At 59.7% G+C, this 227059-nt stretch carries 212 protein-coding genes and 7 pseudogenes (2 of these 219 only partly in view); 118 read left to right on the top strand and 101 right to left on the bottom strand.

Annotated elements, in window-relative coordinates:
• The 3 genes from PSJE_RS31975 to gspG form a co-directional block, all read right to left on the bottom strand.
• Nucleotides 1–434 carry the 5' portion of a hypothetical protein gene (locus tag PSJE_RS31975; RefSeq protein ID WP_139212664.1) on the bottom strand. The gene continues 79 nt to the left of window position 1, outside the view, so 434 of the gene's 513 nt are visible here — the first part of the coding sequence; it begins with the start codon at nt 432–434; the stop codon falls past the left edge of the window.
• 172 nt (nt 435–606) lie between these two features.
• The gene (locus PSJE_RS26640; RefSeq protein ID WP_090457830.1) at nt 607–1794 is read right to left on the bottom strand and encodes a type II secretion system F family protein; all 1188 of its coding nucleotides are present in this window, start codon (nt 1792–1794) and stop codon (nt 607–609) included.
• A 14-nt stretch (nt 1795–1808) separates the two neighbouring features.
• On the bottom strand, nt 1809–2243 hold the full coding sequence (gspG, locus tag PSJE_RS26635) for a type II secretion system major pseudopilin GspG (RefSeq protein WP_057715501.1): 435 nt from the start codon (nt 2241–2243) through the stop codon (nt 1809–1811).
• Nucleotides 2244–2439: 196 nt separating this feature from the next.
• Between gspG and PSJE_RS26630 the strand changes: the two genes are divergently transcribed.
• The 15 genes and pseudogenes from PSJE_RS26630 (at nt 2440) to PSJE_RS26545 (ending at nt 15526) form a co-directional block, all read left to right on the top strand.
• A complete protein-coding gene (locus PSJE_RS26630) occupies nt 2440–3048 on the top strand; it encodes a transglycosylase SLT domain-containing protein (RefSeq protein WP_057715500.1) in 609 nt (202 codons plus the stop codon).
• A 470-nt stretch (nt 3049–3518) separates the two neighbouring features.
• Nucleotides 3519–4175 (top strand): SCO family protein, encoded by a 657-nt coding sequence (locus tag PSJE_RS26620; RefSeq protein ID WP_090454701.1) that lies wholly within the window; start codon nt 3519–3521, stop codon nt 4173–4175.
• A pseudogene (locus PSJE_RS26615) lies at nt 4163–4519 on the top strand (thioredoxin domain-containing protein); the annotation flags it as partial. The gene PSJE_RS26620 and the pseudogene PSJE_RS26615, both read left to right, overlap by 13 nt.
• A 9-nt stretch (nt 4520–4528) precedes the next feature.
• Entirely contained in the window at nt 4529–6079 is a 1551-nt protein-coding gene (locus PSJE_RS26610; RefSeq protein ID WP_090454705.1) for an ABC transporter substrate-binding protein, read from the top strand.
• Nucleotides 6080–6443: 364 nt separating this feature from the next.
• A complete protein-coding gene (locus PSJE_RS26605; RefSeq protein WP_057715495.1) occupies nt 6444–6977 on the top strand; it encodes a response regulator in 534 nt (177 codons plus the stop codon).
• An 83-nt stretch (nt 6978–7060) separates the two neighbouring features.
• Nucleotides 7061–8767: a GspE/PulE family protein gene (locus PSJE_RS26600; RefSeq protein ID WP_090454707.1), complete on the top strand. Its 1707-nt coding sequence runs from the start codon at nt 7061–7063 to the stop codon at nt 8765–8767.
• Nucleotides 8748–9551, top strand: a complete 804-nt coding sequence (locus PSJE_RS26595) for a hypothetical protein (RefSeq protein ID WP_057715493.1) — start codon at nt 8748–8750, stop codon at nt 9549–9551. The genes PSJE_RS26600 and PSJE_RS26595 overlap by 20 nt, the downstream gene beginning before the upstream one ends.
• Nucleotide 9552: 1 nt before the next feature.
• Nucleotides 9553–10098 (top strand): PilN domain-containing protein, encoded by a 546-nt coding sequence (locus PSJE_RS26590; RefSeq protein WP_090454709.1) that lies wholly within the window; start codon nt 9553–9555, stop codon nt 10096–10098.
• Entirely contained in the window at nt 10085–10633 is a 549-nt protein-coding gene (locus PSJE_RS26585) for a GspMb/PilO family protein (RefSeq protein ID WP_090454711.1), read from the top strand. The genes PSJE_RS26590 and PSJE_RS26585 overlap by 14 nt, the downstream gene beginning before the upstream one ends.
• Nucleotides 10633–11151, top strand: coding sequence for a hypothetical protein (locus PSJE_RS26580; RefSeq protein WP_057715490.1), 519 nt, complete (start codon nt 10633–10635; stop codon nt 11149–11151). Before PSJE_RS26585 ends, PSJE_RS26580 begins: the two co-directional genes overlap by 1 nt.
• Entirely contained in the window at nt 11148–12974 is a 1827-nt protein-coding gene (locus PSJE_RS26575) for a secretin N-terminal domain-containing protein (RefSeq protein ID WP_090454713.1), read from the top strand. The genes PSJE_RS26580 and PSJE_RS26575 overlap by 4 nt, the downstream gene beginning before the upstream one ends.
• A gap of 2 nt (nt 12975–12976) precedes the next feature.
• Nucleotides 12977–13450, top strand: coding sequence for a type II secretion system protein (locus tag PSJE_RS26570; RefSeq protein WP_090454714.1), 474 nt, complete (start codon nt 12977–12979; stop codon nt 13448–13450).
• A 4-nt stretch (nt 13451–13454) separates the two neighbouring features.
• Nucleotides 13455–13829, top strand: a complete 375-nt coding sequence (locus tag PSJE_RS26565) for a type II secretion system protein (protein ID WP_090454716.1) — start codon at nt 13455–13457, stop codon at nt 13827–13829.
• Nucleotides 13804–14343: a type II secretory pathway, pseudopilin PulG gene (locus PSJE_RS26560; protein ID WP_090454717.1), complete on the top strand. Its 540-nt coding sequence runs from the start codon at nt 13804–13806 to the stop codon at nt 14341–14343. Before PSJE_RS26565 ends, PSJE_RS26560 begins: the two co-directional genes overlap by 26 nt.
• 859 nt (nt 14344–15202) lie before the next feature.
• The gene (locus PSJE_RS26545; RefSeq protein WP_090454720.1) at nt 15203–15526 is read left to right on the top strand and encodes a DUF6124 family protein; all 324 of its coding nucleotides are present in this window, start codon (nt 15203–15205) and stop codon (nt 15524–15526) included.
• Nucleotides 15527–15694: 168 nt separating this feature from the next.
• On the opposite strand, the gene PSJE_RS26540 is transcribed toward PSJE_RS26545, so the two are convergent.
• On the bottom strand, nt 15695–16135 hold the full coding sequence (locus PSJE_RS26540; RefSeq protein ID WP_090454722.1) for an NUDIX hydrolase: 441 nt from the start codon (nt 16133–16135) through the stop codon (nt 15695–15697).
• An 89-nt stretch (nt 16136–16224) separates the two neighbouring features.
• Nucleotides 16225–17598, bottom strand: a complete 1374-nt coding sequence (gene ppnN / locus PSJE_RS26535) for a nucleotide 5'-monophosphate nucleosidase PpnN (protein WP_057715483.1) — start codon at nt 17596–17598, stop codon at nt 16225–16227.
• 233 nt (nt 17599–17831) lie between these two features.
• On the opposite strand from ppnN, the gene PSJE_RS26530 reads away from it, so the two are divergent.
• Nucleotides 17832–18359, top strand: a complete 528-nt coding sequence (locus PSJE_RS26530) for a DUF3087 family protein (protein WP_090454724.1) — start codon at nt 17832–17834, stop codon at nt 18357–18359.
• Nucleotides 18360–18443: 84 nt separating this feature from the next.
• Nucleotides 18444–19988, top strand: a complete 1545-nt coding sequence (locus tag PSJE_RS26525; RefSeq protein WP_090454725.1) for a sensor domain-containing diguanylate cyclase — start codon at nt 18444–18446, stop codon at nt 19986–19988.
• Nucleotides 19989–20007: 19 nt separating this feature from the next.
• Here the strand turns inward: PSJE_RS26525 and PSJE_RS26520 are convergent, their stop codons facing one another.
• The 3 genes from PSJE_RS26520 to PSJE_RS26510 form a co-directional block, all read right to left on the bottom strand.
• Nucleotides 20008–20370 carry a DUF2784 domain-containing protein gene (locus PSJE_RS26520; protein ID WP_090454727.1) on the bottom strand — a complete coding sequence of 121 codons (363 nt, stop codon included), beginning with the start codon at nt 20368–20370 and terminating at the stop codon, nt 20008–20010.
• Nucleotides 20371–20430: 60 nt separating this feature from the next.
• The gene (dapA, locus tag PSJE_RS26515) at nt 20431–21306 is read right to left on the bottom strand and encodes a 4-hydroxy-tetrahydrodipicolinate synthase (protein WP_090454729.1); all 876 of its coding nucleotides are present in this window, start codon (nt 21304–21306) and stop codon (nt 20431–20433) included.
• A 285-nt stretch (nt 21307–21591) separates the two neighbouring features.
• Complete coding sequence (locus tag PSJE_RS26510) at nt 21592–22527, bottom strand: sensor domain-containing diguanylate cyclase (RefSeq protein ID WP_090457832.1); 936 nt, start codon at nt 22525–22527, stop codon at nt 21592–21594.
• Between the two features lie 167 nt (nt 22528–22694).
• On the opposite strand from PSJE_RS26510, the gene PSJE_RS26505 reads away from it, so the two are divergent.
• The 3 genes from PSJE_RS26505 to PSJE_RS31395 all read left to right on the top strand — a co-directional run bounded on the left by PSJE_RS26505 (nt 22695) and on the right by PSJE_RS31395 (nt 23915).
• Nucleotides 22695–23393, top strand: coding sequence for an AzlC family ABC transporter permease (locus tag PSJE_RS26505; protein WP_090454730.1), 699 nt, complete (start codon nt 22695–22697; stop codon nt 23391–23393).
• Complete coding sequence (locus PSJE_RS26500; RefSeq protein ID WP_167362889.1) at nt 23393–23704, top strand: AzlD domain-containing protein; 312 nt, start codon at nt 23393–23395, stop codon at nt 23702–23704. Before PSJE_RS26505 ends, PSJE_RS26500 begins: the two co-directional genes overlap by 1 nt.
• Nucleotides 23705–23768: 64 nt before the next feature.
• Nucleotides 23769–23915, top strand: coding sequence for a hypothetical protein (locus PSJE_RS31395; protein WP_167362858.1), 147 nt, complete (start codon nt 23769–23771; stop codon nt 23913–23915).
• Between the two features lie 159 nt (nt 23916–24074).
• On the opposite strand, the gene PSJE_RS26495 is transcribed toward PSJE_RS31395, so the two are convergent.
• The gene (locus tag PSJE_RS26495) at nt 24075–24755 is read right to left on the bottom strand and encodes an SOS response-associated peptidase family protein (RefSeq protein ID WP_090454732.1); all 681 of its coding nucleotides are present in this window, start codon (nt 24753–24755) and stop codon (nt 24075–24077) included.
• Nucleotides 24756–24962: 207 nt separating this feature from the next.
• Between PSJE_RS26495 and PSJE_RS26490 the strand changes: the two genes are divergently transcribed.
• Complete coding sequence (locus PSJE_RS26490) at nt 24963–25862, top strand: polysaccharide deacetylase family protein (protein ID WP_057715475.1); 900 nt, start codon at nt 24963–24965, stop codon at nt 25860–25862.
• Between the two features lie 84 nt (nt 25863–25946).
• On the opposite strand, the gene PSJE_RS26485 is transcribed toward PSJE_RS26490, so the two are convergent.
• Nucleotides 25947–26831: a LysR family transcriptional regulator gene (locus tag PSJE_RS26485; RefSeq protein ID WP_090454734.1), complete on the bottom strand. Its 885-nt coding sequence runs from the start codon at nt 26829–26831 to the stop codon at nt 25947–25949.
• Between the two features lie 124 nt (nt 26832–26955).
• Here PSJE_RS26485 and PSJE_RS26480 point away from each other — a divergent pair, with 124 nt between their 5' ends.
• The 9 genes from PSJE_RS26480 to PSJE_RS26440 all read left to right on the top strand — a co-directional run bounded on the left by PSJE_RS26480 (nt 26956) and on the right by PSJE_RS26440 (nt 35375).
• Nucleotides 26956–28104: a muconate cycloisomerase family protein gene (locus PSJE_RS26480; RefSeq protein ID WP_167362859.1), complete on the top strand. Its 1149-nt coding sequence runs from the start codon at nt 26956–26958 to the stop codon at nt 28102–28104.
• A 10-nt stretch (nt 28105–28114) separates the two neighbouring features.
• Complete coding sequence (catC, locus tag PSJE_RS26475; RefSeq protein ID WP_008053771.1) at nt 28115–28405, top strand: muconolactone Delta-isomerase; 291 nt, start codon at nt 28115–28117, stop codon at nt 28403–28405.
• A 55-nt stretch (nt 28406–28460) separates the two neighbouring features.
• Nucleotides 28461–29390 carry a catechol 1,2-dioxygenase gene (gene catA, locus PSJE_RS26470; RefSeq protein ID WP_057715471.1) on the top strand — a complete coding sequence of 310 codons (930 nt, stop codon included), beginning with the start codon at nt 28461–28463 and terminating at the stop codon, nt 29388–29390.
• 211 nt (nt 29391–29601) lie between these two features.
• The gene (locus PSJE_RS26465) at nt 29602–30561 is read left to right on the top strand and encodes an AraC family transcriptional regulator (protein WP_057715470.1); all 960 of its coding nucleotides are present in this window, start codon (nt 29602–29604) and stop codon (nt 30559–30561) included.
• 268 nt (nt 30562–30829) lie between these two features.
• Nucleotides 30830–32194, top strand: a complete 1365-nt coding sequence (gene benA / locus PSJE_RS26460; RefSeq protein ID WP_057715469.1) for a benzoate 1,2-dioxygenase large subunit — start codon at nt 30830–30832, stop codon at nt 32192–32194.
• Nucleotides 32191–32679 (top strand): benzoate 1,2-dioxygenase small subunit, encoded by a 489-nt coding sequence (gene benB / locus PSJE_RS26455; RefSeq protein ID WP_090454737.1) that lies wholly within the window; start codon nt 32191–32193, stop codon nt 32677–32679. The genes benA and benB overlap by 4 nt, the downstream gene beginning before the upstream one ends.
• Before the next feature lie 10 nt (nt 32680–32689).
• Nucleotides 32690–33703, top strand: a complete 1014-nt coding sequence (gene benC, locus PSJE_RS26450) for a benzoate 1,2-dioxygenase electron transfer component BenC (protein ID WP_057715467.1) — start codon at nt 32690–32692, stop codon at nt 33701–33703.
• A gap of 157 nt (nt 33704–33860) precedes the next feature.
• Nucleotides 33861–34634, top strand: coding sequence for a 1,6-dihydroxycyclohexa-2,4-diene-1-carboxylate dehydrogenase (locus PSJE_RS26445; RefSeq protein ID WP_090454739.1), 774 nt, complete (start codon nt 33861–33863; stop codon nt 34632–34634).
• A 42-nt stretch (nt 34635–34676) separates the two neighbouring features.
• Nucleotides 34677–35375 carry an alpha/beta hydrolase gene (locus PSJE_RS26440; protein WP_090454741.1) on the top strand — a complete coding sequence of 233 codons (699 nt, stop codon included), beginning with the start codon at nt 34677–34679 and terminating at the stop codon, nt 35373–35375.
• 3 nt (nt 35376–35378) lie between these two features.
• Here the strand turns inward: PSJE_RS26440 and PSJE_RS26435 are convergent, their stop codons facing one another.
• Entirely contained in the window at nt 35379–35741 is a 363-nt protein-coding gene (locus PSJE_RS26435; protein ID WP_057715464.1) for an NUDIX hydrolase, read from the bottom strand.
• A 217-nt stretch (nt 35742–35958) separates the two neighbouring features.
• On the opposite strand from PSJE_RS26435, the gene PSJE_RS26430 reads away from it, so the two are divergent.
• Complete coding sequence (locus tag PSJE_RS26430; RefSeq protein WP_057715463.1) at nt 35959–36147, top strand: SPOR domain-containing protein; 189 nt, start codon at nt 35959–35961, stop codon at nt 36145–36147.
• A gap of 130 nt (nt 36148–36277) precedes the next feature.
• Here PSJE_RS26430 and osmE read toward each other — a convergent pair whose 3' ends face one another.
• Nucleotides 36278–36628, bottom strand: a complete 351-nt coding sequence (gene osmE / locus PSJE_RS26420) for an osmotically-inducible lipoprotein OsmE (RefSeq protein ID WP_057715462.1) — start codon at nt 36626–36628, stop codon at nt 36278–36280.
• Nucleotides 36629–36641: 13 nt separating this feature from the next.
• Nucleotides 36642–36881, bottom strand: a complete 240-nt coding sequence (locus PSJE_RS26415; RefSeq protein ID WP_057715461.1) for a hypothetical protein — start codon at nt 36879–36881, stop codon at nt 36642–36644.
• Nucleotides 36882–37046: 165 nt separating this feature from the next.
• Here PSJE_RS26415 and PSJE_RS26410 point away from each other — a divergent pair, with 165 nt between their 5' ends.
• Both PSJE_RS26410 and PSJE_RS26405 read left to right on the top strand, forming a co-directional pair.
• Nucleotides 37047–37232 (top strand): hypothetical protein, encoded by a 186-nt coding sequence (locus PSJE_RS26410; protein WP_090454743.1) that lies wholly within the window; start codon nt 37047–37049, stop codon nt 37230–37232.
• Between the two features lie 99 nt (nt 37233–37331).
• Nucleotides 37332–37667, top strand: a complete 336-nt coding sequence (locus tag PSJE_RS26405) for a hypothetical protein (protein ID WP_057715459.1) — start codon at nt 37332–37334, stop codon at nt 37665–37667.
• Nucleotides 37668–37762: 95 nt separating this feature from the next.
• On the opposite strand, the gene PSJE_RS26400 is transcribed toward PSJE_RS26405, so the two are convergent.
• A complete protein-coding gene (locus tag PSJE_RS26400) occupies nt 37763–38323 on the bottom strand; it encodes an RrF2 family transcriptional regulator (protein WP_090454745.1) in 561 nt (186 codons plus the stop codon).
• Nucleotides 38324–38637: 314 nt separating this feature from the next.
• Here PSJE_RS26400 and PSJE_RS26395 point away from each other — a divergent pair, with 314 nt between their 5' ends.
• The 4 genes from PSJE_RS26395 to PSJE_RS26380 all read left to right on the top strand — a co-directional run bounded on the left by PSJE_RS26395 (nt 38638) and on the right by PSJE_RS26380 (nt 43215).
• The gene (locus PSJE_RS26395) at nt 38638–39840 is read left to right on the top strand and encodes an NAD(P)/FAD-dependent oxidoreductase (protein WP_090454747.1); all 1203 of its coding nucleotides are present in this window, start codon (nt 38638–38640) and stop codon (nt 39838–39840) included.
• A 138-nt stretch (nt 39841–39978) separates the two neighbouring features.
• Nucleotides 39979–41268, top strand: coding sequence for an NAD(P)/FAD-dependent oxidoreductase (locus PSJE_RS26390; RefSeq protein WP_090454749.1), 1290 nt, complete (start codon nt 39979–39981; stop codon nt 41266–41268).
• 25 nt (nt 41269–41293) lie between these two features.
• Entirely contained in the window at nt 41294–41848 is a 555-nt protein-coding gene (locus PSJE_RS26385) for a helix-turn-helix domain-containing protein (RefSeq protein WP_008000492.1), read from the top strand.
• Nucleotides 41849–41868: 20 nt separating this feature from the next.
• Nucleotides 41869–43215 carry a glutamine synthetase family protein gene (locus PSJE_RS26380; RefSeq protein WP_090454751.1) on the top strand — a complete coding sequence of 449 codons (1347 nt, stop codon included), beginning with the start codon at nt 41869–41871 and terminating at the stop codon, nt 43213–43215.
• Nucleotides 43216–43398: 183 nt separating this feature from the next.
• Here the strand turns inward: PSJE_RS26380 and PSJE_RS26375 are convergent, their stop codons facing one another.
• From PSJE_RS26375 to PSJE_RS26360, 5 genes are all read right to left on the bottom strand, one after another.
• Nucleotides 43399–44763 carry a purine-cytosine permease family protein gene (locus PSJE_RS26375; protein WP_090454753.1) on the bottom strand — a complete coding sequence of 455 codons (1365 nt, stop codon included), beginning with the start codon at nt 44761–44763 and terminating at the stop codon, nt 43399–43401.
• 5 nt (nt 44764–44768) lie between these two features.
• Complete coding sequence (locus tag PSJE_RS26370; protein ID WP_090454755.1) at nt 44769–45446, bottom strand: cysteine hydrolase family protein; 678 nt, start codon at nt 45444–45446, stop codon at nt 44769–44771.
• 90 nt (nt 45447–45536) lie between these two features.
• Nucleotides 45537–45686: a hypothetical protein gene (locus tag PSJE_RS31390; protein ID WP_167362844.1), complete on the bottom strand. Its 150-nt coding sequence runs from the start codon at nt 45684–45686 to the stop codon at nt 45537–45539.
• Between the two features lie 166 nt (nt 45687–45852).
• Entirely contained in the window at nt 45853–46896 is a 1044-nt protein-coding gene (locus tag PSJE_RS26365; protein ID WP_046043514.1) for an LLM class flavin-dependent oxidoreductase, read from the bottom strand.
• A 210-nt stretch (nt 46897–47106) separates the two neighbouring features.
• Entirely contained in the window at nt 47107–47592 is a 486-nt protein-coding gene (locus PSJE_RS26360) for a flavin reductase family protein (RefSeq protein WP_057715451.1), read from the bottom strand.
• A gap of 323 nt (nt 47593–47915) precedes the next feature.
• Between PSJE_RS26360 and PSJE_RS26355 the strand changes: the two genes are divergently transcribed.
• A complete protein-coding gene (locus PSJE_RS26355; RefSeq protein WP_090454757.1) occupies nt 47916–49322 on the top strand; it encodes a purine-cytosine permease family protein in 1407 nt (468 codons plus the stop codon).
• Nucleotides 49323–49391: 69 nt separating this feature from the next.
• Here the strand turns inward: PSJE_RS26355 and PSJE_RS26350 are convergent, their stop codons facing one another.
• Nucleotides 49392–50012, bottom strand: coding sequence for a glutathione S-transferase family protein (locus tag PSJE_RS26350; RefSeq protein ID WP_090454759.1), 621 nt, complete (start codon nt 50010–50012; stop codon nt 49392–49394).
• A 330-nt stretch (nt 50013–50342) separates the two neighbouring features.
• Between PSJE_RS26350 and PSJE_RS26345 the strand changes: the two genes are divergently transcribed.
• Nucleotides 50343–51668 carry an OprD family porin gene (locus tag PSJE_RS26345; RefSeq protein ID WP_090454761.1) on the top strand — a complete coding sequence of 442 codons (1326 nt, stop codon included), beginning with the start codon at nt 50343–50345 and terminating at the stop codon, nt 51666–51668.
• A gap of 81 nt (nt 51669–51749) precedes the next feature.
• Here PSJE_RS26345 and PSJE_RS26340 read toward each other — a convergent pair whose 3' ends face one another.
• Entirely contained in the window at nt 51750–53081 is a 1332-nt protein-coding gene (locus PSJE_RS26340) for an ATP-binding protein (RefSeq protein WP_090454763.1), read from the bottom strand.
• Nucleotides 53078–53818 (bottom strand): response regulator, encoded by a 741-nt coding sequence (locus PSJE_RS26335; RefSeq protein ID WP_008023822.1) that lies wholly within the window; start codon nt 53816–53818, stop codon nt 53078–53080. The genes PSJE_RS26340 and PSJE_RS26335 overlap by 4 nt, the downstream gene beginning before the upstream one ends.
• Nucleotides 53819–54124: 306 nt before the next feature.
• Here PSJE_RS26335 and PSJE_RS26330 point away from each other — a divergent pair, with 306 nt between their 5' ends.
• From PSJE_RS26330 to PSJE_RS26320, 3 genes are all read left to right on the top strand, one after another.
• Nucleotides 54125–54388 (top strand): DUF2790 domain-containing protein, encoded by a 264-nt coding sequence (locus PSJE_RS26330; protein WP_057715446.1) that lies wholly within the window; start codon nt 54125–54127, stop codon nt 54386–54388.
• A 48-nt stretch (nt 54389–54436) separates the two neighbouring features.
• On the top strand, nt 54437–54691 hold the full coding sequence (locus tag PSJE_RS26325) for a hypothetical protein (RefSeq protein WP_090454765.1): 255 nt from the start codon (nt 54437–54439) through the stop codon (nt 54689–54691).
• Between the two features lie 145 nt (nt 54692–54836).
• The gene (locus PSJE_RS26320) at nt 54837–56054 is read left to right on the top strand and encodes a cytochrome c biogenesis protein DipZ (RefSeq protein ID WP_090454766.1); all 1218 of its coding nucleotides are present in this window, start codon (nt 54837–54839) and stop codon (nt 56052–56054) included.
• A 9-nt stretch (nt 56055–56063) separates the two neighbouring features.
• Here the strand turns inward: PSJE_RS26320 and PSJE_RS26315 are convergent, their stop codons facing one another.
• Nucleotides 56064–57056 (bottom strand): AraC family transcriptional regulator, encoded by a 993-nt coding sequence (locus PSJE_RS26315; RefSeq protein WP_090454768.1) that lies wholly within the window; start codon nt 57054–57056, stop codon nt 56064–56066.
• A gap of 177 nt (nt 57057–57233) precedes the next feature.
• Here PSJE_RS26315 and PSJE_RS26310 point away from each other — a divergent pair, with 177 nt between their 5' ends.
• Both PSJE_RS26310 and PSJE_RS26305 read left to right on the top strand, forming a co-directional pair.
• Nucleotides 57234–57512 (top strand): DUF4242 domain-containing protein, encoded by a 279-nt coding sequence (locus PSJE_RS26310; RefSeq protein WP_090454770.1) that lies wholly within the window; start codon nt 57234–57236, stop codon nt 57510–57512.
• Between the two features lie 45 nt (nt 57513–57557).
• Complete coding sequence (locus tag PSJE_RS26305) at nt 57558–58370, top strand: class I SAM-dependent methyltransferase (RefSeq protein WP_090454771.1); 813 nt, start codon at nt 57558–57560, stop codon at nt 58368–58370.
• A gap of 133 nt (nt 58371–58503) precedes the next feature.
• Here the strand turns inward: PSJE_RS26305 and PSJE_RS26300 are convergent, their stop codons facing one another.
• Together PSJE_RS26300 and pcsA are read right to left on the bottom strand one after the other, a co-directional pair.
• A complete protein-coding gene (locus tag PSJE_RS26300; RefSeq protein WP_090454773.1) occupies nt 58504–58890 on the bottom strand; it encodes a DUF488 domain-containing protein in 387 nt (128 codons plus the stop codon).
• 2 nt (nt 58891–58892) lie between these two features.
• Nucleotides 58893–59615: a phosphatidylcholine synthase gene (pcsA, locus tag PSJE_RS26295; protein WP_090454774.1), complete on the bottom strand. Its 723-nt coding sequence runs from the start codon at nt 59613–59615 to the stop codon at nt 58893–58895.
• 257 nt (nt 59616–59872) lie between these two features.
• Between pcsA and PSJE_RS26290 the strand changes: the two genes are divergently transcribed.
• Together PSJE_RS26290 and ligD are read left to right on the top strand one after the other, a co-directional pair.
• On the top strand, nt 59873–60601 hold the full coding sequence (locus PSJE_RS26290; protein WP_090454776.1) for a tellurite resistance TerB family protein: 729 nt from the start codon (nt 59873–59875) through the stop codon (nt 60599–60601).
• Nucleotides 60602–61928: 1327 nt separating this feature from the next.
• Nucleotides 61929–63965: a DNA ligase D gene (gene ligD, locus PSJE_RS26285; RefSeq protein WP_090454777.1), complete on the top strand. Its 2037-nt coding sequence runs from the start codon at nt 61929–61931 to the stop codon at nt 63963–63965.
• Between the two features lie 106 nt (nt 63966–64071).
• On the opposite strand, the gene PSJE_RS26280 is transcribed toward ligD, so the two are convergent.
• The 8 genes from PSJE_RS26280 to potE form a co-directional block, all read right to left on the bottom strand.
• Nucleotides 64072–64746, bottom strand: a complete 675-nt coding sequence (locus PSJE_RS26280; RefSeq protein WP_057715435.1) for a DUF3313 domain-containing protein — start codon at nt 64744–64746, stop codon at nt 64072–64074.
• A 50-nt stretch (nt 64747–64796) separates the two neighbouring features.
• Nucleotides 64797–66065, bottom strand: a complete 1269-nt coding sequence (locus PSJE_RS26275; RefSeq protein WP_090454779.1) for an OmpP1/FadL family transporter — start codon at nt 66063–66065, stop codon at nt 64797–64799.
• A gap of 68 nt (nt 66066–66133) precedes the next feature.
• Nucleotides 66134–67747: an arylsulfatase gene (locus PSJE_RS26270; protein ID WP_057715433.1), complete on the bottom strand. Its 1614-nt coding sequence runs from the start codon at nt 67745–67747 to the stop codon at nt 66134–66136.
• A gap of 216 nt (nt 67748–67963) precedes the next feature.
• On the bottom strand, nt 67964–68242 hold the full coding sequence (locus tag PSJE_RS26265) for a DUF3303 domain-containing protein (protein ID WP_057715432.1): 279 nt from the start codon (nt 68240–68242) through the stop codon (nt 67964–67966).
• A gap of 204 nt (nt 68243–68446) precedes the next feature.
• Nucleotides 68447–68986 (bottom strand): hypothetical protein, encoded by a 540-nt coding sequence (locus PSJE_RS26260; RefSeq protein WP_057715431.1) that lies wholly within the window; start codon nt 68984–68986, stop codon nt 68447–68449.
• Nucleotides 68986–69387, bottom strand: coding sequence for a hypothetical protein (locus PSJE_RS26255; RefSeq protein ID WP_008050481.1), 402 nt, complete (start codon nt 69385–69387; stop codon nt 68986–68988). Before PSJE_RS26255 ends, PSJE_RS26260 begins: the two co-directional genes overlap by 1 nt.
• A 173-nt stretch (nt 69388–69560) precedes the next feature.
• Nucleotides 69561–71846 (bottom strand): Orn/Lys/Arg family decarboxylase, encoded by a 2286-nt coding sequence (locus PSJE_RS26250; protein ID WP_057715430.1) that lies wholly within the window; start codon nt 71844–71846, stop codon nt 69561–69563.
• Nucleotides 71847–71862: 16 nt separating this feature from the next.
• Nucleotides 71863–73248 (bottom strand): putrescine-ornithine antiporter, encoded by a 1386-nt coding sequence (gene potE, locus PSJE_RS26245; protein WP_090454781.1) that lies wholly within the window; start codon nt 73246–73248, stop codon nt 71863–71865.
• 182 nt (nt 73249–73430) lie between these two features.
• Here potE and PSJE_RS26240 point away from each other — a divergent pair, with 182 nt between their 5' ends.
• Together PSJE_RS26240 and PSJE_RS26235 are read left to right on the top strand one after the other, a co-directional pair.
• Nucleotides 73431–73760 carry a hypothetical protein gene (locus PSJE_RS26240; protein ID WP_090454782.1) on the top strand — a complete coding sequence of 110 codons (330 nt, stop codon included), beginning with the start codon at nt 73431–73433 and terminating at the stop codon, nt 73758–73760.
• 122 nt (nt 73761–73882) lie between these two features.
• On the top strand, nt 73883–74299 hold the full coding sequence (locus PSJE_RS26235; RefSeq protein ID WP_046040328.1) for an organic hydroperoxide resistance protein: 417 nt from the start codon (nt 73883–73885) through the stop codon (nt 74297–74299).
• Nucleotides 74300–74455: 156 nt separating this feature from the next.
• Here the strand turns inward: PSJE_RS26235 and PSJE_RS26230 are convergent, their stop codons facing one another.
• From PSJE_RS26230 to PSJE_RS26210, 5 genes are all read right to left on the bottom strand, one after another.
• Nucleotides 74456–74965 carry a copper chaperone PCu(A)C gene (locus PSJE_RS26230; protein WP_090454783.1) on the bottom strand — a complete coding sequence of 170 codons (510 nt, stop codon included), beginning with the start codon at nt 74963–74965 and terminating at the stop codon, nt 74456–74458.
• Between the two features lies 1 nt (nt 74966).
• On the bottom strand, nt 74967–75572 hold the full coding sequence (locus PSJE_RS26225) for an SCO family protein (protein WP_057715426.1): 606 nt from the start codon (nt 75570–75572) through the stop codon (nt 74967–74969).
• Between the two features lie 328 nt (nt 75573–75900).
• The gene (locus PSJE_RS26220; protein ID WP_090454785.1) at nt 75901–76785 is read right to left on the bottom strand and encodes a ChaN family lipoprotein; all 885 of its coding nucleotides are present in this window, start codon (nt 76783–76785) and stop codon (nt 75901–75903) included.
• Nucleotides 76786–76837: 52 nt separating this feature from the next.
• Nucleotides 76838–77605 carry a heme ABC transporter ATP-binding protein gene (locus tag PSJE_RS26215; RefSeq protein WP_090454787.1) on the bottom strand — a complete coding sequence of 256 codons (768 nt, stop codon included), beginning with the start codon at nt 77603–77605 and terminating at the stop codon, nt 76838–76840.
• Nucleotides 77605–78588 carry a FecCD family ABC transporter permease gene (locus PSJE_RS26210; RefSeq protein WP_167362890.1) on the bottom strand — a complete coding sequence of 328 codons (984 nt, stop codon included), beginning with the start codon at nt 78586–78588 and terminating at the stop codon, nt 77605–77607. Before PSJE_RS26210 ends, PSJE_RS26215 begins: the two co-directional genes overlap by 1 nt.
• Nucleotides 78589–78969: 381 nt before the next feature.
• On the opposite strand from PSJE_RS26210, the gene metE reads away from it, so the two are divergent.
• Complete coding sequence (gene metE / locus PSJE_RS26205) at nt 78970–81258, top strand: 5-methyltetrahydropteroyltriglutamate--homocysteine S-methyltransferase (protein WP_090454789.1); 2289 nt, start codon at nt 78970–78972, stop codon at nt 81256–81258.
• Between the two features lie 763 nt (nt 81259–82021).
• Here metE and PSJE_RS26200 read toward each other — a convergent pair.
• The 8 genes from PSJE_RS26200 to PSJE_RS26165 all read right to left on the bottom strand — a co-directional run bounded on the left by PSJE_RS26200 (nt 82022) and on the right by PSJE_RS26165 (nt 88605).
• Nucleotides 82022–82693 carry a class I SAM-dependent methyltransferase gene (locus PSJE_RS26200; protein ID WP_090454791.1) on the bottom strand — a complete coding sequence of 224 codons (672 nt, stop codon included), beginning with the start codon at nt 82691–82693 and terminating at the stop codon, nt 82022–82024.
• A 111-nt stretch (nt 82694–82804) separates the two neighbouring features.
• On the bottom strand, nt 82805–83023 hold the full coding sequence (locus PSJE_RS26195; protein ID WP_057715420.1) for a DUF4287 domain-containing protein: 219 nt from the start codon (nt 83021–83023) through the stop codon (nt 82805–82807).
• Nucleotides 83024–83144: 121 nt separating this feature from the next.
• A complete protein-coding gene (locus PSJE_RS26190; protein ID WP_090454793.1) occupies nt 83145–83666 on the bottom strand; it encodes a cytochrome C in 522 nt (173 codons plus the stop codon).
• A gap of 222 nt (nt 83667–83888) precedes the next feature.
• Nucleotides 83889–84410 (bottom strand): methylamine dehydrogenase light chain, encoded by a 522-nt coding sequence (locus PSJE_RS26185; protein WP_008050506.1) that lies wholly within the window; start codon nt 84408–84410, stop codon nt 83889–83891.
• Nucleotides 84411–84428: 18 nt separating this feature from the next.
• Nucleotides 84429–85055 (bottom strand): methylamine dehydrogenase accessory protein MauD, encoded by a 627-nt coding sequence (gene mauD, locus PSJE_RS26180; protein ID WP_090454794.1) that lies wholly within the window; start codon nt 85053–85055, stop codon nt 84429–84431.
• Nucleotides 85056–85060: 5 nt separating this feature from the next.
• A complete protein-coding gene (locus PSJE_RS26175; RefSeq protein WP_090454795.1) occupies nt 85061–85600 on the bottom strand; it encodes a MauE/DoxX family redox-associated membrane protein in 540 nt (179 codons plus the stop codon).
• 11 nt (nt 85601–85611) lie between these two features.
• Entirely contained in the window at nt 85612–86760 is a 1149-nt protein-coding gene (locus tag PSJE_RS26170) for an amine dehydrogenase large subunit (RefSeq protein ID WP_090454796.1), read from the bottom strand.
• Between the two features lie 363 nt (nt 86761–87123).
• Nucleotides 87124–88605 (bottom strand): sensor histidine kinase, encoded by a 1482-nt coding sequence (locus PSJE_RS26165; RefSeq protein WP_090454797.1) that lies wholly within the window; start codon nt 88603–88605, stop codon nt 87124–87126.
• Between the two features lie 339 nt (nt 88606–88944).
• On the opposite strand from PSJE_RS26165, the gene PSJE_RS26155 reads away from it, so the two are divergent.
• From PSJE_RS26155 to feaR (PSJE_RS26115), 9 genes are all read left to right on the top strand, one after another.
• The gene (locus PSJE_RS26155) at nt 88945–90108 is read left to right on the top strand and encodes an acyl-CoA dehydrogenase family protein (RefSeq protein ID WP_090454799.1); all 1164 of its coding nucleotides are present in this window, start codon (nt 88945–88947) and stop codon (nt 90106–90108) included.
• A 31-nt stretch (nt 90109–90139) separates the two neighbouring features.
• Complete coding sequence (locus PSJE_RS26150) at nt 90140–90511, top strand: hypothetical protein (RefSeq protein ID WP_057715413.1); 372 nt, start codon at nt 90140–90142, stop codon at nt 90509–90511.
• A gap of 3 nt (nt 90512–90514) precedes the next feature.
• Nucleotides 90515–91000: a nuclear transport factor 2 family protein gene (locus PSJE_RS26145; protein WP_090454800.1), complete on the top strand. Its 486-nt coding sequence runs from the start codon at nt 90515–90517 to the stop codon at nt 90998–91000.
• Nucleotides 90997–92121, top strand: a complete 1125-nt coding sequence (locus PSJE_RS26140) for an amidase (RefSeq protein WP_090454801.1) — start codon at nt 90997–90999, stop codon at nt 92119–92121. The genes PSJE_RS26145 and PSJE_RS26140 overlap by 4 nt, the downstream gene beginning before the upstream one ends.
• Before the next feature lie 23 nt (nt 92122–92144).
• Nucleotides 92145–93428 (top strand): aromatic ring-hydroxylating oxygenase subunit alpha, encoded by a 1284-nt coding sequence (locus PSJE_RS26135; protein ID WP_057715410.1) that lies wholly within the window; start codon nt 92145–92147, stop codon nt 93426–93428.
• Nucleotides 93425–93925, top strand: a complete 501-nt coding sequence (locus PSJE_RS26130; RefSeq protein ID WP_090454802.1) for an aromatic-ring-hydroxylating dioxygenase subunit beta — start codon at nt 93425–93427, stop codon at nt 93923–93925. Before PSJE_RS26135 ends, PSJE_RS26130 begins: the two co-directional genes overlap by 4 nt.
• Before the next feature lie 10 nt (nt 93926–93935).
• Nucleotides 93936–94676 carry an SDR family NAD(P)-dependent oxidoreductase gene (locus PSJE_RS26125; protein ID WP_090454803.1) on the top strand — a complete coding sequence of 247 codons (741 nt, stop codon included), beginning with the start codon at nt 93936–93938 and terminating at the stop codon, nt 94674–94676.
• A gap of 162 nt (nt 94677–94838) precedes the next feature.
• The gene (locus PSJE_RS26120; protein WP_090454804.1) at nt 94839–95789 is read left to right on the top strand and encodes a PDR/VanB family oxidoreductase; all 951 of its coding nucleotides are present in this window, start codon (nt 94839–94841) and stop codon (nt 95787–95789) included.
• Between the two features lie 152 nt (nt 95790–95941).
• A complete protein-coding gene (gene feaR / locus PSJE_RS26115; RefSeq protein WP_090454805.1) occupies nt 95942–96859 on the top strand; it encodes a transcriptional regulator FeaR in 918 nt (305 codons plus the stop codon).
• Between the two features lie 127 nt (nt 96860–96986).
• On the opposite strand, the gene PSJE_RS26110 is transcribed toward feaR (PSJE_RS26115), so the two are convergent.
• Nucleotides 96987–97616: a response regulator transcription factor gene (locus tag PSJE_RS26110; RefSeq protein WP_090454806.1), complete on the bottom strand. Its 630-nt coding sequence runs from the start codon at nt 97614–97616 to the stop codon at nt 96987–96989.
• 259 nt (nt 97617–97875) lie between these two features.
• Here PSJE_RS26110 and hpaC point away from each other — a divergent pair, with 259 nt between their 5' ends.
• The gene (hpaC, locus tag PSJE_RS26105) at nt 97876–98385 is read left to right on the top strand and encodes a 4-hydroxyphenylacetate 3-monooxygenase, reductase component (RefSeq protein WP_057715405.1); all 510 of its coding nucleotides are present in this window, start codon (nt 97876–97878) and stop codon (nt 98383–98385) included.
• A gap of 474 nt (nt 98386–98859) precedes the next feature.
• Nucleotides 98860–99156 carry a DUF6124 family protein gene (locus tag PSJE_RS26100; protein ID WP_090454807.1) on the top strand — a complete coding sequence of 99 codons (297 nt, stop codon included), beginning with the start codon at nt 98860–98862 and terminating at the stop codon, nt 99154–99156.
• A gap of 193 nt (nt 99157–99349) precedes the next feature.
• Here the strand turns inward: PSJE_RS26100 and PSJE_RS26095 are convergent, their stop codons facing one another.
• The 6 genes and pseudogenes from PSJE_RS26095 to PSJE_RS26075 form a co-directional block, all read right to left on the bottom strand.
• Complete coding sequence (locus PSJE_RS26095) at nt 99350–100366, bottom strand: phosphotransferase enzyme family protein (RefSeq protein WP_090454808.1); 1017 nt, start codon at nt 100364–100366, stop codon at nt 99350–99352.
• A gap of 9 nt (nt 100367–100375) precedes the next feature.
• Complete coding sequence (locus PSJE_RS26090) at nt 100376–101656, bottom strand: aspartate aminotransferase family protein (RefSeq protein WP_090454809.1); 1281 nt, start codon at nt 101654–101656, stop codon at nt 100376–100378.
• Entirely contained in the window at nt 101649–102962 is a 1314-nt protein-coding gene (locus tag PSJE_RS26085; RefSeq protein ID WP_090454810.1) for an amino acid permease, read from the bottom strand. Before PSJE_RS26085 ends, PSJE_RS26090 begins: the two co-directional genes overlap by 8 nt.
• 928 nt (nt 102963–103890) lie before the next feature.
• A pseudogene (locus PSJE_RS32345) lies at nt 103891–104928 on the bottom strand (methyl-accepting chemotaxis protein); the annotation flags it as partial.
• Nucleotides 104929–105288: 360 nt separating this feature from the next.
• A pseudogene (locus PSJE_RS32340) lies at nt 105289–105798 on the bottom strand (cache domain-containing protein); the annotation flags it as partial.
• A 273-nt stretch (nt 105799–106071) separates the two neighbouring features.
• Nucleotides 106072–107394: an alginate export family protein gene (locus PSJE_RS26075; protein WP_090454812.1), complete on the bottom strand. Its 1323-nt coding sequence runs from the start codon at nt 107392–107394 to the stop codon at nt 106072–106074.
• Nucleotides 107395–107675: 281 nt separating this feature from the next.
• Here PSJE_RS26075 and feaR (PSJE_RS26070) point away from each other — a divergent pair, with 281 nt between their 5' ends.
• From feaR (PSJE_RS26070) to PSJE_RS26035, 7 genes are all read left to right on the top strand, one after another.
• Complete coding sequence (gene feaR, locus PSJE_RS26070) at nt 107676–108584, top strand: transcriptional regulator FeaR (protein ID WP_154862758.1); 909 nt, start codon at nt 107676–107678, stop codon at nt 108582–108584.
• Nucleotides 108585–109479: 895 nt separating this feature from the next.
• Nucleotides 109480–110337: an McbB family protein gene (locus PSJE_RS26065; RefSeq protein ID WP_157858929.1), complete on the top strand. Its 858-nt coding sequence runs from the start codon at nt 109480–109482 to the stop codon at nt 110335–110337.
• Between the two features lie 786 nt (nt 110338–111123).
• Nucleotides 111124–112323: a YcaO-like family protein gene (locus PSJE_RS26055; protein ID WP_090454815.1), complete on the top strand. Its 1200-nt coding sequence runs from the start codon at nt 111124–111126 to the stop codon at nt 112321–112323.
• Between the two features lie 11 nt (nt 112324–112334).
• On the top strand, nt 112335–113078 hold the full coding sequence (locus PSJE_RS26050) for an ABC transporter permease (protein ID WP_090454816.1): 744 nt from the start codon (nt 112335–112337) through the stop codon (nt 113076–113078).
• Nucleotides 113078–113815, top strand: a complete 738-nt coding sequence (locus tag PSJE_RS26045; protein WP_057715397.1) for an AAA family ATPase — start codon at nt 113078–113080, stop codon at nt 113813–113815. The genes PSJE_RS26050 and PSJE_RS26045 overlap by 1 nt, the downstream gene beginning before the upstream one ends.
• A 237-nt stretch (nt 113816–114052) precedes the next feature.
• Nucleotides 114053–114442, top strand: a complete 390-nt coding sequence (locus PSJE_RS26040; RefSeq protein WP_090454817.1) for a c-type cytochrome — start codon at nt 114053–114055, stop codon at nt 114440–114442.
• Between the two features lie 48 nt (nt 114443–114490).
• A complete protein-coding gene (locus PSJE_RS26035) occupies nt 114491–115981 on the top strand; it encodes an aldehyde dehydrogenase family protein (RefSeq protein WP_090454818.1) in 1491 nt (496 codons plus the stop codon).
• 106 nt (nt 115982–116087) lie between these two features.
• Here the strand turns inward: PSJE_RS26035 and PSJE_RS26030 are convergent, their stop codons facing one another.
• Nucleotides 116088–118478, bottom strand: a complete 2391-nt coding sequence (locus PSJE_RS26030; protein WP_090454819.1) for a DUF3772 domain-containing protein — start codon at nt 118476–118478, stop codon at nt 116088–116090.
• Nucleotides 118479–118809: 331 nt separating this feature from the next.
• Between PSJE_RS26030 and PSJE_RS26025 the strand changes: the two genes are divergently transcribed.
• Genes PSJE_RS26025 through PSJE_RS26015 form a run of 3 tightly spaced genes read left to right on the top strand, consistent with a single transcriptional unit; the run spans nt 118810 to nt 121783 of the window.
• Nucleotides 118810–119775, top strand: coding sequence for a Bug family tripartite tricarboxylate transporter substrate binding protein (locus PSJE_RS26025; RefSeq protein ID WP_057715393.1), 966 nt, complete (start codon nt 118810–118812; stop codon nt 119773–119775).
• A gap of 1 nt (nt 119776) precedes the next feature.
• Nucleotides 119777–120259 carry a tripartite tricarboxylate transporter TctB family protein gene (locus tag PSJE_RS26020; protein WP_090454820.1) on the top strand — a complete coding sequence of 161 codons (483 nt, stop codon included), beginning with the start codon at nt 119777–119779 and terminating at the stop codon, nt 120257–120259.
• Between the two features lie 15 nt (nt 120260–120274).
• On the top strand, nt 120275–121783 hold the full coding sequence (locus PSJE_RS26015) for a tripartite tricarboxylate transporter permease (protein WP_090454821.1): 1509 nt from the start codon (nt 120275–120277) through the stop codon (nt 121781–121783).
• A gap of 121 nt (nt 121784–121904) precedes the next feature.
• On the opposite strand, the gene PSJE_RS26010 is transcribed toward PSJE_RS26015, so the two are convergent.
• Nucleotides 121905–122804, bottom strand: coding sequence for a LysR substrate-binding domain-containing protein (locus PSJE_RS26010; protein ID WP_090454822.1), 900 nt, complete (start codon nt 122802–122804; stop codon nt 121905–121907).
• 163 nt (nt 122805–122967) lie between these two features.
• On the opposite strand from PSJE_RS26010, the gene PSJE_RS26005 reads away from it, so the two are divergent.
• A complete protein-coding gene (locus tag PSJE_RS26005) occupies nt 122968–124269 on the top strand; it encodes an NAD(P)/FAD-dependent oxidoreductase (protein WP_090454823.1) in 1302 nt (433 codons plus the stop codon).
• 54 nt (nt 124270–124323) lie between these two features.
• Complete coding sequence (locus PSJE_RS26000) at nt 124324–125412, top strand: polyamine ABC transporter substrate-binding protein (protein WP_090454824.1); 1089 nt, start codon at nt 124324–124326, stop codon at nt 125410–125412.
• Nucleotides 125413–125595: 183 nt separating this feature from the next.
• Here the strand turns inward: PSJE_RS26000 and PSJE_RS25995 are convergent, their stop codons facing one another.
• Nucleotides 125596–126114: a carboxymuconolactone decarboxylase family protein gene (locus tag PSJE_RS25995; protein WP_090454825.1), complete on the bottom strand. Its 519-nt coding sequence runs from the start codon at nt 126112–126114 to the stop codon at nt 125596–125598.
• Between the two features lie 134 nt (nt 126115–126248).
• Here PSJE_RS25995 and PSJE_RS25990 point away from each other — a divergent pair, with 134 nt between their 5' ends.
• On the top strand, nt 126249–127064 hold the full coding sequence (locus PSJE_RS25990; protein ID WP_090454826.1) for an AraC family transcriptional regulator: 816 nt from the start codon (nt 126249–126251) through the stop codon (nt 127062–127064).
• A 130-nt stretch (nt 127065–127194) separates the two neighbouring features.
• Here PSJE_RS25990 and PSJE_RS25985 read toward each other — a convergent pair whose 3' ends face one another.
• Nucleotides 127195–127626 (bottom strand): nuclear transport factor 2 family protein, encoded by a 432-nt coding sequence (locus tag PSJE_RS25985; protein ID WP_090454827.1) that lies wholly within the window; start codon nt 127624–127626, stop codon nt 127195–127197.
• 157 nt (nt 127627–127783) lie between these two features.
• On the opposite strand from PSJE_RS25985, the gene PSJE_RS25980 reads away from it, so the two are divergent.
• Nucleotides 127784–128434, top strand: coding sequence for a DUF2238 domain-containing protein (locus PSJE_RS25980; RefSeq protein ID WP_090454828.1), 651 nt, complete (start codon nt 127784–127786; stop codon nt 128432–128434).
• A gap of 191 nt (nt 128435–128625) precedes the next feature.
• On the opposite strand, the gene ilvD is transcribed toward PSJE_RS25980, so the two are convergent.
• Nucleotides 128626–130308 (bottom strand): dihydroxy-acid dehydratase, encoded by a 1683-nt coding sequence (gene ilvD, locus PSJE_RS25975; protein ID WP_090454829.1) that lies wholly within the window; start codon nt 130306–130308, stop codon nt 128626–128628.
• A 391-nt stretch (nt 130309–130699) separates the two neighbouring features.
• On the opposite strand from ilvD, the gene mqo reads away from it, so the two are divergent.
• The 3 genes from mqo to sorB all read left to right on the top strand — a co-directional run bounded on the left by mqo (nt 130700) and on the right by sorB (nt 134907).
• Nucleotides 130700–132346 carry a malate dehydrogenase (quinone) gene (mqo, locus tag PSJE_RS25970; protein ID WP_090454830.1) on the top strand — a complete coding sequence of 549 codons (1647 nt, stop codon included), beginning with the start codon at nt 130700–130702 and terminating at the stop codon, nt 132344–132346.
• Between the two features lie 637 nt (nt 132347–132983).
• Nucleotides 132984–134243, top strand: coding sequence for a SorA family sulfite dehydrogenase catalytic subunit (gene sorA, locus PSJE_RS25960; RefSeq protein WP_090454831.1), 1260 nt, complete (start codon nt 132984–132986; stop codon nt 134241–134243).
• 10 nt (nt 134244–134253) lie between these two features.
• Nucleotides 134254–134907, top strand: a complete 654-nt coding sequence (sorB, locus tag PSJE_RS25955) for a SorB family sulfite dehydrogenase c-type cytochrome subunit (protein WP_090454832.1) — start codon at nt 134254–134256, stop codon at nt 134905–134907.
• Nucleotides 134908–134982: 75 nt separating this feature from the next.
• Here the strand turns inward: sorB and PSJE_RS25950 are convergent, their stop codons facing one another.
• Nucleotides 134983–135789 carry a glycosyltransferase family 2 protein gene (locus tag PSJE_RS25950; RefSeq protein WP_090454833.1) on the bottom strand — a complete coding sequence of 269 codons (807 nt, stop codon included), beginning with the start codon at nt 135787–135789 and terminating at the stop codon, nt 134983–134985.
• Between the two features lie 96 nt (nt 135790–135885).
• Nucleotides 135886–136512: a dihydrofolate reductase family protein gene (locus tag PSJE_RS25945; RefSeq protein WP_090454834.1), complete on the bottom strand. Its 627-nt coding sequence runs from the start codon at nt 136510–136512 to the stop codon at nt 135886–135888.
• A 267-nt stretch (nt 136513–136779) separates the two neighbouring features.
• Between PSJE_RS25945 and PSJE_RS25940 the strand changes: the two genes are divergently transcribed.
• The 4 genes from PSJE_RS25940 (at nt 136780) to PSJE_RS25925 (ending at nt 140895) form a co-directional block, all read left to right on the top strand.
• A complete protein-coding gene (locus PSJE_RS25940) occupies nt 136780–137352 on the top strand; it encodes a DUF2214 family protein (protein ID WP_090454835.1) in 573 nt (190 codons plus the stop codon).
• 205 nt (nt 137353–137557) lie between these two features.
• On the top strand, nt 137558–138400 hold the full coding sequence (locus PSJE_RS25935; RefSeq protein WP_090454836.1) for a DUF6502 family protein: 843 nt from the start codon (nt 137558–137560) through the stop codon (nt 138398–138400).
• Nucleotides 138397–140043, top strand: coding sequence for a DUF5666 domain-containing protein (locus PSJE_RS25930; protein ID WP_090454837.1), 1647 nt, complete (start codon nt 138397–138399; stop codon nt 140041–140043). The genes PSJE_RS25935 and PSJE_RS25930 overlap by 4 nt, the downstream gene beginning before the upstream one ends.
• 102 nt (nt 140044–140145) lie before the next feature.
• Entirely contained in the window at nt 140146–140895 is a 750-nt protein-coding gene (locus tag PSJE_RS25925) for a hypothetical protein (protein WP_057715372.1), read from the top strand.
• Between the two features lie 92 nt (nt 140896–140987).
• Here PSJE_RS25925 and PSJE_RS25920 read toward each other — a convergent pair whose 3' ends face one another.
• From PSJE_RS25920 to PSJE_RS25910, 3 genes are all read right to left on the bottom strand, one after another.
• Nucleotides 140988–141791: a 2OG-Fe(II) oxygenase gene (locus PSJE_RS25920; protein ID WP_057715371.1), complete on the bottom strand. Its 804-nt coding sequence runs from the start codon at nt 141789–141791 to the stop codon at nt 140988–140990.
• 83 nt (nt 141792–141874) lie between these two features.
• Entirely contained in the window at nt 141875–142684 is an 810-nt protein-coding gene (locus PSJE_RS25915; protein WP_057715370.1) for a glycosyltransferase, read from the bottom strand.
• A 332-nt stretch (nt 142685–143016) separates the two neighbouring features.
• Entirely contained in the window at nt 143017–143502 is a 486-nt protein-coding gene (locus tag PSJE_RS25910; RefSeq protein ID WP_057715369.1) for an adenosine-specific kinase, read from the bottom strand.
• A gap of 360 nt (nt 143503–143862) precedes the next feature.
• On the opposite strand from PSJE_RS25910, the gene PSJE_RS32370 reads away from it, so the two are divergent.
• Nucleotides 143863–144876: a hypothetical protein gene (locus PSJE_RS32370; RefSeq protein ID WP_208601455.1), complete on the top strand. Its 1014-nt coding sequence runs from the start codon at nt 143863–143865 to the stop codon at nt 144874–144876.
• A 297-nt stretch (nt 144877–145173) separates the two neighbouring features.
• Here the strand turns inward: PSJE_RS32370 and PSJE_RS25900 are convergent, their stop codons facing one another.
• The 11 genes from PSJE_RS25900 to PSJE_RS25850 all read right to left on the bottom strand — a co-directional run bounded on the left by PSJE_RS25900 (nt 145174) and on the right by PSJE_RS25850 (nt 157157).
• Nucleotides 145174–145524, bottom strand: a complete 351-nt coding sequence (locus tag PSJE_RS25900) for a copper-binding protein (protein ID WP_090454838.1) — start codon at nt 145522–145524, stop codon at nt 145174–145176.
• Nucleotides 145521–148679, bottom strand: a complete 3159-nt coding sequence (locus PSJE_RS25895; RefSeq protein ID WP_090454839.1) for an efflux RND transporter permease subunit — start codon at nt 148677–148679, stop codon at nt 145521–145523. The genes PSJE_RS25900 and PSJE_RS25895 overlap by 4 nt, the downstream gene beginning before the upstream one ends.
• Entirely contained in the window at nt 148676–150160 is a 1485-nt protein-coding gene (locus PSJE_RS25890; RefSeq protein WP_090454840.1) for an efflux RND transporter periplasmic adaptor subunit, read from the bottom strand. The genes PSJE_RS25895 and PSJE_RS25890 overlap by 4 nt, the downstream gene beginning before the upstream one ends.
• Complete coding sequence (locus PSJE_RS25885) at nt 150157–151413, bottom strand: TolC family protein (protein ID WP_090454841.1); 1257 nt, start codon at nt 151411–151413, stop codon at nt 150157–150159. The genes PSJE_RS25890 and PSJE_RS25885 overlap by 4 nt, the downstream gene beginning before the upstream one ends.
• A 100-nt stretch (nt 151414–151513) precedes the next feature.
• Entirely contained in the window at nt 151514–151855 is a 342-nt protein-coding gene (locus PSJE_RS25880) for a hypothetical protein (RefSeq protein WP_057715362.1), read from the bottom strand.
• A 92-nt stretch (nt 151856–151947) separates the two neighbouring features.
• Nucleotides 151948–152856 (bottom strand): MurR/RpiR family transcriptional regulator, encoded by a 909-nt coding sequence (locus tag PSJE_RS25875; RefSeq protein ID WP_057715361.1) that lies wholly within the window; start codon nt 152854–152856, stop codon nt 151948–151950.
• A gap of 127 nt (nt 152857–152983) precedes the next feature.
• The gene (locus PSJE_RS25870; RefSeq protein ID WP_057715360.1) at nt 152984–153748 is read right to left on the bottom strand and encodes an ABC transporter ATP-binding protein; all 765 of its coding nucleotides are present in this window, start codon (nt 153746–153748) and stop codon (nt 152984–152986) included.
• 18 nt (nt 153749–153766) lie between these two features.
• Complete coding sequence (locus PSJE_RS25865; protein WP_090454842.1) at nt 153767–154879, bottom strand: succinylglutamate desuccinylase/aspartoacylase family protein; 1113 nt, start codon at nt 154877–154879, stop codon at nt 153767–153769.
• A 9-nt stretch (nt 154880–154888) separates the two neighbouring features.
• Nucleotides 154889–155587 carry an ABC transporter permease gene (locus tag PSJE_RS25860; protein ID WP_090454843.1) on the bottom strand — a complete coding sequence of 233 codons (699 nt, stop codon included), beginning with the start codon at nt 155585–155587 and terminating at the stop codon, nt 154889–154891.
• A 12-nt stretch (nt 155588–155599) separates the two neighbouring features.
• Nucleotides 155600–156289: an ABC transporter permease gene (locus tag PSJE_RS25855; protein WP_057715357.1), complete on the bottom strand. Its 690-nt coding sequence runs from the start codon at nt 156287–156289 to the stop codon at nt 155600–155602.
• 91 nt (nt 156290–156380) lie between these two features.
• On the bottom strand, nt 156381–157157 hold the full coding sequence (locus PSJE_RS25850) for an ABC transporter substrate-binding protein (RefSeq protein WP_090454844.1): 777 nt from the start codon (nt 157155–157157) through the stop codon (nt 156381–156383).
• A gap of 440 nt (nt 157158–157597) precedes the next feature.
• Between PSJE_RS25850 and PSJE_RS25845 the strand changes: the two genes are divergently transcribed.
• Nucleotides 157598–158308, top strand: coding sequence for a hypothetical protein (locus PSJE_RS25845; protein ID WP_090454845.1), 711 nt, complete (start codon nt 157598–157600; stop codon nt 158306–158308).
• 150 nt (nt 158309–158458) lie between these two features.
• On the opposite strand, the gene arsH is transcribed toward PSJE_RS25845, so the two are convergent.
• The 4 genes from arsH to PSJE_RS25825 are packed head-to-tail and all read right to left on the bottom strand — an operon-like array spanning nt 158459 to nt 161319.
• Nucleotides 158459–159154 carry an arsenical resistance protein ArsH gene (gene arsH / locus PSJE_RS25840; RefSeq protein ID WP_057715353.1) on the bottom strand — a complete coding sequence of 232 codons (696 nt, stop codon included), beginning with the start codon at nt 159152–159154 and terminating at the stop codon, nt 158459–158461.
• Nucleotides 159155–159165: 11 nt separating this feature from the next.
• Complete coding sequence (locus PSJE_RS25835) at nt 159166–159636, bottom strand: arsenate reductase ArsC (RefSeq protein ID WP_090454846.1); 471 nt, start codon at nt 159634–159636, stop codon at nt 159166–159168.
• Between the two features lie 28 nt (nt 159637–159664).
• Complete coding sequence (locus tag PSJE_RS25830) at nt 159665–160948, bottom strand: arsenic transporter (protein ID WP_090454847.1); 1284 nt, start codon at nt 160946–160948, stop codon at nt 159665–159667.
• 23 nt (nt 160949–160971) lie between these two features.
• Nucleotides 160972–161319, bottom strand: coding sequence for a metalloregulator ArsR/SmtB family transcription factor (locus PSJE_RS25825; protein WP_090454848.1), 348 nt, complete (start codon nt 161317–161319; stop codon nt 160972–160974).
• A gap of 158 nt (nt 161320–161477) precedes the next feature.
• On the opposite strand from PSJE_RS25825, the gene PSJE_RS25820 reads away from it, so the two are divergent.
• Nucleotides 161478–161981, top strand: a complete 504-nt coding sequence (locus PSJE_RS25820; protein ID WP_090454849.1) for a GNAT family N-acetyltransferase — start codon at nt 161478–161480, stop codon at nt 161979–161981.
• Nucleotides 161982–162023: 42 nt separating this feature from the next.
• Here PSJE_RS25820 and PSJE_RS25815 read toward each other — a convergent pair whose 3' ends face one another.
• The 7 genes from PSJE_RS25815 to PSJE_RS25785 all read right to left on the bottom strand — a co-directional run bounded on the left by PSJE_RS25815 (nt 162024) and on the right by PSJE_RS25785 (nt 175168).
• On the bottom strand, nt 162024–162857 hold the full coding sequence (locus PSJE_RS25815) for a DUF2950 domain-containing protein (protein ID WP_090454850.1): 834 nt from the start codon (nt 162855–162857) through the stop codon (nt 162024–162026).
• An 80-nt stretch (nt 162858–162937) separates the two neighbouring features.
• Entirely contained in the window at nt 162938–164497 is a 1560-nt protein-coding gene (locus PSJE_RS25810) for a DUF3300 domain-containing protein (protein WP_090454851.1), read from the bottom strand.
• 165 nt (nt 164498–164662) lie between these two features.
• Entirely contained in the window at nt 164663–165937 is a 1275-nt protein-coding gene (locus PSJE_RS25805; RefSeq protein WP_090454852.1) for a peptidase MATCAP family protein, read from the bottom strand.
• Between the two features lie 87 nt (nt 165938–166024).
• Nucleotides 166025–168151 carry a TonB-dependent receptor family protein gene (locus PSJE_RS25800; RefSeq protein ID WP_090454853.1) on the bottom strand — a complete coding sequence of 709 codons (2127 nt, stop codon included), beginning with the start codon at nt 168149–168151 and terminating at the stop codon, nt 166025–166027.
• A 106-nt stretch (nt 168152–168257) separates the two neighbouring features.
• The gene (locus tag PSJE_RS25795; protein WP_057715344.1) at nt 168258–168998 is read right to left on the bottom strand and encodes a Mut7-C RNAse domain-containing protein; all 741 of its coding nucleotides are present in this window, start codon (nt 168996–168998) and stop codon (nt 168258–168260) included.
• A 56-nt stretch (nt 168999–169054) separates the two neighbouring features.
• The gene (locus PSJE_RS25790) at nt 169055–170188 is read right to left on the bottom strand and encodes an ATP-binding response regulator (RefSeq protein WP_090454854.1); all 1134 of its coding nucleotides are present in this window, start codon (nt 170186–170188) and stop codon (nt 169055–169057) included.
• A 117-nt stretch (nt 170189–170305) separates the two neighbouring features.
• The gene (locus PSJE_RS25785; protein ID WP_090454855.1) at nt 170306–175168 is read right to left on the bottom strand and encodes a HAMP domain-containing protein; all 4863 of its coding nucleotides are present in this window, start codon (nt 175166–175168) and stop codon (nt 170306–170308) included.
• Between the two features lie 283 nt (nt 175169–175451).
• On the opposite strand from PSJE_RS25785, the gene PSJE_RS25780 reads away from it, so the two are divergent.
• Nucleotides 175452–176093 (top strand): response regulator, encoded by a 642-nt coding sequence (locus PSJE_RS25780; RefSeq protein WP_057715341.1) that lies wholly within the window; start codon nt 175452–175454, stop codon nt 176091–176093.
• 298 nt (nt 176094–176391) lie between these two features.
• Nucleotides 176392–176712: a hypothetical protein gene (locus tag PSJE_RS25775; protein ID WP_224795393.1), complete on the top strand. Its 321-nt coding sequence runs from the start codon at nt 176392–176394 to the stop codon at nt 176710–176712.
• A gap of 152 nt (nt 176713–176864) precedes the next feature.
• Here the strand turns inward: PSJE_RS25775 and PSJE_RS25770 are convergent, their stop codons facing one another.
• Nucleotides 176865–177518 (bottom strand): hypothetical protein, encoded by a 654-nt coding sequence (locus PSJE_RS25770; protein WP_057715340.1) that lies wholly within the window; start codon nt 177516–177518, stop codon nt 176865–176867.
• Nucleotides 177519–177795: 277 nt separating this feature from the next.
• Entirely contained in the window at nt 177796–178074 is a 279-nt protein-coding gene (locus PSJE_RS25765; RefSeq protein ID WP_090454856.1) for a DUF2790 domain-containing protein, read from the bottom strand.
• 491 nt (nt 178075–178565) lie between these two features.
• Here PSJE_RS25765 and PSJE_RS25760 point away from each other — a divergent pair, with 491 nt between their 5' ends.
• The gene (locus tag PSJE_RS25760) at nt 178566–179543 is read left to right on the top strand and encodes a quinone oxidoreductase family protein (protein WP_090454857.1); all 978 of its coding nucleotides are present in this window, start codon (nt 178566–178568) and stop codon (nt 179541–179543) included.
• A complete protein-coding gene (locus PSJE_RS25755) occupies nt 179540–180466 on the top strand; it encodes a LysR family transcriptional regulator (protein ID WP_090454858.1) in 927 nt (308 codons plus the stop codon). The genes PSJE_RS25760 and PSJE_RS25755 overlap by 4 nt, the downstream gene beginning before the upstream one ends.
• Before the next feature lie 941 nt (nt 180467–181407).
• Here the strand turns inward: PSJE_RS25755 and PSJE_RS25750 are convergent.
• Nucleotides 181408–181746 (bottom strand): hypothetical protein, encoded by a 339-nt coding sequence (locus PSJE_RS25750; RefSeq protein WP_090457836.1) that lies wholly within the window; start codon nt 181744–181746, stop codon nt 181408–181410.
• A 314-nt stretch (nt 181747–182060) separates the two neighbouring features.
• On the opposite strand from PSJE_RS25750, the gene PSJE_RS25745 reads away from it, so the two are divergent.
• The 5 genes from PSJE_RS25745 to PSJE_RS25725 are packed head-to-tail and all read left to right on the top strand — an operon-like array spanning nt 182061 to nt 187095.
• Nucleotides 182061–183533 (top strand): cytochrome c oxidase subunit II, encoded by a 1473-nt coding sequence (locus PSJE_RS25745; RefSeq protein ID WP_090454859.1) that lies wholly within the window; start codon nt 182061–182063, stop codon nt 183531–183533.
• A 49-nt stretch (nt 183534–183582) separates the two neighbouring features.
• Nucleotides 183583–185355 (top strand): cytochrome c oxidase subunit I, encoded by a 1773-nt coding sequence (gene ctaD / locus PSJE_RS25740; protein ID WP_090454860.1) that lies wholly within the window; start codon nt 183583–183585, stop codon nt 185353–185355.
• On the top strand, nt 185352–186044 hold the full coding sequence (locus PSJE_RS25735) for a cytochrome c oxidase subunit 3 (protein ID WP_090454861.1): 693 nt from the start codon (nt 185352–185354) through the stop codon (nt 186042–186044). The genes ctaD and PSJE_RS25735 overlap by 4 nt, the downstream gene beginning before the upstream one ends.
• Nucleotides 186045–186050: 6 nt before the next feature.
• On the top strand, nt 186051–186764 hold the full coding sequence (locus PSJE_RS25730) for a heme-copper oxidase subunit III family protein (RefSeq protein WP_057715333.1): 714 nt from the start codon (nt 186051–186053) through the stop codon (nt 186762–186764).
• Nucleotides 186765–186777: 13 nt separating this feature from the next.
• Nucleotides 186778–187095 (top strand): cytochrome C oxidase subunit IV family protein, encoded by a 318-nt coding sequence (locus tag PSJE_RS25725; RefSeq protein ID WP_057715332.1) that lies wholly within the window; start codon nt 186778–186780, stop codon nt 187093–187095.
• A gap of 36 nt (nt 187096–187131) precedes the next feature.
• Here PSJE_RS25725 and PSJE_RS25720 read toward each other — a convergent pair whose 3' ends face one another.
• Both PSJE_RS25720 and PSJE_RS25715 read right to left on the bottom strand, forming a co-directional pair.
• The gene (locus PSJE_RS25720) at nt 187132–187692 is read right to left on the bottom strand and encodes a hypothetical protein (RefSeq protein WP_090454862.1); all 561 of its coding nucleotides are present in this window, start codon (nt 187690–187692) and stop codon (nt 187132–187134) included.
• A gap of 130 nt (nt 187693–187822) precedes the next feature.
• Nucleotides 187823–188116 carry a hypothetical protein gene (locus tag PSJE_RS25715; protein WP_057715330.1) on the bottom strand — a complete coding sequence of 98 codons (294 nt, stop codon included), beginning with the start codon at nt 188114–188116 and terminating at the stop codon, nt 187823–187825.
• Nucleotides 188117–188415: 299 nt separating this feature from the next.
• Here PSJE_RS25715 and PSJE_RS25710 point away from each other — a divergent pair, with 299 nt between their 5' ends.
• A complete protein-coding gene (locus PSJE_RS25710) occupies nt 188416–188955 on the top strand; it encodes a hypothetical protein (protein WP_090454863.1) in 540 nt (179 codons plus the stop codon).
• 142 nt (nt 188956–189097) lie between these two features.
• Complete coding sequence (locus PSJE_RS25705) at nt 189098–189589, top strand: hypothetical protein (RefSeq protein WP_090454864.1); 492 nt, start codon at nt 189098–189100, stop codon at nt 189587–189589.
• Nucleotides 189590–189671: 82 nt separating this feature from the next.
• Here the strand turns inward: PSJE_RS25705 and PSJE_RS25700 are convergent, their stop codons facing one another.
• The 3 genes from PSJE_RS25700 to PSJE_RS25690 all read right to left on the bottom strand — a co-directional run bounded on the left by PSJE_RS25700 (nt 189672) and on the right by PSJE_RS25690 (nt 191327).
• On the bottom strand, nt 189672–190097 hold the full coding sequence (locus PSJE_RS25700) for a GNAT family N-acetyltransferase (RefSeq protein WP_057715321.1): 426 nt from the start codon (nt 190095–190097) through the stop codon (nt 189672–189674).
• A gap of 78 nt (nt 190098–190175) precedes the next feature.
• Complete coding sequence (locus tag PSJE_RS25695) at nt 190176–190502, bottom strand: isochorismate lyase (protein WP_090454865.1); 327 nt, start codon at nt 190500–190502, stop codon at nt 190176–190178.
• A gap of 216 nt (nt 190503–190718) precedes the next feature.
• Nucleotides 190719–191327 carry a TetR/AcrR family transcriptional regulator gene (locus tag PSJE_RS25690; protein ID WP_157858928.1) on the bottom strand — a complete coding sequence of 203 codons (609 nt, stop codon included), beginning with the start codon at nt 191325–191327 and terminating at the stop codon, nt 190719–190721.
• A 172-nt stretch (nt 191328–191499) separates the two neighbouring features.
• On the opposite strand from PSJE_RS25690, the gene PSJE_RS25685 reads away from it, so the two are divergent.
• Both PSJE_RS25685 and PSJE_RS25680 read left to right on the top strand, forming a co-directional pair.
• Entirely contained in the window at nt 191500–193239 is a 1740-nt protein-coding gene (locus PSJE_RS25685; protein WP_090454867.1) for an FAD-binding protein, read from the top strand.
• A complete protein-coding gene (locus PSJE_RS25680; RefSeq protein ID WP_090454868.1) occupies nt 193236–194255 on the top strand; it encodes a zinc-dependent alcohol dehydrogenase in 1020 nt (339 codons plus the stop codon). The genes PSJE_RS25685 and PSJE_RS25680 overlap by 4 nt, the downstream gene beginning before the upstream one ends.
• 37 nt (nt 194256–194292) lie before the next feature.
• Here PSJE_RS25680 and PSJE_RS25675 read toward each other — a convergent pair whose 3' ends face one another.
• Together PSJE_RS25675 and PSJE_RS25670 are read right to left on the bottom strand one after the other, a co-directional pair.
• A complete protein-coding gene (locus PSJE_RS25675) occupies nt 194293–195099 on the bottom strand; it encodes an SDR family oxidoreductase (protein WP_090454869.1) in 807 nt (268 codons plus the stop codon).
• A gap of 8 nt (nt 195100–195107) precedes the next feature.
• Nucleotides 195108–195635: a VOC family protein gene (locus PSJE_RS25670; RefSeq protein ID WP_090454870.1), complete on the bottom strand. Its 528-nt coding sequence runs from the start codon at nt 195633–195635 to the stop codon at nt 195108–195110.
• Between the two features lie 537 nt (nt 195636–196172).
• Between PSJE_RS25670 and PSJE_RS32085 the strand changes: the two are divergent.
• The 7 genes and pseudogenes from PSJE_RS32085 to PSJE_RS25635 all read left to right on the top strand — a co-directional run.
• Nucleotides 196173–196430: pseudogene (locus PSJE_RS32085) on the top strand (MerR family DNA-binding protein); the annotation flags it as partial.
• A 336-nt stretch (nt 196431–196766) separates the two neighbouring features.
• Complete coding sequence (locus PSJE_RS25660) at nt 196767–197678, top strand: DMT family transporter (RefSeq protein WP_090454871.1); 912 nt, start codon at nt 196767–196769, stop codon at nt 197676–197678.
• Nucleotides 197675–198448 (top strand): pirin family protein, encoded by a 774-nt coding sequence (locus PSJE_RS25655; RefSeq protein ID WP_090454872.1) that lies wholly within the window; start codon nt 197675–197677, stop codon nt 198446–198448. The genes PSJE_RS25660 and PSJE_RS25655 overlap by 4 nt, the downstream gene beginning before the upstream one ends.
• A gap of 12 nt (nt 198449–198460) precedes the next feature.
• A complete protein-coding gene (locus tag PSJE_RS25650; RefSeq protein WP_090454873.1) occupies nt 198461–199549 on the top strand; it encodes a LysR family transcriptional regulator in 1089 nt (362 codons plus the stop codon).
• Between the two features lie 181 nt (nt 199550–199730).
• Nucleotides 199731–200963: a hypothetical protein gene (locus PSJE_RS25645; protein WP_090454874.1), complete on the top strand. Its 1233-nt coding sequence runs from the start codon at nt 199731–199733 to the stop codon at nt 200961–200963.
• A gap of 7 nt (nt 200964–200970) precedes the next feature.
• Nucleotides 200971–201753 (top strand): Ig-like domain-containing protein, encoded by a 783-nt coding sequence (locus tag PSJE_RS25640; RefSeq protein WP_090457838.1) that lies wholly within the window; start codon nt 200971–200973, stop codon nt 201751–201753.
• A gap of 608 nt (nt 201754–202361) precedes the next feature.
• Nucleotides 202362–202958: a DJ-1/PfpI family protein gene (locus PSJE_RS25635; RefSeq protein ID WP_090454875.1), complete on the top strand. Its 597-nt coding sequence runs from the start codon at nt 202362–202364 to the stop codon at nt 202956–202958.
• A 157-nt stretch (nt 202959–203115) separates the two neighbouring features.
• Here PSJE_RS25635 and PSJE_RS25630 read toward each other — a convergent pair whose 3' ends face one another.
• Nucleotides 203116–204300, bottom strand: a complete 1185-nt coding sequence (locus PSJE_RS25630) for a hypothetical protein (protein WP_090454876.1) — start codon at nt 204298–204300, stop codon at nt 203116–203118.
• 362 nt (nt 204301–204662) lie between these two features.
• On the opposite strand from PSJE_RS25630, the gene PSJE_RS25625 reads away from it, so the two are divergent.
• The 3 genes and pseudogenes from PSJE_RS25625 (at nt 204663) to PSJE_RS25615 (ending at nt 206856) form a co-directional block, all read left to right on the top strand.
• Nucleotides 204663–206036, top strand: coding sequence for a transposase (locus PSJE_RS25625; protein ID WP_090454877.1), 1374 nt, complete (start codon nt 204663–204665; stop codon nt 206034–206036).
• A 209-nt stretch (nt 206037–206245) separates the two neighbouring features.
• Nucleotides 206246–206440 (top strand): annotated as a pseudogene (locus PSJE_RS25620) (transposase domain-containing protein); the annotation flags it as partial.
• Nucleotides 206441–206487: 47 nt separating this feature from the next.
• Nucleotides 206488–206856 carry a hypothetical protein gene (locus PSJE_RS25615; RefSeq protein ID WP_090454879.1) on the top strand — a complete coding sequence of 123 codons (369 nt, stop codon included), beginning with the start codon at nt 206488–206490 and terminating at the stop codon, nt 206854–206856.
• A 107-nt stretch (nt 206857–206963) separates the two neighbouring features.
• On the opposite strand, the pseudogene PSJE_RS32330 reads toward PSJE_RS25615, so the two are convergent.
• Nucleotides 206964–207095: pseudogene (locus PSJE_RS32330) on the bottom strand (IS30 family transposase); the annotation flags it as partial.
• A 322-nt stretch (nt 207096–207417) separates the two neighbouring features.
• Nucleotides 207418–207960 (bottom strand): annotated as a pseudogene (locus PSJE_RS32325) (patatin-like phospholipase family protein); the annotation flags it as partial.
• Nucleotides 207961–208621: 661 nt separating this feature from the next.
• Between PSJE_RS32325 and PSJE_RS25605 the strand changes: the two are divergent.
• The 3 genes from PSJE_RS25605 to dsdC all read left to right on the top strand — a co-directional run bounded on the left by PSJE_RS25605 (nt 208622) and on the right by dsdC (nt 212488).
• Nucleotides 208622–209962, top strand: a complete 1341-nt coding sequence (locus PSJE_RS25605; protein WP_057715308.1) for a GntT/GntP/DsdX family permease — start codon at nt 208622–208624, stop codon at nt 209960–209962.
• Nucleotides 209963–210005: 43 nt separating this feature from the next.
• Nucleotides 210006–211358, top strand: coding sequence for a D-serine ammonia-lyase (gene dsdA, locus PSJE_RS25600; RefSeq protein WP_090454880.1), 1353 nt, complete (start codon nt 210006–210008; stop codon nt 211356–211358).
• Between the two features lie 161 nt (nt 211359–211519).
• Entirely contained in the window at nt 211520–212488 is a 969-nt protein-coding gene (dsdC, locus tag PSJE_RS25595) for a DNA-binding transcriptional regulator DsdC (protein ID WP_090454881.1), read from the top strand.
• 8 nt (nt 212489–212496) lie between these two features.
• Here the strand turns inward: dsdC and PSJE_RS25590 are convergent, their stop codons facing one another.
• Nucleotides 212497–213114: a LysE family translocator gene (locus tag PSJE_RS25590; RefSeq protein ID WP_090457842.1), complete on the bottom strand. Its 618-nt coding sequence runs from the start codon at nt 213112–213114 to the stop codon at nt 212497–212499.
• 184 nt (nt 213115–213298) lie between these two features.
• Here PSJE_RS25590 and PSJE_RS25585 point away from each other — a divergent pair, with 184 nt between their 5' ends.
• Nucleotides 213299–213751 carry an Lrp/AsnC family transcriptional regulator gene (locus tag PSJE_RS25585; protein ID WP_090457843.1) on the top strand — a complete coding sequence of 151 codons (453 nt, stop codon included), beginning with the start codon at nt 213299–213301 and terminating at the stop codon, nt 213749–213751.
• A gap of 138 nt (nt 213752–213889) precedes the next feature.
• Here PSJE_RS25585 and PSJE_RS25580 read toward each other — a convergent pair whose 3' ends face one another.
• Nucleotides 213890–215554 (bottom strand): 3-(methylthio)propionyl-CoA ligase, encoded by a 1665-nt coding sequence (locus tag PSJE_RS25580; protein ID WP_090454882.1) that lies wholly within the window; start codon nt 215552–215554, stop codon nt 213890–213892.
• Between the two features lie 75 nt (nt 215555–215629).
• On the bottom strand, nt 215630–217009 hold the full coding sequence (locus tag PSJE_RS25575) for an NAD(P)/FAD-dependent oxidoreductase (protein WP_090454883.1): 1380 nt from the start codon (nt 217007–217009) through the stop codon (nt 215630–215632).
• 268 nt (nt 217010–217277) lie between these two features.
• On the opposite strand from PSJE_RS25575, the gene PSJE_RS25570 reads away from it, so the two are divergent.
• From PSJE_RS25570 to PSJE_RS31965, 7 genes are all read left to right on the top strand, one after another.
• Nucleotides 217278–218492, top strand: a complete 1215-nt coding sequence (locus tag PSJE_RS25570) for a 4Fe-4S binding protein (RefSeq protein WP_208601456.1) — start codon at nt 217278–217280, stop codon at nt 218490–218492.
• A 16-nt stretch (nt 218493–218508) separates the two neighbouring features.
• Entirely contained in the window at nt 218509–219984 is a 1476-nt protein-coding gene (gntH, locus tag PSJE_RS25565) for a guanitoxin biosynthesis MBL fold metallo-hydrolase GntH (protein ID WP_208601457.1), read from the top strand.
• Nucleotides 219985–220034: 50 nt separating this feature from the next.
• Complete coding sequence (locus PSJE_RS25560) at nt 220035–221036, top strand: CobW family GTP-binding protein (RefSeq protein ID WP_090454884.1); 1002 nt, start codon at nt 220035–220037, stop codon at nt 221034–221036.
• A gap of 136 nt (nt 221037–221172) precedes the next feature.
• Complete coding sequence (locus PSJE_RS25555) at nt 221173–222138, top strand: alpha/beta hydrolase (RefSeq protein WP_090454885.1); 966 nt, start codon at nt 221173–221175, stop codon at nt 222136–222138.
• Nucleotides 222139–222161: 23 nt separating this feature from the next.
• Nucleotides 222162–224015: an acyl-CoA synthetase gene (locus PSJE_RS25550; RefSeq protein WP_090454886.1), complete on the top strand. Its 1854-nt coding sequence runs from the start codon at nt 222162–222164 to the stop codon at nt 224013–224015.
• 9 nt (nt 224016–224024) lie between these two features.
• Nucleotides 224025–225029 carry an NAD-dependent epimerase/dehydratase family protein gene (locus tag PSJE_RS25545; RefSeq protein WP_090454887.1) on the top strand — a complete coding sequence of 335 codons (1005 nt, stop codon included), beginning with the start codon at nt 224025–224027 and terminating at the stop codon, nt 225027–225029.
• A 126-nt stretch (nt 225030–225155) separates the two neighbouring features.
• A protein-coding gene (locus PSJE_RS31965; protein ID WP_159439180.1) for a winged helix-turn-helix domain-containing protein crosses the window boundary here: on the top strand, nt 225156–227059 show its 5' portion. Its footprint extends 814 nt past the window's final position; 1904 of the gene's 2718 nt are visible here — the first part of the coding sequence; the start codon lies at nt 225156–225158; the stop codon falls past the right edge of the window.

The raw sequence follows: 227059 nt of genomic DNA, 5'->3' as shown, positions 1-227059 counted from the left end.
TCATCCCCAGGCTCGCCATTGGCATGGACGCCACGGTCATCGCCGGGCTCGCCATTGGCATGAACGCCATGGTCGTCCCCGGGTTCATCATGGGTGCCGCTGCGTCCTGAGGACGAGACCGATCCGGAGTGGCTCGAACCGCTGTTGGCACTGCCATGGCCACTGTTGCTGCCATGGTCGCCACTGTGGCTGCTGCCGCTGTTACCACCACTGCCGCTTCCACCATGACTGCCGCCGCCGCCGCTTCCACTGCCGCCGCCGCCGCCACCGTGACTGCCGCCACCACCACTTCCGCCACCGCCACCGCCACCGCCACTACCCCCATCCTTGGCCTGAGCGCTGGAAACTCCAGACAGACTGTCCGGAATCAATACGGTAGACGCCGACAGAACCGCGCCAATAGCTACTGCCAGTAAAAGCTTATTGATGAGCATGTCGTTCTCCGTCCTTTAATTCAGATTGGAACCTTCATGAACAGTGCAATGTGCTGATTTTTCCCCGTGGGAACTTGATGAACAGTTCAGCGCACCGATTTATTCGGCGGGAACATTGAAAAAGAGTGCAGCGTTCAGCCGGACCCGCGTCTGAAGGGTCAGCTTCAAAGAGTCAGTGAATGCTCGAGGCCAGCTCGAAAATCGGGATGTACATCAGGATCACGATCACCCCGATCAACAGACCGATGAAGGTCATGAGCAAGGGTTCGAACAGCCGCACGAACCATTCGATCCAGCGGCTGATTTCTTCGTCGTAGAAGTCGGCGCTGCGCTCCATCATCTGCCCGAGGTTGCCGGACTGTTCGCCGGCTCGCAGCAGGCGCAGGGACACGGGGGTCACCAGGTGATTGAGTTCCAGCGCGGCAGAAAGTGATTGCCCCTCGCGCACCCGGTCGCAGGCCTGGTCCAGGCGCGTGCGGGAGGCGACGGTGAGCAGGCCACGGACCATGCCCATGGCGGTGACCAGGGGAATGCCGCCTTGCAGCAGAATCCCCAGTGAACGGTAGAAGCGCGCCAGTTCATACATGAAGATGCGCTGGTGCACCGCAGGGAGTTTTTCGATCAGGCGGTCCAGCCCCCGACGAAAGGCCGGCTGGCGCTGGAGCAGGGTGAGGGCGACGATGATGGCCAGCAAGCCACCGAAGAATTCACCCTGGTGGGCGTGCAGGAACATGCCGCTGCTCATCAGGATCTGCGACATCCAGGGCAGGTTCGACCCCAGTCCTTCAAACACCAGGCTGAAGCGCGGCACGACATACCCCATCAAAAACAAAACCACGCCACCGCCCACCACCAGCAACAGCAAGGGGTAGATCGAAGCGCTGATGATTTTCTGGCGAACCTCGTCCATGCGCTGGCGATAGCTGACATAGCGGCCCAGGGCATCGCCCACGGCACCGGTCTTTTCACTGGACTGCACCAGCGCCACGTACAGCGGGGGGAACACGGCTGACAGCTGGCTCAGGGCCTGGGAAAACGATTTGCCCTCGTAAAGCAGGCGGACCAACTCGTTCAAGGTCTTGCGGGCCTGTGGCGCGTTTTCCTTTTCCGCCAGGCTTTCCAGGGCATCGATCAACGGCAGGCCGGCGTTGAGCAAGGTGGTCAGTTCCTGGCTGAACAACACCAGGTTGAACGTCTCGCGCTTGTGCAGGCGCAATGCGCGCCAATGGCGCTCGGCGTGCAGGCTGACCACCCGCAGGCCCTGGTCTTCGGCGATGCGCCTGGCTTCGCTGTGCCCCGGTGCCTCGACGGTCATCGAGACCACACCGGCCTTGCCGACGGCCTTGAGATGAAAGCGCATGGTCGCCATTCCCGTCAGTTCCAGTTGGTGACTTCGGCGTTCTCGCCTTCGCCACCGGGCTGCCCGTCCTTGCCCATGGACAACAGGTCGTACTCGCTGTTTTCACCGGGATAGCGATAGGCGTAGTTGCGCCCCCAGGGGTCTTGCGGGAGTTTTTTCTGCAGGTACGGGCCGGTCCAGCGCGGTTCGTCGGCGGGGGCGGTGACCAGCGCCTGCAAACCCTGTTCGGTGGACGGGTAATGGCCAACTTCCAGACGGTAAAGGTCCAGTGCCTTGCTCAAGCCTTCTATCTGCGCCTTGGCCACTTTCACTTCGGAGCGGCCCAGTTGGGCGAAATACTTCGGCGCCACGATGCCGGCCAACAGCCCCAGTACCACCAGCACCACCAACAGTTCGAGCAAGGTGAACCCGCTTTGGGTTCGCCGGGCATAACACAGTCGCTGATTCATGATGACCTCGTAACAGTCGGCAGCAGAGTTGCCATGTAGTTGCATGCAATTGCCATGCTCACGGTTGCTGACCCTTGCGCGCCCCCCTTGCTACGGGCCTTCTCGCTTACGGCACAGTGCTTGCGTATGGCTGGTGCACGACTGGCCATTGGGGCAATACCCCCAATTTTCGGGGCCGGAAAGGGGAGGTATAACAATGAAGACACTCACCGCCGGATTGCTGGGTTTCCTTGTGTTGGCCAGCGCCGCACAGGCCGATGTGTTTGTTTCCGTGGACGCCAATGGCGGCTACGTCCTGTCCAATGTCCACCGCCCCGGACGCCACTATGAACGGGTGATTCGTGAGCCCGATGCGCCGGTGGTCAGCCTCGATCAGCAACCGCAGATGATCGCCGCGCAACCCTATGCCGAGCTGGTGGCGGCGGCGGCCACGGCCAACGAACTGCCGGCGGCGCTGCTGCACGCAGTGATCAAGACCGAATCGAGCTACAACGCCCGCGCCACCTCACCCAAGGGCGCTCGCGGGCTGATGCAATTGATGCCTGCCACCGCCCGCGAAATGGGGGTGACCAATGTCTACGACCCCAAGGCCAACATCCAGGGTGGCGCCCGCTATCTCAAGCGCCTGATGACGATGTTCGACAACGATATCCGCCTCGCCGTGGCGGCCTATAACGCCGGCCCGCAAGCGGTGCTCAGCCGGGGCAACGTGGTCCCGCCGTTCGCCGAAACCCAGCGTTATGTGCCCAGTGTGCTGAAGCAGTATCGGCGTTTGCAGGGGTTGCCCGCGGATGCGCCGCTGTGATCGAACACCCGGGGAAATTTCCCCAATAGTGGGGAATAGTGGCCCCGGCGAAAAAGGGGGGGGATTGGGTGGGGAATATCCCCCGGCCTATCAAGTCGTGATCATAACAAGCTGATTAATAACGTATTTTTTTGTGGCATGCGGATTGCTCCGGACGATTTATCGAAGTGTTCCCCCGATAACCCGCAGCGAGGCCCGAGTCCATGATCGGCATATCCCACGCTTGGTCCTTGATTGATTTGCTTACCCCCCCAGTGGGAGCGAGCTTGCTCGCGATGACTGCTTTCCAGTCGCCAACGATGTCGACTGTCAGTCCGCTATCGCGAGCAAGCTCGCCCCCACAACGGGGCGGGTAAGACAGGTACAGATCGGTAAAGAGGAATGTTGCTGAAAACAGGACCAACCCTTGTCCGGCGTCGTGCCGGGATTTCGGGTCAGTCCCGGTGATACCCACTAACGAGGAAACCGACATGGACCGATTCGCGCATTGCGGCCTGCTGACGTTTTGCCTGTTGGCCTTCGGTATCGACCAGGCGCTGGCTCACTCGGCGGACGAGCACACCGGGCACGACACGGCGGCCAGCACCGCCAGCCCGGAGAACGCCCGGATCAGATTTGCCGACGTGGCCTTGCTGGACCAGAACGGCAAGGTCGTCAACCTGGAAAAAGACCTGGTCAGCAACAAAATCGTGGTCATGGGTTTCATTTACACCCGTTGCACCACGGTCTGCCCGGTGATGTCCTCGATCATGGGCAGGGTACAGAAACATTTGGGCGCGCGGGTCGGCACCGAGGTGCAATTGGTGTCCATCAGCATCGACCCGCAGCGTGATGATCCCCAACGCCTGAACGACTACGCCCGCACCTTCCAGAAAGGGCCGGGCTGGAGCTGGCTGACCGGTTCGCCGCAGGCGGTCGATGCCACCCTCAAGGGCCTGGGTGTCTACCGCGGTAACTTCGAGAACCACTCGCCACTGATTCTGGTGGGGGACGGCAACAACCGCTACTGGACCCGCTACTACGGTCTCACCGAACCGGCGGAGCTGGCCCGGGCCGTCGAGAGGCTCAGAGGCGAACGCAACGCCCACGCCAAGCACACCGCCATCGCCATGGAGCACCAGCCATGAGCGCCTTCGACAGGAAAACCTGCTTCCCCGACATACCCGTGCAGGACCAGAACGGCAGCACCTTTATCTCCCTTACCAGTGATCCGCTGCGCAACACGCCAGCGGTACTCAAGGCTTGCACCTTGAAACAGGGCATCGATGGGCCCCACTGGTTTTTTCTTACCGAAGACAAGGTGCAAATGGACCTTGTATGGGGGCGCATCGACCAGATCGTGCCGACCCCCTTGCAGCACTCCACACGGTTGATCGTCGGTGACGCGGCGAACAAGCGCTGGAACAAAATCCGTCCCGCCGCCATTGCCCAGCGCTTGCAGTTGCTGACAATGCCCGTGGCCCGTCGCTGAGCCACGGCCATGAATACTGCCCTCGTCCTTGGCCTGCTGCTCTTCGGCAGCATCGCGCTCACCGCCCAGGCGCTGCCGCTGAGTCTCAGCGAAAGTGCCGGTAAACGGTTGTACCACGAAGGCGTGTCGGCCAGCGGCGAACCGATCATGGTCCGGGTCGGCGCAGCGGGCGTGCTGCTGCCGGCCACCCGCGTGCCGTGCGCCAATTGTCATGGCGAGGATGGCCTCGGGCGCCCGGAAGGCGAGGTGCGACCGCCGGACCTGCGCTGGTCTCGACTGGCCAGCAGTCAAGGCCAGCAGCACATCAACGGCCGCAGTTATCCGGCCTACAGCGAAATCACCCTGGCGCGGGCGGTGCAGGAGGGGCGCGACCCGGGCAACAATCGGCTCGATCCGACGATGCCACGGTTCGTGTTGTCGATGATCGATCAACGCAACCTCACGGCGTACCTCAAACACCTGGCCGAAGACCGCGTTCCGGGACTGGCCCCCGACAGTCTGCACCTGGGTACGTTGTTGCCGGGTTCCGGCCCCTTGGGCGAAGAGGGCATCACGGTGGCGGCGGTGCTCAATGGCTGCGTGGCGCGCATCAACGAGGCGGGAGGAATTCATGGCCGGCAGTTGCGCCTGACCATCCTCGACCCCGGCGCCGACCGCGCCAGTGCCGAAAAGGCGCTGGACCGGTTGATCAATGAAGAGCAGGTGTTTGCCCTGATCGCACCGATGGCGCCGGCATTGGACCTGAACTTCGCCATGCGTCTGGAACAGGCCGGCATTCCCCTGATCGGGCCGCTGTCCTTGCAGGGCACGCTCCACACCAGCCCGCAGATATTCGAGCCACTGCCGGGCCTTCGCGACCAATTGATCGCCCTGGCCAACTACGCCAGTGCGAGCCTGCGGGTGCTTCAGGGGCCGACGCTGATCGCCTATCCGGACGAACCCGGCCAACGGCTGGCGGCGCAGGAACTCAGCAAGTACTTGCAGGGGCACGCCTGGCAAAAGGTGCGCCTGCAAGCCTATGACCCGGCCGGGGATGATTTTCCCTTGGGGTCGCGTTCGGTGTTTTACCTGGGCAGCAGCAGCGGCTTCAGTCGTCTGGCCGAGCGCTTGCAAACGGCGGGGCAGGTGCCTTACCTGTTCGCCGCCTCGAACCAGGTGGCGGGCAATCTGATGCAGGTGCCCAGCGGATTTTCCCGACGGGTATTCCTGGCCTATCCGTTCGTGCCAAGCGACTGGACCCAGGCCGGGCGCCTGGCCTTGACCCAGTTGCGCGAACACCAGGGCCTCGGTGGCCAGCATGCGGTGCTGCAAGTGGGCGCGTTCAGTTCGATGATGCTGCTCAGCGAAGGCATGAAGCAGGCCGGGCGCAATGCCAGTCGCGAGAAGCTGGTCAGGGCCCTGGAAGGCTTGCGTGACTTCGATACCGGGCTGACACCGCTGATCAGTTTTGGTCCGGGCCGGCGCCTGGGCTTGAGCGGTGCCCATATCGTCACGGTGGATCTGCCGGACCAGCGTTTCTATCTTGTCGCGCCCTATAAACCCATTGCTGCCACGCCCTGACTGGAGGCCGATCATGAAACTCGATACCGCCCGGTGCAGACGCTTCCACTGGCGAAACCGCAGGGCTACGCTTAACCGGGATGAGGGCGTCGGCGCCATTGCGCTCGCGCAATCGAATCGAACGGATTGCCGATCAATAGGGGGTTTCCCCAACAGTGGGGGGAAAAGTCCAGTGCCAATCACGTCGCTTTCCCCGTTTTTGGGGGATGGAACTGCGCTACGAAAAGGCATTGTTTTTTAAATTCAAGGACATGAAGTCCTCAAATTACCGGTGCCCAGCCTGGCATGAAGTGTGCGTTAGTCCTGTCAGGACGCGCACTCCGTCAGGTTCAAAATCCGGACCTGCGGTTTCAAGGAGTCCACCTTGTTGAATAAAGTACTGGTTGTTGATGACGAACAGTTGCTGGCGGAGAACCTCCAGGGTTACCTGCAGGCGCAAGCACTGGAAGTCCGGATTGCCCACGACGGTGCGAAAGGAATCGCTGAAGCCGATGATTTCGCGCCCGATGTGATGGTGTTCGATTACCGCTTGCCCGATATGGAAGGCTTTCAGGTGCTCGATGCCGTCCGCCAGAACAGGAAGTGTCATTTCGTGCTGATCACAGGGCATCCAACCGCAGAGGTTTGCGAGCGGGCCCGGCAACTGGGCGTCAGCCATATCCTGTTCAAACCGTTTCCATTGGCGGAATTGGCCCGTGCCGTGCTTGATCTTCTGGGCAGGCAACGCGAACCCAAAGTGGGGGTGAGCACTTCCGAAGGCTTTGTCGAACGACGCCAGAGCAGGACCGAGAGTTTCCCGCTGCAGTTGTACGACGGTAGCTGGGTGCTGGCAGATCGCCGAAAAAATACATCGGCCTCCAAGGCGCCAGACGACGAACAGTTGCTCACCGGGGAGTAGTGGCGCGACAAGACGTTCCGGCCTCCGCCGAATGGCTCGCCGCGCCGACAGGGCCCAAAGCCCCGGGCGTAGGAGAGCAAGCCATGGACCGTCTATCCTTTGCCGTAGAACCGGCGCAACCGGAATGTTCACCGACTCGTTTCACCAGTGAGCAACTGGCCCAGGCCCGAGCCCTGGCCACCAGTTCCGGCGAGCGGATGCTGGACGCCCTGGGGCGGCTGTGCGCACTGGCTCCCATGCCTTTCATTCAATGCCTCGGCGTAACCCTGCACTACCCGGTGCTCGACACCGACAGCCTGTTCAATTCCACGCCGGTGTTCGACCGGGTGACCCTGGCCCAATGCCTCAAGCGCGAATTCACCCTGTTGCGTCACAACGATGCGGTCATCGGTGTGTTCGCCGACCCCTTCGACAGTGCGCGCCTGGCCTGGATCGATGAGTGCCTGCAAGGCGCGCCGCTGTACCTGGTGCATGCCGATGACCTGAAGGCCTATCTGGCGCGTCACGAAGAAAGCTTCCATGCGGTGGAGTCGCTCAACGCCCAGAGCGACGCCGGGGCCGAAATCGATAACCTGCAAAGCCTGTCCCTGACCAGCATCAGCGAAGATTCCAGCGTCGTGGTCAAACTGGTCAACTCGACCCTGTACGACGCGCTGAAAATGCACGCCAGCGACATCCACCTCGGCACCACCGGCAGCGGCCTGGTGATCAAGTACCGGATCGACGGCGTGCTCAACAACATCAGCAAAATCCAGGGCAGCGAGTTCGCCGAGCAAGTGATTTCCCGGGTCAAGGTCATGGCCGAACTGGACATCGGCGAAAAACGCGTGCCCCAGGATGGCCGCTTCAAGATCGGTATCAGCGGCCGGCAGATCGACTTCCGAGTGTCGATCATGCCGAGCATTTTCGGCGAAGACGCGGTGCTGCGGGTACTCGATAAACAGGACCTGGCGGACAAGGTCTGTGGCGTGCAGTTGCAGGCCCTGGGCTTTGAAGAAGAAACCCTGCGCCAGTTGCGCCGGCTGGCCGCCGAACCCTACGGCATGGTGCTGGTGACCGGGCCGACCGGTAGCGGCAAAACCACCACCCTGTACGCGATGATCACCGAGATCAACCACGGCGTGGACAAGATCATCACTATTGAGGACCCGGTGGAATATCAACTGCCGGGCGTGCTGCAGATCCCCGTCAACGAGAAGAAAGGCCTGACCTTCGCCCGGGGCCTGCGCTCGATCCTGCGCCATGACCCGGACAAGATCATGGTCGGTGAAATCCGCGACCCGGACACCGCACAGATCGCCGTGCAATCGGCGCTCACCGGTCACCTGGTGTTCACCACCATTCACGCCAACAACGTGTTCGACGTCATCGGCCGTTTCACCCAGATGGAAATCGATCCCTACAGCCTGGTCTCGGCACTCAATGCCGTACTGGCCCAGCGTTTGATCCGCCTGGTCTGCACCAGTTGCAGCAGCCCCTACAGCCCGACGCAAGAAGAGCTGGAGGTCTCGGGGCTTGATCCGCAAAAGGTCGCTCACTACCGGTTCGTCCACGGCAAGGGCTGCGGGCATTGTCGGGGCACCGGTTATCGCGGGCGTAGCGCAATTGCCGAGTTGCTGCACCTGGACGACGAATTGCGGCAAATGATCGTCGAGCGCCAACCCATTTCGAAAATCAAGGCGCACGCCTGTAAACGTGGCTTGCGCCTGTTGCGCGAGTCGGCGCTGGAGATGGTGGAACAAGGCCGGACGACTCTCGAGGAGATCAATCGTGTCACTTTTATCTCGTGAGCAATTTGTCGCCGTGCTCGGCGCAAGCGGTGTTGGCCTGGGGCAGCGGCAAGGCGCTGCAACCCACTGGCTGGGCAGCGTCGGCTACATTGACGAAGGCTTCCAGGCCTGGACGGTGGCCCTCGATACCCTCGACCGTTTGTTGGCCGAACACACCGTTGCCAGGGCGGAACTGACGGTGGTGATCTCCGGGCACTTCAGTCGCTATTGCCTGGTGCCCTGGAGTGAGCAGATCAGTAGCCCGGCCGAATTGCTCGGCTTCGCCCAACTGTGTTTCGAAGACCTCTACGGTGCCCCGACACAACCCTGGAGCCTGGTGCTGTCGGCCGAACCCGCCGGTTACGACCGCATCGCCACCGCGCTGCCACAGGACTTGCTCGAACGCCTGCGCGCCCTGGTCAGGGCTCGCGGTTTGCGCTTGCGTTCGGTGCAGCCGTACCTGATGACGGCGTTCAACCATTTCGATAAAAGCTTTGAGGCCGGGGATTTCCTGTTCGTGGTCGCCGAACCGGTGCGCAGCGTGTTGCTGCTGGCCAGGGAAGGGCGCTGGACCTCGGTGCGATCGGTGGGCAGCAGCGACAGCGATGCGGCGCTGACCGCGTTGATCGGTCGTGAACACCAGTTGCAGGCTTCGAGCAGTGAACGGCCGTTGAATGTCTACCTGCATGCACCGGCGCGCATCGATTCGCCTCCTGACGTGCCTGGTGTGCATCTGCGCACCCTCGAAGAAGACCGGACAGCCGTACGCGATTGCCTGTACCTCATGTCTCGGGCGGTGGCCTGACATGCGCCCCCTGATGCTCGACTTTCAGCCGCGCCGCCGTGCAGGCCCTTTGGGCTGGAGCCTGCTGGCCGGTGGCGTGGTGCTGACACTGACCTGCCTGCTGGTGCAGCAGCACCTGAGCCACGAGGCCGAACAACAGCAAGGTCATCTGCAAATCACACAGCGAGTGCTCACCGGCGATACCGGCGGCAAGCTCAGCCTGACCCCGGCGCAAATTCGCGAGCAGGCGCATAACCTGGCGGAAATGCGCAAGGTCTCCCAGCAGTTGCGCCGCCCTTGGGAACGCCTGTTCGCCACCCTCGAAGCCATGCCACGGGACAACATTGCCCTGCTGACCCTGACCCCGGACGCCCGCAAGGGTCAGGTGCGGATCAGCGCCGAGGCGCTGGACCTGGACGCCATGCTCGATTTCCACCGCCGTCTCGAAGCCAGCGACGAGCTGTCCGACGTATCGCTGCTGAGCCACGAAATTGTCGCCAACGTGCCGGAACACCCGGTGCAGTTCAACCTGTCGGCTACCTGGGAGATCGGCGATGCAAATCCATAAATTGATCGTCCACGAATACCTGCAAGGCCTGGGCGTTCCGGGGCTGGCAGGGATGGCCATGCTGGTGCTGGCGCTGAGCTATGGCCTGGTGGGGTTGCTGCCGAACTGGGAGTCGCTGCAAAGTCTCAGCCAGCAAACTCGCGAAGCCACCGAGTACCTGGCCAAGGTCGAAGACGGCAGCGTGGCCGCGCCGGTGGTGCCGCAGCGCCAGCTCGACGATTTTCGCAGCAAGTTGCCGTCCCAGCCCCAGGCCACCGTGGCCATCGACAAGATCTACGCCCTGGCCGCCCAGGAACGCATCACCTTGTCCCGGGGTGAGTACTCCCTGGGCGTGGACCCCAAGACCCACCTGGCCCGTTATCAGATTCTGCTGCCGGTACGTGGCAGCTATCCGCAACTGAGGCGTTTCCTGCACGCCTTGCTCGGCCAGTTGCCGGCGGTGGTGCTCGAGGATGTGGAGCTACAGCGCAAGAACATCGCCGATACCGACCTGACCGGGCGGATCCGCATGACCCTTTACCTGTCGAGGTCATGATGAATACCAAACGAGTGTCGGGTTGGGTGGCGTTCTTCGGTGTAGCGGCAGCGCTCGCCTGGCTCCCCGAATACTTCAATCAGGCCGGCGACAGCGACCTTGCGGTGGCCACCGTGGCTACGCCAGCCAAGGGCAAGACCCCTGGCGCATCGACGGCTGCATCGAGCGCCGCTGCGCTGGCGCCGATCAAGGACCTGAGCCCGGCAGGAGACCTGTTCGCCGCCCGTAGCTGGATAGCGGCGCCGGCCCTTGGCACCGTCACTGAACAACCGGTAGTCGTTACTCCTGTGGTGCAAGTCCCCACTGCACCACCGTTGCCCTTCCAGTTTGTCGGCAGGCTGGATGACCGTTCCGATCTGCAGGTGTTTTTGCAGAGCGGCGAAAAAATATACGTCGTGCGCAAAGGGGATGTCATCGACGAAACCTGGCGGATCGAGCGGATTTCCGATAAGGAACTGAGCCTGGTCTACCTGCCTCTGCATTTGGCGCAGACCTTGTCTGTGGGGAGTACGGAATGAACAAATCCCGTTTGCTGATGAGCCTTTGTCTCTGCGCGGGGCTGGCCGCATGCAGTTCGGCGCAGGTTGCCAGGGATGAAGCTTCGGCCCTGATCGAATCGGGCCAATATGAAGCCGGTCTGGCGCGCATCGAAGAGGGATTGCGGGAAAACCCTCGCGATACCGAACTGCACATGGCTCTCAACAGCGGACGGGCCCGCGCCGTGACGGCGCTGCTGACCCAGGCCGACATGGACCGCACCCAGCGTAATTTCGCCGGGGCCCGCATGACTTACAGCCGGGTCTTGAACATCGAACCGAACAACCGTCGTGCCCAGGATTCCCTGCGCCAGCTCGACTACCTGCGCAGCATGGATGAGAAACTCGAACTGGCCCGTGGCGACCTGCGTCGCGGTGACATCTATGGTGCCGACCGCCAGGTCAGACAGATTCTCGAACTGGACCCGAAGAACGAAGGCGCCCTGGAACTGCAAGGCAGCATCCGCCTGGTGCAGAGCCGCAACGTGGTGCAGTACCCACAACTGCGCACGCGCCTTGACCGGCCGGTGACCCTGGAGTTTCGCGATGCCAACCTCAAGACCATTTTCGAAGTGCTGTCTCAGGTCGCCGGCCTGAACTTCATCTTCGACAAGGACCTGCGCCCGGACATGAAAGCCACGATCTTCGTACGTGACGTGCGTATCGAAGACGCCGTGGATCTGCTGCTGCAACAGAACCAGCTGCATCAGAAAGTGGTCAATGAAAACACCGTGCTGATCTACCCGGACTCGCCGCAGAAACTCAAGGATTACCAGGAGTTGGTGATGCGCACCTTCTACCTGACCAGCATCGATGCCAACACGGCGTTGAACATGATCAAGACCATGCTCAAGACCCGCGACGTGTTCGTCGATGAGCGCCTCAACACCCTGACCATGCGCGATACCGGTGACGCTGTGCGCATGGCGGAAAAACTCCTGCAATCGCAGGATCAGTCCAACCCGGAAGTGGTGCTGGAAGTGGAAGTGATGGAAGTCGCCCGCCAGCGCATTCTCGACCTTGGCCTGCAATGGCCCAACACCTTCGGCGTGGTCAACAGCGACGGATCGGCGGTGACCCTTCTCGATCAGCTCAAGGGCATCAACTCCGGCCGCATCACGATCTCGCCATCGCCCCAGGCCAAGATCAATGCCCAGGACAAGGACATCAATACCCTGGCCAGCCCCGTGATTCGGGTCAGCAACCGCGAGCAGGCGCGCATCCACATCGGTCAGCGCGTGCCGATCATCAGCGCCACCTCGGTGCCTTCGACCCAGGGCCCGGTGATCACCGAAAGCGTGACCTACCTCGACGTCGGTCTGAAGCTCGAAGTGCAGCCCATCGTGCACCTGAACAACGAAGTGGCGATCAAGATCGCGCTGGAAGTCAGTAACGCCACGCCGCTGACACCGACCGCTCAGGGCACCATTCCGGTCCAGGTCGATACCCGCAACGCCCAGACCACCTTGCGTCTGCATGACGGCGAAACCCAGATCCTCGCCGGTCTGGTGCGCGACGACCACGGCGCCACCGGCAACAAGATTCCCGGCCTTGGCGACATTCCCGGCCTGGGTCGCCTATTCGGCAGCAACAGGGACGACGTCATCAAATCCGAACTGGTGCTGTCGATCACCCCGCGGATCGTGCGCAATCTGCCGTACCAGAGTCCGTCGGACATGGAATTCCCGACCGGTACCGAAACCAGCATGCACATCCAGGCACCGGACCGTTCGATGAGCACCACGGTTCAGGTCAACCCCATGACCGCCCCGATCGCCACTACCGTTACCGTCGGGAAGCCTTGATCATGAACGCCTCGCAACGCGGTTTTACCCTGGTCGAAGTCGTGGTGACGCTCGCCCTGGTCGGCCTGCTGGCCGGCATGGCCGCACCGCTGACCGAGACCGTGGTGCGTCGGGGCAAAGAGCAGGACCTGCGAACCGCGCTGTACCAGATCCGCGATGCCATCGACGCTTACAAACAAGCCTTCGACGCGGGCTACATCGAGAAGTCGCTCGACAGCAGCGGCTACCCGCCGAACCTGCAAGTACTGGTCGAGGGTGTGCGTGACACGCGCAGCGCAAAGGGCGCCAAGTTCTACTTCCTGCGGCGTATCCCCCGTGACCCGCTGGCAGCCGTCAAGCGTGACGACGAGGGCGGCTGGGGCCTGCGTTCCTATGACAGTTCGGCTGAGAACCCGCGCGAGGGCCAGGACGTCTTTGACGTTTACTCCAAGGCCCGCGGCAAGGGCCTCAATGGCATCGCCTACCGAGAGTGGTGAGCATATGAGTCGGCAAAAGGGCTTTACCCTGATTGAACTGATGGTGGTCATGGCAATCATCGCGACCCTGATGACGATCGCCTTGCCACGCTACTTCAGCAGCCTGGAAGCTTCCAAAGAGACCACCTTGCATCAGAGCCTGTCGTCCATGCGCGAGGCGCTGGATCATTACTATGGAGACACCGGGCGTTATCCCGATTCCATCGAACAGCTGGTCGAACTGCGCTACCTGCGCAACCAGCCGCTGGACCCGATTGCCGAGCGCAAGGACACCTGGGTCATTGTCGCGCCACCGGATGGCGTGGCGGGCGGGGTGGCTGATATCAAGAGTGGGGCCAGCGGGAGGGCGCGTGATGGCAGCCTGTATTCCGAGTGGTAAACCTTCGAACCAGGACGGCTTCACCTACCTGGGCGTGTTGTTTCTGGTCGTCGTGCTGGGCATGGGCCTGGCCAGTGCCGGCGAGTTGTGGGCCACCGCTGCGCGCCGCGATCGCGAAAACCAGTTGCTCTGGGTCGGTACGCAATATGCCCAGGCGCTGCGCAGCTATTACCGCAGTTCGCCCGGTATGGCCCAGTATCCGAAAGAACTCAAGGACCTGTTGCAGGACGAGCGTTTTCCGTCGGCCAGGCATCATCTGCGGCAGTTGTACCCGGAGCCGATGACAGGGGGCGAATGGGAGCTGATGCGTGATTTTGACGGGCGGATCAGCGGCGTGTACTGCCCGTCCGAGCAGAAGCCGCTCAAGCAAGAGAATTTTCCCAGCCAGTGGGCGGACTTCAAAGGCATGGCCAGCTACAAGGATTGGCAGTTTGTGGCCGAGAAAGTCTCCTTCGAAGGTACCGACGGGCCGCCGAAAGAACAGTCCACCGGGCCCCAGGCATTGCAGCCTTGAATCGCAGGAGCGGGATTGCTTGCGAAGGCGGCCTGACAGCCGACCTGTCTTTTTGTTGACCGTGTACATATCCATTGCTGCGGTAACGGCTGCTTATGGTTTCGCCCTTACGGCGAGTCCCTTTTGTCAAACGACACAAAAGGAACCAAAAAGTCTCGCCCCTTACGTACGGCCCCTCGCTGAGGCTCGGCGTTCCTTCGCTGCGGTATTCATCCGGGGGCATTGCCCTCCGGTCGGCTTCGCTTCGACCTACATGCAATGAGTTCGACTGCGTCGAACGGCGCTGCGCGCCAATCCCCGGATAAACACCTCCACTCAGCCTTCCGAGGGGGCGGGTGGATCAAGATCAAAAGCTGCAGGCGAGCTAACGCTCGGCCTGATGAGTGGTGAAGAGCGTGGGGGTACGGGGCCCTGCTTTTGCTCTGCTCTTCTGTGGGAGCGAGCTTGCTCGCGATGGCGGTCTTACAACCAACGATAATCCTTTGGCTCACACCACAGGAATTTGTGGATGTCAGAGGCGGCTGTAGGACCAGGAGTGAGGCTACACCGCCTTGCGTCGTTGCCTACATCTACGCCAGAATCTGCCGGCTTGTGCGCCTTGTGCCTGGTCTTTATCGTTTCCGTGTCGCTGCAAATTCAGCGTCCGGATTTAGCGATCCGAACAGTTACAGGGACACCAGCACTCCAGTCTTGATTGCATGCGTTGCTATGCCTGCAATTTGATTATGGCGGCTGTGCGTCGGAGACCTTTGGGTCTACCGGGTTTGCCTGTAACCGGTTCGCTAACCTTCGTACAGTCGCCACCCTTACTTGTTTAGCGACAGGTCTTGGTGGCTCCAATTTCTACAGGAGCTCCACCATGTTCAAACCCACACCCAATCCCCCCGAATCAGAAACCGATACCACTCAACGTGCATCCGGTTTGCATCTCAAACCCGCCATTCTAAAAAACAACGCACCCCACAACCCCAGCACAATGTTCATCATCGCACCCGATATCGACACTGAAAGTTTATTGGCCCACGCCTGTGAATCGCTGGCCTCGGCGAGTGTCATGGCCAGCGATTTCGCCACGTTTCTGGACGGCCCGCAACGCAGCATGCTGTTGGGTATCCAGCAGGTGATCATGCTGGCGGACCTGGCGGTCAACCGCGCTCTGGATAATGTTGCCCCATTGGACTAAACACAGAACCTTTGTGGCGAGGGGGCTTGCCCCCGTTGGGCTGCGCAGCGGCCTCAAAATCAGGCAATGCGGCTTTTCAGGCCGACCGCGCTGGATGAATTTGCGACTGCTGCGCAGCCGAACGGGGGCAAGCCCCCTCGCCACAGGGGTTGTGTTCGCTTGCACGCTTCAGGCGTTTTCCAGCATCGTGATCAACTGCTCCGGCCACACCGTTTCTCGGGTCTCTTGCAGCTCTGCCACCGACCACCATTTATGGTCAGCCATTACCCGGACTTCGTTAGCCGTCCATCCCTCACGGGACAGGTGTTCACTGTCGGTACGAACCACGAAATAGCGCTCAACGGACAACACCGTTTCGCCGCTTGGCAGCATCATCGGAAAACTGCGTTCTGCAACGCTCGGACCCACCGTGTCGATGCGTAAACCCGTCTCTTCAAACAGTTCACGAACCGCCGCAACCTCAAAGGATTCACCCTGCTCAAGCCCCCCACCGGGTGTCGCCCAGTGGCTTTGGCCAGCGAGGGCATCGTTTTTGTGTTGGAAGTGAAACAGCAGAACCTGTTGCGAGGGATTGATCACCAGCAGTCTGGCGGAATTACGTTGGCGCATTTTTTTCTTTCCATAGAGTGCCGCGAACCGCAGCTTTCACTGCGGCTCGCGACGGTAAAGCTCATGTCGGCGTTATTACACCGAAAGGGTTATGCCACCACCCGGTAACACGGCACATACGCCGCGCCGCCCGGCAGTTTCATCCGGTGCTGGGCGACGAAGGCTTTGAGCAGCAGGTCCAGCGGTTGCATGATCGCCGCGTCGCCACGGATCTGGTACGGCCCGTGTTCTTCGATCAGGCGGATGCCCTTGTCCTTGACGTTGCCGGCGACGATGCCGGAGAACGCGCGGCGCAGGTTCGCTGCCAGTTCGTGGGACGGCAGGTCGAGGCTCAGTTTCAGGTTGGCCATGTTTTCGTGGGTCGGGTCGAACGGGCGCTGGAAGCCTTCGTCGATTTTCAGCAGCCAGTTGAAGTGGAACGCGTCGTTGCGCTCGCGGCGGAACTGCTTGACCGCCTTGAGACCCTGGGTCATCTGCCGCGCCACTTCGGCCGGGTCATCGATGATGATCTGGTAGTGCTGCTTGGCGGTTTCGCCCAGGGTCGCACCGACGAATGCGTCCAGTTGTTCCAGGTACGGTGCGGCGTGTTTCGGCCCGGTGAGGATGACCGGGAAGGGCAGGCCTTCATTGCCCGGGTGCATCAGGATGCCCAGCAGGTACAGGAACTCTTCGGCCGTACCGGCGCCGCCCGGGAAGATGATGATGCCGTGGCCGACGCGGACGAAGGCTTCCAGGCGTTTTTCGATGTCCGGCAGGATCACCAGTTCGTTGACGATCGGGTTCGGCGCCTCGGCGGCGATGATTCCGGGTTCGGTCAGGCCCAGGTAGCGGCCGCCGTGGATGCGTTGCTTGGCGTGGGCGATGGTGGCGCCTTTCATCGGGCCTTTCATCACGCCGGGGCCGCAACCGGTGCAGATGTCCAGGCTGCGCAGGCCCAGTTCGTGGCCGACTTTCTTGGTGTATTTGTATTCTTCGGTGTTGATCGAGTGCCCGCCCCAACACACCACGATCTTCGGCTCGACGCCAGGGCGCAGGGTGCGGGCGTTGCGCAGCAGGTGGAAGACGTAATCGCTGATGCCCTGGGAGCTGCTCAGGTCGATGCGTTGGCTGTCGAGTTCGTTTTCGGTGTAGACGATGTCACGCAGGGCGCTGAACAGCATTTCCCGGGTGCTGGCGATCATTTCACCGTCGACGAAGGCGTCGGCCGGGGCGTTCAGAAGTTCCAGGCGCACGCCACGGTCCTGCTGGTGAATGCGGATTTCAAAATCCTTGTAGGCTTCAAGGATGGTCTTGGCGTTGTCGACATGGGCGCCGGTGTTGAGGATGGCCAGGGCGCACTGGCGGAAGAGGGTGTAGGTGCTGCCGGAACCGGCTTCGCTCAGTTGCTGGACTTCCCGTTGCGAGAGTGTTTCCAGGCTGCCTTTGGGACTGACGGAGGCGTTGATAACTTGGCGTTGGGTCATTCAATGATCCTTAAAACGATGTCATTCACACAACAACAACGAATGGCATCCGAATAATGTGTACTCATGAAAGAAGATGGCACGAACTGCGCAGTCTCGCCATGTCCCCGCTTGACGATGAAAAGATGAAAAGGGGCCCCAGCATAGCTAAATCCCGCGCAGAGGCGATAATGGCCCGCAGTCTTTTTGCCTCAAACCCCTTTTTACCATTGAAGCTCAGGAAACCCGACGCAATGTTCGAAATCCAGCCGATGAACGCCCAGACCTACCGGCAACAGACACGGCGCAGCACGATCATCATTGCCCTGATCTTTCTGGCGCTGGCGATGGTGCTGTCCACGGCGGCGGTGGCTCTGTTCGGCACGCCGGGAGGCGACAATCTGCGCTTCAATGCCGGTGGCGTGTTCGTTGCGGTGCTGGCGATGGCAGCGTTGATGCGCAAGGTGTTCTGGCGCCAGGAATGGATGGCGCCGGCGGTCTACAGTTGGCAACTCAAGCGCAGCCTGATGAGCGTTACCAATGTCATGCATCATGTAACGACGGCCGTGGAAAAGGGCGATCCGGTTGCGATGAAGCTGTTGCGTTTCTACCATTTGGGGTTGAACCAGATGCATCAACTCGATGGCAACTCCAGCGACCACGGCCAGTTTCTCCGCGAAATGGATCAGCACAAGGAACGAATGCAAGCGCTGGGCATCGACACCGAACAGACGCGGCTGGATCCGGCGTGGCTGGAGGCGGTAAAGCAGGCGTCGCGCTAACATCATTGCGAGCCTGTATCAGGCATAGTCAGCAAAAGAGGCGATCAGGAAGAATCGCCCTGTCACAGACAATCAGGGAGCAGCATGGTACATCCATCGATCAACGATCATATTGAAATGCTCCGGCCAGCGGTGCCCCGGCTCAAGGTTCGCTCGGCGGTGATCCTGCTGCTCGCAGTGTGCCTGTCGATGGTGGCTATCGTGATCTGGGAAGCCTGGAGCTCGCGCCAGTACTACCTGCATGACAAGGAAGTGACGATGTCCAACCTTGCGCAGACCTTGGCATCGCAAGCGCAGGCAACGATCAAGCAGGCCGACACACTGTTGTTCACCCTGGTCGATCGGCTGGAGCACGAGGGTGTGGATCAATCCCGGCTGCCGGCATTGCTCAATGCCCAGCGCAGTGAGTTGAGTCAGCTCCATGGCGTGTTCGTTTTCGACGAAAAAGGGCAATGGATCGCCAATTCCAACGGCGCCGGCCAAACCGGCGTCAACAATTCCGACCGCGAATACTTTACCTTCCATCGCGATAACCCCAGCCGTGGGCCGCACATCGGGCCGTCGATCAAGAGCCGTTCGAGCGGTGAATGGATCATGACGGTTTCGCGCCGGTTCAATCATCCCGACGGCAGCTTTGCCGGGGTGGCGGTGGCGACGATTTACCTCAGCCATTTCCTGCAGCTCTACGACAGCATCGACATGGGCAGTAACGGCGTGATCAACCTGATCGGCGACAATGCCCGCATTGTCATTCGCAGGCCCTTCAAGGAAGCGGAGATCGGTTCCAGCCTCGCCAAGAGCCCGTTGTTCAACGAGTTGTTGCCCAAGGGCGACGCGGGTACGGCCACGCTCAGGTCGATCGTTGACGGTGTCGAGCGGGTGACGGGCTATCGCCGGGTCGAGGGTTATCCGCTGATCGTTTTTACCGCGGTGAACAAGGATGAAGTGCTCGGCAGCTGGCGCAAGGAGACGCTGCTCAGCGCCGGTATCGTCGCGCTGTTGCTGAGTTTTCTCGGGGTACTGGGGTTTCGGCTTATCAAGCTGATGAGGCAGCAGAATCTGGTGCAGGTCGAGTTGCTGGACACCCAGGACAAGCTCCTGGAGGTCAATCGCAACCTCGAAGGCCTGGCCCTCAAGGACGCGCTGACGGGACTGGCCAACCGCCGTCAGCTCGACGCTTTCATCGATGCCGAAATGGGGCGTGCCCGACGCAGCCAGTCCGAATTGGCGCTGTTGATGATTGATGTCGACCATTTCAAACCGTTCAACGACTGCTACGGCCACCTGGCCGGTGACGAGTGTTTGCGCAAGGTCAGTGCGATCATCACGAACAGCATCAAGCGTCCCGGTGACCTGGCCGCCCGCTATGGTGGCGAAGAGTTTGCCGTGGTGCTGCCCGGCAGCGACTACGTGGGGGCATTTCTGGTGGCGGAGAAAATCCGCCGTGCGGTACTGCAGGCCGACATTGCCCACAGTGACAGCCCGGAAGGCATCGTGACCGTCAGTGTCGGCGTCTGTGCCAGCAATGCCGCGTCCCAGGTCCGCCCCGAAGACCTGATTGGTGCGGCAGACAAGGCGCTGTACGTGGCCAAGGCCAGTGGGCGGAACATGAGCGTGATTGCCAACTGAACGTCGGGCTGGTTGAAGATCAGGCAGCCCATCGCTTGATCAACCGAAGATAGATCAGCACGTTGATCAGCAACACCACGGCGCCCAATCCCAACTGAATGCCGGGCGTCAGCCCCGCCGGGTAAATCACCGGCCAAATGTAGTGCTCGATGAATCCTCCGCCATAGCCGGTTTGCCCGGCTTCATGGCGCATGCGGTTTTCCCAGTCGGTCAGCGGGCAGGGCAGGTGGAAGAACTCCACCGCCATACCCCACAGCGCGGCCGGCGGGTGCCACCAGATCAGGTGGCGCCATTTGAGCACCAGCAACCCGCCGAACAACACAAATACGATGAACAGCAAGTGAAACAGCATCAGCCCGTCGGCGGCGATTCGGTACAGCATGTCGGTGCCCCTGAAGGCTGAACGAATCGCTCCATGTTACTCGGGCCGCGGGCCGGTGCTCTATCGATTGTCGCGGCCCAATGTGCTGAGCACACCCTTCAAACGCTCGGTCATCGGTTCACTGCTGCGTTGCATGGGCGCGCGCAGTTCGTCACCGATCAAGCCTTGCAGGGCCAGCGCGGTTTTCACCGGGGCCGGGTTGGGCTCCAGGAACAGGCTGTTGATCAGCGGCAGCAAACGGAAAAACGTGGCGCGGCCCTCGGCCAATTGGTTGTCGCGGATCTGTCGGTGTAGTTGTACGAACAGTTCGGGACGGACATGCGCCGACGCGGCAATCGCACCTTTGGCGCCCAGGCACAGGGCATTGAAGATCTGGTTGTCTTCGCCGCACAGCACGTCGACAAGGCCGCTGTTGAGCAAGGCGAGGGTGTTGGAAAAATTACCGCCGCAATCCTTGATGGCGACGATCCGCTCGTGGGCGACGATGTTGAGCAGGGTCGCCTGTTCGAAGGCCACGCCGGTACGGTATGGGATGTCGTAGAGAATCAGCGGTACGCTGGAGGCATCGGCGACCGTGCGGAAAAACGCTTCGAGGCCGGCCTGAGAAGGGCGGATGTAATACGGTGCCGGCACCAGCAGGCCAGCCACCGGGCGCTTGAGGATCTCGCTCTGGAACTGCAACAACTCGGTCAGGTTGTTACCGGCCAGGCCCATGACCACCTGTTGCGCCGGCGCCAGTTCCAGCACCGCATCAAGCACCGCCAGTTGCTCATGCTTGCCCATCGCGGCCGGTTCGCCGGTGGTGCCGCAAACGATGAGACCGTCGACACCTTTTTCCAGCAGATGGCTGACCAGCCGGCGCAAGCCGACAAAATCGATGGCGCCGTTGTGGAATGGTGTGACCAGTGGAACCCAGATACCTTGAAACGCTGACATGCACTTTCTCCTGATGGTTGACCGATTTCGTCACCGTCAGGGGCATGGAAGGAGAGTAAGCAAGGGGAGGGTGGTCCGTCGCGCTCAATGTCCTGTCAGCTCATCTGACGGGACAGCGCGCCCCGGTCACATGAGCGACTGTTTCTTCGATTTGAGGGCGTGCGCAACGCAACCTTGCGCCTTGGCAATCAAGCCAATGACGGAAGAGTCGAGATTGAAGGTTGCGGACATACTTGCTTACACCCTGAGTGAGGCGTCCAGTTTTAAAAGCCGGCGCGCCGTTTGTCAATCACGAAAATCAGCGTACTCGGCGCGCATTCGGCCATTGTGCTTGGCCTTGTACAGCAGATGATCGACCTGTTCGACAAATTCCAGGGCCGTCGCGTGCATCGACGCCAGGGTGGTGCCGACGCCGAGGCTGATACTCAGCAGCTTCGACACGTTCGAGAATTCATGGGGGATCTGCTGCTGACGAATCAGGTGCAGGCACTTGTGCGCCACCAGCCGCGCTGACTCGGCATCGGTTTCCGGCAGCAGCCAGACAAACTCTTCACCGCCGATCCGCGCAATGAAATCCCGTGGCCGGTTCGCCGCCAGGGACAAGGTTTGCGCAACGCGGCGCAGGCATTCGTCGCCCTTGATGTGGCCGTAATGGTCGTTGTACTGCTTGAAGTAGTCGATATCCAGCACGATCACCGACAACGGCAAGCCGGTGCGCTGGGCATTGTTCCACTCGCGCTCCAGCACGGTGTCGAACATGCGCCGGTTGGCGATGCCGGTCAGGCCGTCCTGGAAGGAATACTCTTCAAGCTGCTTTTGCAGGCGGATCAGGTGCTCTTCGGTTTTCTTGCGCTCGCTGATATCGAACATGAAACCTACCAGCGCCTCGACTTCGCCGTCCTTGCGCACCACATGCACCACATCGCGGATCCAGACGTACTCACCGCTTTCGGTGAGTGCGCGATAGTCGGCCTCGTGATCGATACCGGCGCGCGATTGCGAGACGCAGAAGTCCATCACGTAGTCGCGGTCATCCGGATGCATGCGCTCGACCCAGTCATTGACCGACGCCCAGCTGTGCTGTTTCCAGCCCAGCAGTTCTTCGATCTGTGGCCCGATGTAGCTGAACGTCATGGTTTTCCAGTCGATGCGCCAGGGAATCGCCCGGGTCGATTCAAGCAGGGTTTTATAAACGTCGCTGTCGGTTTCCACTGAACTCATGAAGGGCCTGCCCCGATGAAAATGCAGGGCCATCATGTTGCTAGCACTTTGGCGAATCAAGCGGGCAGCCGATGAATGGCACGCCAAGTATCAGTGAGCAAGATTGTTCAAGCCTTCGGCCGCGACTGCTGGCACAGTCTGGGGTCTATCCCTGTCTGTAGAACGTTATGTCCAACTCAATCATGCCGCGCAGTGCCTTTTTGCGCGGCGCAGCGGCGATCATGCCGTTGTCCCTGGCCACCGCGCCCTGGGGCTTGCTGGCCGGTTCCATGGCCATCGAAGCCAACCTCACGCCCCTGCAAGGCCAGGGCCTGTCGAGCATTGTGTTTGCCGGTGCCGCGCAACTGGTGGCCATCGGCATGCTCAAGGGCGGTGCCGGGATTTTTTCGATCTTGCTGACCACACTGCTGCTGACCTCCCAGCATTTGCTCTACGGGATGAGCATGCGCTCGGTGATTTCGCCATTGCCGGGGCGCTGGCGCGCGGGCCTGGGGTTCTTGCTCACCGATGAGTTGTTCGCCCTGACCAGCCAGCACGACAAACAGCAGTTCAACCGCTGGTTCGCCCTGGGCGTGGGCCTGACGTTCTACATCGCCTGGAACCTGTTCACCCTGGCGGGCATTGTGCTCGGCAGCAGCATTCCCGGTCTTGAACACCTGGGCCTGGATTTCTCCATCGCGGCGACCTTCATCGCCCTGATCACCCCGGTGGTGCGCAATGTGCCGACCGTGGTGTGCGTGGCGGTGTCGCTGTTCTGCTCGGTGCTGTTCAGCTACTGGCAATGGGGCTCGGCGCTGGTGCTGTCGGGGCTGGCGGGCATGACCGCCGGGTTTGTCTGCAATAAATTCTACGGTGGACGCACATGATGGTCTGGGCAGTGATTATCGGAATGGGCGTGTTGGTGTTCCTCAACCGCTATGTTTTTCTGGAACCGCGACTGCCGCTACGCTTGAGCAGCAATGCCCGGCAGTTCCTCGGGTTTGCCGTACCGGGCATGTTGACCGCCATCTGCGGGCCGATTGTGTTCATGCCGGAAAAACAGCTGAATCTGCACTGGGACAATCCCTATCTGATCAGCTCGCTGGTGGCGGTCGGGCTGGTGCTCTACACGCGCAATACGTTGCTCAGCATGCTGTTGAGCATGGGCTTCTTCTTTTTGCTGCGCTGGTGGCTCTGAGCGGGGCAGGGGAACTGATCTAAGCTTAAGTTGATGACCGATCCCTTCAGGAAGAGAGGTGAACATGGCCAATGAACCCAAGCAACCGGACCCGGAAGAAGATGAAGACGAACCCACGGAAGAAGAGATTGAGCAGCAGAAACGTTCGGTACCGGACTGGAAGCATCCTGACGACGGTAAGGAACTGTCAGAGCCTGACCGCAAGTTCTGAGCGGCACGGGAATACAACGAAGCCCCGCCATTGAGCGTAATGCTGCTGTAGGAGCGAGCTTGCTCGCGATGGTCGTTAACGATTGCGCGTGTTTACTGGCTAAACGCGGCGCTCTTGAGTCCATCGCGAGCAAGCTCGCTCCTACAGCTGTTGATCAGTTCATGGGACTTCCTTGATCAGCGTGGCGCCCTGGTTCCTGACGTTGCCAACGGCCCTGTCGACCTTGTACCACTCGAATACATCGCTGGCCTCGCCCTGGGATAACGCCATTTCCTCGGCTCGCTCCTTGGGCGTGGCCGGGTCCAGCCATTCCCGCGCCAGTTCGGGCGAGAACACCACCGGTCGGCGGTCATGCACGTCAAGCATGCCGCCCGCGCTGTCGGCCGTCAGAATGACGAAACCGTCGTGCTCCCTGTGGGGCGCTCCGCCGATGGGGTACTGGCCGATGGCCGCGCAGAAAACCGGGGCGCGGTCCCGTCGCCGGATCAGCCACGGTTGTTTGTTGGCCTCGCCGGTGTCGACCCATTCGAACCAGTTATCAATAGGGCAGATCGCGCGATGGGGCCAGATCGCCCGAAAGTACGGGCCGTGGGCGACTTTCTCGACCCGGGCATTGACCGGCTCCACGCGATCCGTCGCCCAGTGCGGTCGCCAACCCCAACGCACGGCATCGGCGTGCAGCCGCTCATTCTCCAGGTGCAGCAGGGCGAGTTGCGTGGTGGGGGCGGCGTTATAGTGCCCCAGGGGTTCGTTGCCGACGCGATTGATCAGCGCGTCGGGGATGCTCAGCACCGCTACGAAGTCGTGGATTCCACGGTATTGCGACAGTCGTCCGCACATGGCCTGACACTCCGGTTAAGACGCTCCGACCGAAGCTTTGAGTTTAGTTGCTCGTGGCGAAACGGGCCTGGCAAGCACCGGAACCAAACCCTGTGTACCCTATCCAACCTCGGCCCGTCGTCTCGATGCGGGCCGACGACGGATGAGCGGGCGAAGGATCCTTGCCCATTGAAGTATCGACCGTGATGGTCTGGCCCAAGGCAAAAGATGAAACGATTGTTCAAGTGTTTAACGGTGTGCGCCCTGGCAGTGGGTTTGTTCGGCTGTATCGCCGCACCCATCGAAATGACTCCGCGGACCGAGCAGCGTTTGCAGGCGCAACCCCCCATCCGGTTTCTGCTGACCTTCGATGACGGCCCCAGTGCATCGAGTTGGTGGAATCCGACCGTCACTGTATTGGAGAGCCTGGCGCAAAACCCGCTGCAATCGGACATCAAAGCCGTGTTCTTCGTGCAAACCCGCGCTCCGCGAGCCGGCGGCAGCGAATTGGGCCGGGACATCATGCGTCGTGAACATGCCGAAGGTCATATCCTGGGCTTCCACACGGCAACACCCCGGCACACCAATCATCGTTCCCTTGACCCACCCGTGTTGGAGCAGGCCCTCACCGATGGCAGCGCCGACATCGCTGCGATTACCGGCGCTGCGCCAACCCTGTTGCGCCCGCCATTCTGGAACTACGACAAACGCACCTTCGCCGCTTATCAGCGGCATGGCCTGCATGTACTGCTCACCGACTTGAGCGCCAATGACGGCAAGATCTGGGGCTTCAACGCCAGCCCCCGGCGCCGGTCGCACATGCTGCGCTCGATGTCCGAAGTTCGCGAACGCATTGCCCGCGGCGAGTTGCCGGTGGTCGATGGCGTGATTCCGGTGGTGGTGACCTTCCACGACCTCAACCGCTATACCGCCCGGCATACCCGCGAATACCTGCAGATTCTGCTCGACAGCGCCCGGGAGACCGGGGTGAAAACCGCCGACAAGCCGTTTTACGACGATCAGGCTGCGTTACAGCGGGCGGCCATGGCGCGCACCGTGCGTGACGGTTCGCAGCCGGTCGAATTGCCGGGATTCTGGAACTGGATCTGGGGCGGGAACACCCGTTAGAAAACCTGCAGATAGGGCCGCTACGCAGCCCAACGGGGCGGTGCGGCGTTCCGACAAGCCCCGTCCCCACAGGTATTCATTGCCTCAAGTAGCTGGCAGCAGCTCATCAATCATCCGCAAACAATGGTTCAACCCCGGCGATACATCGCCCACCCGTCGGCTGAGAATGATCGGCGAGGTGGCGTTGTCTTCCAGCAGCGGGGTGAAGCCGATGTCGTCGCGGTGCAGCAACTGCACCGAAGCCGGTACCAGCGTGACGCCGATTCCCGCCCCCACCAACCCGATCGCCGTTTGCAGCTCGTTGGTCCATTGCGCGACGTGGATGCTCACGCCGTAGGACTCGAACAGGGCAATCACATGGTCGGCGTAACTCGGCCTTGGATTGCCGGGGTACAGCACAAAGGGTTCCTTGGCCAGTTCCCGCAAACTGATGGGCCCTGCGAGCAACGGATGCCCGGCGGGCAGGGCGGCGACCAGGCGGTCTTCGGTGAGCACGGTCTGGACGATGGCCGGGTCGTCGATACGGATTCGACCGAAACCGATATCGATGCGCCCGGTCTTCAACGCCTGCACCTGTTGCAGGGTGGTCATTTCAGAAAGCCCCAGCTCCAGCTCCAGCGGCTCGCCACTGCGTAACCGGCGGATCAGTTCCGGCAGCACGCCATACAGTGTCGACGGTGCAAAGCCGATACCCAGCCAGGTTTTCTCACCCAACCCGATGCGCCGGGTGTTGTCGCAGACTTTGTTCAGTTGTTCGAGCAGGGCGGTGGAGTGCTCGTGGAAAAACCGCCCGGCGTCGGTCAACTTCAGCGGTCGGCCGCGCTCGAGCAGCATCACCCCCAGTTCGTCCTCCAGTTGCTGGATCTGCCGACTCAAGGGCGGCTGGGCGATGTGCAGCAACTCGGCCGCGCGGGTGAAGTTGAGGGTTTGAGCCAATACCTGGAAGTAACGCAGGTGCCGCAGTTCCATGGGGCCTCCAGTCAATCAGTTGCATACCTTTAAGGTATCAAGTCAGACCAATTCTATATTGGCTTCAGGAAAAAAGCCGTACGAGAATCGATTCCAGAACTTCAAGAACCTGACGGGTATCGAAATGCTTGCAACAGCCATTGAGTCGATCGAGACGATCATCGTCGATCTGCCGACCATCCGCCCGCACAAGCTGGCGATGCACACCATGCAGAACCAGACCCTGGTGATCATCCGCGTGCGTTGCGCCGACGGCATCGAAGGCATCGGCGAATCCACCACCATCGGTGGTCTGGCTTACGGCAATGAAAGCCCGGACAGCATCAAGACCAACATCGACGCGCACTTCGCGCCACTGTTGATCGGCCAGGACAGCAACAACGTCAACGCTGCCATGTTGCGCCTGGAGCGCAGCATTCGCGGCAACACCTTCGCCAAATCCGGTATTGAAACCGCACTGCTCGATGCCTTGGGCAAACGCCTCGGCCTGCCGGTCAGCGAATTGCTTGGCGGCCGTGTTCGCGACGCGCTGCCCGTGGCCTGGACCCTGGCCAGCGGCGACACCGAGAAGGACATCGCCGAAGCGGAAAAAATGCTCGACCTGCGTCGCCACCGTATCTTCAAACTGAAGATTGGCGCCGGGGAGGTCAACCGCGACCTGGCCCACGTCATCGCCATCAAGAAGGCCCTGGGTGACCGCGCCAGCGTGCGGGTCGACGTCAATCAGGCCTGGGACGAAGCGGTGGCGCTGCGGGCCTGCCGGATCCTCGGCACCAACGGCATCGACCTGATCGAACAGCCGATCTCGCGCAACAACCGCGCCGGCATGGCTCGCCTCAACGCCATGAGCCCGGCGCCGATCATGGCCGACGAATCCATCGAATGCGTGGAAGATGCGTTCAACCTGGCCCGCGAAGGCGCGGCTTCGGTGTTCGCCCTGAAAATCGCCAAGAACGGTGGCCCACGTGCCGTATTGCGCACCGCCTCGATCGCTGAAGCGGCCGGTATTGCCCTGTACGGCGGCACTATGCTTGAAGGTGGCCTGGGCACCATGGCCTCGGCCCATGCCTTCGTCACCCTGAACAAGCTGGCGTGGGACACCGAACTGTTCGGCCCGTTGCTGCTGACCGAAGACATTCTCAGCGAACCGCTGGTGTATCGCGATTTTGAACTGCACGTGCCGAAAACGCCGGGCCTGGGCCTGAGCCTGGATGAAGAGCGCCTGGCGTTCTTCCGCCGCGACAAGACATCCACCGCCATTCATCAAGCCTGAGGAGAGCATTATGCTGTTCCACGTAAAAATGACCGTGAATCTGCCGGTCGACATGAATCCCGAAGCGGCAGCCAAACTCAAGGCTGACGAGAAAGCCCTGGCCCAGCGCCTGCAAGAGCAGGGCAAGTGGCGCCACCTGTGGCGCATCGCCGGGCACTACGCCAACTACAGCGTGTTCGATGTCGACAGCGTTCAGGAACTGCATGACCTGCTGATGCAATTACCGCTGTTCCCGTACATGGCCATCGAAATCGACGCGATGTGCCGGCATCCTTCTTCCATCCGTGACGATGACCGCTGAGCCCAGCCTGTTCAGCGCGCTACGCTAATAATTACAAGATGAGGAACCCTTCAAAATGAACGTCAAGATTTCCCACACTGCCGAAGTCCAGAAATTTCTCGAAGAGGCCAGCGGCCTGCTCAACGACGCCGGCAACCCACGGACCAAAGCGCTGGTGTACCGCATCCTGCGTGATTCGGTGAACATCATCGAAGACCTGGCCGTGACCCCGGAAGAGTTCTGGAAAGCCGTCAACTACCTCAACGTGCTGGGCGCTCGCCAGGAAGCCGGGCTGGTGGTGGCCGGTCTCGGTCTGGAGCACTACCTCGACCTGCTGATGGACGCCGAAGACGAGCAGGCCGGCAAGTCCGGTGGCACCCCGCGCACCATCGAAGGCCCGCTGTACGTGGCGGGTGCGCCGCTGTCGCAAGGCGAAGCGCGTCTGGACGACGGCGTCGATCCGGGTGTGACCCTGTTCATGCAAGGCCGCGTGTTCAACACCGCTGGCGAACCCCTGGCCGGTGCCGTGGTGGATGTCTGGCACGCCAACACCGGTGGCACCTACTCGTACTTCGACACCACGCAATCGGAATTCAACCTGCGTCGCCGCATCGTGACCGACGCCGAAGGCCGCTATCGTTTCCGCAGCATCGTGCCGTCGGGCTATGGCTGCCCACCGGACGGTCCGACCCAGCAACTGCTCGATCAACTGGGTCGTCATGGCCAGCGTCCGGCGCACGTGCACTTCTTCATTTCCGCGCCGGATCATCGCCACCTGACCACCCAGATCAACCTCGACGGCGATCAATACCTGCACGACGATTTCGCCTACGCCACCCGTGACGAACTGATCGCCAAAATCACCTTCAGCGACGATCAGCAGCGTGCGGCGGCCCATGGTGTGAGCGGTCGCTTTGCCGAAATCGACTTCGATTTCACCCTGCAGTCCTCGGCCCAGCCTGAAGAACAGCAGCGCCACGAGCGGGTTCGCGCACTGGAAGACTGATAGCACGACCCTGTGGGATCACCACTCTGTGGGAGCGAGCTTGCTCGCGATAGCGGTTTTACATTCAACATCCATGTTGACTGGCACTCCGTCATCGCGAGCAAGCTCGCTCCCACAAGGGTTTCGACTAACTGTCTGGAAAATTTCAAGGGACTGATGCAGTGTTCTAGAATGCCCCGACGCAACCTATAACAACAACGAGAGTGACCCGATGATGCAAGCTCAACTGTTGAGTCAGCGCAGCAGAGTATTCGACCATGCCGACCCCTATGCGGTGTCGGGCTACGTCAATCAGCACGTCGGTAACCACTGCATTCTCATGCCCCGTGCCGGCAGCCCGCTGGCCAGTCTCGACCATCGCAAGTTCGCCAGCCTCGACCTGTGCCGCATCAGCTACGGTGCCAGTGTGCGGGTGACGTCCGGTGCGCTGGACAGCATCTATCACCTGCAAGTGCTGCTGCGCGGCAATTGCCTGTGGCGTGGCCACGGCCAGGAACATTACTTCGCTCCCGGCGAATTGCTGCTGATCAATCCTGACGATCCGGTGGACCTGACGTACTCCGCCGATTGCGAAAAATTCATCCTCAAAGTCCCGACCCGCTTGTTTGAATCGGTCTGCGATGAGCAGCGCTGGCGCTATCCGGGGCAGGGCGTGCGGTTTCTGGAAAACCGTTATCAGCTCGATGAACTGGAAGGCTTCGTCAACCTGTTGGCGATGATCTGCCAGGAGGCCGAATCCACCGAGCAGATCCCCAGGGTCCAGGAGCATTACACGCAGATCATCGTCAGCAAGATGCTCAGCTTGATGAAAACCAACGTCAGCCGCCTCGAACTGGGCTCGCAGACGGCCACGTTCGAGGCGATTGCCGACTACATCGCCAATAACCTCAAACAGGACATCGACAGCGAAGAGCTGGCGCGCCAGGCCCACATGAGCCTGCGCTCGTTGTACGGATTGTTCGAGCGAAATGCCGGCCTCACGCCGAAAAACTATCTACGCCAGAAACGCCTGGAACGCATCAACGCCTGCCTCAGCGATCCGACCTGCAACGTGCGCAACGTCACCGAAGTGGCAATGGATTACGGCTTCCTGCACCTGGGCCGGTTCTCCGACAGCTACCGCAAGCAGTTCGGCGAATTGCCGTCCGATACCCTCAAGCGCCGGCATTGAGGCGCCAGCAATGGCGGCCTTGTAGTCGACCAGTCGCTCGCGGATGTACCCGATCTACTGTAGGAGCGAGCCTGCTCGCGATGGAGGTCAACGATGACGCGGGGAACCTGACACCCCGCAGTGCTCTCAGGTTTTTCGCGAGCAAGCTCGCTCCTACAAAAAACACACTGCACAAAACGGATAAAGGTCTGCACCCCGCGGATATTCCAGCCTGACCCCCCGTCCTAGCATGACCCCTGCCTGAACAATAACAATGGAGGCGGCGGCCATGACCCTGCGACCCGAATATTTGCATTCCCTGCTTGAAGACGATCCCGAGCAAGGCCTCTATCGCTGCAAGCGCGAGATGTTCACCGACCCCCGGTTGTTCGATCTGGAGATGGAACACATCTTCGAAGGCAACTGGCTGTATCTGGCCCACGAAAGCCAGATCCCCAACATCAACGATTTCTACACCACTACCATGGGGCGCCAGTCGATCTTCATCGCGCGCAACAAGGACGGTGTGCTCAACGCCTTTATCAACGCCTGCAGCCATCGCGGCGCGACCCTGTGCCGACACAAGTCCGGCAACAAGAGCTCCTACACCTGCCCGTTCCACGGCTGGACTTTCAACAACTCCGGCAAGCTGCTCAAGGTCAAGGACCCGGCCAACGCCGGATACCCGTCGAGTTTCAACTGCGAAGGCTCCCACGACCTGACCAAGGTTGCGCGGTTCGAGTCCTATCGTGGCTTCCTGTTCGGCAGCCTGAAAGCCGATGTGCTGCCACTGGTCGAACACCTGGGCGAGTCGGCGAAGATCATCGACATGATCGTCGACCAGTCCGCCGATGGCCTGGAGGTGCTGCGTGGCTCCTCCAGCTACATCTACGAAGGCAACTGGAAACTCACCGCCGAGAACGGCGCCGATGGCTACCACGTCAGCTCCGTGCACTGGAACTACGCGGCCACCCAGAACCAGCGCAAGCAGCGCGAAGCCGGCGACACCAACCCGACCATGAGCGCCGGCAGCTGGGCCAAGCAGGGCGGCGGTTTCTATTCCTTCGACAAGGGCCACATGCTGCTCTGGACCCGTTGGGCCAACCCCGAGGACCGTCCACTGTACGAGCGCCGCGATGAGCTGGCGCAAGACTTCGGCAAGGCCCGCGCCGACTGGATGATCGAGAACTCGCGCAACCTGTGCCTGTACCCGAACGTGTACCTGATGGACCAGTTCAGCTCGCAGATTCGCATTGCCCGGCCGATCTCGGTCAACCGCACGGAAATCACCATCTACTGCATCGCCCCCAAAGGCGAGAGCGACCACGCCCGTTCGAGCCGGATTCGCCAGTACGAGGATTTCTTCAACGTCAGCGGCATGGCAACGCCCGACGATCTGGAAGAGTTCCGCTCCTGTCAGACCAGCTACCAGGGCAGCGTCACCACCTGGAACGACATGTCCCGTGGCGCCGAGCACTGGATTGAAGGTGCTGACGAGGCTGCAAAAGAAATCGACCTGCATCCGCTGCTCAGCGGCGTGCGCACCGAGGACGAAGGCCTGTTCGTGCTGCAACACAAGTACTGGCAGCAGACCATGCTCAAGGCATTGGCTGCCGAACAGTCGAAGCTGATCGCCGTGGAGGACGTGCAATGACCATTTCTTACGATGCCGTGCGCGACTTCCTCTACCGCGAGGCGCGCTACCTCGACGACCGCCAGTGGGACGAGTGGCTGGAGCTGTACGCCCCCGACGCGACATTCTGGATGCCGTCCTGGGACGACAACGACGAATTGACCGAAGACCCGCAGCGGGAAATCTCGCTGATCTGGTACGGCAACCGCACGGGCCTTGAAGACCGCGTCTTCCGCATCAAGACCGAGCGCTCCAGCGCCAGCGTGCCGGACACCCGCACCTCCCACAACATCAGCAACATCGAGCTGCTCGAACAGGCCGACGGACTGTGCAAGGTGCGCTTCAACTGGCACACCCTGAGTTTTCGCTACAAGACCGTCGACAGCTATTTCGGCAGCAGTTTCTACACCCTCGACGTGCGCGGTGAAAACCTGCTGATCCTGGCCAAGAAAGTGATTCTGAAGAACGATTACGTTCGCCAGGTCATCGATGTCTACCACTTGTGAGACTGCCGTCATGACCCATTCCATTGCGTTCAATTTTGAAGACGGCGTCACCCGGTTCATCGACGCCAACGTCGGCGAAACCGTGGCCGATGCCGCGTACCGCCAGGGCATCAACATCCCGCTGGACTGCCGCGACGGTGCTTGCGGTACCTGCAAGTGTTTTGCCGAAGCCGGCACCTACGATCTGGGCGAGGAGTACATCGAAGACGCCCTCAGCCCTGAAGAGGCCGAGCAGGGTTTTGTCCTGACCTGCCAGATGCGTGCCCAGAGCGATTGCGTGGTGCGGGTGCCGACGTCCTCCGAGGTTTGCCGCACCCGTCAGGCTAGTTACGACGCGACCATCAGTGCCGTGCGCCAACTGTCCGACAGCACTATCGCGCTGTCGATCAAGGGCGAATCCCTGAGCAAACTGGCGTTCCTGCCGGGGCAATACGTGAACCTGGGGATTCCCGGCAGCGAGCAGACCCGTGCCTATTCGTTCAGCTCGTTGCAGCGCGACGGTGAGGTCAGTTTCCTGATCCGCAACGTGCCGGGTGGCCTGATGAGCAGCTTCCTCACCGGCATGGCCAAGGCCGGCGACTGCATGAGCCTGGCCGGTCCCTTGGGCAGCTTCTACCTGCGCGACATCCGTCGGCCGTTGTTGCTGCTGGCCGGTGGCACCGGGCTGGCGCCGTTCACCGCGATGCTGGAGAAGATCGCCGAGCAGGGCAGCGATCACCCGCTGCATCTGATCTACGGCGTGACCCACGATTTCGACCTGGTGGAACTCGACCGCCTCGAAGCCTTTGCCGCGCGCATCCCCAACTTCACCTTCAGCGCCTGCGTCGCCAGCCCCGAGAGCCAACACCCGCTCAAGGGCTATGTGACCCAGCACATCGAGCCCAGGCATTTGAACGATGGCGACGTCGACGTCTACCTGTGCGGCCCGCCGCCGATGGTCGAAGCCGTCAGCCGGTACATTGGCGAGCAAGGCATCAAACCGGCGAATTTCTACTACGAAAAATTTGCTGCCAGCGCGGCGTGAGTCGCAGGCGATTTCCCTTGCTTGGTAAATACCCCCTGTGGGAGCGAGCTTGCTCGCGATAGCGGTCTGGCAGTCACCAGATATGTCGACTGGAAGGACCTCTTCGCGAGCAAGCTCGCTCCCACAGTTGAACGGCAACCTTCTTCATGAGGTACACATGAACAGATTTCACGAAAAAGTCGCCCTGATCACCGGCGCTGCCCAAGGTATCGGGCGGCGGGTGGCCGAGCGTATGGCCGCCGAAGGGGCGAAGCTGATCCTGGTGGATCGCTCCGACCTGGTGTTCGAAGTCCAGCAACAGTTGGCGCCAACCACCCAGGTACTGGCCCTGACCGCCGACCTTGAGCAATACGAGGAATGCAGTCGGGTGATGCAAACCGCCGTCGAGCGCTTCAGTCGCCTCGATGTGCTGGTCAATAACGTCGGCGGGACGATCTGGGCCAAGCCGTTCGAGCACTATGAAGCGTCACAGATCGAGGCCGAGGTTCGCCGTTCGCTGTTCCCGACCTTGTGGTGTTGCCATGCCGCGCTGCCGTTCATGTTGCAGCAGGGCAGCGGTGCGATCGTCAACGTTTCCTCCATCGCCACCCGCAGCCTCAACCGCGTGCCCTACGGTGCGGCAAAGGGTGGGGTCAATGCCTTGACCGCTTGTCTGGCGTTCGAAACCGCCGGTCGCGGCGTGCGAGTCAACGCCACGGCGCCTGGCGGCACCGAAGCACCGCCGCGACGCATACCCCGCAATGGTGCCGAGCAGAGTGAGCAGGAAAAACTCTGGTACCAGCAGATCGTCGACCAGACCCTCGACAGCAGTTTGATGAAACGCTACGGCACCCTGGATGAGCAGGCGGGGGCTATTCTGTTTCTGGCCAGCGACGACGCGTCCTATATCACCGGCATGGTCATGCCCGTGGGCGGAGGCGATCAGGGCTGAGGCGAACGACAGACAACCCCATCGGCAAACGGAGTCATGGTGATGAGTGATAAACCCACGATCGTGCTGGTCCATGGTTTTTGGGGCGGCGCTGCCCACTGGAACAAGGTCATTGTTAAATTGGTCAGCCGTGGTGACACGCACATTCGTGCCGTCGAGTTGCCGCTGACTTCGCTGGCCGATGATGCCGAGCGTACGCGCAAGATGGTCGCCCAGGTGCCCGGTCCGGTGCTGCTGGTGGGGCATTCCTATGGCGGCGCAGTGATCACCGAAGCGGGTGATTTGCCGAATGTGGTGGGCCTGGTGTACATCGCCGCATTCGCACCGGACGCCGGTGAAAGCCCCGGTGGCATCACGCAAAGGCATCTGCCAGCGGCGGCGGCCAACCTGGCTCCCGACAGCGACGGATACCTGTGGGTCAAGCCTGAGCTCTACCACGAAAGCTTCTGTCAGGACCTGCCGGCGACCGAAGGGTTGGTCATGGGTATCACCCAGAAAGCGCCGCTGGCGAGTACCTTCGGTGACACCATTGGCACGGTGGCCTGGAAGAAAAAGCCATCGTGGTATCAGATTTCGACCGCAGACCGGATGATCGCGCCACAGAACCAGCAATGGATGGCCGCGCGACTCAACGCCCGGGAGATCCTGACCTTGAATGCCAGCCACGCGTCATTGGCGTCGATGCCCGCCGAAGTGGCGGCTTTGATCGACAGGGCTGCGACGGCGTTGGCCAAAGGCTAGGGCCTACAAGCGGCGTACAAAGGTGCTGGCAATACTGCGCATGGTGTCGCTGATGTTCAGGTTGTGTAGCGCATCAAGCGGGTGCCAGATGCAATCGGTGATTTCGTTCAGCGGCCGCAATTGCTCCAGATTCAGCACCGACACCTCGAATACGTGGTGTCGGGTGCCGCCCGATTCCAGTTCCAGCACGTATATCAACTCGTCGACCCGCAGGCCGGTTTCCTCCAGAAGCTCGCGAACGGCGGCATCGGCTGCGCTTTCACCCTGTTCAAGCTTGCCGCCGGGCAGCGTCCAGCGTCCTCCTCGCTTGCGTACCAGCAGTACATGCCTTTCCTGCTCGAAGATGATCGTTGCGCGTACTTTCATTGATTACCTAATGGCCGGTTGAGATGGTGCAGGCATTGAAATGCAGCATTCGGGCCAGGGCCGATTGAGCACTTTACGAGTAATTCGAGGGGGCAATGCGAGGAAAAGTGCAATCGATTTCGGGAATTTCCATGGCGACGTCTGGTCGGTATTTTGGACAAGGGTGGGTGTAAGGTAGGCAAGTCAACCTGAGATCACTGCCCGAGAGGAGGTGACTATGAGCGTTCCGATGTTGAACAAGATGCACATGAATGGTTATGACGTACTCAGCGTGAACAACGGCCCCTGGCGGGTATGTACCCAGGGTGACCGACTTGGCTCGTTTGCCAGTCGGGAAGAAGCGCTGGCATTTGCCGCATCGCTGCCCGGCTACAGGGCACGTGCTGCCAGGCCAGCGGGAAAATGAAGCCCCCCTGTAGGAGCGAGCTTGCTCGCGATGGTCGCTAACGATAACGCGTGTTTCCTGGCTAAACCCGCCGCGCTTGAGTCCATCGCGAGCAAGCTCGCTCCTACAGCCTGCAAAATCCTTAAGGGCGCTAGTAGCCGCCGCCTCCGCTGGGGCGGGAGGGTTCCCGGGCCTTTTGCTGCGTGTGGCTCCACTCCGCGCAGGTCATGAAGCTCTTGTGGTCGACCATGCCGCGGCCATCGAAACTGACGTTGTACGGCTGCTGATGGTCGGCATGAGTCAGTTTGTAGTCAAAGCACGTACCGGGTTCGACGCTACGATCGCTGACCGCCAGTGGCTGGCCGCCGATTTGCCGGACTTGCTCCTGGGTCATGCCGGTGTCGACTTTCGCGACCAGCGGCTGATCCTTGTAGATCGAGTTGGTACTGCAGCCTGCCAACGCGGTCAGTACGACGACCAGCGTGAATAGAGGTCTGTTCATGGCAGCGCTCCCGCTATTGAGCCTTGTTGCGGCTAATGACCTTGGCCTTCACTTCCTCGGCGTAGCCGGACAGTTTTTCTTCATCGCCCTGAAATAAAGAACACAGTCTTTGAACGGCTTGCGCGTCGACTTCGCTCCCGAGCAGGCGCAATTGCTGCTCGATGCGCAACAGCTCGACGGCCGACCAGCGCAAATCTGACGCAAGCCCTTGCAGATCGCGCCGAAGTTCCTGTTCCGATTTGTTAAGCCACATGATGACCTCCTGAACTTTGCACACCAAAATTTTAGACCTGTTTACCGCGCCGTATGTTGTGTTCGTCTGAGTCAGCGAGGTCTCCTTTGGTCGGGAAAACTACAGTGAACGAAAAAATAAGCTGTCCTACTCAAGTGCCGATTGTTCCTGCGGGGGCGACGTAAAATGACCACAATCGATGATTTCAGGGCCATGGCCCAGGAATTGATCGCTGACCTGGAGGCGGCGACCAACGAGACGATGCAATTGATATCGGCCCATCAACTCAGCGAGCCGCAATGGGAGCAAGTCACACAACGCCAGCATGACGCCTGCGAAAGATGGATGGATTATCTGAATTCAAGGAACTAACCGGGGCAAGCGATATCAATGACAGTCGCTGAATCGTTGGGGATGGCTGTAGGGACGACGGCGAGCTACATTTTCTTATTTCAAATTAAAGGAAACAGCATGCGGATGTTGATGGGGGGAGTCGTGTTGGCATTGCTGGGCGGGTGCTCGTTGCCGGCTTCGTTGGTACCGGGTGAGCCGAACGTCAGCAAGCACAGCGAGAAGACGCCAAAAGAGTATGCGGCGTGCGTGTTGCCTGCCTGGCAAAAGGAAGTATCGAATACGACCCAGGTTTCGATATCCAACGGATTCCGCATCACCGCGCCCAGCGTGATCACGGCCGACGAAGTGCTGGATATCGTGAAGTACAAGGAAGGCAGCCGGGTTTCGCTGTATCAGGGGCCACCTTGGGCCAAGTCCGGCGACCTGCGCAAAATCGTGCGCGACTGTTTGTAAGCGCGGGAGGCTGAAAATCGGTCAGCGACCGATGTTCGCCTGAATCCAGAAAAAAACCGGATGCCTGGCGCGCATCCGGTTTTTTTTTGTGTGGATCAGTCTGAAAGGTTGGTCGTCGGAATGATTTGCTCACTGGCCTGGGCGGCACTTTTGCGTTCCCGGCGCTCGTTCATCCAGCTTTCCACTTTGACGCCGAACTCTGGCGGGGCCTTGCGCCCGAATTTCCTGGCGATGTCGAGGATGGTTTGTTGCGCGAGGGCCTCTTCCATGCGTTTTTGCGCAACCATCATCGCGCCATTGATCGCGCACAGACCCTCCAGTGCCCATTCAGGCGGGGCACCGTCAAACACGGCGCAACGACCACGGATCTCCCGACAATCGAAAATCGACTTGCGGCCGTCGATGGCATTGACGATATCCAGCAAGGTGATTTCGTCAGCGGGCCGGGCCAGCTTGAAGCCACCGCGCACGCCTTCGGTGGCGACCACCAGTCTGGCCTTGGCCAGCTTGGTGAAGATTTTCGCCAGATAGTCCTGAGGGACGCCTTGCAGATCGGCAAGGTCGCGCACGCTCGCTTCGCGCGAGTCGCCGCCATTACCCACCAGAAAAAGCAGGCAGTGGATGCCGTATTCGACACCCGCGCTGTAAAGAGACATGCAAATCTCCGACTGAATTAGTCGCAAATTCTAACAGCCGAGAGCAAGAAAGGCAACGAATCCCTTCTCGTTGGATCTTTTTTCATGACAGCAAAACACTCCTGTGATGCGCTGAATACAGGGGGCTCAGGTCATGGGTCACGTTTTTCGGTGGCAGCCCTCGATAAAAACCTGTTGCGGGATTTAACTAGGATCAATACAGTCGTAGTTACTCGGTCGCAGTGGCAGACGCTTATCTGGGTACAAGCCCGCGTCGGTCCTTAAACCGCTCAACGATTTTCAACACTTGGTCATTCCCCCCCAGGAGTCAAAAAATGAAACAGCACATTCTGGTGATCGGCGCAGGTTTCGGTGGCATGTGGACCGCATTGAGTGCAACGCGCCTGTTCGACATTTACGGTCACAACGATGTTGAAGTGACCGTGCTGGCGCCTCAGGCCGAACTCCGCGTGCGTCCGCGCTTCTACGAACCGAATGCCCATCAACTGGCCGCGCCGATTGGCGATCTGTTCGATGCTGTAGGGGTCAGGTTCATCAAGGGCGCGGCGCAGACCATCAACGTCGAGCAAAAGCAGGTCGGCTATGTCGATGCCGCAGGGACCCGACAAGTCTGCAGCTACGACAAACTCGTTCTGGCTACCGGCAGTCGCCTGGCTTCGTCGAGCACTCCGGGCGTGGCCGAACATGCCTTCGATGTCGATCAGATCGAGCAGGCCGTTCGCCTGGAAAACCACCTCAAGGCGCTGGCCAGCCAGCCCGAAAGCAAGGCGCGCAACACGGTGGTGGTGGCCGGTGGCGGTTTCACCGGGATCGAAACGGCGACTGAAATGCCGACTCGCCTGCGGGCCATCTTCGGCGACCGTGCCGACATCAATGTGATCATCGTGGACCGCGGCGATAAAGTGGGCGGCTCGATGGGTGAGCAAATCGCCGAATCGATAGTCGAGGCCAGCGTGGCGACCGGCGTGAAATGGCACTTGAAAGCTTCGGTTGTGTCGGTCGATGCCGACGGCGTCACCCTGTCCGACGGGGCGCGCATCGATGCAAAAACCGTGGTCTGGACCACCGGCGTTCGCGCCAGCTCCCTGACCGAGCAGATTCCCGCCGAACGTGATCACCTGGGCCGTCTGCATGTCGACGTGCACCTGAAAGTCATTGGCCAGAACGACATCTTCGCTACCGGCGACGTCGCCTATGCGGCCAGTGACGAGATCGGTAACTACGCCTTGATGACCTGTCAGCATGCTATTTCGCTGGGCCGCCATGCTGGCAACAATGTCGCCGCGCAGCTTCTCGGTGTCGACCCGACGCCGTACAGCCAGCCGAAATACGTGACCTGCCTCGATCTGGGCGCTTGGGGCGCGGTGTACACCGAGGGTTGGGATCGTCAGGTCAAGTTGGTCAAGCACGAAGCCAAGGCATTGAAGACTCAGATCAACACCCAGTGGATCTACCCACCGGCGGCTGATCGCGCCTCGGCGCTGGCTTCGGCGGATCCGATGATTCCCGTGGCCTGATTGATTCGAACGTCACGTCTGAATAAAAACATCCCGCTCGGGTTCGCCTGAGCGGGATTTTTTACGCGTTGATTGCTTGTGTGAAATTTACCGTGTATTTTTTCATGAAATTAAAAATACAAAATTTCACGAGGCCGTATGTTTCAGCAATCCACCCGGCATGTCGCCAGTTACTACGCCCATACCTGCGCCGATCGTCTGGTCGATCGAGCTGCACTGGAAGGTGAACAAGACACCGAAGTGCTGATCATCGGGGCCGGGTTCAGTGGATTGCACACGGCTTTGCGTCTGGCGCTGGCCGGCAAGCGCGTGACTTTGCTCGAAGCCAGTCGGGTGGCCTGGGCCGCGTCCGGGCGTAATGGCGGCCAGGCGATTCTCGGCTGGTCGTGCGACATGCCACCGCTGGAAGCGGCGCTGGGTTACGAACGGGCGCGGCGCCTGTGGGACGGCATGCGCTGGGCCGCGCGGGAGCTGCGTGACTTGCCCGGCCGCCATGAGTTCGATTGCGACTACCGCGCCGGTCATCTCTGGACCTCGGTGATGCCCCGTCGGGTAGGCCTGCTGACCGAATGGCAACACGAGGCCAGCCACAAGTGGGGCCACGACAAACTGCAATTTATCGAGCGCAGCGATTTGCCGCAGTGGGTTGCCAGCGAGCGTTATCAGGCCGGCCTGTTCGATCCCGAGGGCGGGCATTTGAATCCGCTGAAACTGGCCCTGGGCCTTGCGGATGCGATCGAGCGGGCCGGTGGCCGCATCCACGAGCAAAGCAAGGCGCTGAGCTATGGCGAGGAGGGCGACGGATTTGTGGTGACCACCGAGCGCGGTCGTATTCGCGCCGATGTGCTGGTGCTGGCGTGCAACGCTTACCTCGATCGACTCGACCCGCAACTGGCCAGTTGCGTGTTGCCGGTCGGGACGTATCAGGTCGCGACCGCGCCGCTGACGAAGGAGTTAGCCACCGCGCTGTTGCCGAGCAATGTGTGCGTGACCGACAACCAGTTCGTGCTCGATTATTTCCGCCGCACCCCGGATAACCGCCTGCTGTTCGGCGGCGGTTGCACTTACCTGGGCGGCATGCCCAAGGACATCGCTGCCGCGACCCGGCCGTTCCTGGAGCGCGTGTTCCCGCAACTCACCGGCGTCGACCTGGAGTTTGCCTGGGGCGGCCACATCGACCTGACCCTCAAGCGCACACCGGATATCGGCCGCCGTGGCGATCTGTACTGGATGCAGGGGTATTCCGGGCATGGCGTGCTGCCGACACTGGCTGCGGCGAGGGCGGTGTCCGATGCGGTACTCGGTCAGCCCGACGAGCTGTCCCTGTACCAGGGCCTGAACAACGGCAGTTTTCCCGGCGGCAAATACCTGGCCGCGCCGCTGGAAGCCATCGGCAAGGCCTGGTATCGACTGCGCGACAGCATTTGAAGCGACACTTTCTGGAAGCCTCTAGATGGACATGCAAGAAGAAATCTCGGCGCTGGCGATCCTGATCCAGGACCTGCGCAAACACAAGAAGTACACCCTGAAGGAACTGGCGGACAAAATTGGCCGCTCCGTGGGTTTTCTGTCCCAGGTCGAGCGCGGCCTGTCGCGCCCGACGGTGGCGGACCTGACCGCCATCAGCGAAACCCTGGGGGTGCCGACCACCTATTTCTACAGCCTGCCCAAACCCATGGCCTTGTCCTGGGTTACCCGCCCGGACGAGCGCCGCACGCTGTACTACGCCGACGGCATCACCGACATCCTCGTTTCGCCGAAAATGCGCGCGTCGTTCTCGATGCTCGAAAGCCAGCTCGAACCCGGTGCCAGCAGCGGTGACCGGCACATGAAGGACAGCTCCGAGCAGGGCGGTTATGTCCTGGAAGGGGAACTGACCCTGTGGCTCGACGACAACGAACCGGTGACCCTGCATCCCGGCGACAGCTTTCAACTGGCCAGCCATGCGCACTGCCGCTACGGCAACCTGTCCGACCAACTGACCCGCGTGCTTTGGGTTTACACCTGATAACAACAAGGAACAAAACGATGGATGCTGTGTGCTCTGAACTGCTGGCCGAGGTTCGCAACTTCCGCCACTGCAACCCCGAAGTGCGCTACGTCGACCTGATCTCCCTGGACATTCCGGGGCATTTCTACGGCAAGCGCTACCCGATCGAGATGCTGGAAAAAGTCGCTGCCGGCAGTGCATTGAAGCTGCCGCAGAACTGCGTGCTGCTCGGCACCCAGGGTGGGCTGTTCAAGATCGGCGATTACTGCTTCAACGATGGTGACCCGGACGCGCTGCGCCGTTTGGTGCCCGGCACGCTGAAGCTGGTGAGCTGGGAAAAGCAGCCCTTGGGCCAGATGCTGATCACCTCCGACGGCACCGAAAAACCCATCGAATTCGAACCCCGTGAAGTGCTGGCGCGGGTGCTGGACCGTCTGCACCGCAAAGGCATTTTCCCGGTGGTGGCCTTCGAGCTGGAGTTTTACCTGTTCGACAGCCGCTTGAAGGACGGCTTGCCGCAATTTCCCCGTGATGAGTTGACCGGCGATGCCGACGATCAGCCGAACATGCACATCGAGCGCTTGTCGCGCTTCGCCCCGGTGCTCGATGAAATGGTCGAGACCGCTCGAGCCCAGGGCGTCGATGCCACGGTGATCACCGCCGAACTCGGCCCGGGCCAGTTCGAAATCAACTTCGGCCATTGCGATGACGGCCTGCGCGCCGCCGACTGGGCGGCCCTGTTCTGCCGCAGCACCCGGGGCGTGGCGCTCAAGCACAACTACCGCGCCAGCTTCATGGCCAAACCTTACTTGCAACACCCCGGCAGCGGCATGCACGTGCATGTCAGCCTGTATGACCAGGCCGGCAACAACCTGCTGGCGGCGAACGGCCAGCGGGCGCTGCGCCATGCGGTGGCCGGTTGCCTGGATGTGTTGCCGCACTGCATGCCGATTTTTGCCCCGAACCACAATGCCATGCGCCGCCTTAGCGGCACGGTGAACGTCGCGTCCCGTGCCAGTTGGGGCTTCGAGGATCGTGATGCCTGCTTGCGGATTCCGGAGTCGGACATCAAGAACCTGCGCATTGAACATCGTCTGGCCGGCGCCGATGCCAACCCTTATCTGGCGTTGGCGGCGATTCTGGTGGGGTTGGAGCAAGGCCTGGAAGGGGAGCGCGAGCCGATTGCACCGCTCAACGAAGACCGCGGCAGTGGCATCGATTTTCCATTGGAAATGCTCGAAGCGGTGCAGTCCATGCAAAATCATGCAGTGCTGCGCGAAGGCTTGGGGGCGGAGTTCGTGGACGTCTACTGCGAAAACAAGCGTCAGGATCATCTGGCATTTTTGCATGACATCAGCGCGCGGGAGTATCGCTGGTTCCTGTAGTCGCCCTTAGAAAATATGTGGATATTTAATGGGTTAGAGCGTTTAGTAACTGGATAGTGAATAAAAATATCTTGTTACAGGCCGAAATATTCCGTAATATCCGCGCCGCGTTCACCACCACGGTTTATGCATTTTTAAATCCCAGGCGTCCATCAGCTGCCTGGGATTTTTTTTGCCTGGAATTTAGTCGGCCGCTGACTCCATCATCGGCGCTCGCTTGCCGAGCTTCATCAGCCAGTAATAACTCAGCGCCGGCACCAGCAACCCGACGATCCACGCCAGGTCCACCCCGTCCAGCGCAGTGGCCACAGGGCCGACATACAGCGTGGTGTTCATGAACGGAATTTCCAGGGCAATCGCCAGCAGGAAACTGCCGCAGGCAATCCGGTTGACCCGCCCGTAGATCCCGTTCAAGTCGAAGATGTCGTCAATCCGGTACTGGCCTTTGCGCAGGCAGTAGTAGTCCACCAGATTGATCGCCGTCCACGGGATCAGGAAGTAGCTCATGAAGAAGATGAAGTTGAGGAAGAAGCTGATGAAGTCGTCCTGACTGATGGTGCACAGGGCCGTGGCCACCAGGCTGATCAGCAGCATGAACACACCGCGTACCCGCGGAGTCACCTTGAGCCGGGCGAAAGGTTCGATCACGGCGATGGTCGACATGAACGCGCCGTACAGGTTGAACACGTTGATCGACACCTGGCCGTAGACGATGAAGGCGAACAGCAGCACCGCGCCAGCGCCGAACAGGCCGGCGACATGCCCGCCGACGTTGCTGGAAAAGTCGCCGATGCCGACGCTCAGGATTGCCCCGAGAATCATCATCCACGCGCCGCCGCTGACCGTGCCGGCGTAGCTGTACCAGAACACCTGGGCGGCGGGCGTGCTGCTCGGCAGGTAGCGCGAATAGTCGGCGACATAAGGTGCATAGGACAGTTGCCAGGTCACGGCAATGCTCACCGCCACCAGGAACTTCGACAGCGAGAAGCCTGTTGGCAGCCATTGTTCGGCCGGGATCGGCAACTGCAAGGCGAGCACCGTGGCGGCCACGAACACCACCAGCGACAGAATCGACAGCAGCTTCTGCAAGCGGTGAATCAACCGATAGCCATAGAGCGCGACGACGAAGCACAACGCGCCGATCAGGTAGATATTGCCGGACATCGGCAGTGGGCTGACGGACTCCAGCGCCTGGGCCGCGAGCAAGGTGTTGCTGACGAAGAAACCCAGGTAGATCAGCATCACGAACAGCAGCGGCAACACCGCCCCCAACACGCCGAATTGTGCCCGGCTCTGGATCATTTGCGGAATGCCCAGCTTTGGTCCCTGGGCCGAGTGGGAGGCCATGAAAATCGCCCCCAGCAACGAGCCGATGATGATTGCCAGCGCACTCCAGAACAGGTTGAGTCCCATCACCACCGGCAACACGCCGGATGCAATGGTGGTGATGTTCATGTTGGCGCCGAACCAGATGTAGAACAGCGAACCCGGTTTGCCGTGACGTTCGGTTTCGGGGATGAAATCGATGCTTCTTTTTTCGACTTGCATGGCGATCACTCCTGAGTCCGGACGAGGTGGGATTGCAGGCGGGCGATGGTGCTTTGCAGCTCATGGGGCTGGTGGGCAAACAGGTCCGGCTGCTCGGGGATCAGGCTGATGTGATCGAGCTGTTGCAGGGCGCGCTGGCACTCGGTCGTGGTGAGGATTTCCAGCGCGTAGACCCAGTTGGCCATGATCAGCAGGGCCGAGTAATGCCCGGCCTCGGTGGTCGTGGTGCAGGCATCGCTGACCAGGCGCACGCGATAACCCAGGGCGAAGGCATCGAACACGCTGGTCAGCACGCAGACGTCGGTCAACACGCCGCAGACGATCAGCGTGTCGACCTCCATTGCCTTGAGTCGGGCATCGAGGTCGGTGCGGTGGAAGGCACTGTAACGGCCCTTGTCGATGATCAATTCACCGGGCTGCGGCGTCAGTGACTCGATGATTTCCACTTGGCGGGTACCGGCGCGGTAACTGCCGGGGCCACCGTCGGCGGCCAGCGGTTCGCCGTGGGGCAGGTCACTGCCGTCGGCCTGATTGATGTGGCGGGTATAGATGACAGGCATCCGCTGACGGCGGGCGGTATCGAGCAGGGTGGCGGTATTGGTAGCCACTGTGTCGAAGTTTTCCAGGACGAAGCCGTCCTCCTGCTGCATGTCGATGATCAACAGCGCGTTGTTATTGTTCATTGGGCAAACCTGATCAAGACGAAACACGATGCACCGTACGCGCCATGCAATGGCGAGACGCGGGGTGCGTGATTGGCTGTTCGGGTGGGCTCAGTGAACTATTTGCCAGAAGCCGTTCTGCTTGGCCGAAACGCTGGCGCGCAGGCGCTTGAAATGCAGGTGCGAAGCGGTCCATTCACCGCGCAGGTAAGCCCGCGCGGCGCCGGAGGGAAGGGCGAGTGATGGGAGGTGACCAGTCATCATTGGAATCGACCCTTGTAGGAGCGAGCCTGCTCGCGAAAAACTCTAGGCAACGCGGTGTTTCAGATGGCCCGCGTTATCGTTGGCGTCCATCGCGAGCAAGCTCGCTCCCACAGTTGAGGTGTGCTGACCCCCGGCTTCGCGTCCGGGGAGCAGGGTGGCGCATTCAGCGGAACGCCGGCACCACGTGCTTGATGAACAGCTCCAGGGATTTTTTCTTTTCCGCGTGGGGCAGGCTGTTATCGCACCAGAAGCTGAATTCGTCGACCCCCAGTTCCTGGTAGTACTTGATGCGTGGAATGATTTCTTCCGGGGTACCGATCATGGCGGTCTTGTGCAGGCTTTCCAGTTCGAACTCAGGGCGACCGGCGAATTTCTCTTCCGGGCTCGGTGCGAGGAAGCCGTTGACCGGGGTAGTCTTGTTGCCGAACCAGGCATCGAAGGTGCGATAGAACCTGGAGATTGCCTTGGCCCCGACTTCCCAGCCTTGAGGATCGTCGGCGGTGTGCACGTGGGTGTGACGCAGTACCATCAGTTGCGGTCGCGGCACGCCGGGGTTGTTGTCGAGCGCGGCCTGGAATTTGTTCTTCAGGTCGAGGACTTCCTCGTCGCCTTTCATCAACGGCGTGACCATGACGTTGCAACCGTTGGCCACGGCGAAGTTGTGCGAGTCCGGGTCGCGGGCGGCGATCCACATCGGCGGGTTCGGCTGCTGGATCGGCTTGGGTACGCTGGTGGAGGTCGGGAATTTCCAGATGTCGCCGTCATGGGCGTAGTCGCCGTTCCACAAAGCCCGCACCACCGGAACCATTTCCCGCAACGCCTGGCCGCCAGAGGAGGCCGGCATGCCGCCGGCCATACGGTCGAACTCGATCTGGTAGGCGCCACGGGCCAGGCCGACTTCCATGCGTCCGTTGCTGATCACATCGAGCAACGCGCATTCACCGGCCACCCGCAGCGGATGCCAGAACGGCGCGATGATGGTGCCGGCGCCCAGGTGAATGGTGGTGGTCTTGCCCGCCAGGTAAGCCAGCAGCGGCATCGGGCTTGGCGAGATGGTGTATTCCATGGAGTGGTGTTCACCGATCCACACGGTGCTGAAACCACCGGCCTCGGCCATCAGCGTCAGTTCGGTCAGGTCTTCGAACAACTGGCGGTGGCTGACGCTCTCGTCCCAACGTTCCATGTGTACGAACAGGGAAAACTTCATGACGCTTACCTCGGATCTATTGTTGTCGGCCAGTCGATCGCGGGCCTGTTGATTATTGGTATACCATAATACAAGATCTGTGCAAATGTTTCTCACTGGTCAGTGAGCAACCTGTGGGAGCGAGCTTGCTCGCGAAAGCGGTCTGCCGGGCCATGTGGATGTGACTGACAAACCGTCTTCGCGAGCAGGCTCGCTCCCACAAGGCGGAGATCAGGCCAGAACGGGCAGGGCGCCCATCTTGCCGTGGCAATACACCAGTGGCCCGCTGCTCTGGCGGGGCACGATCAGGTTTTTCACCGCGCCGACCATGATGGCGTGGTCACCGCCTTCATATTCGCGCCACAGCTCACATTCGATGACCGCCGTGGCATTGGCCAGAATCGGGTTGCCCAGCTCGCTCAACGTCCACTCGATCCCCTGGGCCTTGTCCTTGCCTTTGCGCGCGAAGGCATAGGCTTCGCTTTGCTGGCCGCCGGAAAGCACGTGGATGGCAAAACGTTTGTTCTTGATCAGAACCGGGTAGGAGTCGGAGCTGTAATTGGGGCAGAACAGCACCAGAGCCGGGTCCATCGACAACGAACTGAAGGCGCTGGCGGTCAGGCCAACGATTTGCCCGTCGTCATCCAGGGTGGTGATCACGGTCACTCCGGACGGGAACGAACCCATGACTTGTTTGTAGATGGCGGCATCGATCATTGGACGGTCCTCGGGTGGTGTGACGCGTTTTTATGTGTTTATAGGTCTGATGGTATACCGTAATACATCGATTGCAAGGTCTTTTTAGGTGAACCGATAAACGTAAGGCTTTCGTCTGTAACCCAATGATTGCTGGGCTTTAAGCTAGCAAACGCTGGCGTGGATCGGGCAGGATGCCGGCTCAGATGCTTGTTCAAAGACCGGATCAGTCTTGTTTAAAGTTTGGAATACCATAATATGGTCCGCATCTGAGGGGCGGCCAGAGAGTCCCCCCGGTTTGGCTTCATACAAAGATAAGAACAGACAAACTCGAGTTCATGCACATGTCCCAGATGTCCCGGCAAGACCCGTTGATCGAGAACCATACGGTCGACTACGTTCCACTCGCAGAGCGCCACGGGAAGGCCCGCGATCTCTTCACCCTGTGGTTCAGCACCAACATCGCGCCACTGCCCATCGTCACCGGCGCCATGGTGGTCCAGGTGTTCCACCTCAACCTGTTCTGGGGGTTGCTGGCGATAGCCCTCGGGCACATGGTCGGCGGCGTAGTGATTGCGCTGGCGTCGGCCCAGGGACCGTGCATGGGCATCCCGCAGATGGTGCAGAGCCGTGGTCAGTTCGGCCGCTATGGCGCGCTGCTGATCGTGTTCTTCGCGGCATTGATTTACATCGGTTTCTTCATTTCCAACATCGTGCTGGCAGGTAAATCGATTGTCGGCATTGCGCCGTCGGTTCCGGTGCCGGCCAGCATTCTCATCGGCGCCCTCAGCGCCACGGCCATCGGGGTGATCGGTTATCGCTTCATCCATACCCTGAACCGCATCGGCACCTGGGTGATGGGCGGTGCCTTGCTCGCCGGTTTCCTCTATATCTTCGCCCATGATCTGCCGGCGGACTTCTTCACCCGCGGCGGATTCAACCTGTCCGGCTGGCTGGCCACGGTGTCGCTGGGCATCATCTGGCAGATCAGCTTCTCGCCGTATGTGTCGGACTACTCGCGTTACCTGCCGGCGGATATCGGCATCGCCCGTCCGTTCTTCGCCACCTACCTGGGTGCGACCCTGGGCACGATCCTGTCGTTCACCTTCGGCGCCGTGGCGGTACTGGCAACCCCGGAAGGCACCGAGGCGATGGCGGCGGTCAAGCAGTCCACCGGTTGGCTGGGGCCGATCCTGATGGTGTTGTTCCTGCTCAACATCATCAGCCACAACGCCTTGAATCTGTATGGCGCAGTGCTGTCGATCATCACCTCGATCCAGACCTTCGCCAGCCAATGGACGCCCAGCATCAAGGTGCGCGTGGTGTTGTCGGGCATCGTGCTGGCGGGTTGCTGCGTGGTGGCGCTGGGTGCCTCGGCGAATTTCATTTCGCAATTCATCGGCCTGATTCTGGCGCTGTTGCTGGTGCTGGTGCCGTGGGCCTCGATCAACCTGATCGACTTTTACCTGATCAAGCGTCGTCGCTATGACATCGCCTCGATCTTCCGGGCCGACGGCGGCATCTACGGTCGCTTCAACCTGCATGCGATCATTGCCTACTTCATCGGCATCATCGTGCAACTGCCATTCGCCAATACTTCACTGTACGTCGGACCGTATGCCAATCTGGTGGAGGGCGCGGACCTGTCGTGGCTGGTGGGGCTGGTGGTGACGTGCCCGTTGTATTACTGCCTCGCTACGCGAAGCCAGGCGCAGGAAAGCCGTTCGGCGAAGTTCGGCTACACCGACTGAGGCAAAGTCGTTTCGTGTTCGTCAGAAAATGCCCGGCGACATGGGGGCATTTTTGTTTTCGGTGAACGCTCAGGAATGGTTGAACACATTCAGGCCGCGTTGAACTGCCGGCCTGGCTTCGACTGTGTCGAACCAGCGTGATAGCTGAGGCAGTTGCTTCCAGTCCAGCCGATCACGGAACGCCGTGGCAATGGTGAAGGCCGAAATGTCGGCCATGGAGAACTGCGCTCCGGCCATGAAGTCGTCCGTCAGAAAGCTTTCCGAGTAGGTGAGCTGTTCAATCACCCGCAGATCGATGATCGCCGCCGCCTTGGTCTGCCCCGCCTGGTGCAGAAAAAAGGCGGCGTGGCTGGGGGCGATGACATCGGTCACGAAAAAGAAATAGCGGTCGATCACCCGGGTGCGATCAGGTCCTGGCTGCGCCGGTGCCAGCTTTCCGGGCGCAATGGAATCGGCGTACTGGATGATGGCGTTGGACTGGTTGATGACCAGCACCGGAGTTGTCCCGTGATCGATCAGGGTCGGCACTTTCCCGGCCGGGTTAAGCGCCAGGAAGGCCGGTCCACGGTGCTCCTGTGCATACAGGTCGAGCTTGCGTGCCGTATAGGCGATGCCCGACTCTTCCAGGGCAATCGCGGCCCTCAGGCTGTTGCCGGTGTTCGCGCCGTAAAGTTCGATTTGATCGTTCATGGGGCATTGCTCTTGTAGTGACATACCAGCAGCCACCGATCGCTGCCGATGAAGTCAGTATGATGAAAATCCGCCGCACCGATATTCAAAAACAGTGATCGTCCATACCCCTGTGCGACAAGGCTTATCCCTGTACGAAAACTACTTTCACCGCGTTTGATAATAGCCTCTCGAAGTGTTTTAAGAGTTTCACAAGCCAGTCAGTCAACCCTCACCTCGAACGTCCGATGACTCATGTCACTCATCGAGCGCTGTTGCGTGGGCGGCAATCGGGTCCTGTCTGGCGGTGAAAACCTTCAAATAACGATAAGAAACACCCAGGAGCCCCCTATGTTCAAACGAGCGATTCCCACCGCAGTCCTGCTGGCCACCAGTTCGGTGTGCGCACAGGCTGCCGATACCGCAGGCCATGGCTTTCTGGAAGACAGCAAGGCCAGCCTGTCGATTCGCACTCTGTACTTCAACAGCGACAATCGCGATGGCAGTGCTGCCCCCTCGAAAACCGAAGAGGCGGTCCAGGGTTTCGTGTTGCGCTATGAGTCCGGGTTTACGCAGGGCGCGGTGGGGTTCGGGCTCGACGCCCAGGCGTTGCTCGGCATCACGCTGGACAGCGGAGCGGGGCGCCACGTCGGTAGCGGCATGATTCCCTCTGACGGCGACGGCGCGGCCGATGCCTGGAGCAGCTTCGGCCCTACGGCGAAAATGCGCCTGGCCAAGACTGAATTTCGCTACGGTACCTTGCTGCCGAAATTGCCGATCCTTCTGGCGAACGATGCCCGTGTGTTGCCGCAATCGTTTACCGGCGCGCAGGTCACCTCGAACGACATCGATGGCCTGACGTTGACCGGCGGGGTGCTGGAGCACGCGGTAGGGCGCGCCTCGACGGACCGCACAGGTTTGTCGGTCGCCGGCAGCACGCGGGACAGCAACAAGTTCTACTACGCCGGCGGTGACTACAACCTCGCCAGGAACCTGAAGACCCAGTATTACTTCGCGCAGCTGGAAGACTTCTACAACCAGAACTTCCTCGGCCTGACGCACATCCTGTTCATCGACAGCGCAAGCTCGCTCACCACCGACCTGCGTTACTTCCGTACCACATCGAGCGGTGCCAACAGCTCTGCCTCCGGCCGCGCGCAAGGCTATCGGGTATCGGGCTACACCGACGACAACGATGGTGAAATCGACAACAGCACCTGGGCCGCGATGGTCACCTACAGCCACGGTGGTCACGCAGTGTCGGTGGGGCATCAACGTGTGGGCGATGGCAGCAACTTCGTCCAGCCCAACCAGGGCAGCCTGGTGGACAAGGGGGCGGGCGGCGGCAGTGTCTACCTGCCCACCGACAAGATGATCCAGAACTTTGCCCGGGCCGGCGAGCAGACGAATTTCGGCCAATACACCTACGACTTCGCGCCCTTGGGCGTGCCGGGCCTGAAAGCCTCGATCGTGTATCTGAAGGGCACGGACATCAAGGCGCAAAACGCCAGTGACCAGTCCGAGTGGGAGCGCGACATGACCCTGGACTACGTGTTGCAATCGGGCACGTTCAAGGGGCTGGGGTTCACACTGCGTAACGCCAAGTCCAATACCGATGCCGGGCGCAACGTGGATCAGAACCGGTTCATCATCAATTACACCTTGTCGTTGTTGTAATCACGGCGCACCCCCTGTGTGCGGGTTTGCCCGCGAAGGCGGCCTGACAGCCGACCATTTTCTACGGTTGGTCCGGCATTCTCACCCCTGAGCCAAACCCTTCTGCCCCGGCAATCGCAACTCCGCACACAACCCGCCCCCTTCGCGATTGCTCAAGGTCAAGGAGCCTCCAATCGCGACCGCCAGTTGCTGGGCGATCGCCAGCCCCAGCCCGGTGCCGCCGGTGCTGCGGTTGCGGGAATTCTCAACGCGGTAGAACGGTTCCATCACTTGCTTGAGTTCTTCCTCGGCGATCCCCGGACCACGGTCGAGGATCTTGATCGAGAGGTTGCCATCGGCCTGCTTTTGCACCCGCAACTCGGCGGCACCGGCAAACTTCAATGCGTTGTCCGTCAGGTTGACCAGCACCCGGCGCAAGGCGTGGGGGCGTGTGTCGATGACGGCGGCACTCTTGCCGCTGAGCTGAACATCCTTGCCCACGTCCTGATAGTCGAACACCAGGCTGTCGAGGAACGAGTCGAGGTCGGTGCGGCGGCTTTCTTCGGTGGCACCGTGGATGCTGCGGGCGTAGGCCACGCCTTCGCGCACCAGGTGTTCCATTTCGCCCAGGTCGTTCCACAGTTTGTCTTTTTCGCTGGAGTCGTCCATGAACTCGGCGCGCAGTTTCATGCGGGTGATCGGGGTTTGCAGATCGTGGGAGATTGCCGCGAGCAATTGCATGCGTTCCTTCAGGTACGCCGCGATGCGTGCCTGCATCGCGTTGAAGGCCTTGGCGGCGTGGGCGACTTCGGTCGGGCCTTTTTCGTCCAGGAGTACGGGATGGGCGTTGGGGTCCAGGGTTTCGACGGCACCGGCGAGGCGGGTGAGGGGGCGGATGGCGATTCTGACCGCCAGCCAGGAGCAGGCCAGCATCAGCGCCAGTTGCCCGAGCAACACGACGGGCAGCCAGGGCGACAACGGCACCATCGCCGGGCGGACGTCGATGGTCAGCGGGCTGCCATCGGCCAGGTTCAAGTGCACCTGGAAATGTTTTTTCGGCCCGGGGATGTCGGTAAAGGTCATCGGGTAATCGTGGCCGATGGCGTCTTTGATCGAGGCAATGGCAATGGGCGCATCGGGCATGTCGGTGCGGATGGGCGTGCCCGGCGACCCCTCATTGAGCATGTAACTGTAATTGCGCCGCTCCAGTTGTTTGAGCCAGGCGGCTCGCTCATCGGCGGGCAAGCGGTCGAGGATGGCAACGGACGTGGAAACGTCGGTTTCCAGGTTGCCGAGCATGGTGTTTTTCGAGGACTCGTAGCGTTCGTAGTACTGCGCGCCGAAGGACAGCGCCTGGGCGAGGATCAGGCCGATCAGGAATATCAGCGACAGCCGCGAGGCCAGGGTCCGCGGCCAATGCAGCGCCAGGGTCATGATTGATCGCCCAGGATTTCCACCGGCAGGGAAAACACATAGCCTTCGCTGCGCACGGTCTTGATGTAGGCCGGTTCGCGAGCGTCGTCGAGCAAGCGCTGGCGCAAACGACTGACCAAAAGATCGATGGAACGGTCGAACAGGTCGGCGTCGCGGCCCTGGGTCAGATTGAGCAATTGATCGCGGTTGAGCACCCGTTGTGGATGGTCGAGAAACACCCGCAGCAATCGATATTCAGCACCGCTCAGGGCCACCATGGTGCCGTCTGCATCGAGCAGGTGACGGGCCGAGGTGTCCAGACGCCAGCGCCCAAAGGCCAACAGGCGGCTGGCTTCGGTCACCACCAGGTTCGGTGGCAGCATGCGGGTGCGTCGCAGCACCGCGTTGATCCGCGCCAGCAGTTCACGGGCAGCGAATGGCTTGACCAGATAGTCGTCGGCACCCATTTCCAGGCCGAGGATGCGATCGGTTTCATCGTTGCGGGCGGTGAGCATCAGCACTGGCGTGGCCTTGTGCTTGCCGGCGCGCAGTTCGCGGCAGAGCAGCAGGCCATCGTCACCCGGCATCATGATGTCCAGCACGATCAGGTCCACCGGGGTGGTTTCCAGAAAGGCGCGCATCTGCCGTCCATCCGCCACGACCGTGGTGCGCAGGCCGTTCTTCTTCAGGTAGTTGCCAACCAGTTCGCGGATTTCGCGGTCATCGTCAACGATGAGGATGTGATCAACGTGATCCATTGGGCCAAACCTCTGGTGAATGGGGAATGCCACACAGTCTATCGAGCCTGGGCGGGCTCGCCTGCCGCCCTTTGTATTGCAGTGTATCCGGCTTGCCTGCGGATACACACGAAGGCAAAAAAGCCGATTTCCAGCGGTTTTGTATTGCTTTGTATCCAGGCACCGTTCTGATACGTACCGATTGATTCTCGCCGATTCCCGACACAGACGAGATACCTCGCAGGCTTTTAATAGGTTCCATCGAGGCAAACCAGAGCGCCTCGGCCCAACGAACAGTTGACCTGTTGAAACCTTGAGGAGTCCGCCATGAACACCAAAGCCATCTACGCAGCCTGCCTGTTTGCCGCACTGAACATCTGCACCTTGTCGGCCCGTGCCGAAGCCGATGTCGCTCCCAGAACCTACACCTATGGCACCCAACTGGATATCAGGAAAGTGGTGTCGCTGACCGAGGACACTACGCCTTCCTGCGGCGTGGTGAATGCGCGGCTGACGTACCTCGACTCCCAGTCAAAAACCCAGGTGCTGGATTACAGCAAATTCGCCGACAACTGCAATTCGGAAAACTGAGTGTCGCGATCAACCCCCGCCAAATCCATTTGCAACTGGAAGGACATCATGAACAACGTTACCCGCTACTTGACCGCCATCGTCTTTTCCGCCGCCGGTGCGGCGGCCCATGCCAACGCCGCTGTCGAGCAAAGCGCCTGCGCCAGCAACACCTGCTTCCAGCTCACGCCGGTAGCAGAGAAGGGCACCCAGGGCTTCCTGGCGCAAGACGGTTCCAGCCGCACGCCGCAGGGGCAGATGCTCGCCGAGAACGGTTCCAGCCGCACGCCTCAGGGGCAGTTGCTGGATGAGCAGACGGCTTGAGAACACCCCGATCCACTGTGGGAGCGAGCTTGCTCGCGATAGCGATGGTTCAGTCAACGATGTGTCGCCTGACCGGACGCCATCGCGAGCAGGCTCGCTCCTACAGTGGTGATGTGTTGCCCTCTAATTTGCATTAGGTGATCCCATGTTACTCATCGCTTTCCTGGGCGGCATATTGACCGTCCTCAGCCCGTGCATCCTGCCGGTCGTGCCATTCCTGTTTGCCGGGGCCGACCGTACACGCTCCTCGATCCTGCTGACCCTCGGTGGCATGGTCCTGACCTTTGCCCTGGTCTCCAGCCTGGCCGTGGTCAGCAGCGAGTGGGTGATACAGGCCAGCAACACCGGCCACCACGTAGCGCTGGCGGTGATGGTGCTGTTCGCCCTGTCGCTGATCTCCGCCCGGGTCGGTGACTGGCTGGCCCGTCCCTTCGTGCTGCTGGGCAATCGCATCGACCCAGACTCGCGCAAGATGTCCGGGCCGCTGGCTTCGATCATGATCGGTGTCGCCACCGGGCTGCTCTGGGCACCCTGCGCGGGGCCGATCCTCGGCGTGATTCTCACCAGCGCCATGCTGCAAGGTGCGAACGCCGGCACCAGTCTGTTGCTGGTGGCCTATGGCGCGGGCAGTGCGCTGTCCCTGGGCATCTTGATCTTTGCCGGGCGCGGCCTGGTCAATCGCTTGAAACCGTCGATTCCGGTCACCGGCTGGTTGCGCCGTGGCGCCGGGGTTGCGGTGCTCGCCGGTGCGGCGGTGATTGCAACGGGGGCCAATGACCTGTTGCTGGCCAACACCTCATCGGAAGGTGTCAACAGTGTGGAGAAAGGCGTGCTGGAAGCCGTGCCGAAAGTCGTCGATTACCTGGTCAGCAAGGTCAGGGCAGACAGCACCATGGGCGATGCCCAAGGCGCCATGCCCTCGCTGTCCGGCGCGGTGGAATGGCTCAACTCGCCGGCACTGAGCAACGAGGCCCTGAAAGGCAAGGTTGTGCTGGTGGACTTCTGGACCTTCGACTGCATCAACTGCAAGCACACCCTGCCGTACGTGAAGGAATGGGCGAAGAAATACGAAAAGGACGGGCTGGTGGTGATCGGCGTGCACACGCCTGAATACGGCTTTGAGCGCATCATCGACAACGTCAGGGCCAAGGTGAAGGAATACGGCATCACCTACCCGGTGGCGATCGACAACAACTACGCGATCTGGCGCAACTTCGACAACCAGTACTGGCCGGCGCACTACCTGATCGATGCCAAGGGGCAGGTGCGTTACACCCACTTCGGTGAAGGCAGCTACGACACTCAGGAAAAAATGATTCAGCAGTTGCTGGAGGAGGCCAAGGCCGGCACGCCAGCGGCGTAACTTGCTCGATCAATGGCTCACGGGTCTTGCCCCGTGGGCCATGGTTTTTTTCTCCTGTCCGCGCCGCCACGCCGCCGGTGGCGCACCGAACTCGCGACGGAAGGCCCGGCTGAAGGCGGTATCGGTCTGGTAACCGACTTCTTCGGCGATGCGCGTCAATGAGCTGTTGCTGCTGCGTAACAGATTGGCGGCGAGCAACATGCGCCATTGCGTCAGGTACTGCATCGGCGACACCCCCACCAGTTGCTGGAAGCGTTCGGCCAACACCGATCTTGAGGTGTTGGCGGTGCGCGCCAGTTCGTCCAGTGTCCAGGCGTGGCAGGGTTTTTTGTGCAAGGCGTTGAGGGCAGCGCCGACGATGCGGTCGCGCACACCGGCCAGCCAGCCGGTGCGGCCTTCGCCTTGTTCGTTCATGTACAGGCGCAACACTTCGATGAACAGCACTTCGGCCAGTTTGGCCAATACCCCTTCGCCGCCAGGGCGGGGCGAGCGGGCTTCGGCGAGGGCATAGCGCACGGAGGATTCCAACCAGATACCGGCATCCGAACCGCGCACATTGACCCGCACCACCGCTGGCAAGCCCTTGAGCAACATGCCCGCCAGGCGCGTGTCGCACGCCAGGTAACCGCACACCAACCGGGTGACCGCGCCACCCCCGCCATAACTCAACTGCCGGGGCCGGCGCGCCAGCACGGCATCCAGTCGCGCACCCGTGGCCGGGGGCAATCCGGGACGTGAGCACATGCGATGGGCGTCGCCCTGGGGGAAGATCACCACGTCGCCCGCACTCAGATGCAGCGGCGGGTCATCGCCCAGTTCAACGTAGCACTCACCTTCGGTTATCAGGTGAAAGATCACTACCCGTTCCGCATCGGGTTCTAGAAACGGCGCAGCGGTGTCGGCGCTGGGCGACTGGTAGCACCAGGGCGCGGTGAACCGGGCGTTGATAAAGATCGCGCCGACCAGATGCACGACGCGCAGGGTCTGCGACAGAGCGTCCATTGGGGTTTCCCGTGGAAGGATTCCTGATTGTGAGCGCCTCGGCGCGCAACGTGGAATCTCCGGACGATCGGGCAGGGTTGGGCGACGATCGGACAGGACGCCAGCGCCCGTCAGGGCGATAGTTTGATCACAGGGTGAGTGCCGCCCTGCCATCAAGAACAATAAAGAGAGGTTGCCATGCCTAAGTTCGTCATTGAACGTGAGATCCAGGGCGCCGGAGCATTATCGGATAGGGATTTGAAAGCCGCTTCGCAAAAGTCCTGCCGGGCGTTGCGTGAGTTGCCTGAGGTGCCTGAGGTGCAGTGGCTGCAGAGCTATGTCACCGGTGACAAGCTCTACTGCGTGTACATCTCGCCGAACGAAGAGCAGATCAGGGAACACGCTCGGGTGAGCGGGTTTCCCGCCAATCGCATTTCCCAGGTCATGAGCATCATCGATCCGACAACGGCGGAGTGAATGCCCGCCAGGCCCGACTCGTGTTTCAACCCAGAGACCTTCTCCATGAGTACACCTATTGATCTGACTGCCTTGAAAAACCGCCAGATGGCCTCCTGGGCCAGCGGCGACTACGCCGTGATCGGCACCACCCTGCAGATCGTCGGCGAGCAACTGGCCGAAGCCTGTGACCTGTTGTGCGATGAGCGCGTGCTCGACGTTGCCGCCGGTAACGGCAACGCAACCCTCGCGGCTGCGCGCCGTGGCTGCCAGGTGACGTCCACCGACTATGTCGCCGCCTTGCTCGAACGCGGCGAAGAACGGGCCCGGGCAGAAAGGCTGAATGTCTCCTTCCAGGTCGCCGATGCCGAAGCCTTGCCCTTTGCCGACGGCAGCTTTGATGCCGTGCTGTCGACCTTCGGTGTGATGTTCACGCCGGACCAGCCCAAAGCCGCCGCGGAACTGGCACGGGTTTGTCGCCCGGGCGGGCGGATTGGCTTGGCCAACTGGACGCCGGAAGGTTTCGTCGGCCAGATGTTCAAGACCCTTGGCCAGCACCTGCCACCCCCTCCGGGTGCCAATCCGCCCTCACGCTGGGGCACCGAAGCCTGGCTGCACGAGCATTTCGACGAACGTGAATTCCTGCTCCAGGTGACGCGTCGCACGTTCAATTTCCGCTATCGCTCGGCGGCGCATTTCATCGATACCTTCCGCCAGTGGTACGGGCCGGTGCACAAGGCCTTCGCCGCGCTGCCCGCGGATGGCGCCAAGGCCCTGGAGACCGACTTGACCGAGCTGATCAACCGGTTGAACCGGGCGGGCAACAAATCGCTGGTGGTGCCGAGTGAATACCTGGAAGTGGTGATCACGCGGCGTTGAATGACAACCCTGTAAAAAACTGTGGGAGCGAGCTTGCTCGCGATAGCGGTCTTCCAGTCACAGATGCTGTGGCTGACCCACCGCCTTCGCGAGCAAGCCCGCTCCCACAGGGTGTGTGTGGTGGTCATGGCATCTAAATCACTACGGCCCCACGCGCCTGCAGCAACTCGCGCAACACCGACCGATGGCAATGCGCTTCATCCTCGCAATAACAGCCCACGGCCAGGGACGTCTGATGGGACAACGCGGCCAGCAGATCCAGTAACTGACTGGCAGCGGGCTGGCTCATCTCGGCCTTGAACTTGCGCCGGAACACCTCCCAGGCCTTGGCATCTTGCACAGCCTTGGCCTCGGCCACCAACTGCGCACTGGGCGACAGCAGCGGCTGCCAGACATCATAAAAGTCCCGACGGGCGAATTCGGCTTTCGGTACGCCACGGGGAGGGCGGCGTACCGTGCCCAGGCGCAATCCTTCATCGGGTCGACGGGGTGAGCCGAGTTGAACGATATGGACCGCCATGGCTACTTGAGCCTCGATTCGTCGAACCACTCCAGCGCCGTGCGCCACAGGCAGATGCCCAGGAAGTACGCCGACATCAGCAGCCACAGCCCCATCACCCACGGGTTGATCAGCGGATGGTTGAGCACCAGTGACAGGCTGCACAGCAACCAGATGGCCGTCACCGCAATGTTGATCGGCATGAACCGGCGCACGCGAAACGGGTGCAGGAATTTCATCCGGGTCACGGTCAGCAGGGCCAGGCCAACGACTGTAATGAAGGTGATCCACGGCGAGGGGGCGATGATGTAAAGGCACAGGGCAACCACGTTCCAGGCGGCGGGGAAGCCCTGGAAGTAGTTGTCCTTGCTCTTCATGTTGACGTTGCAGAAGCAGAACAGCGACGACACCAGAATCAGCGACACGCTCAGCAGCAAGGTGTAGTCCGGCAACGGGATATAGCGATAGATAAACAGTGCCGGGATAAACACGTACGTCAGGTAGTCGATCACCAGGTCGAGGATCGAGCCATCGAAGCTCGGCAACACCGACTGCACGTTGACCTTGCGTGCCAGCGCACCGTCCAGACCGTCAACGATCAGGGCGACACCCAGCCACAGCAGGCAATGGGTCGGCTGGTTTTCCAGCAGGGACAGAGTGGCGAGGAAAGCGGTGACCACGCCAGTGGCGGTAAAACCATGGGCGCCCCATGCTTTGAGCCTGGCGATGTACAGGGTTGAAATCACAGGGGCGTTCTCCAGTGAATGAAGCAAGCCAGTTGTCACCTCGTGTACGGGGTGGTGGCAAACCGGGTCGGGTTGCAGGTATCGACCGGGTATCCGGGAATAAGGTTCACCACTCATGAATCTTAGCTGCGCCGCAAGAAAATACCCCGGACGAATCCGGGAAAGCGCGGGCGGGTCAGCCCAACGGTGCTGGCACATTCGCCTGCGGGGGCTATCGTTGCCTGACTGGATAAACGCCCTTCAAGAGGACAAACGTCATGAACACCAGCGATCTGCTCGAACAATTACTGCGCGCCGGCCAGGGCTCGATGGCGCGACAGGGTGGCGGTGGCGCATCGGCCCAGGGCGGGCTCGGCGACCTGGGTGGATTGCTCGGCGGTTTGTTGGGCGGGGGTGCCGGTACCAGTGCTGGCGGCGGTGGCGCAGGGTTGGGTGGTTTGCTCGGTGGTTTGCTTGGCGGCGGTTCGCCGATGGGCGGTGCACCGCAAAGTCGTTCCGCTGGCGGCACCAATTATGCCGCGCTGGCGTCCCTGGGCATGATGGCGTTCCAGGCGTACCAGGCCTGGCAGCGCAGTCAGGCCTCGGCGCCGCAGGAAGCGCCACGGACCGTGGACTTGCTGGCCGGCCCGGAGGCCGAGGAGCACAGCCATGCGATCCTGCGGGCGTTGATTGCCGCGGCCAAGGCCGATGGCCGCATCGATGACGCCGAGAAGCAGATGATCAGCACTGAAATCGGCCGTCACACCGACGATCCGCAATTGCAGCAATGGCTGGACGACGAGGTCGCCAAGCCACTGGATGCCTATGACATCGCGCAGTCGGCCACAGACCCGGGCATGGCCTCGGAGATGTACCTGGCCAGCGTCATGCTGGTGGACGACCAGCAGGACGCCGAGCGCAACTATCTGGATGAACTGGCCGCGGCGTTGCAGATCGACCCGCAGTTGCAAGTCCACCTGGAGCAGCAGGCCAAGGGCACAGCCTGACGGGGTGCTCCCACATTTTGATCGCCGCCGAGCGCCGATTCCGTGTGCGCTGAAAATCACTGTGGGAGCGAGCTTGCTCGCGATGCGGTCGACCCAGTCAACATCCCTGGCGCCTGACACACCGCCATCGCGAGCAAGCTCGCTCCCACATGTTGACCGCCGCCGAGCGCCGATGCCGTGTGCGCTGAAAAAACACTGTGGGAGCGAGCCTGCTCGCGATGCGGTCGACCCAGTCAACATCCCAGGAGCCTGACACACCGCCATCGCGAGCAAGCTCGCTCCCACATGTTGATCGCCGTCGAGCGCCGATTCCGTGTGCGCTGAAAAACACTGTGGGAGCGAGCTTGCTCGCGATGCGGCCGACCCAGTCTACGTCCCAGGAGCCTGACACACCGCCATCGCGAGCAGGCTCGCTCCCACATTTTGATCGCCGCCGAGCGCCGATGCCGTGTGCGCTGAAAAACACTGTGGGAGCGAGCCTGCTCGCGATGCGGTCGACCCAGTCAACCTCCCTGGAGCCTGACACACCGCCATCGCGAGCAAGCTCGCTCCCACATTTTGACCGCCGCCGAGCGCCGATTCCGTGTGCGCTGAAAAACACTGTGGGAGCGAGCTTGCTCGCGATGCGGTCGACCCAGTCAATATCCCTGGAGCCTGACACACCGCCATCGCGAGCAGGCTCGCTCCCACATTTTGATCGCCGTCGAGCGCCGATTCCGTGTGCGCTGAAAATCACTGTGGGAGCGAGCTTGCTCGCGATGCGGTCGACCCGGTCAACCTCCCAGGAGCCTGACACACCGCCATCGCGAGCAAGCTCGCTCCCACATTTTGACCGCCGTCGAGCGCCGATGCCGTGTGGGCTGAAAAACACTGTGGGAGCGAGCTTGCTCGCGATGCGGTCGACCCAGTCAACATCCCAGGAGCCTGACACACCGCCATCGCGAGCAAGCTCGCTCCCACATGTTGACCGCCGCCGAGCGCCGATGCCGTGTGCGCTGAAAATCACTGTGGGAGCGAGCCTGCTCGCGATGCGGTCGACCCAGTCAACCTCCCAGGAGCCTGACACACCGCCATCGCGAGCAAGCTCGCTCCCACATTTTGACCGCCGCCGAGCGCCGATTCCGTGTGCGCTGAAAATCACTGTGGGAGCGAGCCTGCTCGCGAAGAACGATGACTCGGTCAACCAGCCGGAACACCAGCTGTACCCCGCGCCACAAGCCCGTCCGTCCGGGCTTTTTCAACGCCGATTGAATTATTGCGCCGTTCGCTGGCTCTGCTTGGTTAGGAGACGTTTGCATTCAACGTCCGGGCGCGAAGCAGGTGAGCCATGCCCCGCAACCTCGATGACTACAACCGCATGCGTGATTTTTCGGCGACCACCAAGCCCGCCGCCAAACTTTCACGCCCGGGAAAATCATCGCCACTGACCGGCGCGCGCAAAGCCAGGCTGCCGGACCTGCTAAAGCCGGAGTTGGCGACGCTGGTGGAAAAAATCCCCGACGGACCGTGGCGCTACGAAATCAAGTTCGACGGCTACCGGATCATGGCCCGCATCGACCACGGCGAAGTGAAGCTCATCACTCGCAATGGTCACGACTGGACCCACAAACTGCCAGGGCAGGCCATGGCCCTGACCGCGCTGGGCCTGGAATCGGCATGGCTCGACGGTGAAATGGTGGTGATGGACGAACAGGGTGTCCCTGACTTTCAGGCGCTGCAAAACGCCTTCGAAGCGGATCGCAGCGACGACATTCTCTACTACCTGTTCGACCTGCCGTACCTCAATGGCATGGACCTGCGCGAGGTGCCGGTCGAAGAGCGTCGAGCTGCGCTGGCGACGGTGCTCAAGGCCAGTGAGGAGCCGTTGCTGCGTTTCTCCGAGTCGTTTGGCGAGGAGCCCCGCGCCTTGCTCGACAGCGCCTGCCAGATGCACATGGAAGGGTTGATCGGCAAGCGCCAGGGGTCGCCCTATGTATCCCGTCGCAGCAGCGATTGGATCAAGCTCAAATGCCAGCATCGGCAGGAATTCGTCATCGTCGGTTTCACCGAGCCGAAAGGCTCGCGCCATGCCTTCGGGGCGTTGCTGCTGGGACTGCATGATCACGATGACGGCCAGTTGCGTTATGCCGGCAAAGTCGGCACCGGGTTCAACGAGGCGACCCTGCGCAGCCTCCATGATCAGCTCAAGCCCCTGCAGGTGAAAAAGCCGCCGGTGGTCAATCCACCCGGCGGTTCGCAGGCCAGGGACGTGCACTGGCTCAAACCCCGGCTGCTGGCGGAAGTGGCCTTCGCTGAAATGACCAGGAACGGTTTGGTGCGCCATGCCGTGTTTCATGGCCTGCGCAATGACAAACCGGCACGAGCCATCACCGAGGAGCGCGCGAAAACCGTGAAAACCTCCACTGCGGAAAAGGCTGGCACGGCGAAGCCCGCTGCCACGGGAAAGAAAACCGCACCCGCCCCCTCACAACTCGGTCTGGAGGAGGGCAAGGTACGCATCACCCACCCGGACCGGATGATCGACCCCGGCAGCGGCACCACCAAACTGCAACTGGCGCAGTACTACGCCAGCGTCGCCGAGTGGATCCTGCCCGAACTCAAGGATCGTCCGGTGGCGCTGGTGCGTGCGCCGGACGGTATCGCTGGTGAGCTGTTTTTCCAGAAGAATGCCGAGCACCTGTCGATCCCCGGCATCACCCTGCTGGACAAACAGCTTACCGGCCAGCCGATGATGCTCATCAACAACGTCGAGGCGCTGGTTGGCGCGGTGCAGATGAATGCCGTGGAACTGCATACCTGGATTGCGACGTCTGACAAACTCGACAAGCCGGATCGTTTTATCCTCGACCTTGACCCAGACCCGGCGCTGCCATGGAAACGCATGGTCGAGGCCACGCAGCTGACGCTGTCGGTGCTGGATGAACTGGGGCTCAAGGCGTTTCTGAAAACCAGCGGCGGCAAGGGAATTCACGTGGTGGTGCCGTTGACCCGCAAGCTCGGTTGGGATGAGGTCAAGGATTTCAGCCATGCCATTGTCAGTCACATGGCCAGGCTGTTACCCGAGCGTTTTTCCGCGGTGTCGGGACCGAAGAACCGGGTCGGACGGATTTTCATCGATTACCTGCGCAACGGTCTGGGGGCGACCACCATTTGCGCCTACGCCGTACGTACCCGCGAGGGGTTGCCGGTGTCGATGCCGATCTGGCGCGAAGAGGTGGCCGAACTCAAGGGCGCCAATCAATGGAATCTGCACAACGTGCATGAACGTCTGGCCGAAGTCGGGGATGAGCCTTGGGCGGACATGCCCAAAACCCGGCAAGCGATCACTGCCGAGATGCGCCGGCGGGTGGGGATGAAGAAGTGAACTGTGCCGATGGGAGCTGCTGAAGGCTGCGACCTTTGCATGGTTTCAATAACCTGAAGATCAAAGGATCGCAGCCCGCGGCAGCTCCTACGCGAGCAACCTGTTCTTACTTGAGGAATGCCTGGAAGTCGGTACCCAGTTTGTCGATCGCCGCCTTGAAGTCCTTGGCGGTAATCTTCTGGCTTTCGTTTTTCAGTTCGGTGCCGAACACCTTGCGCACCACTTTGGCTACGGTCTGGTTGCTCTTGGCGTCGACGAACTCGGCTTCGATGAACAGGGTGGTTTCCTGGTCACGGTGACCGGTGGCTGCCTGGGTTGCCCCGACTACGGCCGCGATGGGCACCACTTCATACCACTTCATGCCTTCGTTCTCGGCGTTCACCCCGGTAATCGCCGCGCGCATGATCAGGGGGCGCGAACCCGCCGGTGCGGAAGAGGTGTTGGTCACTACGCGGTATTTCTGGCCCAGCGTAGCCTTGGCCTTGCTGGTCATGTAGTTCTGAATGTCGGTCAGTGTCTGCTGGTTGACACGCTCATCGGGTTTGGGGGCCGGGTAGAGCTCCAGTTTGTTGAACACCACGGTGTCATAGGCATTCGGGTTCCACGCAGGGCTGACCCAACGCATCGCGGTGCCGCCGCTCGGCGTTTCGACTTCCTGCAGGTTGTTGTAGTTGGACAGGAAGCCTGAATATTGCTCCTTCTCAGTCACTTTCGAGGTGCAGCCGCCTAGCAACAGACTGGCCAGCGTAGCGCCGACGAGCAGTTTTCGGGACAGATTCATAGTGGTGTTTACTCCTTGGTTTAAATCGTCATTCTTTCGTTTACAAGACATCAGAATCGCCAGGTCATGTTTCCGTTTATAGCCTGAATCCAGGCATTGTCGAATTGACCGGAGATTCGATTGCCCGATACGGCCTTCGCCTGGTCCACCGGCATGTCGCCGAGCCAGACCATGGCCCAACTGACGTTGACATCGGTGTTCTCGTTCAGAGCATAGGTGGCTCCTGTCGCAATGCGCCAGGATTCATTCATCGGCACGACCACGCTGCGGTTGCTGTCCGAGACGGCGCTGCTGTCGTAGGCCACACCGACGTTCCACAACCACTGTTCGGTGGCCTGGTATTGCGCGCCAAGGGAGAGGTGCCAGGTGTCCTTGAAGCCGGCGTCGACTGTTGTCGATTGCGCTCCAAACGCCGTGGTGTCGACCTCTACGGCGATGTCGCCGAACTCGGACCAGTCCTGCCAGTTGGCCGAGGCGAGCAACGCCCATTGCCGGTCCAGTTGCTGGAAAAGGCTCAGGGTGACGGTTTGCGGCACCTTCATGTCCAGTTCGGTATCGGTGTTGTTGACGCGCTCGAGCAGGCGGCCGTCGCCCTTGACGTCCAGCCGGTCCTTGAAGTCCAGGTCGACCTGGCTGGTGTAGGTCAGGCCGATGCGCGTGCCGGGTTGTGGGGCGTAGATCACGCCCACGTTGGCGCCATAGCCCCAGGTGTTGTCCCGGTACTTGTATTGGCCGTCAGAGCGGTCAGTGAAGCCGAAAGGGGAGCGGTCGATGGCGGTGTCTGCCTTTAACATGCTGTACATGGCCTTGATGCCCAGGCCGACCGACCACTGCTCATTGAAGCGATAAGCCACGCTCGGTACCAGCGACAGGCCGAGCAGACTGGAGTTCTGCGCAAAGTAGCGGCCGGACCAGTCGTTGTCGTAATTGACCGCCAGGCCGAAGTCGCCGTACTGGCCGAACCCGACGCTCCAGTGCTCGTCGAGTTCATGGCTGATGAAGAAGCTGCCACCGGGAATCGGATCGAGGGCGTTGCCACTGCCGCTGCCCGGGGTGTTGGTGCCGGAGTCGCGGTCGAAGCTCAGGTCGCCGTACAGAACCTGCAAGCCGGCGGTGATTTGCGTGCCTGGCAGATAGCTCATGCCCGCGGGGTTGCTGGCGATGGTCGAGGGGCCTTGGGCACGGGCGGCGGCACCGGCGTTGGCCAGGCCGGCGTTATCGGTGCCGATTTCATAGAGCATGATGCCGCCGGCCCAGGCTTGCTGGCAGCACAGGGCAAGTAGCGCAGAGGCGGGCAGGGTAGCTGTTTTCGTCGGCATGGAAATCCCTCAGCAATTGTCCATTTCGAATACGGGTGGACTGAACTCGCCACCCGTGGATTCGGCTGTTACTTGGCCATCTCTGCCCGAGCCGCGGCGATCTTGGCTTTAACCGAGTCGAGGTTGAAACTCGCGCCTTTTTGCATTGGTGGGAACTCGATCGCTGTTTCTGCCAGTTTGGCCACCTGCTGCTGGACGAACACGAAGCGCCAGAACTGGAATTTGAACCAGTCGAAGTATTGTTGCGAACCCTGCGCGGCCTGATTTTCCGGCCAGCCCATGCGCTCGAACGGGTCGAGTCGAAGATTGGTCAGGATCGGCACATCCACAGCAACTTTAGCCCCCATCCAGCCACCCGGTTGGTCAATGAAGCGATATTTGTAGTCGTCTATGCGCACCGCACCCAAGGAGCTCTCTCCGAAGTAGAAAACTTCATGCCGGTTCGACGGACCTTTTCCGGTGATCATTGGCGTTTGATCATAGCCGTCCAGGTGAACTTTGTAGGTGGTGTCGCCCAATTGTTTGCCTTTGAGCAGTTCCGCCGTGATGTTCGGGTTACCTGCCGCCGCGACCAGGGTCGGGAACCAGTCCATGCCGGACATGATGCCGTTGGCAATCTGGTTGGCCGGCACCTTGCCTGGCCAGCGAATGATTGCCGGTACCCGGAAGCCACCCTCCATGACCGTGCCTTTGCCCATGGCGAACGGAGTCGTGCCGCCATCGGGCCAGGTGAAGTTTTCCGCACCATTGTCGGTGGTGAAAATCACGATGGTGTTGTCGTCCATGCCGTCTTTTTTCAGCTTCGCCAGGACGTCGCCCACAATGTCATCGAGCTGCGCCATACCGGCTTCCTGTTCCGACCAGCCATTCTGCGAGTTGCGCATGGCCTCGTACTTGTCGGACAGGTGCGTGACGATGTGCATGCGGGTCGGGTTGAGCCAGACGAAGAACGGTTTGTTGTCCTGCTTGGCCTTGTCGATGAACGAGAAGGCCTTGTCGCGAATCTCCTCGTCGACGGTTTTCATCCGCTCCGGATAGAGCGTTCCGGCGTCTTCGATTTTCTGCTTGCCGACCTTGCCCCAGCGCGGCATCACGGTCGTGTCATCAGTGGTGGAGGCCCAGCTGTGGACCATGTTGCGTGGGCCGACGCTGTCTAGCAGCTCCTTCGGATAATTGGGGTGTGCGGGATCTTCCATGGCGTCGAGGTGATAGAGGTAGCCGAAGAACTCATCGAAACCATGGACGGTGGGCAGGAACTGGTTCAGGTCGCCCAAGTGGTTCTTGCCGAACTGGCCGGTGGCATAACCCATGGCCTTGAGTGCGGTCGCGATGGTGACGGCTTCGGCGGGAATACCCACGGGCGAGCCGGCCTGGCCGACGGTGGTCATGCCTGTCCGAATCGGCAGTTCGCCGGTAATGAAGTTGGCGCGCCCGGCGGTGCAACTGGCCTCGGCGTAATAGTCAGTGAAACGCATGCCTTCGTTCGCTAGCTGATCAAGGTTGGGGGTTCTGCCGGCCATCATGCCTTGGTTGTAGACGCCGATATTCGACCAGCCCACATCGTCGCCCATGATCACCAGGATGTTGGGAGCTTTGTCGGCGGCCAGGGTCAGGCCGGGAAACGCCATCACAGACAGCAATAGGGGGGCCGCAAACAGCGTGGATAAGGTTGTCCGATTCATTTCGAGCTCCTGCGCACTCGCGTGAGTACATCGAGACGAGCCCCCAACCGTCGTTGAATTTCGTAACCCCCGCGAAGAGCGTAGGTTTGAATTGCGAAATATCCAGTAATGGATAGTCAGAAAGCACTGATTCAGGAGCATTGCGCCGAAAGAGTGTTCGCTCAAAAACACCCGCTAAATTGAGGCGGCGAGCGCTACTCGCCGCCTCAATCGCCATTACCGGTCGGCAGTGGCAGCCAGCAATGGTGCAATTTGCTCATCGGTCAATGCGGCATGCACGTCCATGCTCATCAGGTCGTTCCACTCCAGCACCCATTTTTGAATCGGCACCAGATCACTCGCCTCGGCAATGCCGAAGCCGGCCGAGCTCCCTACGGCGTGCCAGCGTCCGTGCATGGTGACGCCTTCGGGCGGTGCGCCACCGGTCTTGAGGAAACGTGCGATTGCGGCATCACGGTTGTCCGGGCTGATTGTCCAACTGACGATGAATAACATCGGCTACCTCCTGTTACGGATTGGCACCGGTTTTTATGCGCGCACCTGGCTGGCGCCGGGGCCGTGGCCGCGCTTGGGTTTGCAGTTCCATCCTGGCTGGCTTGCGGCAAAATCTCCCATGGAAGGCATAGCAGCGCCTCGTGATTCATGTACGACCGCTGATCTTGTTCAGGTGCCTGTTCGAGGGGGTAACGGATGCGTGTTTCACCAGCGAAACATGGGCAGCGGGCGCAGCGGCGAGCGAATGAATTGACGGGCTGAAAGCTTCATCAGCATCGAGTGAAAGCCGTGATCGGGAAAGGTCGCCTGCACGGTTTTGATGAAGCTGCGGGGCAGGCCGAAACGCACCAGGCCCAGGGACACATCCACCAGATCGGCCTGGCGGAAGGGTTCGACGCTGGCAGCATAGGCGCCGCGATACCGGCGCAGTTTGTGATGCTCAAGTATCAATGCGCTGACTTCATCCTTCAGTTCCGCTCGTTGCTGGTTGTCGAGGTACTCGGTGGCCAGGGCAATGGACGGCGGCAGGTAGTCGAGGGTGTCATCGGTCCAGATGCCCAGGTCATGAAACGCCGCCGCGATTTGGACGGCGGCCGGGGGCAGGCCATCGGCACCACTGAGGGCTCCATGGAAATTCAGCACCCGGTAAATGTGGTTGCGGTAGCCCTGCAGGTCGGCCCCGATGGCCAGGGCGAACGAGGTGAGAATCTCGTCGGTGAGGGGGAGTTCGAGAAGAAGCTTCATCAGGCGTCACGCAACAGGTCGTTGGCATTGAGCAGTTCGTAGGCGATCTCCGGGCGCTTTTCCATGGCCCGGCGAATGGCGGCGGGGATGTTGGCGCGGGTCTTGCGGCACAGCCCCGGCAGTTCGCCAATCTGGATACCGATGCCGCGCATGGTGCGCACTTCGTTGAAACCGGGTGCGATGTCCACGCGGATGCCCAATTGTTCGAGCATGCGCCGTTGCAGGTGCTCCAGATCGCTCAGGCTCTGCAGGTTCTCCAGGCGTTCGATCAGGCGTTTTTCTTCATTGCGGGTCAGAAACAGAATGCGCAGGTCCGCCCCTGGTGTTTCCAGCAACGGGTCACGCCCGCAGTCGCAGGCGCCGGGCGGGCAGGGTGAGCGGATCGCAGCGGTGGTGGTCATGGGGATCAATCATAGAGCGCTGTGATCGAGTTTGCCCATAGGGATTTCGGGGGTTTTACAATGCAATGTAGGAGCGAGCTTGCTCGCGAAGGTGTGTCAGTCGACATCAACGTAGCTGACACTCCATCGCGAGCAAGCTCGCTCCTACAGGGGTTGCGGTGAACCTGGCTAACTCATTTCAGTACCAGCATCCGGTAAACGCCATCTTCGACTTCGATCCCGTGGGTGTCATGGGTGAAGCCGGGGAAGGATTTGTCGAAGGCTTCCAGTGCCTTGAGATACGCCAGCAACGGACCGTCCGCAGGCCCTGCGTTCTCACCCGGCATGAGCAGCGGGATGCCTGGTGGATACGGCACGATACCGGTCGCGGCAAGGCGTCCGGCGGCCTCGTTGAGCGTCACCAGTTCGATGTCGTTACGCACCAGTTTTTCGTAGGCCTCCACCGGGCTGAACTCGGCTTTTGGCAGGGTGCCGAAGGCCTGGGACATGTTGGCGGTGGTCTTGTGTTTCTTCATGGCGGCGAAGATTTCGTCGGCCAGATCCTTCAGGCCCATGCCGGCATAGCGATGCTGGTTGGCGTTGTACAGGTCGGGCAGGCACAGCTCGAGCTCGGCGTTGTCGTCGTAGTCACGCTTGAAGTCGAGCAGGGCGTTGAGCAGCGTGCCCCACTTGCCTTTGGTGATGCCGATGGAGAACAGGAACAGGATGGTGAAATCGGTGGTTTTCTCGACCACGATACCCTGACGGCCCAAGTACGCCGTGACCACGCAAGCGGGGATACCGGAGGCGAGCAGGCTGCCGTCGTCGCCCATGCCCGGGCTGAGCACCGAGACCTTGATCGGGTCGAGCATGCAGTAGCCGTCTTCGATGTCGCCGAAGCCGTGCCATACCGCGTTCGGGTGCAGGACCCAGCAGTTCGGATCGGTTTTCAGCGTAGCCGGGTCGACCTCATGGAACGGCACGGCCGCTGCGCCAACCTGTACGGTCGGCGGCTGCCAGCAGGTGAAGAACCAGTCGTTCTTGCCCACCATCTCGTTGTGCATGCGCGAGAGAACCTGGCGGAAGCTGATGGCTTCTTCAATCGACTCGTTGGTGAGGATCTGCCCGCTCGGTGCTTCCATCATCGCCGAGCTGACGTCGCAGGACGCCATGATCGCGTAATTTGGCGAGGTCGAGGCGTGCATCATGTACGACTCGTTGAAACGCGCATGTTCGATCGGGTTACGCCCGTCACGCACGTGGATCATCGAGGCCTGGGACAGGGCAGCCAGCAATTTGTGGGTCGACTGGGTGGCGAACACGGTCGGCTTGGACTTGTCGTGATCGGCCGGGTTGCCGTGCATGGCATGGCGTCCGCTGTACAGCGGGTTGAAGCGCGCATAACCGTACCAGGCTTCGTCGAAGTGCAGACGGTCCACGCTTTCGCCCAGCAGTTCTTCGACGCGGGTGACGTTGTAGGTCAGGCCGTCGTAGGTGGAGTTGGTGACAATGGCGTGCACTGGCGTCGGGTCGATGCCTTGCTTGACCAGCGGGTTGTTGGCGATCGCGGCTTTCACGCCTTCGGCGCTCAGGGTCTGCGGCAGGATCGGGCCGATGATGCCGTAGCGGTTGCGGGTCGGCACCAGGTAGGTCGGAATCGCCCCGGACAGGGTCATCGCGTGCTCGGCGGACTTGTGGCAATTGCGGTCGCACAGGGCGATCTGGTTGCGCGTGACGCTGGCCATGAGGATGACGCGGTTGGACATCGACGAGCCGTTGGTCACGTAATACGTGCGGTGGGCGCCGAAGACTTTGGCGGCATAGCGTTCACCCTGGCCGATAGGGCCACTGTGATCGAGCAGCGAACCGAGTTCGCCAACCGAGATCGACAGGTCGGAACGCAGCAGGTTCTCCCCGAAGAACTCGTAGAAGGCCCGGCCTGCGGTGCTCTTCAGGAAAGCCGTGCCGCCGGCATGGCCTGGGGTGTGCCACGAGTATTCATAGTTGCGGGCAAACTTCACCAGCGCGCCGAACATCGGCGGCAGGGCGGCCTGGCGATAGCGTTCGATGGCCGCCAGGATGCGCCCGCTGAGGAAACGGGAGGTGTCCTCGGGCAGCCAGATGAAGTCGTCGGCGTGTTGCATGACCAGCAACGGAATGCTCGACGCGGTGGTGCGGTCGCTGATCAGGAACACCGGCACTCGCGTATTGCGCTCGCGCAGCTTGACCAGCAATTTGGTGCAGTCGGCGTGGCCTTCGCTGGTGTCCATTTCCCACCGGATGAGCACGCATTGAATGGCAGGGTCCGAGCGCAGGATCGAGGCGGCGTCGGTGAGGCTTTCCGAGGCCAGTACGCTGACGCCACGTCCCTCTACGTCGTGGACCAGTTGATCCAGGGCGCGGCCAAACACCGTTCGCTTGTCCGGCGGACTGCTGACCAGTAGCGCCAGCATGCCCAGCGAGTGTTTATATTCCGTCATGATTGATCCTCCAGAGTTAATTCAGGTTGTTGACCGGCACTGGCTCGGCAGTGAGGTGCTGCGCGCTGACGGTTTGTGTCGGTACGCTGTTGTTGAGCGCTTCGAGGCGGATCAGGCGGTTGTTGACGAAGCCGAACAGGGTGTAACCAACGATGGTGGCCACGCCGCCCAGCATCAGCGCCTGTTCACCGGAGCTGTACAGCGCCAGGTAGCTGTAGGCCGCTGCGATCAAGGCAATGATGTTGGTCGCCAGCGCCTTGCTTTCCGGCACGTTGGAGACTTTCTGCATGGTCATCAGCGCGGCCATGGACAGGATGTAAGGCACCAGGTTGGTGACCACCGCGAGGTTGACGAGGGTGTCGAACTGCTTGCTCAAGTCGGGGCTGATGGTGAGCAGGGCCAGCGCGGTCTGTGCCGCCAGCAGCACCAGCATGCCGACAATCGGCGTTCCCGCTTTGTTGCCCTTGGCAAAGATCGGCAGGAAGTAACCGGTGTCCGCCGAGCTTTTGTACACCTGGGCGATGGTGAACTGCCAACCCAGCAGCGAACCGATGCAGGCGAGCACCATGGCCGCCATCACGATGTCGCCGACCATCGGGGTGAACATCTTGGCGAACACCAGACCGAACGGCGCAGTGGACGCGGCCAGTTCTTCGTTGCCGACGATACCGAAGATGACGTTGGTGGAGACGATGTAGATCACCGCTGCACCCAGGGTGCCGCCCAGCACGGCAATCGGTACGTTGCGCTCAGGGTTTTCCACCGCGTCGGTGTTGGCGCAAGCCGATTCCAGGCCGAGGAAGGCCCACAGGGTAATTGCCACCGAGGCGCCTGCCGCTTCGAACCAGCCTTTGTCGTGGGGGTTCCAGCCAGCGGCGTATACGCTGCTGTCGAACCAGAACCAGCCCACCGTTGAGACCAGCACCACCGGTGCAATCACACCCCAGACCGTCACCGCGCCGATACGGCCGGTAATGCTGGCGCCGCCAAAGTTGGCGAAGGTGGTGATCCACAACAGGGCAATAGTGGCCAGGCCTACTTGCAGTGAGTCGAGTTCTATCCCGAACAACACCTGGATATAACCGACCGCTGTAATACTGATCGCCACGTTGGCTATCAACAGCGAGAGGCCGTAGGTGTAGTTGGTGATGTAGTTACCTGCTTTACCGAAGGTGTATTCGGCATAACCGCCCATGCCGCCGGTCTTGCGGCTGAGCATCCCGCATCGCGCAAAGGCGTACGCCAGAGCGAGGGAGCCGGTGGCCGTTATCAGCCAGGAGAGGATCGAAATTGCACCGACTTCCGCGAGTTTCGTCGGTAGCAGCACAATGCCTGAGCCCAACATGTTGACCGCGGTCAACATTGTCAGTTGCCCCACACTCATTTTCTTTGCGACTGACATTCCGTTGCCTCACTTAGTTGGCGATTGAGAGTCTTAGCTATAGCAAAGGATTGAAAACTCGCAAGAAATAACGTCACACATCTCGTTTTCGCACTAATTTGCAAAAAAGGCACGATGCTGGCCCCCAAGTTTAAAAATCCTCAGCAAAATTAGTTCATTTTCAGCTAGTTAAATAGGTCAAGATGCGCAAGACATGGATCGCGTTAATGCCGTTAGTTATCGCGGGTGTAGCCCATTCGGCTCAAGCCAAAGAACTGGCCACCCAGGATCAATACATGTGCAGTTGGGGGGCGGGAACCGCCGCAAGGGCACAGGAGCTCAAGCTTTCAGGCGTTTCTCTGTACGCCGCACGCCAAAAAATCCAGGTCTACAAGTTTGCAAAATCCTGGATGCGCATGATGGCACTTGGCATTACAGAGCAAACTTATGACAGTCCGTCGCGATTCAAACCGACTGCTGTACGCCAGAGCTTTTATGAGGACTGCGTCAGGTACAAGTTGGCGCGTAAATAAAGTAGAAGGGGGCGCTGGTCGGATCGACCGCGAGGCGGGGCTGCGACGACTATATTGATTGACCATCCCAGCGACCCGATGGGGTGAAAACCGGTTTTTTACAACTCAATCAGGAGGTCATCATGAGCCAGATCGATAAAGTGTTGTACACCGCCCAAACCCACACCACCGGCGGGCGTGACGGCGCGTCCCGCAGCTCCGACGGAATCCTCGATGTGAAGCTGTCGTCCCCGGGCGCGGGTGGCGGCGGAACCAATCCGGAGCAACTGTTCGCTGCCGGGTGGTCCGCCTGTTTCATCGGCGCCATGCAAGTTGCAGCCAGGGAAATGAAAGTGGCGTTGCCCAAGGATGTGGCCGTCGATGCCGAGGTTGATTTGGGCACCAATGAAGGCGGCTATCTGCTGCAGGCGCGGCTCAATGTCAGCCTGCCGGGGCTGGACCGTGAAACCGCACAAAAAATCGTCGACACCGGGCACCAGTACTGCCCGTACTCGAAAGCCACGCGCAACAACATCAACGTGGTGCTCAAGCTTGTTTGAGTTGACGTGAAAAGGACTCGTATTCACTGAAGATCAAACTGTGGGAGCGAGCTTGCTCGCGATGGCGGAGTGTCAGGCGACATCGATGTCGAATGTTCCTGCCTCATCGCGAGCAAGCTCGCTCCCACAGGCTCTGTGTTTTAACTGACGGAGCAATCAATTCATCTTGCTGTGATCATGCATCATCTTGCTGTGATCCATGGTGTTAATCGCCTTGGCAACGGCTTCAATCTGAATCGACTCTTTCTCGCCCTTGGCGTCTTCCACGGTCAGGGTCAGTGGCACCTTGTCGCCTTCCTTGATCTGACCTGTGAGATTCATCAGCATGATGTGATAGCCGTTTGGATTGAAGCTCACCGGCTTGCCGGCTGGCAGCGCAACGGACGGCACCTGCTGCATTTTCATCACGTCGTCTTTCATGCTCATTTCATGAATCTGCACTAGCTTGGCAACCGGCGTTTGCACACTCAGCAACTTGCTGTCGCTGCTGGCGGTGACGGTCATGAAGGCGCCGCTCGACGGCTGGCCGGCCACGGTGGCGCGGACCCAGGCGTCGTCGACCCGGGTTTGTGCCGATACCTGAAAGGCCAAGCCGACCAGGGACAAGCCCAGTGCCAGTTGCTTGCAGCCTTGCACGAAGCGGTTTTTAGCTTGCGGGGCATTCATTTCAGCAAACCTCCATCACGGTGAGCAGGTCTTCTGCGCACTCTTTGGCCGTCAGGGACGCGGACAGCCCCAGGCGCAGATTGCCCCGGGAGTCGAAGACAAAACTGGTCGCGGTATGGGAGAGGGTATAGGTATCGCCGCTCGGGACCTTCTCAAAGAACACGCCGAATTCCTTGGCGGTGGCGGCGGTTTCTTCAAGCGTGCCGTACAGGGCTTCGAAACTCGGGTCGAACGCCTTGACGTACTGGTCCAGCAACTCTGGCGTGTCGCGTTCAGGGTCCAGGGTGATGAAGATAACCTGTAGCCTTTCGCCATCGCGCCCCATCAGCTTCTTGGCCTGCGCGGCGCGGGCCAGGGTGGTCGGGCACACGGCCGGGCATTGGGTGAAACCGAAGAACACCATCGGCATCAGGCCGCGATAGCTGCCCAGCATCCTGGTTTCGCCTTCAGGGTTCTTGAGCTTGAAGTTACGCCCCATGATCTTGTCGCTGAGGTCCTTGCCGTAGTTGAACGACAGCTTGCTGCTGTCGTCGCAACCGGCGAGCAGGCCCAGGCTCAACAGGCCCATGCCTTGCAGGACAGTCCGGCGGGTATACAAAGTACTCATGAAAAAAGCATCCTGTTGAACAGGCTGAAATGACAGCGTGATGACTGTACAGACGAAAAAATCGCGGGGATGTTAACAAACTGTGCCGGTGTCGGAGGGGCGGATACGACCATTGGACCGACGGGGAGGCGTGACATAGTGTCGCGCCGGCAGGCCGACACCTGTGGCGAGGGGGCTTGCCCCCGTTGGACTACGAAGTAGTCCCAATCCAGGCAATGCGGTTTGTCAGGTAAACCGCATTCATCTGTTTGGCGACCGCTTCGCGGCCGAACGGGGGCAAGCCCCCTCACCACAGGCAAGCCCCCTCGCCACAATGTTTCGGTCGGGTTTAGCGACGCAATTGCGCGCAATGATCCTGTTCCGGTTGCGCGGCGGTGTACCACACGTAATCCGCATTCTCGGCGGTCACGGTCTTGCCCGCTTCGGCCAGGATCAGCACCGCATTCCCTTCACCGGCACCGAGGTCTTTCAGGTGCAGTGGCACCCCCAGATCCTTGCGCACGTGGAAGGCACCGGCCAGCAGCAACGCCGGCGTCGGTGCGGCCATCAGGCGCTCGGCCATGCGCCGGTCACGCTGTTGTTGCACGGCGAGCATTGCTGGCATCTGCGCTTCGGGCAGCAGGCCGCAATGGGATTGGCGGATGTCATCCAGCAAGGTCGCCCGCACCTGTTGGGTGGTGGACGCTTGCCCCGTAAGTACCGGGCGCTGTTTGTAGATTTGCATGATCTGCACGCGGTCCAGGTTCGCCGCCAGCAGCGGATTCGGTTGCCGCAGCGCGTAGGTGACGAGTGCGCCATAAACACTCCAGTCCCAATTTGCCTGCCAGGCCAGCGCCGTGAACGCATCGGCCGGTGGCTGGCCCGCGCGGGTCACGGCTTGCGCGGCATCGACCCTGGCCTGTTGATCGGGGTTGAGCATCTCCATCAGCAGGCTGCCCTGGGGGCGTTGTGTCGCCAGTTCGCGCAGCAGCCACAATTGCAGGGCGTGGTGGTCCGGGTTGTCGTGCTGTTCACCGACCAATACCCGAGGCACAACGGCCAGGCGTTGGACAAGTTCTTGCGGCGTCAGCGTACGGCCCGTGGCGAGTTCACGGATGACTCCGAGGTCGGCGTGATCACGGCTGTGCGGGGCGATCGGCGCCGGCAGTGGTGTGACCTGATGGATTTGGCAGGCAGCCAACAGGCTGAATGCACAGAGCAACAGAAAGCGCATAGGTTTTCCTTATTGGACAGGTGCCCCCTCGATGACAGAAGAGGGAGCGGCATCAGCGCGCGATGATCAGCGGGTGGCCGCGTTCCGGGTGCTGGTGAATCAGCACTTGTAGTCCATACACCGCCGCCATCGCTTCGGTGGTCAGCACGTCTGCCGGTGGACCGTAGGCGTGGGGCAGGCCCTGATGCAACAACAGTAGTTGATCGCAGTAACGGGCGGCCAGATTGAGGTCGTGCAGAATCACCAGCACGGCGACCCCGCGCTCGGCGAAGTCACGCACGGCTTGCAAAATGGTGTGCTGATGCAGCGGATCGAGCATCGACGTCGGCTCGTCGAGCAGCAGGGTTTGCCCTTCGGCACCAGGCCAGAGCTGAGCGAGCACCCGCGCCAGATGCACACGCTGGCGTTCACCGCCGGACAGGGCCAGGTAGCTGCGTCCGGCAAGATGAAGCGCATCGGCGGCTTTGAGCGCCTCGTCGACGATTTCGGCATCGCGCACGCGGCCGCTGGCGTGAGGCAAGCGACCCATGCCGACGATTTCATTGACCGAAAACGCAAAGCTCAGGCTCGAACTCTGCGGCAGCACGGCCAGGCGCTTGGCTCGTTCCTGTCCCGGCCAGTCGGCGAGAGGACGCTCGTCGAGGCTGACCCTGCCTTCACTGGTCGCCAGCTCACCACACAAAGCGGCGAGCAGGGTGCTTTTGCCGGCGCCGTTCGGCCCCAGCACACCCAGCACTTCCCCGGGGCGCAACTCGATATCGATGTTCGTCAGCACCGTGCGCTTGCCACGGCGTATCAGCAGGTTGTTTGCCCGCAGCATCAGGAGCGTCCTCGCACCAGCACATAAAGAAAGAACGGAGCGCCGATCAGTGCAGTCACGATACCGATTGGCAATTCGGCTGGCGCCAACAACAAACGCGCCGCCAGATCGGCCAGCAATAGCAGGCTGGCACCGGCCAGCAACGACGCGGGCAGCAACACCCGGTGATCCGGGCCGACCAGCAGGCGCATCAGATGCGGCACCACCAGGCCGATGAAACCGATCAGCCCGGCCGCCGCGACTGCCGCGCCGACGCCGAGCGCCGTGCACAACACCAGCTCAAGTTTGATCCGCTCGATGTCAAAACCCAGGTGACGGGCCTCCGACTCACCCAGCAGCAATGCATTGAGCGCCGCCGCCCTGCGGGGCAACCACAACGCCACGCCCAGGGTGACGATCAGCAACGGCCACAAGCGCGGGTAACTGGCACCGTTGAGGCTGCCCAGGTTCCAGAACGTCAGGGTGCGCAAGGTGGCATCGTCGGCCAGGTAGGTGAACAGCCCGACCCCGGCACCGGCCATGGCCGTCATCGCCACACCCGCCAAGAGCATGGTGGCAACGTCGGTTTGCCCGTTGCGGCGACCGAAGCGATACACCACCGCCGTGACGATCAAGCCACCGGCAAAGGCGCACACCGATAGCAAGTAGGGTTCGATCGCAGGCGGCAAGCCACCGAGCAGGCTGCCGCCGACGATGGCAAGGGCGGCACCGAGCGCAGCACCGCCGGACACACCGACCAGACCCGGATCGGCCAAGGGATTGCGGAACAACCCCTGCATCGCCACGCCGGACAACGCCAGTACCGACCCCACGGCGATGCCGAGCAAGCTGCGCGGCAGGCGAATCTGCCCGAGGATCAACTCCGCCTGCTGCGTGTCACCACCGTCAAGTGGCAACCCGAGCAGACGCATCCCGCCCAGCAAGGTATCGCCCAGGGGCAGGCTGACCGGTCCGAGGGCCAGGGACAGCCAGAACACCAGCACCAGCAACAGCAGCAAAAAGATCAACGTCGGACGCGGCCGAAAAATGGCCGTCATGGGCTGATCCCGGCGGTCTGCGCTTTGGCGTCCGGGTAGAGCGCCGTGACACAGGCCAGCAGTGTTTTGATACGCATCGGGACTATTCCTTAGCCGATCAGAGGGGGGGCGGGTATCGAAACTTTCGTAGCGGGTGATGATGCCATTGACGCGCGGCTTACGCACACGCCACGGGCGAGCACCTTGAACCAGATGTCCATCCAGCGCCCGTTGTGCAGTGCTTCTGATTATGAGAAGAACTTGTGATCATCACGATTAAAATGAGTTTGTCTCACTCGCTGACACTGTCGACAATGGCTCCCATCGAACGCATTGGAGTTATTTGACATGGCTGTGGCCCATTCCCTTGGTTTTCCGCGCATTGGTCGCGACCGCGAACTGAAAAAGGCTCAAGAGGCGTTCTGGAAGGGCGAACTCGACGAAGCCGGTCTGCGCACCGTGGGCCGCGACCTGCGCAAGACCCACTGGGACTTGCAGAAAAAGGCCGGTATCGAGCTGCTGCCGGTCGGCGACTTCGCCTGGTACGACCAGGTCCTGACCCACTCGTTGATGTTCGGTGTGATCCCTGAGCGATTCCGTCCGCACGATGGCAAGGCCAGCCTGCAAACCCTGTTCGGCATGGCGCGCGGTGTGAGCGACAGCTGCTGCGGCGGCGCGCATGCCCAGGAAATGACCAAGTGGTTCGACACCAACTATCACTACCTTGTCCCTGAGTTCAGCGCCGATCAGCAGTTCCAGCTCGGCTGGGACCAGTTGTTCGAAGAAGTCGAGGAAGCCCGCGCACTGGGGCACAACGTCAAGCCGGTGATCATCGGCCCACTGACTTACCTGTGGCTGGGCAAGGCCAAGGGTGTCGAATTCGACAAGCTGGAGCTGCTGGATCGTCTGTTGCCGTTGTACGGCCAGATCTTCCAGCGCCTGGCGGCACAGGGCGTCGAGTGGGTGCAAATCGACGAGCCGATCCTGGTGCTCGACCTGCCGCAGGACTGGAAAAACGCCTTTGAGCGGGCCTACAACCTGATTCAGCGTGACCCGTTGAAGAAACTGGTCGCCACGTACTTCGGTGGGCTGGAAGAAAACCTGGGCCTGGCCGCCAACCTGCCGGTGGACGGCCTGCACATCGATCTGGTGCGCGCACCTGAGCAGTACCCGACCATCCTCGATCGCCTGCCGGCCTACAAAGTGCTGTCGCTGGGCCTGGTCAACGGCCGTAACGTCTGGCGCTGCGACCTGGAAAACGCGTTGGCCACCTTGCAGCATGCTCATGAGCGTCTGGGTGATCGGCTGTGGGTCGCGCCATCCTGCTCGCTGCTGCACAGCCCGGTTGATCTGGGGCGTGAAGACAAGCTCGATGCCGAACTGAAAAGCTGGCTGGCGTTTGCCGTGCAGAAGTGTGAAGAAGTCGCGGTGCTGGCTCAGGCCGTCAACGAGCCGGAAGCGCCGAAGGTGCTTGAAGCGCTGACCCAAAGCCGCGCCGTGCAGGCAAGCCGTGCTGCGTCGCCACGCATCCACAAACCGGCCGTGCAGGCGCGTGTGGCCGCCATCACTGTCAAGGACAGCCAGCGTCATTCGCTGTTTGCCCGGCGCATCGAGAAACAGCGCGCCGGCCTGAACCTGCCGCTGTTCCCGACCACCACCATCGGTTCGTTCCCGCAAACCGCGTCGATCCGTCTGGCTCACCAGTCGTTCAAGCAAGGCAAGCTGACCGAAGCCGAATACACCGAAGCGATGCACAGTGAGATCCGTCACGCCGTGCAAGTGCAGGAAAACCTGGGCCTGGACGTGCTGGTGCACGGTGAAGCCGAGCGTAACGACATGGTCGAATACTTCGCCGAGCAACTGGACGGCTATGTGTTCACCCGTTTCGGCTGGGTCCAGAGCTACGGCTCGCGTTGCGTGAAACCGGCGGTGATCTTCGGTGACCTGAGCCGCCCGAAAGCCATGACCGTGGAGTGGATCCGCTATGCCCAGGGCCTCACCGACAAGGTGATGAAGGGCATGCTGACCGGTCCCGTGACCATGCTGATGTGGTCGTTCCCGCGTGAAGACGTGACCCGCGAAGTGCAGGCTCGTCAACTGGCCCTGGCGATCCGTGATGAAGTGGTGGACCTGGAAGCCGCCGGGATCAAGATCGTGCAGATCGACGAAGCCGCATTCCGCGAAGGCCTGCCGTTGCGCCAGGCGCAGTGGCAGCACTACCTGGACTGGGCGACCGAAGTGTTCCGTCTGTGCGCCTCCGGTGTGCGCGACGAAACCCAGATCCACACCCACATGTGCTACAGCGAGTTCAACGATGTGATCGAGTCCATCGCCGCCATGGATGCCGACGTGATCACCATCGAAACCTCGCGCTCGGACATGGAACTGCTGGACGCGTTCGAAGCCTTCGCCTACCCGAACGAAATCGGCCCGGGCGTGTATGACATCCACTCGCCAAGGGTGCCGGACTCCTCGGAAATGGCCAACCTGCTGCGCAAGGCCGCCAAGCGTATTCCCGCCGACCGCCTGTGGGTCAACCCGGACTGCGGCCTGAAGACCCGCGGTTGGCCGGAAACCGAAGCGGCGCTGGTGCACATGGTCAACGCTGCGCGTCAGCTGCGTAAAGAGTGGGCCTGACGCTGTATTGGGTGCACCACTGAAACCTGTGGCCTCATCGCGAGCAAGCTCGCTCCCACAGTGATTTGTGTGGTTCGCAGATTTTGCGTACAGCCACTGAACCTGTGGGAGCGAGCCTGCTCGCAGAGGCGGAATGTCAGGCGAAATCGATGTTGAATGTGCCGGCCTCATCGCGAGCAAGCTCGCTCCCACAGTGATTGGGGTGGTTCGCAGATTTTGCGTACAGCCACTGAATCTGTGGGAGCGAGCCTGCTCGCAGAGGCGGAATGTCAGGCGAAATCGATGTTGAATGTGCCGGCCTCATCGCGAGCAAGCTCGCTCCCACAGTGATTGGGGTGGTTCGCAGATGTTGCGTACAGCCACTGAACCTGTAGGAGCGAGCTTGCTCGCGATGGCGGAATGTCAGGCGAAATCGATGTTGAATGTGCCGGCCTCTTCGCGGGCAAGCCCACAGGAATTTGGGTGGTTCGCAGATGTTGCGTACAGCCACTGAACCTGTGGGAGCGAGCTTGCTCGCGATGGCGGAATGTCAGGCGAAATCGATGTTGAATGTGCCGGCCTCTTCGCGGGCAAGCCCGCTCCCGCAGTGATTGGGGTGGTTCACAGATGTTGCGTACAACCACTGAACCTGTGGGAGCGAGCTTGCTCGCGATGGCGGCATGACAGGCGAAATCGATGTTGAATGTGCCGGTCTCTTCGCGAGCAAGCTCGCTCCCGCAGGGATGTTCGGCGGGGCAAGAACTGTGTGCGATATTAAAGCCACTCAGCGCCGTGGTTCGGCCACCAACAGCAATGACTGCGGCACGGGGCTTTGCGGGTGCTGTGGCTCCTGCAGGCCGGCCAATGCAAAACCGGCCATGTCCAGAGCATTCAGCCAACTGGACAGGGTGCGGAAATACCATGGCATGGGCTGCCACTGCCCCTTGAAGCCAGAGAAGTTCTCTTCCCGCCAGCCATCCTGGTAGTCGCCCGCCGCAGCCGCCCACGGGTGCAGCGTCTGGATCAGCAGCGCGCCACCCGGGGCGAGCAGGGTGTTCATGGCGGCGAGCAGGGGGATGATGTCCTGATGCAGCAGGGCGAAGTTGGCGCAGATCAGGTTGTAGTCGCGGCCGATGTCGACTTTCGCTTCAGCCAGTTGTTCATAGCTCGCCAAATGCACCCGAGCAGTGCCCGCCGTCCGCGCCGCCTCCACCAGCGTCGCATCGCCATCCACGCCGACCGCATCGATGGCCCGGTCTGCCAGCGCACGCAACAACCAGCCTTCACCGCAACCCAGGTCGAGCACACGCTCGGGCTGGCGACCCAGCACCGCCAGCAGGATGGCCTGGTCGGTGACCTTGAGGCGGCTTTCGATGGTGCCGCTGCGTATGGCGTCGATCCAGGCCCGGGCGTTGTGGTGCCAGCTGTCGAGGAGGGTGGATTCGGGGGCTGACATGGTCGATGTCCGGCGTGATGGGTTGGATGAAAGGATAGGGCAACAGAAGACTTACGGTGGAGCCGGTTTTACCCGGCACCACCGATAGCACAGCAAAGGATGGACCCGCGGCTAGGCGCTTTTGGTGGCTGCCAGATGATAGGCAACCAGCGCATTGGCGTGACCATGACCCATTCCGTGTTCGGTTTTGAGCCAGGCCACCATCTCCATGTGTTTCTTGTCGCTGACAGACTTGAGCAGGTCCAGCCAATGGCTGATCGGCTGCCCGTACTTCTTTTCAATGGACGGGAAGTACGAAGCCGGCCCTTTGGTTTTTGTCTCTTCGGTCACGATGCAAACTCCCTTTTCGATTTTCCAGGTTCGAAAACAGCACCGGTTACGTTACTTATTTGCCGTCAACGCGTCCATCGTCCGGGCGGTTGATGTTGAAGCGGGGCGGGGCAAATTGTTCTCAGTAATTCATCCCGTCATCGATCGCGATGCCTTGGGCACGCATGGCCTTGATCAACTCACCACGGGTGCCGGGCAGGTTGAGCATGGTCCTGGCGCGCAACGCCATGACTTCTTCGGAGGTGTAAGGCTGATAATCGGCCGGCATGCTGCTACCCGCCATGCCGTCTTCGCGCAACAGCCAGTTGAGCAGGTCCGCCAGTTGTGCGTTGTTCAGCGCTGACTGCGACATGCCCGGCACCCGCACGAGGAATTCGCGGCCACCGGGCACTTTCAGGAAGTTACCGACGAAACCTTTCATCCGTGGCGTGTCGTTGGCGGCCGAACCCGTGCCGTCGCCCAGGTGGCAACCGGCGCATTGCAGCTGGTAGTTCACGCCGACGCTGTAGCCGGCCTGGGCAATCGGGGTTTGAACGTCTTCGTTGCCCGGCGCATGGCTCTGCGCCGGGTTGGGAATGGCCCGGGCGAAAGCGAGCGGGGCGCTCAGGGCGCAGACGAGACCGAGCAATATCAAACTACGCATGTAATCCAACTCCGCTGATGACCGGTTTGGCACCTGTTGTAGGAGCGAGCTTGCTCGCGAAGGACGTCAACGATAACGCGGGCTATCTGGTTTAACGCGTCGCCCTTGAGTTCTTCGCGAGCAAGCTCGCTCCTACAGGTACACACAAAGCAGTAAAAAAAAGAAAAGCAGCCACAGAAAAAAAGCGCCGATTGCGCGAGCAACCGGCGCAAAGCGCGTTCTTTAAACGGCGACGCCGCGGATGACCGAAACGGTGCAGTGGTAGATGTGCGATTTGGCGGCCAGGCACCAGTTCACATCGTTGTTGTTGAACGGGCGGTAGGCCGGTTCTTCACTGTCGTTACGGGTACAGGCGCACTGGGCGCAGCTTTGCTTACCGCAGCAGTCGTTGTACGAAATGATGTAGTCCTTGCCGTCGGCCGGGTTGCGGCAGGTGCCGATCCAGGTCACTTGCGAGGCTTCGGTGCCCGGTGGGCAGGACGTCACCGACCCACCGCAGCAGCTGCACAGAAAGCCGTCGATGGAGCAGTAGCGCCAGTAGTCGCAGCTGTTCGGATCACCCGGGTCGCCGGCCTGCGCCGGCTCCGCGGCCAGGGCCTTGCTGGTGCGGTCCAGCGGCAGCAACAGGGGCAGGGCGGCACCGGCCACCATCAGCGAACCCATGCGTGCCAGCAGTTTGCGGCGCGAAGTGGTGTCGGCGACACGGCGGGACGAACGCTCAAACAACAGATCCAGCAGTTTCATAAAGGTCTCCCTGCCTTATCAGTGGCTATGGCCGTGGCTGTGGTCGTGATCGTGGGTGTGCGGTTGGGCATTGAGGTATTGCTGCAACGTGGCGTGCTTCAAATGCTCGACTTCGAACAGGCTGTCCAGATGCTCACGGGAGTTGACCAGGCCCTTGGCGCGCAGGGTGCCGGCCTTGTCGATCAGCGCGGCGTACGGCAGCTTGCCGATCTGGTAGGTCATGCCCACTTCCGGACCGACCACGTAGGTGGCGTCTTCAAGTTTGTGTTCGCGGATCAGCGCTTGTTGGGCGTCCATGTCGCCATCGCTGACGAACACCACATCGAGGCGGTCCGATTGCTCCTTGGCGATGGATTTGATCGCTGGCAGCAGCGACTTGCAGATCGGGCAGGTCGGCGAGAGGAAGAACAGCAGTTGCGATTTCTCGCCGGCGTAACCGAAGTTCACCGGACGACCGTGACGGTCGCTGGCGGTGACTTGCGGCGCGGGTTCATTGACCGCCACCCCTTTGTCGACCATTAGCGCGCCAGCCGGGGCGAGACGACCGTGCAGCACGCCGATCTGCCGCACCAGGCCCATGACGACAAACGCCACGGCCACCAGCAGCACCCAGAGCAGAACGTTGGAAACAATCAAGCCTTCCATTTCGATTACCTACCAATCAATTTGAGCAGAAGAGGGGAGTTCGCCAGCAGCCCATCGGCGGCGGCGTAGATGAGCAGCGCAACCGCGGCGGCAGCCAGGGTCACGAACCCATCGAACAGGTTGAGGTCGCGGGCAACCGGCGCCACGCTGGCCACCAGCGCCAGCGCTATCAGTGCGCTGTTACGTGCCAGCAGCACCGGACGCAGCGGCTGTGCCTGGTCGGGACCGGCGCAACCGCAGTCGATGTCCGCGCGACCGCGCCACAGGTTGATGCCGATGGCGGCGGCGTACAGGGCCAACAGGCTGGCGGCGCTCAACGCGGCGTAACCACGGCTGACCGGCACCAGCAGGGCAAAGGCAATGGCCAGTTCCAACAGCGGCACCAACCGTGCCGTCGGGCGCACCAGCGCCTCGGGCAGCAGTTGGTAGTCCGCCAGTTGCCGGGCGAAGCGGGCCGGCGCGCGCAACTTGTGGGTCGCTGCGCTGGCCAGCAACACCGCGATGGCGATGGCGCTGGCAATGATGAAGATCGGATCTGTGTGCATGGCCGAACCTCTTAGTAGCTCAGGACCTGAGTCGCGGTTTTGGCGACTTTCGGCATGCTGCCGGTGAGCTTGTTGCTCTTCAGATCGAAAATCTGCAAACCGCCTTCCACGTCGGTGCCGAGCAACAACGGCTTGTCGTCGCCGGTTGCCTGCATGCTCCACACCGGAACCGGGGCTTCCAGAGTCGCCACCTTCTTGTGGGTCTTGAGGTCAAACGCCCAGATCAGCGGGCTCGGGTCTTCCCACTTCATCGGTTCGTGGGCGTCGTGCATCAGCACGTACAGGCGGTCCAGCTTCGGCGCCACGGCCATCATCTGCCAGCCACCCGGCGCCCAGCCGGCCTTTTTGTCTTCGTCGGAAACCAGCGACCAGGATGGCAAGACCTTCGGCGCATCACCGGCGAAATCCACCGGGCGCACGGTGCCGGTCGTGGTGGTGAAGTAGTAGGTATCGCCGACGTTGACGGCGCGCTCTACCAGTTTTTCCGCGTTCGGATCAAAGAACGGCGTGCGGCTGCGCGCGGTTTCCTGGCCCTGATCGTTGAGGGTCACCACTTGCAGGCTGCCATCGCCGCACAGCGAGGCGAAGCGGCGGTTACCGACCGGGTAGTTGAGCACGCAACCGGGGATGGCGATTTCCGTGGCAACCGCCTTGGTCTGGGTATCGACCACGGTCACCGAAGTCGACGGGGTGAAGTTGTAGACGTAGACGAACTTGTCGTCGCCGCTCGGCTTGAGCGCATAACGCTGGGTCAGCGATTCGGCGCGCTTGTTCGGAATCAGCACTTCCCAGGCCGGCGACAGGGTCGAGCTGTCCCAGGCGGTGAGCACGTCGGTGCGGGTGCCGCGAGTGCCCCGGGAATACCAGATGTCCGCGCTGTAGATGGTTTTTTTGTCGTGACTGAGGGTCGACGGCGCGGCAAAACCGGTCGGCACCATGCCGAGGATGCGCTTCTGGTCCGGGTCGACCACGGTCACGCGGCCAGCGACAAAACTGTCGAACTCGACGTCGATGACAAACGCGCGGTGAGCTTCGGGTGGAAACGCCAGAACGGTCTGGCCAATCGTACCGGCGGGAAGGTCCGCGTGGGCACTGTTCAAACCGAGTACAAGCAGGCTCAGGCCTAGCGCTGACTGTACGGAGATCCTGTTTGTTCGCATAAGGGGAACTTCCTGAATTGTTGGTAACGCGGATCGCGGGTGCTTTGGCAGATTTTTACCCTTTGATTCTGCCGTGCCCCGAGATCGGGAGAATTGCCCTGCCTGCCAAGTGTTTGTGTGTCTGTGCCAGTGTCATGAAACTGGCTGCACAATCTGATAAGGCGGGGGTTTGACTGGCGTCAGAGGTGGGAAGGGCGAAGCTGCATTTGTGGCGAGGGGGCTTGCCCCCGTTGGGTCGCGAAGCGGCCCCAGCATTTGCCAGTCACACCGTGCCAGCAGGTTTTGCGGCTGCTGTGCAACCGAACGGGGGCAGGCCCCCTCGCCACAGGATTTGTGTATGTCAGACCGCAGTAGTGGCGCAGGTCAGGCGGGATTGGCGAGGGGAAGGGAGAAGGTAAACACCGCGCCGCACGGCTCCAGGTTTTGCGCCCAGATATCGCCACGATGCCTGCCGATGATGTTCTTGCACAGCGCCAGGCCAATGCCATTGCCACTGACCTTGGACGAGAAAAAGCCGTCGAACAGCTTTTCCTGCGCCTGGGCCTGGATGCCGCGACCACAGTCTTCGATGCGCACCAGGGCCACATCGTTCTCGCGACTGGCGTGGATACGCAACAGGCGTCGTTCAGTGGGCAGGTCGGCCATTTCTTCAATGGCGTTGAAGGCCAGGTTGAGGATCACCTGGCCGATCAGCACCTTCTCGCAACTCACCCGCAGCGGTTCGGACGCGGCGACGATTTCCACGCGCACCAGGCTCGGATCGGCCCGCAGGCTGATGAAGTAGCGGGTTTCGCGCAGCAGCTCATTAAGGTCGACCAGCTCTTCAGTCTGCTCCAGCTTGACCACGTAATCGCGCACGCTCTTGATGATCACCGAGGCATGCTCGATTTGCCGCACGGCGCTCTGCAAGCCCCAGGCGACGCCTTGATCGGTTTCCCCCGTGTTGCCCAGGCGAATCACTGCGCCTTCAATAAAGTTGCGGGTCGCCGCCAATGGCTGGCTCAGCTCGTGGGCGATGGCCACGGCCATTTCGCCCATGGCGTTGTAGCGCGCCAGGTACTCGAGCTTCTGCTCGCTGACTCGCCGCGCCTCTTCGGCCTGCACCTGCTCGGTCACGTCGCGGAACAGCAGCAGATGGCCGACCAGATCGTCCTCGATCTCGATGTAGCGGCAGGTTGCGTCATGCCAGCGCCATTCGCCGTCCCGGCGCTGCACCTTGTAGTGCACGTTGAACGGCGCGTGCTCCGGCGTCTCATGGGCGAACTGTTGCAACAAGCGCTGACGCGAAGCGTCGTCGCACCAGGCCAGGAAGTTCTCGCCCATCAGCTGGTGCACTTCGCTGTCGAGCAGGTGCGCGCCGGAGTCGCTGATAAAACCTATATCGCCCTCGGGGCCGAGCACCGCCACACCTTCGGCCAGGTCCTGCATGAACGCCTTGAGCCGGCTCTCGAAACGCTTGAGGTCGCGCTTGACCTTGTCCTCTTTGGAAATGTCACGGAACTGCACCATCAACACATCGCGACCGTCCAGGTGCACCAGGGTCGCCACCGCCTCGGAAAGAATCTCCACCCCTTGCTTGGAGCGATAGCACCACTCGATGGTCCGTTGCCCGGTGCGCGCGGCCCGTTCGAGCCAGCGCAAACCTATGGAACGCCGGTATTTCGGCGCATCGCGGGTCATGTCGGAGGCCTTCAGCGGCGTCAGTTCTTCCAGGGTAAAGCCCAACGCCGCCAGGGCAGCGGCGTTGGCCCAGAGAATTTCCTTGGTGTGCGCGTCATGAAGAATGATGCACAGCGGCATGGCTTCGATCAGCGCATAAAAGTCGTTCGGTTTTGGCTGGTACATCGCACGGCCCCTGGCGGCAGAGATTTGCAGTATGGCGTTTTATACCTGCTCGCACAGCGGGATGCGCTCAGAGGTTACCGGCGTGGGTCTAGGGGTTTTCTTTAGCGAGGGGGCTGCACGCACCAATAGTGGCGGCCGGATGCGGTTTTTACACTGGACCGCAATGCAAGGGTGACCACGCCGATTCCCTGTAGGAGCGAGCCTGCTCGCGATGAACCTGAGAGCGCCACGGGGTGCCAGGTTTCCAGCGTCATCGTTGACGACCATCGCGAGCAGGCTCGCTCCTACAACGGGGCATGCGTGTAGCCCCACTAACAATAAACAAAACGGAGAATGCCCATGCTGCGTTCAGCGGTTGCGCAACAAGACGCATCGATCGGCGTTGACGAGAATGTCGTCGACAGCCAGGCCTTTGCGCAGGTACTGGATGAAGTGCGCCGGCGCCGCGAAGAATTCGACACTGGCTCCCACGTGCCACGGGACATGATCGAGCGCTTCAAACAAGTGGGCATCTACCGTGCCGCCACGCCGAAATGCTTCGGTGGCGACGCCCTGGCACCGCACCTGTTCCTGCAAATGATCGAACGCATCTCCGAAGCCGACGGCTCGGCGGGCTGGGTGGCCAGCTTCGGCAGCGCCGGTGTCTACCTGGCAGCCTTGCCGCGGGAAACCCTGGCTGAACTCTACGCCGAAAGCCCTGACCTGGTGTTCGCTGGCGGCCTGTTCCCCTTGCAACCGGCCGAGGCCGTAGAAGGCGGCTATCAGGTCAGCGGCACCTGGAAATTCGCCAGTGGCTGCAAAGGCGCAGACCTGTTGGGCGTCGGCATCGGCGCCGCTGGCGGCAAGCCGCGCACCGCTGTGTTCCGCCCGGAGCAGGTAGACATCATCGAGAACTGGGAAGTGGTCGGCCTCAAAGGCACCGGCAGCCATGACCTGCGAGTGACCGATAAACGCGTTGACGAGCGCTGGACGTTCATCCGCGGCGGTGCCTCGACCATCGACGAGCCGCTGTTCCGCTATCCATCGATCGCCTACGCCGCGCAAGTGCTGGCGGTGGTCAACCTCGGATTGGCCCGTGCCGCGCTGGACGAAATCAGCCGCATGGCGGGTGGCAGCGGCATCACCGGCGCGCCGAAATTGTCCGACCGCGCTTACGTGCGCATCGAGATCGCCAAGGCTGAAGCCAAGCTCAGCGCCGCGCGCGGTTTCTTCTACAACGCCACCGAGCAGGTATGGAACTCGATCCTGGCCGGCAACCCGGTCACGCCGGAGCAGACCAGCCTGTTGCGCCTGTCGGCCATTCATGTGTCCCAGGCCGGTGCCGAGGTGGTGCAGAGCGCCTACAGCCTGGCCGGCACCACCGCCATTTACCTGCGCCATCCGCTGCAACGCTACTTGCGTGACTCGATGGTGGTGACCCAGCACGCCTTCCTCAGCGAAGGCCTGTACGACGGCGCCGGCTCGGTGTTCCTCGGCGTACCGCCGTTCCCGGGCTACATCTGAATCCCCATTACTTTTTCAAGGAACCGCACCCATGTCGCAAACCACCCAAGAGCCATTGCGCGTCGTCTTCTGCATCGGCATCACCCAGAACTTTTTCGACCTGCCCACCGGCGAAGGCCTGAGCGTGTGGAAAGGCTTCAGCCAGATGATGGGTGACCTTGGCGCGATGCCCGGCATCACCGTGCTCGGCGCGATGGATGACGACCGCTTGATGGTCGGCCCGTCCACCACTTCGCCGTGGACCGTGTACATCATGGCCGACGTCGACTGCCACCAGTCGGTGATCGACGCCTGCAACCTGTTCCGCACCACACCGGTCGGCCAATACAGCCTGTGGCGCTACGCCAAGATCGAAGCGCGCATCGGTCGTCCGCTGACCATTCCTGACGCGGCCAAGGTGTAAGCCATGAACGAGGCCTTGCTGCAGCGTCTGGCGACGCTCGAAGGGGAAAGCGCAGTGCGTCGCCTGATGGCGCGCTACATGGACCTGTGCGATGTGCCGCGGGCGGCGATTCATCTCGACCAGTTGGCGCAGTTGTTCACCGAGGATGCGATCTGGGAAGGCCTCGGCACCCAGACCGCGCAGACCTTCGGTCAGCACCAGGGGCGAGAGGCGGTGGCGGCGTTTGTCGGCGGTTATCTGCCGCCGTCCGACCACTTCAAGCTGAACCTGCATTACCTCACCAGCGAGTCGATCGTGGTCGACGGCAAGGCGGCGCAGGGGCAGTGGATCATGCAGCAGATCTCGACCTACGCCGATGGCCGCAATGAGTTGTTCGGCACACGCCTGAACATCGATTTCCGTTGTGTCGACGGCGTCTGGCTGATCGCGCATTTCCGCACGCAACGGCTGTTCAAAACGGAGCTCTTCACCTTGGGAGCGGGCGCATGAGTACGTTCATCAGCGAATTCCTCCTCGGTGGCAACGGCAAGCGCGTCGCCATCAAGGACTCCATCGACATCGCCGGCCATCCGACCCGCTCAGGCAGCCGTGCGTTCGCCGATGCACCGGCGGCGACGCAAAACGCCGAGGTGGTCGATGCGATCCTCGATGCTGGCTGGCAGATCGTCGGCAAGACCAACCTGCATGAACTGGCGTTCGGCGTGACCGGCATCAACGACTGGACCGGCACTCCGATCAATCCGCAAGCGCCGGACCGTGTGCCTGGCGGCTCGTCCAGCGGTTCGGCTTCGGCGGTCGCGGCAGGCCTGGCGGACGTCGCCATCGGCACCGACACCGGTGGTTCGGTGCGGGTGCCGGCAGCGTGCTGCGGGATTGCCGGGCTCAAGCCGACTTATGGTCGCGTCAGCCGTGTCGGTGCGCATCCACTGGAATCGAGCCTCGATTGCGTCGGGCCGTTCGCCAAAAGCATGGACGACCTGATCGCCGCGATGCAGGTGATCTGCCCGGGCTTTACCGCTCAAGGGCTGCCAGGCGACGGCGTCAGGGTCGGCTTTCTCGAGGTGGCCTGTGATTCGCACCTGCAAGCCAGCCTGGGTGCCGCCGCGGACCGCGCCGGATGGCGTCGCAGCAACCTGCACCTGAGCGAATTCGAAGCAGCGTTTGCCGCGGGCCTGACCGTGATCAATTTCGAAAACTGGGCGGCGTTCGGCCACCTGACCGGCAAGGGCCTGATCGGCGCCGATGTGGAAACACGCTTGCTGGCGGCCAGCCGCACCACGCGCGAAGAGCTGGCCGATGCCTGCGCCGTGCGCACGCGGTTCACCCAACAGGTGGATGCAGCACTGGAAGACTTCGCCGTATTGCTGTTGCCGACACTGCCAACCTTGCCGCCAACCCTCAGCGAAGCCCGCGCTGGCAGCAAAGCCGTGGCCGGCATGACCCCGCTGGTGCGGCCTTTCAACCTCAGTGGTCACCCCGCGCTGACGGTGCCGGTGGAACTCGATTGCGGCGGGCTGAAAGTCGGCCTGCAAATCGTTGGCCGCAAAGGTCAGGACGAACTGGTCTGCGCCTTTGGTGCGCAGCTGCAAGCCTCTACCACTCAATCATAAAAAGAAGCCATGAGGAGAACCGCATGAGCACTCATGAATATCAGCTGATCGCAACGTCGAAAAGCCCCGAAGACCTGGTCCAACATGACCGCGTCGACGTCTCGCTGTACAACGACCCGGCGCTGTTCGAAGCCGAGCTGGACAAGATTTTCTACCGCACCTGGGTGTGGGTTGCCCACGAAAGCGAAGTGCGCAATAGCGGCGACTTCAAGACCGCCACCATCGGCCGCCGCCCGGTGATTGTGGTGCGCGACAAGAAGAACAACATCAACGTGCTGGAAAACCGTTGCCGGCACCGTGGCGCCACCGTGTGCGAGAAGCACAAGGGCAACGCCACCGGTTTCACCTGCCCGTACCACAGCTGGTCCTATGGCCTGGATGGCAAGCTGCGTGCGCTGCCGTATCCGGACGGCTACGAAGGCATCCTGGAAAAGTCGGAACTGCCGCTGACCAGCCTGCGCGTCGAGAGCTACGCCGGCATGGTCTTCGCCAGCTACAACGACGAGATCGAGCCGCTGGAAGACTTCCTCGGCGGCGCGAAACACTGGATGGACCTGTTCATGAAGCAGGGCGCCGGCTACCCGATCAAGACCCAGGGCGAACACAAGTTCAGCTTCAAGGGCAACTGGAAGATCCAGCTGGAAAACACCACCGACGGCTATCACTTCCCGATCGTGCACAAGTCGTTCATGTCGTCGGTGGATGAAGAAACCTCGGAAATGCTCTCGTTCATGACCGACGAGCAAGCCGTGACCCACTCCCTGGGCAACGGCCACAGTGTGATGGTGATGGTGCCGGAGCACGTCGACCTCGATCACGACGACGGCACCGAGCAGTTGCAGGAGCGCTTTGCCCATGTGACTGAAGAACTGTCGAAGACCCTGCCGGCCGATCAGGTCCGTCGCATCGTGCGCTCGCTGCACGGCGCCGGTTTCAACCTGAACCTGTTCCCCAACGTGGCGATGTCGATGTCGTTCTTCCGCGTGCTGCGCCCGGTGTCGGTCACCGAAACCGAGATCCGCCACGTAGCCCTCGGCATGGACGGCGGCCCGGAAATCGCCAACCGCGAACGCATGCGCATCCACGAACACTTCCAGGGCCCGTTCGGTTTCGGCAGCCCTGACGACGCCGAAGCCTGGGACCGCGTGCAGCGCGGCTCGTACGCCGGCGTCGATGCGCCAATCCTGGTCAACCGCGGCCTGAACCGCGAAATCACCGCTGAAAACGGCGACAAGGTCAGCCACGCCACCGACGAAGGCGGCATGCGCGGTGCCTACGACATGTGGAAAAGGATGATGAGCCAATGAGCAATCACGACACACTGAACGGTTTTACCGGTCCCTTGGCCCAGGCCATCGAGTTCATCTGGCGCGAAGCCGAACTGCTCGACCACAAGAACTACGCCGAATGGGCGACCTTGTGGAGCGAAAGCGGAAAGTACATCGTGCCGATCGACCCGGAGACCGAGGATTTCGAAGCGACCCTCAACTACGCCTACGACGATGCGCGCATGCGTGACCTGCGCATCGAACGCCTGACCGCCGGCTACTCGCCGTCGGCGGTGGACGCGGCGAAAACCATTCGCACGATCTCGCGTTTCCGCCTGGTGGAAGCGGCCGGCGACATCGTCGAAGTCAATTCGGCGCAGTTGCTGTACGCCTACAAGCGCGGTGTGCACACGCCGTTCGTGGCCGACCTGAACCACCGTATCCGCTTCACCGACGGCGTGCCGACCCTGGAGCGAAAAGTGGTGCGCCTGATCAACTCCACCGACAGCCTGAGCGCGCTCGGCTTCCTTTTGTGAGGGCAACATCATGAGTCGAGTAGCCCTCGTAACGGGTGCCTCGCGCGGACTGGGCGAATGCATCGCCCGCCGTCTGCACGCAGCCGGTTATCGCGTCGGCCTGGCGGATGTGCGCCTCGATGGCGTGCAGCGACTGGCTTTGGAACTCGATGGTAGCGGCGCCAGCGCCGTGGCCATTGAACTGGATGTGCGCAGCAAGGCTGACTTTCAGCGTGCCCGCGATGTGCTCGCCGAGCGCTGGGGCGGCACCGACATTCTGGTGAACAACGCCGGTGTGTCGAAAGTCGCGGCGCTGATGGAGATCACGCCGGAAGAGTTCGATGAGTCGATGGCGATCAACCTGCGGGGCACCTTTGTCGCCTGCCAGGTGTTCGGCGCGCACTTCGCCGAGCGCGGCTTCGGTCGCATCGTCAACATTGCGTCCCTGGCCGGGCAGAACGGCGGCACCGCCACCGGCGCGCATTACGCGGCGGCCAAGGGTGGCGTGGCGACCCTGACCAAAGTCTTCGCCCGTGAACTGGCGCCCCAGGGCGTGACGGTCAACAGCATCTCGCCAGGTCCGCTGGACTTGCCGGTGGTACGCGAAACCGTGGCTCCGGAGCGTCTGGAACAGATCCTGAAAATGATCCCGGCGGGCACCCTCGGTGACCCAACGTTCATCGCCGACAGCGTGTTGCTGCTGATCGCCGAGAACGCCGCCTCGGTAACGGGTGCGTGCTGGGACATCAATGGCGGTTTGTTCATGCGCTGAGCAGCAGAAAAATGCCCCCACCCTGTAGGAGCGAGCTCGCTCGCGATGGTCGCCAACGATAACGCGGGAAACCTGACACCCCGTGTTGTTCTCAGGTTCATCGCGAGCAGGCTCGCTCCTACAAGGTGCAGTAAACCAAAACAACAGTATTCAGGTGATGCAATGATGAAGGTGAAGATCGAAAGGATCGTCGACGAAGCGCTGGATATCCGTTCCTTTCGCCTCGTGCGCAGTGACGGCCAGCCGCTCGACACCTATGAACCGGGTGCCCACGTCGACCTGACCGGGCCGACCGGGGTGACCCGTCAGTATTCGCTGTGCAGCCCGCCGCAGGATCGCCGTGCGTATCTGGTGGCGGTGAAGAAAGAAGCGCAGTCGCGCGGTGGTTCGCTGGCGCTGCACGAGCAAGTGGAAGAGGGCATGGAGCTGGAAATGGGCGCGCCGCGCAACCTGTTCCGTCTCGATGACAGCGCCCGCGAGCACGTGCTGTTCGCCGCCGGTATCGGCGTGACGCCGCTGTTGAGCATGGCTTATCGACTGGCGGAAAGCGGTCAGCCGTATCGTTTGCATTACTTCGCCCGTTCGGCGCAGTACGCGGCGTTTACAGAGCTGTTGGCGACGAAGTTCGCCGCCCACGTGGAATTTCATTACGGCGTAGAGCCGGCGGATCTGGACGGCGCGTTGAGCGAATGCCTGGCGCGTGCCGGCAGCGCCGCTCACGTCTATACCTGCGGCCCGGCACCTTTCATGAACAAAGTGGTGGAAGTGGCGTCCCGCAGTCGCTCTGACGATTCGATTCACCTTGAACACTTTGCCGCAGACCCGGCCGCCAACAGCGCTCCGGCCGGCACGTTCGAAGTGGAGCTGGCCAGTTCCGGCGTGGTGCTGCAGGTGCCGGCCAACGCCAGCCTGGTCGACGTGTTGCAGGCCCACGGTTGCGACATCGACACCGAGTGCCGCGAAGGCATCTGCGGCACCTGCATCGTCGAGGTACTGGACGGCGTGCCGGAGCACCGCGACAACTGCCTGTCGAACAAGGAAAAGGCGTCCAACAAACAGATTTGCGCGTGTGTATCACGGGCGCTTTCCGCTCGTCTGGTATTGGACATTTAACCCGTAGGTCGACTGGAAAGCTTGGGCCGGAGCCTGTTGAATGGGCGCCCGGCGGCCGTCGAAGGAGGAGATGGCTACAGAAACAACCGTTTTGACGAACCGCTCGATGAAGCGGTCGAAAAATAACAACAAAAACGTGAGGCTTTGCGGACATGATTACAGCATCGACGGTGCGCAACGAGGCGTTCGAAAGTTGGTTGAGCCAGGTGAACCAGGCCTGTGGGCGTTTCGATGCCCGGGCGCTGGACACCGATTTCTACGGCGAACTGGCGGAATTTCGCAGCGGTGCGATCAACCTGAGTGTGGTCGACATGGCGCACGTGCATTTGTACCGCACCAGCAAGGACGTCAGCACCAGCAGTGACGGCCACTACTACGCGGTGTTCCAGATGCGCGGCAGCTCGCAACTGGAGCAGGGCGACAACCGCGCGCAACTGGGCTGTGGCGACATCGCCCTGATCGACGCCAGCCGTCCGAGCGACATGATCTACAACGACGATTGCCGACAGCTGTCGCTGATTCTTCCGCGTCAGGTGGTCGAGCGGGGTTCGCACTTCAATACCGTCAACTGCGCCACGCGCATCGCGGCCGGCAGCCCCCTGGCGGCGATGGCCAACAAACTGGTGCTGGACACCCGCCAGCAGGAAGGGCTGGACATGCAGGAAAGCGAGGCCGTGCTCGATGCCCTGGCCAGTCTGTTGCTGCCGGGCATCAGCGCCCGGGACGGCGGTGCAGACGCCCATGAGCGGCAGTTCCGCAAGATCATCGCCTTCATCGACGCCCACCTCAGCGACGAAGAACTGTGCCCCGAGCTGATCGCCCGTGAAGTCGGGATTTCCGTGCGCGGCCTGTACCGGATGTTCTCCAAGCGCGGCCTGGTGGTGGCGCAATATATCAAGCACCGCCGCCTGGACTTCTGCGCCGAAAACCTGCGTCGCGCCGATGTCGAGCAGAAGCTATCGGCACTGTGTTATGCGTGGGGCTTCTCGGATTCGAGCTACTTCTCGTCGGCCTTCAAATCGCGCTTTGGTGTGTCGCCGGGTGCTTATCGCAAGCGCTATAGCTGCTGAATTCGATGTTGAATGGGCTGGCCCCATCGCGAGCAAGCTCGCTCCCACAGTGGATCTGCGTCGTACACAGAGCCAATGTGGGAGCGAGCTTGCTCGCGATGTCGGCCTCATGACCGCTGCAAATCACTCAGTGCCGCACCGGCTCATCCACCGGTAAATGCAGCACCTCGCGCACCAGCATGGCGATGCTGGACACACCCATCTTTTCCTTGATCTTGGTGCGGTGCACATCAACGGTCTTCACGCTGATGTTGAGCTCCCGGGCAATCACCTTGCTGGCCTTGCCATCGATCACCAGCATCAACACTTCCCGCTCACGGCTGGTCAGCAGTGCCAGCTTGCTCTGCAGGTTCTGACGCTGCTGCTGATCGGCCTGGGCGTGCACGGCGGTCTTCAGCGCGGCCTGGATGCGGTCGATCATCTGCTGCGGGTTGTAGGGCTTCTCGACGAAATCCAGCGCGCCGTTCTTCATCGCCGTGACCGACATCGGAATATCGCCATGGGCCGAGACGAAAATGGTCGGCAAGGTACTGCCGCGCTGGTTGAGGATTTCCTGCAACTGGAAACCGCTGGTCTCCGGCATGCGCACGTCGAGCACCAGGCAGGCGGGCTGCTTGGGGTCGTACTGGCTGAGGAACTCTTCGGCGCCGGCAAAGCACTGCGCCTGCACGCTCACCGACTCCAGCAACCAGGCCAGTGAGGTTCGCAGGTCCTTGTCGTCGTCAACGATATAAACAATCGGTTTTCGGATTTCCATCGGGGCTGCCACGAAAGTTTTCTAATTATTGTTTTCGCACGCGAACGCGCGGCACGCATCGGCTCATCGTTCTGGAGCCTGTATGCAGAATACCCACTGTGGCCGGCCCTTGCGATAAAGAAACCACCTAGTCGACTAGCGGAAACCCAACCCTGCCATGGGGATCGTCAGAATGGTTGCGGCGCACCCGCAGCCTTAGTCTTGTTCCATCACCTACGGGCCGCCAGATAGCGGTCCTCCTGAAGGAAGGGGCATCGACATGGCCGACCTGAGCCAGCAGCAAATCGACTTTCGCAACGCCATGGCGCAGCTGCCTGCCGCGGTGAACATCATCACCACCAACGGCCCCGGCGGTCGTTGCGGCATCACCGCCAGCGCCGTGTGCTCGGTGACCGACTCGCCACCCACCGTGCTGGTGTGCGTCAACCGCAACAGCGCCACCCACGACGTGTTCCGCACCAACGGCCATCTGTGCGTCAACGTGCTGTGTGGCGAGCAGGAAGAACTGGCCCGTCATTTCGCCGGCATGACCCAGGTGCCGATGGCCGAGCGTTTTGCCTGGGACCTGTGGGACGACGGCGCGGCGGATGTGCCGGTGCTGCGCGATGCCCTGGTGCAGCTCGAAGGGCGTATCAGCGAGTGCAAGGAAGTGGGGTCGCATTCGGTGATGTTCGTGGAGCTGACGAAGGTGGGCGTGCGCGAGCCACGCGATAGCCTGGTGTATTTCAACCGGTTGTTTCATCGCGTTGAGCATGCCAGTGCAGCTTGAGCAAGACCGCGTTATCGTTCATCGCGAGCAAGCTCGCTCCCACAGGAATCTGTAGTGAACACAAAGTTTGTGTACGACTGAGATCAACTGTGGGAGCGAGCTTGCTCGCGATGGCGGTGCCAGTTTGGAATGCATGTTTAACGGCTGTAGGAGTAACTTCCTGCAAGCCACAACGCCTTGCGTCATTGCCTACAGCTACGCCAGAATCCGCCGGCTTGTGCGCCCTGGAGGCCATCGGTAACTTGGTCCGCGTCACTGATTCCCAGTGATCGGGTTTAGCAGCCCGTGGTATTTGAAGGTCGTACGAGTGTCCGTCAGGCAGGTATTCCATACCTGCATTTGATGGTGGCTGTGCGCAGGGCGCCCTTGGGCGCGCCGGCTTTCTTCTTTTCCCCGGTCTGCTAACCTGCGTACAGCCGCCACCCCCTCGTTTAGCAGCGACGGTGTGGTTGCATCACAACGGAAAAGAACATCATGTTCAAGGTTACGCCTGATCCACCAGACAACGATTCCTGCCCCAACCCGGCCGCTCACATCATGGCCACCTCGCACAAACCCTCCACACTGTTCACCATCAACCCCGACATCAACACAGCAACCCTGCTGGCCCACGCCTGCGAATCACTCGCTTCAGCCAGTGTCATGGCCAACGATCTGGCGGGTTTTCTGGAAGGCACGCACCGCAACACCCTGCTGGGCATCGCGCAAGTCATCATGCTGGGGGAGTTGGCGGTGAATCGGGCGCTGGATCAGGTCGATCGGCCCGGTTAACCACTAAACACTGTGGGAGCGAGCTTGCTCGCGATAGCGGAGTATCTGTCAGCAATGATGCTGGATGTGATGACCCCATCGCGAGCAAGCTCGCTCCCACAGTGGATCGTCGTCGAACACAAGTTCTGAGTTCACTGAAATCCAGTGTGGGAGCGACGGTGCGGCGATCCGACCTGCTCGCGATTTCGATGTATCAGGCCTGCAAATACTCCCGAGCCAACAAGCAAGCCCGCTCAATCAGCATCGGCGCCATTTCAATCGCTGTCGGCGTGCCCTGGCGGGTGTGAATCCAGCCCAGGTACGTGGTGCCACGCAGCATCAGGAACAACGCCAGTGTCTTGCGATCCGCCTCGGTCAGCGGCTTGACCGCGTTGTAGCCGTCGAGCAGCGCCACCTTGATCTGATCAAAGCGCGGGTCATCCAGGCAGAAGTACAGCGCCGTGGCCAACTCGAACATGTGCCAGCCAAACCCCGCATCGTCGAAGTCGATCAGGCGCAGTTGCGGGCCCTCGATCAGCAGGTTCTCTGGCACCAGATCCGCGTGAATCATGCCGAAGTTGCCCAGGTGCCGACCGTACTGGCGCAAGTCCTTGCGCGCCGTACGCCGGGCCTGTTGCAGCAGATCCCGTTGCTCGTCGCTCAGCTGCTCCAGCTCCCAGAAACGCCCCCAGAACGGATTGGCGCCGATCAGGCCTTCTTCATCCCAGGCATGCCGGACAAACTCGTCCGGTTGTTGCCATTCCGCTGAATGCAGGTGAATACGCGCGGCAATGGCGCCGGCTTCACTGAACAGAAAATCGATTTCGGTATCGGCCTGCACCCCGTTCTCCGAGGTGCCGGTGGTCGCGCCGGGCAGCCAGGCGAGCATGTCGATGTGGCGCGGCTCGCCGATGGCCTGGTGGGTGACTTCGATCAGATGGCTTTCATTCTGTGCGCGGATAATCTGCGGCACGGTAATACCTGCGCTGGCCAGGGCTTCCATCCATTGCAGCTCGGAACGCAGTGCGGCCTCGCAGTGATAACCATTGCGATGGATGCGCAGGGCGACGCGCTGACCGTCGTGACGGCGGGCCGAGAACACTGCGTTCTCGCGGAATTTCACCAGTTCGATGTCGGCGAATTCGCCGTTCCACTGTTGCAGGGCATGGCGCGCCAGTTCGTGCAGACGGGTGACTTGCTGGTCATGGGGCAGGGTGTGGAATTCAGTCATGGCAGGGCCTCAAATCGCGCTCAGGGCGCTGTCCAGTGTGTCGACGAACAAGTCAGCGTGGTCGCGGCTGAATACCAGCGGCGGGCGCAGCTTGAGAATGTTGTCGCCAGCGCCGATCTTGCTGATCAGCACGCCGTTCTCGCGCATGTCGTTGACCACCTTGCGCGCCTCCAGTCCAGCCGGTTCCTTGCTGGCGTGGTCACGTACCAGCTCCATGGCGAAGAACAGACCCTTGCCGCGCACGTCGCCGATGATCGAGTGCTTGCCGGCCAACACCTGCAGGCGTTGTTGCACATAGGCACCGACGTTTTGTGCGTTTTTCAGCAGTTGCTGTTCTTCGATCACATCCAGCACCGCCATGCCAACCGCTGCCGCGACCGGCGAGCCGCCGAAGGTGTTGAAGTACATGGCGTGGCGACCGAAGGATTCGACCAGCGCCTTGTGGGTGATCAACCCGGCCAGTGGATAGCCGTTACCCATCGGTTTACCAAGGGTGACGATATCCGGCACCACGCCGTGGGCCTGATGGCCCCACAGGTGATCGCCGGTACGGCCGAAACCGGACTGCACTTCATCGGCGATGAACAATCCGCCTGCTGCACGGATCAGCGCCGCCGCCTTGTTGACGAAGCTGGCCGGTACCCGTGGCAGCCCTTCGTTGGCGAACAAGGTGTCGATCAGCAGCGCGGCGGGGCGAATGCCCTGGGCTTGCATCGAGGCAATCGCCGCCGCGATGTTGGCCGCGTACTGCTCGGCCAGTTGCGCTTCGGCGGTGCCGGCCGGTGCGTGGTACAGGCACGGAATCGGCACGGCCCGGGCATGGGCGGCGAAGGGTTCCGGCGAGGGCAGGGCAGTGGTGACTTCGGCCAGCGATGCCGAGTTGCCGTGGTAGTTGTAGTCGCTGACGATGATGCCGGTGCCGCCACTGGCGAACCGCGCCAGGCGCAGCGCCAGTTCATTGGCCTCGCTGCCGGTGCAGGTGAACATCACGGTGTCCAGCGGCGCGGCGAAGGTCGCGGTCAGGCGCTCGGCGTAGCGCACCACGTGTTCATCCAGGTAGCGGGTGTGGATGTTCAGCGTGGTGGCCTGGCGGTGCATGACCTCGGTCACATGGGGGTTACAGTGACCGACGCAGGGCACGTTGTTGTAGACGTCGAGGTAGCGGCGACCGTCGACGTCGAACAGCCAGACGCCTTCGCCACGCACCAGGTGCAAGGGCTTGTTGTAGAACAGCGGCGAGGCGCTGCCGAGCACGCGATGGCGGCGTTGCAAAAGAGTGTCTTCAGGCATGGTCTGGAACCTCGATGACGGTGGCGCGACGGTTGCGCAACAGGTAATTGAAAATGCACAGGGTGAAGGTCACCGCCAGGGCGAACAGCATCAGCATGTCGAGCTGGAAGCAGGCGGCGATCACCACCAGCGTCAGGGCCAGACCGAACCAGGCAACCAGTTTGCCGCCGACCAGTGTGAACGGCCGTGGCAGGTCCGGTTGGTTGCGTTTGATGTGCAGGTACGCGCCGAAAATGAACAGGTAGCAAACGTTGAGCAGCAAAACGACCGCGAGCATCACCGTGGCCGGGTCCACTTCGGACAGCGGCAGGCCGATGGCACCGATCAGCAACAGCGCCGGGTAGGGCGTGCCGCGTTTGCCGGTCTTGCCCAGCCACTGCGGGAACAGGCCGTCGCGGGCCATGGCGAACAGTTGCCGGGAGGCGGCGTACACCAGGGAAAAGAAGGTAGCGATCAGGCCGAACACCGCGCCGCAGCCAATCACCCTGGCCAGCCATGAACCTTCACCGAAGGCGCTGTTGCTGGACATCGCGGCGTACAGCGGATCGCCTGCCGAACCGACCAGCTCGACACCACCGGCACCCGGTGCGCATACCAGCACCACCAGCGCGGTCACCAGCAACGTACCAATGGCCGCCAGAATGCCGCGGGGCATGGTGCGACCGGGATTGTGCGCCTCCTCGGCGGCCGAGCCGGTTTGCTCAACGGTGATGAACAGCCAGATCGCGAATGGCACGCAGGCGAAGATACCGCCAAGGCTGACCGGTGTTGCGACGCTGGCGGGCAACTTCAGCAAATTGGCCAACTCGACATGGGGCGCCATGGCCACGCCAAATGTGAGCAGGGCAACGACGGCAATCACGCCGGCAATGAACGTCAGGGCCATGGCCTCACCGACACCCCGCATGTGGATGCCGATGATCACGGCGAACAGGGCGATCTTCACCGGCCAGCCACCGAGGCCGAAAATTGATTCGGTGTAGGCGCAGATAAAGGTCGCAGCTGCACCGGTGCCGATGGTCAAAGCCAGGGCACAGGCCACGCCAACGAGGTAACCCACGAACGGCCCGAACGCACTTTGCGCATAGACGAATACACCGCCAGCACTGGGCAGCGCGGTGGACATTTCCGCCACGCACAACGCCAGGCCACCGCAGAGCAGGGCCATCAACAACGTGGCGATCAGCATGTTCAGCCAGCCACCGGCCGCCAGCCCGAAGTTCCAGCCGGAAAACTGCCCGGCCACCACCAACGCAATTCCAAGGCCGGCAATCTTTGGCCAGCCCAGCGCACTTTTCTTGAGCACAGAAATCTCCCGCGACCCGAGGGTCGATTTATTGTTGTTAGTGAGAAATGGAGGGGTTCAGCGTTGCATTGCAGGGCGCCCAGGAGCGGGTTGTGCCCTGAGGTCGGGTTCGATACTACGCCCGGGGGGCGCGGCGACATGTTTGCGCGCATGCCATGTGGTTGGTTGTGGGTGCCAGATTTGTGCGGGCTTGCCTTGATCTCTGTGGGAGCGAGTTTGCTCGCGATGGTGGAGTGTCAGTCAACGATGGTGCTGGATGTGGTGGCCTCATCGCGAGCAAGCTCGCTCCCACAGGGATCTCGGGTGACCACAAAGTTTGTGTATGGCAAAAATCCAGTGTGGGAGCGAGCCTGCTCGCGATGGCGGAGTGTCAGTCAACGATGGTGCTGGATGTGATGGCCTCTTCGCGAGCAAGCTCGCTCCCACAGGGGATCTGGGCTGTACACGGATTTTGTGCACGGCAGAAATCCAAATGTGGGAGCGAGCTTGCTCGCGATGGCGGAGTGTCAGTCAACGATGATGCTGGATGTGGTGGCCTCATCGCGAGCAAGCTCGCTCCCACAGGGATCTCGGGTGACCACAAAGTTTGTGTATGGCAAAAATCCAGTGTGGGAGCGAGCTTGCTCGCGATGGTGGAGTGTCAGTCAACGATGGTGCTGGATGTGGTGGCCTCATCGCGAGCAAGCTCGCTCCCACAGGGGATCTGGGCTGTACACGGATTTTGTGCACGGCAGAAATTCAAATGTAGGAGCGGGCTTGCTCGCGAAGGTGGAGTGTCAGTCAGTGGAGATGTTGGATGTGATGGCCTCTTCGCGAGCAAGCCCGCTCCCACAGGGGATCTGGGTTGTACACGGATTTTGTGCACGGCAGAAATCCAAATGTGGGAGCGAGCTTGCTCGCGATGGCAGCATATCAGGCAACCAAAATCTCAGATCCGAAAACTCCCCACCAACTGATTCAACCGCGCCGCCTGCTGCTCCAGCTCGGTACAAGCCCGCAATGTCGATTGCAAATTCTCCACGCCTTGCCGGTTCAGGGTGTTGATCTGGGTGATATCGACATTCAGGGCCTCGACCACCGCGGTTTGTTCTTCGGTGGCGGCGGCGACGGACTGGTTGACGTTGTCGATCTCGCCGATGCGCTGGGTCACGCTGCCCAGGCGGGAGCCGGCGAGGTTGGCGATGGTGACGCTTTCTTCGCTGTGGCGCTGGCTCTCGGTCATGGTGGTGACCGATTCCCGCGCGCCCACTTGCAGCTCTTCGATCATCTGCTGGATCTCCAGCGCCGATGCCTGGGTGCGTCCGGCCAGGCTGCGCACTTCGTCCGCCACCACCGCAAACCCACGACCCGCTTCACCCGCCCGCGCGGCTTCAATCGCTGCGTTGAGCGCCAGCAGGTTGGTCTGTTGGGAGATGCCCTTGATCACTTCGAGGATCTGTCCGATGTTCATGGTCTTGTCGTTGAGCACTTCGATGTTGGCGCACGATGCACTGATCTTGCCGGACAGTTCGTTCATCACCTCGATCGTGCGCTGCACCACCTGGCGCCCATCCTCGGCTTGCTGGCGTGCAGATGAAGCCTGTTGCGAGGCATCGGAGGCGTTATGGGCGATTTCCTGTGCGGCGGCGCCGAGCTGGTTGATTGCCGCCGCCACGCTGTTGGTGCGGGTGGATTGATCGTCGAAATTGCTCATCGACGAGTTTGAAGCATCCAGTACCCGCCGAGCGCCTTCGTTCACCCCCAACGCCGCCGATGACACCTCGCGGATCGAATGGTGGATGCGCTCGACAAAGCGGTTGAAGGCGGTCGCCAGTTGGCCGATTTCATCTCGCGATTGCACTTGCAGGCGACGGGTCAGGTCGCCTTCGCCGAGAGAGATGTCTTCCATGACTCGGGTCAGCGCTTGCAGTGGCCGGGTGATGCGTTGCGCGGTGTACCAGATCAACAACAGGCCGAGCAGGGCCGAGCCGCCACCGAGCAGCAGTTCAAGCGCAGTGCTTTGCACGCCCTGGGCATCGAGTTCTTTCTGCAACGTAGTGACCGGTGCCAGCAACACGTTCTGCGGCACACCGACCAACACGCCCCATGGCGCAGCTCCGGCAATCGGTGCCAGCGGTTCAAGCACCTTGATTTGCCGGGCATCGACAAACACTTTGGGCTGGCCCTGACGCAGGCTGTCCATCACTTCGGCATTGTCCATCGGCTGACCGAGGCGACCGACGTCCTGGCTGTTGGCAGAAATCACCCCTCGGGGGCTGACGATGCTGATCTCGCCGTTGCCATCGAACAGTTCACGGGCGCTGGTTTCGCTGTTCTGCTGCAGGGCGGCGAGGTTGATGTCCAGTCCCACCACGGCGATGACCTTGCCGTTTTCCAGCAACGGGAAGGCAACGCTGGTCACCAGTTTGCGGCTTCCGGAGGCTTCATCGAAGTAGGGTTCCAGCACACAGGCCTGGCGGGTGTCGCGGGCGCAGGTATAGAAGGCGTTGTACGGTGCGCCGCTCGGCCCCGGCTTGGTGTTGGCAAGCAGGCCTTCGTCGCCGATGACCGCTTGCAGTTCGCCGGGTTTGCTCTGCACCCAATAGAGCGCAAAGCGACCGGTTTCGTTGCTGCCCAAGGCGGCCTGGCCGGCGAAGTCGGCGTCGGCACCGTCGAGTCCACCGGGTTCGAAAATGACATAAAGCCCGAGCAGGTCGGGCTTGTCGATCAAGGCTTGGTGAAGCTGGGTGCTGAGTTCCTGGCGCAGTTGCGGGCGAGTCAGGCTGCCCTGATGTTGCAACTGTCGCAGGTACAACAAGTAGCGCGATAACCCCTGGCCGTATTCGTGGGTCTGCATGAAGGTGCGTTGCACTTGCATGGCCTGCACTTTGCCCAGGGCCTGCATGTGTTCCCTGGCCGCATTGGCGAGCATGTCGCCACTGGCCTCGGCCACTTGCCGGCTGCTCTTGTGGGTCTGATAGAGCGACAAACCCATCAACAAGCCGACGACCAACAGCAGACAGAGACCGGCGAGCAGGGCGATCTTGCTCTGGATCGTCAGGAATGTTCTGTGCATTGGAAATACCTTTTTCCACGCGGGCAATGGCGTGGCCACTGCCCGCGGCCGAGATTAGAAGCCGGTGGCGAACACCACCTGGGCGTAGACGTTCTTGTCGTTGTTACCCAGTTGGGTACCACCGTCTTCGGCGCTCTTGTCCGGTTGGTAGATGCCCACCAGTGGCATCACGGTCAGGTGGTCGTTGATGTGCCATTCGGCGTACAAGTCGACTTCGTGGCCATCGGTGTTGCCCAGGTTGCGGTCGATGGTGTCGAAGTTGAAGTACATCGCGCCGACGGTGAGGTTCTCCAGCGGCGAGACTTTCAGCGTGACGTTCTGGATGCGCGAGTTGCTGTTGAACGGCCCGGCGTAGTTGCCCGCCACTTCACCCTGGAACCAGGTGCCATAGCCACGGCTGAAACCGTAGAACAGGGTGTCGTAGCTTTCCGAGAAGCGGCTGTAGCGGTAGCTGGCGCTAGGCGTCCAGACCGCGTCGGAGAAGGTCCAGCCGGCTTCCAGGTACCAGGCGTCTTCGCTGGAGGTGTTGGGTTTGTCCTGCTTGGCGTATTCACCGGACAGGAACAGGTCTTTCACCCCGGCGTTGCCCGCCGCACGCAGGCTGTAGGTCTTCATGCCGTCGCGTTCGAGCTGGATCGGCGAGGCGTACTGTTCATCGATATCGGTGGTCTTGATGAAGGTCAGGCCGACCGTGCCGGCCTCGGCCACGTGCTCCAGGGTGCCGACGTACATTTCGGTCTTGGCCTGGGCGCGGTTGTCGGATTTGAGCCACATCAGGTCGCTGCGCCAGCCTTCCTTGCCGCCCAGACGCAATACGGCGGTTTCGTCGAAGGCCTTGCGTGCCGCCAGGTAGTAGGCGCCGCCCCGGTTGAATTCGCCGTCGGCCAGGCCTTTGCCCATGTTCAACGCGTCGCCGTCGATCAGGAAACCGTCACCGACCACAATGTTCTGGCGACCGAAGGACAGGTCGACGCCGTCACTGCCCAGCGCGCCGAACAGATCGGCCGAGCGCCAGCCGAGGTAGGCGTCTTCGAACTTGGTGGTGCGTTCCGAACCATCGGAGAAGCCGGCGGCATCGCCATCGCCCCAGGTGCCGGAGCTGAGCATGTTCGCCGCGCCGTACGCGGTGCCCACACCGCCCAGGCCTTGATCGAAGCTCAAGCCGTATTTGATGTAGCCCTCGCGCCACGACGAGCTGCCTTCATTCAGGCGACCGGACAGGGCGTAGTTTTCCTGGCTGTGGAAAATGCCGAACACGGCTTCGAGGGTAGCGTTCAGATGGCTGTCGTCATCGGCGTAGAGTTCATAGGCACCGGCATTGCCGGCACTGATCATCAGCGCGAGCGTCGAGAGACGAAGCAAGGGGGACTTGAGCATGGTGTGGCATCCGTTCTTGTTCTTGAGCGCAGGTTTGCGGTCTGTCCGGATACTAAGGCGCGGCTATTGTTTGCCCTTTTCCCTGTTTGCCAATTAGTTGGTTGTGCATGCCAGATTGCATGGCGCGTTGCCACGACGCCGGTTCCTGGTGCACGAGACCAGGCGCTGCGCAGTAATCGCGCACGGATCGGCATGGCCACCGCGGTATTTCTCGGTGGCGAGCGACAGGAACGAAAAGTGCAGGGCGCCTCGCAGCGACTAATGCGATGGATGAGGCTACGATGAGCAATGCACAACAGGTCGAGCGCTTTGATCAATGGCTCGACAAGGTCAATCAGGTCTGCGGGCGCTTTGGTGCCAATGTGTTGGGGGCGCAGTTTGCGGGCTCTATCGATGAGTACCACAGCGGTGAGCTCAAGATGAGTTTTGTCGACGTGGCCCAGGCCCGACTGTTCCGCACCCAGCATGAGATCGATCAGGGCGAAGGCTCGCATTTCTACGCGGCGTTCCAGCTGGCCGGCGAAGCCGTGATGGAGCAGCAGGGCAGTTGCATCACCCTGTTGCCGGGGGATATCACGCTGATCGACTCCACGCGTCCGAGCAACTTTGTGTACCGCAACAACGCCCGTCAGTTGTCATTGATACTGCCCCGGGAGCGGGTCGAACAGCACCTGCGTTACACCACGGTCAAACCCGCGCAGCGCATTCCGGCTTCGGCGCCGATGGCGGGGTTGGCCAAGCGCCTGATCCTCGGTTCAACGGAGCAAGGCCTCAATCACGCGGAAAGCGAAGCGACGCTGGACGCGGTGATCAGCCTGCTGCGCCCGGCGATGGGGGCGAGCGAGTTGGACGACTCACCCCAGGCTCGCACCTTCCGCAAGGCCTTGCGCGTTATCGATGAACACATTGGTGACGAGGCGCTGTGCCCCGAATGGCTGGCGGCCGAGGTGGGCGTCTCCGTGCGCGGCCTGTACCGGCTGTTTTCCCGACACGGCCTGGTGGTCGCGCAATACATGAAAAACCGCCGCCTGGACCTTTGCGCCGAACAACTGCGCCATGCGCGGGGTGAGGGCAAATTGTGTGCGCTGGGCTACGAATGGGGCTTTAACGATTCGAGCTATTTTTCCACGGCGTTCAAGGCGCGCTTTGGTGTTTCGCCGGGTGAGTATCGCAAGCGCTACATGAATTGAGCGTGACCATTTCCCGGTAGGAGCTGCCGCAGGCTGCGATCTTTTGATCTTGCTTTCAAAAAATAAGCTCAAATGATCGTCCGAACGCGGCTCGAGCCTACGGTAGCTCCGCATCGCTTGAAGCTCTGTAGGCGGGTGCGTTCCTTTTCCTACTGCACGGACTGAGCAGTGCATCCCCAAACATCACTGCCAACAACGTAGCGGACACCATCGTCGCCAGTTAGAAGCTCACCACAGAACGGCATACGATCATCAAGGTTACCGTTCGTCGTATTTTTTAAAATTTAAAATCAAACTTCAAAAAATATCCTTTGAAAAAGAAAGACATTTCTTACTCTGTCCTACAGATCTCTGAGTTCAGTGTCTTTCGGCTTGTTTCAGTTTTGAGTCAACTTTGGTTTTGGATTTTAAGTACTTATAGATATCTGCCAGTGCGATGCCATTTTTTAAACAGAGAGTGAACGAAAAACGATCCGGAAATCTCGCACGAATTTTCCTTAGATGTTGAGTGAAAATTCCTACGCACAAAAAAATGGCCTCTTGCGTCAAGTTCTGGAAGTTACTAAATATAGAAGGGTCACTAACTTTGGTGGCGTTTTCTTTAATAGCGAGTAAACAATGATGAACAGCGAAAACTTTGGAGACGTTCTTTATCTTGGCGATGAGTTTGAATACGGCTCATGCCCACACATGGCTGGAGGGTCTGGCGGTCAAGGCGGATGTGGAGGTAGCGGCGGATGTGGGGGTGGCGGCGGTTGTAGTGGCGGGAGCGGCGGAAGCGGTGGGAGTGGAGGGAACGCAGTAACTCCTCAGGTATCGTCCGACAACGACTGACAATTCATCAAGTATGGCTTTTCTGGTGTTAGCCAGAAAAGCCATATAAAGGAACTGGATGATGTTAAATATACAAAGCTACGAAATACTTAATTTTCACTCTGATAATTTAGTAGTTTCAAGGAAAGGTGTTTCGAAGATCAGTTCGCCATCTTTGGTGGCGGCTCTGACTAAGTTAAAAAGTTATAAGAATATTTCAAAGGCTGAGTTTTTGGAGATATTGTCGGAGCATGGCTTAAATCCAGAAGCCGCCTATGATTTTTTAGAAAAAGCGCTCTCTATTAAAGAAGACCCTGGTGAAATTTACTTTGAGAAAACAATTGTGGCCCATGACTGGGACAAAACCACCGAACTAGAGGCATTGTTAAGAAGTGAGATCGATACCCCGTTAGAAATAAGTGATATCTCAGACTCGCTTAAGGACATTGTTTTAAGTAAGAAATGCTACATCGTAATCGCTTGCATGAATTATGATTATGATTTTATAAAGAAAATATACTTCGATGTTGTAAATGCTGCGCCGGACAGTGCGATCAGTGTTTGTTATCGCTCGGGTAATTCGTTCTGTATCAGTCAGCCGTACTTGCCGAAAGTCGGAAATCCATGTCATTTTTGCAGCATAGACAGGCTGATAAACTATGAGGAATATCATAGTGGCAGGAATACTTGGTCAAGGCTGCTTAATTTTTGCAAAAATAAGCATATAGCCGTTCCTACCGATTCGCTAAATATCCTGCAGCGATCATTGGTTGTTGGGGCGATTGCAAAGAAAATAAAGCTGCTAACGAAACCTGGTAGTGAATATCGTTATCAGGATAATGTACTTCAAGACTCCTATGTTGATTTTAATGGTAACTTCGTGAGGGATGTCTCGGCCTCTCATTGGTATATGTGCGACTGTTTGAGGGTGCAGGGATGAAGTATATACCCCATGACTATTATCTGAAGTTCATGAGTTCAACTGTTCATGCGGAAACCTTGGACTTTCACGTAAAGGGGAATTATACGATCCATGATGCATTCAAGCATGCAACTCGTCTTCATAATGTCAGCAATGAGCAGCTTACTCAGTTAACCGGGAACGAACTGCGGCTTTACCCGGATCTAAATTTGGAATTCCCTGTTCGCTCTGAATTGAATTTGGATTCGGATGTTTGTCGTGATGAATCATGTGAAGCCTTCTCCAGCACAAATATAGTTTTTTCGAAGCTAGAAAAGCTTATGTCTCCTGTGCTTTCCCCAAGAAAAAATAGTTATAAGCGTGGATATCCAAGCGGTGGTGCATTATATCCAGTTGAGATGTTTATTTGTTCTCTGATGGATGATGAGGAAAGTTGGCCATGTTCTGAAAAGATCTTGCATTTACTACCGCGGTCGAGGAGGTTTGAAGTAATGCAGGGTACACAAAATATCGATGATTTTAAGAGGGCAATTTTGTCATCTCCAGGCAGTATTGGCACACCTCGTATAGCGATAGTTTATGCCGTCTACATACCTAAAACACTATTTAAGTACAGATATCGAGGGTACAGACTTGCGCTTATGGAGGTTGGATCAATTTACATGCTGATCGAATTGCAAGCCAAAAAGCTTGGATTGCGATGCAGGTTGTGGTCCGCGTACACAGACACGATGCTGTGTAAGGCAATAGGTCTTAATCCAACTCTTTTCTTTCCTATGTGTGTGCACTTCATTGGTGAGCAATGTGATTCTATATAATTCTAGTCACTACTCAACGTTACCTGGTGCATTGATTTGTCAGCCAGCCTGCTTACTGTCTCTTCCGTCTTCTGTTGAAGTAGAAGACCCTTGGTTAAACGGAGGATCTGGAATAGGGAACGGTTCCTCCTCTATAAAAGCGGCGCTAGGTGAGTACTTTGAAAGACGGCATTTCTATATGGAGGTTAAGCCCGACGTAGTAGGGGGTATCACTCATACGTTGTCGAGATTTGAAGCTGGGAAGTTTATTTATGCTTTTTCTCAAACTAATGAGAGTGATTTGACATCCGCGCAGCTTGCCAAACATTCATATAATTTGACGGAGGTGTTGCGTGTATCGGATTTTTCTTGCTGTCACATACCTACCGCATGTGTTTCTCTTAACTATAATAAAATTGAAAGTGAAAATTCAATATATCCGCTGCGAGATACATGCGGTTGCAGTTTTCACTACCGATTTGAGGATGCAGCTTTTGGGTCGATAAAGGAATATTTGGAAAGGCAGTTTCTAGCAAGATTTTGGCTCACAAAGGAATGCACTCAGCTGGTTCTTGAAACTGACATCAAAATAGCCCTGAGTGAAGGTCGCGCTCAAACGTTATACGACGCACTATGCAAGTCAGGTGAGATTACGGTTATCGATATAACAGATTATGATTACCCAGGTGTATGTTTGTTGGCTGTTTACGGTCAAAAGGATAATAAGCGTCACGTTAGGTATTGCGCCGGAATGTCGTATGCGGAAACGCTAAGCAGCGCACTTGAGAAATCAATCTATGAGCTGTGGCAAACCTACAGATTCATTGATTTGTTTCGAGCTACTGAGGGTGACGTCGAAGAGGTTAAAGATTCATATTTGAAGTATTTTTTAAGCTGTAACACCTATGGAACATATAAGGAGATAACTTCGGTAAATTTCCGTGGTTCCGACACATCAGAGTCTTCGCTTGAGTTTAACTTGTCTGGACTTTTGGCTGCGCTCAAGTCTCAGCGGATTGATGGTTATCTCTACGTTAATTCTCTTGTGATGCAGAGCGGCTTGTATTTTTTCTGTAAGTTTGTTTCTCCCGATTTATTTTTGCATATGAATAACTCTAGGGGGATAAATTTCCGCAATAAATACTCTGAGAGATTTATGGGGCAGATATTTTCTGAACGGAAAAAAATTATGGTTCCATTTCCATGAAAGGGTGACTCATGACAGCTTTTACAATATCAAGATCTTTCGAGCTTACGTGGTTGTTTGTGAAGGAACAGCTAAAAGAACCTGTTGCGCTTTTTTGGATTATTGTTTCGCCGGTAGCGACCTATTATTTGCTGGCATACTCCAGAGGAGAGCTTTCTCCTTCGGGTATGAGCTATTTAGAAAGCACTTCTTGGTTTCATGCTTATATTTCTTCAAGTGTCGCTTTTTTTGGCTTCTCCTTTTACATCGTAGGTAGAAGGGAAAGTGGATTCATTAGATCGTTTGTATATACATCCGAAGCCAAGCTGATATTTGTGTTAGCGCAGTTTTTTGCTTGCTCACTTATTTCTTCGATTTACTGTGCCGCTTTCTATGTGTTGACATGTTTTTCTTTTGGAGGCTTTGATGTGGCTGAGTTTTTATTGGTTTTTTCTCGGTTTTATATCTGCTATGTATTGTTTTGTGTGCCTGGAGTTCTGTTGAGCTTGTTGCCTGTTAGTTTTCAGAATGCCAATACAATTTTCTCCGTGACGTCATTTGGAATGCTTGTGTTGGGTGTTCTAAGTGTTCGCGATTTGCATCCTGTATTGGATATTATCAAAAGGTTTAATCCTTTATATATTGCAAATCAAATAATGATTGGGGGGGTTGAAAGGCACCCGGTTTTGATATTGGGGGTTTTCTTTTCTTTTATTACTGTATTTTTGTTGTCCTTGCGATTTTTGCGCATAAATCCAGTGTGGAGTCGGTATTGATGGGTATTATAAAAGCTAGTTCGCTTTGTTTTGAGTATTCTGAAAAAACAATATTCAATGACGCATCTATCAGTGTGATTCCAGGCTCTATTACCGGTCTGCTGGGTCCAAACGGCTCTGGAAAGACTACGTTTTTCGATATTGTATGCGGCTTGAAAAAGGCGAAAGAAGGGCAGCTTGTCAATAGGTTTGTCAGGCAGCTTTATTTATCACAGACGATCATGACGCCCCCCGTGCTGCGTATGTTCGATATCTTTAAAATGACTACATTACTTTGCTCTCCGATCCGAATGTCGCAAGAGCATGCTTTGAAAAAGCTCGCTGTCTGGAGCCCGGAAATAATTGAGCGATATAAGGAAATCTGGAGCAAAAAGTCTTCTGTTTGCAGCTATGGCGAAAAGCGTTGGTTCTTTACTCTATCATTGCTGGCTGTAGAGGCGGATCTGGTGATACTGGATGAACCCACCGCTGGAGTTGATCCTGAGTTCAGACACTACATTTGGAAGTGTTTGCGTGGAGCTGCTGCTGAGGGAACGGCAATTCTAGTGTCTTCACATAACATCGAGGAGGTTGTGAGCAACTGTGACAACTTTTATATGATCAGCATGCGACGGTTTGTACCGTTCAGCTCCGGTAAAGAGTTCTTGGACTCTTACGGTGCAAGCACTCTGGATGAAGCTTTTATCCGCGCGGCGGTTGCACCCGTGTTCACGGCGCCTTCTACTCAAAAAAAATAACGAGGTCACCGCCTTCTCAGCTCAGCTAAAACGAGCTCCTGATGTCGCATACCTGCACGTGCTGTTTCTAATACGCAATCTGGCACAACCGCCAACACAACTGGCACGCAGGGCAAAACCTGCGTGTCGGCGACCACCGACAATCCCTACCAACCTGCCGAAGCACCGTTGCCTCGGCATTTTTAGTGTTGGCGTTCGCCTGCTGGCGGGCGCGTGGATTTTCAAGGTCGTTTTCCTATGTTCACTTCGCTGCGTTTGCCCGTGATCGGTTTGCTGTCTTTCACCCTGGTTCAGGCGGTGTCCGCCGCCGAGTGCGCCCCGGACACGCGCCGTGGTGCCGAAGTGTTTGCCACTGAGTGCAGCGTCTGCCACGCGGTGACCAAGGGCACGACCGGCATGATGGGGCCGAACCTGTTCGGTGTGTATGGACGCAAGTCCGGCTCGCTGGCGGGCTTCAGCTACTCCCAGGCCATGCGCGACAAAGACGTCGACTGGCAGGCCGAGAACATCACGCAATTGATCACCCAGCCCCAGGCTTTCGTGCCGGGTACCTACATGCCCTACATGGGCCTGGCTTCCGCCGACGACCGCCAGGCGGTCGCGTGCTTCCTCAAAGAACAACACTGATCAGGCCGGATTTGCGCCTGAACACATCGTCTGAATGAAAGGTGAATTATGAGCAACGTTGAAATCCTGCCCCAGGTTGCTGCATTCCTCGAACGTCGTCACGGTTGCTTCATTGACGGCCAGTGGGTGCTTGCCGAGGGCGACAGCATCGCCGTGGTCAATCCGGCCACCGGGCAAACCCTGTGTGAAACCCTGGATGCGCCGCTGGAACTCGTCGAGCGTGCGGTGCAGTCGTCCCACAAGGCGTTCAAGTCCGGCGTGTGGTCGAGCCTGCGCCCGGCGGACCGTGAACGCATCCTGCTGAACTTCACCCGCCTGGTCGAAGAACACGCCGAAGAACTGGCTCAGTTGGAAACCCTGAGCCAGGGCAAGTCGATCAACATGGCCCGCGCCCTGGACCTCAACGCCACGGTGGAGTTCATGCGCTACATGTCCGGCTGGGCGACCAAGATCGAAGGCCAGACCTTCGACGTGTCGATCCCGTTGCCACCCGGTGCGAAGTTCACCGCCTTCACCAAACGTGAGCCGGTGGGTGTGGTGGTCGGCATCGTGCCGTGGAACTTCCCGCTGCTGATCGCCGCCTGGAAGCTGATGCCAGCCCTGGCCACCGGTTGCACGGTGATCATCAAGCCGGCGATGGAAACCCCGCTGACCGCCATGCGCCTGGCTGAACTGGCGCTGGAAGCCGGCATCCCGGCCGGAGTATTCAACGTGGTCACCGGTGGTGGCGCTTCCGTTGGCGGCGTGCTGACCCAGCATCCTCTGGTGAGCAAAGTGTCGTTCACCGGTTCCACCGCCGTGGGCAAGAGTGTCGGCGTGGCGTGCATGGAGAACATGACGCGCTTTTCCCTGGAACTGGGCGGCAAGAACCCGATGATCGTGCTCGCCGATGCCGACATCGAAAAAGCCGTGCAAGGCGCGATCCTCGGCGGCTTGCTGAACAATGGCCAGGTCTGCGCAGCGGCCTCGCGCTTCTACGTGCACCGTTCGATCCACGACCAATTCGTCGAAGCCCTGGCTGCCGCCGTCTCGGCGATGCCGATTGGCGCCGGCATGAATTGCGACGCGGCAATCAACCCACTGGTTTCGCGCAAGCAACAACAAAGCGTGCTCAAGCACATCGAACTGGCCCGCCAGCAAGGTGCGCGGGTGGTGACTGGCGGCGAGTTGCTGGAGGGTGATGGATTCTTCGTGCAGCCAACCATTCTGGCGGACATCGACCACAGCATGGCCGTGGCCCGCGAAGAAGTGTTCGGCCCGGTACTGGGTGTGATGCCGTTCGACGACGAAGACGCCGTGATCGAACTGGCCAACGACAACCGCTACGGCCTGGCCGCCAGCCTGTGGACCAATGACCTGGGCAAAGCGATGAACCTGGTGCCTCGCATCGAGGCCGGTACGGTCTGGGTCAACGCCCACGTGCTGCTCGACCCGGCGATGCCGTTCGGTGGCGTCAAGCAATCGGGCATGGGCCGTGAGTTTGGCCGTGCGGTGATCGAGGCTTACACCGAGCTCAAGTCGGTGTGCATCGCACATTGATCAACCTGTAGGAGCGAGCTTGCTCGCGAAAAACGTCAAGATAATGCGGTCTGTCAGTTAGTTCGCGTTATCGTTGGCGACCATCGCGAGCAGGCTCGCCCCCACATCACGCTGCAGGCGGTTTCGCCAGTTCAATCCCGGCGGCCCCCAACCGCTTGAGAATTTCAAACAGCAGCTGGCTCTTGATCGCGCCGACCGTGCGTGGGCTGCCGACATAGCCGGTGATGGTCAATGTGATTCCTTCGGGTTTCAGCTGACTGAAGCGCAAAAACGGCGCTGGTTTATCCAGAATGGATTCATGCTCGGTGTAGGTGTCCATCAGCAGGTTTTGCACCAGCTCCGGATCGATATCCAACGGGAACATCAGCTCGAGTATCACCACGCCCTGGGCGCTGCCGCCGAGGGTGACGTTGCGCAGGTTCTGCGAAATCAGGTGGGAGTTGGGCACGATCATGATCGAGCGGTCGGCCAGTTGTATTTCCGTGGCCCGTACGTTGATCCGGCGGATGTCGCCTTCGACGCCGCTGATGCTGATCAGGTCGCCGACTTTCACCGGGCGCTCGGTCAGCAGGATCAGGCCGGAGATGAAGTTCTTCACGATCTCCTGAAGACCAAAGCCGATGCCCACCGACAAGGCACTGACAATCCAGGCCAGGTTGGTCCACTTGATCCCCAGCGACGCCAGCGTGAGCAGGACGACGGACACGTAGCCGATGTTGGCAAACAGTGTGCTCAGCGAGGCGCACATGCCCGGGTCCATCTCGGTTTTCGGCAGGAATTCGCGATCCAGCCAGCGGCGCAGGGTGCGAATCAGGTAGACACCGATCATCAGTGTCAGGAGGGCATGCATCAAATTGTCCGGGACGATGTTCAGCTTGCGCAGCCCTTCACCGCCGAGTACGGCCACCGTGCCGGTGAACAGTTGCCCGAGTGTCGTACCGATCCCGCCGACAAACAGCGCAATGAGGCCAATCAGTATCAGGATGGCGCGGCCGGCTCCGGATAACACGGTGCAGATCTGTTCCAGGCGCGGATTGCCGATGCCCAGCAGCTGTTTGATGGTCTTGCCGGTGGGTTGCCGGGGCGAAAAAACGTAGTCGCAGGTGTCCTGATAGACCTGTGTGAGCAGGTAGAAACCGGCGCAGATGATGAATATCCAGACCATTTCATAGGTGATGAACCGGGCCATCGTCACGTAGCCGATCAACAGGGCGAACAGGGACACCACCACGGCAGCGCCCGTGAACGTGTAAATCAGGCCGGCGAAGGTGGTGACGCCTTCGGGGGCTTCTCCGGCAACGATCAGGTCTCTGCGCGTCTTGCTGACGCGCAACAGCAGCGCACCGATCACCAGTGCCGCGACCAATGCCACGATGCCCCGACCGAACAACACCACTTCGGCGCTCATGCCGGTGACATTACTCATCTGCACCAGGGTTACCAGCACCAGCAGCAGGCTGGCCAGCAACCTCGGATAGGGCTCCATCGCCAGTGCCACCGGATCGGCAATATCGGGCAGGCGCCAGGAAGGATGTTTAGTGGACAACAGTGCGCGGCTCAATCCGGTGATCAGTACGCAGGTATAGGCCAGCTTTTCCAGATATTGCGCCAGGTCGGCCAGCAGGGGGGGGTAGGGCAGTTGCCGGGTCCCGGCAAAATGCAGCAGTTGCAGGGCGATGCCAGCGGTCAGCACCGTCGCCATCACCGACGCCAGCGCAAGGGAGCTGCGCCGCAGACGGCCTGCAGGCATTCGATGAAAGCACAGCCACGCCAGAACCCGGCCGGCGAGGTCTCGACCCACGGTCCATATGAGCAGGGCCAGGATCAACAAGATGGCCGTGATCCCGCGTTGTCCGGGTTGCCAGGCGGCCCGGTGCGTGGCCTCGAGTTGCTCGATGAGGACGCTGAAACGTTGGCGGTCCTCGATCGGAAGAGCGAACAATGGCGACCAGAATCTCGGGCTCAGGATACTGCTGGTCTGCTGAGTCACTTCCGCTTCCAGCAAGCTGCGCCGAATGCTGGCAATCTGGGTGATCAGCTCGGCGGCACTTATTTTAAGCGCGGCCAGGGTTTTGAGTTGGCTGTCGATCTTGTTTTTTTGCTCGCCGAGGGCGTCTCGTTGGGTAGTAATTGCAGATGTCACCTGTGCGTTCTCGTCAAGCGGCACGGGCCCCAGCACGTTCAGTTGCGCCTGCAATTGCGCCTGGCCAGGCAGCAGCGATGTGGACAGGCGTTCAATCTCCTGAATCAGTACTTGCACCTGGTCCTGTGAGCTTTCCAGCTGGGTGTAATTACTGGCCTGGGAAACCTGCTGCTTGAGGCTGTTGAGCTGGTTTTGCACCCCCAGCAATTCGCTGTCGGAGATGCTGATGATCGGGGCTGCGGGAGCGGGGGCAGGAGCGGGGGCGTCGGCCATATCCCCCGCCAACAGCCATCCCGGGCTTGCCACCAGAACCGCGAAGGCGACGTAAATCATTGACTTCAAGACATTGCGCATCGGCGAGCTCGACGGGTTGTTGGTCACTTAGCCAATGAGGTTAGGCCCTGGACATTGTTTTGTCGCAATGGAACCCGAGAACCTGTGGGAGCGAGCTTGCTCGCGATGGCGGTGTGTCAGACACCGAAAATGTCGACTGACACTCCGTCATCGCGAGCAAGCTCGCTCCCACAGGGGGCTCCTACAAGGGGGGGCGGCGCCTTTGGCGGGTGGTTTCAGCAAAACAAGTCAACCCATGAATCCATGGCCTAAGCTTGTTTGCAGGCCCCGGTCCATCGCACACCTCGATGGGCAAGCGGCACCGATAAAAACAATGCAATCAGGAGATCCCATGTCCGCCTTGATCCGTCGTTTCAGTCGCTGCATGGCCGCCGGTTTGACCGCTGCCGTGCTTGTCGCACCAGCCTTCGCGTTGGATACCGTGAAATTCATGGCCCCGGGTTCGGTGGGCGGTGGTTACGACCAGACCGCCCGGGTGCTGGGCAAGGCCATGGTCGAGGCCAATACGGCCAAGTCCGCGACCTTCGAGAACAAGGGCGGGGCGGGCGGGACCCTGGGGCTGGCGCAATTTGCCAACAGCACCAAGGGTGACCCGAACGCATTGCTGGTGGTCGGCGCGATCATGGTCGCGGGGATCGAACAGAACAAACCGCAGATCAGCCTGAAGGATGTGACGCCCATTGCCCGGCTGTTCACCGAGTACAACGTGATTGCCGTGCGCAAGGATTCGCCATACAAGACCCTCGATGACCTGATCAAGGACTTCAAGGAAAAGCCCACCGGCGTCACCTTTGGCGGTGGTTCCAAGGGGTCGATCGACCACATCGGCATCGCCGAGCTGGCTGGCAAACTGGATGTCCCGGTCAACAAGGTCAATTACATCGCCACCGGCGGCGGGGGTGAAATCGTGGCCCAGACCCTGGGCGGCCAGATCAAGGTGCTCACCGGGGGCTACGCCGAACTGGGTCAATACATCAAGAACGGCCAGATCCGGGTGCTGGCCATCGGTGCGCCCGAGCGTGTCCCGGGGATCGATGCGCCGACCCTCAAGGAAAGCGGCTACGACGTGATCATCGGCAATTGGCGCGGTGTCTACGGTGCTGCGAACCTCACAGCCGAGCAGCGTAAAGAAGTGACGGACGCGGTCGTGACCGCCAGCAAAAGCAAAGTCTGGCAGGACAACATTAAAACCAATGCCTGGACCGAGAGCGTGTTGACCGGTGATGACTTCGGCAAGTTCGTCGACGAAGAGCACGTGCGTCTGCGGGCGATGCTGGTCAAGGTCGGGCTGCTTTGAGATGGCCGGGTCACGCGCAATCGTACCGACGCAATTGGCGATCGGCCTTGGACTGATCACCCTTAGCGCCTTGCTGGCCGTGGGGGCCAACCGCTTTCCAGCCGAGATGGGCTTCGTGATTCTGCCGGCTTACGTCTACCCCTGGATCGTCGCCGGCTTTCTCGGCGTGGTGGGCCTGTTGCTCAGTTATCAGGCGCTCACCGGCGGTTTTCGCGAACTGGACAGCGGCAATGGTGCGATCCCTGGCGGTAAATCCGGAGCCGCCTGGGTTACTGGAGGGTTGGTGGGGGTGGCCCTGCTGATCAACTTGATCGGTTTCGTACTGGCCGCCGGGTTGCTGTTCGCCTGTTCGGCGCGGGGTTTTGGCAGCCGTCATCCCGTGCGGGACCTGGCCATCGGCATTGCGTTGACCTTGCCGATCTATTGGCTGTTCAACGCCGGGCTGGGGGTTTCCCTGCCGTCGCTGATCAACATTTGGCTTTGAAAGGAGATCGACACCGTGGACATTCTTTCAAGCCTGGCGATGGGGTTTTCCTCGGCGCTGACGCCGATCAATCTGATGTGGGGGTTCATCGGCTGCCTGCTCGGCACCGCCATCGGCGTATTGCCGGGGATCGGTCCGGCGCTGACGGTGGCCCTGCTGTTGCCGATCACTGCCAAGGTCGACCCCACCGGCGCCTTGATCATGTTCGCCGGTATCTATTACGGCGCGCAGTTCGGTGGCTCGACCACCTCGATCCTGCTCAACACACCCGGTGAATCGTCCTCCATGGTCACGGCCCTGGAAGGCAACCTGATGGCGCGCAACGGCCGGGCGGGACCTGCGCTGGCAACGGCGGCGATAGGCTCGTTCGTCGCCGGCACCATCGCCACCGTTTTGCTGACCCTGTTCGCACCCGTCGTGGCCAGGCTGGCCCTGAATTTTGGGCCGACCGAATATTTCGCGATCCTGGTGCTGTCGTTCACCACCGTGTCGGCAGTGCTCGGCGCTTCGATGCTGCGCGGGTTCGCTTCGCTCGGCGTCGGGCTGACCATCGGTTTGATCGGGCTGGACTCGACCTCGGGTATTGCCCGCTACACCCTCGGCGTGCCCGAACTGGTGGACGGCATCGAAGTGGTGCTGGTGGCGGTCGGGTTGTTCGCGGTGGGCGAGGCCTTGTACAGCTTGCTTTATCAAACGGAATCAAACGAAGGGCGGCATCGCCTGACCTCATTGTGGATGACCCGCGCGGACTGGAAACGCTCGGTGCCCGCGTGGCTTCGGGGCACGCTGATCGGTTTCCCGTTTGGTTCGATTCCGGCCGGTGGCGCCGAGATTCCAACCTTTTTGTCCTATTCCGCCGAGCGCAAGCTCAGCAAGTACCCCAAGGAGTTTTCCGCCAACAAGGGCGAGGGCGCCATCGAAGGCGTCGCCGGCCCGGAAGCGGCCAACAACGCCAGCGCGACCGGGTCTTTGGTGCCGTTGCTGACCCTGGGCATCCCGACGTCCGCTACCGCTGCGATCCTGCTGGCGGCGTTCCAGAACTACAACCTGCAACCAGGGCCGATGCTGTTCGAAACCTCCGCCGACCTGGTCTGGACATTGGTGGCGTCGCTGTACATCGGCAACGTTATCCTGCTGGTGTTGAACCTGCCGCTGGTGGGGCTGTGGGTCAAACTGCTGCAAATCCCCCGGCCATACCTGAATGCCGGCATCCTGGTATTCGCCACCATCGGCGTGTATGGCATGCGCCACTCATCCTTCGACCTGCTACTGATGTTGGCGATTGGCTGGGGCGGGGTGTTGATGCGGCGTTTCGACTTCCCCGTCGCCCCCGTGATCGTCGGCATGCTGCTGGGGCCGATGGCCGAGAAACAACTGCGTAACGCCTTGTCCATCAGCCAGGGCGACTGGACGGTGTTCGTCACGCAACCGATCTCGGCATTCTTCCTCGCCCTGACGCTGCTGGTGCTGATGGTGCCCTATGTGTTGCATAAACGCGGCATCAAGTTGCATGAGGATGATTGAGTCCTGCGATGCGCAATTCCTGTGGGAGCGAGCTTGCTCGCGATAGCGGTGTGTCAGACACCTGTGATACCGACTGGCACGCCCTCATCGCGAGCAAGCTCGCTCCCACAGATTCTGGGGCTTAGTTGACTGGCGGTGTTGTGGTTTGCGCGGCAAACCATTGCATGACCGGTGCGCAGGCTGGGTGCGATGCCGCCGAGGGTTGCAGGCACAACGAGTAGATCCCCCGTGTCTTCAACGGCTCCCCGAACGGAATCACCAGTTCGCCCCGTTGAATCGACTCACCCGCCAGGGTCATGTCGGTCATCGCCACGCCCAGGCCCCGGGCGGCGGCATCGAGTGCCAGTTCGTCGAGGTTGAAAGGGATGTGCCGGTAGTCATGCAGCGACATGCCACCATGGGCTGACAGCCAGACCTTCCAGTCATGTTGATCAGAGGAGCGGTGCAGCAACGCGAAACCCGACAGATCTTCTTGCGAAGCCAATGGCCGGTCGTTGGTGCCGAGCCCTGGCGCGCACACGGGCACCAATGCCTCTTCGAACAGGGTCAGGCAATCGGGCGCTGTGGACGGCTCAGGCAGATAGAGAATGTAGGCGTCACTGTCGCTGGCCGGCTCGACCACTTCGGTGGCCACGGTTTCGATTGCCAGGGATACGTCCGGGTGATGCCGGTAGAAATCGCTCAGTTTGGGCAGCAGCCAGCGCACCGCCAGTGACACGTGCATGCGAATGCGGAACGGGCGTTTTTGCGGCGCGAGCCGGTCTTCGAGGGTACGCAACTGTTCAAGGATGCTGCGGGCGCTGGCCAGTACCTGTTCGCCCTCGGCGGTCAGTTGAAGGCTGCGGCTGCTCCTGACAAACAGCGGCAGGCCAAAGTGGCTCTCCAGTTGCTGAATCTGTCGGCTCACCGCGCTCTGGGTCAGGCAGAGCTTTTGCGCCGCTTGGGTGAAGCTGCCTGACCCGGCAACCTCGACCAAAGCCTGCAAGCCCTGCAGCGAGGGCACGTGGCGAATCTTGTCCATGCGTTTTCAGAATACCTCGATGATTTAATAACGTTGGTTGCCTGCGTTTTGAGCCTTTAGATTCTAGTCATCGCCACCGTCCTCGAAAACAGCTTATGCAAATTCTGCATGCAGTGCTGTTTTGGATCGAGACGGTTCGCAGAACAAGAACCTGAGGTGACACATGGAAAATATCTGTGGCTGGATTGCGCAAGCGGGGAGTTCCCCCTTGCGCGAGCCGCTCAAAGGCGCGCAGCAAGCCGATTGGCTGGTGATCGGTGCTGGCATCACCGGCCTAAGTGCGGCGCACGCTCTGGCGCAAATGCACCCCCAGGCACGTATCGTGGTTGTTGACCGCCAGCGTGCCGCGCAAGGCGCTTCGGCGCGCAACTCCGGTTTTGTGGTGGCTCATGAGCATCCCGCTGCCGGGGAGCTACTGGGTAGCGACGGATTCGCCGGGTATCAAGCGGATACGGCAATCGGCCGCGCAGCCGCCGACGAAGTCCGCAAGCAGATCACCCGCCATGGCATCGAATGCGACTTCAGGGAATCGGGCTACTTCTTCGCCGTCAGCGACCCACGCAAGCTGACTCACGTCGAGGCCAAGCTGCAGACCCTGCGTGCCGTTGGCGCCAGCGCGCAATTTCTGCAAGGCGAGCCATTGATCGAAAAACTCGGCAGCCGGCACTACCGCGCCGCGATCTGGTGCGGCAACGGCAATGCGCTGCTGCAACCGGCGAAGTACGTTAGGGGCTTGCTCGATGCCCTGCCGCCGACAGTGACGGTCTACGAGAACACCGATATCGCAGGTCTTGAGCGCCTGGGTGACGGCCGGATTCGCGCCCGGGGCCAAAACGGCTGTGTCGAAGCCAAACAGGTTTTGGTCTGCCTGAACGCCTTTATCCCTCGCGCGGGCATCGATGACAGCGGCACCTTCGCAATGGAGCTCAGCGCCAGCCTTACGCGGCCGCTCAGCGATCAAGAGTTTCAAGCCCTTGGTGCGCCAGCGTCCTGGGGTGTGCTGTCGACCCGCCCGTTGGGCGCCACGGTGCGCCTGACCCCGGATCGCCGGGTGATGATCCGCAACACCGCGGAATACCGCTCGCGGGATCTTTCATTGAGCGAATTGTCGATCCGCCGCCAGCACCATGTGCTGGGGTTGCAACGACGTTTCCCGATGCTCGGCGAGCAGGACATCGAATACACCTGGACCGGTCATCTCAGCGCTTCGCGTTCCGGGCAGCCGTATTTCGGCAAAGTCGAGGAGGGCGTTTTCGCCGTGGCCGGGTGCAATGGTTCCGGCGTGGCACGGGGCACGCTGTGGGGCCGCTTGCTGGTGGAGTTGGCCTCGGGTCGTGATTCGCCGTTGCTGCAATCGGTCATTCAACGGGCACAACCCGGCTGGCTGCCGCCCAAGCCCTTGCTCGACATCGGTGCCATGCTGCGTATGCGCGTGGAGACGGTCCGGGCCAGAAGCGAAATCTGAAAACACCCATTTCACAACAAGAACAAAAGCACTTCCCATCGAAGGTGATTCAACATGCGCGTCAATACGCTTTCCCTTGTGGCCCTGATCTCGACCTTTTCCGCCGCGACTCATGCCGACGAAACCGTCAATATTTCCAACTGGAACGGCTACATCGCCGACGACACCCTGGTCAACTTCAACAAGGAAACCGGGATCAAGGCGACCTACGACATACACGACAGCAACGAAGTGCTGGAGTCGAAGCTGATGACCGGCAACACCGGGTATGACGTGGTCAGCCCGTCGAACCACTTCCTGTCGCGCCTGATCAAGGCCGGTGCCATCCAGAAACTCGACCGGAGCCAGTTGCCCAACTGGAAAAACCTCGATCCGGCGCTGATGAAAAAACTTGAGGTCAACGATCCGGGCAACCAGTACGGCTACCCCTACATGTGGGGCACGGCGGGCATCGGTTACAACGTCGAGAAGATCAAGGCGATCTTCGGCAATACCGACGTCACCCGGTCCTGGAGCCTGTTTTTCGACGAGAACAACATCAAGAAGCTCAGCGAATGTGGGGTGGCGATCATCGACAACCCGACGCAGATCCTGCCGATCACGCTTAACTATCTGGGCCTGCCGCCCCACAGCCATGAGCCTGCCGACTACAAGAAAGCCGAGCAGGCGCTGCTGAAGATCCGGCCTTACGTCCAGTATTTCCATGCGTCCAAGTACATCAGCGACCTGGCCAACGGTAACGTCTGCGCGGTGATCGGTTTCAACGGCGATATCGTGCAGGCCGCCGCCAGTGCCAGGGAGGCGAAAAACGGGATCGATATTGCCTACTCGATCCCGGACGAGGGTTCCACCTTGTGGCTGGACATGGTCGTCATGCCCAAGAACGCACCCCATGAGCGCAACGGCTACGGCTACATGAACTACCTGCTGGAGCCGAAGGTGATTGCCAACATCAGCAACAGCATCCATTACGCCAACCCCAACAGTGCGGCGGATGCCTTCGTTGACCCGGCGGTGAAGCAGGACCTGGCGATCTACCCGCCGAAAAACGTGATGGACAAGCTGTTCACCGTCGAGGACTTGCCCGCGGCCATCGCACGGTTGAGCACGAGGTTGTGGACCAAGCTGAAAACCAATACCTGATCGTCTTATGATCACGATCAATCTGAAGTGACGCTGAACCTGTGGGAGCGAGCTTGCTCGCGATAGCGGTATGTCAGACACCTATGATGTCGACTGGCACACCCTCATCGCGAGCAAGCTCACTCCCACAGGTTTCGGTTCGCTCCCACAGGTTTTTTCAGACTGGATTTACGCTAGATGGGCTCAGGCATCGATGGCCGGGAAGTCGAGGTCGGTCAGCACGGCGTTGTTCAGGTAGTTGGTCAATGTCTGCGAAGCTACATGGGCGATCACTTCGATGATCTTGCCGTCGTCGATACCGGCGGCACGCGCAGCGGCGATCTGTTCGACCGTCAGGTGGCCACGGCTTTCGGTGATCTGGCGGGCGAGGGTGGCTATGGCGTTTAGTTCACCGTGTCGTGCGCTGAGGATGTCCTGCTTCGACAGCCCGGCCTTGCTGGCGAACAGCGTGTGAGCGGCCAGGCAGTAGTCGCAGCCGTTGACCTGCGAAGTAGCCAGGGACACCGCTTCTTTTTCCGTGGCGCTTAAGGACGTCTTGCTCAGTGCGGCCGAGTTTTGCAGGTACGAGGCCAACACCGCCGGGGCGTGGGCCAATACTTTGAAGACGTTGGGCAAAAAGCCGATTTTCTTCTGCACGCCTTCCAGCAGCGGGCGGGTGGCGTCGGTGGCGTGTTCCAGGCTGATCGGGGCAATGCGGGTCATGGTGATACTCCGTGGTGTGAAGCGCGGAATGCGCTGGGTACGGAGCTGATGTTAGGGAGAACGCCTGGCTTGTTGGGTGCAAATCGTCGAGGATATGCGACAGATCGTCCAGAACTGCCTTCGGGAGCCTTGTCATGGATCGCTTGTCTACGTTGCTCACACACTTTGGCGTCAATGCCGGCACGTTCCATAGCGGCACGTTTTGCGGTACCACCGCCTTCGACGGCCAACAGGTCAGCGGTCATTTGCACCTGCTTCAGGCGGGTGAGTTGCTGCTCAGGTTGGGGGATCAGCCGGATCTGCAACTGACCGAACCGACCCTGATATTTTTCCCCCGGCCCTATCGGCATCGCCTGTTCGCTTCAGAAGCGTCCGGCACGCAACTGGTCTGCGCGACCCTGGATTTCGACGGCGGCGCGGGCAATGCCCTGGCGGCGGCACTGCCTGATTACCTGGTGCTCAAGCTCGATGAAATCCCGGCACTGGCCGGGACTCTGGAATGGCTGTTCAACGAGGCGTTTGACGGCACATGCGGGCGTGAAGCCGTAATGGACCGGTTGTTTGAATTGCTGGTGATTCTGTTGCTGCGGCACATTCTGAGTACGGGTGGCCAGCAACCGGGCATGATGGCCGGCCTCGCCGATGCGCGCCTGGCGCGGCCTCTGAGCCTGATGCATGAAACCCCGGCCAAGGCTTGGAGCGTGGCCGAACTTTCGGTCGCCGCCAACATGTCGCGGGCCAGTTTCGCCGAACATTTTCGCCGGGTGGTCGGGCAGACGCCGGTGGATTATCTGGTGAGCTGGCGCATCAGCCTGGCGCAAAAGCGCTTGCGCGAGGGCCGGCCGATTGCGTTGATTGCCGAGGAAGTCGGTTACGAAAGCCCCTCGGCACTGGCCCGGGCGTTTCGTCGCAAGACCGGGCTCAGCCCGCGGGAATGGAGGGGCAACTGATTCACCCGAAAAACCTGTGGGAGCGAGCTTGCTCGCGATTCGGTAGTCCATTCAACATCAATGTCGACTGGCATGACGCTATCGCGAGCAAGCTCGCTCCCACAGGTTATGGGGCGGTTTTAGCAATGCATCAGAACTTGAACGCCTGCCGTCCTACCAGCAGCCATTTGCCCTTCTGCTTTTGCCAGATCTGGAAGTTTTCGATTTCGGTGGGCACCACCTCAGTGCCTTTGAGCGCTTGCGCCGAGAAGTGGTGACGGACCAGCGCGACATCGCCCGAGACGGTAATGGTCTGGTTTTGCATCTCAAGGGTCTTGAAGGCGCTTTTGCCGGTTTCGATGTCGGCGATGAAGGCCTGCTTGTCCTGGATCTTGCCGCTGGAATGCCCGTAGGTCAGGTTCTCGGCGGTCAAGGCGTTCAGCTCAGGGATGTCTTTGTGCAGCATGGCCTGGGTCAGGTGGTCGACAGCCTGGGCCACGTCTTTGTCCGCGGCGGCCGGGGCGGCGGCGACGTAGCCACTGAACAGGCACAGAAAACCAATCAGCACTGTTGCTTTTTTCATGGGTGTTTCCTTGTTGTTGTAGGGATAGCGCGACGACTGCTCGAGTATTCGTCAGTCATCGTACAACGTAGCATGCGATGGAGGAAAAAAGCGAACTTGCCCGGTGACCGTACCTCGAAGTTAAAAGGGCGATGCCCTGACTTCGAGGTATTGCGCCATGCAGCCTGACCCGCGTTTACGGCACGACCTGACGTTGCTCATGGTGTTTCTGGTGATTGTCGTGGTGTCGGGTTTTGCTCCCCGCAGCCGCGTGGACTGGGCGCTGGAGAACCTGCTGGTGCTGTTGCTGGTGGGGACGCTGGTGGCGGTTTCACGGCGGTTCCGCTTGTCTGCGGTGTCCATCACGCTGGTGTTTGCGTTTCTGTGCGTGCATGAACTGGGCGCCCACTACACCTATTCCCTGGTGCCTTACGAACAATGGTCTTCGGCGTGGTTGGGCTTCAGTTTCGACCGGGCGACAGGTGCTCATCGCAATCACTACGACCGCCTGGTACATCTGAGCTATGGGCTGCTGCTGGTTTATCCGGTGCGCGAAGTGCTGTGGCGGCTGACGCCACTGCGCGGGTTCTGGCTGTTTTTCGTGACCCTGAACATCATGCTGTCGACATCCGCCTTGTACGAGCTGGTGGAATGGATCGGCGGTGCTTTCCTGGGCAAAGACACGGCGAAGGCCTTCGTCGGTGCGCAAAACGATCCCTGGGATTCGCAAAAGGACATGGCCATCGCGGTCGCCGGTGCGTTTGTCAGCCTGTCGCTGGTGTCTTTGCGCGGCATGGCGCAAAAGCAACCGGTGACGACTGCAAGGTGATCGGGTGGACGGCTTCGGCGGGGCAGCTGTCGCGGTCGGTTGATCGGTTCAGGTTTTGAGGTAGGGGGTGCCTGACAGGACGCCATCGCGAGCAAGCTCGCTCCCACAGGGGATCTCCATTTGCCGAAGATCAACTGTGGGAGCGAGCTTGCTCGCGATGGCAATAGCCCAGAAAACGCAGGACCAGCGGCCTAAAGATACTTATCCGTCACAGCCCCCTCCGAAGCACTGGACACCGTCTTCGCATACTTGGCCAGCACCCCGCGCTTGTATTTTGATTCCGGCCGCACCCAGCGCGACTTGCGCTCGGCCAGCACGGCGTCGGAGACATCCACCGTGATCAGCCGGGTTTCAGCATCGATGATGATCCTGTCGCCATTCTCGACCAGTGCAATCGGTCCGCCCTCAAAGGCTTCCGGCGTGATGTGACCGACCACGAAACCGTGGGAACCGCCGGAAAAACGCCCGTCGGTGATCAGCGCCACCTCCTTGCCCAGGCCCTTGCCCATGACCGCCGACGTCGGCGAGAGCATTTCGCGCATGCCCGGGCCACCCTTTGGCCCTTCGTAGCGGATCACGATCACTTCGCCGGGCTGGACTTCGCCATTGAGAATGCCGGCCAGTGCACCTTCTTCGCCGTGATAGACCCGGGCCGTGCCTTCGAAGCGCAGGCCTTCCTTGCCGGTGATCTTGGCCACGGCGCCGGTGGGCGAGAGGTTGCCGCGTAGAATGACCAGGTGGGAGTCCTTTTTGATCGGCTGGTCGAAAGGCCGGATCACGTCCTGGCCGGCCGGGTAGTCGGGCACGCTGGCCAGGTTTTCCGCCAGGGTCTGGCCGGTGACGGTCAGCACATCGCCGTGCAGCATGCCGGCATCGAGCATGCGCTTCATCAGCGGTTGAATGCCGCCGATGGCCACCAGCTCGCTCATCATGTATTTACCGCTGGGGCGCAGGTCGGCGACCACCGGGGAAACCTTGCCCAGCTCGACGAAGTCATCCAGGGTCAGTTCGACATCCACCGCATTGGCCATGGCCAGCAGATGCAGCACGGCGTTGGTCGAGCCGGCGAGGGCGATCACCACGCGGATGGCGTTCTCGAAAGCTTTGCGGGTCATGATGTCGCGAGGCTTGAGGTCGAGCTTGAGCAGCTCCATGACCTGCTGGCCGGCGCGGAAACTGTCCGAGGCCTTGTCGGCGCCAATGGCGTCCTGGGAGCTGGAACCGGGCAGGCTCATGCCCAAGGCTTCAATGGCCGAGGCCATGGTGTTGGCGGTGTACATGCCGCCACAGGAACCGGGGCCGGGAATCGCCACTTCCTCGATCTGCTTGACCTGAATCTCGCTGATGTCGCCCCGCGCGTGTTGGCCCACGGCCTCGAACACGGAAATGATGTCGGTGTGGCCAGCCCCCGGCTGGATGGTGCCGCCATAGACAAAGATCGACGGTCGGTTCAGCCGCGCCATGCCGATCAGGCACCCCGGCATGTTCTTGTCGCAGCCGCCGATGGTCACCAGGCCGTCGAAACCTTCGCAACCGGTGACCACTTCGATGGAATCGGCGATCACCTCGCGGGACACCAGCGAATACTTCATGCCTTCGGTGCCGTTGGCGATGCCGTCGGAAATGGTGATGGTGTTGAATATCACGCCCTTGGCACCGGCGGCATTCGCGCCTTTTTCGGCTTCGAGCGCCAGCTTGTCGATGTGCATGTTGCAGGGCGTGACCATGGCCCAGGTCGAGGCGATGCCTACCTGCGGCTTGGTGAAGTCTGCATCGGTAAAGCCCACGGCCCGCAGCATGGCGCGTGCCGGTGCGGCCTCTACGCCGTCGATTACCTGAGAGGAGTACTTGCGCAGATCGTCTTTGTCGCTCATGACTGCTCCTATCGCTGATGGCTGTTGCTCACACACTCGTTGAGAAAAACAGGATGAGTATAGAAGGCCGGGCGCCCGGGCCCGGGCTAACCGGTCGGGAACAGACGCGCGGGTAAGCCTTGTCGTGATATTCTTCGCGACAACTTGGTTTGATCTATTCAGTTTTCCTGTCCTTGAGACGGGCGAGCAGAATCACTGTCGCTCAAGTAGCTGAAGCCAATAAAGATAAAAAGTCAGTTCAGAAGGGACATTAAAGTGGGGTCGATGCGGTTCGTCGGCCTTGTGTGCCCACCCTGCAATCCTTGAGTGCCGCACCCGTGACTGCCGTGAAACACGGGGCTGTGCGCATGAGGATGGAAGGGCGGATGGCGTTTTATCATAGGTGCTACAGATGTTTAAGAAAGTGAACACAGCCCTGCTGGGGCTGGCCTTGTCGTTGGGGATGACGACAGCCCAGGCCGAAGAAGCCAAGAAAGTCGACGTACTGCTGATCGGCGGCGGCATCATGAGCGCGACCCTGGGTGTGTGGCTCAATGAGCTGGAACCCGGCACTTCGATGGAAATGATCGAGCGCCTCGACGGCGTCGCCCAGGAAAGCTCCAACGGCTGGAACAACGCCGGTACCGGTCACTCCGCCCTGGCCGAGCTGAACTACACCCCTGAAGACGAGAACGGCAAGGTTTCGATCCCGAAGGCCGTTGAAATCAACGAAGCGTTCCAGATCTCCCGTCAGTTCTGGGCCTGGCAGGTTCAGCAAGGCGTGCTGAAGAACCCGCGTTCGTTCATCAACTCCACACCGCACATGAGCTTCGTGTGGGGCGATGACAACATCAAGTTCCTGAAAAAACGCTACGAAGCCCTGCAAGCGAGCCCGCTGTTCGCTGGCATGCAGTACTCCGAAGACCCGGCTGTGATCAAGCAGTGGGTGCCGCTGATGATGGAAGGGCGTGACCCGAGCCAGAAGATCGCGGCCACCTGGAGCCCGCTGGGTACCGACGTGAACTTCGGCGAAATCACCCGCCAGTTCGTTGCGCACCTGCAAACCACGCCGAAGTTCGACTTGAAGCTGTCCAGCGAAGTACAGGACATCACCCGGAACGAAGACGGCAGCTGGCGTGTCAGCTACAAAAACCTGAAAGACGGCAGCAAGACCGAAACCGACGCCAAGTTCGTGTTCATCGGTGCCGGCGGCGGTGCCCTGCACCTGCTGCAGAAGTCCGGCATTCCTGAAGCCAAGGAATACGCAGGCTTCCCGGTAGGCGGCTCGTTCCTCGTGACCGAGAACCCAACCATCGCCGAGCAACACCTGGCCAAGGCCTACGGCAAAGCCTCCGTTGGTGCACCGCCGATGTCGGTTCCGCACCTGGACACCCGCGTGCTGGACGGCAAGCGCGTGATCCTGTTTGGCCCGTTCGCGACCTTCAGCACCAAGTTCCTGAAAGAAGGTTCGTACCTGGACCTGCTGACCACCACGACCACCCACAACGTGTGGCCAATGACCAAGGTCGGCATCAAGGAATACCCGCTGGTCGAGTACCTGGCAGGCCAGTTGATGCTGTCTGACGAAGACCGCCTCAACGCCCTGAAGGAATACTTCCCGAACGCCAAGGCTGAAGACTGGCGCCTGTGGCAAGCCGGCCAGCGCGTGCAGATCATCAAGCGTGATGAAGCCGCCGGTGGCGTGCTGAAACTGGGCACCGAAATCGTCGCTTCGCAAGACGGCAGCATCGCCGGCCTGCTGGGCGCCTCCCCAGGCGCATCGACCGCCGCACCGATCATGCTGACCGTGCTGCAGAAAGTGTTCAAGGACAAGGTCGCGACCCCTGAGTGGCAGGCAAAACTGCACCAGATCGTACCGAGCTACGGCACCCAGCTGAACGCCAGCCCTGAGAAGGTTGCTGAAGAATGGGCCTACACCGCCAAGGTGCTGGAACTGACTCCGCCACCAGCGGTGATTGCGCCGGCTGTGAAGCCAGTGACTGTCGATACGGATGCGAAAGCGCCGAAAGCTAGTGCTGCGAGTGATATGGCTCTCTAATTAGACTGCCGGATCAAAAAAAGCCCACTGAACCGGCGACGGTCAGTGGGCTTTTTTGCTCTCGGATCCCTCGAAATACCCCTGATTCCCTGTAGGAGCGAGCCTGCTCGCGAAAAACGCCAGGACAACGCGGGCACTCAGGCAGCACGCGTTATCGTTGACGTCCATCGCGAGCAAGCTCGCTCCTACAAGCTGGCGTTTATGCAATTTGGACAGACCATTGCCTTGGCGGCAGCAGGCGAGGGCAGTTTTTAGACTGATGTGAAAAAACCCACTGAACCGGCGACGGTCAGTGGGTTTTTTTGTGGGAGATGGCACAGGCAACGCTTTGAGCTCGGAGCGTCTACGCCGGCCGTAACGGGGGGGGCTGTCATCAATTGTCAAGTCACTGACGCTCAATGAGAAGCAGGCAGTTCGGCCCTGACGATACTGGTTTGTTTTCCGACCTCGGTAAGGCGAAACCGTAAGCCTGATACCTCTCCGCCCTGGCGGGAATTTGTAGGAGCGAGCTGGCTCGCGATGGACTCAAGTGCGCTGCGTTTAGTCAGTAAGCACGCGTTTTCGTTAACGACCATCGCGAGCAAGCTCGCTCCCACAGTCAGTTGCATCTCAATAAAACAATCATAGAGAGCGCAGAATGAAGTTCAGTTTTGTAGACAGCAGCCAGCCGAGCCGCCGGCGGGTTTTACGCGATGCTTTCACTTTGGCTTTGGCGGCGTCGCCGTTGGCAAGCCTGGCCAGGGCAGCCGACGAATCCGCAGCGGCCAGTGAATCCGTCGAAGACGTGACCTTTGCCGCAGGCCCACGACCGCTGGTGCAATACCCGCAAAAACGCCCGTTGACCCTGGTGACTACTCGGCCGCCGCATCTGGAGACGCCGTTCCCGGTCTTCAACGAAGGACCGATCACGCCCAATGACGCCTTTTTCGTGCGTTACCACCTGGCCAATTTCCCGACCAGCATCGATCCGGACAGCTACCGCCTGACGATCAAGGGCTTGGTCGACACGCCGCTGTCGCTTTCCCTTGCCGAGCTCAAGGCCCTTGCCGCCCCGGTGGAAGTGGTGGCCGTCAATCAGTGTTCGGGTAACAGTCGTGGCTTCTCGATGCCTCGCGTGTTCGGTGCTCAGTTGGGCAATGGCTCCATGGGCAATGCGCGCTGGGTAGGGGTACCACTCAAGGCGGTATTGGAAAAGGCCGGTGTGAAAGCCGAGGCCCGGCAAGTGACTTTCCGTGGGCTCGATAAGCCGGTGTTGCCAAGCACGCCGGAGTTCATCAAGGCGCTGGACATCAGTCATGCCATGGACGGCGAGCCCATGATCGCGTGGTCGATGAATGGCACCGACCTGCCATTTCTCAACGGATACCCGATTCGTCTGGTGGTGCCAGGCTACTTCGGCACCTACTGGGTCAAGCACCTGAGTGAGATCGAAGTCGTCGACCATACCTACGACGGTTTCTTCATGGCCAAGGGTTACCGGGTTCCGGATAACGATTGCTTCTGTATTGCCCCAGGCACCACGGCGGCGAAAACCCAGCCGATTTCCAGATTGCCGGTGCGCAGTTTCATCACCAGTGTTAAACACGGCGATGTACTGCCGCTGAACAAAAGCGTGGTGCTCAAGGGCATCGCGTTCGACGGTGGCGTTGGGGTCAACAAGGTGGAGGTGTCGATCGACGGCGGAAAAACCTGGCGTGAATCCACGCTCGGGCAGGACCTTGGCCGTTACTCCTTCCGTGAGTGGACACTGCCGATCACCTTTACCGGCAAGGGCGCCACACCATTGATGGTGCGGGCCAGCAACAGTGCTGGCGAGACGCAACCGCTGCAGGCCGACTGGAATCCCGCTGGCTACCGCCGCCACGTCGTCGAAACCACCCACGTGACCGTCGCCTGAGGAGGGCCGCATGAAACTTGTGAAATGCATGACCGCCTTGCTCTGCGCGGCTCAGGTTTGTCTGGCCACCCTGGCTGGCGCCGCGCCGCTGTCCATCACGCTGCCGCCTGAAACGGCTGCGTTCAAGCCCAGCACGATGCCTGGCTACGCTTTGGCGCAGCAGAAGTGTTCCGTCTGCCATTCGGCCGATTACATCAACTTCCAGCCGCCTGGTATGAGCCTGGCGCAGTGGACCGCGGAAGCGGGCAAGATGCAGCACGTGTACGGCGCCCCGATCAGCGACCGGGATGTGAGTGTTATCGGCGCTTACCTGGCGGTGACCTACGGCAGTGCGAAGGCCAATGATGCCGATGTTCTGGCGGCCTCGAACGCCCCGGCGGCCCAGCTCCCGGCGGTGGCTGGGGCTGGGGCAAAAGTCGACGCCAAGGCTTTGCTGCAGAACAATGCCTGTCTGTCCTGCCACGCGACCGATCACAAAGTGGTAGGCCCGGCCTACCGCGATGTGGTGGCCAAATATGCCAAGGACCCGCAGGCAATGGACAGGCTTATGTCCAGCATCCAGCGCGGCGGCAGCGGAAAGTGGGGGGATGTGCCCATGCCGCCGTTCGCGCAGTTGAGCCCGGACGACCTGAAAAGCCTGGCGACTTTTATCCTGCAACAGTAGGTCAGTCTCGGCCTGATGCGAAAAGCCCACTGAACCGGCGACGGTCAGTGGGCTTTTTTGCGGGCGCGGGTTTGTTCAAGATATCGAGGAGTGGGTTGCACTGAAGCGCTTGAGAATGTCCTGGTACATTTTCGTCCGTCGATGACCTTGGCCATATCCGCCTGCAGCAGCGACGGTGCCAGACTGGACGTGGTCCAGGTACTTGAAGATTTTGCCGGGCGAAAGGAACACGACTTTGTAGCCAAGCCTGATCACGCGGTCTTGCAGCTCATAACCGGGCACGCGGTCATCGATCTGAAAATGCAAACCCTGCTGCTTCATCAGCCTGCCATTCCATAGCGTGCAAAAGCTTTTCAAGTGGGTTTCCTTGTAGGGCTTCGGGTCCTTCGAGCGCAGGCCGAGCGATTGCTTCAGGCGTCGGTAGTGGTGCTTGATCAGGCGTGAAGTGAAGCGCCAAACGGTCCTTGGCAGTCCGCGGTTGAGTTGCTCCGTGCAACCGACCGCGATGACGTTTTGATCCTTGGTGCAGTGGTCCATCATCATCGCAAAGACGTTTGCATCGAAGACGAACGTGTCGGTGTGCATCAGGAACAGGTAGTCGGTATTGACCCTGGCCAGCGCCATGTCCAGCGCTTTGCCATGGGCGATGTGCCCCGGTTCTTTGGTGGGGGCATCGCGTTCGATCAGGTTGATCCAGTCGAGCGAGCGCAAATACTCGACGCTGGCGTCCGCCGAACCGTTATCGACCACCCAGACCGCAATGCCTGATTTTTGGACATGCTCCTGCAACAGTTCCAGGCAGATCCTGGTGAGCTCCGGAGTTTTGTAATTAACCAGAACGATGCTGAACGGTGGCTTGGCGTTTGTATCGACACGACCCATCTTCGAAATGCTCGACTACCCGAAAGGGTCGAAGACTAAAGGGGCAACCTTAGCCCAAGCTTAATTTCACCTGGGTGACACAGATGCAGGCTATCGCTACCTGACGCCTTCGAATGAACCTGTACGCACTTCGCCACTGCGGATGTAGCGGGCGATCAGCACACCCCCGGGTGAACTGATCGAATTCACCAGGGTGAAGGCTGACGCTTGTGCGTTGTCGTCGAACAGGCGCTTGCCGCGCCCCAGCAGGATGGGATGAATCATCAGCCGCAACTCGTCCACCAGGCCGGCGGCAAGCAGTTGGCGCACCAGATCGCCGCTGCCTTGGGTCAGAAGCTGAGGACCGTCCTGGCGTTTAAGCGCGTTGATCGCGTCGACCAGGTTGCCCTTCAGCGCATGACTGTTGTGCCAGGCCAGCGAGTCGGCGCGATGGGTGGCCACATGCTTGGGGACGGCGTTGAACAGGTCAGCGATGGTGTGATGGGTTGAATCGGCCTGAATGTTCGGCCAATAGGCGGCGAAGATGTCGTAGGTGCGACGCCCCAGCAGCAACTCGAATGGCTGCGAGAACAGGTCCTGTACGGCCTGGCCGGTGGTTTTGTCGGCGTAGGGCACGATCCAGCCACCGAAGCGGAATCCGCTACTGGAATCCTCTTCGGGCCCGCCAGGCGCTTGCATGACGCCGTCCAGACTCACGAATGCGGCAACGGTCAGTGTGCGCATGCTCTTCTCCTGATTCATTCCGGTTTAAGCGTTTAGACAGGGAAGTCTGCAATTCCTTGAGACCGTTCCCTGAAAGGTAGTCGAACCAGACGCTGTGAAATCGACAACAAAGTGCGCGGCCCATATACGACGAAAGTCGTATGGTGGTCTGTGCAGGTGCGTGTTAACGAGGATTTGTCTTGAAGGTGCAATTGCAAATTTGTATCATTCGGTTTCAATTCAGCGAAGCAGGGAACGCAGCGCCAAAACAATAATAAGGTCAAGGCAATGCTCAAAATGCTTCTCGTGTACGGTCATCTGCTCGCTACGTGTATTGCCCTGGGGAGGGTGTTGCAGGCGGATCACAAGCTTTGGAGTTGGCGCAAGGAAGTACTGGACCAGGCGAGGCTTGAATACCTCGATGAAACTCAGAAGATCGTCAGCCTTGCACTGCTGGCCCTTTGGGCAAGTGGACTGTTGCTGGTGCTTCAGGGTTACCTCAATGAAGGCGACGCGTATCTGCTCAATCAGAAACTCTGGGCCAAGGTGACGGTCGTCGCGCTGCTGAGCCTCAACGGTGCACTCTTGCATCGAGTCGGCTTCCCGCTGCTGCAAAAGGCTCCATTCGTCGCACTGCGCAGTGCAGGCCGCACGCGGCTCGCCTTGTTGGGTGCGTTTTCCATGAGCGGTTGGCTATTCGCCGCTTTCCTGGGCGTGGCTCGAGCCTGGAATCACGTGTTGCCTTACCTGCATGTGATGGGCGCATTCGTCGCATTCTCGTTGCTGGCCTGTTGCGTGGCACTGGCAGTTGCCGGCAGGGCGGGCAGTGTCGATGCGCAAAAAAACTCGGTACCGGGGTAGCGATCCATTCCTGTAAATTCGGGCCAGCTTCATTGCGCGGGAAAAGTTCCCGCGCATAAAAATCAGGCGAAACTGTAAGACTGACGAATTGCTCCCAAGCTGCTCCCGGATAGCAACGGGTATTGCGTTGGCACGGCTCTCGGTAAATTCATGGGATTATTTCCCACGCGGCTATACTGGGGTTATCTACCCAGGAATTCGCTGAATGCAATCGTCAACGCTGCCCACCTCGCTCCTCAAAGCCTTGCGACATGTCATGCGGCCGCTGGTGCGCCTGATGCTGCGCAAAGGCGTCACCTACCTGGTGTTTGCCGACCTGCTCAAGGAGGTTTTCGTCGAAGTGGCGGACCGTGAGTTCCGCCTGGGCGAGAAGGCACCGACCGACAGCCGCATCAGCCTGCTCACCGGTGTGCACCGCAAAGATGTACGGCGCTTGCGCAATGCCGGTGATCCGGCTGCTTCCACGCTTCCGGAAAACATCACGTTTGGTGCACAACTGGTCAACGCCTGGGCCAGCGCGCCTTTCTGCAACGACGCCGGCCAGCCACTGCCGTTGCCTCGATTGGCCAGTGTCGGCGGCGACCGCTCCTTTGACGCCTTGGTGGCGAAGGTCAGTACCGATATCAGGGCGCGGGTGGTGCTGGACGAGTGGCTGCGCCTGGGGGTCGTGCGCCTTGACGAACAAGAGCGCGTGCACCTTGAAGCCCAGGCCTTCGTGCCACAAAAGGGCTTCGATGAGAAAGCGGCTTACCTGGGGCACAATCTGCACGATCATGCTTGCGCTGCGGTTCACAACCTGAGCAGCGAAGCCCCGGCCTTTTTTGAACGCAGCGTCCACTATGACGCACTGGCCCCGATGAGCGTCGAGGCGTTACGCGAGGCCGTGGCCAGCGAGGGAATGCAGGCCCTGTTGAGCTTCAACCGACTCGCCGCCGAACTGGAGTCCCGGGACCTGCCCAGCCTTGAACCGCGCCAGCGCATCACAGTCGGCTTGTACTTCTACACTGAAGCTTCCGATCCCAACTCGCCAACAGCCCCTGAACCATGACCGTCAAATTGCGCCTGATTCGTGCAGTCGCCCTCGTTCTGGGCCTCGGGCTTGCAAGTGTGTTGCAAGCCGCCCCAGCCTGTGTCAGCCAGAATGATGCGGGCACCAGCGAAGTGCCGGTCATCGAGGCACCTGGTGGCACCGGCGGCACGGGCGCAACACCTGGCGGCATGGGCGGTACCGGCATCGACACCGACAACGGTGGGATCGGTGGTACCGGCGCACCACTGAAAAAGAGCCCTGGCGGCATTGGCGGCACCGGTGCCGTTGCAGGTGGAGTGGGTGGCACGGGCATCAGCAACGATAACGGAGGAATCGGTGGCACCGGCATTGTCGGCACCATCACCGGGTTCGCCTCGATCTGCGTCAATGGCGTGGAAGTGCACTTCAACAAAAACGTTCCTGTCAGCGAGAACGGCATCGCCAGCTCCAGTACCCGCCTGGCGGTAGGCCAAGTGGTTGCCGTGGAAGCGTTCAATTCCCGGCGCGGTCTGGAGGCCGGGCGCATTTCTATCCTGCACGCCTACGAAGGCCCTTTGACAGCCCTGCCGCGCGACTCCATGCCCATGCGCGTCATGGGGCAACCGGTACGCCTGGCCAACGGTGCCCAGGTCGCTGCCGGCCTGCGTCCGGGGGATCCCGTGCGGGTCAGCGGGCTGCGCGATGCTCGTGGCGAAGTTGTGGCCAGCCGCATCGATCGGGCGCCCGGCCTCAAGGAGGCCAGTGCCATCGGCCCGGTGGATCGCAGTGGCTATCTCCAGGGGCTCAAGCTCAGCAATCACCCAGGCCCGGCGCAGGAAATGCTGGTGCGCGGCCATTGGTCCGGCCGCGAGCTGGACGTGAACCAAAGCCGCCCCGATCCGAGCCTGCCTTTCATTGGCCGGGCACACAATGCGGTGATCGAGGGTCTGGTACAGGGCCGGCAGGACCGCCATTTGGTGGTGGGCGGCATTAATGTGACGCTGGCGCACGACACCGTGTTTGTCGGTGTGCAGGCTTCGGAGCTGGCGCTGGATCGACGGGTGCGGATCAACGGCGTGTTCACCGGCGCGCGGGAGGTGCAGGCAACGCGTATTGAATTGCCCCGCGATCGCTCCGATTCGCCAGCGAGCAACCGGTACGGACGACACGGCACCAGCGAGCAAGACACCGACGACTCAAGTGGCTCGGGCAACTCGATCGACTCAAGTGGCTCCGACAACTCCGGCAACTCTGACAGCTCGGGGAGTTCAGGGAGCTCGGGCGGTGACAGGAGCGGCCGCTCCGAGAGCGAAGGCCGCGTTGTCGACGATGCTCGCCACGGGGGGAGTGACAGTCATGGCGGTGGCGACAAGATTGAACGCGTGGACGTGGACGTGGACGTGGACGTGGACGTGGATGTGGATGTGGATGTGGACAAGTCCGGCAAGTCAGAGCGAGTCGAGAGGGTCGAGCAATCCGGCAGAATCGAGAAAGTGGAGAGGGTAGAGAAGGTAGAGAAGGTGGAGAAGGTGGAGAAAGTCGAACGTCCGGAGAAAGTCGAGAAAGTTGATCGGCCAGAAAAGGTTGAGAAGATAGACAAAGTTGATCGGCCAGAAAAAGTTGAGAAGGTCGAAAAAGTCGAGCCGGTTGAAAAAGTCGATCGCTCTGGCAAGTCGGGTTAAGCAGTGCAGTCATGATGCACTTTCGTCATAAGTAACTAGGCTGGGTAAGTCACGCAACAAATCATGCGTGTGAACTTCGATGACGTCAGACACGAGGTGAACATGGATCCCAAGCGCATCCTGCTCGTCGGTTGGCTTGCCAGCCTGGCTTTGCCGACCTTGGCCGATACCTTTACGACCTCGATCGGAACCGACTACTCACGAGGCGACTATGGCACCGGTACGACTTCCGAAACATGGTACGTCCCGCTGGTGGGCAGATATGAAACCGGCCCCATGACCTACAAGCTCACCGTGCCCTGGCTGCGCATCACCAATCCTTCGGTCGGCCCTGACGGCGAGCCGCTGCCCGGCGGCTGCGGCAAGGTGGAAAGCGGTCTGGGCGACACCGTTGCCGGTGCCGACTATGCTGTGCTGGACGGCAGCGTTGGCGGGCTGTTCGTGGACCTGATCGGCAAGGTCAAGTTGCCAACCGCCGACGAAGACGAGTGCCTGGGCACCGGCAAAACCGACTATTCCGCCCAGGTCGATGTCGCCAAAGCCTTCGGTCCTGTGACCGGGTTCGCGACCCTGGGCTGGAAAAAGTTCGGCGACCCGTCGGGCTCCGACTTCGACAACCCGATATTCGCCGGCCTGGGCTTTGCCATGCCCGTGTTCGTGCGCACCACGGCGGGCGTGTCCTACGACTGGCGGCAGAAGGTCGTTTCCACGGGTGACGAAATCAAGGAGCTGACGCTCTTCCTCACGCACAAGCTCAATCAGGAATGGAAGTTTCAGTTATATGCCGTCAAGGGCTTTTCCGACGCCAGCCCGGACGGCGAGGCCGGGCTGTTGCTCAGCCACGCTTTCTGATTCCTGGCCATTGCCTGTCAGGTAACTTCCAGCATTGATGCGTTTCACCGCCTCGACTCAGGCCCTTGCCTCACTCCCGGGCGTTTTGCAGTTCAGTTTTTCTTCTTGATCAGTTTATTGATGTAGTACTTCAGGCTCAAACGATCCTTGGGCCTTGGTTTGTAGTGGGTTTTGTTTCTTTGTGCCGGATCGATCGCCATGGTTCCCGCGGTGTAGTAATAAAGCGCAATAGACCTGCGGGTGATGTGTTCCGGAGTCGTTAAAGGCTCCGGGTGCCCATGATTGCTGTCCTTGTCTGTGTTGAAAATGACACAGCGATTGTAGATGGGCAGGACTTTTTTAAGGCAGGTCTTCATGCCGACATCCCAAAGTTCCAGGTTGCCGCCGTATTCCTCTTGCCAGTCTTCATTCAGATAAATGATGATGTTCAGTCTGCGTTCAACATTAAGTTTTTTGTTGAGCCGGAAGTCCGAGTGCACCCCCAGGAAACCACCGCTTTTTGTTTCGTGCAGACCGCCACCGGTAAAGTAGGGGTCGGGTATCAAGCCTTCGATGCCAGTGAGCTTTTCAAGAAACTGCAACATGGGGGCCGAGTTAAAGGCGTTGAAAACAGTCTTCAAATAAGGGTCGCATTCGTTGGGACTGATTTGACGTTTGCGTTGACCTTTATAGCCGCGCTCGTAGAGCATTTCGTTGTTGGTTGGCTCGACCGGGAAATGCGAGCAGATGCTCGCAATCAGGTCTTCGTGCAAGAAGTTGTCGATGACTATGTGCGGAAATGGCGTAGCCTGAACATAGCTATCGGTCAATGAGGCACCAAAGGCGCTGGCGGCATTCTGGTCGAAATCAAGCTCCGGGGACAGGGTGATAGGTAGTGCCTGAGTGATGGGTGCCATTACCGCTCCAATGACCTGATATAAAAACCTGTGGGTGACTTCACGCAGCGTTGAATGCACTGCTCGTTGCGTCTATTCGCAACTCAATTTGTTCTGTCGTCCTTGTTCAGACGCTTAAGGATGTTGTTGTACATTTTGGTTCGTCTATGATTTTTAGCATAGCCGCCAACCGCTGCAACAGTGCCGGACTGAATGTGATCCAGATAGCTGAAAATTTTACGCGGTGATAGCATTTCAACGACATAACCCAGTTCGGTCATGCGGTCCTGAAGCGTATAGCCTGGCACGCGATCATCCATCGAAAAGTGCATGTTGTGCTGTTTTACAAGTTTGCAGTTCCACAATGTGCAGAAACTTTTCAAGTAGACTTCTTTGTACGGCTTTGGTTCTCTGGAACGCAATCCCATGGAGATTTTCAGGCGTCTGAAGTGATGCTTGAATAGTCGTGAGCTATAGCGCCAGACAGTTCTGGCGGTGCCGCGGTTAATTTGCTCGACACAACCGACGGCCACGACTTTTGGGTTTTTCAAACATTTATTCAGCATCATCGGAAAAACATTCTTGTCGAAAACAAATGTATCGGTGTGCATCAGGAATAAATAATCGGTGTCAATTCGCTCGAGAACCAGGTCAAGTGCCTTGCCATGGGCAATATGGCCCGCCTCTGGTTCGGAAACAGAGCGTTCAATCAAATTGATCCAGTCAAGCGTTCGTAAGTACTCAGTGCTTTCATCGGCGGAATAGTTGTCAACCACCCATACCGGGACGCTGTTGCTGCCAAAATGCTGGTGTAATAAGTCCAGGCATATCTTGGTGATTTCAGGTGTTTTGTAATTTACTATAACTACGCTGAAGGTTTTGGAGTTTTCAGTCAGTAAATCAGGGTTGTTCATCGTTCAGGTGCTCAATGTTATTCTATTTAATTGTATGAATTAATTTGTATACAATTTTTTCTTGTTCGCCGCGCAAAAACTTGCATGGCCATAGAGCACAATTTGTTAAGTCGCTTTGTCATGCATAATAACCACGGGCTGCTCAGACCCGATGGAGAGCGGTAGAAGCGGACTTCATCGTATAAGGATCTGCTCTGCAGGTAAACATTTTGACTTGATTCGTTACATCAGGAGGCTGGCCGGGCCAGCATCCCGGGACGGTGTGAACTGCTCTTGCGCAAGGCATTCAGGCAATTTGTAACGTCATGTGGTGTGCCAGCACGTTCTGCAATTCACTGCTTGTAGCCAATCTGCCGCAACAGGTTCTTGCGCCACAGGATGTCTTCATCGCCTTCGATGTCATTGGCACAAAAGCCATCCACTACGCCAAGGATCGCTCGCCCTTGCTGCGTCTCAGCGAGAATCACTTCGGTCGGATTGGCTGTTGCACAAAAAATACGGCATACCTCTGGAACCATTTTGATGGTGTTCAACACGTTCAGCGGATAGAAACCGTCGCCCAGGAAAATGATGAAACTATGGCCGGCGGCGATGGCTTTCGCATTTTTCTGTGCAAGTTCAATCATTGAGCTATCGGTGCCAGACCATCTCACCAGGCATTGACCAGAGGCTTCACAAAAGGCCACGCCAAACTGGATACCTGGCACGGTATTGACCAGCGCTTCGTGGATGTCCTCGACGGACTTGATGAAGTGCGTCTGGCCCAGAATGAAGTTCGTCGCATCCGGCTTTTCGATTTTCAACGTGATGAGTTGCATCTCAAACGCCTCCTTTCACGATGTTGCCAGGAGAGCCTGGCCACAAACCAAAGCATAGCTACTCATTGGTTATTGCTGCGTCCTCTGTCTGTTTTTGGCCAATTGCTCAACGCGTGCCTTGGACCTGATATGTGGTCGTTGACACTTGGGCTGAGGGTACTAATCTAAGATGTGTGGGAATATTTCCCACGCATAGATACCAGCTGGCTTTGAGGGACCGTACGGATACCGCAGTGGCTCGCTATTGCTGCAGATTGATGGCCGTGCCGGTTGGCGGGCCGCTCCAATGGGCGGCCGGGAACTCACTGGACATTGCGTTCGATACGGAGGTGAAAACGCAACTCCAATCGGAGGTGCATCATGCTGCTCAAGAAATGTTTGTTGGCTCTGGCAATAGGCGGGGTACTGTCGGCATCGACTGTCCTGGTGCCCGATTACATCAGTAGTTTCTCCAGCGTGTATGCCAAAGATGGCGGCAGCGGCGGTGGTGGTAGCGGCGGAGGCGGTGGCGGTCACGGCGGTGGCGGCGGTTCCGGAGGCGGTGGTCACGGTGGTGGCGGCGGCTCCGGAGGCGGTGGTCACGGTGGTGGCGGTGGCTCTGGAGGCGGCGGTCACGGTGGTGACGGCGGCGGTGGCGGAGGCGGCCATGGTGGCGGCAGCGGCGGTGGCTCCGGCAGTGGAGGCTCCGGAGGCGGTGGTCACGGTGGTGACGGCGGTGGCGGTCATGGAGGAGAGGGTGGCGGTCATGGTGGTGACGGCCACGACGGTGACGGTCGTGGAGGCCCGGGACGCGGCGACGCTGACCATGGTGGTATAGCCGGGAACAAAGGCCCGGGCAATGCGCGTGACAACGACAACGCCAAAGACAATGATAACGATGCCGCAGATGCTGCCAGGGACGCGGCCAGGGCTGATGCCAATGCAGCCCGGGACGCTGCTCGGGCTGATGCAGATGCAGCGCGGGATGCGGCAAAAGCGACTGCGGACGCCGCCCGTGACGCCGCCAGAGCTGAGGCGGATGCAGCCCGGGATGCCGCAAGAGCTGCTGGCGTATCGCGCGCAGAAGCGGATGCAGCCAGAGACGCTGCCCGGGCCGCTGCGGATGCAGCCAGGGACGCTGCCAAGGCCGAGGCAGATGCAGCCAGAGATGCTGCTCGGGCTACTGCGGATGCCGCGAGGGACGCAGCCAAAGCCGAGGCGAACGCAGCCAGAGAGGCTGCCAAAGCTGGGGCGAGGGATGTAGCGGACGCCCCGGATGCACCGGATGCGCCGGATGCTCCAGACGCACCGGATGCACTGGATGCACCGGATGCTCCAGACGCACCAGATGCACCAGACGCGCCGGATTTCGACACGGCTGAGGTGCAGAACTAGGCCTGTATGTTCGGCATTGAACACTGCAGGCATCCCGTAGATTACGTCCCGGGAGTTTGAAGGACGTATCGGCAATGAGTCGCAAGCCCTGAAGAATCTCGGGGCTTGCGACTTTTTTTCGAAATCTGTTGCAGGTCCGAAACACTGACGAGGATGACGCAAGTGGAGACGGAACTGGGCGGGTAAGCAATTGCCAGCCGTTCAAAATCCCCCGAACCCTCCGTTTTTCCTGAACCAGCCGATTTAACGGGTTAGTCCGGCACGACAATATGTGCCGGACACTTCCACCACCGGAATTTACTTGTTAATCGACACGATCGAGGCGCTGTTACCCTCTAGCCGGAAGGAAAACGATACCCGGTCTCCTGGCGCCAACCCTGACAACTGATCTTGCGTCACGGAAAAAGCCATCGTCATCGGTGGCCATTGCAGGGCGGGAACGGCGCCGTGGGAGATGGTCACCGTATGCTTCGCAGTATCGATAGCCTTGATCGTGCCTTCGGCATTGGATACCGGAGCCTGTTTTGTTTCCTGCTTCATCGGCATGCCTTCCATGCCGTCCATTTTCATGCCCGGCATGTCCTGCGCGTGGGCAGAAAGTGAAAGCGCGAATAGGGTGCTTGCGACTGCGGTCAGGGTGAGTTTCATATGACTTTACCTTGAGGTGTGGTGGGTACAGGCAGGAGGTGCCGGCGGCGCATCAATCGATAGGCTGCCGGAATGACAAACAGGGACAGCAAGGGGGCCGTGACCATGCCGCCGACCATGGGCGCGGCGATACGGCTCATCACCTCACTACCGGTTCCGCTGCCCAACAGAATGGGCAGCAGACCGGCAATGATGACGGCAACGGTCATGGCCTTGGGTCGAACGCGCTGCACGGCGCCTTCACGAATCGCCGCCACCAGCCCGCGTTCAGTGCTGTCACCGAGGTCTTCACGTTCGGCCCAGGCGTTTTTCAGGTAGAGCAACATAATCACGCCGAACTCGGCAGAAACGCCGGCCAAGGCGATGAAGCCGACCCCCGTGGCGACCGACAGGTTGAAGCCCAGCAGATAGAGAAACCATGCCCCCCCAGTCAATGCGAATGGCAGAGTGGCCATGATCAGCAGGGCCTCATCGAATCGGGCAAAAGTCAGGTAGAGCAACACGAAGATGATCAGCAGCGTGGCAGGCACCACCAGTTTGAGTCGTGCGTTGGCCCTTTCGAGAAACTCGAACTGTCCCGAGTAACTGAGACTCATGCCTGGCTGCAACCTGACCTGTTCATTGACGACCCGACGAAGATCGGCAACCACCGAGGCAATATCCCTGCCTCGAACATCGATGTACACCCAGCCTGAAGGCCGTGCGTTCTCGCTCTTGAGCATCGGTGGGCCGTCACTGACCTTGACCTTCGCCACTGTGCCAAGGGTGATCTGACTACCCAGCGGGGTGTAGATCGGCAGTCGTTCCAGGGCGCCGAGCGAGTCGCGCCACTCCCGTGGGTAACGTACGTTGATCGGGAAACGTGCCAGACCTTCAATGGTCTCCCCGACATTTTCACCACCGATGGCACCGGCCACGATGGACTGCACATCGGCGATGTTCAGCCCGTAACGAGCAGCAGCCTTGCGGTCGATATCCACATCGATGTAGCGGCCGCCAGTCAGCCGCTCGGCCAGGGCCGAACTGACACCGGGCACGTCCTTGGCCACTCGCTCGACCGCCTGGGTGACCGCATCGATTTCCGCCAGATTGGTGCCGGCAACCTTCACACCGATCGGGCTCTTTATACCCGTCGCCAGCATGTCGATACGGTTACGAATCGGCGGTATCCAGATGTTGGTCAAACCGGGAACGCGCACCACGCGATCCAGTTCCTCCACCAGCTTTTCCTGAGTCATGCCTGCACGCCATTGCTCATGTGGCTTGAACTGGATGGTGGTTTCGAACATTTCCAGCGGTGCCGGGTCGGTAGCGGTTTCGGCACGACCGGCTTTACCGAAGACGTGTTCGACCTCTGGTACGGTCTTGATCAACCGGTCGGTCTGTTGCAGCAGTTGCGCCGCTTTCTGCGCCGACAATCCCGGCAGGGCAGAAGGCATATAGAGCAGGTCGCCCTCGTCCAGCGGGGGGAGAAACTCGCCACCCAGGCGAGACATTGGCCATAGCGCACTGACAAAAACCAACAGCGCAACCAGTAGCGTGATCTTTGGGCGGCGCAAGACCGCGTCCAGGGCCGGCTGATAGATTCGAATCAACCACCGGTTCAACGGGTTCTGTTGCTCACTGGGAATTCGCCCCCGAATCCAGTAGCCCATCAGCACCGGCACCAGGGTCACTGACAATCCCGCCGCTGCGGCCATGGCATAGGTCTTGGTGAAAGCCAAAGGGCCGAACAGCCGTCCTTCCTGAGCTTGCAGCGTGAACACCGGAATGAACGACAGGGTGATGATCAGCAGACAGAAGAAAAGCGCCGGGCCTACCTCCACCGCTGCTTCGGTCATTACATGCCAATGACGCTCGCCCTTCAGTTCCTCCCCTGGATTGGCTACGTGCCAGGCCTCAATCTTTTTGTGGGCGTTCTCGATCATCACCACGGCGGCATCGACCATGGCGCCGATGGCGATGGCAATTCCGCCCAAGGACATGATGTTGGCGTTGATGCCTTGGTAGCGCATGACGACGAAGGCAGCAAGCACCCCCACCGGCAGCGAAATGATCGCCACCAGCGATGAGCGCAAGTGCCAGAGAAAGATCCCGCAGACCAACGCGACGACGATGAACTCTTCGATGAGCTTGTGGCTGAGGTTTTCCACCGCGCGGTCGATCAGCTTGCTGCGGTCGTAGGTGGTGACGATTTCCACCCCGGCCGGCAGACTGCTTTTCAGTTCGTCGAGTTTGGTCTTGACCGCTGCAATGGTCTGGCGAGCGTTCTTGCCGCTGCGCAAAATCACCACGCCGCCGACGGTCTCGCCTTCGCCGTCGAGTTCGGTGATGCCACGGCGCATTTCCGGTCCCAATTGGATCGTGGCAACATCGCCAAGGGTCACCGGAACACCGCCCGAACCCAGCTTGAGCGGGATTGCCCGAAAGTCATTGAGCGTTTTCAAGTAGCCGGACGCGCGCACAATGAACTCGGTCTCTGCCATCTCCAGCACCGCGCCACCGGTTTCCTGATTGGCCTTGCCGATAGCGTCGGTCACCTCAGCCTGAGTGATGCCGAAGCTGGCCAGTTTCAGCGGGTCCAGCTGCACCTGGTACTGCTTGACCATCCCCCCCACGGTGGCCACTTCCGCCACGTTGGGCAGGGTCTTGAGTTCGAACTTGAGAAACCAGTCCTGAAGCGCGCGCAGTTGCGCCAGGTCGTGTCCACCACTGCGATCCACCAGTGCGTACTGGTAGATCCAGCCCACTCCCGTCGCATCCGGCCCCAACGCCGGCTTGGCGCTGGCCGGCAACCGGCTTTGTACCTGGCTCAGGTACTCCAACACCCGCGAGCGAGCCCAGTACAAGTCCGTACCGTCTTCGAACAGCACGTAAACGAAGCTGTCGCCGAAGAAGGAGTAACCACGCACGGTTCTGGCGCCCGGTACCGAGAGCATGGTGGTGGCCAACGGATAGGTCACCTGATTCTCGACAATCTGCGGCGCTTGTCCTGCATAAGGGGTGCGGATGATCACCTGCACATCCGAGAGATCTGGCAGTGCATCAATGGGTGTGCTCTGCACCGTCCAGATACCCCAAGCCGTGACGAACAACGTCGCCAGTAGTACCAGGAACCGGTTGGCCACTGACCAACGAATGAGGGCAGCGATCATGGCTGGCTCCCCGATTTGGCCAGGCGCTCGACACGCAAGCCATCGTCGGTCTGGCTCACCGTGACCCGAACCTTGTCACCCGCCTTGAGGCCCTGCATCAGCGCCGCACTGGCGAGAGGGAAAGTCATCGTCATGCCAGGCATGCCCAGCGTCTTGAAAGGACCGTGGGCGAGCGTAACTTCTTTGTCGTCGATCTCAACGATCTGCCCATCCGCCTCATGCAAACTGGCGGCTGCTCCACTGGCGGGTGACTCTTGCTCGGAGGTAGTAACAATGCCCTTGAGACTGGCCTCGGAATCGAGGAGGAACTGGCCAGACGTAACCACCTTCCGGCCTTCTTCCAGACCTTTCAAAATCTCCGTCTTGCCATCGCTTTCCTGCCCGGGTTGCACCTCCACCGGACGGTAGCGGCCGGCGTCTTCGGCGAGCATTACCAGGGCACGTCGGCCAGTGCGGATAACCGCCTCACTAGGCACCCACAACACACTGTGCCCGGTCGAGTGGCTGAGGCGGACCTGCGCGGTCAAACCTGGTCTCAGGCGTCCTTCGGGATTGGGTAACTCGACACGTACGCGAAGGGTGCGACTGTCCGGATTGGTCTCGGGCAAAATCGCACTGACCTTGCCATTGAACATTGTCCCCGGGAAGGCGGGCAGTCGCGCTTCGACTGCCTGCCCCACGGTGATGGCTCCGGCATCCGATTCCGGAACGGCCACGGCGAGCCAGACACGGCTCAAGCCATTGACGCGTGCCAGAGTCTCGCCAGCCGCGACGGTCATACCCGCACGTACGTTCAACTCTTGCAGCACGCCGCTGATGGGGCTGGTGATCGTCAGGTTCGGCTGGACTTTGCCACTGCGCTCTACCTGGGTGATCAGCGCCGCCGGCATCCCTGTGAGCCGCAGTCGCTGGCGGGCCGCAGCCAACAGGTCGGCATCAGCGTTGCGCTTGAGGGCAAGGAACTCTGTCTGGGCGGCCGCCCACTCCGGCACCAGGATATCCGCCAGTGCCGCATTGGCTTTGAGCAGGTCGCCTGGAGCATGGGCATAGACTCGCTCCACGAAGCCGGCTGTACGTGCCTGTATCACCGCCACATCACGTTCGTTGAATGCCAGGACACCTGTCACATCGAGGCTGGAGTCAAAGACTCCACGGGTGACAGTCGCAAAACGCAGACCGAGATTCTGGGTCAGACCCGGATCGATGCTCACGGTCGCACGATCCTCGTCACCGCTGGCGTACCGGGGTACCAGTTGCATGTCCATGAAGGGGGATTTGCCCGGTTTATCGAACTTTTGCTGCGGGTACATGGGGTCGTACCAATACAGTGCCTTGCGTTCGTCCGGCGAATTGAGTTTCTGCTCCCGGGCGGTAACAGGTACCGCGCTCATGCGCGGGTGAGCGAACCAGTAGCCACCGGCAACACCCAATGCCAGCGAGACGCCAACCAGCAATGCTCCGTTCCATTTTTCAAGGATCATTGGCCGGACTCCCCATAAGCAAAATACAGACGCGCACTGGTCAGCGCTCGCTGCTCCTCCACGTCGATCTGTTTGAGTCGGGCTTCGATGAGTTCGCGTCGGGCGGCGACAACGGCGTTTAAATCGCCTGTGCCGGCACGGTAGCTGGCCATGCTGAGTTCGACCTTTTCCCTGGCCAGCGGCAGCAGGCTTTCCTGGTTGCGGGTTACCGCACGTTTGAGGTGCTCATAGTCAGCCAGTTCGTTTTCCAGTTGCTGAGTGTGTTCCCGTGACAGGGCTTCGCGCTCAGCCTCAAGCTGGCTGAGTTCAGCCTGTTTGGCTGCGATTTTGGGGTTTTGCCGGGAGTCAGGAAACAGTGGCAAGTCCCAGGACAATTGAACACTGACCATGTCGCCGAATTGGCGATCGCGATGTTGATAGTCGAGCTCCCAACTCCAGTCTGACTTTTTCTCCGACTCGGCTTCACGAACCTTCGCTTGCGCCTCGCGGGTCATCGGCGCAAACGCTGCCAGCTCGGGGTGGTGTTGCAGTTTATGGGCGTAGCTCGAGGAATCGACAGGCCACTGCGGCAAACTGCCCACAGGTTTGTCGTTGGCTGCGGAGCCAATCCAGCGTTTGAGGGCCGCTCGGGCCTGCGCTCTCTGGAGAACCAGATCGTCCTGCTGCTCCGCCAGTCGAGCCGCTTCTTGCCTGGGCGTCACCGCATCGGCGGGTTGAGCGCGACCACCGGCAATCCGGGCCCGGACGGTATCGGTCAGCAGGCGGTTTTCTTTGTAGAGGTCCTGGAACAGCGCATCTTTGCGCTCGACTGAGTAGCTGTTGATCCAGGCCACTGCCGTGGACTGGCGTACGTTCAGTCGTGCAACCCGACGCTCGGCGGCAGCGCGATCAACGGCGGCGTTGGCGACCTCGATGCGAGCCTTGCGTTTGTCACCGTTGGGCATCTCTTGCCTGACCCCGACCATTTGCATGGTCATGAAGTCGTCGTTGATGCTCCAGCGATCCGGGCCGCCGATGGGGTAGTTCTGCACACCTGCCAGCAACTTGGGGTCAGGTAATTCACCCGCTGGAATAGCCGCACTGCTGGCAGCCTGAATCTTTGCATCTTGTGCAGCCAGCGACGGCGCATTGTTTTCGGCCAGGCGCAGCGCTTCATCGAGGGTCAGCGCGGCAGCGAAGCTCGGCAATGCCAGTACGCTTGCCGCCAGACCGGCCACGAGGGACCAGCCTGTGCAATAGCACTTGGAGTTCATGTTTACGATTCCTGTGATCATCCACTGCACGCGTCAAAAAGACATGCGCACAGCCAGTCCATCCCGCTAATACGGAATGAGGCTCAATGTTGGACAGGAATCAAACGCGAGGCGGTCGCCATACCCCGGACGGGGTTTGTACGGGCATGGAATCACTGAAGAAGGAAACCACTACGGGGCTGAACACGGTTACAGGAGGCTTGAGGATCGAGACTTGCAGCATACCGCCTGTCTTGCATTCCTGGCCCGGCTTGCAGGGCTTGCCATGCTCTGTCGGGCTTTTCATGTCGTTGCAGCAGTCCATTCCCATGTCATCCATCATCGCCATGCCCATCGTCTTCATCGGGCACGGTTCTGTGGGCGCCTGGACACCCGCCATCCCGCTGAGGGGAAGCACCAGGCTAATCACGAAAATGAGGCAAAACCGCAGGTAGCGTTTCATGGGCTGGAGTGTAGAGGCTGAAATGGACTCTTTCAATTGGATGAATGTTCTCACAGCCTGCCGGCAAGAAGCGGGCGCTGGATTTCCATCGCTCACTTTTTCGCTGGTTTACCGCTGGCAGGGATGTGCAGGTACGACATCACGCTTTCTGTCAGTTCGGTTGCCAGTTTGACCGCTTCTTTATTGCGTGCCATCACGCCGGCGACCAAGCCTTCGATCAAGGCCAGTACGGCGATGTTGGAACTGGTCAGCACCGGGTGATCGCAAGGCGCAAACAGCGTGTGCTCGGCAATGCCGGTGAGCGGCGAGGCGGGTGAGTCGGTAATTGCCAGCACTGATGCGCCACGTTCATTGGCGAAGCGTGCCAGTTGCAGGGTGTCGAGGGAGTAGCGTGGCAGGGAGATCGCCAGCAGCACGTCCTGGTCGGTGATGGCGGCCAGACGGTAAGCGGCGTTTTCGTTACCGCCCTCCATGCTGATGGCAGTGGCGTCCGCACAAAAGGGCATCAGGGTCGAGGCGGCGAGACCGGCGAAGTAGACACTGTTGCCAAAGCCCAGAATGTAGATTTTGCGCGCTTTGGTCAGGCGAGTGACGAAGGCTTCAAAGGTGTCGGCGTGGTTGTTGCTCGCCGCGGTGGCCAGGTTGCTGCTGGCGCTCTGGAGTTGCTCATGCAGACCAAACGCGCCGCCCGGGCGATGGGCAAGTTCGTTGCGCAGTTTGTCGACCGGCGACACCATCTGCTGCAACGTTGCGACCAGTTCGGCCTTCATGCCGCTGTAGCCACCGAGGTCCAGTGCTTTGGCCAGACGGTTGACGGCGGCGGGTGAGGTCAATGTTTCGTGAGCCATCTCCTCGATGGTCAGCGTCGCGGCTTTGAGCGGGTGACGCAGGATAAAGTCCGCGACCTTGCGCAATGACGGCGGCAGTTCGGAAACGATTTCCGTCAGTTTGCGCATGACCGGCGCGGCATAGACAGTGGTGTCTTTCGATGGGGTGGGCATATCCGGCTCAACATTTCCTGAAGGTGAGAGAAGGGCTGTGCCTGATGCCCTGACAAGATTGGCTGGAGTGTATCCGAAGCCAACCTTGTCAGGGCAGCGCCGAGCAGTCGATGGGTAGGCGGCGGTCTTACTTCAAGCTCCCGGCCAGAAACTGCCGGAGGCGTTCGGACTGCGGGTTGACCAGCACTTCGCGCGGGTCGCCGCGCTCTTCGACAACGCCCTTGTGCAGGAACACCAGTTGGTTCGAAACCTCGCGGGCAAAGCCCATTTCGTGAGTCACCACCACCATGGTGCGGCCTTCCTGCGCCAGATCCTGCATGACTTTAAGCACTTCGCCGACCAGTTCGGGGTCGAGCGCCGAAGTCGGCTCATCAAACAGCATCACTTGCGGTTCCATCGCCAGTGCGCGGGCAATGGCCACGCGCTGCTGCTCGCCACCGGACATATGCGCCGGCCAGGCGTTCATGCGGTGCGCTACACCGACTTTGTTCAGGTAGTGCTCGGCCTTTTCCCGTGCCTCTTTCTTGCCCAGGCCCAGCACATGCACCGGGGCTTCCATGACGTTTTCCAGAGCGCTCATGTGTGACCAGAGGTTGAAGTGTTGAAATACCATCGATAGCTGCGAACGCATGCGTTGCAACTGCCTGGGTTCGGCCGCCTTCAGCCCGCCAAGCTTGTTGGCCACCAGCTTGAGCGGTTCACCATTGAGCACGATATTGCCCGCATTGGGTTGCTCCAGCAGGTTGATGCAGCGCAGGAACGTACTTTTGCCAGAGCCGCTGGAGCCGATGATGCTGATCACGTCACCGGCCTGTGCTTGCAGGGACACGCCGTTGAGCACCTGGTGCGCGCCGTAACTTTTATGCAGGTCCTGAACTTCAAGTTTGTACATGGTTTGAACTCTCTGGAATCAGTCGCTGAGCAAGCGACCCTGGCGAATGGGGGTAGAACCGGCAACTTTGGCCAGCCACAATCCAGGCTGGGCAAAGCGCAGCCGTTCGCGGGCATAGAGAATGCCGTCGGTGCTGGCGCTCACCACGCTATGGCGGTCGGTCAGCGGGTCGATGACCTCGAACAGCGGATCGCCGACCTTGACCTGCGCGCCCAGCGGTTGCAGAAAACTCACCACACCGGGATGGGGCGCACAGGCGTACTGCGCGCCGGCGAATGGCACGGCCTGGCAATGGCTCGGCGGCGCAGCTGGCCAGTCACCGCTGATCAGGCCTTGTTCGGCGAGATACCCGAGAATGGCTTGGGCACTGTCGACGCATTGCTCGCGTTCGGTGTCTGCCATGCCACGCAATTCAATGGTGGTGGCCACGCACGCCAGGGGAATGTTGGCTTGGGGAAACAGCTCGGCCAGGCGTAGCCATGCAATGGCGCAGGCTTCGTCGAAGGCACTGCCGCCCGCATTTTCGGCCAATAACGTGACCCCGGCACCGAGGCGAGCGGCCAATGACTGCAGGCGTGGCCAGTTTTGCGGCATCGCATACAACAACATGATCGATTCGAAATCGCAGTGCAGGTCCAGCACCACATCGGCGTCACAGGCATGCTGCAGCAGCAGGCGGCGCAGGCCGTCGAGTTCCGAGGTTGGTGCCGGCATGGCGGCGAGGGCATCGTCCATGGCGCGGCGTATGAGTGCGATGTTGGCGTCGGCATCGCTTCCCAATCGGCCCTCCAGCAGCGGTGCAACGGCATCGACTAACTCCGGGAAGTCGCGATTGAAGTTCTTGCCGCTGGAGAATTCGAAGCGCCCCTGATGGGTGGCCTGGAACATCTGGGCGATACCGATCGGATTGGCCATTGGCACCAACTCGATCACCCCGGTCAGGCGGCCTTGTGTTTCCAGTTCCAGAAGACGGCGCTTGAGCTCGACGGCGACGCGCATCCCTGGCAATTCGTCGGCATGCAATGACGCCTGGATGTACGCTTTGCGTGCTCCACTGCCAAAACGAAACAGTGACAGCGTTCGTTCGGTGCCCGAGGCACTCCACGGCAACAGGTATTGAATGTGCTCCATAGCAGCTCCTTAGTGCTTGCGCGGTGCCAGATACGCCAGCCAATGGCGCTCGGCCAGCTTGAACAGGCGCACCAGAATGAAGGTCAGGGCGAGGTAGAAGAGGCCGGCGGTGATAAACGCCTCGAACGGTAGATAGAACCGTGAGCTGACAGTACGCGCGGCCCCGGTGATGTCGACGAGGGTGACGATGGAGGCCAGGCTGGTGGTTTGCAGCATCATCAGCACCTCGTTGCTGTACTGCGGCAATGCCCGGCGCAAGGCCGACGGCATGAGAATGCGGCGATACAGGGTCAGGCGTGACATACCCATGGCCCTGGCGGCTTCGATCTCGCCATGGGGGGTGGATTTCAAACTGCCGGCCAGCAGCTCTGCGCTATAGGCACTGGTGTTGATCGCGAAGGCCAGGCAGGCGCAAAAGGTGGCGCTGGAGAGGTAAGGCCAGAGCACGCTTTGGCGCACTGCTTCGAACTGCGCCAGGCCGTAATAGATCAGGAACAATTGCACCAGCATCGGCGTGCCGCGAATCACGTAGGTATAGAGCCAGGCCGGGAAGTTGATCAGCGGTGATCGCGACACCCGCATCAACGCCAGTGGAATAGCCAATACCAGACCCAGGGCCAGGGAAATAAGCAGGACTTTGAGGGTCAACAAGGCGCCATTGAAGTACAGCGGCAGGTTTTCCCAAATCAGGTTGTAGTCGAGAATCATGGGCCGCTCCCCTCACAATTCGGCGGCTTTGATGCCGACCGAGTAGTGTTTTTCCAGATAGCGCAGCACCAGCAATGACAGGCTGGTGAGCATCAGATACAGCGCCGCCACAGCGAGGAAAAACGTGAATGGCTCGTGTGTGGCATCCGCTGCGTTCTTGGCTTTGAACATCATGTCCTGCAAGCCGATCACCGAGATCAGCGCGGTGGATTTGGTCAGTACCAACCAATTGTTGGTGAACCCGGGAATGGCGAAACGAATCATCTGCGGTACCAGAATTCGCCAGAACACCTGCGCACCGCCCATGCCATAGGCCACGCCGGCCTCGGCCTGACCTTTGGGGATTGCCATGAAGGCGCCGCGAAAGGTTTCCGAGAGGTAGGCGCCAAAAATGAAGCCCATGGTGCAGACGCCGGCGATAAAGGGGTTGATGTCGATATAGCGGGTGTAACCGAGCGCCAGGGCAATGCGGTTCACCAGATCCTGGCCGCCGTAGAAAATCAGCAGGATCAGCACCAGGTCTGGAATGCCGCGAATCAGGGTGGTGTAACTTTCCCCGAGCAGGGCCAGCCATTTGAGCGGTGACAGGCGAAAGGCCGCGCCGACCAGGCCGAGGGCAATCGCCAGGGACATGGAAGTCAGGGCCAGGTTTATGGTCAGCCAGGCGCCATCGAGAATGCTCGATCCGTAGCCGTGAAGCATGATGAAGTTCCTCAAGCGAGCGCCGCGAGGCGCGCAAGACAAGCCCGAATCGGCGCCTGCAATAGGCCGGCACCGGGGCTATGGGTAAGGCTTACTCGCCGTAGATATCGAACGCGAAGTACCTGGCCATCACTTGCTGGTACTTGCCATTGGCGCGAATGGCGTCGATCGCGGCACTCAGGCGCGCAACGTTGGCACTGTCGCCTTTGCGCACGGCGATCCCGGCGCCACGGCCAAAATACTTCGGGTCGTTGATGTCGGGCCCTGTGAGTGTGAAGCCCTGGCCAGCCGGTGTTTTGATGAAGCTCTCATCGGTGTTGACGATGTCGGCGAGGGTGGCGTCCAGACGACCCGAGGCAAGATCGAGAAAGGCTTCATTTTGTGAGGAGTAGCGCACCACGACGACGCCGGCTTTTTCCAGTTGCTCGGTGGCAAAACGATCGTAAGTCGAGGAGCGTTGCACGCCGACTTTCTTGCCCTTGAGGTCCACCAAAGGATCATTGATCACGTTGCCGGCCTTCATCGCGAACTTGCCCGGTGTGTGGTAGTACTTTTTGCTGAAGTCCACGGACTTCATCCGGTCTTCGGTGATTGACATCGACGACAGCACGGCATCGATCTTGCGCACTTTGAGCGACGGGATCATGCCGTCGAACTCCTGAATGACCCACTCGCACTTGACCTTCATTTCTTCGCACAAGGCGTTGCCGATGTCGTAATCGAACCCGCTGACGTTGCCCTCTGGTGTCTTGAAGGAGAAGGGTGGGTAGGCGGCTTCGATACCGATACGCAGGCTGTCTTCGTCGGCATGTGCCAGGAAGCTGAAAGCGCATAGCGCCAGAGCACCTAGAAGTTCTGTCTTGTTCATATTGTTGACTCCTTGGAAGGCATTTGGGGGAAACGGGTGCCCGCCATCCAGGTTGGCGTGGTGGATCAGTCCTGTGATCGGCGAGCCTATAAATGACACAATAAAATTCTATATGCAAATAAACTGAAAATAAACATATCAGCTTTGACCGCAACGATGCTCCATTGGGCCCGGTAGACGTTTTTGCTCAACCCATGGGTAAGCCCTGATGCTCATTTTTTGAACTCGGGCTGAAAGCACTTATCCAAAAAATATGGGAATGTTTCCCACGCAACGATGCCAACTGGCTTTCAGGGATCGTGCGGATACCGCAGTAGCTCGTTCATGCTGCAGATTGATGGCCGTGCCGGTTGGCCGGCCGCTCCAACGGGCGGCCGGGAACTCACTGGACATTGCGTTCGATACGGAGATGAGTACGCAACTCCATGCGGAGGTGCATCATGCTGCTCAAGAAATGTTTGTTGGCTCTGGCAATCGGCGGAGTTCTGTCGGCTTCGACTGTCCTGGTGCCCGATTACATCGGTAGTTTCTCCAGCGTGTATGCCAAGGATGGCGGCAGCGGTGGAGGCGGTGGAGGTCACGGCGGTGGCGGTGGCTCCGGTGGTGGCGGTCACGGTGCCGGCGGCCATGGAGGAGAGGGTGGCGATCATGGTGCTGCGGGCCATGACGGTGACGGTCATGGAGGTCCGGGGCGCGGCGACGCTGACCATGGTGGTGTAGCCGGGAACAAAGGCCCGGGCAATGCCCATGACAACGATGCCGCCGATGCAGCCAGGGACGCAGCCAGAGCTGATGCCAATGCAGCCCGGGACACCGCCAGAGCGACTGCGGATGCCGCCCGTGATGCGGCAAAAGCCACTGCCGATGCCGCCCGGGATGCCGCAAGAGCGGCTGGCGTACCGCGCGCAGAAGCGGATGCAGCCAGGGACGCTGCCCGGGCCACTGCAGATGCAGCGAGGGACGCCGCCAAGGCTGAAGCAGATGCCGCCAGGGATGCTGCCCGGGCTACCGCGGATGCTGCCAGGGACGCCGCCAAAGCCGAGGCGAACGCAGCCAGAGAAGCTGCCAAAGTTGAGGCGAAAGACGCCCGAGAGGATGTGGCGGACGCCCCGGACGAACCGGATTTCGACGCGGTTGAGGTAGAGAACTAGACCTGCACGTTCGGCAATGAACACGGCAGGCATACCGTAGAAAACGTCCCGGGAGCTTGAGGGACGTATCGGCAAAGAGTCGCAAACCCGAAGCATCGTGGGGTTTGCGACTTTGTTTCGGCTATCGAGCCAAGGCGAACATTTCTACAGTCAGATCGACCGCTGATTCACGCGCTGACTCAGTTCTTGCGCGGACTCTTTGCGTTCCGAGTAGCGGTCAACCAGATCGGGGCGATCCCGTAGCAGCAGGGTGAATTTCACCAGTTCCTCCATGACGTCCACCACCCTGTCGTACAGCGACGAGGGTTTCATGCGATTGGTGTCGTCAAACTCCAGAAAAGCCTTTGGCACGGAGGATTGATTGGGGATGGTGAACATGCGCATCCAGCGCCCCAGTACACGAAGCTGATTCACCACATTGAAGGACTGGGAACCGCCGCAGACTTGCATGACCGCGAGGGTTTTCCCTTGGGTTGGGCGAACGGCCCCCAACGCCAATGGCACCCAGTCGATTTGCGCCTTGAACACCGCAGACATGGAGCCGTGGCGCTCTGGCGAGCACCAGACCTGTCCTTCGGACCATTGCATCAGTTCGAGCAGCTCCTGGACTTTCGGGTGATCGGAGGGCGCGTCGTCCGGTAGCGGCAGGCCTGATGGGTTGAAGATCCGTGTCTCGGCACCGAAGTGTTCGAGCAACCGGGCTGCTTCCTCGACCAGCAGGCGACTGAACGACCGCGCACGAGTCGAACCGTATAGCAACAGGATGCGCGGTTTGTGCTGGTCGTCGCGCCCACTGTCGATGGGCTGGGTCAGTGATGTGTCGAGATTGGGCAGGGGATGAGTCATGGGGGCTCCGGTCATAGCGTGCCGATGCGGTCGAGTTCCCGCTTCAGCGCATCGCGGTCGAGTTGTGCAAAAGGCAGGTCGAGGAATGCCCGGCAGCGCGTTTCGATGCGCGCCAGGGTCGAGTGGAACGCCGCCGATACCGTCGCGTCATCTCCCTTTATGTCCGATGGGTCTTCCAGGCCCCAATGAGCTTTCAACGCCGGCCCGAAGTACACGGGGCACGCCTCACCAGCGGCCTTGTCGCAGACCGTGATGACGATGTCCGGCGGGTTGGCTTCGAAAGCCTCATTGCCTTTGCTGCTCAAGCCGTCGATGGCGATGCCGGCTTCTTGCAACGTGCTCAGGCTGCGGGGCAGCACCTGTCCCTTGGGGAAGCTGCCGGCACTGATCGCCTCAAAACCTTGCGGGGCGAGATGGTTGAACATGGCTTCGGACAGGATGCTGCGACAGCTATTGGCGGTACACATAAACAGAACGCGCATGGTGATTCCTCTTTGCAGTCGCACAGGGCTAAACGCTCAGGCGCAGGGCCAGGGCAGACAAGGTGATGAACAGAATCGGCAGCGTCAGGACCACGCCGACCTTGAAGTAGTAACCCCAGGTAATGCGGATGCCCTTGCGCTCCAGCACATGCAGCCAGAGCAAGGTGGCAAGACTGCCGATGGGGGTGATTTTGGGACCGAGGTCAGAACCGATGACATTGGCGTAGATCATGGCTTCACGCACCACACCGGTGGCGTCACTGGCCTGAATCGACAGGGCACCCACCAGCACCGTGGGCATGTTGTTCATGGCCGATGACAGCAACGCCGTGAGCAGGCCGGTGCCCAGCGCGGCGCCCCAGATGCCGAATTCGGCCATGTGGTTCAGCGCCATGGTCATGTAGGTGGTCAGTCCGGCGTTTTTCAGCCCGTACACCACCAGGTACATGCCCAGCGAAAAGATCACGACCTGCCAGGGCGCCTCGCGCAGCACCCGTCGCGTTGAAATCACATGCCCACGTGCAGCCACGGCGAACAGCATCGCGGCACAGAACGCTGCAATGGCACTGATGGGAATGCCCAAGGGTTCCAGTGCAAACAGCCCGATCAGCAACAGGGCCAGGACAATCCAGCCGACGCGGAAGGTCAGGGGATCACGCACGGCGCGTCGCGGGTCCATCACGTCATCGAGAGAGTAGTGCCTGGGGATGTCACGCCGGAAAAACCAGTACAGCACCACGAGCGTGGTCGCCACGGCAACGAAATTGACCGGCACCATGATGGCGGCGTACTCGCTGAAGCCCAGGTCGAAGTAGTCGGCCGAAACGATGTTGACGAGGTTGGACACCACCAGGGGCAGGCTCGCCGTGTCGGCAATGAAACCGGCTGCCATGACGAACGCCAGGGTAGACGCTGGCGAAAAACGCAGTGCGAGCAGTATTGAAACAACGATGGGGGTCAGGATCAGGGCTGCACCGTCGTTGGCAAACAGCGCGGATACGCCGGCCCCCAGCAGAATCGTGAAGACGAACAGGCGCCGCCCGTCACCCTTGGCCCAGCGCGCCACATGCAATGCCGCCCACTGGAAAAACCCGGCCTCATCGAGCAGCAGACTGATGATGATGAGCGAGATGAAGGTCGCGGTGGCGTTCCAGACAATGGCCCACACCAGTGGAATATCGTCCAGCGTCACGACGCCTGCCAGCAGGGCCAGGATGGCTCCCAGGGAGGCGCTCCAACCGACGCCCAGGCCCTTGGGTTGCCAGATGACTAACACCATGGTGAACAGGAAAATGATAAACGCAGTAAACATGCGGAGTCTCGATGAATGAAGGGTCAGCAGCAGGCGGAAGTGTTGAGCGGACGGTCGCCCATCGCGGCAAGGCGAGTGCTGTCGTCCGCAAGCCAGTCGGCGTTTGCCAGCAAGGTTGTCTCGAGAACGTCGCGAACCCACGCGGGCAGATCGGGATTGAGCCGGTAATACACCCACTGCCCCTGGCGACGGTCGAGAAGCAGGCCACAGCCGCGAAGCTGGGCAAGGTGGCGGGAAATTTTGGGCTGACTGTCGTCCAGGGCGCAGACCAGCTCACACACGCATAACTCGCCTTCACGAGTAATGAGCAAAGTGGCCCGGGCGCGGGTTTCGTCGGACAGACATTTGAATACGGCGGCAGGATTGAGCATTGGCGTGGCTCGATACATATGGTTATTCGAATATACGATTTTCCATATGTGTTGTGCAAGCCGCTCGGGCTCGCGAAGGGAAGGCTCGGCCCGACCAGGTTGTTCAGGTATGAGATAGACTCGAGCCCATTCGGCACAAGGCACAGGAGAGGCGGTGAATGGAATCATTTAGCGTACGCGAGCTGAAAATGACTGATGCTCAAGCGTTGCTGGCTTTCGAAATCCAGAACCGTGAATGGTTCGAATCCCATATCGATGCGCGCGCCCCTGCTTTTTACTCGTTGCAGGGTGTCGCCGATCATATCGAAAGCTATTTGTCCGATTTCGCCATCGGCGCCTGGCACCCCTTTGTCATCGAGGATTCCAGTCAGAGAATCGTCGGTCGAGCCAATCTGAAAAGCATCGACTTATCGACGGGTTCTGCCGAAGTCGGCTATCGGATCGATCAACGCGTGTGCGGGCAGGGGCTGGCAACACGGGCGCTGAGGCACCTGATCCAGGAGGCCCGGATACGCTGGGGACTTGCGCAACTGGTTGCGTATGCCTTCAGGGAGAACGCCGGCTCCAGAAAGGTCCTGGATCGGTGCGGATTCAAACTTGAGCAACCCTCCTGCAACGACAACACGGGGGGCGAAGATCGATTCGTCCTGTCGATCAGATAACTGCGTTCAACCATTCTGAAGGCTTGTAGCAGGTCATGCCTGCTACTCCTGATCTTCGGGCACCTCTTTCCAGCTGTCATCCGGATCAAAACGTTTCATCGCCAGCGCCAGTTTTTCACCTTCGGGCCCCAGGTCTTTTTCGAATACCTGTCCTTCATGACTGATCATGAAACTCATCACGCCGGTGTCGTTGTATTTTGCCGGCCAGGCGATCAGCGCAAAGCCGCGGCTCATCTTGTCACCGATGAGGTAGCTGTAGGCTCCACCCGGTGCCGAAGGACCCTGGCCATGAAGGATGCGGAAGCGATACCCATGCCACTCTTCGTCGGCAATGGCTTTGCCGAACGAAGGCCCCAGCGGGCTGATCTGGCCGCTGTCGTCTTCGTCCCAATAGAGTCCATCGTGCATGCCGGGGGGGCTGAAGATTTTCTGCGCATACTCGAGTGCGCCATCATCGTCCCGATCCACTGACGCATAGTCCATCTGGGCGTCGTGATAGGCCAGCACCGATTGCACCGCGGCAAGTTCATTGCGGCCGATTTGACGTGCACGGATCTCTGCACTGCCGGCCTTCATGTCGAACCGCCAACCGTTCTCGTTCTTTGTAAGGGGGATAGGCAGTGTCCAGTTCTCACTGCCGACCGCCAGCACAGCCTTGCGGTCACTGGTGTTTTCAAAGTGGTGTTGCTCGCGGTACTGCTGCAAGAACGCATCCACATCTTTGCGCTGCACGCCTTCGCGAGGGATGTAATTGTGCCAGTCATTGCCCAGCAGTTCGGTCAGGCGTGCCTGGTCGGCGTGTTCCGTGCCCAGTGCTTCGACAAAGGCTTCTGCAGCCTTTTCCGGGGTTGGAAAGGCCTGCTGTGCCGTCGCCATGCACGACCACAACAAGCCGGTGGCTATAACCAGGACATGAGGGAGCAAGCCCGTGAGTCCCTTCAATCGAGGATGGTTGTTCAACGACGGCCCCCCCTTTGACGCGATGGTGGATTGGACGGCCGGCTGACCTGGTGGCCGGCTGATCGCGAAGCACTGGGGCGTTGGGCGGAAACCTGGCTGGCCCGGCCACGATTGGCCTGGACGTTGGCCTGGGATGGTGAGCGTGCGCCGGCGAACGCATTGTTGCGGGCACTGCCGGCACTGGCGGCAGGCCGTTTATTCGTCGCTTGCCGCGTCTGCGCGGAGCCTTCTCTGCGCTGATTCAACTGGGCGCTCTGGTTCCTGGGTTGCTGGGTCTCTCTCCTGGGCTGCTGATTCTCCCGGGTGTTCCTGGCCGTGCCCTGGCTTCTGTCCGCCGCCTTCGGTCTGTCTGCACCGGCCTGTAACCGGTCGCCGCCCGAGGCCCCGGACTGGAGTTTGCGTGTTTGATCACGGGCTTCGCGGTTGCTGGTGGCAGGTCGTTCGATACCGTGCCTGTCCATTGAGGTGCGAGCATTTTCACGGGCCTGGGCGCGTTGGGCATTGTCCCCGCGATAGGCTTCACGCTGGTTGGCACCGTTGAGTTGGCGGCCGTACTGTGCGCGGCTTGCGTTGTCTCGATAGGGCACGCCATTACGGTGCACCGGGTTGTGTTGCCATTTGTTGTTGGTGATCCGGTTGTTGGCATTGATGTTGTTGTAGCGATTGACGTCGATGTCGATGTCGTTATTGCCCCAGTCACATTCACCCCACAACGATCCAATGATCGCCACTCCGGCACCAAACGCGAGTCCGGCCATCAGGGCCTGACCGGGGTAATAGGCCGGTGGCGGTGGATAGTACGCGGGCGGCGACGCCGGGTAGGGCCAGGTGCCGTAGGTGGTGGTCGGGTTATAGGTGGGGACGTACACCACCTGCGGATCGGCAGGCTGAATGATGATGGTGGAGTTGCTGGCGGGGGCCGATTCAGGGGCTGGAGCCGGTGCCGCAGTCGTGGTCGCCGGAGCCGGAGCCGGTGCCGGTGCCGCGACATTCTGGATCGTCACGTTCTGATATTGGTTGCTCTGCAGATTGCCGGCGGCCTGTGCCTGGCGCCGCAAGCGTTGCGCGCTTTCCATGACATCGTCGGGCTGCGCCAGGAAGGCATCGCCCAGGCGCTGGACCCAGACGGGATCCTGTCCGAGCAATGCCAGAACCTGCGGGAAGGCGACCAGTGCCTGCACGCTCGGATCCCAGGGCTGGTTCGCCACCTGTTTGACCGCATCGTCACCCTTGGCGTCCGGGTGGGCTTTGGACCAGTTGACCGCCTCGCCGACTTCCCCGGGGTAGGTGGTGGCCATCAGCACCTGTGCAAACAGTGGGTCCGGGTAAAGCGCAATGGGCGCCAGCATCTGATCCAGTTGTTCCTGGGTGAATACCGGATCCTTGGCCGCCGGGGCGACGGGTGCTGCATTGGCTGTGCTTGCCGGTGCGGGTGCTGCGGCGGGTGCCGGAACCGGGGCAGGTGCTGCAGCGATCCCCTCCGTACCCAGTGCCAGGCAGGACGATCCGCTCAAGAGCAGTACGGCCGACAACGCGTAAAGTAATGGATTGTGCATTGCACCCCCCATGGGGTCAGGCAGGCTTGAAATGAGTGGATCAATCCCTGGCAGGTGAAGCCGACTTTGCAAGCCACAGAGCCTGACCTCGACACCGCTTCCTAATGGTAGCAGTTGATTTTAAAAAGCCAGGTTGACTTTCAAACGGTGTGATCCTGTTCCTGGTCAATGTGCACTGGCATCGCTTTCGTGTTCTTCGGCGAATGCCATGAACACATCCAGGTCCAGCACCTCCAGCTTGATCTGGGCGATGAACGCCGAGAAGGCCAGGTTGGCGGCCAGCAGGCGCAGGTCGCTGGCCCAGGCCGGAAGATAGACCGGCCCCTTGAGCCAGCCAGACTCGAACAGGGGCGCCAGGCGCATGGTGTCAGCCAGGCTGAGGCGCCCTGCAAACAGATGCCCGATCAGTTCCGGCCGGTTATCGCGGATAGCAATGCGCAGCAGGGTGTGGACGCCGAGCAACCCGGTCAGGTAGGCGGCGTCCTTGGTGAACGCCGAGCCGCCCCGCAGGTCGGCACCGCGGAACACCCGTTGGGTTGAGCGGAAGGATTCCTCTTCTGTCTGTCCGGCCGCCAGAAAACCTTCGAACACCTGGATGAAATCCGCACCCTCCAGTGCCTGCTGGACGGCGAGCACGCGCAGGGCCAGGCGCCGCAGGCGGTTGATGTCCATGCTGCCGGTGAACAGTTCGGCCAGGGTGGCAATGCCTTCCTGGGTCTGTGTGGTGCGGGGCGCCCCCAGGCCCAGGCTCGTGAGGTTGGGCTGGCGCGCGCCGTTCTGTGCCGTGGCGACATGCACGAACGCCTCGTGTTGCAACAGCTGATGCTTGTCCAGTTCCGAGAACAGCGCGCTGGCCCGCAGGCGAATGCGGCTCGATCCGGCGATGGCCTTGGCGGCCAGGTTCGGATCGAGCACGACCGTGATTTGTCCGACGCCGAAGAATCGGTCCAGTTCCGGTTGAATCCAGGCGGCGAACGCCTTGGCCGGGATCTCGGCCGGGCAGGGTGGAATCCGCGCACTGCCCAGCAGGGCGTCGGTGGTCTTGAGGAAGAACCGGGCCGCGTCAAGCATGCTCAGTTGCAGGCGTGTGTAATAGAAATCCGGGCGCCGGTACAGCGCGGATGAATACTGCGTAAAGGCGGGAGTACCAATGGCCCCCAGCATGTGTCCGGCCGTGGCATAGCTACGGGCGGTCATGGCCAGGTAATTGCCGGCCGGATGCCCCACATCGCAACGGCGGATAAAGGTTTCCAGGGCGGCGATGTCGGCGCTGTGGTCGCGGGGCTGCAACTGGACCTTGGGTAACTCGGTCCGCCCGCCGCGCCATTTCGCCAGGAAGTCTTCCTCGACGCCGTCCGGCCAGGACAGGGCATCCAGCACGCGGATCTTGCGGGTCAGGCCGGGCAGGGCGGCATCGAGTTCGGACAGGGCGGCGCTCATGGATAGCTCCTTGAGGGACGAAGTGACGTTACAAAAGCTTAGTCGTCGCGCGCGGTTGTGTGCGTTTACGAAGTGAGGAAAACGGCCTCAGAGCAGGCTCCACGACACCCCGATGTACATTGCCATGCCTTCACCGGGGGTGGATCGTGCCGCGTCCAGCCCTTTGTCGTCGTAGCCCGGCGTGACCGTGGCGGCATAGTGCTTGTCGGTCAGGTTGCGCAGGTCCAGCCAGGTCTGCCAGTCGCCCTTTGGCGCGTTGTAGCCCAAGGTCGCGCCGAATATGGCATAGGGATCGGCGTAGTAGCTGTTGGCGTAATCGACGGCCACCTTCGACACCCATTGCGTGTTGACCGCGGCGAAGAAGCCTTGTGGCCAGTCGTAGCGCAGTTCGCCCTGGTAATAGTGCATCGGCAGACCCGGCAGGCGGTTGTCGCCGAAGCGCTCATCGTCGCGGTAGTGGAAGTCACTGAAGGTATAGCTCTGGCGCAGGCTCAATTGACCGCCATCGTCCGGCGACCAGAGGGGGGTCAGCAGGCTGGCTTCCACGCCCTGGTGCACGGTCGGGCTGGCGTTGAGCTCGTAGGGCGTGGTGGCGTTGGCGTCCGGCAGCACCGAAAGCAGTTCGTGGCGCACCTGGGCGTAGTACCAGGCCAGGCTCCACTGCCCCAGCGTGCTATCGCCACGGCCGCCGATTTCCAGGGTGGTGGCGGTCTGGTTTTGCAGCGTGACCGGTTCGCGCTGGGCGCCCGTAGCGACGCCACTGCCGGCGGGGAATCGGATGTTCGAGCTATAGATCAGCGACCACGGATGTGGCGCCTCGACCGAGCGGCTGAGATTGCCGAACAGTTGCAGGTCCGGTGTCAGTTGGTAGCGCAGGCCCACGCGCGGGGCGTAGTCCCAGTCGTGCAGGCTGGTCTTGCCACCTTCCTGCGGGTAGGTGACAGCGCTTTCACGGCGGGTGTAGATCGCGGCGAGGCCGGTGGTCAGCCACAGGTCGTCGGCGATTTCCAGGTCATTGCCGACATGCAGGACCGTGTCCGAGCCCTGGTAGGTGAAGTTGCGGATCAGCGTGCCCGGTGCGTAACCGGCGGTGTTGCCGGTGGGGATGCGCACGAACTCGCTGGCACCGGCGTTGGGCAGGTGTTTGGTCACTCGCAGGCCCAGGGTGCTTTGGCTTTCCAGCCCCCAGAGCGTGTCGCGACGCTTGTAGTCGAACGTGCCGCTGACATCCGTGTACGCCACCTTCAGGCGGTTGGGGCCCTCGCTCAGGTCCATGGGATAGTCGTGGTAGACAAGGCCGGTCTGGATGCTCGAATCGTCATCGATGTACCAGGTGGTCTTGTTGCCGATAAAGGTGCTGCCCGGCTCGTCGCGGCGGTCGTCCCGCGCCACGTAGGCAGGGTTGGCCGCCCGTGGGTTGTGCTCGATGGAGTGTTTGGTCACCCGTCCCGCGAGGTCGTTGTCGGTCTGGCGGTGACGCAGGTAGAAGCGTGTTTCCAGATTGGGGTTGAAGCGATAGCCGAAGTTGGCGATGACACCCTGGCTCTCGCTGGCCGTGTGGTCCTGATAGCCGTCGGCGTTGGCGTCGGTCATGGCCACGTAGTAATCGAAGGCGCCGAGCACCTGTCCGGAGCTGACCTGGCGCTGCTGATAGCCGTGACTGCCCGTTGCGTAGCGTACCTGCAACTTCGGCGCGTTGTAGCCGGTATGGCTGACGTAATCGATGGCACCGCCCAGAGCCAGGGCGCCCCGGTCGAATCCGTTGGCGCCGCGCAGCACTTGCACATGGTCGAGCCACAGCGGTTCCAGCAATTCATAGGGCGTGCCGCCGGGGCCGGTCAGCGGCAGACCGTCGAGCAGGGTGTACAGCCCCGAGGCATGGGCGCCCGGTGCACGGTTGATCCCCGATCCGCGGATCGAAATCTTCACCCCTTCGTTGCCCGCCGACTGGGCATAGATCCCCGGCTGGTAAGCCAGCACATCCTGATTGCTGGCCACGCGGCCCTGCAACGGACGGCGCATGTCGACCACGTTGGTGCCGCCGGGCACCTGGGCCAGCCGGGCCCTGGCGTCCTCGATCCCCTGGTCTTCGTCGCTCTGGTCCTCAGCGCCAATCAGCACTTGTCCCAGCTCCAGGCCCTGAGCCTCGGTCATGGCCGGACAAACAAGGGCCAGGCCCAGCAGCGCAGCGGGCAAGGAATGAGGCGAGGGCATTGGGAAAACTCCAGACGTACGGGAACGGGCAATGAACAGTGCGACGCAAGAAGGAACGAAGGGAGCACATGGCAATTTTGTTATTTTGCCCGCCAAGGACTGGCGGCTATCGATTCAGCAGCGGTGCCAGCAATGCGCACATACCGCGCCAGTGCGAGCCCTCCCAGTAAACCCGTTGGCAGGCGTCGCAGCGCAGGAAGTGCGAATAGAGGACGCCAATGCGTGGCGGCACCTGCGTCCGGGCCAGTTCCAGGCTGATCTCGTGCAGCGGCAGGTTGCAATGCAGGCACAGGCTGAATGGCCGCGCACTACGCGCCAGGTCGAGGCGCTCGTACAATTCGCGCAGCTGCAGCGACGGTTTCAGGGCATGCACATAACAGCCGTGGCTGATGATTCGCCGCTTGAGCAGTTCGCGGTCGCGGGTCAGCACGATGCGTCCTTGCTGCGCAGCGATCTCGGCGATCTCGCTATCCTCGAAGCCATTGTCGTAGAGGGTGTCGAAGCCGCTCATGCGCAGCAGGCTGGCCAGCCCGCCAAGGTGCGCATCCGCGACGAAACGCAGCACCCGTAAAGGTTGCGCACGAACCTTGAGCAGCGGGCTGATGTCCAGCGCTTCGAACTTGGGATACACCGCCAGCCGGTCATTGTCGAGGATCACCCGCTCCAGGCCCACCGACTCGCCGTTGAGCAGCACCAGTTCGACCTCGGTGTGCGGTATCCCGAGCGCCTCGATCATGTGCTTGACCGTCGCCCCTTGCGCGCACTCACAGGTGAAGGGTTGCCGCCGCCGTTCGGCCGGCAGGAAATCGTTGAGCTCCTCGTAGAAGCGGAAAGTTGCACTGGTCATGTTGAACAGTATGGCAGGGCTGCAGTGTGGTTGTTCTGGTGTTGATGCCAGCCGGGTCAGTCCAGTGGCAGCGATATCGTTAATCTCGTTCCTTTGTCCGGTGCGCTGTCGATCGTGAACTCCCCGCCCAGCATGCTGATGCGTTCCTTCATCCCCACCAACCCGAACGAGTTCAGTTTTTTGCGATCCGTCATGCCTACGCCGTTGTCTTTGATCTGCAGGTAAAGCCGGCGACCCTCCCTGGAGAGTTCGATATGCACCTGTGTCGCTTGCGCGTGCCGGGCAATATTCGACAGCGATTCCTGCACGATGCGGAACAGAGTGGTGGCGGATTTTTCATTCAGATCGCAACGGAAGTTTTCGTCTTTCGCCGACATCGTGCAATCGATCGCGCTGCGCTGCCGGAACTCTTCAAGTTGCCACTCGATCGCTGCCTGCAATCCCAGATCGAGTACGGGTGGCCGAAGATCATTGATGATACTGCGGACACTGCGGATGGCTGTATCGAGGTGATTCAGAGCATCGCTGGCCTTTTCGTTGAGCTTGGGGTGCATGGTACTGGTGCGCGTCTGCAACATGGAGACATCGATTCGCAACGCCAGCAGACTCTGCCCCAGCTCGTCATGGATGTCCCGTGCGATCCGCTTTCGCTCTTCTTCCTTGATGTGCTCCTGATAGGAGGCCAGTTCACGCAGCTGCAGCTTCGATTGCAGCAATTCTTCGGCCTGCATCGTCAGTTTGCGCTGCAAGTAGAACAGGTCGACAAACACCTGGATCTTGGCGCGAAGAACCTCGGCCACAATCGGCGAGAAGATGTAGTCGACTGCGCCGGCCGTATAACCGCGGAAACGCTCGGAATCCGTGTCGGCCTCCGCCGTGACGAAGATAATGGGCGTGTGGGCCGACTTCGGGCGGCCGTGAATGAGTGCAGCGGTTTCAAAACCGTCCATCACTGGCATTTTCACGTCGAGCAGAATGACGGCGAAGTCGCGCTGCAATAGCAGGCGCAGCGCCTCGCGTCCGGAAGTCGCCGTGGCAATATCGAGGCCCATGTCGGCAATCACCGCGGCGAGCGCCGTGAGCTTGGCGGGATTGTCATCCACCAGCAACACGGATGCTGGCACGCCATCAGGTGGGAGCGGGTGCCGCACCTGGGTTCTCTCATTGAATACCGGGGGTTCCTGCTGCATATTTATGCCACTTCGGTTTGCGCTAGCGCCTCTTGCCGTTACGGCAACACCGGTAAAGTCGAGCCGGCCTTGCGCACTTTGCCACCTTTGCTGTCGCGCAATCAGCGCGGCACAGAATCATCGATAGAGCCATTTGCGCATCAGTGACAGTAGCTGGTCGGTGTCCACCGGCTTGCTGACATAGTCCGAGGCTCCTGCCTCGATGCACTTTTCACGGTCACCCATCATCGCCTTGGCCGTCAGCGCAATCATGGGCAGGGCTTCAAATCTTTTGAATGTACGGATCTGGCGCATGGTTTCAAAGCCATCCATCTCGGGCATCATGATGTCCATCAGCACGATGTCGGTATCGGGCTGCTGCTGCAGCAGTTCAATGGCGGTTCGGCCGTTTTCGGCCGTGGCCACCAACATTTTGTTGCTCTCAAGCACGCTGGTCAGGGCAAAAATATTGCGCACGTCATCGTCGACCACCAGGGCCTTTTTACCCTCGAGACTGTCCGAACCCTCATAGAGTTTTTCCAGCATTCTGCGCTGGGTCTGCGACAGCCTGGCGACGACACGGTGTAGAAACAGAGCGGTTTCGTCGAGTATGCGCTCGGGGGACTGAACGGCCTTGATGACGCTCTTGCCGAGCAGTGTCCTGAAACGCTCGTGTTCCGGTTTGGTCAGCGTCTCTGCACCATAGACGACGATCGGCAATTCACGCATGGCGTGGTCTTCCTGCAACGCCTCGAGAAACCTGATGCCGGATGCGTCGGGCAGTTTGAGATTGATTGCCATGCAGTCGTAGCGTTTCTTTGCCAGTTTCTTCATGGCGTCAGCGCCGCTGTCGGTCGCTGTGATCTTCACGTCGGTGTTATCGAGCAGATCGAGGATGCGGGCGCGGTTCCCTTCGTCGCCGTCGATGAGCAGCAGGTCCCGGGTCTTGCGCCGAGCGAATGCCACGATGGCGGCCAGCGCATTTTGAATCTCGTCGGCTGTGACCGGCTTGAGCAGATAGTCGAAAGCGCCATAGCGCAGCCCGCGGGTGTGGTCGTCAGCGATCGAGATGATCTGGACCGGGATGTGACGCGTGGCGAAGTTGCGCTTCAACTGCTCGAGCAGCGACCAGCCATCGATGTCCGTCAGGCCCGGGTCCAGCGTGATCGCGGCGGGTTTGAAGCGCTCGACAAGCTCCAGTGCATCCGCGCCACGGGTCGTGACGATAGCCCTGAACCCCTTCTGGTGCGCGGCCTCGAGCAGAATGCTGGCGAATCGGGTGTCGCCCTCGAGCATCAGCAGCACTTGATCCCCGGGTTGGACAGACTCGCGGTCGTCCAGTACCTGTGCAGCCGGGTTTGACATGAGGTCGCGCTTGACCTGGCCAGGTACTGCCTCTGTCGCTGATTCGTCTAGCGTCTGACCCTGGGCATCCTGTGTACGCAAGGGCACGTACAGCGCGAAAGTACTGCCCTTGCCGACCTCAGCGGGGATCAGCCGCAGCTCACCGCCCAGCCGGTGTGCGAGCTCGCGGCTGATCGACAGGCCGAGGCCGGTGCCGCCGTATTTCCGTGAGGTTCCGGTATCTCCCTGCTGGAACGCTTCGAAGATCAGCTTCTGCTTGCCGGCAGAGACGCCAATGCCGGTGTCGGTGACCACGAAGGCGACCACCGCATCGGCACGATTCAGTTCGCTGTTATCCACGCTCCACCCGGACACAGCGGGCGCGATGCTGATCTTGACGCTGCCTTGCTCAGTGAACTTGAAGGCGTTGGACAGCAGGTTCTTGACCACCTGCAGCAGGCGCTTTTCGTCGGTCCGGATGACGGGGGGCAGGGTAGGCGCCAGTTCAATCGTGAAGGAGAGGCCCCGGCTTTCGGCGACCGGCCGGAAGGTGCGTTCGATCTGGTCGTGCAGGTCGTCGAACAGCGCTTCATTCAGATCCAGTGTGACCGTACCCGACTCGATCTTGGACAGGTAGAGAATCTCGTCGATCAGCTCCAGCAGGTCCTTGCCCGCGCTACGGATGGTCTTGGCATATTCGACCTGCCTGGGAGTGAGATTGTGTTCCGCGTTGTCGCTGAGCTGGCGGGCCAGGATCAGCAAGCTGTTCAATGGCGTTCTGAGCTCATGGGACATACTGGAGAGGAATTCGGACTTGTACTTCGAGGTCAGCGTCAGTTGCTCCGCCTTCTCCTCCAGCGATAGCTTGGTGATTTCGACTTCGCGGTTCTTGCGCTCGACTTCGGCTTTCTGCTCCGCCAGCAGTCCAGCCTTGTCCCCCAGTTCCTCGTTGGTCTGTCTCAATTCTTCTTGTTGCTTTTGCAGCTCCTGCGCCAGCGATTGCGACTGCTTGAGCAGTTCTTCGGTACGCATATTGGCTTCGATCGTGTTGAGCACGATACCAATCGATTCAGCAAGCTGATCAAGGAAGGTTTGATGAATGATGCTGTAGCGCGTGAACGAAGCCATTTCGACGACGGCCTTGACCTTGTTCTCGAACAGGATCGGCAACACGATGATGTTCAGCGGGGCGGCGGCACCCAGTCCGGATGAAATCGCGACGTAATCTGCGGGTACATCGGTCAGCAGGATGCGCCGCTTCTCGTAAGCGCATTGCCCGACCAGGCCCTCGCCGAGCCGCCACTCATCGTTCACATTGATGTTTCCCTTGTACGCATAAGCGGACAGTAGCTTGAGTTTCGCAGGATCGGGCGGGCTCTCGTTCATCATGTAGAACACACCGTGCTGGGCGTTGATCAGCGGAGCCAGTTCAGACAGCACCATCTTGGAGACTGCCGCCAGATCGCGCTGGCCCTGCAGCAGACGGTTGAATTTCGCCAGATTGCTCTTGAGCCAATCCTGCTCCGCGTTTTGCCGCGTGGTTTCCCGCAGGTTGCGGATCATCTCGTTGACGTTGTCCTTCAGCTCCGCCACTTCACCCTTTGCTTCCACCTCCACGTAACGGGTCAGATCGCCCTTGGTCACGGCAGTCGCCACATCGGCGATTGCGCGCACCTGATTGGTCAGGTTGGCCGCCAGACCGTTCACGTTGTCGGTCAGATCGCGCCAGGTGCCGGCAGCACCTGGCACGTTGGCCTGGCCCCCCAGCTTGCCCTCGACGCCCACTTCACGCGCCACCGAGGTCACCTGATCGGAGAACAGCGCCAGCGTATCGGTCATACCGTTGATGGTGTCGGCCAGTTCGGCGATTTCACCCTTGGCTTCCAGTGTCAGTTTCTTCTTCATGTCGCCGTTGGCTACCGCGGTCACCACTTTCGCGATGCCTCGCACCTGGCTGGTCAGGTTGGCGGCCATGAAGTTCACGTTTTCGGTCAAATCCCTCCAGGTGCCGGACACGCCTTGCACCTGTGCCTGTCCCCCGAGCTTTCCTTCGGTGCCGACTTCGCGCGCCACCCGCGTCACTTCGGCGGCAAAGCTATTGAGCTGGTCCACCATGGTGTTGATGGTGTTCTTCAGCTCCATGATTTCGCCCTTGGCTTCCACGGTAATCTTGCGTCCCAGGTCGCCTTTGGCCACGGCCGTCGTCACGTCGGCGATGTTGCGCACCTGATTGGTCAGGTTGGCCGCCATGCTGTTGACCGAGTCGGTCAAATCTTTCCAGGTTCCACCGACGCCTGTCACCTTGGCCTGGCCACCGAGCTTGCCGTCAGTCCCCACTTCGCGAGCCATGCGCGTCACTTCGTCGGCAAAGGTCGAGAGCTGGTCCACCATCGTGTTGATGGTTTCCTTGAGTTGGAGAATTTCTCCTTTCGCTTCGGCTGTGATCTTGCGCGACAGGTCGCCGTTGGCCACCGCCGTCGTCACGTCGGCAATGTTGCGCACCTGGGTGGTCAGGTTGGCCGCCATGCCGTTGACCGAATTGGTCAAGTCCTTCCAGGTACCGGACACGCCGGTCACTTCGGCCTGTCCGCCCAGTTTGCCTTCGGTTCCGACTTCCAGTGCGACGCGTGTCACCTCCGCGGCGAAGCTGGAGAGCTGATCGACCATCGTGTTGATGGTGTTTTTCAGTTCGAGAATCTCGCCCTTGGCTTCAACCGTAATTTTCTTGCCGAGGTCGCCGCGCGCCACCGCCGTCGTCACCTGTGCGAGGTTGCGCACCTGGGTGGTCAGGTTGGCCGCCATGCCGTTGACCGATTCGGTCAGGTCGCGCCAGGTGCCTGATACGTCGCGCACTTCCGCCTGACCGCCCAACTTGCCTTCGGTACCGACTTCCAGCGCCACGCGGGTCACCTCCGCAGCGAAACTCGAGAGCTGGCCGACCATCGTATTGATGGTGTTCTTCAGCTCGAGAATCTCACCCTTGGCTTCGACGGTAATCGTCTTGCCCAGATCGCCTTTGGCCACCGCAGTCGTCACGTAAGCGATGTTGCGCATCTGGGTGGTCAGATTGGCGGCCATGTCATTGACGGAGTCGGTCAGGTCTTTCCAGGTGCCGGACACCCCTTTGACATTGGCCTGCCCACCGAGAATCCCTTCAGTGCCGACTTCGCGCGCCACGCGGGTCACCTCGGAAGCGAAGGAGCCCAGTCGCGTCACCATGGTGTTCACGATCTCGGCGGATTTGAGGAACTGACCCCGCAGTTCCAGGCCGTTGAGTACCGGCGGTACCTGCTGGTTCAGATTACCCTCGGCAACCGAACCGACAACGCGAATGATTTCGTTCATCGGGCTGATGAGGTCGCTGGTGAGCGCATTGCTCGAGTTGACGATCTTTTGCCATGAGCCTTTCATCATCGGCAATTCGATACGCTCATCGACCTTGCCCTGCTTGCCGATCAGACGCGCCACGCGTTCGAATTCGGTGGTGGTGTCGGCTGCCATGTCGATGATCTCGTTGAGCGTGTCGGCGATCTTGCCCGGCATGCCGGTCCAGTCTTCCGGCATACGTGTAGTGAAGTCACCTTTGCGCAACGACTTCAGCGCTGCCAGCAACGTCTTCATGTCGAAAACTTCGATCGGTGTCGTCACTGTGGCCATGCCTCTGTCCAGTCAAAATTGATGCCACGGGCAAGGCATTACCCATGGGCGTGCAGACAATCCTAAGAGCTTAGGCGCCGCTAACGCCTGAGGCAAAAGTGCAAGTGTGCTCTGTGCCTGCTAACGTCAAACTCTGCAGTAGATTCCATGGCTTGCTGGCCACTGGCCGCAGGGCTGGTGTGGGAATGCATGGGCGCGCGCCACTGTGCCGGCGGGTTCAACATCATCCGTAGGTCGAGACACGATACGGCCGGGGCCTTGCGGGTGCGAATGGAAAATACAGATGATTGACCACAAAATCAGAGTCTTGCTGGTGGATGATCACAGCATCGTGCGTAGCGGCGTGCGACGCATGCTGGAGACTGCCGGCGAGATCGACGTAACGGGTGAAGCCGAGACGGCACAAGACGCAATGCTCCTGGTCCGGGAGCAGGATTTCGACGTGGCGCTGGTGGATATTCAGCTTCCCGACAAGACCGGCCTCCAACTCCTCAAACTCATGCGTGCGCACAAGCCCAAGCTCGCCGTTCTGATGCTGAGCATGCATTCGGTCGAGGCCTATGCGTTACGCGCAATCAAGCTCGGCGCTGCGGGCTACCTCACCAAAGATATTTCCGCAGCCACCCTGGTTACGGCAGTTCGCAAAGTGGCCTCAGGTGGCAAGCACGTCAGTCCTGAGCTGGCGGAAAAACTGGTCAACGCTATCGGCAAAGGCGACGCGGCGCCCCACGAAGCGCTATCCGACCGGGAGCTTGAAGTACTCAAGCTCCTCGCTGCAGGCGAGAGAATTGTCCGCATCGCTCAGATATTGCACTTGAGCCCGAGTACCGTCACGACGTACCGGGCACGCATCCTGGAAAAAACAGGGATGGACAGCAACGCGAAACTGGCCCGCTATGCACTCGAAAACGGCCTGTTGACTTAGATCGCCCTGCCATCCGACGCAGCCGGGCACCAGACTGTTTGTAGTGGAATCACTACAAGCTCTTGGTCGAAATCTCCACAAAGATGTCCTGCTAACGTCGATAGCGGGAGCCGTTCCAATCAAGCATATTTACCTCTCGGCAAATTTTCGTTCGCTCTATGGAGTTGTCTTCGTCAAAGTCTTGTACCGCCATGGCCTTCAGGATATGCATGAGAGCAAGTTTCACGAGTCAGAAAAGACTCCGGAATTGATACTCGCAAGTTGAGCGCGGAGTGCACGTTGCATTCATGTTGAATCAATGTTCAAACTGGAGGGCATCATGATGATAGGTTATTGGTTATGCGCATTGCTGTGGGGAGTGGTGCTGCTGGAGGAGATCCAACTCATACCCCGACAGGAATGGAAAGACGAGGGTCTGAAAAAGGTTCTGTTGCTGCGCCGGACTAGAAACCGGACAGGCTACTTTATTGCGTTGATCGCGGGCGCCATGTGTCTTTATAGCGAAATCCTGGTGGCGCCGGTCGATCAGAGTGTTTTAAATCCGGAGCTGATACTTGCCCTATGTGGTGTTCTTTGGGGTGCATATCTGTCCGTAGTCTGCATGAAGGGGAAGCGATAGATACCTGCCTCCATGACTACTGCGGGTAATTGAGATTTCACTATCGTCGCCCGGCGGGGAGACTTTGCCGGTCAGGCGCTCAACTCAAATTTTGCGAACGGCTAACAACGGATTTTATTGGCTAAAGCTGAACTTCCTTGTTCAACCTGACTTCACCATCCAGCCAGGGCGGCGTTTCCCAGGGGCCTGGTGTCTTGCTCCAAACGCGCTTCGGTGTCTCTGTCTTTTGCCCAGGCGGTGAGCAGTACCATCGCCCCGAAACCACCGACGATGAGTACCGGATAGGCTGCCAGCAACTCCACCAGCGAGTACTTCCAGGCCAGCGGACGACCAATACCCAGCATGGCGGCATAGAACCATGACACGCCAGAGAGGGCGCCGGAAAACAGCGCCAGCATGCGCAGGCTGAAGGAGAGTTTGAGTAACGAACCGGCTTTTTTCAGTGCCGGCAATACAGCGCTATGCAACAGGATGCCGTTAAAGGTCAACAGCACTACTATGCCGATTTTGGCTTGCAGTTTTGGATTGAGGAAATATTCCATCCCCTTGCCGGCATAATCGATCCCGACAATACCAATGCCCGTAATCCAGAGCGCTACAAGTGCAAGCACTACGGTTTTTTGAAGGCTTTCCATATGCGCGTCATCGTGGTGGCCTGATGCATCCCCCTTCAGGAGTTGCTTGACCATTGCAATGTCACTGGTCAAGACCAGCCCGATTGCCACACAGCAGGCGATAAGATGAAAATATACAACGCCCAAACGCACATATTCCACGGTGGACGAAGAAAACATACTAAGTTCCATGGTGACCTCTTGGCTTCAATAGTGAATCAACTTGACTCTCGGCACGGCTTGATTGGAATTTACCGTTGCTGACTGCCATTTAGATCCAGCAATTGTTATCAGTTAATCTTGCGACATTACGCCAGCAAGATAATAGTGAGTTTCTCGAATGAACGTTTAGTCATTCGATCATGTCCATTTTCAGGTAACCAAAAACCTCAATCGCACTGAGTGCATGGGAGGTTTAACTTCCGCTTCTGGGGGGGCGGTGAGGCCCGGAACCCGATCGACGAGCGAATCAGGCAATGCTGGTAGGGTCGGCGGGGCTTCCACCCCATTCGAGGAAACGGATCTTGTGAACCTCGCCCTCGCTGTCTTCGTAGACCAGGGTCACCGGTACCACGCCGGTCTTGTCGGATGTATCGGTGCGCTGCAGTACCCGTTTCACATCGATCTCCATCCCGTAGTGGTATTCGACGGCTGAAACATGCGCGCCGGGTTCTTGCAGGCTGCTCTGGTCAAAGACACTGGGTGCGAGACTGGAAATCACGGCACTGACAATCGTGGCCATGCTCATAAGGCTGTACCTCCACTGAAGTTCGCTTGACAAGGACTTAATGTGACACGTGGTGAAAGTGAAGTTCACTTGACCGCGACGAACGCGCCTGCCTGAAAAGCCTGTAGTGGCTGCAAACTCCCGGCAATTCCCCACGCTTGACGCCTCTCGACCGTTCGTCCTTTAACCCCCGTATTTGCTGGAAAAAGTCCGTTTTTTAAGGAGGTCATGACATGTCATGACCGATTGTCATGCGTCGGGTATTGGCCGATTTCTGCCTGTCACCGAGGGCTATATCCGACCCATGGAGGACTCTCGGAGGCAATCTTTGGCATCTCCAAAATCACAATGAAACCAACATGCTCCACGTAGTAAAGCGTGCTATCCATGATTATATTGCTGCAACAGGTGCATTAATGTCCTGCAATCAACCCGTCTTGTTCATCAGTAGGTCAGTTATCACACTGAGGTCACTCATTTGATAACGGCTTCTGACTGAAGGAGAGATGACCATGGTATCTGCGATCCGGTTTATCCAGTTCGGCAACCCTGAAGTACTGAACCTGGAGACACTGAGCGAACAAGCGCCCGGCCAGGGTGAGGTATGGCTTGAGCAAGAGGCTGTAGGTGTCAACTTTCTCGACGTTACCCAACGAAAAGGGGCGGTGCCGATTGCTTTGCCATCTGGAATTGGGCTGGAAGGCGCGGGGCGTGTCGCCGCTGTGGGTGCGGGTGTCAGCAACGTGCGAGTAGGGGATCGCGTCGCCTATGCCACCGGCCCCTTGGGTTCCTATGCTTCGGCCCGGCTTTATCCGGCAGCGCGGCTGGTCAGAATTCCGGATTCGCTGTCATTTGACGATGCAGCAGCCGTCATGTTCAAGGGCATCACTGCGCAGTACCTGTTGAAAGCCACCTATCCTGTGGGGCCCGGTACAACCATTCTCCTCTACGGTGGTGTGGCCGGAGGGCTGGGGGAAATCATGGTGCCGTGGGCCAGACACTTGGGTGCCATCGTGATCGGTGTGGTTTCAAAGCAGGCCAGTGTCGAGAAAGCTCTGGCGTCGGGATGCGATGAAGTCCTGGTGTTCGATGCGCACAGCCTGGCTTCCCGGGTCGCTCGTATCACCAAGGGTAAAATGGTCGACGTCGTCTATGACCCGATTGGGCGTGTTTCTTTCCAGGCATCCCTGGATAGCTTGCGACCACGAGGCCTGATGGTATCGTTCGGAGCCTCATCAGGTGCGCCGTCAGCCGTAGAACTGTCGACACTCAATACCAAAGGCTCGCTGTTCCTGACACGTCCTTCGTTGGCAGCCCATACGGCGAGTGTCTCTGAGTACCAGGAACGAGCGCAGGATGTGTTGGCCGCCATAGGTGCAGGTATTATCAAACCTTCGGTCCGGGCAAGTTACTCTCTGGCGGACGCAGCATTGGCGCATGCGGACCTGGAGTCGGGGCGTTCATCGGGGGCGATCATTCTAAAACCATGAATCTTGATGTTCTGAACAATCAGCACAGCGACGAAATCGCTGCGTTTCTGGCCGTGGCCTCGCAAGGCTCGTTTGTCGGGGCAGGCCGGCTATTGCAGCGACACCCAACCGTCGTTTCGAAACGACTCGCCGCAATGGAAAAGCGCCTTGGCGTTCGGCTTGTGGAGCGCTCCACCCGCCAGGTTCGAATTACTGAAACAGGTGCCAGGCTGGAGCAACGGCTTCGCTCAGCCATCGAATTGATGAATGAAGCGCAGCAGCAAGCGTCCGAGGGCGCCAGCGAAATCCGCGGTACTTTGCGCCTTGCATTGCCGGCAGCCATGGGCAGACGTTGGCTTGGCCCGATGCTGCCGGAGTTTCTCAAGGCTCATCCGCATGTCTCGATCATCGCTGACTATAGCGAGCGTCTGGTCGACATCATCGATGAAGGTTTTGACGCGGCGATCCGAATCGGAGAGTTGGACGACAGCCGGCTGATAGCCAAAAAACTGAGTGACCATCGCCGGATACTGTGTGCCTCGCCTGCTTACATCACAAAGCACGGCATGCCCGAAACGCCACAGGACCTGATCAGGCACAATTGCCTTCGCTTCAGTGGCCTTGCGTCTTTTCCTCAGTGGAGACTCCATCGCGGCAATGAACTGCAGACGGTTTCTCCCAAAGGAAACCTGACGGCCAATGACAGCGAATCATTACTTGCGGCGGCCTGCGCCGATGCGGGAATACTGGGGGCAGGTGACTGGTTGATGAGTCGTGATATTGCTGCCGGGGGACTGTTGCAGGTCCTTCCTGACTGGCAATTGGATACCGCCGGTGGGGTCTACCTGGTCAGGCCATCAGCCAAGTTTCCGGGTGCCGTGGTCGTCGCGTTCAAACAATGGATCGAGTCAAAGTTTACCCCCGCGCCCCCATGGACCATCTGACCGGCTGACCTTCGATTCCCCTGACCGACACATGGCTGCCGGTCATGTGTGTTCATAAAATCAGCATTGCATCAAAGCCAATACAGGATAGTAACGGACCACAACCAGCCGATGCAGAGGGTGATGGCAAGGTAGATCGCCACAATCATCAGAGGCTGATTCCACATGACACACCTCCCATAACCGATTTCTTTGCATGGGTGCCTGGTAAAACGGGCGCTCGTCGCATGAGCAATAACTCGTCAGAACACTCCAAGGGTCAATTCCATCGCCAGTACAGCGGACAACGCCAGCGTCATCACCAACGCGATAAACATCAGGCCCAACTCGGCCAGCTGCTTATAAAGGGCCATCGGCCGTTTCGTGATTCGAGCAATTGATCTATCAGTGGAAGCCATCACTCATCCTCACTTTTGCGTGGAACACGCACCACAGGCTTGACTTGGGCAGTAAGGCGATGGAACCGCATGGTGTCGCGCGTTTCATTTCCTACCCCTCGCGTCATGCCGAATCCGGCGAGCCCCGCCGTCTCCATGATGTCCGGGACGACAGCTGTTGCGGGTACCAGGGGTGGTGCAACTAATGAGCCATTTCAATAGGGCGAAGAAAAAACTCAAATTAATTAACAAGCTGTTTGCGAGGGGTTTCAAGCGAGAGAAAGGGGGGAGGGGGGAATATTCCTCAAAGTTGGTGGTAAACGCCTGGTTGGGTGGGTGTAGTACCCCATTTTTGGAGAGAGTAGCGGCCCTGTTTCACCGATTGTTTTTGGTAGGGGCTACTTGTCCCTGAGGCGAGGTGGATTTAACGGGGCGGAAGGGCCGCTTCTAACTGTGGTTTCAACCGGTCGAAGCAACACACTGAATTCTGTTTAATAGACGAGTGAGTTTTCGGCACCGCACATTACCCGCGGAGAAACATCGATGCCGAGAATCACGTAACCGCTACTCAAGCAGCTGATCTATCAACACCGCATTGGTGTAGATCAAACTGCCGTCACTCGCCCGGTGTCCAACCAGATGGAACTGTCCGCGTTCGTGGTGCAAATAGACACGCATCTGACAGTCGGACAAGGGGGCGTATCCCTCGGGCATGATCAGATCCATCGAGTCCATATCGACATCGACCATGGCTTCCGGCTCGTGGTTCTTCTGCAAGCGCTCTTCGGCCTGCTCCAGACGGAGGTGCAGAGGGCCGTCGACGTAGAAATGAACTTCCCCCATCGGGGTGGACTTTTGGGCGCCGCTGGTTTTGCACCAACCTTCGATCGTCAGGGCACTCATGACGAAACCTCCCATGTGGATTGCTGGAATCTGTAGCTATCGTTCCTGCTCGATGCCATCACTTATGTTGGATGACTGCACAAGGGCAGGGTTCGATTTTTGGCGCCGCTTCTGGCCGACCCTGCTGTCCGTCATCAGACATTCAGTATAGCCGGTCGCCGGGCCTCGCTTGCCAACCTCACGTACAACCCGATGGGCTCTATACTTCTTACTGACTTTGCCGCCCCGATGGGTGGTATTTGTCTGCCCTGCTTGGACGTCAGAGGCGATGCTTTTGCATAACCAATGAACAACAGGAATAGGATGAAGAGGAAATGGCAATAGCAATTGTCCTGATACTAATCGTTATTGCATCAGTGCTATTCCACATACTGGCGCCTTGGCACGCGACACCGGCAGCTTCCAACTGGGGTTCCATAGACACCACCCTGTTCATCACCCTGATCATTAGCGGAATATTTTTCATTGCCATCACGGTATTCATGGCTGTAGCGGTGATGCGGTATCGTCACAAGGAGGGCGCCAGGGCGGCCTACCAGCCAGAAAATAAAAAGCTGGAACTGTGGTTAATTATCATTACGTCGGTAGGTATTGCCGGGATGTTGGCGCCAGGCCTTGTTGTCTACAACGACTTCATCCGGGTACCGAAAGAGGCTTACGAACTTGAAGTGGTCGCCCAACAGTGGCAGTGGGCCTTTCGTTTTCCCGGCCAGGACGCAAAGCTGGGCAAATCGGATATCAGGTTTATTGATGCCGCCAATCCCTTCGGCCTTGATCCCAAGGATCCTGCAGGGCAAGACGATGTGCTTGTAATGAATAATGAAGTTCGCCTTCCGCTCGACCGGCCGGTGAAAGTCTTGTTGCGCGCTAAAGATGTCCTGCACGATTTCTATGTACCGCAAATTCGCAGCAAGATGGATATGGTGCCAGGAATGGTGTCGTACTTTTGGTTTACGCCAACTAAAACCGGAAAATACGAAGTCCTTTGCGCTGAGTTTTGTGGTGTAGGTCATTACAACATGCGCGGCCATATGATCGTGGAAGAGCAGGGCGTCTTCGATCAATGGCTCAACGGCCAGCCGACTTTTGCGCAGACATTGACGACAACTGCCAAACCCGGTCGCGACAACGTGTTGGAAAAAGGCCGCCAGTTGGTCGAACAGCTCGGCTGCAAGGCCTGCCATAGCCAGGATGGCAGTGCCAGTCTCGGCCCGGGATGGAAAGGGCTGTACGGCCGCACTGAACAGTTTGCCGATGGCACCAGTGCGGTGGTCGACGAGGCCTACCTGAAAGAGTCGATTCTCGATCCGAAGGCCCGGCTGGTACAGGGCTACCCGCCGGTGATGGTGGCCTATACTCTCAAAGACGATGAACTGGGCGCTGTCATCGCCTTGATCAAATCACTGGGCGCTGCGGGGCAAGACGATGAACCTTCGACCGGCGAAGCGTCGAGCCCGGGTGAAGACCTGGTGGCGCAGGGGCAGCGACTGGCCGGCTCGCTCGGCTGTCTGGCCTGCCACAGTGTCGATGGCAACAAGGGCGTCGGCCCCAGCTGGCAGGGCCTGTATGGCAAGACGCAAACCCTTGCCGACGATACGAGCGTAAAGGTCGACGAGGGCTATATCAAAGAATCGGTTCTGCATCCCAATGCCAAAATCGTCAAGGGCTATGCAGCCGTCATGCCGGCCCTGGCTCCGAGTGACGAGGAGCTCAATGCACTGATCGCTTTTATCAAATCCAAAGCGAATGCTGACGCTGATGCGAGCAAGGCGGAGCCAGGGAAGTAGCCGTAAAACAGCCAGGAATGCACTGAAACTTCGGCAGGAGGATGACGTGATGGCCTATGCGGAGCAAGCCGAGACAGAAGCACTGCACGAGCCCAAGAGTTTCCTGACCAGATATATCTGGAGTCAGGACCACAAGGTCATAGCCATTCAATATTCCTTGACGGCCATCTTCGTGGGTCTTATCGCTCTGGTGTTGTCCAGCTTGATGCGCATGCAGATAGGTTTCCCCGGCAGTTTGGCGTTCATGGACGCCAGTACTTACTATCAGGCGATGACCATGCACGGCATGATCATGGTCATTTACTTGCTCACAGCCTTGTTTCTGGGTGGTTTCGGCAACTATCTGATCCCGCTGATGGTGGGCGCCCGCGACATGGTCTTCCCCTATGTCAACATGCTCAGCTACTGGTTCTACCTGGTGGCGGTACTGGTGTTGCTCAGCAGTTTTTTTGTCCCTGGCGGCCCCACAGGTTCGGGCTGGACGCTCTATCCGCCACAGTCCATTACCCAGGGGACACCGGGGGTCGAGTGGGGCATTGTCCTGATGCTCGTCTCACTGGCGATTTTTATTGTCGCCGCCACCATGGGCGGGTTGAACTACGTCACCACGGTGTTGCAGGCGCGCACGCACGGCATGACCTTGTTTCGCATGCCGCTCTCGGTATGGGGCATCTTCATGGCCTCGATCATGGCCTTGCTGGCCTTCCCGGCGTTGTTTGTCAGTGCGGTCATGATGTTGTTCGACAAGCTGTTGGGCACCAGCTTCTTCATGCCGGCGATGATCTCGCTGGGGCAGCAGCTCGATCACCAGGGCGGCAGCCCGATATTGTTCCAGCACCTGTTCTGGTTCTTCGGCCACCCGGAGGTCTACATCGTCGCTCTCCCTGCGTTTGGTCTGGTCTCCGACTTGATCAGTACCCATGCGCGTAAAAATATCTTCGGCTACCGAATGATGGTGTGGGCCATTATTGCGATTGGCGTACTCAGTTTTGTGGTCTGGGCGCACCACATGTATGTCAGCGGAATGAACCCGTACTTTGGCTTTTTCTTCGCAGTCACCACCTTGATCATCGCGGTGCCGACGGCGCTGAAAGTCTATAACTGGGTACTGACCCTGTGGCGCGGCGACATCCACCTGACGGTGCCGATGCTGTTTGCCCTGGCCTTTATCGTCACCTTCCTGGTCGGCGGTCTGACCGGGTTGTTTCTCGGCAATGTGATCGTGGACATCCCGCTCTCGGACACCTATTTCGTCGTGGCCCATTTTCATATGGTCATGGGGGTAGCCCCGGTACTGGTGGTGTTCGGCGGCATTTATCACTGGTACCCGAAAGTCACCGGGCGCATGTTGAACGACACCCTGGGCAAGTTGCATTTCTGGATAACCTTTCTGGGCACCTACGCCATTTTCTTCCCCATGCACTACTTGGGTTTCCAGGGCATGCCACGTCGCTACTACGCCTATGAAAACTACGCGTTCATCCCGCAGTCCGCGCAAGACTTGAATGCCTTCATTACGGTGATCGCATTGACTGTCGGCGTTTCCCAGTTGCTGTTCCTGTTCAACCTGGCCTGGAGTGCATTCAAGGGCAAGCCCGCAGGCAGTAATCCCTGGGGGGCGGCCAGCCTGGAATGGCAAACGCCGGACACCCCGCCGAAACACGGTAACTGGGGCGCGAAGTTGCCGGTCGTGCATCGCTGGGCCTATGACTACAGTGTGCCGGGCATTGAGCAGGATTTCGTGCCGCAAACGGTCTCTGCCGAGGAGCTGGAGCAGATGCGGCAACTCAGTGCCGGAACCAAGGCGGACATCAAGACATGAACAGGCTGCTATTGAGAAACGCCGACGGCGCTGATCCCGGCGGCAGCTGGAGTCGCGACCCTGAGGATATGCAGGCCGCCGAGGATGCCGATAGAAGGCAAACCGCAAGGGTAGGCCTGCGCTTGTTTCTGGTGGTGGTGAGTTCGTTATTCTTCCTCTTCCTGATCGCCTTTATTGCCCGTTCTCAAATGGCCGACTGGCTACCCCTGACAGAGCCTTTGGCGCCGTTAGACAATCTCCGGCCGCTCTGGCTGAATTCGGCTTTTCTGGTATTGAGTTGCATCGCACTGCAATGGTCGCGTATGGCCGCCCGAAAGGCTCGGCTGGGCGCAACGGTCATTGGTTTTGCATTGGGGGGTGTGTTTGCCATTGCCTTTCTGGCGGGGCAACTCTGGGTCTGGCAGCAGTTTGTCGCCTGGGGCTACTTTGTCGCCAGCAATCCGGCCAACAGTTTCTTCTACCTGTTGACCGGCCTGCATGGGCTCCACCTGCTGGGCGGGCTGATCGCCTGGTGCTGGATCGTCGCCAGATTTCTGCGTCATGTGCCACTGGCGCAACTTGGCGCCAGCGTAGAGCTCTGTGCCATCTATTGGCATTACTTGCTGGGCCTTTGGTTCGTGCTTTTCGCGCTGCTGGCCAGCACGCCGCAAACCTATGAAGCCATCGCCAGATTCTGCGGCCTGAGGTAAACAGTCATGGCATTGCACCCACAAGCCCAAGTCGAATCCAGTTCATCCAACCCACCAGGTTCGCCGCCTGCACCGGGATGGCAGGGCATCGCCAGCGATTGGTCCTCGGATAAAGAGGCCTTCAAGCAGGTGCCCTGGGGCAAGGCGATGATGTGGATATTCCTGCTCAGCGACACGTTTATATTCACCTGTTTTCTGACCGGATACATGTCGGTACGCATGACCATCACCAGCGCCTGGCCGAACCCCAGTGAAGTGTTCGCATTGACGATCGGCGGCAAGGAAATCCCGCTTATTCTGATCGCCATCATGACCTTTGTGCTGATCAGTAGCAGCGGCACCATGGCCATGGCCGTCAATTTCGCCTATCGCCGTAATCGCGCGAAAACCGCGGCCCTGATGCTGGCGACCGCTGCCTTGGGTGTGACTTTCGTCAGCATGCAGGCATTTGAATGGAGCAAGCTCATCGCAGAAGGGGTGCGTCCCTGGGGGAACCCCATGGGAGCGGCGCAATTTGGCGCCAGCTTTTTCATGATTACCGGTTTTCACGGACTGCATGTATCAATCGGCGCCCTCTACCTCAGCATTGTGGCGCTGAAGGTATGGCGCGGAGATTATGAGCGTTCCGGCAACTATCAGAACGTCGAGATAGCCGGGCTTTACTGGCACTTCGTGGATTTGGTGTGGGTATTTATTTTTGCATTCTTCTATTTATGGTAGAGGAGCACGGGTGATGGCACATGCTCAGGGTCAGCAACATCCAATCAGTTTGTACCTTAAAATCTGGGGACTGTTATTCGTCCTCAGCACGCTGTCGTACCTTGTCGACTATTTCCACTTCCATGGCTACCTTAGGTGGTCCCTGATCATCACTTTCATGTTGTTGAAGGCAGGTTTGATTGTCTCCATCTTCATGCATATGGCATGGGAGCGCCTGGCATTGGTCTACGCCATATTGGTGCCACCTTTGTGTTTACTGGTGCTTATCGGGCTGATGGCCTCCGAGGCAGACTATATTTTCCTCAGCAGGGGCATTTTCTTTGGCCAGTAGGCAAGCAGCTTTCGGATGGCCTTGAGTCCCCAGGCGCTAACCCGATATCACTCGCTTGAACTGATGCCATTTGTGCTGCCAGGCCACTGTCCAGTGGGGGGCTGCCGTTCCCGTGCCGGCGATCTTCAGCTTCGGATGCTGTTTGATGATCTGGTCCAGTACCGATTCCTGATTCGGTTCAACATCCACGAAGAAGATATGTTTGCCTTCTTTTACTGCCTGCTTGAAATTGCGGAAGTGAGTGTTCGGCACCTGGAACCCAAAAAAGCCGCCTTCCCAGATGCAGAAGCCCAATACAACAATGGCAAGGAAGATAAAGGGCATCCAGCCTGCGGCGGATTCGGTCCAGCCCATCCAATAGGCGCCACCCAGGACCAACGCTGCGAGTGGCACGCCGATCACCGCACCAATCTCACCAGAGTGAACAGCATCCTGTTCCATCAGCGAGCTGATCTCGTGGAGGTGATGTTCTTCTACATCAGCAACTTTTTCACTGAGTACATGAATCTGTTCGGAATTGATGCCGCTGGCTTCCAATTCATACTCAACGTTTTCAAGATCGTTGAGATTGTCACTGATGTAATAGTGTCGGTTCATGCCACACCTCCCATCTCGGGTTTGCTGCAGACCTCCTCTGTCCGGCAGCACTTGGCAGCTGTACTGTGGGGAACGTTGCACACCCGGTGCAATTTGAAAAAAGTATAGCACTCACCATCCTGCGGACCGGTCACTGGCTGATCTGCACAATGACCGGACCTTCCGTCACGATCGGCGGGTTCGCGCGGATATTCGATGCATTTTTCTGAATCCAGTCACGCGCGACTTTCAGGCTCGCATCGCTGCCGGCCTTGTCCGTGCAAACAGTCACCGCTGTACCACCATCACCTGTATTCAACAGTGTGTAGCTGACGAGGCCAGGCACTGTCCGCAGGGTCGCTTCGACGTCGGCATTGCGCTCTTCCAACAACTCGAAAAGCTGCTTTGCTCCAGTACCCAGGTAGGTTCTTATAACCGCATACATAGTCGTCTCCCTTGGGAGTGTCGCCTTGATGCCAATCCAGATCCGTTGATGGCCGCCATTACTCAAGGCTTCAGCTCGCCTTGATTTATTAAGCTTAGCCAAACGCCGGTGACAATCGTAATGCAACGACCACCGGCCATTTTTGCCGTCGTGAATCGCGATGGCACATTAGTGGCTATGCTTGGTCAGGTACCTGTACGCGTTGGAGGGGAACACCATCCAGCAGGCTCGTGAAATCGTGATCATCTCGCTACAGGCGTTATCACAATTTGCCCTTGTGCCACGGAGTCGTCACTAATATGAAAAAAAAAGAAGCTAAAGCCAAAATAAAAGACCTGATCTCGTCCGGAGTACCTAAGTCGGAAGTATTCACTCGGCTCTCAGGACAAGGGATCAAGGACAGTCTGCTTGCTCGCTTGATCGCTTCAACTGCTGACCCCTACCTCTGTGATATACATGATCGCAAGGTTAATGCCGTTATTACGCTAATGTTTATCCAGGCAGCATTAGCTGTTCTAATCGGCTTTGGTATAGGTTCAACTATTGGACCTAACGCTAGATGGATAATTGGCGGTTTGAGCGCACTTGTCCCGCTCTTGTTTGCCTGGGGCTTCTACAATCACTTGGCAGGAGCTTACAATGCGTACATTGTTCTATCCATGGGCTCGGCAGCGAAGCAGTTTGAAGGGTTGATCTCAGGCTCCATCCCAATGTTTGTCGGCTCGGTTATAGGTATCGGAATGTTTGCTTTTGTATACTACGTTCGCCAGAAGATATTTCCAGATTTGGCTTTTTTTTCACCAAGAAAAGTCAGGGGGCAATATGTGTTTTCTAATTGAAGAAGCGATTGAAGTAAGTCGGTTGAATAGTGCGAAATAAATAATGGGGGTGCTTGAGTGGAGGCGCGGGGCCAGATCTGTTTTTCACGTTAACCTGAACAGTGGTGGCTTCAGACTCGCTGCGGGAAAATGAGGGATTGAAATGCAATGGCCGAAAGGAGGTTTTGAGCAGATCAGGTTGACCTTCGGTGTCTTCGGAGTGGTCATATTGATTTTGCTCATTATTATTGATTCCTATGGCTACCGTGGAGCCGACATTGAGTTCATGCGTGGCAGGGCAGTTCATTTCAGCGGTAGTAAAGTGTCCGTAATCACAGTTCGGGATTCGGAGACCGGCCGATATAAACAGCTTGATTATCGATTAACCCGCGCACCCGGATTGTTCAGGGAGGCAAAAGGTAAAGAGATTGAGTTGTCTTTCATAAATGGCAGCTTGCTGGACTGCAGTGTCGATGGCGTGAAGCTTTGCTCTGCTCGATGTTCTTCAGGAGGTGAGTGCGAAGAATTATATGAATCCAGGGAAAGCAGAAAGGCTCGTTTTCTCGTATTCATGTTTTTTTCGTTCTCGGCATTTGCTCATCTGATGCTCATGTGGAAAAGATGGAAGCTCAGGAACGGCCGCGGAACTATTTAGCCAATCTGTTGCATCGGTTGAATCCACGGCCGATTGCTGCCTGCTACGGTGCGCAGCTATCGGCCCAAGATCCAAAACGCGATCAGCACAACGACTTCTGGTAATAGAACCGGGTATGCCCCGGTGGATAATCTGCCAGGCGTCCGAATTCGGAGTAACCAAGTTTTCGATAAAACCCGGGTGCCTGAAAGCTGAAAGTCTCCAGCCAGATACCAATACAGTGCTTTTTCTGCGCGACTTCTTCAGCCATGCGCATTAGCCGTTCTCCGATACCCTGGCCACGCATCGACTCGGGAACGCTGACAAGATCGATGAGCAGCCATCGATAAGAGACCTTGCCGTACAGTCCGCCAATGACTTCGTTACTGTCTGGGTCTCGTAGCAACAGAGCAAATGTTTCATGTGCGTCGTCTCCACCGTTGACCTGGTTATGGGCCAGCAACGGGGTCAAAATTCCCAGCCGCTCTGCTTCAGTAGCATTTTCAGAAAGTTGGATTTCTACAGACATGGTGCTCTCCCTGAGTGGTGAGTAACTGGGTCAACAAGGTATCCCATTCCTGTCACCCCATGGCGGACAGTCCGGACACTAGAGTCCGGTGTTGGATTGATGAGCCGCCCAGTGTTTCATCTCTTCTGCAATGAAGTGGTTCACCAGGTCACTGTACATCCTCTCGATTGCATCCGGACTCAGGCCCTCAGCCTCGGCCCACTCGCGTCTTGTCGCCAACATGGCCTTGAATCGCTCCGGAGCACGCACCGAAGTCACTGAGGTCTTGTACTTCGAGGCAGCCAGTACGTAGTGAAAACGCTTGCCCAACAGTTTGATAACAACCTGATCAAGGGCATCGATTTCACGTCGAATATCCTCCATTCCTGCACACTCTTCGGGCTGCAACTGATTGATGACGTCCATGTAGGTGACTCCGTTTTCTGAAAAAATCGTGGGCCTTCGCAAGAAGTATCGGCGTTGGCTAAGGCGGATCGGCGAACTCTTTAGACTGCGTTAATCGATAGGGCGGTGGGCGAGGGTGACTGTGTTTGAGTGACCGCTGATAGTTGCCTGTCACGAATTTTTCATCGAGACAATCAGGACTCGCTGAATTTTCGGCCAGAAAACCGGATTAATCTCTTACTCAAGAGTCCTGCAAACAAGTGTCGGCTGAAGCATTGCCAGTTGCTCACGAATTGCATGTTCATCGGCAGGAACAAGACAGTACGCAAGCCCGATTCGACTGATCAGCGCGATGATGTTCTCAAGCGACGCGACAGACCTGTTGTTGCGTTCGACATAACGACGATAGGGCTCTTCCAGCAAATCACGCCACATTGGTGCGATGTTTTCGAGGATGTAGGTGAACACCTCCAAGGTTGAGTTCTTCGTCAGATAGCTGTGGTGGAAGCCGCCGTTATGACGATCCAGGTAGCGTACGGAGAAACACACGCACTCTATGAGATAGGCCTCGAAGTCATCTTCGAACTCATTCAGGGAGCGTTGCATTTCCTCAAAAAAGGCAGCGTTCTCTGCACTGACGACAGCCTGAATCAGCTCCTTCTTGGAACCAAAATACCGGTACAGGGTGCGTCGCGAGATGTTGGCACCGCGGGCCACGTCATCGATCGAAAAACCTTCGGCGCCCTCGGCAATCATCGCATCGAGGGCGGCACGCAGGATCAGCGACCGGCCATCACTGGCGTTTTCCATCCTGCTGGCATCACCCCAGCGTAATTGTCGACTCATTTGCACCTTCACACGCTCGGGGGGCGGGGCGGGCATTCGTGCCCGGCCCTTGGGAAAAGCAATTGAGTCCGATTTTCACATGGCATGGCACAAAAAGCCATTTCGTGCCAATCTCTGGCACAGATAATAATAAGTGTGACATAGGGTCGGCCATTTAAAAGGAGGCATAGCCATGACCAGTAATCAGCAGGACTCGAACCGGGACGATGAGTTTGATGTGGTGATTGTCGGTTCGGGCGCCGGCGCCTTGACTGCAGCACTGCGAGCGCACGACAACGGCTTGTCGGTACTCGCGATTGAAAAGAGCGATGTCTATGGCGGTACCACGGCGGTATCCGGGGGAGGGATCTGGATTCCGTGTAACGACCAGATTGCCGCACTGGGGGGCAGCGATTCATACGACGAAGCGATCAGCTATCTGCGCGAGGTGGTTGGCGAAGATTTTGATCAGCAGCGCATCGACGCCTATCTCGACAATGGCCCGAAAATGGTTGAGTACCTGGCACGTCAGGCGCGCACGAATTTTCGCGCGGTGCCGCGCTACCCCGACTACTACCCGGACCGTAAAGGTGGCAAGCCCGGCTACCGCACCATGGAGCCGGCCCCGTTCGACGGGGCACGCCTGGGTGAACACTTCGAGCTGTTGCGGGCAGCTTCGCCGGCGACCCTGATTGGCGGACGTATCGCCATGACCCAGGTCGAGGCCCACACCATCCTTGCCAAGGAGCGCGGCTGGTTGCTGCTGACCGCCGGGCTGGCGTTGCGCTACCTGAGTGATTTTCGCTGGCGTCGCCGCAGCCGGCGAGATCGCCGCCTGACCCTAGGTAACGCCTTGGTGGCGAGCCTGCGCGCAGCCTTGGCCGAGCGAGGCATTCCCTTGTGGTTGCAAACCTCAATGCAATCATTGCAACTGGATGAGGGCCGGGTGGTTGGCATCGAAGTGCTGCGCGAGGGTCGCACTCAACGCCTGCGGGCGCGGCACGGTGTGGTGCTTGCCTGCGGCGGTTTCGAGTCGAACCAGGCGATGCGCGAACTGTATCTGCCCCAGCCCACGCAGGCCCAATGGACGGCGGCGCCGCCGATAAACCATGGCGACGGCATTCGCGCCGGGCTGGAGGCCGGCGGTGCGGTGGCGCTGATGGAACACACCTGGGGCGCTCCGACAGTGAAGGTGCCAGGGGAGTCGAGCCAGCGCGCCCTGTTTGTTGAGCGTGCGGCGCCCCGTTGCGTGATGGTCAATCGACTGGGCCAGCGCTTCGTCAATGAAGCCGCGCCCTACACGGACATCATCTATGCGATGTATGCCGACCATCAGCGCACCCAGGCCAATGCACCGGCCTGGCTGGTATTCGATGCCGAGTACCGCAAGCGCTATCCCTGCGGTGTGTTGCTGCCGGGCAGTGTGCAGCCGGACAGCAAGATCCCCGCCGGCTGGCTCGACAACGTGATCTACCGCGCCGAAACACCGGCCGAGCTGGCAACCAAGATCGGCGTCGACGTCGCCGGGCTTGAAGCCACCCTCGTGCAGATGAACCAATACGCCGCCGCTGGCGTTGATCCGCAGTTCGACAAGGGTGGCAACCTGTTCGACCGCTACTACGGTGACACCACCTGCAAACCCAACCCCTGCCTTGGCCCGATCGATCGCGCGCCGTTCTATGCCTTGCGCATCGATCCGGGCGAGCTGGGTACCAAAGGCGGACTGCGCACCGACGCCTGCGCGCGCGTGCTGCGCCCGGACGGCTCGGCCATTGCCGGTTGCTATGCGGTGGGCAACACCTCGGCTGCGCTGATGGGCAAGACCTATCCCGGCCCCGGTTCGACCATTGGCCCGGCGATGACCTTCGCCTTCATCGCCGCCGATCACATCGCCGCCGAATCGGCGTCAGCCACCAACAGGACTCAACAATGAACCATGTGATGAAACAGGTACGACTCCACGGCCCTCGAGACCTGCGGGTGGACGAAGTCCCTTTACCATCCCCGGGTGAGACAGATGTGCTGGTCGAAGTTGCCGCGTGCGGTGTTTGCGGGAGTGACCTGGGCTTCTATGAGAGCGGGGGCATTCGCCGCGATGGGGCACCGATGCCATTGGGGCATGAGTTCTCCGGGGTCATCCGCGAGGTGGGCACGGGGGTCGTCCACTACCGGCCCGGCATGCGGGTCGTGGTCAATCCCATGGCCAACGGTGCGATGATCGGCGTGGGCAGCGATGAGGGGGCGCTGGCGAACCTGGTCCGGGTGCGCAACGTAAACAGCGGCCCGATTCTGCATCAACTGCCGGCGAACCTTCCCCTGGAGGTGGCCGCCCTCGTCGAACCGCTGGCGGTGGCCTTGCACGCGGTCAATCGCTCACGGGTGACGGCCGGTGAGTCCGTGCTGGTCCTTGGCGCCGGGGCCATTGGCCTGGGCATCGTCGCGTGCCTGAAGGCCCGGGGCATCAGCCAGATCGCTGTGGCTGACCTGTCTGCCGGGCGCCTGGAGATTGCTGCCGGGCTGGGGGCGAACCTGACGCTCGATCCGACACGAGACGACCTGTGGAGCGAACTCGCACGGGCCCATGGCCGCGTGCCGACTTTCCTGGGGACGCAAGCGCCCGCGACCCAGGTGATCTTTGAGTGTTCAGGGGTGAGTGGCGTGCTGCACGAGGCCATCGCCAGGGCCCGGGATGCCGCCCGCATCACCGTGGCAAGTGTCTACAAGCAACCGCAGGCTTTTGACTTCTCGATCCTGCAGGTCAAGGAACTCGAACTGATCGGCACCCTGTGTTATCCGACGGAGTTCGCGCAGGCACTGGAACTGCTGGCATCCGGCGCATTCGATCCGGAGTCCATGATCAGCCACCGTTTCTCGCTCGATGACGTCGCGCAGGCTTATAAAACGGCGGCTGACCCACAGCGGTCGGCCAAAGTCATCATCAAGCCCTGAACCGTCGCACGGCCGGCAATGCCAGCCGTGCTGTTTATCAGAGGTGCCGGGCCGGGCCTGCGGGTGCAGTGGCCGCCGCATAGATCTCGGAAATAGAGGGATTGCGCCGAAGCGTCTGTCCACCGCTGACATGAATGACCTGACCGGTCACGAAGCTGGACTCGTTGCTGGCCAGCCAGAGTGCCGCATCGGCCACGTCGGCGGAAACACCACTGCGCCCGAGGGGAATTTCGCGGTGATAGAGGGCAGCGATAGACGGGTTCAGCAGCCCGCCACCCGACATCGGCGCATCGGCAACACCACCGGGGGCAATGGAGTTGGCCCGGATCCCGTGCTGACCGAATTCGTGAGCGATGCAACGGATGACGTGGTCGATGCCGGCCTTGGTGCCCATGTACGCGGCGTGGTTGTCGAACATGATGCTGGCTGTGACCGACGAGATCTGGATGATTGATCCCCCCGTCGGCATATGACGCAGCAGCGCCTGAAAGTACTGGAACGGGCCGGTGAATTGCACCGCGTTCATTTTCTCCAGGTCTTCGCGGCTGTGTTCCAGGAACGGCTTCAAGAGCCCCCAGCCCGTGGCATTGACGCCGATGTCCAGGCCGTTCAGGCACTGCTTGCTCTGCGCCACCAGATCGTCGACCTCGGCCTGCGAGGTGATATCGCACGCCAGCCAAGGCACCCCGAGTGACTGTGCAACCGCCGCCACTGCATCGGCGCGGCGCCCTGAAACCAGCACGCGCGCCCCTTGTTCGACATAACGTCGAGCCACGGCTTCGCCGACGTTGCCAGGTGCCACACCCAGCACCAATGCCGCTTTACCTTCAAGTCGTTTCGACATGCTGTCCCTTACGCCCCCACATCAATAATGTGAACCGGATCCGTGCCATCCCAGTGCCTGGCGGCTTCAATGCCCTGCTGGATCAACTCGCGCATCCCAATCCCATGGATGATTTCGTAAAGCACTCCAGGCTCCGAATGGTTTTCCAGATAGGCCACGCGGGTCGTTGGATTGCTGGCTTCAAAAACAATCTGCAACCCGGTCGCAGTCAATCGCACAAGGGTCTGGTCGAAGTCGTCGACGACCCAGGCGATATGGTGCATGCCCCGGATTGGATGGCCTTCAGCATCTCGATAGGGCGACTTCGCATCGTTGGTCACCTGGATCAGCTCGATCTGGATATCCCCTTGATACGCAAGCCCGACATCGATCGTGACAGTGACCGGCTCACCTCGATACTTGCCTTGGAGGCTGACGTTGCGAAAGAGCGTCCAGGGCCCGACACCGAGATGCTGTCGCCAGCGTTCCATGCTTTGTTCCAGGCTCTCGACCAGATAACCGATCTGACTGATCGGACCAAGCAATGCACTGCTCATGACGCCTCCTTGGGAGTGATGTCATTGGGAAAAGGCTACTGACGAAGGTTCAGCCCGGGGTTGGGCTCTGTGACGCCAGTGGTGGTTATGGCACAAAAATCAAATTGTGCGTCAAGCATAATGGCACAAAATTGTTTATGTGTGTCACGCCGATCGAGGGAGTAGGGTGAGCCTTTCGCCGACGTCTCGCTGGAGGACGGAATGATTTGCCATGCAAGCAACAGCCCTGCTCGTGGGCGCGAATGAGTTGGCTATGTTGTTCGCGGGGAACCGAAATCGAGATTGCACTCTTGATTCGGCGTAGGCCCCGGCACTGGACAGACATTCGAGACGAGCTTGATAGACGGCTCTCGGAGAAAAAGGCTTGAGCCATAGCTCGTGTAGCAGAAGTGGGCTTCTGGCCGATTTCTGCCTGTCACCAAGGGTAGCAACCGACCCATTGCAGGCACTCCCCAACGACTGTGATCGGGACAAGGCTACCTGCCGAAAACGGCACCAAATGCGGACCGACCGATCGACACCCGGTGCTATCTACCGGAGCAGGTCAAACGGTTGCGCTTCATCAAGAGGGCGCAGGCGCTGGGATTCACGCTGGATGAGGTGGGCGCACTGCTGACTCTTGATGCGGCCTGCACTTGTCGCGAGACTCGAGCACTGGCCGTGCGCAAACTGGCCCTGATCGAGCAAAAGATGGCCGACCTTGCCGCAATTCGGCAGGTGCTGGGCGGACTGGAGCAGGAGTGCGATGCAGGCGACGGCGGGGCCGCTTGCCCTATCATCGATGTGCTGGAGAGAGTCGCCTTTTTGCCAGTGATCCCACATCAGTTTTTTCTGGCTTTCGGTGTAATAGATCCGAGGTCTCTGCTTCATCTGCAACACTCCTTCTGCTTACACAGAATTTAGTTGTGTTGCATCGACCGGTTGAATCCACAACCCATTGCAGACATTCATGGCAAGCAATTATTAGCCGACTGCGTGCGTGTACTACTGTCGACCTGGCCAAAGTGACAAGGTCAAGCGGGCTACGTCGATTCCCCACTCAGCGTGAAAGGTGAAGTTCCAAGGGGCCTCTAGATCGGCAGCAACCTGGTGTCCAGACTGAGCAGGACATCAACGAGGAGCCTTCATCTCATGAACCTGTCTCGACTCTGGCCCCTGCTGCTGGGCAGCGGTATCACGCTCGGCCTCGGTACTCCTATCGCGAAGGTAGCGGCGCACCACGGCGTGGGTGCACTTTCTTTCGCACTATGGCCCACGCTGGCAGCCGGCCTGCTGCTCGGTGCGATCGGGCTGTTTCGGCAAGGACGTCCTGCCGACCTGCCGCGCCTGGTGCGCTTCGGCAGCGTCGCCGGCCTGTTCGGCCACGCGTTGCCGATGTCCGCAGTGTTCTGGTTGTCTTCGCACGCCGGCGCCGGTTTCGCATCTTTTTCGCTGGCGTTGCCACCGGTGTTCACGCTGCTGTTGACCTTGCTGCTGGGGCTCGAGCGGTTTGCGCTACGCCGCGGGGTCGCCGTCGGGCTCGGCCTGTCCGGGGCACTGCTGATGCTCGCCGGCCGCGGTGGTTCCTTCGAGGCCACGCCCGCGCTGCTGGCCATGGCGCTGGCCATTCCCGTCACAATCGGCGCAACTAATATCTACCGCGCGCGTCACATGCCGTCCGACGTCAGCGGCGAGTGGTTGTCGTCGATGACGCTGCTGGCTTCGTCGTCGATGCTTGCAATTGCAGCCCTTGCCCTGGACTCCATCGTGCCACCGCTGACAATCCCGGCCCTCGCCTGGCTGGCGCTGCAGACCGCTGTGCTCATTGTTGGCTACCTTTTCTACTTCGCGCTGCAACGGCGGGCCGAACCGGTGACCTTCAGCTTCATCGGCTACGTGATGATGCTGCCTGGGGTGACGATCGGAACCTTTGCCTTCGGCGAGCGACTGCCGTGGACGGTGTGGCCCGCGGCCGCACTGGTGCTCGCTGCGCTGCTTCTGCTGCAGCGGCCGGCACGCGCCATGCCAATTGCGGTCCACCGTGACCAGGGGGCGTCGGTATGAATCTCTTCGAGATCCGCCGCAGCGCAGAGCGCGGCACGATGCGCACCGACTGGCTCGACGCGCGCTTCAGCTTCAGCTTCGACAACTATGTCGATCCGCATCGCATGCGCTTCGGCCCGCTGTTGGCGCTCAACGACGACCGCGTGCAGCCGGGTACCGGCTTCCCGATGCACCCGCACCACGACCTCGAAATCGTCATGCTGCCGCGCAGCGGCGCCGTCGAGCATCGCGACAACCAGGGCCGCGAGATGTTGGTACATCCCGGCGAATTGCAGTGGATGCGCGCTGGAAGCGGCATCCGCCATCGGCAGTGGAACATCTCATCGCACGAGGTCGACCACCATTTCCAGCTCTGGTTCGCGCCGTCTACCACTGGTCTTGAGCCAGCCGTCGAACGGCTCGCGTACCAGACGCCCACACCCGGCGCCTGGCGCACCCTCGTTTCGCCGCAGCCGCAGGACGGTGCGCTGGACATTGGCGTCGACGTGGTGCTCGCCCTTGGCCGCGCCGAACCGGGCCAGACGCTCGAGATACCGGCACGAATCACGGGCGGTCTCTACCTGCACTTGATGCAGGGGCGCATCGAAGTGCACGGCACCGGCCTCGGCCGCGTCGTCCTCCAGGACGGCGACGCAATCGTGTTCTTCAACGGCGCGCCTCAGTTGCAGCTGCAGACGTCGGCGTCGGCCGAACTCCTGCGTTTCGACACGGCAGCGGTCGACCCGCGAACCGGCCTGATCGCGTCCCCATCCCTCCATTCGAGCATTTGAAGGAGCCCGGTCATGCCCCGCATCGTCGTCCTCTACTGGTCCTGGCGGCACGCTCACGGCTCAACAGCGCTCGCGGGCACGCAATTGCAAGGCCACCACATGGTGCTGCCAGTCATGCTGGCGTTCGCCCTCGACTACACTTTCATCATCGTGTCGATGCAATGGCAAGGCATGTGGTGGCGGAGCACTTACCGCGAGAGATTCATGGACAGACACTTGGCTCTGCAATGCTTCTGTCGCGTTGTCGAGACGGGCGGGTTCGCCGCGGCGGCACGCGATCTCGACTACTCGCCATCGATGGTGAACAAGTACATCGTGCATCTCGAGGAGTGGACAGGCAGCCGCTTGCTCGCTCGTACCACGCGACGCATGCAGCTTACCGAGGCTGGTGAGCAATTCTACGCGTACTGCCGACGCGTGCTGGACGACACCGAATCTACGCTGGGTGAGATCCGCGCGGCCCGCGGCGAGCTTTCCGGCCGGCTGGTGCTGGCGGTGCCGGTGTCGCTCACACTGGCCTTCCTCAACGACCATCTGCACGCCTTTCAGGCGGCGTATCCGGGCATCGAGCTCGAGCTGAGGCTGTCGGATCGGCCAGTCGATCTGGTGCGCGACGGCATCGACGTAGCGCTGCGCGGCCAGGCGCAGCTCGATGATTCCTCGCTGATCGCGGTGCCGCTGATGGTGATAGAGCGTGCCGTGGCTGCAGCACCGGACTACTGGCGCCAATATGGCAAACCCGAACATCCGTCGGGACTGGCGTGCCACAACTGCCTGCCTTATTTGCTCGGTAGCGACGCCACACGCTGGCATTTCGACGGGCCTGGCGGTTCACAGATTGTGGAGATTCGCGGCAACTTCCGCGCGGACAATAGCCTGATGCTGATCGACGCGATGCTGCGAGGCGTGGGCGTGGGATTGGTTCCCCGCGTGATGATGCGCACCGAAATCACCGAGGGTCGGCTGGAGGTCGCGCTGGAGGATTGGCGTGCCGAGCCGCGCAAGATGTTCGCCATCTACCCGAGTCGTGAGCACCTGCCGGAACGGGTGCGCACGCTGTTGCACTTCCTGAAAGAGCGGTTAGACGCGGCGGGCGGTTGAGCGCGTCCTCTCGCTGCAACCGGCCCAGCGCCAACTCGCGTGTCACCACAACCATCGACGCTCTCTTTTGGTTACCAGGTACCCATATCGGTTCTCTGCATAGACACCAGATGAAAATCCACCTGCCTGAGTATTTCCCACGTGGTTTCAGGCGCCACTTCACCCCTATAGGAGTTTTGATATGTACTCGAAGATGCTCGTCGCCGTCGCATCCGCTGTGCTAGCCACCGCAACCTTCGCTGCCGGTGTGAAGTCTGTATCGCGGCTCGCATTCGGCCCCGAAAACATTCTGTTTGTTGCCGACTGGAAAGGTGCCCAAGTGCATGCGCTGGCGTTGTCTGCACCTGTGCCCAGAAAGGGCGAAGGGACCTTCAACATCGTGGACCTGGAGACGTTGCTGTCCAAGTCACTGGGCGCCGGCAAGGTCAAGGTTGAAGACATGGCAGCGCGCCCGGGCTCGGGCGAGGTTTACCTGGCAGTGAGTGTCGGGGCGAACAAGACGCCGGCGCTTGTCGCGGTCACTGCCGACCAGAAGGTTCGCAAGCTCAACCTTGCGAGCATGAAGTCGACTACGGTGACGCTGAAGAACCCAAACAACTCCAAGGTTGAGTTCTGGAAGGAAACACCGGAGCGCAGCTTCACCGTCACGGACATGAAATGGAATAACGGCGAGTTGTTCGTTGCGGGTTTGTCAAACCAGGACTTCGCGTCGACGCTGCGTCGCATTCCGTACCCGTTCACCGACAAACAAACGATGACGTCGGTGGAGATCTACCACACCACGCATAATCAGATTGAAACGCGCGCACCCATTCGCGCGCTATCGTTCGCCACACTCGGCGGAAAGCCTTACGTCGTCGCCGCCTATGTTTGCACGCCGCTCGTGACTATCCCGCTCGAGGACCTGAAGGACGGTGCGCACATCAGGGGCAAAGCTATCGCAGAACTGGGCTACGGCAACACGCCCGCGGACATGATCTCGTACAGCGCCAAGGACGCGAGCGGCAAGCCACAAGACATGCTGATGCTGCTGAACTACCACCGCTCGGGCAACATCATCCCGGTCAACGAAATCCAAGCTGCGAATGAGAAGCCTGGCATTGACAAGCCCGTTCCTGCCGGTGAAATCATTGGCGTGCAGGAGACTCCGGCACCGTTGGTGGGGGCCACCCGTATCGACAACCTCGACGACCAGTTCTTCATCGTCGTGCGCCGTGCGCTGGAGACTGATGCCCTGCAGTTGGTGTCGTTCGACAAAGCCATGTTGTTCCGGCTAACCGATTTCGTTTCCGAGTACGACTTTCCGCAATACCGCTACAACAACGTCGAGTTCCAGCTCAAGAACTTCAAGCCTGCCCATGACATCCTGATGAAGCAGGAAGGGTTCCCCGAACTCATCGGCACGCATGAGTGAGGTCGGTATGACGAATGCGTTGCGCACTTTGTGCGCGTTGGCCCTGTGGACTGCGGTCGGTGCTCAGGCGGTCGCGGCTCAACTAGTGCCTGTTACCGTTCAACCGTCCGGACCGGAGGTGCCAGCGAACCTGCTGCGCATCTCCCTGGTGTTCGCGCAGCCGGTTGGCGAGCAGGTCCTGCCTCGGTTGGAACTGCGTCAGGCCAACGGTAATGTTATCGACAAGCCATTCTTCGAGCAGGAGCTTTGGTCCCCCAGCGGCAAGATCTTGACCGTGCTTCTGCATCCTGGGCGGGTGAAGAGCGGGCTTATCGCCCATGACACCGTCGGACCTGTGCTCCACGCCGACGGAGTGGTGGTGTTGATGTTGGACGGTCAGGAAATCAAGCGCTGGAAGGTGGGTTCGGACGACTACGATGGTCCGCGCCCGTCTGGCTGGAACGTCGGAAGCGTGCATGCAGGCACACGCGAGCCGCTGGTGGTGGAGTTGGACGCGCCCATCGACGGTCGAGATGTCGACTACCTTGCAGTTGCGAGCTCTAGTAATCGCCGAATCCAGGGGCGTGCTCGGCTGGAAGTCGGCGAGAAAAAATGGACCTTTACGCCCGATACTCTCTGGGTTGATTCGCAGTACACGCTGGCGGTCTTCGGCAACCTTGAGGATCCTTCCGGCAACCGATTGAACGGACACTTCGAGTCGCCCGGGGCAGCGCCTGAGCCGGCTGCTGCCGATGTCTACATCCCTTTAGCGATTAATCGAGCGCTGGAGACGCGCAACCGGCGCCCTTAGCGGGCGGTCAGAGCAGTTGCTACACATTGCGCGAAACGACCAATCATTTTTTACACTGCTCTAAAAGCAGAACCCGCAGGACGATTGAGCGCGCCGGCGGCGCGCGTTACGGCCTGAGCGTCAGATCAGATTCTGCAAAATCCGCAAGGAAAAGCGGGGCTACTTCCAGTAGTGGCATCCCGTGGCTGTGGTCGTAAAGGCCTGAAATGGCATCGACGCCATCAGGAACCATTGAGGACATGACACTTATGCAACAACTCATGATTTCGGACGTCGGCGGCTGCGAAAACCTGACCGTAGTGAATGTGCTGATACTTGCTGCCATCTGCCACGACCTTCGGATTCGTCTAACGGCGATCCTTAAATCGTGTAACGCCTCACTGTCTGTCTCTGCTTCCAGACGACTACGTGCATGGAACAGAACGACCTCAAGGCCGAGAATTTCTTTTATGTAGGTGTTGATGAAGATCTTTATTGGTTGTCGGTGATGCAGATTGTTACTGCCATATTGCGGTAATGAGTCAGAGTGTATCCATGACAATTTTTTGAATGAATTGGTTGTTCGATTTTACGATGGGCCACAAGATTTCTCTGGTACGAGGCTCACAATGCACATCGCCATCCTTACCTTCGAAGGTTTCAACGAACTCGATTCGCTCATCTCGTTCGGCATCCTCAACCGAGTTCAACAATCTGGTTGGCGAGTGTCTATCGCCAGCCCCACGGACAAGGTGCTGTCGATGAACGGCCTGATGATCGAGGCGCAGATGTCGTTGGAGGACGCATGCGGTGCGGACGCGGTGCTGGTGGGTAGTGGGAAAATGACCCGGGACGTCGTCGCGAATGCCGCGCTGATGGCTCGCCTGAAGCTTGATCCTGCGCGCCAACTCCTGGGTGCCCAGTGCTCGGGCGCACTCATACTTGCAAAGCTGGGCCTGCTGGACGACGTACCGGCCTGCACGGATCTGATCACCAAACCATGGGTTGAGGAGGCCGGCGTGGTGGTGCTCAATCAACCGTTCGTGGCCAAGGGCAATCTCGCAACCGCTGGCGGGTGCTTGTCGTCGCCGTATCTGGCTGCCTGGTTCATCTCGCGTCTTGCAGGTGAGGAGGCCGCACGCAGTGCGCTTCATTACGTTGCCCCAGTGGGGGAGAAGGACATTTACATAACGCATGCGATGGCGAACATTGCGCAGTTTCTTTAAGGCGAGCAATGGCCGCTAGTGGCCGGTTTCTGCCTGTCACGAAGGGCCGCAGTCGACCCATAGCTGCCCGCCTATGTCTAGGGAGACAGGGGAAATTAACTTCCTGGTGGCCTAACTTTAAGGCTTGGAGGTGTCTACAAAACCAAGCAGATAAACGTCATGGAAGCGATAGTTCTCCAAGCCACGTGCAACTTTTCCCGACGTTACTGTCCGGTCTCGAACCAAAAATCCAGATCGCACCATTCTTCCTTTGCGTCAGGAAGAGCGCAGCCGGCCGGCCTTCATGGCAATCGGGTAATGGTACGGACAGAACTGTCACATCACCATTATTTGCGTCGAGCCGAAAAACCAGAATCTGCGCTTCGATAGAACACACGACCAGAAGGTCGCCATTTTCCAAAACCATTTGCCCTTGATAGCAGGATGTCCATGTCCCATTCGCCTGCTGCAATACGGAGCGAGGAAGCTCCTTGCGCCAGGAGATAGCGCCGTCGAGGGAGAGTTTTGTGATTTCCAGCGGTTTCGCGCTCAGCAGATCATACCAACTCGATAGTACATAAAACGCAGTTCGTGACTTTACCATCGCAACCGTTCCTGAACCGCTTCCAGAATGGCTGTTGATGTTTGTTCTAATAGTTTGCCAACCGACCACGCGTCCTGTCCGGTTAACAGTCCGGACATCCACATTGTCCCAGTATTTTTTGTTGTTGTCCTCGCGCCTACCTGCAATGGTGGCCGCTACGATTTGGTCACCTACTGCTGAAACAGCCACCCCTTTTCCGAGTCCTAACCTTCGTTGCCACAAGAGCATGCCCTGAGTCGAAACGGCCGCCAGCCAATTTTCGGCACCGTCACGGCCGGCGACGACCAATTCGCCTGAATCAAGCATGGTCACACTCTGAATAAAACGAAACCGGAACGAGTGAAAAGAGTATTCCGCAACGATTCGTCCCTGTGGGTCGAGCTTTCCGAGATAGGCATCTGCCATCGTTCCGCCGGGGACGTACATTCGCCTGTTTGCTAGACCGGCAAGCCAAAGAGTCTCAGCGGGGCCCTGCACAATTTTCAAGGCCTGCCCTTGAGTTGCTAGTTCAATGATAGGTCCAGGACCTGCTTCGCTGGGCCGCAAGAGAATCGATTGCGATACCCCTTTATTTCCTAACGCGACTATTGAACCGCTGGCGTCGAGCGAGATTCCTCGAATAGCAAGAGCGTCTTGCGTGTCTCTCCCTCCAGGAATGGTTTCTGACCAGAATATTCTCAGTGCTGCACTTCCGGCAGCGGCTTGTTCGAGAGGAATTCCGATCAATAGAAACGCTGTGAAGGATATTAGCTTCGCCATGAAATAACAGGGCTCCTGCAAGGCTTGGTTCCAAAGTCGCGAGGAATATCCGCGCGTCTTCTAAACCCTTTAAAGTGCGGTACCGTGCAATTTTCGACACCTCATGCGAAGTGATAACGCCTTCACAGAACGGAGGCCCATTCGGCTCAATCAATTCCGGAAGTAAACCAAGCATAGTTCCTCTTTTCCATCGCTCCGTCCACCAACAGCTTTTGGCCGATTTCTGCCTGTCGCCAACGTCAGCTTCGGGTCGTTTTCAGCCGGTCACCACAGGCAGAAAACGGCCGATTCTGTTGAAAAAGTAGCTCCCCTGTCTGGCCTGCGGCAAAATTGCTTCATTGGCCGGCGGGGGATCACACAGCATGATGGGACAGTTATCGAGTGGGCAGGAGCGACTGTTTTACTCGTTCAACCTTGACGATCACATCCCAGCCAATCACCTTCTGCGCAGCATTGATCGGTGTCTCGATCTGAGTGATTTGCGCCATCACCTCGCCGACTTCTACAGCCCGATTGGGCGCCCGTCGATTGATCCTGAATTGATGATCCGCATGTTGATCGTGGGCTATTGCTACGGCATACGCTCAGAGCGGCGGTTGTGCGAAGAGGCCCATTTGAACTTGGCGTATCGCTGGTTCTGCCGATTGAGCCTTGAAGATGAAGTCCCCAATCACTCGACCTTTTCCAAAAACCGACACGGCCGTTTTCGGGACAGCGATCTGTTTCGCTGGCTGTTCAATGAAGTGCTGCGTCGTTGCATGGACGCCGGTCTGGTCAAGGGCGAAGGCTTTGCCGTGGACGCCAGCATCATCAAAGCGGATGCGAGTCGGCAGCGCGGTGTACCGGGTGATGAACCGGTCAACTGGAGCGATCCGGCCCTGAGCACCCGCGCCGTGCGTGAGTATCTTGAGGCACTCGATGAAGAGGCTCTGGCCGAAACGCTACCGAAGCGTCTATCGCTGACTGATCCTCAAGCCCGCTGGACCGCAGCTCCAGGTGGCCCAGCGTTCTACGCTTACTCCACGAATTATCTGATCGATACCGAGCACGGCGTGATCATGGATGTGGAACCCACACCGGCTCATCGAACCGCAGAAGTCGAGAGCACCAAGACGATGATCGATCGCGTTGAGGCGCAGTTCGACATCAAGCCGGAACGCCTCATTGGCGATACCGCTTACGGTACCGCGCCGATGCTGGCCTGGATGGTGGAGGAAAAAGACATCGAGCCGCATGTGCCGGTGTGGGACAAAACCGAACGCAAGAACGACAGTTTTTCGAGCAACGATTTCCGCTGGAATGAAGAGACTGAGGAATACTGCTGCCCGGCTGGCAATGCATTACGTAGCGAATGGCGAGCCTTCAAGAACGAGCGTTCGCACATCACCAAAGCCAACACCATCATCTTCCGATCCAGACAGACTGACTGCGCGACGTGTCCGATGAAAGCCAAGTGCTGCCCGAACACGTCGTTTCGCAAGATCGCTCGCAGCGTTCATGAAGCCGCTCGTGACGTGGCTCGACGCATCGCGGCGACGCCGGAGTACGTGCGCTCTCGCCACGAACGTAAGAAGGTCGAAATGTTGTTCGCCCACCTCAAGCGCATCCTGAAATTGGATCGCTTGAGACTACGTGGCATGAGCGGCGCGACCGATGAGTTCACACTGGCGGCTGCGGTACAGAACCTGCGTCGACTGGCCAAATTTACATCTCAAGGTCCGCCTGCCCCGGGATAGGTGCGCCTGCACTAAGCCAAAAACCTCAAATTAACCCAATAACAAAGCAACAATGGTCAACGAAGGGCCGAGAAACCACTCAATGTGGTGAGTAGGTTCTCTGGTGGTGGCCGTGCCTGAGTTCAGGTGATCTGAAAATCCGACTTTTTCAACAGAATCGGCCAGAAGCAGACGTTCGATCCAAAGCTGCTTTCGAGCAGAAGCAAACGTCGCTAAGCAACGGCCAGCGAGCCGCTGCTATGCTGGGTCGAATCCCGTCAGCACGGCTCAACGGGCATGGTTCGTATGCTTTTTTGAAGAACGTGCTCAGGTGTCTGCCGACGCAGCAGGCAAATGACATTACCGAGCTGCTGCCGCATAACATAAATGGACGCCTGATTAACATACGCAGGGATGGTAGGTAGACGCTTACAGACAGTACAAACCAAGGACTATCTCAGGACTACCTGGCATGGGCGATTCTTTCTGGAGCAGGTTCGGCCTCGAACTGATACTCATGACGTTCAGCGTATTTTTTTGCTATGCGATGTACCACACGCATGTGACCTATCAGCGTCGCAACAAAAAACAAATCGACGAAGCGTTTCGCAAAGCCATGGCGCAGCACGGTATTGAAAATGTGGAAATCCGACAGGATCACACAATGTTAGGGGCCCGTGGCAAAGTCGGGAAAAGGCTGTTCGATGTCCACAGGATTCTTCACTGCCCGCCGGATCGCTGGTTTGTCTACATCCATGTCGAGGACACAAATCCAGTGCTTATGCCGATTTCAGAGCAGCGAGCAATGGCTTCCCTCAACAGCCAGGGGGGAATTGAATAGGCAGATGACGACGTTGGCTCCCTGTTCAGGAGGTACCGAAAGTACACCTTGGCGAGCGGCTGCGTTGAACTGCAGCCCTTCGCGACGGGCAGAAATCGGCTGTGGACTCAACCGATCGACGCAACAGATTGGCTCAATCGTTCAGCGGGTGTTTCGTAGTTCAGAGTTTTCCGAGGGCGGTGATTTATGCCACGGATAGCCCTTCGCGCCGAGTTGAAAGGCGTAATCGAATAAACGCTTCATGTACTCGCCATCGAATTTCTTATTGCGCGGAAAGTAAAAGTCGGAGCCAATGTACGCAAGATTGAAATCCGCTCCATCCTGCTGCGCCATACGGTAAATTCGCTCCAGGTCGCTGATCCCCTGAGTTTGAATCAATGCACTGATGGCTCGACCGCCGATGCTCAATGTACGGCGTTTCGTCCCGGACCACTGCGGCTCCAGTGTCCCATTACGAATGACATAGAAATGCCGTTCGAGTCGCAAAGGTGCTCCGGTGGCTCTGTTCAGCGCCATCTTTGTGCCTGGTGGGTAAAGGAACACCTGAGTGATTACCCCACCGTCCACGTGCATTTCCTGAAACTGTTTGCCGTCAACGTCTACATCGATCATGACGGGTGAGACGGCGCCGGGAATACTCATCGACGCGATCATGATGTTGCGGAAGAGGTCGAGCGCTCCCGGTGCTTCGCTTGCGGCAATAGTGCCCATGTTCCAAGTGACTGGCCGCCCTGAGTCAAGGTCGGTTGTGCCGATCAGCAGGATTCGCCCTTTGGCGTATTCCGATGCAATCGCCGCAAGAATTTCCGCGGTGATGTACTTTGTGATGAGCCGCGACAGTGGCTTGCTGTCCGCTATACCGTCGCTGGCAAGACGGGTCAGCACGTTTCGCGAATGAAAAACGTCTTTTGGACCGATGGCGTTGGCGATATACCGAATGACTTCGTCGTACTCGGATCCCAGGTAAGCGAACGGGGCGACCAGGGCGCCCGCGCTAATGCCCGTGACGACCTTGAACATGGGGCGAGTCCCATGCGTGGTCCACCCCGTAATGAGTCCTGCTGCGAATGTGCCTGCGTCACCGCCTCCCGAAACTGCCAGCATATTTGCCAGCGGCAGGATGTTGTTCGGTTTCCCTGCCTTGGCGAGAGCCTCGCTCTCGCGTTTGTTGCCCTCAGTTGCATCCTGAATGAACAGAGTCAGGTCGTGGTCCAACCAATAGCGAGCATTGGGAATGCCAGGGATGACCGCTTTTTCCGTTAACGTTTGCGGCACAGCATCACGGCGTGGCAAGCCCCCTTGCAGGAACATGTTCAGCGTCGAGGCGCCAGGTCTGAGCGCGAATGGTTTCAAAACGCCTCCTCCGGCCCCTGCAGTCGACAGCAAGCGCGCGCTCATCGTACTCGAGAAAGTCCTTACCCATGGTGCCCGAGATGTCTGCACTCCAGCCGACTGCGACACATCATTCGAACGCCAGCCAGCTCATTTTGCGCTCCTTGACATGATAAAAAAACTCATTGGCCCCGTGCTTCAGGTTCACTTGGCCTGCGAGGCTTGCTTCCAGGCTTTGATAGCCTCCAGTCCCTTGTAGATATGGCTCGAACTTTCATCACTTCACGCCATGCACTCACCATAGATGACCTCATGTCATCCATCCCTTGAAAATCCATCCTTTGTCAGGTCCCTGTGTTGCGCTCTCTAATGCCGAAAAGCTGAGTGACCAAGATCACTTGTTTCAACAATAAAAGCTCTTTCAGGAGATTGTATGCACAGTGGTCCCACTCTATTGGTGGTGTTGTTTTCCGCCATCATTCTGATCGTTTTTCTAATCGTCAAAGTGCGTGTCCACGCATTCCTGGCCTTGACCGCAGCGAGCTTTGTGGTGGGCATCGGTTCAGGCATGCCACTGGCGCAAATGGCCTCTTCCTATGAAAAAGGTGTCGGTGGAACACTCGGATTCCTGGCAACGATCATTGGCCTTGGCGGCATACTCGGCAAGATGCTGGAAGAATCCGGTGGCGCGGAGCGCATTGCCCAGACGCTATTGAGCACCCTGGGTAAAGAGCGTGCCTCATGGGCCATGATGCTAGTAGGGTTTATCGCGGGCATCCCGGTGTTCTTCGAGGTTGGATTCGTTCTGCTGATTCCCCTGATCTATGTGGTCGCCAAAGAGACCCGGATCAACCTTCTATACCTGGGCGTGCCCTTGGCCGTGTCGCTGATGGCGGTTCATTGCATGTTGCCCCCGCACCCTGCCGCGATGGCCATCACTGGGCTGCTGGGCGCCGATGTCGGCAAGGTCATTGTGTATGGCCTCATTATCGCGCTGCCTACCGCCATCATCGCCGGGCCGCTGTGGATCAAGCTGGTCTGCAAGAGTGAAGCGCCCGACACTCAAGAAGCTTTTCTGGACGAACATTGCGTTGACAGCGCGACCCGGGACTTGCCAGGCCTTGGCTTGACACTGCTGACCATCCTGCTGCCACTGCTGCTGATGGTCGGTAAAAGTTTTGCGGCCGGACTGCCCCATGACTCCGGGCTCTTCAGCATCGTTTCGTTCCTGGGCACGCCGCTGATAGCACTGTCCATTGCTGTGGTGTTCGCTTACTGGGCGCTGGGTTTGCGCCGCGGCTTATCAATGCCTGACTTGCTCGCGCACACTCAGAAGAGCTTTCCTCCGCTGGCCAGCATTCTGCTGATCATCGGTGCCGGTGGGGCATTCAACGGCATCCTGGTCGACAGCGGCGTAGGTAACGCGCTGTCTGGCTCGTTGACGCAATTGAATATGAATCCCATCGTCCTGGCGTGGTTGGTGGCAGGGCTGATGCACTTCGCCGTCGGTTCAGCAACGGTGGCAATGATCAGCGCCGCCGGCATGGTGATGCCGATGCTGAGCGCTCATCCCACCGTGAGTAAGGAAATTATCTGCATTGCCATCGGTGCCGGCGCCATTGGTTGGACCCATGTGACGGACTCGGCCTTCTGGGTGGTCAAGGAGTACCTGGGAGTCTCGCTCGCCGAAGCACTGAAGAAATTCACCTCGGCCACCGTACTGGCTTCATTGATCGCGCTGGGGCTGACCCTGCTGCTGTCGCAATTCGTTTGATTCAACCCGTATTTTCCGCCTGATTGTTTAAAGGGACCACGCCATGATTTTGGGCAAGACACTTGAAAGCTGGTACGCCAGTTATCCTTTGATTCGCGATCTGGTCGCGCTGCAAGAAACCACTTGGTTCAACCCTGCCGTGGCCCCGGTCGCGGAATCGATTGGCGATGTGGGGTTGACGGCCGCAGACGTCGCCGATGCCAGCGCGCGACTGACGCGTTTTGCTTCTTACCTGCGGCGCGCGTTTCCGGAGACGGAGTGCAGTGGCGGCATTATCGAATCGGACATTCTGCCCGTACCACACCTGCAGCAATTGCTCGGCGAGCGCTACGGTCAGGCGTTGCAAGGGGCGCTGTGGCTCAAGCGGGACAGCCATCTGCCGATTTCGGGCTCCATCAAGGCGCGCGGTGGTATCTATGAAGTGCTCAAGCATGCCGAAGACCTGGCGTTGGCCGCGAATCTGCTGACGCTTGATGACGACTACGCGGTGCTGGACAGCGATAAGGCGCGTGCCTTTTTCGGCCAATACAAAATAGCCGTTGGCTCGACCGGCAACCTTGGCATGTCCATCGGCATCATGGGGGCGGCATTGGGTTTCCAGGTGACCGTGCATATGTCGGCGGATGCGCGGCAATGGAAGAAGGACAAGTTACGTTCACACGGCGTTACCGTTATTGAGTACTCCTCCGATTACAGCGTGGCCGTCTCGCAAGGCCGTCAACAAGCGGAGTCAGATCCAGCCTGCCATTTTGTGGACGATGAAAACTCGGTCAACCTGTTCCTGGGCTACTCGGTGGCTGCCGAGCGCCTGAAAAAGCAATTGGCAGCGGCTGGCATCACCGTGGATGCGCAACATCCATTGTTTGTTTATCTGCCCTGTGGGGTGGGTGGCGCGCCTGGCGGTGTGGCCTTCGGCCTGAAGCTAGCCTTTGGCGACGCTGTCCATTGCATCTTCGCCGAGCCCACACACTCGCCATGCATGATGCTGGGCGTCTATACCGGCCTGCACGACGAAGTGAGCGTGCAAGACTTCGGCATCGACAACGTGACGGCTGCGGACGGCCTGGCCGTCGGACGCGCTTCAGGTTTTGTCGGCAAGGCCATGCAGCGCTTGCTTGATGGTTTCTACACGGTCAGCGACGAGGAAATGTACAGTTTGCTGGCACTGATGGAGCGCAGCGAAGGTGTGCGCCTCGAGCCATCCGCGCTCGCCGGCGTGCCCGGCATTGCCAGAGTCCAGGCCGACCAGCAGGGCTACCTGGCTCGTGCGCGCCTGGACCGTCAGGCCATAGTGCAAGCCACCCATCTGGTTTGGGCAACGGGCGGCAATATGGTGCCTTGCGACGAGATGGAAGCTTATCTGGCCAAGGGCCGTGAATTGCTCGCCAAAGGTTAATCTGGTCTGAATGGACCCGAATTGCCTGGACTCGACAGAGTTCTCGCTGATTTAAGCCTGAACCGAATGTGGCAAGATCAACGTCTTGCCACATCCGTTACGTTTGCCCGCTGGAAATGCGTACAACGCAAGGCGGCTTTTGGGTTTGAGGGAAAACTGTCGTGCTTAACCTTCCTCCACGTATCAGCTCCAGGCTCAACAGCAGCCAGTTCGCGAACCTTCACACCTTTTTGGTTGCCGCTCGTCATCTGAGCTTCGCCCGTGCGGCAGAGGAGCTGTGTTTGACCGCAAGCGCCGTGAGCCACCGCATAAGTCGTCTGGAAACCGCCTTATCCATGAAGCTGTTCCAGCGCCTGACCCGGCAGGTCAGCCTGACCGACGAAGGCGAGCGTATCTTCGAAATACTCCAGAATGCGATGGGAGAATTGTCCGAGGCACTCGAGCAATCGACACAGGCGGAAATTGCCGGCTCGATCGCGCTCTATGTCAGGCCTTCCATTGCCCAATGCTGGCTGGTTCCCAGGCTGGCGGATTTTATCGAGCGATATCCCTTGGTGTCATTGGACCTGCGGGTAGGCAATGACAATGTCGACTTTCGAACCCGTAAAATCGACTTGGCCCTGTACTACGCCAATGGCGAGTTTCCCGGGTTGACGAGCCATCGGTTGATGCGCGAGCGGCTGGCCCCGGTGTGTAGTCCCGAGTATGCGCGACGCCATCGCCTGGAGGAGAACCCGGACAACTTAAGGAACTGCACAATCTTGCATGACTCCCTGGCGTGGGATCATGCGGCCTATGATGCCGAGTGGACGCTTTGGGCAGAGCAACACAACATGCTCGCGGCACTTCCCAAACGTAGCTTGACCTTCGATCGCTCTGATTTATGTGTGACCGCAGCCATGAACCACGCCGGCATTGCGATTGGCCGTCAGCAGCTTGTGCAGAAGCGGGTTGATCGCGGCGAGCTCGTCCTGCCGCTCGCTGAGTTCAGCCGCTCAGGCCACTACGATTACTATCTGGTTCACCCGTCGCTCGGCACTATCCCTAAGCGATTGCTGGTTTTCATGAACTGGCTACGAGAATGCGCACATCAATCATCGCCTCTGGATGAGAACGACGACCTGTCCTGATGAGGCAATCAAGCCGGCATCTGTTCGGTAAACAGCGTCACGGCGATGATGATCATGATCGCTCCGGAGAAACGACTGACCAACTGAGCGGCGGCTGGGCGTGCCTTTAGAACAACCTGTGAGCCAAAACCGACCAGGAGATAAATAACGCCACAACTGACGGTGTGGACAAGCCCGAGCGCAATCATCTGCGTCGGTACAGGCCAGGGGGCAGTGGCATCGGCAAACTGGGGCAAGAGCGCCAGGAACAACAGGAACACTTTCGGATTCAAGCCGCTGACGCAAAGCCCCTTGAGCGCCCAGCGCAACCATGAGCCTGACGCCTGAACTTCATCGGTGTGGGGTGTGGAGGGACGGATGAGCATGTTGATGCCCAACCAAAGCAGGTAACCCGCCCCGGCCACCGTCAGCACTGACATGACCCCAGGATGGTTGGCGACCAGGGTGCCGACACCGGCGGCTACCACCAATGTGGCAATCAGGTGGCCGGATAGCAGTCCGCCCACAGCCGGTATGACGACGCGATGCTTCATGCCAGCGGATATCGCGTAGGCCCAATCCGCTCCGGGCGTAACGACGAACAGAAACGACACCGCCCAGAAGGCAACAAAGACATTGAAGGTCATGGCGTCACCCACGCCCGTTCATTAATCATCGCGTTATTCATCATCCCGCCTCTCATAGGCCGCCCCTCTTGTTTCCTGAAGAGGAGTACGGCTGTTAATGGATGGGGGAAGATTAATGAATTTTTGTTAGAATTAACTTTCAAAGGTGGTCGTATTTTTGTCGCAATGAGGGAGATTGTTCTACGTGGACAGAACTGACCGGAAGATTCTTGCCGAGCTGCAAAAGGATGGCCGTCTTTCGGTCACTGAACTTGCCGAACGCGTCGGCTTGAGCCTTTCACCCTGTCATCGGCGAGTGCGGGCACTGGAGGACTCCGGTGTATTGCTGGGCTACCGTGCGCAGCTTGATCCCGGTGCACTGGGCCTGAATTTTTCCGCAATGGTATTTGCCACGCTCCGCGAGGGTGACCGGCAAGCCGTCGAGGCGTTCGAGGCGGCGCTCATTGAAATACCTCAGGTGGTCGATGCCCAAAGGTTGTTTGGGGAGCCGGACTACCTGCTGCACGTCATTGCCCAGGACTTGCCCGCCTTTCAAAGGCTTTACGATGAGAGCCTCTCGACATTGCCTAATGTGCAACGGCTCACCTCGACCCTGGTCATGAAGCGGGTCATTCAAGACAGACCGCTACCTTTGTGATCGGCGCGGCACATCTTCTGTTTATTTCAGGATTTTGTGGGGGGAGGCTGCTTCTGACCGGTTCTGTTGAAAAAGTGGTTCCCCTGTCTGTCAGTGCTGTTTTGGAGGTGCTTCTCGGGCATGCGAAAAATGGGTAGCTCAAGACTGAATGTGTTTTTTTGGCGAGCCTGATAGTGCCGTGTAGTAGTCCTGGAACTGCTCACGCAGCTTGATTTTTTGTAGCTTGCCGGTTGCCGTATGCGGCAGCGCCTCAACGAAGACCACATTGTCCGGCAACCACCATTTCGCTACACGGGCCTCTAGAAAACTCAGCAGTTCTTCCTTGCTGGCGATCTTGCCCGGTTTCAGGACGACGACCAGCAGAGGTCGTTCCTGCCACTTGGGATGAGGAATACCGATCACGGCGGCCTCCGCCACCGCAGCGTGACCCATTGCGGCGTTTTCCAGATCGATCGAAGAAATCCACTCACCACCGGACTTGATGACATCCTTGGCCCGGTCGGTAATGTGCAGGTAGTTATCCGGGTCGATGCTGGCGATATCGCCGGTGTCGAACCAACCGGCGTCATCGAGGATCGGCCCACCTTCTGCGCGATAGTACTGACTGGCAATCCAGGGTCCCTTGACCAGCAGGTGGCCAGAAGCCTTGCCGTCACGGGGAAGCTCGGCGCCTGTGGTATCGATGATTTTCATCGACACCCCAAACAACGACCGTCCCTGACTGGCCTGCAAATCAAGTCGTTCTTCCAGCGTTGCATCGCGGTGCTTTGGTAGCAGGTGGCAGACGGTGCCCAACGGCGACATCTCGGTCATGCCCCAAGCGTGAAGGACCCGTGCATCAAAACGCCTTTCGAAGGTCTCGACCACGGTCCGCGGCGCGGCGGCGCCACCAATTACAACCCGGTTGAGCTGCAGATCCATCGCCGGGTTCAACGCATGGGCCTCGACGAATTGCTGCAATGCCATCCAGACCGTGGGTACGCCAAGCGCCAGGGTGACCCCCTCGTCATCCATCAATTGGTAGAGACTCTGACCATCGAGTTGCGCACCTGGAAGGACCAACTTCGCCCCACACATCGCCGCCGCATAAGGCATGCCCCAGGCGTTGACGTGGAACATCGGCACCACCAACAGCGCCGAATCCGCCGAGGACAGGCCGAAGCCGTCCTGGGTGCATAACGCCAGGGAGTGCAGGATCGAAGAACGATGGGAGTACAGCACACCTTTTGGATTTCCGGTGGTACCCGAGGTGTAGCACAACGATGAGGCGACCCGTTCATCGAGTATCGGCCAGATAAACTGTTCGCTCTGCTCTTGAATCAGTTCCTCATAGCACAACAGGTTGGGCACTCCGATGACCGGCATGCGGCTGCGATCAGTCAGGGCGATGAAGGCTTTGACGGACTTCATTCGGGGGGCCAGTTGCTCGACCAGTGTGGCGAACGACAGATCAAAGAACAGGTACTGATCCTCGGCGTGGTTGGCGATGAACTCAATCTGCTCAGGGAACAGCCGCGGGTTGATGGTATGCAGGACAGCGCCCATGCCCGACACGCCGAAGTACATCTCCATGTGCCGGTAGCCATTCCAGGCCAGCGTGGCGATCCGGTCGCCGGGCTGCACACCCAGAGTGGTCAGGGCATTGGCCAATTGCTTGGCTCGGCGGCCGATATCGGCATAGCTGCAGTGATGCGTCGATTCTTCGCCAGTGCGCGAGGCGATCTGGCTCTGTGGGTGTGCCTGCAGCGCATGCTCCAGGACCGAGGAAATCAACAGGGGTTGATCTTGCATTAAGCCCAGCATGGCAGCGTGCTCCATTGGGTTCTTGTAATTTAGCGACCTGCCCGTCGGGGCGGGCAGGTGTGAGGGGGGGTGTTATCAGGCGTCTGCCATGGCGAGGAGCCTGGCCTGTACCTTTGCTGGCAAGTCATTGCCGAACAGTGCACTGATCGGTTGCACCAGGTTGTACACGTCGGCCAGCAGGGCATGCACTTCGGCGTCTTCGACGCTGAGCATGTCCAACCCCTGCATGTATTGATAGACCTGTTCCAGATTGGCCGGCTTGTCGCCCTGGGTACCCGAATACATGATGAAGTCGCTCATCGCCGCGAGGGTCCAGGGGTTGTTGATCAACTCGACAGCCCGAGGGAAGAACTCGCGAGCAAGTCCATCCAGAGAGCTGCCTGCAGCGGTACGAGCATCCAGCAGTTCGTTCAGGGCGCGCAGGGTGGTGGCATGCGCGCTCATACCCTGGCCATAAACCGGGTTGACGCTGCAGATGGCATCACCGATGACCAGGTAGCCCTCCGGGAAACGTTCGAGTTTTTCATAGTGGCGCAGCACCGCGGACGGGAAGCGCATGTGATACAGATCATCCACGCGCTCGGCATGCTTGAGCATCTCGTAAAGGTCCGGGTTGTACAGATTGCGCGCGAACTCCACGAAGCCTTCTGCGTCTTGCGGAGGATAGTCGGGTGCGCGCCCCTGGAGGCTGATATGCCAGGTGTCATTCTCGATGTGGTGCATCATGGCGGCGCCCTTGGTATCCGGGATCACCGAATAAAAGGCATGGATCTGATGCGAGTCGGCGATGCCGGCCGGAATGCGGAATTTGGTAGTGGTGTAGGCCAGGTCGCAACCGATATGGGTCTCCAGTGGTGCGCTGTAGCCAAGGTCGGCCAACCATTTTGGAGCCCGGCTGCCACGGCCGCCAGCGTCGACGACAAGGTCGGCATCCAGGCTCTGCGTGCCCGCAGAGGTCTGCACCACCACACCGGTCACTCTGCCGTTTTCGTGTTGCAACGCGGTCGCTGTACAACCTGGCATGGCTACGATGTTCGAGCTCTCCAGGGTGAACTTGCGGATATTGAACTCCAGCAGGTTGCGGCTCTGAGCGAGGATCAGTTGGTCGAGATCACGAGGGGCCTGAATGCTCCCGCTCTGCGAATAACCGGTACCCCAAGGCGTGTGATAAAGCAGATCGACCCCGACGCGGACAGGGGTGGAGCCGAGCTCAAGCATGCGCGCGGTGAAGTCTGGATACAGTTCGTTGAGCATCAGCAGGCCGCCACGCAGCAGGATGTGATAATGGTTCGACTGCGGCGTCATCTTGCGCGGCCCCGGGGCATCGGAGAACGGGTCACGCTCGATCAGGGTGACCTTGTCGAATCGGTGCGATAGCAGTTTTGCAGTCATCAGCCCTACGACGCTTGCGCCGATGATGATTGCGTGCCGGCCCAGTTTCTCATTCGCTTGCATCTCGATTCTCCAGCAAAGGTATTGGTTGTCCCGGCGCGCTATGCGTGAAGGCAGTCGGGGGAATTCACGACCGACACTCTGCTGCCCCCGGTCCAACCCGTCCCATCCTTCAGTCGGAGTAAAAACCGGATATTCGCTGACTCATCCAAATGGAGTAGGGACCGGGTCCCCAACCTGATGAGGCGGCTGTGCAAGACCCGACGCGCCGGGCGCGTGTGACCGAATCATCTGAATGGAGGATGCCGGACTACTCGAGCGACCGACGAGAATGCGGCGGTCATCGAACTTCCTCAAAGGCATGTCCATGAGCGCCCAGTACATCCGTCAACACCTGATCGATCCGGCCATGTGCACCCGCTGCAACACCTGCGAATCCAGTTGCCCGATCGAAGCCATCACCCACGACAGCAACAACTATGTGGTCAAGGCCGACTTGTGCAACGGTTGCCTGGAATGCACCTGGGGCTGCCCAACGGGTGCCATCGACAGCTGGCGTCTGGTTCCTGACAGCGAGGCCTATAGCCTCGACGATCAGTTCGGCTGGAGCAGTCTGCCGGCGCAATTGGAGGTGGAAGCCGGCGCGGTGATTGGCGGCGCCCCCGATCCGGCAGCGGCGTTGCAGCCATCTGCTCCGCACTCCGCTGCGACACCTGCCGAGGCGCTGTTCACTCAAGAAAATCCTGCTCTGGCCACCATTACCGTCAATCGTCGACTGACCGGCGATGGTACCGGTAGCGATATTCACCATTTGGTACTCGACTTTGGCGACCAGCATTTTCCGGTGCTGGAAGGGCAGAACATTGCCATTGTGCCGCCGGGGGTCGATGAGCAGGGGCGCCCGCATGTGCCGCGCTATTACTCCATTGCCAGTGCCCGCAGCGGCGAGGTGCTTGGCAACGATCTCGCACTGACGGTCAAGCGTGTCGTCGCGGATCACACCGGCCAACCGGTGCGGGGAGTGGGTTCCAACCACTTGTGCGACCTCGCTCGGGGCGATCAGGTGAAAGTACTTGGCCCCTTCGGTGGCACTTACCTGATGCCCAATCATGCCGGCAGTCACTTGCTGATGATTTGCACCGGCACCGGCATTGCACCGATGCGAGCCATGCTCGAACAGCGTCACCGCGTGCCGGTGTCCGGCGCACGCCTGATTCTGTTCTATGGCGGTCGGACCCCCAAGGAAATGGCCTATCACGACGACCTGGTGAACTTTGGTGTGCCGGGGCTGGAATTGCACCTGGCTTACTCGCGGATGAACGACAGGCCCAAAGAGTACGTCCAGGATTGCCTGCGTACACAGGGCGACGAAATCGCCGGCCTGCTTCGTGATCCTGAATGTCATCTCTATGTCTGCGGCTTGAAGAGCATGGAGGAGGGGATTGTCCAGGCCCTGATCGACATCTGCAGCCGCCATGGGATGGACTGGAGCAGCGTCCGCCAGCAACTGCGTGAGCAGGGTCGGGTTCATTTCGAGACTTACTGATCGGGAGATTGCACAGATGAATGACCAGCAGATGCCTGAGGGCAGTGAACAGGCCGACAACCACCCTTCGCGGCGAAATGCGCTGAAGACCCTCGGTGTGGCTATGGCCGGGGTCGCCGGTTTTGCTCTCGGGCGCAACGCACCTGCCGATGCTGCCGTCAGCCCGCAAGTGAACGCAGTCGAGAGCCCGGAGAGCGATATGGACGGCAACCCCTATGGCGGTGGCCCGGGTACTGGCATTACCTTCCCACCTTACTACCGTCCCACACCGTCACTGAACAATAACAACAACTACTTCCCCGGTACCGAAGAGCTGGGCAAGGATGAGATGCGCATTTCCTTCCTCGGCAGTACGCCCATGCCACCGACCCGCAGCCAGGCGGGCACTTGCATTATGGTCGAACTGGGCAATGGCAAACGCTTCTTCTTCGATTTCGGCTCCGGCTGCGTGCGCAACATCTTCGCCATGCAGGTGCCGTTCCAGACAGTCAATGACATCTTTCTGACCCATCTGCACGTCGACCATTACGCGGATCTGCCGTACCTCTACTGTTTTGCACCGTGGATGGGGCGCTGGAAGCCGTTGCGTGTACACGGTCCTTCCGGGCGTACGGACAAGGACGGTATCAAGGCGATGGTCGCCGGCATGCAGGCCATGACTCACTGGCACACCGACAGCTTCAATAGCTTCCCCATCGGTGACGGGTACGAAGTGGAGGTCAACGAGTTCGACTTCCGTGACGACAATGGCATCTGCTACGACCAGGATGGGGTCACCGTTCGCCACTGGCGTCGTTCCCATACCAAGGACGGCGCAGTGGCCTACCGGCTGGACTGGAACGGCCTGTCCTTCGTCTGGACGGGGGATGGCCTGCCAGACAAACTCACCGAGAAGTACGCCGCCGGTGTCGACGTGTTCGTCACCGAGTTGCAGCCCGATCTGGGCACCCTCAACTCGCTCAAGTTCGGTGTGCCGCCGGTGATGCTCAACAGCACGATCGACATGGCGCACACCACGCACTATGAGGCGGGCTACCTGATCAATCAGGTCAAGCCGCGGCTGGGCATGATCACCCACTTGAGTCTGGACGAAGCCATCGTGCCAGAACTGTTGGCGGGCATACGCAGCCATTGGAAAGGGCTGTTCCAGTTTGGCGCGCCCGACGTAGTCGTCGTCAATGTGACCAAGGACGCCATCTGGACCCGCCGCGCCGCGCTGCCTGAATCGGCCAGTCCGCGCACGCCCAGTGCCAGTGAAGCCGCCGAGCTCTTCGATCTGGGACCGACCAACACTGAGGTACGTTTCCCCAACCCGCGCCATCGCATCGAGGACGTTCAGGAGCAGTACGTGCGCGACCAGCACATCGACCGCCACCTGGCGGCACCGCCGGGGCTGTACCGCGAGCCTTACAAAAACTTTCCGCGCGACTTCACGATCAACGTGCTGCAGATGGCCTGGAGCAAAGTGAAAGCGCGATTCTTCGGCGGCTGAGCCTGCCTTTCTCCTGCAACGGGCCCGCGCAGGCGGGCCAGGTACCCCGCATGTCAGATTTCGACATTTTCGCCACCGCCAAGGCCACTCCGCTGACCGTGCTGACCGGTTTTCTGGGGGCCGGCAAGACTACTCTGCTTAATCGTCTGTTGAGCGAAGACCATGGCCTGCGTATTGCCGTGCTGGTCAACGACTTCGGCGCGTTGAACATCGATGCTGAACTGGTCGTCGGCGTTGACAGTGACGTGGTCAGCCTGGCCAATGGTTGCGTGTGCTGTTCTGTGCGCGACGACTTGCTGCAGGCGATCGAGCAGGTACTGGTGCGCCCGGAGCAGCCCGAATATGTGATCCTCGAAGCCAGCGGTGTTGCCGACCCGGCAGGCATCGCGATCACCTTCGCCAACCCCGCCTTGCGCGAGCGTATTCGTCTGGACAGCATCGCCTGTGTCGTCGATGCCGCTCAAGTGTTCGAAGCCCCCGAGCAGATGGAACTCAAGCTGCGTCAAATTGCGTTCGCCGATCTGCTGCTGCTGAATAAAGTCGATCTGGTCGACGCCCCTCACTTGACCCGGGTGCGTGGATGGCTGGACGAACACTTCCACCGTTATCGCTTGCTGGAAACGACGCGGTGCGTCGTGCCATTGGAGATCCTCCTGGCAGCGGGGCGGCTGGATGCAGTTCGCGAACCGGCGGTGCATGGACATCGTTGTGACGAGCATTGCAGTCATCCCCATGAGCATGCCGACGAAGCACACCACGAACGACAATTCAGCACCTGGAGCTTCCAGAGCGCGCAGCCGTTTTCGCTGGATGCACTACGTCATGCGGCAGCTCGCCTGCCCAGTCAGATCTATCGCTGCAAGGGCGTGGTGTATTGCCGGGAAGTACCCGATCAGCGGGTGATTCTGCAGGTGGTCGGCAAGCGTGTGGACATTGCGTTGGGTGGCAGTTGGCAGGGACAACCGGCGGTCAGCCGGATCGTCGCCATCGGAGCGCCCGGTGCCATCGATGTCGCCATCCTGCAAGGCAGCTTTGAGGCCTGCCAGCTCTGAACCGGGCGCTTATATCCGTTGTGAATCGTCAATTCTGAGTATGGGCGTGCCGCCAGTCCGTTCGCACTATAGGCACAGGACCGCCAGTCAGAGCGGCCTGGTGTTCTAAGCATCCGTATTTCCTTGAGGACCTGTCATGAGCCAGAGCAGCACTTTCGCTATCGATCCGCGCGTCTTCGATCCGGCCTGCATCGACGCCAGCACCCACGCCGCCAACGACAGGCTGGAGCAGATTCTAGGCGGTCTGCCGACCATCCTGCAGATTCCCGCCCAGGTAGCACGCGACGCCCGCACCAGTGGCAAATCCTTCCTCGGCCCTGTGGTTCTTTCGCCCAATGGCCGCGAGCAGATGATTGACGGTCCGGCCGGGCCACTGCCGCTGCGTGTGTTCGCGACGAAGGGGGCGACGGGGGTTCTGTTGCACCTGCATGGCGGCGGTTGGGCGCTGGGCGCCCATGACCAGCAGGACTTTCTCCTCGATGCCATTGCCCAATCCACCGACATGGCGGTGGTCAGCGTCGGCTACCGGCTGACACCGGAACACCCGTATCCCGCCGCCAATGATGACTGCGAAGCCGCCGCGCTGTGGCTGGTGGCCAACAGTCAGGAATTGTTCGGCACCCAGCGCCTGATGATCGGTGGCGAATCGGCGGGCGCGCACCTGGCCGTGACCACATTGTTGCGCCTGCGCGACCGTCATGGCCTGACCCCCTTCAGCGCCGCCTATCTGACTTATGGTTGTTACGATCTGGCGCTGACGCCGGGTGCCCGCAACTGGGGTGAACGTAACCTGGTGCTGTCGACGCCCATCATCCGTCAATATCTGGAATGGTTTGCGGCGCCGGATCCGTACTCGCCAGATGTCTCGCCACTGTATGCCGACCTCTCGGGCCTGCCACCGGCGCTTTTCAGCGTGGGCACCCTCGACCCGCTGCTGGATGACTCGTTGTTCATGTCCAGTCGCTGGAGCGCTGCCGGCAATCAGGCCGAGCTGGCCATCTACCCCGGTGGCATCCACGCCTTCAATGCCATGCCAATCCCGCTCGCGGCCAGTGCCAACGCGCGTATCCAGAACTTCCTCAAGCAGCGCCTTGCGGATTGAGCCTCAGTACGAGAAGACCTGCCATGAACAGTACCTACGAACTCATCGCTGCCACCGCCGCTCGCCTGCCCGAGCAGGTTGCATTGCGTTTTCTTCCCGATGCAGATCCGTCTGCCCAGTCGTTTACCTGGCGTTATCGCGAGCTGTTCGAACAGATCACTCGCTTTGCCAACTGGTTGCACACGGCCGGCATCGGACGTGACGACAGCGTGTCTATCGTGCTGCCGAACCTGCCACAGTTTCACTTCGCCTACTGGGGGGCGCAGGCAGTGGCCATCGCCAACCCGATCAATCCGATGCTGGAGTCCGCCCATATGGGATCGATCCTGCAGCGAGTTCAGGCGAAGGTATTGGTCACACTGGCGCCAGGGCCGGACAATGCGCTGTGGCCGCAGATCGAAGAAATGGTCGATCAAGTGCCCAGTCTGCGTCACATCCTCTGCATAGATCCGGCGCAATTCACCGAAGGTGCTGCACCAGCGATACTCCCCGAGTGGCTGGGCGCGGTGGCAGTGAGTGATTTAGACCGCGCGCTGGCAAGCCAGCCGGGCGCACGATTGCTTGAACGGCGCAGTTTCAGCGCCAGCGACACCGCCGCTTACTTCCACACCGGCGGCACCACTGGCATCCCCAAGGTGGCGCGGCATACTCATGGCAACGAAATAGCCATGGCACAAACGTTGGCCAGCGGGCTGGAGTTAAAAGGCGGCAAGTTCCTTTGCGGATTGCCGCTGTTCCACGTCAACGGCGTGATGGTCACTGGCCTGCTGCCGTTCCTTATCGGCGGTTCGGTACTGCTGCCTACTGCCGCCGGCTACCGCGGCAAAGGCGTGATCGCCAATTTCTGGAAGTTGATCGAGCGCTACAGCATCAATTTTTTCAGCGGCGTACCAACGGTCTACTCCAGCCTGCTGGAGGTACCCATCGGCGACGCTGATGTCAGCTCGCTGCGCTATGGCGTGTGTGGCGCGGCGCCGCTGTCACCCGAACTGATGCGCCGTTTCGAGGGCGCGACAGGCGTTCGGCTGCTGGAGGGCTATGGCCTTACCGAGTCTACTTGTGCCAGCACCATGAATCCGGTTCATGGTGAACGCCTGGTTGGCTCCATTGGCAAGGCTCTGCCTGGAATCGAGGTCAAGATCGTTGAACTGGATAGCGAAGGACGTTATCTGGGCGATTGTCCGGATGAAACGGTCGGTCAATTGGTGATCCGTGGCACCACGGTTTTTCCCGGCTACCTGGACGAGGCTGCAAATCGCGACCTGTTCCTCCCAGGCGGTTGGCTAAAGACCGGCGATCTGGCGCGACGCGATGCTCGCGGTTTCTTCTTTCTCACCGGACGTGCCAAGGACCTGATCATCCGCGGAGGGCACAACATCGATCCGGCGGTGATCGAGGAGGCACTGCTCAAACACCCGGCAGTGCTTGGCGCAGCAGCGGTCGGCAGACCCGACCCCCACGCCGGTGAACTGCCGGTAGTCTACGTCGAGTTGCGTGCTGGCCAGATGGTGTCCGGTGCCGAACTGGCCGCTCATGCCGCCGTGCATATCCATGAGAGGGCGGCCATCCCCAAAGCGATTCATGTCATCGAACGCATCCCGCTGACTGCCGTTGGCAAACCGTTCAAACCGGCGCTGGTCTGGCGTGAAACCGAAGATGCCTTGGTCAGCGCCCTCAGCACCGTGGTCGGAATCGACCGTTTCTGTGTCGAGGTTGGCCAGGATGCGCGCCATGGCACCTTGGCCAGGGTCAGCCTGCTCGATGTACCGGCGAACCGGCGCGCCACGCTTGAACAAGCCGTGTTGCAAGCGCTGGGTGTGTTTGCCGTCCACCACGACATCCACTTTGCCGACAGCCCATGCGGCTCAAAGTCTTAAGGATTGACCATGACTGAAAAAACCATACTCGTACTCGGCGCCCAAGGCGTGCTCGGCCAATTCACTGCACGCGCTTTGCAGGCGGCCGGGTATCGTGTGTTGCGCGGTGGGCGGCGCCGTGAAGCGGCCGAGGATTTTCGCTGGGTAGACCTCGATGTGCCGGGCAGCCTGAGCGCCGCCCTGAAAGGCGTGGATCTGGTGGTCAGCAGCATTGAGGATCCTGAGGTGCGCGCCGAGCTGGAGGTTCTCCGGCAGGGGGGAGCGATGCTGTCTCAGGCGACCATCCCGGCCTCGGCACGGCGACGCTTGCAACAGGTGGCCGAGAGCGGCGCTCGGGGGACGCTGGTACTCAATTCGGGTTTTTCCGGTGTTGGAGCGCTTGTCGCGCGGCAGTTGCTGGAGGAGTACCCACAAGCCACCCGAATTGAGCTGGGCTACATCATTTCCGCCGGTGGTTCTGCCGGGCTCGCAGGCAGTCGTTACATTCACCGCCTGCTGGCTACGCAACCACAGCTTCGCGTGCAAAACCGCAAGTTCCCGGCACCTCGTGGTGTTCGTCCCTGTTTCGACTTGAGCGATAACGACGAGATCTGGCTGTCGTCCGAAGTCAGTGGCAAACGCCTCGTGCAGACCTGGCTGGCGGTCGCTGAACGGCCGCTTAGCGGTCTGTTGCGACTGCTCAACAAGCTGGGTTTGCTGGCACGTCTTCCTCAAGCCGCACTGACCGCGATGGTCAGGCTCAAGCCGATGCCTTCCAGGCTCACCTGTGAGCCGATGCGCTCGCGCATTGCTCTCTACCAGAATGGTCGATTGCTGGTGGCACAAGGCGTATCGGCCGAGGGCGACTACAACTCCACTGTGCAGTCAACCTGCCTGTTTGTCGGCGCCTTGCTGGCTCAGCCTGAAGGCGCGTGGCCGCAAGGTCTGTATGGCGTTGAAGATCTGTTTCGCCTACACGATCTACGCGCTGACCTGGAGCAGAAACGGATCCTGGTGCAAGCCCTGGTGGATTGAGATTGACGTCGAAGGTGAATGGACACCGGCTAATCCGTCGCGCCGCGATTGCGACTATCATGGATGGGTACCCGATCCGAGATGCCCGCTCATTAGCGGGCTGCTGTACATGAGATGGTGAGGTGTATGTCCCAGGTGGCCGGTCCGCACAGTAACGCCCCGCACAAAGAGCCGCGTACGCGCCTGTTCATGGCCAAGCTGCAGCCGCCACACGCTCCCGGCCACGTAGTTTCGCGCGCGCACCTGTTCGAGCCGCTGTTGAAAGCCCTGCCGGCAGGGTTGATGTTGGTGACGGCACCAGCCGGCTTTGGCAAGACAACCCTGCTGGGGCAGATCCATGACTGGATGCAGAGTAAAGGCGTAACAACCGGCTGGCTGTCGCTTGAGCGTGCCGACGACGAATTCGGTCGCTTTGTCGCCTATTTGCGTGCAGCCATGACCCCTGTTCTGAGTGGCGCCGGGCATGACCCGCTAGAGATACCGGACAGTCCGCTCGCCGACGCGATGGAGTTGACCGAGCAGATTGCTGCTTGCGACAAACCGTTCACCCTGTTTCTCGACGACCTGCACGAAGTCCACAACGCGGATATCCTCGGACTGCTTTCGCGCCTGCTTTCCGTTCTCGGACCGGAGCAACGTCTGGTGGTTGGCACGCGCGAACTGCCCATGCTCGATATCCATCGCCTGCGGGCCTATGGCAAGGCGGTGGAGCTGGACGCACGCAAGCTGCGTTTCAGCCTCGAAGAAACCCGAACCTTTCTGCAACAGGCCCGGCTCGACGCTCTGCCAGAAGGCGACATGCAATACCTGCACGAGCGCACGGAAGGCTGGGCAGCGGCCGTTCAGTTGGCTGTTCTGGCCTTGGTCGGCAGTCAGGAAAGCCCGCGGGCGCTGCTGGATGCTTCGCTTTCGGTCGAACAAAACGCCGATTATCTTGCCCACGAGGTATTCATCCGCCAGCCTCCAGAGGTGCAGGATTTCCTGCTGCGCACGAGCATTCTGGAGACCTTCTGTATCGAGTTGTGTGATGCGATCAGAGGGGAACACGATAGTTGGGAAATGATCCGACGGGTGGAAAACTCCAACCTTTTCGTCTCACCACTGGACAGCCGCAAGCAGTGGTATCGCTTTCACCAGATGTTCACCGGCTTTCTTCGTCAACAACTGAGCCGACGCAAAGATATCGAGCAGGCTCCCCTGCATGTCAATGCGGCGAGCTGGTTGCGAAGCGAGGGCCACTGGGCTCGGGCGGTCGAGCACGCCCTGCTCGGGCAGGACAACGAGTTGGCGGCGGCCATCATGAACGAATGTGCGGAGGAGTTCCTGGTTGCCGGGCGCAATACTACGCTGGCGCAATGGTCCAGGCTGATCCATGTGGACCTGATTGTACGCAACCCGGCCCTGCATGCTGCGGTCACGTTGTCCTTGATCTCCCTGCATCGGCATGAGGAGGCGCGCGTACTGATTCAGCGATTCCTCGAGCAATCTCCCATCCTGGACGATGCGCGTGGTGCGCGTGTACTCGCCCTGCAGGCTTTCCAGGTCGTGTGGTCCGACCGCCTGGACGAAATCGATCAGTGCCTGGCGCAGGCCCGGGCCTGTGAGGCGCAATTGGAGCCGGTGTTCTGGAAGTGGACCCTACGCAACTGTGAGGCCTATCTGTTGCTTCTGAATAATCGCCTGCCGGAGGCACGGCGGCTGGCCGTCACCGCCAAGGCAGCGTTGCAGAAGATAGGTGGCCTCGCTTCCATCGTTTACTCCGACACCCTTGTGGCGTTTTGCGACCTGCTGCAGGGCGAGGTGCGTAGCACGATCGTTTACCTGGAGCGGGCCCTGGAAAGTTGGGAGCCTCCGGGCGAGCGCTTCTGCACCTCCAACACAACGATCGCCGCATTGCTGGCCGAAGCCAACTATCTGGTGCGGGCCTTCACGCCGAGTCGTGAGTTGCTGGACATCTTCATGCCGCTGATCAAGGAAGGTGCCTTTCCCGAGGTACTGATCAGCTCCATGCGCGTACGTACTCGTATCGC

It is taken from the genome of Pseudomonas jessenii (genome assembly GCF_002236115.1).
Classification (GTDB): Bacteria; Pseudomonadota; Gammaproteobacteria; order Pseudomonadales; family Pseudomonadaceae; genus Aquipseudomonas; species Aquipseudomonas jessenii.
Note: the sequence above shows the minus strand (reverse complement) of the source record. Positions and strands in the feature narration are given on the sequence as shown.

Coding starts and splice junctions, on each gene's coding strand:
- PSJE_RS26640 (WP_090457830.1), bottom strand. CDS start 1,794: ATGCGCTTTCATCTCAAGGCCGTCGGCAAGGCCGGTGTGGTCTCGATG.
- gspG (WP_057715501.1), bottom strand. CDS start 2,243: ATGAATCAGCGACTGTGTTATGCCCGGCGAACCCAAAGCGGGTTCACC.
- PSJE_RS26630 (WP_057715500.1), top strand. CDS start 2,440: ATGAAGACACTCACCGCCGGATTGCTGGGTTTCCTTGTGTTGGCCAGC.
- PSJE_RS26620 (WP_090454701.1), top strand. CDS start 3,519: ATGGACCGATTCGCGCATTGCGGCCTGCTGACGTTTTGCCTGTTGGCC.
- PSJE_RS26610 (WP_090454705.1), top strand. CDS start 4,529: ATGAATACTGCCCTCGTCCTTGGCCTGCTGCTCTTCGGCAGCATCGCG.
- PSJE_RS26600 (WP_090454707.1), top strand. CDS start 7,061: ATGGACCGTCTATCCTTTGCCGTAGAACCGGCGCAACCGGAATGTTCA.
- PSJE_RS26590 (WP_090454709.1), top strand. CDS start 9,553: ATGCGCCCCCTGATGCTCGACTTTCAGCCGCGCCGCCGTGCAGGCCCT.
- PSJE_RS26585 (WP_090454711.1), top strand. CDS start 10,085: ATGCAAATCCATAAATTGATCGTCCACGAATACCTGCAAGGCCTGGGC.
- PSJE_RS26580 (WP_057715490.1), top strand. CDS start 10,633: ATGAATACCAAACGAGTGTCGGGTTGGGTGGCGTTCTTCGGTGTAGCG.
- PSJE_RS26575 (WP_090454713.1), top strand. CDS start 11,148: ATGAACAAATCCCGTTTGCTGATGAGCCTTTGTCTCTGCGCGGGGCTG.
- PSJE_RS26570 (WP_090454714.1), top strand. CDS start 12,977: ATGAACGCCTCGCAACGCGGTTTTACCCTGGTCGAAGTCGTGGTGACG.
- PSJE_RS26565 (WP_090454716.1), top strand. CDS start 13,455: ATGAGTCGGCAAAAGGGCTTTACCCTGATTGAACTGATGGTGGTCATG.
- PSJE_RS26560 (WP_090454717.1), top strand. CDS start 13,804: ATGGCAGCCTGTATTCCGAGTGGTAAACCTTCGAACCAGGACGGCTTC.
- PSJE_RS26545 (WP_090454720.1), top strand. CDS start 15,203: ATGTTCAAACCCACACCCAATCCCCCCGAATCAGAAACCGATACCACT.
- PSJE_RS26540 (WP_090454722.1), bottom strand. CDS start 16,135: ATGCGCCAACGTAATTCCGCCAGACTGCTGGTGATCAATCCCTCGCAA.
- ppnN (WP_057715483.1), bottom strand. CDS start 17,598: ATGACCCAACGCCAAGTTATCAACGCCTCCGTCAGTCCCAAAGGCAGC.
- PSJE_RS26530 (WP_090454724.1), top strand. CDS start 17,832: ATGTTCGAAATCCAGCCGATGAACGCCCAGACCTACCGGCAACAGACA.
- PSJE_RS26525 (WP_090454725.1), top strand. CDS start 18,444: ATGGTACATCCATCGATCAACGATCATATTGAAATGCTCCGGCCAGCG.
- PSJE_RS26520 (WP_090454727.1), bottom strand. CDS start 20,370: ATGCTGTACCGAATCGCCGCCGACGGGCTGATGCTGTTTCACTTGCTG.
- dapA (WP_090454729.1), bottom strand. CDS start 21,306: ATGTCAGCGTTTCAAGGTATCTGGGTTCCACTGGTCACACCATTCCAC.
- PSJE_RS26510 (WP_090457832.1), bottom strand. CDS start 22,527: ATGAGTTCAGTGGAAACCGACAGCGACGTTTATAAAACCCTGCTTGAA.
- PSJE_RS26505 (WP_090454730.1), top strand. CDS start 22,695: ATGTCCAACTCAATCATGCCGCGCAGTGCCTTTTTGCGCGGCGCAGCG.
- PSJE_RS26500 (WP_167362889.1), top strand. CDS start 23,393: ATGGTCTGGGCAGTGATTATCGGAATGGGCGTGTTGGTGTTCCTCAAC.
- PSJE_RS31395 (WP_167362858.1), top strand. CDS start 23,769: ATGGCCAATGAACCCAAGCAACCGGACCCGGAAGAAGATGAAGACGAA.
- PSJE_RS26495 (WP_090454732.1), bottom strand. CDS start 24,755: ATGTGCGGACGACTGTCGCAATACCGTGGAATCCACGACTTCGTAGCG.
- PSJE_RS26490 (WP_057715475.1), top strand. CDS start 24,963: ATGAAACGATTGTTCAAGTGTTTAACGGTGTGCGCCCTGGCAGTGGGT.
- PSJE_RS26485 (WP_090454734.1), bottom strand. CDS start 26,831: ATGGAACTGCGGCACCTGCGTTACTTCCAGGTATTGGCTCAAACCCTC.
- PSJE_RS26480 (WP_167362859.1), top strand. CDS start 26,956: ATGCTTGCAACAGCCATTGAGTCGATCGAGACGATCATCGTCGATCTG.
- catC (WP_008053771.1), top strand. CDS start 28,115: ATGCTGTTCCACGTAAAAATGACCGTGAATCTGCCGGTCGACATGAAT.
- catA (WP_057715471.1), top strand. CDS start 28,461: ATGAACGTCAAGATTTCCCACACTGCCGAAGTCCAGAAATTTCTCGAA.
- PSJE_RS26465 (WP_057715470.1), top strand. CDS start 29,602: ATGATGCAAGCTCAACTGTTGAGTCAGCGCAGCAGAGTATTCGACCAT.
- benA (WP_057715469.1), top strand. CDS start 30,830: ATGACCCTGCGACCCGAATATTTGCATTCCCTGCTTGAAGACGATCCC.
- benB (WP_090454737.1), top strand. CDS start 32,191: ATGACCATTTCTTACGATGCCGTGCGCGACTTCCTCTACCGCGAGGCG.
- benC (WP_057715467.1), top strand. CDS start 32,690: ATGACCCATTCCATTGCGTTCAATTTTGAAGACGGCGTCACCCGGTTC.
- PSJE_RS26445 (WP_090454739.1), top strand. CDS start 33,861: ATGAACAGATTTCACGAAAAAGTCGCCCTGATCACCGGCGCTGCCCAA.
- PSJE_RS26440 (WP_090454741.1), top strand. CDS start 34,677: ATGAGTGATAAACCCACGATCGTGCTGGTCCATGGTTTTTGGGGCGGC.
- PSJE_RS26435 (WP_057715464.1), bottom strand. CDS start 35,741: ATGAAAGTACGCGCAACGATCATCTTCGAGCAGGAAAGGCATGTACTG.
- PSJE_RS26430 (WP_057715463.1), top strand. CDS start 35,959: ATGAGCGTTCCGATGTTGAACAAGATGCACATGAATGGTTATGACGTA.
- osmE (WP_057715462.1), bottom strand. CDS start 36,628: ATGAACAGACCTCTATTCACGCTGGTCGTCGTACTGACCGCGTTGGCA.
- PSJE_RS26415 (WP_057715461.1), bottom strand. CDS start 36,881: ATGTGGCTTAACAAATCGGAACAGGAACTTCGGCGCGATCTGCAAGGG.
- PSJE_RS26410 (WP_090454743.1), top strand. CDS start 37,047: ATGACCACAATCGATGATTTCAGGGCCATGGCCCAGGAATTGATCGCT.
- PSJE_RS26405 (WP_057715459.1), top strand. CDS start 37,332: ATGCGGATGTTGATGGGGGGAGTCGTGTTGGCATTGCTGGGCGGGTGC.
- PSJE_RS26400 (WP_090454745.1), bottom strand. CDS start 38,323: ATGTCTCTTTACAGCGCGGGTGTCGAATACGGCATCCACTGCCTGCTT.
- PSJE_RS26395 (WP_090454747.1), top strand. CDS start 38,638: ATGAAACAGCACATTCTGGTGATCGGCGCAGGTTTCGGTGGCATGTGG.
- PSJE_RS26390 (WP_090454749.1), top strand. CDS start 39,979: ATGTTTCAGCAATCCACCCGGCATGTCGCCAGTTACTACGCCCATACC.
- PSJE_RS26385 (WP_008000492.1), top strand. CDS start 41,294: ATGGACATGCAAGAAGAAATCTCGGCGCTGGCGATCCTGATCCAGGAC.
- PSJE_RS26380 (WP_090454751.1), top strand. CDS start 41,869: ATGGATGCTGTGTGCTCTGAACTGCTGGCCGAGGTTCGCAACTTCCGC.
- PSJE_RS26375 (WP_090454753.1), bottom strand. CDS start 44,763: ATGCAAGTCGAAAAAAGAAGCATCGATTTCATCCCCGAAACCGAACGT.
- PSJE_RS26370 (WP_090454755.1), bottom strand. CDS start 45,446: ATGAACAATAACAACGCGCTGTTGATCATCGACATGCAGCAGGAGGAC.
- PSJE_RS31390 (WP_167362844.1), bottom strand. CDS start 45,686: ATGACTGGTCACCTCCCATCACTCGCCCTTCCCTCCGGCGCCGCGCGG.
- PSJE_RS26365 (WP_046043514.1), bottom strand. CDS start 46,896: ATGAAGTTTTCCCTGTTCGTACACATGGAACGTTGGGACGAGAGCGTC.
- PSJE_RS26360 (WP_057715451.1), bottom strand. CDS start 47,592: ATGATCGATGCCGCCATCTACAAACAAGTCATGGGTTCGTTCCCGTCC.
- PSJE_RS26355 (WP_090454757.1), top strand. CDS start 47,916: ATGTCCCAGATGTCCCGGCAAGACCCGTTGATCGAGAACCATACGGTC.
- PSJE_RS26350 (WP_090454759.1), bottom strand. CDS start 50,012: ATGAACGATCAAATCGAACTTTACGGCGCGAACACCGGCAACAGCCTG.
- PSJE_RS26345 (WP_090454761.1), top strand. CDS start 50,343: ATGTTCAAACGAGCGATTCCCACCGCAGTCCTGCTGGCCACCAGTTCG.
- PSJE_RS26340 (WP_090454763.1), bottom strand. CDS start 53,081: ATGACCCTGGCGCTGCATTGGCCGCGGACCCTGGCCTCGCGGCTGTCG.
- PSJE_RS26335 (WP_008023822.1), bottom strand. CDS start 53,818: ATGGATCACGTTGATCACATCCTCATCGTTGACGATGACCGCGAAATC.
- PSJE_RS26330 (WP_057715446.1), top strand. CDS start 54,125: ATGAACACCAAAGCCATCTACGCAGCCTGCCTGTTTGCCGCACTGAAC.
- PSJE_RS26325 (WP_090454765.1), top strand. CDS start 54,437: ATGAACAACGTTACCCGCTACTTGACCGCCATCGTCTTTTCCGCCGCC.
- PSJE_RS26320 (WP_090454766.1), top strand. CDS start 54,837: ATGTTACTCATCGCTTTCCTGGGCGGCATATTGACCGTCCTCAGCCCG.
- PSJE_RS26315 (WP_090454768.1), bottom strand. CDS start 57,056: ATGGACGCTCTGTCGCAGACCCTGCGCGTCGTGCATCTGGTCGGCGCG.
- PSJE_RS26310 (WP_090454770.1), top strand. CDS start 57,234: ATGCCTAAGTTCGTCATTGAACGTGAGATCCAGGGCGCCGGAGCATTA.
- PSJE_RS26305 (WP_090454771.1), top strand. CDS start 57,558: ATGAGTACACCTATTGATCTGACTGCCTTGAAAAACCGCCAGATGGCC.
- PSJE_RS26300 (WP_090454773.1), bottom strand. CDS start 58,890: ATGGCGGTCCATATCGTTCAACTCGGCTCACCCCGTCGACCCGATGAA.
- PSJE_RS26290 (WP_090454776.1), top strand. CDS start 59,873: ATGAACACCAGCGATCTGCTCGAACAATTACTGCGCGCCGGCCAGGGC.
- ligD (WP_090454777.1), top strand. CDS start 61,929: ATGCCCCGCAACCTCGATGACTACAACCGCATGCGTGATTTTTCGGCG.
- PSJE_RS26280 (WP_057715435.1), bottom strand. CDS start 64,746: ATGAATCTGTCCCGAAAACTGCTCGTCGGCGCTACGCTGGCCAGTCTG.
- PSJE_RS26275 (WP_090454779.1), bottom strand. CDS start 66,065: ATGCCGACGAAAACAGCTACCCTGCCCGCCTCTGCGCTACTTGCCCTG.
- PSJE_RS26270 (WP_057715433.1), bottom strand. CDS start 67,747: ATGAATCGGACAACCTTATCCACGCTGTTTGCGGCCCCCCTATTGCTG.
- PSJE_RS26265 (WP_057715432.1), bottom strand. CDS start 68,242: ATGTTATTCATCGTCAGTTGGACAATCAGCCCGGACAACCGTGATGCC.
- PSJE_RS26260 (WP_057715431.1), bottom strand. CDS start 68,986: ATGAAGCTTCTTCTCGAACTCCCCCTCACCGACGAGATTCTCACCTCG.
- PSJE_RS26255 (WP_008050481.1), bottom strand. CDS start 69,387: ATGACCACCACCGCTGCGATCCGCTCACCCTGCCCGCCCGGCGCCTGC.
- PSJE_RS26250 (WP_057715430.1), bottom strand. CDS start 71,846: ATGACGGAATATAAACACTCGCTGGGCATGCTGGCGCTACTGGTCAGC.
- potE (WP_090454781.1), bottom strand. CDS start 73,248: ATGTCAGTCGCAAAGAAAATGAGTGTGGGGCAACTGACAATGTTGACC.
- PSJE_RS26240 (WP_090454782.1), top strand. CDS start 73,431: ATGCGCAAGACATGGATCGCGTTAATGCCGTTAGTTATCGCGGGTGTA.
- PSJE_RS26235 (WP_046040328.1), top strand. CDS start 73,883: ATGAGCCAGATCGATAAAGTGTTGTACACCGCCCAAACCCACACCACC.
- PSJE_RS26230 (WP_090454783.1), bottom strand. CDS start 74,965: ATGAATGCCCCGCAAGCTAAAAACCGCTTCGTGCAAGGCTGCAAGCAA.
- PSJE_RS26225 (WP_057715426.1), bottom strand. CDS start 75,572: ATGAGTACTTTGTATACCCGCCGGACTGTCCTGCAAGGCATGGGCCTG.
- PSJE_RS26220 (WP_090454785.1), bottom strand. CDS start 76,785: ATGCGCTTTCTGTTGCTCTGTGCATTCAGCCTGTTGGCTGCCTGCCAA.
- PSJE_RS26215 (WP_090454787.1), bottom strand. CDS start 77,605: ATGCTGCGGGCAAACAACCTGCTGATACGCCGTGGCAAGCGCACGGTG.
- metE (WP_090454789.1), top strand. CDS start 78,970: ATGGCTGTGGCCCATTCCCTTGGTTTTCCGCGCATTGGTCGCGACCGC.
- PSJE_RS26200 (WP_090454791.1), bottom strand. CDS start 82,693: ATGTCAGCCCCCGAATCCACCCTCCTCGACAGCTGGCACCACAACGCC.
- PSJE_RS26190 (WP_090454793.1), bottom strand. CDS start 83,666: ATGCGTAGTTTGATATTGCTCGGTCTCGTCTGCGCCCTGAGCGCCCCG.
- PSJE_RS26185 (WP_008050506.1), bottom strand. CDS start 84,410: ATGAAACTGCTGGATCTGTTGTTTGAGCGTTCGTCCCGCCGTGTCGCC.
- mauD (WP_090454794.1), bottom strand. CDS start 85,055: ATGGAAGGCTTGATTGTTTCCAACGTTCTGCTCTGGGTGCTGCTGGTG.
- PSJE_RS26175 (WP_090454795.1), bottom strand. CDS start 85,600: ATGCACACAGATCCGATCTTCATCATTGCCAGCGCCATCGCCATCGCG.
- PSJE_RS26170 (WP_090454796.1), bottom strand. CDS start 86,760: ATGCGAACAAACAGGATCTCCGTACAGTCAGCGCTAGGCCTGAGCCTG.
- PSJE_RS26165 (WP_090454797.1), bottom strand. CDS start 88,605: ATGTACCAGCCAAAACCGAACGACTTTTATGCGCTGATCGAAGCCATG.
- PSJE_RS26155 (WP_090454799.1), top strand. CDS start 88,945: ATGCTGCGTTCAGCGGTTGCGCAACAAGACGCATCGATCGGCGTTGAC.
- PSJE_RS26150 (WP_057715413.1), top strand. CDS start 90,140: ATGTCGCAAACCACCCAAGAGCCATTGCGCGTCGTCTTCTGCATCGGC.
- PSJE_RS26145 (WP_090454800.1), top strand. CDS start 90,515: ATGAACGAGGCCTTGCTGCAGCGTCTGGCGACGCTCGAAGGGGAAAGC.
- PSJE_RS26140 (WP_090454801.1), top strand. CDS start 90,997: ATGAGTACGTTCATCAGCGAATTCCTCCTCGGTGGCAACGGCAAGCGC.
- PSJE_RS26135 (WP_057715410.1), top strand. CDS start 92,145: ATGAGCACTCATGAATATCAGCTGATCGCAACGTCGAAAAGCCCCGAA.
- PSJE_RS26130 (WP_090454802.1), top strand. CDS start 93,425: ATGAGCAATCACGACACACTGAACGGTTTTACCGGTCCCTTGGCCCAG.
- PSJE_RS26125 (WP_090454803.1), top strand. CDS start 93,936: ATGAGTCGAGTAGCCCTCGTAACGGGTGCCTCGCGCGGACTGGGCGAA.
- PSJE_RS26120 (WP_090454804.1), top strand. CDS start 94,839: ATGATGAAGGTGAAGATCGAAAGGATCGTCGACGAAGCGCTGGATATC.
- feaR (WP_090454805.1), top strand. CDS start 95,942: ATGATTACAGCATCGACGGTGCGCAACGAGGCGTTCGAAAGTTGGTTG.
- PSJE_RS26110 (WP_090454806.1), bottom strand. CDS start 97,616: ATGGAAATCCGAAAACCGATTGTTTATATCGTTGACGACGACAAGGAC.
- hpaC (WP_057715405.1), top strand. CDS start 97,876: ATGGCCGACCTGAGCCAGCAGCAAATCGACTTTCGCAACGCCATGGCG.
- PSJE_RS26100 (WP_090454807.1), top strand. CDS start 98,860: ATGTTCAAGGTTACGCCTGATCCACCAGACAACGATTCCTGCCCCAAC.
- PSJE_RS26095 (WP_090454808.1), bottom strand. CDS start 100,366: ATGACTGAATTCCACACCCTGCCCCATGACCAGCAAGTCACCCGTCTG.
- PSJE_RS26090 (WP_090454809.1), bottom strand. CDS start 101,656: ATGCCTGAAGACACTCTTTTGCAACGCCGCCATCGCGTGCTCGGCAGC.
- PSJE_RS26075 (WP_090454812.1), bottom strand. CDS start 107,394: ATGCTCAAGTCCCCCTTGCTTCGTCTCTCGACGCTCGCGCTGATGATC.
- feaR (WP_154862758.1), top strand. CDS start 107,676: ATGAGCAATGCACAACAGGTCGAGCGCTTTGATCAATGGCTCGACAAG.
- PSJE_RS26065 (WP_157858929.1), top strand. CDS start 109,480: ATGTTAAATATACAAAGCTACGAAATACTTAATTTTCACTCTGATAAT.
- PSJE_RS26050 (WP_090454816.1), top strand. CDS start 112,335: ATGACAGCTTTTACAATATCAAGATCTTTCGAGCTTACGTGGTTGTTT.
- PSJE_RS26045 (WP_057715397.1), top strand. CDS start 113,078: ATGGGTATTATAAAAGCTAGTTCGCTTTGTTTTGAGTATTCTGAAAAA.
- PSJE_RS26040 (WP_090454817.1), top strand. CDS start 114,053: ATGTTCACTTCGCTGCGTTTGCCCGTGATCGGTTTGCTGTCTTTCACC.
- PSJE_RS26035 (WP_090454818.1), top strand. CDS start 114,491: ATGAGCAACGTTGAAATCCTGCCCCAGGTTGCTGCATTCCTCGAACGT.
- PSJE_RS26030 (WP_090454819.1), bottom strand. CDS start 118,478: ATGCGCAATGTCTTGAAGTCAATGATTTACGTCGCCTTCGCGGTTCTG.
- PSJE_RS26025 (WP_057715393.1), top strand. CDS start 118,810: ATGTCCGCCTTGATCCGTCGTTTCAGTCGCTGCATGGCCGCCGGTTTG.
- PSJE_RS26020 (WP_090454820.1), top strand. CDS start 119,777: ATGGCCGGGTCACGCGCAATCGTACCGACGCAATTGGCGATCGGCCTT.
- PSJE_RS26010 (WP_090454822.1), bottom strand. CDS start 122,804: ATGGACAAGATTCGCCACGTGCCCTCGCTGCAGGGCTTGCAGGCTTTG.
- PSJE_RS26005 (WP_090454823.1), top strand. CDS start 122,968: ATGGAAAATATCTGTGGCTGGATTGCGCAAGCGGGGAGTTCCCCCTTG.
- PSJE_RS26000 (WP_090454824.1), top strand. CDS start 124,324: ATGCGCGTCAATACGCTTTCCCTTGTGGCCCTGATCTCGACCTTTTCC.
- PSJE_RS25995 (WP_090454825.1), bottom strand. CDS start 126,114: ATGACCCGCATTGCCCCGATCAGCCTGGAACACGCCACCGACGCCACC.
- PSJE_RS25990 (WP_090454826.1), top strand. CDS start 126,249: ATGGATCGCTTGTCTACGTTGCTCACACACTTTGGCGTCAATGCCGGC.
- PSJE_RS25985 (WP_090454827.1), bottom strand. CDS start 127,626: ATGAAAAAAGCAACAGTGCTGATTGGTTTTCTGTGCCTGTTCAGTGGC.
- PSJE_RS25980 (WP_090454828.1), top strand. CDS start 127,784: ATGCAGCCTGACCCGCGTTTACGGCACGACCTGACGTTGCTCATGGTG.
- ilvD (WP_090454829.1), bottom strand. CDS start 130,308: ATGAGCGACAAAGACGATCTGCGCAAGTACTCCTCTCAGGTAATCGAC.
- mqo (WP_090454830.1), top strand. CDS start 130,700: ATGTTTAAGAAAGTGAACACAGCCCTGCTGGGGCTGGCCTTGTCGTTG.
- sorA (WP_090454831.1), top strand. CDS start 132,984: ATGAAGTTCAGTTTTGTAGACAGCAGCCAGCCGAGCCGCCGGCGGGTT.
- sorB (WP_090454832.1), top strand. CDS start 134,254: ATGAAACTTGTGAAATGCATGACCGCCTTGCTCTGCGCGGCTCAGGTT.
- PSJE_RS25950 (WP_090454833.1), bottom strand. CDS start 135,789: ATGGGTCGTGTCGATACAAACGCCAAGCCACCGTTCAGCATCGTTCTG.
- PSJE_RS25945 (WP_090454834.1), bottom strand. CDS start 136,512: ATGCGCACACTGACCGTTGCCGCATTCGTGAGTCTGGACGGCGTCATG.
- PSJE_RS25940 (WP_090454835.1), top strand. CDS start 136,780: ATGCTCAAAATGCTTCTCGTGTACGGTCATCTGCTCGCTACGTGTATT.
- PSJE_RS25935 (WP_090454836.1), top strand. CDS start 137,558: ATGCAATCGTCAACGCTGCCCACCTCGCTCCTCAAAGCCTTGCGACAT.
- PSJE_RS25930 (WP_090454837.1), top strand. CDS start 138,397: ATGACCGTCAAATTGCGCCTGATTCGTGCAGTCGCCCTCGTTCTGGGC.
- PSJE_RS25925 (WP_057715372.1), top strand. CDS start 140,146: ATGGATCCCAAGCGCATCCTGCTCGTCGGTTGGCTTGCCAGCCTGGCT.
- PSJE_RS25920 (WP_057715371.1), bottom strand. CDS start 141,791: ATGGCACCCATCACTCAGGCACTACCTATCACCCTGTCCCCGGAGCTT.
- PSJE_RS25915 (WP_057715370.1), bottom strand. CDS start 142,684: ATGAACAACCCTGATTTACTGACTGAAAACTCCAAAACCTTCAGCGTA.
- PSJE_RS25910 (WP_057715369.1), bottom strand. CDS start 143,502: ATGCAACTCATCACGTTGAAAATCGAAAAGCCGGATGCGACGAACTTC.
- PSJE_RS32370 (WP_208601455.1), top strand. CDS start 143,863: ATGCTGCTCAAGAAATGTTTGTTGGCTCTGGCAATAGGCGGGGTACTG.
- PSJE_RS25900 (WP_090454838.1), bottom strand. CDS start 145,524: ATGAAACTCACCCTGACCGCAGTCGCAAGCACCCTATTCGCGCTTTCA.
- PSJE_RS25895 (WP_090454839.1), bottom strand. CDS start 148,679: ATGATCGCTGCCCTCATTCGTTGGTCAGTGGCCAACCGGTTCCTGGTA.
- PSJE_RS25890 (WP_090454840.1), bottom strand. CDS start 150,160: ATGATCCTTGAAAAATGGAACGGAGCATTGCTGGTTGGCGTCTCGCTG.
- PSJE_RS25885 (WP_090454841.1), bottom strand. CDS start 151,413: ATGAACTCCAAGTGCTATTGCACAGGCTGGTCCCTCGTGGCCGGTCTG.
- PSJE_RS25880 (WP_057715362.1), bottom strand. CDS start 151,855: ATGAAACGCTACCTGCGGTTTTGCCTCATTTTCGTGATTAGCCTGGTG.
- PSJE_RS25875 (WP_057715361.1), bottom strand. CDS start 152,856: ATGCCCACCCCATCGAAAGACACCACTGTCTATGCCGCGCCGGTCATG.
- PSJE_RS25870 (WP_057715360.1), bottom strand. CDS start 153,748: ATGTACAAACTTGAAGTTCAGGACCTGCATAAAAGTTACGGCGCGCAC.
- PSJE_RS25865 (WP_090454842.1), bottom strand. CDS start 154,879: ATGGAGCACATTCAATACCTGTTGCCGTGGAGTGCCTCGGGCACCGAA.
- PSJE_RS25860 (WP_090454843.1), bottom strand. CDS start 155,587: ATGATTCTCGACTACAACCTGATTTGGGAAAACCTGCCGCTGTACTTC.
- PSJE_RS25855 (WP_057715357.1), bottom strand. CDS start 156,289: ATGCTTCACGGCTACGGATCGAGCATTCTCGATGGCGCCTGGCTGACC.
- PSJE_RS25850 (WP_090454844.1), bottom strand. CDS start 157,157: ATGAACAAGACAGAACTTCTAGGTGCTCTGGCGCTATGCGCTTTCAGC.
- PSJE_RS25845 (WP_090454845.1), top strand. CDS start 157,598: ATGCTGCTCAAGAAATGTTTGTTGGCTCTGGCAATCGGCGGAGTTCTG.
- arsH (WP_057715353.1), bottom strand. CDS start 159,154: ATGACTCATCCCCTGCCCAATCTCGACACATCACTGACCCAGCCCATC.
- PSJE_RS25835 (WP_090454846.1), bottom strand. CDS start 159,636: ATGCGCGTTCTGTTTATGTGTACCGCCAATAGCTGTCGCAGCATCCTG.
- PSJE_RS25830 (WP_090454847.1), bottom strand. CDS start 160,948: ATGTTTACTGCGTTTATCATTTTCCTGTTCACCATGGTGTTAGTCATC.
- PSJE_RS25825 (WP_090454848.1), bottom strand. CDS start 161,319: ATGCTCAATCCTGCCGCCGTATTCAAATGTCTGTCCGACGAAACCCGC.
- PSJE_RS25820 (WP_090454849.1), top strand. CDS start 161,478: ATGGAATCATTTAGCGTACGCGAGCTGAAAATGACTGATGCTCAAGCG.
- PSJE_RS25815 (WP_090454850.1), bottom strand. CDS start 162,857: ATGGCGACGGCACAGCAGGCCTTTCCAACCCCGGAAAAGGCTGCAGAA.
- PSJE_RS25810 (WP_090454851.1), bottom strand. CDS start 164,497: ATGCACAATCCATTACTTTACGCGTTGTCGGCCGTACTGCTCTTGAGC.
- PSJE_RS25805 (WP_090454852.1), bottom strand. CDS start 165,937: ATGAGCGCCGCCCTGTCCGAACTCGATGCCGCCCTGCCCGGCCTGACC.
- PSJE_RS25800 (WP_090454853.1), bottom strand. CDS start 168,151: ATGCCCTCGCCTCATTCCTTGCCCGCTGCGCTGCTGGGCCTGGCCCTT.
- PSJE_RS25795 (WP_057715344.1), bottom strand. CDS start 168,998: ATGACCAGTGCAACTTTCCGCTTCTACGAGGAGCTCAACGATTTCCTG.
- PSJE_RS25790 (WP_090454854.1), bottom strand. CDS start 170,188: ATGCAGCAGGAACCCCCGGTATTCAATGAGAGAACCCAGGTGCGGCAC.
- PSJE_RS25785 (WP_090454855.1), bottom strand. CDS start 175,168: ATGGCCACAGTGACGACACCGATCGAAGTTTTCGACATGAAGACGTTG.
- PSJE_RS25780 (WP_057715341.1), top strand. CDS start 175,452: ATGATTGACCACAAAATCAGAGTCTTGCTGGTGGATGATCACAGCATC.
- PSJE_RS25775 (WP_224795393.1), top strand. CDS start 176,392: ATGTTCAAACTGGAGGGCATCATGATGATAGGTTATTGGTTATGCGCA.
- PSJE_RS25770 (WP_057715340.1), bottom strand. CDS start 177,518: ATGGAACTTAGTATGTTTTCTTCGTCCACCGTGGAATATGTGCGTTTG.
- PSJE_RS25765 (WP_090454856.1), bottom strand. CDS start 178,074: ATGAGCATGGCCACGATTGTCAGTGCCGTGATTTCCAGTCTCGCACCC.
- PSJE_RS25760 (WP_090454857.1), top strand. CDS start 178,566: ATGGTATCTGCGATCCGGTTTATCCAGTTCGGCAACCCTGAAGTACTG.
- PSJE_RS25755 (WP_090454858.1), top strand. CDS start 179,540: ATGAATCTTGATGTTCTGAACAATCAGCACAGCGACGAAATCGCTGCG.
- PSJE_RS25750 (WP_090457836.1), bottom strand. CDS start 181,746: ATGAGTGCCCTGACGATCGAAGGTTGGTGCAAAACCAGCGGCGCCCAA.
- PSJE_RS25745 (WP_090454859.1), top strand. CDS start 182,061: ATGGCAATAGCAATTGTCCTGATACTAATCGTTATTGCATCAGTGCTA.
- ctaD (WP_090454860.1), top strand. CDS start 183,583: ATGGCCTATGCGGAGCAAGCCGAGACAGAAGCACTGCACGAGCCCAAG.
- PSJE_RS25735 (WP_090454861.1), top strand. CDS start 185,352: ATGAACAGGCTGCTATTGAGAAACGCCGACGGCGCTGATCCCGGCGGC.
- PSJE_RS25730 (WP_057715333.1), top strand. CDS start 186,051: ATGGCATTGCACCCACAAGCCCAAGTCGAATCCAGTTCATCCAACCCA.
- PSJE_RS25725 (WP_057715332.1), top strand. CDS start 186,778: ATGGCACATGCTCAGGGTCAGCAACATCCAATCAGTTTGTACCTTAAA.
- PSJE_RS25720 (WP_090454862.1), bottom strand. CDS start 187,692: ATGAACCGACACTATTACATCAGTGACAATCTCAACGATCTTGAAAAC.
- PSJE_RS25715 (WP_057715330.1), bottom strand. CDS start 188,116: ATGTATGCGGTTATAAGAACCTACCTGGGTACTGGAGCAAAGCAGCTT.
- PSJE_RS25710 (WP_090454863.1), top strand. CDS start 188,416: ATGAAAAAAAAAGAAGCTAAAGCCAAAATAAAAGACCTGATCTCGTCC.
- PSJE_RS25705 (WP_090454864.1), top strand. CDS start 189,098: ATGCAATGGCCGAAAGGAGGTTTTGAGCAGATCAGGTTGACCTTCGGT.
- PSJE_RS25700 (WP_057715321.1), bottom strand. CDS start 190,097: ATGTCTGTAGAAATCCAACTTTCTGAAAATGCTACTGAAGCAGAGCGG.
- PSJE_RS25695 (WP_090454865.1), bottom strand. CDS start 190,502: ATGGACGTCATCAATCAGTTGCAGCCCGAAGAGTGTGCAGGAATGGAG.
- PSJE_RS25690 (WP_157858928.1), bottom strand. CDS start 191,327: ATGAGTCGACAATTACGCTGGGGTGATGCCAGCAGGATGGAAAACGCC.
- PSJE_RS25685 (WP_090454867.1), top strand. CDS start 191,500: ATGACCAGTAATCAGCAGGACTCGAACCGGGACGATGAGTTTGATGTG.
- PSJE_RS25680 (WP_090454868.1), top strand. CDS start 193,236: ATGAACCATGTGATGAAACAGGTACGACTCCACGGCCCTCGAGACCTG.
- PSJE_RS25675 (WP_090454869.1), bottom strand. CDS start 195,099: ATGTCGAAACGACTTGAAGGTAAAGCGGCATTGGTGCTGGGTGTGGCA.
- PSJE_RS25670 (WP_090454870.1), bottom strand. CDS start 195,635: ATGAGCAGTGCATTGCTTGGTCCGATCAGTCAGATCGGTTATCTGGTC.
- PSJE_RS25660 (WP_090454871.1), top strand. CDS start 196,767: ATGAACCTGTCTCGACTCTGGCCCCTGCTGCTGGGCAGCGGTATCACG.
- PSJE_RS25655 (WP_090454872.1), top strand. CDS start 197,675: ATGAATCTCTTCGAGATCCGCCGCAGCGCAGAGCGCGGCACGATGCGC.
- PSJE_RS25650 (WP_090454873.1), top strand. CDS start 198,461: ATGCCCCGCATCGTCGTCCTCTACTGGTCCTGGCGGCACGCTCACGGC.
- PSJE_RS25645 (WP_090454874.1), top strand. CDS start 199,731: ATGTACTCGAAGATGCTCGTCGCCGTCGCATCCGCTGTGCTAGCCACC.
- PSJE_RS25640 (WP_090457838.1), top strand. CDS start 200,971: ATGACGAATGCGTTGCGCACTTTGTGCGCGTTGGCCCTGTGGACTGCG.
- PSJE_RS25635 (WP_090454875.1), top strand. CDS start 202,362: ATGCACATCGCCATCCTTACCTTCGAAGGTTTCAACGAACTCGATTCG.
- PSJE_RS25630 (WP_090454876.1), bottom strand. CDS start 204,300: ATGGCGAAGCTAATATCCTTCACAGCGTTTCTATTGATCGGAATTCCT.
- PSJE_RS25625 (WP_090454877.1), top strand. CDS start 204,663: ATGATGGGACAGTTATCGAGTGGGCAGGAGCGACTGTTTTACTCGTTC.
- PSJE_RS25615 (WP_090454879.1), top strand. CDS start 206,488: ATGGGCGATTCTTTCTGGAGCAGGTTCGGCCTCGAACTGATACTCATG.
- PSJE_RS25605 (WP_057715308.1), top strand. CDS start 208,622: ATGCACAGTGGTCCCACTCTATTGGTGGTGTTGTTTTCCGCCATCATT.
- dsdA (WP_090454880.1), top strand. CDS start 210,006: ATGATTTTGGGCAAGACACTTGAAAGCTGGTACGCCAGTTATCCTTTG.
- PSJE_RS25590 (WP_090457842.1), bottom strand. CDS start 213,114: ATGACCTTCAATGTCTTTGTTGCCTTCTGGGCGGTGTCGTTTCTGTTC.
- PSJE_RS25580 (WP_090454882.1), bottom strand. CDS start 215,554: ATGCTGGGCTTAATGCAAGATCAACCCCTGTTGATTTCCTCGGTCCTG.
- PSJE_RS25575 (WP_090454883.1), bottom strand. CDS start 217,009: ATGCAAGCGAATGAGAAACTGGGCCGGCACGCAATCATCATCGGCGCA.
- PSJE_RS25570 (WP_208601456.1), top strand. CDS start 217,278: ATGCGGCGGTCATCGAACTTCCTCAAAGGCATGTCCATGAGCGCCCAG.
- gntH (WP_208601457.1), top strand. CDS start 218,509: ATGAATGACCAGCAGATGCCTGAGGGCAGTGAACAGGCCGACAACCAC.
- PSJE_RS25560 (WP_090454884.1), top strand. CDS start 220,035: ATGTCAGATTTCGACATTTTCGCCACCGCCAAGGCCACTCCGCTGACC.
- PSJE_RS25555 (WP_090454885.1), top strand. CDS start 221,173: ATGAGCCAGAGCAGCACTTTCGCTATCGATCCGCGCGTCTTCGATCCG.
- PSJE_RS25550 (WP_090454886.1), top strand. CDS start 222,162: ATGAACAGTACCTACGAACTCATCGCTGCCACCGCCGCTCGCCTGCCC.
- PSJE_RS25545 (WP_090454887.1), top strand. CDS start 224,025: ATGACTGAAAAAACCATACTCGTACTCGGCGCCCAAGGCGTGCTCGGC.